This window comes from Burkholderia sp. AU45274 (assembly GCF_030482505.1).
Lineage (GTDB): Bacteria > Pseudomonadota > Gammaproteobacteria > Burkholderiales > Burkholderiaceae > Burkholderia.
In genome coordinates, this window is sequence record NZ_JAUJQE010000004.1 from 342315 (window position 1) to 568214 (window position 225900).

Annotated in this window: 213 protein-coding genes, 3 tRNA genes and 3 pseudogenes (2 of these 219 running past the window's edge); 149 read left to right on the forward strand and 70 right to left on the reverse strand. The window is 66.8% G+C overall.

All coding sequences use genetic code 11. The features are described from left to right. The 5 genes from QZM35_RS17385 to QZM35_RS17405 form a co-directional block, all read right to left on the reverse strand. A protein-coding gene (locus tag QZM35_RS17385; RefSeq protein WP_301776476.1) for a hypothetical protein crosses the window boundary here: on the reverse strand, window positions 1-9 show its beginning. The gene continues 138 nt to the left of window position 1, outside the view; the window shows 9 of its 147 coding nt (coding positions 1-9); it begins with the start codon at window positions 7-9; its stop codon lies off the left edge, out of view. Window position 10: 1 nt separating this feature from the next. Beyond that, on the reverse strand, window positions 11-346 hold the full coding sequence (locus tag QZM35_RS17390; protein WP_301776477.1) for a hypothetical protein: 336 nt from the start codon (window positions 344-346) through the stop codon (window positions 11-13). Between the two features lies 1 nt (window position 347). Then, complete coding sequence (locus QZM35_RS17395) at window positions 348-563, reverse strand: hypothetical protein (protein ID WP_301776478.1); 216 nt, start codon at window positions 561-563, stop codon at window positions 348-350. Window positions 564-899: 336 nt separating this feature from the next. Beyond that, window positions 900-1301: a hypothetical protein gene (locus QZM35_RS17400; protein WP_301776479.1), complete on the reverse strand. Its 402-nt coding sequence runs from the start codon at window positions 1299-1301 to the stop codon at window positions 900-902. Window positions 1302-1321: 20 nt separating this feature from the next. Further along, entirely contained in the window at window positions 1322-2041 is a 720-nt protein-coding gene (locus tag QZM35_RS17405) for an XRE family transcriptional regulator (RefSeq protein ID WP_301776480.1), read from the reverse strand. A 109-nt stretch (window positions 2042-2150) separates the two neighbouring features. Here QZM35_RS17405 and QZM35_RS17410 point away from each other — a divergent pair, with 109 nt between their 5' ends. From QZM35_RS17410 to QZM35_RS17570, 33 genes are all read left to right on the forward strand, one after another. Beyond that, entirely contained in the window at window positions 2151-2366 is a 216-nt protein-coding gene (locus QZM35_RS17410) for a YdaS family helix-turn-helix protein (protein WP_301776481.1), read from the forward strand. Beyond that, window positions 2363-2587, forward strand: a complete 225-nt coding sequence (locus QZM35_RS17415; protein ID WP_301776482.1) for a hypothetical protein — start codon at window positions 2363-2365, stop codon at window positions 2585-2587. Before QZM35_RS17410 ends, QZM35_RS17415 begins: the two co-directional genes overlap by 4 nt. Beyond that, window positions 2584-2799, forward strand: a complete 216-nt coding sequence (locus QZM35_RS17420; RefSeq protein ID WP_089494486.1) for a hypothetical protein — start codon at window positions 2584-2586, stop codon at window positions 2797-2799. The genes QZM35_RS17415 and QZM35_RS17420 overlap by 4 nt, the downstream gene beginning before the upstream one ends. Before the next feature lie 109 nt (window positions 2800-2908). Continuing rightward, a complete protein-coding gene (locus QZM35_RS17425; RefSeq protein ID WP_301776483.1) occupies window positions 2909-3670 on the forward strand; it encodes a hypothetical protein in 762 nt (253 codons plus the stop codon). A gap of 5 nt (window positions 3671-3675) precedes the next feature. Continuing rightward, on the forward strand, window positions 3676-4167 hold the full coding sequence (locus QZM35_RS17430) for a histidine ammonia-lyase (protein ID WP_301776484.1): 492 nt from the start codon (window positions 3676-3678) through the stop codon (window positions 4165-4167). Further along, window positions 4155-5117, forward strand: a complete 963-nt coding sequence (locus tag QZM35_RS17435; RefSeq protein WP_301776485.1) for an AAA family ATPase — start codon at window positions 4155-4157, stop codon at window positions 5115-5117. The genes QZM35_RS17430 and QZM35_RS17435 overlap by 13 nt, the downstream gene beginning before the upstream one ends. Next, entirely contained in the window at window positions 5105-5323 is a 219-nt protein-coding gene (locus tag QZM35_RS17440; RefSeq protein WP_301776486.1) for a hypothetical protein, read from the forward strand. The genes QZM35_RS17435 and QZM35_RS17440 overlap by 13 nt, the downstream gene beginning before the upstream one ends. After that, the gene (locus QZM35_RS17445) at window positions 5320-5811 is read left to right on the forward strand and encodes a hypothetical protein (protein ID WP_301776487.1); all 492 of its coding nucleotides are present in this window, start codon (window positions 5320-5322) and stop codon (window positions 5809-5811) included. The genes QZM35_RS17440 and QZM35_RS17445 overlap by 4 nt, the downstream gene beginning before the upstream one ends. Continuing rightward, the gene (locus QZM35_RS17450; RefSeq protein ID WP_301776488.1) at window positions 5808-6098 is read left to right on the forward strand and encodes a hypothetical protein; all 291 of its coding nucleotides are present in this window, start codon (window positions 5808-5810) and stop codon (window positions 6096-6098) included. Before QZM35_RS17445 ends, QZM35_RS17450 begins: the two co-directional genes overlap by 4 nt. After that, window positions 6095-6430: a hypothetical protein gene (locus QZM35_RS17455; RefSeq protein WP_301776489.1), complete on the forward strand. Its 336-nt coding sequence runs from the start codon at window positions 6095-6097 to the stop codon at window positions 6428-6430. Before QZM35_RS17450 ends, QZM35_RS17455 begins: the two co-directional genes overlap by 4 nt. Window positions 6431-6505: 75 nt before the next feature. After that, a complete protein-coding gene (locus QZM35_RS17460) occupies window positions 6506-6886 on the forward strand; it encodes a hypothetical protein (RefSeq protein ID WP_301776490.1) in 381 nt (126 codons plus the stop codon). Window positions 6887-6981: 95 nt separating this feature from the next. Beyond that, entirely contained in the window at window positions 6982-7266 is a 285-nt protein-coding gene (locus QZM35_RS17465) for a hypothetical protein (RefSeq protein ID WP_301776491.1), read from the forward strand. Between the two features lie 130 nt (window positions 7267-7396). Continuing rightward, a complete protein-coding gene (locus QZM35_RS17470; protein ID WP_301776492.1) occupies window positions 7397-7810 on the forward strand; it encodes a hypothetical protein in 414 nt (137 codons plus the stop codon). A 2-nt stretch (window positions 7811-7812) separates the two neighbouring features. Continuing rightward, window positions 7813-8184 (forward strand): terminase, encoded by a 372-nt coding sequence (locus tag QZM35_RS17475; RefSeq protein ID WP_301776493.1) that lies wholly within the window; start codon window positions 7813-7815, stop codon window positions 8182-8184. Beyond that, the gene (locus tag QZM35_RS17480; protein ID WP_301776494.1) at window positions 8181-9416 is read left to right on the forward strand and encodes a PBSX family phage terminase large subunit; all 1236 of its coding nucleotides are present in this window, start codon (window positions 8181-8183) and stop codon (window positions 9414-9416) included. The genes QZM35_RS17475 and QZM35_RS17480 overlap by 4 nt, the downstream gene beginning before the upstream one ends. Then, the gene (locus tag QZM35_RS17485) at window positions 9416-11521 is read left to right on the forward strand and encodes a portal protein (RefSeq protein ID WP_301776495.1); all 2106 of its coding nucleotides are present in this window, start codon (window positions 9416-9418) and stop codon (window positions 11519-11521) included. The genes QZM35_RS17480 and QZM35_RS17485 overlap by 1 nt, the downstream gene beginning before the upstream one ends. Window position 11522: 1 nt before the next feature. Beyond that, entirely contained in the window at window positions 11523-11828 is a 306-nt protein-coding gene (locus QZM35_RS17490) for a hypothetical protein (RefSeq protein WP_301776496.1), read from the forward strand. A gap of 105 nt (window positions 11829-11933) precedes the next feature. Next, complete coding sequence (locus QZM35_RS17495) at window positions 11934-12656, forward strand: hypothetical protein (RefSeq protein WP_301776497.1); 723 nt, start codon at window positions 11934-11936, stop codon at window positions 12654-12656. Window positions 12657-12664: 8 nt separating this feature from the next. Continuing rightward, a complete protein-coding gene (locus QZM35_RS17500; RefSeq protein WP_301776498.1) occupies window positions 12665-13873 on the forward strand; it encodes a P22 phage major capsid protein family protein in 1209 nt (402 codons plus the stop codon). Between the two features lie 62 nt (window positions 13874-13935). Continuing rightward, complete coding sequence (locus QZM35_RS17505; RefSeq protein WP_301776499.1) at window positions 13936-14268, forward strand: hypothetical protein; 333 nt, start codon at window positions 13936-13938, stop codon at window positions 14266-14268. Further along, window positions 14265-14981, forward strand: a complete 717-nt coding sequence (locus tag QZM35_RS17510) for a packaged DNA stabilization gp4 family protein (RefSeq protein ID WP_301776500.1) — start codon at window positions 14265-14267, stop codon at window positions 14979-14981. The genes QZM35_RS17505 and QZM35_RS17510 overlap by 4 nt, the downstream gene beginning before the upstream one ends. A gap of 65 nt (window positions 14982-15046) precedes the next feature. Continuing rightward, window positions 15047-16405, forward strand: a complete 1359-nt coding sequence (locus QZM35_RS17515; RefSeq protein WP_301776501.1) for a packaged DNA stabilization protein — start codon at window positions 15047-15049, stop codon at window positions 16403-16405. Continuing rightward, on the forward strand, window positions 16402-16833 hold the full coding sequence (locus tag QZM35_RS17520) for a hypothetical protein (RefSeq protein WP_301776502.1): 432 nt from the start codon (window positions 16402-16404) through the stop codon (window positions 16831-16833). Before QZM35_RS17515 ends, QZM35_RS17520 begins: the two co-directional genes overlap by 4 nt. Continuing rightward, window positions 16830-17159, forward strand: coding sequence for a hypothetical protein (locus QZM35_RS17525; protein ID WP_301776503.1), 330 nt, complete (start codon window positions 16830-16832; stop codon window positions 17157-17159). The genes QZM35_RS17520 and QZM35_RS17525 overlap by 4 nt, the downstream gene beginning before the upstream one ends. Next, window positions 17156-17659 (forward strand): GNAT family N-acetyltransferase, encoded by a 504-nt coding sequence (locus tag QZM35_RS17530; RefSeq protein ID WP_301776504.1) that lies wholly within the window; start codon window positions 17156-17158, stop codon window positions 17657-17659. The genes QZM35_RS17525 and QZM35_RS17530 overlap by 4 nt, the downstream gene beginning before the upstream one ends. Further along, on the forward strand, window positions 17650-18465 hold the full coding sequence (locus tag QZM35_RS17535) for a hypothetical protein (protein WP_301776505.1): 816 nt from the start codon (window positions 17650-17652) through the stop codon (window positions 18463-18465). Before QZM35_RS17530 ends, QZM35_RS17535 begins: the two co-directional genes overlap by 10 nt. A 212-nt stretch (window positions 18466-18677) precedes the next feature. Beyond that, window positions 18678-19904, forward strand: coding sequence for a hypothetical protein (locus QZM35_RS17540; protein ID WP_301776506.1), 1227 nt, complete (start codon window positions 18678-18680; stop codon window positions 19902-19904). Next, the gene (locus QZM35_RS17545) at window positions 19904-22324 is read left to right on the forward strand and encodes a glycoside hydrolase family 73 protein (RefSeq protein WP_301776507.1); all 2421 of its coding nucleotides are present in this window, start codon (window positions 19904-19906) and stop codon (window positions 22322-22324) included. The genes QZM35_RS17540 and QZM35_RS17545 overlap by 1 nt, the downstream gene beginning before the upstream one ends. A 166-nt stretch (window positions 22325-22490) precedes the next feature. Beyond that, window positions 22491-24452 carry a glycosyl hydrolase family 28-related protein gene (locus QZM35_RS17550; protein WP_301776508.1) on the forward strand — a complete coding sequence of 654 codons (1962 nt, stop codon included), beginning with the start codon at window positions 22491-22493 and terminating at the stop codon, window positions 24450-24452. Next, complete coding sequence (locus tag QZM35_RS17555; RefSeq protein WP_301776509.1) at window positions 24453-24788, forward strand: holin; 336 nt, start codon at window positions 24453-24455, stop codon at window positions 24786-24788. It abuts the gene before it with no gap. Window position 24789: 1 nt separating this feature from the next. Next, window positions 24790-25059 (forward strand): holin, encoded by a 270-nt coding sequence (locus QZM35_RS17560; RefSeq protein ID WP_301776510.1) that lies wholly within the window; start codon window positions 24790-24792, stop codon window positions 25057-25059. Beyond that, window positions 25052-25471, forward strand: a complete 420-nt coding sequence (locus QZM35_RS17565; RefSeq protein WP_301776511.1) for a glycoside hydrolase family protein — start codon at window positions 25052-25054, stop codon at window positions 25469-25471. Before QZM35_RS17560 ends, QZM35_RS17565 begins: the two co-directional genes overlap by 8 nt. Next, complete coding sequence (locus QZM35_RS17570; protein ID WP_301776512.1) at window positions 25468-25947, forward strand: DUF2514 family protein; 480 nt, start codon at window positions 25468-25470, stop codon at window positions 25945-25947. Before QZM35_RS17565 ends, QZM35_RS17570 begins: the two co-directional genes overlap by 4 nt. Before the next feature lie 513 nt (window positions 25948-26460). Here the strand turns inward: QZM35_RS17570 and QZM35_RS17575 are convergent. Together QZM35_RS17575 and QZM35_RS17580 are read right to left on the reverse strand one after the other, a co-directional pair. Then, complete coding sequence (locus QZM35_RS17575) at window positions 26461-28104, reverse strand: serine hydrolase (RefSeq protein WP_301776513.1); 1644 nt, start codon at window positions 28102-28104, stop codon at window positions 26461-26463. 18 nt (window positions 28105-28122) lie between these two features. Beyond that, window positions 28123-30489: a TonB-dependent receptor gene (locus QZM35_RS17580; protein WP_301776514.1), complete on the reverse strand. Its 2367-nt coding sequence runs from the start codon at window positions 30487-30489 to the stop codon at window positions 28123-28125. A gap of 264 nt (window positions 30490-30753) precedes the next feature. On the opposite strand from QZM35_RS17580, the gene QZM35_RS17585 reads away from it, so the two are divergent. Then, window positions 30754-31746 carry an ATP-binding protein gene (locus tag QZM35_RS17585; RefSeq protein WP_174975743.1) on the forward strand — a complete coding sequence of 331 codons (993 nt, stop codon included), beginning with the start codon at window positions 30754-30756 and terminating at the stop codon, window positions 31744-31746. Between the two features lie 127 nt (window positions 31747-31873). Further along, window positions 31874-33340: a M81 family metallopeptidase gene (locus QZM35_RS17590; protein WP_301776515.1), complete on the forward strand. Its 1467-nt coding sequence runs from the start codon at window positions 31874-31876 to the stop codon at window positions 33338-33340. A gap of 33 nt (window positions 33341-33373) precedes the next feature. Here QZM35_RS17590 and QZM35_RS17595 read toward each other — a convergent pair whose 3' ends face one another. The 7 genes from QZM35_RS17595 to QZM35_RS17625 are packed head-to-tail and all read right to left on the reverse strand — an operon-like array spanning window position 33374 to window position 39857. Beyond that, window positions 33374-35035: a serine hydrolase gene (locus tag QZM35_RS17595; protein ID WP_301776516.1), complete on the reverse strand. Its 1662-nt coding sequence runs from the start codon at window positions 35033-35035 to the stop codon at window positions 33374-33376. 9 nt (window positions 35036-35044) lie between these two features. Then, a complete protein-coding gene (locus QZM35_RS17600) occupies window positions 35045-36100 on the reverse strand; it encodes a dipeptide epimerase (RefSeq protein WP_301776517.1) in 1056 nt (351 codons plus the stop codon). Continuing rightward, window positions 36093-37454, reverse strand: coding sequence for an MFS transporter (locus QZM35_RS17605; protein ID WP_301776518.1), 1362 nt, complete (start codon window positions 37452-37454; stop codon window positions 36093-36095). The genes QZM35_RS17600 and QZM35_RS17605 overlap by 8 nt, the downstream gene beginning before the upstream one ends. Before the next feature lie 24 nt (window positions 37455-37478). Then, window positions 37479-37907: a biopolymer transporter ExbD gene (locus QZM35_RS17610; protein ID WP_089424940.1), complete on the reverse strand. Its 429-nt coding sequence runs from the start codon at window positions 37905-37907 to the stop codon at window positions 37479-37481. Window positions 37908-37935: 28 nt separating this feature from the next. Then, on the reverse strand, window positions 37936-38367 hold the full coding sequence (locus tag QZM35_RS17615) for a biopolymer transporter ExbD (RefSeq protein WP_089430842.1): 432 nt from the start codon (window positions 38365-38367) through the stop codon (window positions 37936-37938). A gap of 3 nt (window positions 38368-38370) precedes the next feature. Then, window positions 38371-39159, reverse strand: a complete 789-nt coding sequence (locus tag QZM35_RS17620; RefSeq protein ID WP_175240956.1) for a MotA/TolQ/ExbB proton channel family protein — start codon at window positions 39157-39159, stop codon at window positions 38371-38373. Between the two features lie 56 nt (window positions 39160-39215). Then, window positions 39216-39857: an energy transducer TonB gene (locus QZM35_RS17625; RefSeq protein ID WP_301776519.1), complete on the reverse strand. Its 642-nt coding sequence runs from the start codon at window positions 39855-39857 to the stop codon at window positions 39216-39218. A 373-nt stretch (window positions 39858-40230) separates the two neighbouring features. Here QZM35_RS17625 and QZM35_RS17630 point away from each other — a divergent pair, with 373 nt between their 5' ends. Then, window positions 40231-40941 (forward strand): response regulator, encoded by a 711-nt coding sequence (locus tag QZM35_RS17630; protein ID WP_197523792.1) that lies wholly within the window; start codon window positions 40231-40233, stop codon window positions 40939-40941. A gap of 61 nt (window positions 40942-41002) precedes the next feature. On the opposite strand, the gene QZM35_RS17635 is transcribed toward QZM35_RS17630, so the two are convergent. Then, window positions 41003-42475 (reverse strand): HD domain-containing phosphohydrolase, encoded by a 1473-nt coding sequence (locus QZM35_RS17635; RefSeq protein WP_301776520.1) that lies wholly within the window; start codon window positions 42473-42475, stop codon window positions 41003-41005. Between the two features lie 248 nt (window positions 42476-42723). On the opposite strand from QZM35_RS17635, the gene QZM35_RS17640 reads away from it, so the two are divergent. Further along, a complete protein-coding gene (locus tag QZM35_RS17640) occupies window positions 42724-43218 on the forward strand; it encodes a hypothetical protein (protein ID WP_301776521.1) in 495 nt (164 codons plus the stop codon). A 28-nt stretch (window positions 43219-43246) separates the two neighbouring features. Here the strand turns inward: QZM35_RS17640 and QZM35_RS17645 are convergent, their stop codons facing one another. Next, entirely contained in the window at window positions 43247-44200 is a 954-nt protein-coding gene (locus QZM35_RS17645) for a LysR family transcriptional regulator (protein ID WP_174975748.1), read from the reverse strand. Window positions 44201-44284: 84 nt separating this feature from the next. Here QZM35_RS17645 and QZM35_RS17650 point away from each other — a divergent pair, with 84 nt between their 5' ends. The 5 genes from QZM35_RS17650 to lpdA all read left to right on the forward strand — a co-directional run bounded on the left by QZM35_RS17650 (window position 44285) and on the right by lpdA (window position 50803). Then, window positions 44285-45316 carry an alcohol dehydrogenase catalytic domain-containing protein gene (locus QZM35_RS17650; protein ID WP_174975749.1) on the forward strand — a complete coding sequence of 344 codons (1032 nt, stop codon included), beginning with the start codon at window positions 44285-44287 and terminating at the stop codon, window positions 45314-45316. Window positions 45317-45798: 482 nt separating this feature from the next. Next, window positions 45799-47031, forward strand: coding sequence for a 3-methyl-2-oxobutanoate dehydrogenase (2-methylpropanoyl-transferring) subunit alpha (locus QZM35_RS17655; protein ID WP_089455926.1), 1233 nt, complete (start codon window positions 45799-45801; stop codon window positions 47029-47031). 2 nt (window positions 47032-47033) lie between these two features. After that, window positions 47034-48074 (forward strand): alpha-ketoacid dehydrogenase subunit beta, encoded by a 1041-nt coding sequence (locus QZM35_RS17660; protein ID WP_034197866.1) that lies wholly within the window; start codon window positions 47034-47036, stop codon window positions 48072-48074. 1 nt (window position 48075) lies between these two features. After that, the gene (locus QZM35_RS17665; protein WP_301776522.1) at window positions 48076-49404 is read left to right on the forward strand and encodes a dihydrolipoamide acetyltransferase family protein; all 1329 of its coding nucleotides are present in this window, start codon (window positions 48076-48078) and stop codon (window positions 49402-49404) included. Between the two features lie 7 nt (window positions 49405-49411). Next, on the forward strand, window positions 49412-50803 hold the full coding sequence (lpdA, locus tag QZM35_RS17670; RefSeq protein WP_089424949.1) for a dihydrolipoyl dehydrogenase: 1392 nt from the start codon (window positions 49412-49414) through the stop codon (window positions 50801-50803). 130 nt (window positions 50804-50933) lie between these two features. On the opposite strand, the gene QZM35_RS17675 is transcribed toward lpdA, so the two are convergent. Continuing rightward, window positions 50934-52295, reverse strand: a complete 1362-nt coding sequence (locus tag QZM35_RS17675) for a helix-turn-helix domain-containing protein (RefSeq protein WP_089424950.1) — start codon at window positions 52293-52295, stop codon at window positions 50934-50936. Between the two features lie 388 nt (window positions 52296-52683). Here QZM35_RS17675 and QZM35_RS17680 point away from each other — a divergent pair, with 388 nt between their 5' ends. The 8 genes and pseudogenes from QZM35_RS17680 to QZM35_RS17715 all read left to right on the forward strand — a co-directional run bounded on the left by QZM35_RS17680 (window position 52684) and on the right by QZM35_RS17715 (window position 59029). Next, window positions 52684-53535: an oxidoreductase gene (locus QZM35_RS17680; RefSeq protein ID WP_174975752.1), complete on the forward strand. Its 852-nt coding sequence runs from the start codon at window positions 52684-52686 to the stop codon at window positions 53533-53535. A gap of 158 nt (window positions 53536-53693) precedes the next feature. Next, window positions 53694-54427, forward strand: a pseudogene (locus QZM35_RS17685) (SDR family oxidoreductase). A gap of 52 nt (window positions 54428-54479) precedes the next feature. After that, complete coding sequence (locus QZM35_RS17690; protein ID WP_069353672.1) at window positions 54480-55379, forward strand: SDR family oxidoreductase; 900 nt, start codon at window positions 54480-54482, stop codon at window positions 55377-55379. Window positions 55380-55473: 94 nt separating this feature from the next. Further along, on the forward strand, window positions 55474-56247 hold the full coding sequence (locus tag QZM35_RS17695) for an SDR family oxidoreductase (protein ID WP_301776523.1): 774 nt from the start codon (window positions 55474-55476) through the stop codon (window positions 56245-56247). Between the two features lie 99 nt (window positions 56248-56346). Further along, a complete protein-coding gene (locus QZM35_RS17700; protein WP_069353673.1) occupies window positions 56347-56664 on the forward strand; it encodes a nuclear transport factor 2 family protein in 318 nt (105 codons plus the stop codon). A 60-nt stretch (window positions 56665-56724) separates the two neighbouring features. Further along, window positions 56725-58101, forward strand: coding sequence for an aldehyde dehydrogenase family protein (locus QZM35_RS17705; RefSeq protein WP_089472483.1), 1377 nt, complete (start codon window positions 56725-56727; stop codon window positions 58099-58101). 11 nt (window positions 58102-58112) lie between these two features. Continuing rightward, a complete protein-coding gene (locus QZM35_RS17710) occupies window positions 58113-58382 on the forward strand; it encodes a hypothetical protein (protein WP_089430850.1) in 270 nt (89 codons plus the stop codon). 83 nt (window positions 58383-58465) lie between these two features. Then, a complete protein-coding gene (locus QZM35_RS17715; protein ID WP_089430851.1) occupies window positions 58466-59029 on the forward strand; it encodes a DUF924 family protein in 564 nt (187 codons plus the stop codon). 46 nt (window positions 59030-59075) lie between these two features. Here the strand turns inward: QZM35_RS17715 and QZM35_RS17720 are convergent, their stop codons facing one another. Both QZM35_RS17720 and QZM35_RS17725 read right to left on the reverse strand, forming a co-directional pair. Beyond that, window positions 59076-60023 (reverse strand): MBL fold metallo-hydrolase, encoded by a 948-nt coding sequence (locus QZM35_RS17720; RefSeq protein ID WP_089430852.1) that lies wholly within the window; start codon window positions 60021-60023, stop codon window positions 59076-59078. Window positions 60024-60090: 67 nt separating this feature from the next. Then, a complete protein-coding gene (locus tag QZM35_RS17725) occupies window positions 60091-61761 on the reverse strand; it encodes a GMC family oxidoreductase (RefSeq protein ID WP_301776524.1) in 1671 nt (556 codons plus the stop codon). A 211-nt stretch (window positions 61762-61972) separates the two neighbouring features. On the opposite strand from QZM35_RS17725, the gene QZM35_RS17730 reads away from it, so the two are divergent. The 4 genes from QZM35_RS17730 (at window position 61973) to QZM35_RS17745 (ending at window position 66649) form a co-directional block, all read left to right on the forward strand. Beyond that, window positions 61973-62929, forward strand: coding sequence for a LysR family transcriptional regulator (locus QZM35_RS17730; RefSeq protein ID WP_241025879.1), 957 nt, complete (start codon window positions 61973-61975; stop codon window positions 62927-62929). A gap of 141 nt (window positions 62930-63070) precedes the next feature. Next, entirely contained in the window at window positions 63071-63865 is a 795-nt protein-coding gene (locus QZM35_RS17735; protein ID WP_089430853.1) for a class II aldolase/adducin family protein, read from the forward strand. A gap of 29 nt (window positions 63866-63894) precedes the next feature. Next, window positions 63895-65346 (forward strand): aldehyde dehydrogenase family protein, encoded by a 1452-nt coding sequence (locus QZM35_RS17740; protein ID WP_069353680.1) that lies wholly within the window; start codon window positions 63895-63897, stop codon window positions 65344-65346. Window positions 65347-65584: 238 nt separating this feature from the next. Further along, window positions 65585-66649, forward strand: coding sequence for a porin (locus QZM35_RS17745; protein WP_256976647.1), 1065 nt, complete (start codon window positions 65585-65587; stop codon window positions 66647-66649). Window positions 66650-66667: 18 nt separating this feature from the next. On the opposite strand, the gene QZM35_RS17750 is transcribed toward QZM35_RS17745, so the two are convergent. Next, window positions 66668-67618, reverse strand: coding sequence for an alpha/beta fold hydrolase (locus tag QZM35_RS17750; RefSeq protein WP_089431378.1), 951 nt, complete (start codon window positions 67616-67618; stop codon window positions 66668-66670). Between the two features lie 246 nt (window positions 67619-67864). On the opposite strand from QZM35_RS17750, the gene QZM35_RS17755 reads away from it, so the two are divergent. Further along, a complete protein-coding gene (locus QZM35_RS17755; protein ID WP_301776525.1) occupies window positions 67865-68890 on the forward strand; it encodes an AraC family transcriptional regulator in 1026 nt (341 codons plus the stop codon). 128 nt (window positions 68891-69018) lie between these two features. Continuing rightward, window positions 69019-69648, forward strand: a complete 630-nt coding sequence (locus QZM35_RS17760; protein ID WP_301776526.1) for an NAD(P)H-binding protein — start codon at window positions 69019-69021, stop codon at window positions 69646-69648. 22 nt (window positions 69649-69670) lie between these two features. Here QZM35_RS17760 and QZM35_RS17765 read toward each other — a convergent pair whose 3' ends face one another. After that, window positions 69671-70588: a LysR family transcriptional regulator gene (locus QZM35_RS17765; RefSeq protein WP_301776527.1), complete on the reverse strand. Its 918-nt coding sequence runs from the start codon at window positions 70586-70588 to the stop codon at window positions 69671-69673. A gap of 127 nt (window positions 70589-70715) precedes the next feature. Here QZM35_RS17765 and speB point away from each other — a divergent pair, with 127 nt between their 5' ends. The 4 genes from speB to QZM35_RS17785 all read left to right on the forward strand — a co-directional run bounded on the left by speB (window position 70716) and on the right by QZM35_RS17785 (window position 75409). Then, the gene (gene speB, locus QZM35_RS17770) at window positions 70716-71672 is read left to right on the forward strand and encodes an agmatinase (protein WP_301776528.1); all 957 of its coding nucleotides are present in this window, start codon (window positions 70716-70718) and stop codon (window positions 71670-71672) included. 94 nt (window positions 71673-71766) lie between these two features. After that, the gene (locus QZM35_RS17775; RefSeq protein ID WP_301776529.1) at window positions 71767-72444 is read left to right on the forward strand and encodes an SOS response-associated peptidase family protein; all 678 of its coding nucleotides are present in this window, start codon (window positions 71767-71769) and stop codon (window positions 72442-72444) included. 303 nt (window positions 72445-72747) lie between these two features. Continuing rightward, a complete protein-coding gene (locus tag QZM35_RS17780) occupies window positions 72748-74178 on the forward strand; it encodes a cytosine permease (protein WP_089424963.1) in 1431 nt (476 codons plus the stop codon). A 160-nt stretch (window positions 74179-74338) separates the two neighbouring features. Further along, entirely contained in the window at window positions 74339-75409 is a 1071-nt protein-coding gene (locus QZM35_RS17785) for a porin (protein ID WP_301776530.1), read from the forward strand. 58 nt (window positions 75410-75467) lie between these two features. On the opposite strand, the gene QZM35_RS17790 is transcribed toward QZM35_RS17785, so the two are convergent. Then, entirely contained in the window at window positions 75468-76424 is a 957-nt protein-coding gene (locus QZM35_RS17790; protein ID WP_069256256.1) for a LysR family transcriptional regulator, read from the reverse strand. A 188-nt stretch (window positions 76425-76612) separates the two neighbouring features. On the opposite strand from QZM35_RS17790, the gene QZM35_RS17795 reads away from it, so the two are divergent. The 4 genes from QZM35_RS17795 (at window position 76613) to QZM35_RS17810 (ending at window position 80681) form a co-directional block, all read left to right on the forward strand. Further along, window positions 76613-77923 (forward strand): MFS transporter, encoded by a 1311-nt coding sequence (locus tag QZM35_RS17795; RefSeq protein WP_089424965.1) that lies wholly within the window; start codon window positions 76613-76615, stop codon window positions 77921-77923. Between the two features lie 31 nt (window positions 77924-77954). Continuing rightward, window positions 77955-79226 (forward strand): Zn-dependent hydrolase, encoded by a 1272-nt coding sequence (locus tag QZM35_RS17800; protein ID WP_301776531.1) that lies wholly within the window; start codon window positions 77955-77957, stop codon window positions 79224-79226. A 40-nt stretch (window positions 79227-79266) separates the two neighbouring features. After that, window positions 79267-80289, forward strand: coding sequence for a histone deacetylase family protein (locus tag QZM35_RS17805; protein WP_089430861.1), 1023 nt, complete (start codon window positions 79267-79269; stop codon window positions 80287-80289). Window positions 80290-80393: 104 nt separating this feature from the next. Next, window positions 80394-80681, forward strand: coding sequence for a hypothetical protein (locus tag QZM35_RS17810; protein WP_301776532.1), 288 nt, complete (start codon window positions 80394-80396; stop codon window positions 80679-80681). Window positions 80682-80714: 33 nt separating this feature from the next. Here the strand turns inward: QZM35_RS17810 and QZM35_RS17815 are convergent, their stop codons facing one another. Genes QZM35_RS17815 through QZM35_RS17830 form a run of 4 tightly spaced genes read right to left on the reverse strand, consistent with a single transcriptional unit; the run spans window position 80715 to window position 85298 of the window. Continuing rightward, window positions 80715-81677 (reverse strand): spore coat U domain-containing protein, encoded by a 963-nt coding sequence (locus tag QZM35_RS17815; RefSeq protein ID WP_301776533.1) that lies wholly within the window; start codon window positions 81675-81677, stop codon window positions 80715-80717. Further along, entirely contained in the window at window positions 81674-84058 is a 2385-nt protein-coding gene (locus QZM35_RS17820; RefSeq protein ID WP_174975761.1) for a fimbria/pilus outer membrane usher protein, read from the reverse strand. The genes QZM35_RS17815 and QZM35_RS17820 overlap by 4 nt, the downstream gene beginning before the upstream one ends. Before the next feature lie 7 nt (window positions 84059-84065). Next, window positions 84066-84785, reverse strand: a complete 720-nt coding sequence (locus tag QZM35_RS17825; protein WP_301776534.1) for a molecular chaperone — start codon at window positions 84783-84785, stop codon at window positions 84066-84068. Window positions 84786-84800: 15 nt separating this feature from the next. Continuing rightward, the gene (locus QZM35_RS17830; protein ID WP_089424972.1) at window positions 84801-85298 is read right to left on the reverse strand and encodes a spore coat U domain-containing protein; all 498 of its coding nucleotides are present in this window, start codon (window positions 85296-85298) and stop codon (window positions 84801-84803) included. A gap of 109 nt (window positions 85299-85407) precedes the next feature. Here QZM35_RS17830 and QZM35_RS17835 point away from each other — a divergent pair, with 109 nt between their 5' ends. Next, entirely contained in the window at window positions 85408-85656 is a 249-nt protein-coding gene (locus tag QZM35_RS17835) for a hypothetical protein (protein WP_143329816.1), read from the forward strand. Window positions 85657-85881: 225 nt separating this feature from the next. Here the strand turns inward: QZM35_RS17835 and QZM35_RS17840 are convergent, their stop codons facing one another. Together QZM35_RS17840 and QZM35_RS17845 are read right to left on the reverse strand one after the other, a co-directional pair. Next, window positions 85882-87087 (reverse strand): MFS transporter, encoded by a 1206-nt coding sequence (locus QZM35_RS17840; RefSeq protein WP_089424973.1) that lies wholly within the window; start codon window positions 87085-87087, stop codon window positions 85882-85884. Between the two features lie 732 nt (window positions 87088-87819). Continuing rightward, window positions 87820-88740: a LysR family transcriptional regulator gene (locus QZM35_RS17845; RefSeq protein WP_089425879.1), complete on the reverse strand. Its 921-nt coding sequence runs from the start codon at window positions 88738-88740 to the stop codon at window positions 87820-87822. Between the two features lie 166 nt (window positions 88741-88906). Here QZM35_RS17845 and QZM35_RS17850 point away from each other — a divergent pair, with 166 nt between their 5' ends. Then, on the forward strand, window positions 88907-89827 hold the full coding sequence (locus tag QZM35_RS17850; protein ID WP_175239746.1) for a pyridoxal-phosphate dependent enzyme: 921 nt from the start codon (window positions 88907-88909) through the stop codon (window positions 89825-89827). Window positions 89828-90327: 500 nt separating this feature from the next. Here the strand turns inward: QZM35_RS17850 and QZM35_RS17855 are convergent, their stop codons facing one another. Both QZM35_RS17855 and QZM35_RS17860 read right to left on the reverse strand, forming a co-directional pair. Continuing rightward, entirely contained in the window at window positions 90328-91428 is a 1101-nt protein-coding gene (locus QZM35_RS17855) for a DUF2242 domain-containing protein (RefSeq protein ID WP_301776535.1), read from the reverse strand. 115 nt (window positions 91429-91543) lie between these two features. Continuing rightward, window positions 91544-92437 (reverse strand): LysR family transcriptional regulator, encoded by an 894-nt coding sequence (locus tag QZM35_RS17860; protein WP_301776536.1) that lies wholly within the window; start codon window positions 92435-92437, stop codon window positions 91544-91546. A gap of 108 nt (window positions 92438-92545) precedes the next feature. Here QZM35_RS17860 and QZM35_RS17865 point away from each other — a divergent pair, with 108 nt between their 5' ends. Together QZM35_RS17865 and QZM35_RS17870 are read left to right on the forward strand one after the other, a co-directional pair. Then, complete coding sequence (locus QZM35_RS17865; protein WP_089430869.1) at window positions 92546-93301, forward strand: TerC family protein; 756 nt, start codon at window positions 92546-92548, stop codon at window positions 93299-93301. Between the two features lie 93 nt (window positions 93302-93394). Beyond that, entirely contained in the window at window positions 93395-93712 is a 318-nt protein-coding gene (locus tag QZM35_RS17870) for a zf-TFIIB domain-containing protein (RefSeq protein WP_089424977.1), read from the forward strand. Window positions 93713-93801: 89 nt separating this feature from the next. Here the strand turns inward: QZM35_RS17870 and QZM35_RS17875 are convergent, their stop codons facing one another. Together QZM35_RS17875 and QZM35_RS17880 are read right to left on the reverse strand one after the other, a co-directional pair. Next, window positions 93802-94212: an Hsp20/alpha crystallin family protein gene (locus tag QZM35_RS17875; protein WP_089494554.1), complete on the reverse strand. Its 411-nt coding sequence runs from the start codon at window positions 94210-94212 to the stop codon at window positions 93802-93804. 16 nt (window positions 94213-94228) lie between these two features. Further along, entirely contained in the window at window positions 94229-94669 is a 441-nt protein-coding gene (locus QZM35_RS17880) for an Hsp20/alpha crystallin family protein (protein ID WP_089430871.1), read from the reverse strand. A 247-nt stretch (window positions 94670-94916) separates the two neighbouring features. On the opposite strand from QZM35_RS17880, the gene QZM35_RS17885 reads away from it, so the two are divergent. Further along, window positions 94917-95834 (forward strand): 3-hydroxyacyl-CoA dehydrogenase NAD-binding domain-containing protein, encoded by a 918-nt coding sequence (locus QZM35_RS17885; protein WP_089424980.1) that lies wholly within the window; start codon window positions 94917-94919, stop codon window positions 95832-95834. 34 nt (window positions 95835-95868) lie between these two features. Here QZM35_RS17885 and QZM35_RS17890 read toward each other — a convergent pair whose 3' ends face one another. Continuing rightward, complete coding sequence (locus QZM35_RS17890; protein ID WP_089424981.1) at window positions 95869-96153, reverse strand: DUF4148 domain-containing protein; 285 nt, start codon at window positions 96151-96153, stop codon at window positions 95869-95871. 166 nt (window positions 96154-96319) lie between these two features. Next, entirely contained in the window at window positions 96320-97168 is an 849-nt protein-coding gene (locus QZM35_RS17895) for a LysR substrate-binding domain-containing protein (protein WP_089430873.1), read from the reverse strand. Between the two features lie 329 nt (window positions 97169-97497). On the opposite strand from QZM35_RS17895, the gene madL reads away from it, so the two are divergent. The 11 genes from madL (at window position 97498) to QZM35_RS17950 (ending at window position 106269) form a co-directional block, all read left to right on the forward strand. After that, window positions 97498-97893, forward strand: a complete 396-nt coding sequence (madL, locus tag QZM35_RS17900; RefSeq protein WP_034186756.1) for a malonate transporter subunit MadL — start codon at window positions 97498-97500, stop codon at window positions 97891-97893. Between the two features lie 11 nt (window positions 97894-97904). Beyond that, complete coding sequence (gene madM, locus QZM35_RS17905; RefSeq protein ID WP_027784056.1) at window positions 97905-98672, forward strand: malonate transporter subunit MadM; 768 nt, start codon at window positions 97905-97907, stop codon at window positions 98670-98672. 134 nt (window positions 98673-98806) lie between these two features. Beyond that, window positions 98807-100453, forward strand: coding sequence for a malonate decarboxylase subunit alpha (mdcA, locus tag QZM35_RS17910; protein ID WP_301776537.1), 1647 nt, complete (start codon window positions 98807-98809; stop codon window positions 100451-100453). Between the two features lie 10 nt (window positions 100454-100463). Then, window positions 100464-100778, forward strand: coding sequence for a malonate decarboxylase acyl carrier protein (mdcC, locus tag QZM35_RS17915; RefSeq protein WP_301776538.1), 315 nt, complete (start codon window positions 100464-100466; stop codon window positions 100776-100778). Then, entirely contained in the window at window positions 100775-101719 is a 945-nt protein-coding gene (locus QZM35_RS17920) for a biotin-independent malonate decarboxylase subunit beta (RefSeq protein WP_301776539.1), read from the forward strand. Before mdcC ends, QZM35_RS17920 begins: the two co-directional genes overlap by 4 nt. Then, the gene (gene mdcE / locus QZM35_RS17925; RefSeq protein WP_301776540.1) at window positions 101706-102413 is read left to right on the forward strand and encodes a biotin-independent malonate decarboxylase subunit gamma; all 708 of its coding nucleotides are present in this window, start codon (window positions 101706-101708) and stop codon (window positions 102411-102413) included. The genes QZM35_RS17920 and mdcE overlap by 14 nt, the downstream gene beginning before the upstream one ends. Further along, window positions 102400-103068: a malonate decarboxylase holo-[acyl-carrier-protein] synthase gene (mdcG, locus tag QZM35_RS17930; protein WP_301776541.1), complete on the forward strand. Its 669-nt coding sequence runs from the start codon at window positions 102400-102402 to the stop codon at window positions 103066-103068. The genes mdcE and mdcG overlap by 14 nt, the downstream gene beginning before the upstream one ends. Next, window positions 103065-103931 (forward strand): triphosphoribosyl-dephospho-CoA synthase MdcB, encoded by an 867-nt coding sequence (gene mdcB, locus QZM35_RS17935; protein ID WP_301776542.1) that lies wholly within the window; start codon window positions 103065-103067, stop codon window positions 103929-103931. Before mdcG ends, mdcB begins: the two co-directional genes overlap by 4 nt. After that, the gene (locus QZM35_RS17940; RefSeq protein ID WP_301776543.1) at window positions 103928-104860 is read left to right on the forward strand and encodes an acyltransferase domain-containing protein; all 933 of its coding nucleotides are present in this window, start codon (window positions 103928-103930) and stop codon (window positions 104858-104860) included. Before mdcB ends, QZM35_RS17940 begins: the two co-directional genes overlap by 4 nt. Before the next feature lie 117 nt (window positions 104861-104977). Continuing rightward, on the forward strand, window positions 104978-105499 hold the full coding sequence (locus QZM35_RS17945; RefSeq protein WP_089424988.1) for a phospholipase D-like domain-containing protein: 522 nt from the start codon (window positions 104978-104980) through the stop codon (window positions 105497-105499). Window positions 105500-105624: 125 nt separating this feature from the next. Next, on the forward strand, window positions 105625-106269 hold the full coding sequence (locus QZM35_RS17950) for a phosphoribosyltransferase (RefSeq protein WP_089424989.1): 645 nt from the start codon (window positions 105625-105627) through the stop codon (window positions 106267-106269). Between the two features lie 7 nt (window positions 106270-106276). Here the strand turns inward: QZM35_RS17950 and QZM35_RS17955 are convergent, their stop codons facing one another. Then, complete coding sequence (locus tag QZM35_RS17955; protein ID WP_301776544.1) at window positions 106277-107494, reverse strand: polyhydroxyalkanoate depolymerase; 1218 nt, start codon at window positions 107492-107494, stop codon at window positions 106277-106279. A 253-nt stretch (window positions 107495-107747) separates the two neighbouring features. Here QZM35_RS17955 and QZM35_RS17960 point away from each other — a divergent pair. Both QZM35_RS17960 and QZM35_RS17965 read left to right on the forward strand, forming a co-directional pair. Then, a pseudogene (locus tag QZM35_RS17960) lies at window positions 107748-108373 on the forward strand (glutathione S-transferase family protein). A 185-nt stretch (window positions 108374-108558) separates the two neighbouring features. After that, window positions 108559-108753, forward strand: coding sequence for a hypothetical protein (locus QZM35_RS17965; protein WP_069249260.1), 195 nt, complete (start codon window positions 108559-108561; stop codon window positions 108751-108753). Window positions 108754-108862: 109 nt separating this feature from the next. On the opposite strand, the gene proP is transcribed toward QZM35_RS17965, so the two are convergent. Further along, window positions 108863-110350, reverse strand: a complete 1488-nt coding sequence (gene proP, locus QZM35_RS17970) for a glycine betaine/L-proline transporter ProP (RefSeq protein ID WP_089424992.1) — start codon at window positions 110348-110350, stop codon at window positions 108863-108865. A 539-nt stretch (window positions 110351-110889) separates the two neighbouring features. Here proP and QZM35_RS17975 point away from each other — a divergent pair. Continuing rightward, the gene (locus tag QZM35_RS17975) at window positions 110890-111222 is read left to right on the forward strand and encodes a YnfA family protein (protein WP_089430880.1); all 333 of its coding nucleotides are present in this window, start codon (window positions 110890-110892) and stop codon (window positions 111220-111222) included. Between the two features lie 34 nt (window positions 111223-111256). On the opposite strand, the gene dnaQ is transcribed toward QZM35_RS17975, so the two are convergent. From dnaQ to QZM35_RS17990, 3 genes are read right to left on the reverse strand one after another with little or no spacing between them, the layout of a single operon-like run. Next, window positions 111257-111991 (reverse strand): DNA polymerase III subunit epsilon, encoded by a 735-nt coding sequence (gene dnaQ / locus QZM35_RS17980; protein ID WP_089424993.1) that lies wholly within the window; start codon window positions 111989-111991, stop codon window positions 111257-111259. A 38-nt stretch (window positions 111992-112029) separates the two neighbouring features. Next, entirely contained in the window at window positions 112030-112473 is a 444-nt protein-coding gene (gene rnhA / locus QZM35_RS17985; RefSeq protein ID WP_039347704.1) for a ribonuclease HI, read from the reverse strand. Then, entirely contained in the window at window positions 112470-113282 is an 813-nt protein-coding gene (locus tag QZM35_RS17990; protein ID WP_089430881.1) for a class I SAM-dependent methyltransferase, read from the reverse strand. Before QZM35_RS17990 ends, rnhA begins: the two co-directional genes overlap by 4 nt. An 18-nt stretch (window positions 113283-113300) precedes the next feature. Here QZM35_RS17990 and gloB point away from each other — a divergent pair, with 18 nt between their 5' ends. The 8 genes from gloB (at window position 113301) to QZM35_RS18030 (ending at window position 123786) form a co-directional block, all read left to right on the forward strand. Beyond that, window positions 113301-114107, forward strand: coding sequence for a hydroxyacylglutathione hydrolase (gloB, locus tag QZM35_RS17995; protein WP_089424995.1), 807 nt, complete (start codon window positions 113301-113303; stop codon window positions 114105-114107). Window positions 114108-114258: 151 nt separating this feature from the next. Beyond that, window positions 114259-115833 (forward strand): transglycosylase SLT domain-containing protein, encoded by a 1575-nt coding sequence (locus QZM35_RS18000; protein WP_301776545.1) that lies wholly within the window; start codon window positions 114259-114261, stop codon window positions 115831-115833. A gap of 156 nt (window positions 115834-115989) precedes the next feature. Then, on the forward strand, window positions 115990-117207 hold the full coding sequence (locus tag QZM35_RS18005) for a nitrate/nitrite transporter (protein WP_089424997.1): 1218 nt from the start codon (window positions 115990-115992) through the stop codon (window positions 117205-117207). Between the two features lie 364 nt (window positions 117208-117571). Beyond that, window positions 117572-118717 (forward strand): glutamine-hydrolyzing carbamoyl-phosphate synthase small subunit, encoded by a 1146-nt coding sequence (carA, locus tag QZM35_RS18010; RefSeq protein WP_041492797.1) that lies wholly within the window; start codon window positions 117572-117574, stop codon window positions 118715-118717. A 37-nt stretch (window positions 118718-118754) separates the two neighbouring features. Then, window positions 118755-119414 (forward strand): leucine efflux protein LeuE, encoded by a 660-nt coding sequence (gene leuE, locus QZM35_RS18015; RefSeq protein ID WP_046545364.1) that lies wholly within the window; start codon window positions 118755-118757, stop codon window positions 119412-119414. Window positions 119415-119463: 49 nt separating this feature from the next. Further along, window positions 119464-122718 (forward strand): carbamoyl-phosphate synthase large subunit, encoded by a 3255-nt coding sequence (gene carB / locus QZM35_RS18020; protein WP_089424998.1) that lies wholly within the window; start codon window positions 119464-119466, stop codon window positions 122716-122718. Window positions 122719-122836: 118 nt separating this feature from the next. Continuing rightward, entirely contained in the window at window positions 122837-123313 is a 477-nt protein-coding gene (greA, locus tag QZM35_RS18025) for a transcription elongation factor GreA (protein WP_057927897.1), read from the forward strand. Window positions 123314-123327: 14 nt separating this feature from the next. Further along, window positions 123328-123786, forward strand: coding sequence for a DUF4149 domain-containing protein (locus QZM35_RS18030; RefSeq protein ID WP_089424999.1), 459 nt, complete (start codon window positions 123328-123330; stop codon window positions 123784-123786). Between the two features lie 79 nt (window positions 123787-123865). Here QZM35_RS18030 and QZM35_RS18035 read toward each other — a convergent pair whose 3' ends face one another. Beyond that, window positions 123866-124393 (reverse strand): YhbY family RNA-binding protein, encoded by a 528-nt coding sequence (locus QZM35_RS18035; protein WP_089425000.1) that lies wholly within the window; start codon window positions 124391-124393, stop codon window positions 123866-123868. 193 nt (window positions 124394-124586) lie between these two features. On the opposite strand from QZM35_RS18035, the gene QZM35_RS18040 reads away from it, so the two are divergent. The 11 genes from QZM35_RS18040 to phoR all read left to right on the forward strand — a co-directional run bounded on the left by QZM35_RS18040 (window position 124587) and on the right by phoR (window position 136824). Next, complete coding sequence (locus QZM35_RS18040; RefSeq protein ID WP_046545366.1) at window positions 124587-125249, forward strand: RlmE family RNA methyltransferase; 663 nt, start codon at window positions 124587-124589, stop codon at window positions 125247-125249. A 166-nt stretch (window positions 125250-125415) separates the two neighbouring features. Further along, window positions 125416-127314, forward strand: coding sequence for an ATP-dependent zinc metalloprotease FtsH (ftsH, locus tag QZM35_RS18045; protein ID WP_039347669.1), 1899 nt, complete (start codon window positions 125416-125418; stop codon window positions 127312-127314). A gap of 28 nt (window positions 127315-127342) precedes the next feature. Continuing rightward, window positions 127343-128284, forward strand: a complete 942-nt coding sequence (folP, locus tag QZM35_RS18050; protein ID WP_301776546.1) for a dihydropteroate synthase — start codon at window positions 127343-127345, stop codon at window positions 128282-128284. 28 nt (window positions 128285-128312) lie between these two features. Next, window positions 128313-129668: a phosphoglucosamine mutase gene (glmM, locus tag QZM35_RS18055; protein WP_301776547.1), complete on the forward strand. Its 1356-nt coding sequence runs from the start codon at window positions 128313-128315 to the stop codon at window positions 129666-129668. 454 nt (window positions 129669-130122) lie between these two features. Continuing rightward, window positions 130123-131157: a phosphate ABC transporter substrate-binding protein PstS gene (gene pstS, locus QZM35_RS18060; protein WP_301776548.1), complete on the forward strand. Its 1035-nt coding sequence runs from the start codon at window positions 130123-130125 to the stop codon at window positions 131155-131157. 94 nt (window positions 131158-131251) lie between these two features. Beyond that, entirely contained in the window at window positions 131252-132238 is a 987-nt protein-coding gene (gene pstC, locus QZM35_RS18065; protein WP_089430885.1) for a phosphate ABC transporter permease PstC, read from the forward strand. After that, window positions 132235-133128, forward strand: a complete 894-nt coding sequence (pstA, locus tag QZM35_RS18070) for a phosphate ABC transporter permease PstA (protein ID WP_089425005.1) — start codon at window positions 132235-132237, stop codon at window positions 133126-133128. The genes pstC and pstA overlap by 4 nt, the downstream gene beginning before the upstream one ends. 15 nt (window positions 133129-133143) lie before the next feature. After that, complete coding sequence (gene pstB, locus QZM35_RS18075) at window positions 133144-133992, forward strand: phosphate ABC transporter ATP-binding protein PstB (protein ID WP_089425006.1); 849 nt, start codon at window positions 133144-133146, stop codon at window positions 133990-133992. Between the two features lie 18 nt (window positions 133993-134010). Further along, window positions 134011-134715 carry a phosphate signaling complex protein PhoU gene (phoU, locus tag QZM35_RS18080; protein WP_089425007.1) on the forward strand — a complete coding sequence of 235 codons (705 nt, stop codon included), beginning with the start codon at window positions 134011-134013 and terminating at the stop codon, window positions 134713-134715. 30 nt (window positions 134716-134745) lie between these two features. Then, complete coding sequence (gene phoB / locus QZM35_RS18085; RefSeq protein WP_027787869.1) at window positions 134746-135447, forward strand: phosphate regulon transcriptional regulator PhoB; 702 nt, start codon at window positions 134746-134748, stop codon at window positions 135445-135447. 57 nt (window positions 135448-135504) lie between these two features. Further along, window positions 135505-136824, forward strand: a complete 1320-nt coding sequence (gene phoR, locus QZM35_RS18090; RefSeq protein ID WP_089425008.1) for a phosphate regulon sensor histidine kinase PhoR — start codon at window positions 135505-135507, stop codon at window positions 136822-136824. A 131-nt stretch (window positions 136825-136955) separates the two neighbouring features. On the opposite strand, the gene ppk1 is transcribed toward phoR, so the two are convergent. Then, complete coding sequence (gene ppk1, locus QZM35_RS18095; RefSeq protein WP_174975776.1) at window positions 136956-139019, reverse strand: polyphosphate kinase 1; 2064 nt, start codon at window positions 139017-139019, stop codon at window positions 136956-136958. Between the two features lie 279 nt (window positions 139020-139298). Here ppk1 and ppx point away from each other — a divergent pair, with 279 nt between their 5' ends. Then, on the forward strand, window positions 139299-140813 hold the full coding sequence (gene ppx / locus QZM35_RS18100; protein WP_046545374.1) for an exopolyphosphatase: 1515 nt from the start codon (window positions 139299-139301) through the stop codon (window positions 140811-140813). A 109-nt stretch (window positions 140814-140922) separates the two neighbouring features. Here ppx and QZM35_RS18105 read toward each other — a convergent pair whose 3' ends face one another. Together QZM35_RS18105 and QZM35_RS18110 are read right to left on the reverse strand one after the other, a co-directional pair. Beyond that, window positions 140923-141357 (reverse strand): hypothetical protein, encoded by a 435-nt coding sequence (locus QZM35_RS18105; RefSeq protein WP_089425010.1) that lies wholly within the window; start codon window positions 141355-141357, stop codon window positions 140923-140925. Between the two features lie 352 nt (window positions 141358-141709). Continuing rightward, a tRNA-Pro gene (locus QZM35_RS18110) sits at window positions 141710-141786 on the reverse strand. Window positions 141787-141926: 140 nt separating this feature from the next. Between QZM35_RS18110 and sixA the strand changes: the two genes are divergently transcribed. Then, window positions 141927-142388, forward strand: coding sequence for a phosphohistidine phosphatase SixA (sixA, locus tag QZM35_RS18115; RefSeq protein WP_174975777.1), 462 nt, complete (start codon window positions 141927-141929; stop codon window positions 142386-142388). Between the two features lie 170 nt (window positions 142389-142558). Next, the gene (locus QZM35_RS18120) at window positions 142559-143365 is read left to right on the forward strand and encodes a GNAT family N-acetyltransferase (protein WP_011351620.1); all 807 of its coding nucleotides are present in this window, start codon (window positions 142559-142561) and stop codon (window positions 143363-143365) included. A 205-nt stretch (window positions 143366-143570) separates the two neighbouring features. Here QZM35_RS18120 and QZM35_RS18125 read toward each other — a convergent pair whose 3' ends face one another. Then, complete coding sequence (locus QZM35_RS18125) at window positions 143571-143741, reverse strand: hypothetical protein (protein WP_171026759.1); 171 nt, start codon at window positions 143739-143741, stop codon at window positions 143571-143573. Between the two features lie 136 nt (window positions 143742-143877). On the opposite strand from QZM35_RS18125, the gene QZM35_RS18130 reads away from it, so the two are divergent. Further along, window positions 143878-144054: a hypothetical protein gene (locus tag QZM35_RS18130; RefSeq protein WP_089425013.1), complete on the forward strand. Its 177-nt coding sequence runs from the start codon at window positions 143878-143880 to the stop codon at window positions 144052-144054. A 19-nt stretch (window positions 144055-144073) separates the two neighbouring features. Here QZM35_RS18130 and QZM35_RS18135 read toward each other — a convergent pair whose 3' ends face one another. The 6 genes from QZM35_RS18135 to QZM35_RS18160 all read right to left on the reverse strand — a co-directional run bounded on the left by QZM35_RS18135 (window position 144074) and on the right by QZM35_RS18160 (window position 149682). After that, on the reverse strand, window positions 144074-145438 hold the full coding sequence (locus tag QZM35_RS18135; protein ID WP_301776549.1) for an MATE family efflux transporter: 1365 nt from the start codon (window positions 145436-145438) through the stop codon (window positions 144074-144076). A 10-nt stretch (window positions 145439-145448) separates the two neighbouring features. Beyond that, a complete protein-coding gene (locus QZM35_RS18140) occupies window positions 145449-145772 on the reverse strand; it encodes a DUF2288 domain-containing protein (protein ID WP_174975779.1) in 324 nt (107 codons plus the stop codon). A gap of 76 nt (window positions 145773-145848) precedes the next feature. Then, on the reverse strand, window positions 145849-147486 hold the full coding sequence (locus QZM35_RS18145; protein ID WP_301776550.1) for an acyl-CoA synthetase: 1638 nt from the start codon (window positions 147484-147486) through the stop codon (window positions 145849-145851). A 154-nt stretch (window positions 147487-147640) separates the two neighbouring features. Then, window positions 147641-147787 carry a hypothetical protein gene (locus QZM35_RS18150; RefSeq protein ID WP_174935323.1) on the reverse strand — a complete coding sequence of 49 codons (147 nt, stop codon included), beginning with the start codon at window positions 147785-147787 and terminating at the stop codon, window positions 147641-147643. A gap of 68 nt (window positions 147788-147855) precedes the next feature. After that, window positions 147856-148557 (reverse strand): peptidoglycan DD-metalloendopeptidase family protein, encoded by a 702-nt coding sequence (locus tag QZM35_RS18155; RefSeq protein ID WP_089430890.1) that lies wholly within the window; start codon window positions 148555-148557, stop codon window positions 147856-147858. Window positions 148558-148770: 213 nt separating this feature from the next. Continuing rightward, a complete protein-coding gene (locus QZM35_RS18160; protein ID WP_301776551.1) occupies window positions 148771-149682 on the reverse strand; it encodes an aldose epimerase in 912 nt (303 codons plus the stop codon). 478 nt (window positions 149683-150160) lie between these two features. On the opposite strand from QZM35_RS18160, the gene QZM35_RS18165 reads away from it, so the two are divergent. From QZM35_RS18165 to QZM35_RS38180, 3 genes are all read left to right on the forward strand, one after another. Then, on the forward strand, window positions 150161-150991 hold the full coding sequence (locus QZM35_RS18165; RefSeq protein ID WP_039347620.1) for an undecaprenyl-diphosphate phosphatase: 831 nt from the start codon (window positions 150161-150163) through the stop codon (window positions 150989-150991). A 167-nt stretch (window positions 150992-151158) separates the two neighbouring features. Further along, window positions 151159-151235 (forward strand) — tRNA-Arg (locus tag QZM35_RS18170). Between the two features lie 757 nt (window positions 151236-151992). Next, entirely contained in the window at window positions 151993-152463 is a 471-nt protein-coding gene (locus QZM35_RS38180) for a surface-adhesin E family protein (RefSeq protein ID WP_367620792.1), read from the forward strand. Window positions 152464-152670: 207 nt separating this feature from the next. On the opposite strand, the gene QZM35_RS18175 is transcribed toward QZM35_RS38180, so the two are convergent. The 6 genes and pseudogenes from QZM35_RS18175 to QZM35_RS18200 form a co-directional block, all read right to left on the reverse strand. Beyond that, window positions 152671-152910, reverse strand: a complete 240-nt coding sequence (locus QZM35_RS18175; protein ID WP_143329819.1) for a hypothetical protein — start codon at window positions 152908-152910, stop codon at window positions 152671-152673. Window positions 152911-153050: 140 nt separating this feature from the next. Then, window positions 153051-153320, reverse strand: a complete 270-nt coding sequence (locus QZM35_RS18180) for a superinfection immunity protein (protein WP_089431385.1) — start codon at window positions 153318-153320, stop codon at window positions 153051-153053. 422 nt (window positions 153321-153742) lie between these two features. Continuing rightward, the gene (locus QZM35_RS18185) at window positions 153743-154009 is read right to left on the reverse strand and encodes a hypothetical protein (protein ID WP_089430892.1); all 267 of its coding nucleotides are present in this window, start codon (window positions 154007-154009) and stop codon (window positions 153743-153745) included. Beyond that, window positions 153976-154209 (reverse strand): hypothetical protein, encoded by a 234-nt coding sequence (locus QZM35_RS18190; RefSeq protein ID WP_143329820.1) that lies wholly within the window; start codon window positions 154207-154209, stop codon window positions 153976-153978. Before QZM35_RS18190 ends, QZM35_RS18185 begins: the two co-directional genes overlap by 34 nt. Next, window positions 154206-154652 (reverse strand): hypothetical protein, encoded by a 447-nt coding sequence (locus tag QZM35_RS18195; RefSeq protein WP_143329821.1) that lies wholly within the window; start codon window positions 154650-154652, stop codon window positions 154206-154208. The genes QZM35_RS18190 and QZM35_RS18195 overlap by 4 nt, the downstream gene beginning before the upstream one ends. Then, a pseudogene (locus QZM35_RS18200) lies at window positions 154649-155785 on the reverse strand (DUF3987 domain-containing protein); the annotation flags it as partial. The gene QZM35_RS18195 and the pseudogene QZM35_RS18200, both read right to left, overlap by 4 nt. Between QZM35_RS18200 and QZM35_RS18205 the strand changes: the two are divergent. Beyond that, window positions 155764-155842 (forward strand) — tRNA-Arg (locus tag QZM35_RS18205). The pseudogene QZM35_RS18200 and the gene QZM35_RS18205 overlap by 22 nt on opposite strands. Before the next feature lie 50 nt (window positions 155843-155892). Here the strand turns inward: QZM35_RS18205 and glmS are convergent. The 3 genes from glmS to QZM35_RS18220 all read right to left on the reverse strand — a co-directional run bounded on the left by glmS (window position 155893) and on the right by QZM35_RS18220 (window position 159472). After that, the gene (gene glmS, locus QZM35_RS18210) at window positions 155893-157710 is read right to left on the reverse strand and encodes a glutamine--fructose-6-phosphate transaminase (isomerizing) (RefSeq protein WP_089425068.1); all 1818 of its coding nucleotides are present in this window, start codon (window positions 157708-157710) and stop codon (window positions 155893-155895) included. A 48-nt stretch (window positions 157711-157758) separates the two neighbouring features. Continuing rightward, window positions 157759-158847 (reverse strand): hypothetical protein, encoded by a 1089-nt coding sequence (locus QZM35_RS18215; RefSeq protein WP_301776552.1) that lies wholly within the window; start codon window positions 158845-158847, stop codon window positions 157759-157761. 439 nt (window positions 158848-159286) lie between these two features. Beyond that, window positions 159287-159472 carry a hypothetical protein gene (locus tag QZM35_RS18220; RefSeq protein WP_144025182.1) on the reverse strand — a complete coding sequence of 62 codons (186 nt, stop codon included), beginning with the start codon at window positions 159470-159472 and terminating at the stop codon, window positions 159287-159289. A gap of 700 nt (window positions 159473-160172) precedes the next feature. On the opposite strand from QZM35_RS18220, the gene wecB reads away from it, so the two are divergent. The 24 genes from wecB to QZM35_RS18340 all read left to right on the forward strand — a co-directional run bounded on the left by wecB (window position 160173) and on the right by QZM35_RS18340 (window position 199744). Then, window positions 160173-161390, forward strand: a complete 1218-nt coding sequence (wecB, locus tag QZM35_RS18225; RefSeq protein ID WP_089425070.1) for a non-hydrolyzing UDP-N-acetylglucosamine 2-epimerase — start codon at window positions 160173-160175, stop codon at window positions 161388-161390. A 918-nt stretch (window positions 161391-162308) separates the two neighbouring features. Continuing rightward, window positions 162309-162770 carry a (2Fe-2S)-binding protein gene (locus QZM35_RS18230; protein ID WP_089430896.1) on the forward strand — a complete coding sequence of 154 codons (462 nt, stop codon included), beginning with the start codon at window positions 162309-162311 and terminating at the stop codon, window positions 162768-162770. Beyond that, window positions 162767-165091, forward strand: a complete 2325-nt coding sequence (locus tag QZM35_RS18235) for a xanthine dehydrogenase family protein molybdopterin-binding subunit (RefSeq protein WP_301776553.1) — start codon at window positions 162767-162769, stop codon at window positions 165089-165091. The genes QZM35_RS18230 and QZM35_RS18235 overlap by 4 nt, the downstream gene beginning before the upstream one ends. Window positions 165092-165781: 690 nt before the next feature. Beyond that, window positions 165782-166024 (forward strand): hypothetical protein, encoded by a 243-nt coding sequence (locus tag QZM35_RS18240; protein ID WP_069247669.1) that lies wholly within the window; start codon window positions 165782-165784, stop codon window positions 166022-166024. A gap of 164 nt (window positions 166025-166188) precedes the next feature. Next, complete coding sequence (locus QZM35_RS18245) at window positions 166189-167460, forward strand: HlyD family secretion protein (RefSeq protein WP_174975783.1); 1272 nt, start codon at window positions 166189-166191, stop codon at window positions 167458-167460. Between the two features lie 11 nt (window positions 167461-167471). Further along, window positions 167472-169703, forward strand: coding sequence for a peptidase domain-containing ABC transporter (locus QZM35_RS18250; RefSeq protein ID WP_089425074.1), 2232 nt, complete (start codon window positions 167472-167474; stop codon window positions 169701-169703). Window positions 169704-169706: 3 nt separating this feature from the next. Continuing rightward, window positions 169707-171134 carry a TolC family protein gene (locus QZM35_RS18255; protein ID WP_301776554.1) on the forward strand — a complete coding sequence of 476 codons (1428 nt, stop codon included), beginning with the start codon at window positions 169707-169709 and terminating at the stop codon, window positions 171132-171134. Next, the gene (locus QZM35_RS18260; RefSeq protein WP_301776555.1) at window positions 171116-172738 is read left to right on the forward strand and encodes an acyltransferase domain-containing protein; all 1623 of its coding nucleotides are present in this window, start codon (window positions 171116-171118) and stop codon (window positions 172736-172738) included. Before QZM35_RS18255 ends, QZM35_RS18260 begins: the two co-directional genes overlap by 19 nt. Before the next feature lie 74 nt (window positions 172739-172812). Then, window positions 172813-178839: an SDR family oxidoreductase gene (locus tag QZM35_RS18265; RefSeq protein ID WP_301776556.1), complete on the forward strand. Its 6027-nt coding sequence runs from the start codon at window positions 172813-172815 to the stop codon at window positions 178837-178839. After that, complete coding sequence (locus QZM35_RS18270) at window positions 178836-182888, forward strand: cytochrome P450 (protein WP_301776557.1); 4053 nt, start codon at window positions 178836-178838, stop codon at window positions 182886-182888. The genes QZM35_RS18265 and QZM35_RS18270 overlap by 4 nt, the downstream gene beginning before the upstream one ends. 20 nt (window positions 182889-182908) lie before the next feature. Beyond that, window positions 182909-184306, forward strand: a complete 1398-nt coding sequence (locus QZM35_RS18275; protein ID WP_301776558.1) for an NAD(P)/FAD-dependent oxidoreductase — start codon at window positions 182909-182911, stop codon at window positions 184304-184306. Then, window positions 184303-185019, forward strand: a complete 717-nt coding sequence (locus tag QZM35_RS18280; protein WP_089425080.1) for an ABC transporter ATP-binding protein — start codon at window positions 184303-184305, stop codon at window positions 185017-185019. Before QZM35_RS18275 ends, QZM35_RS18280 begins: the two co-directional genes overlap by 4 nt. Continuing rightward, the gene (locus QZM35_RS18285; protein ID WP_301776559.1) at window positions 185016-186425 is read left to right on the forward strand and encodes an ABC transporter permease; all 1410 of its coding nucleotides are present in this window, start codon (window positions 185016-185018) and stop codon (window positions 186423-186425) included. Before QZM35_RS18280 ends, QZM35_RS18285 begins: the two co-directional genes overlap by 4 nt. Window positions 186426-186476: 51 nt before the next feature. Continuing rightward, window positions 186477-187256 carry an outer membrane lipoprotein-sorting protein gene (locus QZM35_RS18290; RefSeq protein ID WP_089425082.1) on the forward strand — a complete coding sequence of 260 codons (780 nt, stop codon included), beginning with the start codon at window positions 186477-186479 and terminating at the stop codon, window positions 187254-187256. Window positions 187257-187354: 98 nt separating this feature from the next. Next, the gene (locus tag QZM35_RS18295; protein ID WP_301776624.1) at window positions 187355-188611 is read left to right on the forward strand and encodes a hypothetical protein; all 1257 of its coding nucleotides are present in this window, start codon (window positions 187355-187357) and stop codon (window positions 188609-188611) included. A gap of 19 nt (window positions 188612-188630) precedes the next feature. Beyond that, complete coding sequence (locus tag QZM35_RS18300) at window positions 188631-189047, forward strand: DUF4345 domain-containing protein (RefSeq protein WP_089425083.1); 417 nt, start codon at window positions 188631-188633, stop codon at window positions 189045-189047. Then, on the forward strand, window positions 189040-190134 hold the full coding sequence (locus QZM35_RS18305) for a triacylglycerol lipase (RefSeq protein ID WP_301776560.1): 1095 nt from the start codon (window positions 189040-189042) through the stop codon (window positions 190132-190134). The genes QZM35_RS18300 and QZM35_RS18305 overlap by 8 nt, the downstream gene beginning before the upstream one ends. Window positions 190135-190137: 3 nt before the next feature. Then, window positions 190138-191163 (forward strand): lipase secretion chaperone, encoded by a 1026-nt coding sequence (locus tag QZM35_RS18310; RefSeq protein ID WP_301776561.1) that lies wholly within the window; start codon window positions 190138-190140, stop codon window positions 191161-191163. Between the two features lie 445 nt (window positions 191164-191608). Next, a complete protein-coding gene (locus QZM35_RS18315) occupies window positions 191609-192385 on the forward strand; it encodes a Crp/Fnr family transcriptional regulator (protein WP_089425086.1) in 777 nt (258 codons plus the stop codon). Window positions 192386-192491: 106 nt separating this feature from the next. Continuing rightward, on the forward strand, window positions 192492-194891 hold the full coding sequence (locus QZM35_RS18320; RefSeq protein WP_301776562.1) for a bifunctional diguanylate cyclase/phosphodiesterase: 2400 nt from the start codon (window positions 192492-192494) through the stop codon (window positions 194889-194891). A 19-nt stretch (window positions 194892-194910) separates the two neighbouring features. Continuing rightward, complete coding sequence (locus QZM35_RS18325; protein WP_089425088.1) at window positions 194911-195648, forward strand: TenA family transcriptional regulator; 738 nt, start codon at window positions 194911-194913, stop codon at window positions 195646-195648. 93 nt (window positions 195649-195741) lie between these two features. Then, window positions 195742-196488 (forward strand): response regulator transcription factor, encoded by a 747-nt coding sequence (locus QZM35_RS18330; RefSeq protein ID WP_089430911.1) that lies wholly within the window; start codon window positions 195742-195744, stop codon window positions 196486-196488. A gap of 297 nt (window positions 196489-196785) precedes the next feature. After that, window positions 196786-198615: an acyl-CoA dehydrogenase gene (locus tag QZM35_RS18335; RefSeq protein ID WP_089430912.1), complete on the forward strand. Its 1830-nt coding sequence runs from the start codon at window positions 196786-196788 to the stop codon at window positions 198613-198615. Window positions 198616-198763: 148 nt separating this feature from the next. Next, on the forward strand, window positions 198764-199744 hold the full coding sequence (locus QZM35_RS18340; RefSeq protein WP_089430913.1) for an NADPH:quinone oxidoreductase family protein: 981 nt from the start codon (window positions 198764-198766) through the stop codon (window positions 199742-199744). 70 nt (window positions 199745-199814) lie between these two features. On the opposite strand, the gene QZM35_RS18345 is transcribed toward QZM35_RS18340, so the two are convergent. Both QZM35_RS18345 and QZM35_RS18350 read right to left on the reverse strand, forming a co-directional pair. Beyond that, entirely contained in the window at window positions 199815-200459 is a 645-nt protein-coding gene (locus tag QZM35_RS18345; RefSeq protein ID WP_301776563.1) for an SGNH/GDSL hydrolase family protein, read from the reverse strand. 30 nt (window positions 200460-200489) lie between these two features. Then, window positions 200490-201026 (reverse strand): PadR family transcriptional regulator, encoded by a 537-nt coding sequence (locus tag QZM35_RS18350; RefSeq protein ID WP_174975641.1) that lies wholly within the window; start codon window positions 201024-201026, stop codon window positions 200490-200492. A 151-nt stretch (window positions 201027-201177) separates the two neighbouring features. Here QZM35_RS18350 and QZM35_RS18355 point away from each other — a divergent pair, with 151 nt between their 5' ends. After that, complete coding sequence (locus QZM35_RS18355) at window positions 201178-203202, forward strand: FAD-dependent oxidoreductase (protein ID WP_089425094.1); 2025 nt, start codon at window positions 201178-201180, stop codon at window positions 203200-203202. Window positions 203203-203245: 43 nt separating this feature from the next. Continuing rightward, window positions 203246-203686 (forward strand): nuclear transport factor 2 family protein, encoded by a 441-nt coding sequence (locus QZM35_RS18360; RefSeq protein ID WP_089425095.1) that lies wholly within the window; start codon window positions 203246-203248, stop codon window positions 203684-203686. Window positions 203687-203720: 34 nt separating this feature from the next. On the opposite strand, the gene QZM35_RS18365 is transcribed toward QZM35_RS18360, so the two are convergent. The 4 genes from QZM35_RS18365 to QZM35_RS18380 all read right to left on the reverse strand — a co-directional run bounded on the left by QZM35_RS18365 (window position 203721) and on the right by QZM35_RS18380 (window position 206430). Beyond that, complete coding sequence (locus tag QZM35_RS18365) at window positions 203721-204026, reverse strand: hypothetical protein (protein ID WP_301776564.1); 306 nt, start codon at window positions 204024-204026, stop codon at window positions 203721-203723. Window positions 204027-204174: 148 nt separating this feature from the next. Then, window positions 204175-205242: a maleylacetate reductase gene (locus QZM35_RS18370; protein WP_301776565.1), complete on the reverse strand. Its 1068-nt coding sequence runs from the start codon at window positions 205240-205242 to the stop codon at window positions 204175-204177. 7 nt (window positions 205243-205249) lie between these two features. Further along, a complete protein-coding gene (locus QZM35_RS18375) occupies window positions 205250-205552 on the reverse strand; it encodes a Dabb family protein (RefSeq protein ID WP_089430917.1) in 303 nt (100 codons plus the stop codon). Continuing rightward, window positions 205549-206430, reverse strand: a complete 882-nt coding sequence (locus tag QZM35_RS18380) for an intradiol ring-cleavage dioxygenase (RefSeq protein WP_089425098.1) — start codon at window positions 206428-206430, stop codon at window positions 205549-205551. The genes QZM35_RS18375 and QZM35_RS18380 overlap by 4 nt, the downstream gene beginning before the upstream one ends. A gap of 118 nt (window positions 206431-206548) precedes the next feature. On the opposite strand from QZM35_RS18380, the gene QZM35_RS18385 reads away from it, so the two are divergent. The 6 genes from QZM35_RS18385 to QZM35_RS18410 all read left to right on the forward strand — a co-directional run bounded on the left by QZM35_RS18385 (window position 206549) and on the right by QZM35_RS18410 (window position 212858). Next, window positions 206549-207472: a LysR family transcriptional regulator gene (locus tag QZM35_RS18385; RefSeq protein WP_301776566.1), complete on the forward strand. Its 924-nt coding sequence runs from the start codon at window positions 206549-206551 to the stop codon at window positions 207470-207472. A gap of 73 nt (window positions 207473-207545) precedes the next feature. Continuing rightward, window positions 207546-207653: a hypothetical protein gene (locus tag QZM35_RS18390; protein ID WP_241025807.1), complete on the forward strand. Its 108-nt coding sequence runs from the start codon at window positions 207546-207548 to the stop codon at window positions 207651-207653. A 279-nt stretch (window positions 207654-207932) separates the two neighbouring features. Then, complete coding sequence (locus tag QZM35_RS18395; RefSeq protein WP_301776625.1) at window positions 207933-210023, forward strand: TonB-dependent siderophore receptor; 2091 nt, start codon at window positions 207933-207935, stop codon at window positions 210021-210023. Between the two features lie 23 nt (window positions 210024-210046). Then, window positions 210047-210820 carry an ABC transporter ATP-binding protein gene (locus QZM35_RS18400; protein WP_301776626.1) on the forward strand — a complete coding sequence of 258 codons (774 nt, stop codon included), beginning with the start codon at window positions 210047-210049 and terminating at the stop codon, window positions 210818-210820. Then, complete coding sequence (locus QZM35_RS18405; RefSeq protein WP_301776567.1) at window positions 210817-211821, forward strand: ABC transporter substrate-binding protein; 1005 nt, start codon at window positions 210817-210819, stop codon at window positions 211819-211821. The genes QZM35_RS18400 and QZM35_RS18405 overlap by 4 nt, the downstream gene beginning before the upstream one ends. Beyond that, window positions 211818-212858 carry an iron ABC transporter permease gene (locus QZM35_RS18410; RefSeq protein ID WP_301776568.1) on the forward strand — a complete coding sequence of 347 codons (1041 nt, stop codon included), beginning with the start codon at window positions 211818-211820 and terminating at the stop codon, window positions 212856-212858. Before QZM35_RS18405 ends, QZM35_RS18410 begins: the two co-directional genes overlap by 4 nt. A 50-nt stretch (window positions 212859-212908) precedes the next feature. On the opposite strand, the gene QZM35_RS18415 is transcribed toward QZM35_RS18410, so the two are convergent. Then, a complete protein-coding gene (locus QZM35_RS18415; RefSeq protein WP_301776569.1) occupies window positions 212909-214285 on the reverse strand; it encodes an ATP-binding protein in 1377 nt (458 codons plus the stop codon). Then, on the reverse strand, window positions 214286-215011 hold the full coding sequence (locus QZM35_RS18420; protein WP_089425887.1) for a response regulator: 726 nt from the start codon (window positions 215009-215011) through the stop codon (window positions 214286-214288). 246 nt (window positions 215012-215257) lie between these two features. On the opposite strand from QZM35_RS18420, the gene QZM35_RS18425 reads away from it, so the two are divergent. The 3 genes from QZM35_RS18425 to QZM35_RS18435 all read left to right on the forward strand — a co-directional run bounded on the left by QZM35_RS18425 (window position 215258) and on the right by QZM35_RS18435 (window position 217138). Beyond that, window positions 215258-216004, forward strand: coding sequence for a MipA/OmpV family protein (locus QZM35_RS18425; RefSeq protein WP_089425103.1), 747 nt, complete (start codon window positions 215258-215260; stop codon window positions 216002-216004). Window positions 216005-216224: 220 nt separating this feature from the next. After that, window positions 216225-216554: a hypothetical protein gene (locus QZM35_RS18430; RefSeq protein ID WP_039347574.1), complete on the forward strand. Its 330-nt coding sequence runs from the start codon at window positions 216225-216227 to the stop codon at window positions 216552-216554. Window positions 216555-216586: 32 nt separating this feature from the next. Next, entirely contained in the window at window positions 216587-217138 is a 552-nt protein-coding gene (locus QZM35_RS18435) for a hypothetical protein (RefSeq protein ID WP_301776570.1), read from the forward strand. A gap of 31 nt (window positions 217139-217169) precedes the next feature. Here the strand turns inward: QZM35_RS18435 and QZM35_RS18440 are convergent, their stop codons facing one another. Together QZM35_RS18440 and QZM35_RS18445 are read right to left on the reverse strand one after the other, a co-directional pair. Then, on the reverse strand, window positions 217170-218393 hold the full coding sequence (locus QZM35_RS18440) for a transglycosylase SLT domain-containing protein (protein ID WP_089430922.1): 1224 nt from the start codon (window positions 218391-218393) through the stop codon (window positions 217170-217172). Between the two features lie 404 nt (window positions 218394-218797). Then, window positions 218798-219958, reverse strand: a complete 1161-nt coding sequence (locus tag QZM35_RS18445; RefSeq protein ID WP_089425889.1) for a porin — start codon at window positions 219956-219958, stop codon at window positions 218798-218800. A 565-nt stretch (window positions 219959-220523) separates the two neighbouring features. Here QZM35_RS18445 and QZM35_RS18450 point away from each other — a divergent pair. From QZM35_RS18450 to QZM35_RS18465, 4 genes are all read left to right on the forward strand, one after another. Further along, entirely contained in the window at window positions 220524-221033 is a 510-nt protein-coding gene (locus QZM35_RS18450) for a sigma-70 family RNA polymerase sigma factor (RefSeq protein ID WP_174975630.1), read from the forward strand. Window positions 221034-221036: 3 nt separating this feature from the next. After that, window positions 221037-222023: a FecR domain-containing protein gene (locus QZM35_RS18455; RefSeq protein WP_301776571.1), complete on the forward strand. Its 987-nt coding sequence runs from the start codon at window positions 221037-221039 to the stop codon at window positions 222021-222023. A gap of 102 nt (window positions 222024-222125) precedes the next feature. Then, entirely contained in the window at window positions 222126-224663 is a 2538-nt protein-coding gene (locus QZM35_RS18460) for a TonB-dependent receptor (protein ID WP_301776572.1), read from the forward strand. Between the two features lie 55 nt (window positions 224664-224718). Continuing rightward, window positions 224719-225498 carry a hypothetical protein gene (locus tag QZM35_RS18465; RefSeq protein WP_089425108.1) on the forward strand — a complete coding sequence of 260 codons (780 nt, stop codon included), beginning with the start codon at window positions 224719-224721 and terminating at the stop codon, window positions 225496-225498. A 15-nt stretch (window positions 225499-225513) separates the two neighbouring features. Here the strand turns inward: QZM35_RS18465 and QZM35_RS18470 are convergent, their stop codons facing one another. Beyond that, window positions 225514-225900: the 3' end of a LysR family transcriptional regulator gene (locus tag QZM35_RS18470; RefSeq protein ID WP_206150130.1), read on the reverse strand. It continues 489 nt past the right edge of the window; only the last 387 of its 876 coding nucleotides appear in the window; its start codon lies off the right edge, out of view; its stop codon occupies window positions 225514-225516.

Here is a 225900-nt window from a genome sequence, read left to right on the forward strand (position 1 = left end):
GCCGTTCATTTCAGACCTCGTCGAACAGGCGAACGCGAACCGGCACGCGCCCACCGCCCGAGTACTCGGCGATGCGCTTCGCCGCGGCAGAGAAGGCATCCTCGAACGCAGCCATCAGCAGCCACTGGAAATGCGCGCGGTCTGAGGTGTCGCGGTATGCGTCGACGATCTTGCGTTGCTCGGATTCGTTCAGACCGGCGAGTGCCTCGAGCACGTCGTCGAGCGTGACGACTGCGGTCGCGCGCTCGAGCGCTTCGTCGGCCTCGGCCTGGGTGTCGTTGAACTGCTGCAGCTGCCGATCCGACCAGAAGTCGGCCGCGCGTTCGGTGGTGGCGGGATGGAGCATTTCAGCCGCCCACGCGCACGAATGAGCCGGCGACGAACGCCTCACCGGTCGCGTTGAACAGCTCGCGGCACATCGCGTTCTGCATGCGCGCGCCGCTATCGTCGAACGCGACGGCCAGACGCGCGCCGTTCGCGAGGATTCGTTGCTTCAGCTCGAACGCGAATACGTCGGCAGCCGACGGCAGCGTGCGCGGGGTGATCGGGTGGTGGTGGAGCATGGTGGCCTCGCGGTTCGTGATTACCTACAACCACAGACTACAACCTACAACTTCACACTGCAAGCGAAAGTTGTAGGTCGAGGCGAAAAAAATCCCGCATGTGCGGGATTGTTACGAATCCGTTAATTTACCGACCGGGGCCCGCGAATCCTTGAATGATCCATGCGAGCGCTTTTGCGCCTCCCAGTCCGACTAGGCCGAAAATGATGAAAAGTACAGCGACCTCAGGGCGCCCATTGGAATAGCTGGTGAGCGCGCCAAGACCGAGCAGGGCGCCCCAAACCCAGCCAATCCCCGCGATTACGCGGGCGATTCGAGATAGTCCTTCGTGTCCGTTCATCGCGTGATTTGCAGGTCGTAGAGTTGTTGATCGTCCGTCAAGCACGTGCCGGTTCCTGATTGGCTCAAGCCGCTGAACGAAAAGACGCAGCGGAGATTGTGGCCGTCGGCGGCTTGCGCAAGCACATTTCCATTTCCAGTTGCGCTGATGCCGATCGCATTTCCAGTCACGACCTGGCCACCAGAAAAGGCTGTGCCGAGCGAGAATGAGCCGCCGCGGACATAGACGAATTTCCCATCGTAGGTGCGATCGTCGATGGTGATAGAGACGGTCTTGTCGATCTGCTTGGCGACACCGTGAGCCATTTTCCCGGACCCTCGGGGCATCAGCGCTAAATCGTATGTTGCGCAGCCCGACAGAAGGACGAGCACACTCATCCCCGCAAGAATCTTTTGCATTTCCACCCCGCGTGCGATTGTTATTCGGGCACCCACTTGCCGATTGCGACGCCAATGATTTCGGCGTTTGCCGGCATCTGGCTGATCTGGTTCGGCCAGCTCGGGTTGAGCCATTTGAGCATGCGCACGTCTCCCTCCATCAGCAATTGCCGGAAGGTCGCGCGCGTTTCGTGTGGCATTCGGAGCATCACCATGCACCGATTGGCTACTTCTTTGGATGGATCGATTGCGACGAAGTCGCCGGGCGCGTACGACTTGAGCCCGGTGGGGTCATAGTTGGCCTCGCCGTCGATCCGAACCACAAAAGAGCCGATTCCGTGGTCGAGGGGAAATGGTATCCATTCCTCGACGCCCTCGTTCTGCAGACTGGCCATTCCGCGTCCCCATTTATTCGCGTGTTCCCACGATATGAGAGGGAGCTTCCCGAAAGATTCTTGCATCCTACTTACTTGTTCAGAATTTCGGGGTAGTGGTTTGTCCGCAGACTTATTTACCGATTCATTGACAATCATCAAGCGATCGAATTTCGTCCCGGCTACCAGGTCGGCCACCGATACGTGGAGCACTGCAGCAATCTCGGCGATTTTTGTAGGGCGAGGGTCAGATTTTCCGGCCTCCCACTTTTGGACAGCCTGAGGCGTCACGCCAATGGCTCGGGCCAAGTCCGATTGCGATACCAACGGATCGGTAAGGCTTTCTCGGATTTGCTGGATTCGGTTGCCGATCATGATTTCCTTCATGCACGGGATGTTACAAAAACTGGTTGTAAGTAGCACTGCAAAAATGGGTTGGAGGATTCGGTTGTAAGTTGTAGACTTCGGTTGTAACCATGACCGCAAGGCTATGACCATGACTCCAATCCAACGCGCAGCGCAGGCCGCCGGCGGTCAATCCGCCCTTGCGCGAAAGCTCGGCTGCACCCCCCAATCCGTCTGCAAGATGTGCGCGACGGGCCGCGTACCTGCTGAACGTGTTCTCTCGATCGAGGCTGCGACTGGTGTTCCGCGCCACGAACTGCGCCCCGATCTGTATCCGCTCGAGAGCAAGTCCAAGGTGGCCGCATGAAACCCCGCGCCGAATACCGCAACGAGGTGAAAACCCGTTTGCGCGATCGCGTCTATGACGCGCTCCAGTTCTACAAGCAGCTGCATGGCATCGACTCCGATTCGGCCGCGCTCAACCGCATCGCGGAGGTGGCGCTGTTTGGCGTTGTCGGCACTTTGCCCGCGCAGCTCGTGCCCGTCAGTGCCGATGCGGGACAGACCGGCCCGAAGGTGCGCGCATGAGTGGCGCCCGCGTGGAGCAAACGGTCGCGCTGCCCGTCATCGACGCAGCCGATCTGGCGATGCGCGCCGCAGCGCAACAGATCTCAATCCCCGATTACCTCGGCTATCACGTGCTCAGGAGCGCCTATGGCGCGATGCATCCGGTCGTGATCGCCTTCGAGCAGCGTCCCAAAATGGGACAAGCGGGGACAGAGGAGGGTGATCGTGATTGACCTCTGGATCGACGCCTGGATGGCGTCCGTCATCTGGTTCGCCTTTGGCGGTGCGTGGAGGTGGTGCTGATGGACCTCCCGAATTTCCTCACCGTGGCGAGGTGCTGACGTGGCGCGCATCCGCACCATCAAACCCGAATTCTTCACGAGCGAAGACATCGTTGCGTTGTCACCGTTCGCTCGACTGCTTTACATCGCCCTCTGGTGTGAGGCTGATCGTGAGGGACGTTTCGCCTGGAAGCCGGCCACATTCAAGATGCGCTACCTCCCGGCGGACGACGTCAACATTCTCGATTTGTGCCAAGAACTTCTCGATCGGGGCCTCGTTGTGACCTATCGAGACGAAACCGATAACGAAATCGAGAAGAATCGAGAACTTTTCGATAAATCTCTCGATACTCTCGCTTTCATCCCGAAGTTTTATCGACACCAGAATATCAATAACCGGGAAACCCCGTCCGTATTGCCTGAGCCGTTATCGAATCCACGCGTGGCCGACGCGTCACGACGCGAGAAGCACGCGCCACGAGGGGAAGGGAAGGGAAAGGAAAGGAACACTAATACACGCGTCACGACATCGCGTGACGTCGACTTCGAGAAATTCTGGGCGATCTATCCGCGCAAGGACAGCAAGGTCCAAGCGGAAAGGGCGTTCTCCAAAATCGCTCCGAACGAGCAGCTGCTCGCCAAGATCCTTGCAGGCGTGCAGCGGGCCGCGACTTCGGAGCAATGGAGCAAGGACGAAGGCCGATTCATCCCATACGCGTCTACCTGGCTCAACGGGAAACGGTGGGAGGACGGTGGATCTTCGGCGCTAATCGGCCAAACGACGACGTTCAACGGCCATTCGGCCGATAACCCCTTCGCGTGATCGCCATGGCCCGCTATCCCGCCAACTCCGAAGCTCTCGTTGCCATGCGCCGTCGCCGTCAGGCTCCGGCTGGCTCGGTGCTCGTTTCGTTCGTTGGATCGCTGCAGTGGTCGAACGTGACCCTGCATGCCTCGGTCAACGAGCGCTATGACTGGCGGCCGATCGCGGCTTTGGATGTCGAGGCTTTCGCTTCGGCTTCGATCGCGTTTCCTGCGCTGCTGCGCTCGCTGGTCGACATGGCCGCAGCGGTACCGCGGCGCATGGTGCTGACGTTCCGCGAAGGTCCCCGCGTCGAACTCGGCGAGTGGCGCCAGGTTACCGACTTCCGTGTTTTCGACTGGTGCCCGATGGCACTCGGCGGTCCCTGCTGGGACGACGCCCGAGCACTCGCATCACGCATCTTCGCCGAGCTCGGCAAGTCCATTCCCACCCCGTACGACGAGGCTTGCACGCTCGTCATCAAAGCCGCCCAGGAGGCTCAGCAGTGGCACGCGTGATTCCCGATTCGATCGACTGGAACGCCTACGTCAACGACGCGGACGACGGTCGTGCGGACGTTCGCCGAGCGTCCGAATTCTTCGACATGGTCGTGGATGCGTTCCACGGCGAGGCGCAGCAGCAGACCGGCGTCTCAACGCCGTGGTCGTCCCTTGGCAAGGATCTGGCCTTCCGTCCGGGTGAAGTCTCGCTATGGGGTGGCATCAACGGGCATGGCAAATCCGGTGTGCTCGGGCAGGTGATCTTGCACGTAATGTCGCAGGGCGAGCGTGCGTGCATCGCTTCAATGGAAATGCCTCCGCACAAGACGCTCGAGCGCATGGCGCGCCAAGCTGCTTGCAACGAAGCGCCCGCACAGACGTATCTGCGTTCGCTCGAGCGCTGGACCGACGACCGGCTCTGGATCTACAACCACATCGGCACCGTGCAGCGCGATCGGATGCTGGCCGTTTCGCGGTACTGCCGCAAGGAGCTAGGCGTCTCGCACATGGTCATCGACAGCTTGATGAAGTGCGGGATTGCGCCCGACGACTATGCCGGCCAAAAGAACTTTGTCGATCAGCTTTGCTCGCTGGCACGCGATACCGGGCTGCATATCCACCTCGTCCACCACATCCGCAAGGGCGAGCGCGAGACCGACATTCCCGACAAGTTCGACCTGAAGGGCGCGGGCGAAATCACCGACCTCGTCGACAACTTGATCATCGTGCATCGCAACAAGCGCAAGGAAACGGAGCTGCGGAAGGATCTCGACGACGAGAAGCGCGCGATGTTCGAAGCGCAGGCCGATACGGTGCTGATCTGTGCCAAGCAGCGGCATTACACCTGGGAAGGGAATCTGAAGCTCTGGTTCGACCAGGCATCGCTGCAGTACCGCGATAGCAGGACGGATGGGGCGCAGTTTCTCGATCTTGAATCGTCGCAATGGAGGCAGGTATGGGCACGCTGAACGCATCCACTACGCCCGCGCGCGAGCTGCTTCGGGTTACGAAACCGCGCGGCGACGCCTGCGTCACGATCACTGCGTCGGTAATTCGCCTGAACGGGGTACGCGTCTCGCATCAGGAGATGGTGGTGCTGCGCAAGATCGCGGCGAGGCTCAAAGGGGAGGCGGCATTCCCCATCCTTCCGCCCCAAAACCCGGAGGACGCATGACGATCATCATCGGCTGCGACCCGGGCCTCACCGGCGCGCTCACGTTCCTCGGTGCCAGCGGCGAGCTGCTATCGGTCGAAGACCTGCCAACGTGCCCGATCCCGACCGCTGGCCCGAAAGCGCGCGTCAAACGCAAGCTCGACGCTCGCGCGCTGCGCGAGATCCTGCGCCGCGGCGTTCCCGCTGACGAGCGCGCGATCTTCGCGATGGAGGACATGCAGCTGCTCGGCGGTTCGTCGGTGCAGACCATGGGCGCGCTGGCGCATACGCGGGGCGTTCTCGAGGCTGTCGCGATCCTGTGCGACATGCGCATGGAGTACGTGACGCCCCAGCGCTGGAAGCGCTTCTATGGGCTTGGCGCGGACAAGGCGCAGTGCCTAGATGCTGCCCGCCGGCTGTATCCGCATGCGCCGCTCACCCGGGCGAAGGACCACAACCGTGCCGAGAGCGTGCTCATCGCGCGCTGGGCGCAGAGGAATCTCACATGAACCCAGTCCAACTTGCCGACCAACCCACCTTCAGCGCGTTCGTGATGTCGTGCCGCCTTCCTCGCGACCCGATGTTCCGACAGTTCGTCGCGTATGCCGATGGTCGTCTCGACTGCGACGAGGTATCCGTGCAGCACGCCACGAACTACATCCACAACGCCTGCAACCTCGAGAGCCGGAATGAGCTGAAGACCTGCCGCGAGGCCGAGCGCCGGTTTCACCATCTGCTTCACGCCTTCCGGCGATGGAGTGACAACCAGCAGCACAACGAACGGAGAGCAGCATGAATTTCGTCATAAATGCCTTCATCGCGGCCCTGCTGTGGGCTGCGGCGGCCTTCCAGTCGGATGCCTCACTGAGTGTAGCCGTCGGCTATCTCTGGTTCGTGACCGCGCTGACCTGGTTCGTTTTGCTCGGCTCGCTGCTCGACAAGAAGCCGATCGATAAGAATCCGATCCGGCTTCGTAGCGTGACTTCGATGCTGATGACGTGCGCGATCGCTTTCGTGCTCGCGGTGTACTTCGACCGCGTCTGGCTGCCCGCCATGATGGTTATCGGGCACATCTTCGTAATCGCCGTGCGCAGCGCCAAATTCGACGCGCAGCGATCGGCATTCTGAGCACCACGCTACGCCGATGCGCACTCGGCCGCTGGCTCGTGCGAGACGGGCGTTTTATCTCACGCCGGAGCATGCATGACCACCAACGACGAAATCGACGACCTGCTCGAAGACTGGTATGACTGGCAGGATTCGTATCGCCCGAAGCTTGGCTATGGGGGCGCCGATCCTGCGTGCCGCGAATACCGGTCTGGCTGGCGCGAGTCGTCGGATCTGGCTGATGCGGCTGACATGCGGGCGCGCAAGGCGGTCTGCGAGGCCGTCGATGCATGCGTGTCGCGACTCGATCTGCGCGGCCGCGTGGCGATTCAGACGGAAATGCGCAACCGGTTCAGCGGAGCGCGTTCCTGGTCGTCGATTCGGCTGCAATCTCCGCTGCCCGATGAGTATGCGCGGGCGAAGGAACTTCTGCGTCCAATGTTCGAGGCGCGTGATCTGGTCGAGACGGCGCAATGAATCCCACTTGTAAACTCGATAGCGGCAGCCTATAATCCGCGCCGTGGGGGAGTCGTTCGCCCTCAGAAAACCGAATTCAGCACCCGAAAGCCCGCTTGGCAGCCGCCAGCGGGCTTTTTGCTTTGGAGCCCGCCATGGCGACGATGAGCACGAAGAAGCGCGACAAGCTGCCCGCGAAGGCGTTTGCGGGCCCGGACCGGTCGTATCCGGTCAACGATCGCGCTCACGCGGCGAACGCCAAGGCGCGCGCGTCGCAGGCCGTCAACGCCGGCCGCATGTCCCTGAGCGAGAAGTCGAAGATCGACGCCAAGGCCGACAAGGTGCTCGGCGAGTCCCCGAAGCGCGGCGAGCGCACGGCCAAGCACAAGGCCAAGAAGTGATTCTTCCGCAAGCCGTGAGTGCGCGAACCGCGGCAGCTGTCGACGTATTGGAAGCCAGTGGTCTCCGCCGGATTCCGGAACTCGTGCTGGCGACGGGCGGCAGCAATCCCCTCAACGAACGGAGCATGACATGGACGAACTGAACGCAGCACCGAGCAGCACCGAGCCGAGCGACAACCCGAACTGGACGCCGGAACAGTTGGCCGAGATTAAGGCTAGCGACGTCGTACCGATGCAGATCAATCAGATCGCGGAGGCTGGCACGGCCGCGCCGGGGGAGCCTGTCGCGGCTGCGGCGGATTCGTCCCCCCCGGCTGCTCATGCGGATGCCGATGCATCCGTACCGGCGGCGTCCTCGTCGCTCCCCATCGGCGACGCTTCGAACACTGACGCGCTGGCGGTCGGCGGCGGCGTCGACGCTCCGTCGCACCTCCTCTTGCTCGACGCCATGCTCGCCGAGATCGAGCGCAAGATCGCCGCCGGCATTCACACGTTCGCGCACGAGGTCACCGCGGCGCGCAATCATCTGGCGAAGCTGCTGTAACCGTGGCCAACCCGACCAAGTTCAAGCCCGAGTTCGTCGAACTCGCGCGGAACTACTGCCTGCTCGGCGCGACCGACGTCGACCTTGCGCGCTTCTTTGGCACGACGGATCGCACGATCCGCACGTGGAAGCAGCAGCATCCGGAGTTCGCGGAGGCGCTCGAGCAGGCGAAGGAAGTCGCCGACGCGCAGGTGGTCGGGGCGCTCTACACGAATGCGCTCGCAGGCAACGTGACGGCTCAGATTTTCTGGCTGAAGAACCGGCAGCCGGCCAAGTGGCGCGACAAGGTCGACCACGAACACGCCGGCAAGGACGGGGGCGCCATCCAGTTCCAGCGCGTCGAGCGCCGCATCATCGATCCGAAATCGGAATGACCATCCTCGAAATCCAGACGCCGCGGGTGTTTGCTCCGCTGCTCGCTCCTGCGCGCTACAAAGGCGCGCACGGCGGTCGTGGATCGGGCAAGTCGCACTTCTTCGGTGAGCTGTGGCTGGAAGAAAACGTCTCGGACAAGTACGACTTCGTCTGCCTGCGCGAGACGTTGAAGTCGCTCGAGTTCTCGGTGAAGAAGTTGCTTGAGGCGAAGATCACCGCGTTCAACGCTGGCGACTACTTCGAGGTGCAAGACCGCCGCATCATGTCGCGCCACGGTGGCGTCACGATTTTCGAGGGCATGCAGAACCACACGGCAGAGTCGATCAAGTCGCTCGAAGGCTTCGACCGAGCGTGGTTCACAGAAGCGCAGAACGCCACCGAGAAAAGCCTCACGATTTTGCGTCCGACCATCCGCAAGCCCGGGTCACAGATCTGGGCCGATTGGAACCCGAGCAAGCCGACCGACCCGATTGACGTCCTGCTGCGCGGCGCCGAGCCGCCCCCGGATTCGATCGTCGTCGAGGCGAACTTCATGGACAACCCGTGGCTGCCGCGCGAACTCCACGAAGAAATGGAGTACGACAAGCGCCGCGACCCCGACAAGTACGCGCACGTGTGGCTGGGCGGCTATCAGCAGCGCAGCGAAGCGCGCGTGTTCAAGAACTGGCGCGTCGAGGAATTCGAGCGTCCCGAGGGCACGATCTTCCGCCTGGGTGCCGACTGGGGCTTTGCGAGCGATCCGTCGGTGCTCATCCGCTGCGACATCGACGGCAACCGCCTGTACGTCGACTACGAGGCGTATCAGGTCGGCTGCGAGATCGTGAACCTGCCGGAGCTGTTTATGGCCGTTCCGGAGGCCGAGAAGTGGCCGATTACGGCCGATTCGGCGCGCCCCGAGACGATCAGTCACATGCAAAAGCACGGCTTTCCGAAGATCCGCGCCGCGATCAAGGGCGCGAAGTCGCTGGAAGAGGGCGTCGAGTTCCTGAACTCGTTCGACATCGTCGTACATCCGCGCTGCAAGCACCTGATCGACGAGCTGACGCTCTACAAGTACAAGGAAGACAAGCTGACCGGTGCTGTGCTGCCGATCCTTGAGGACAAGGACAACCACGTGATCGATGCCCTGCGCTATGCCTGCGAGGGTGCCCGCCGGGCAGCGAAGCCCGCGAAGCAGAAACAACCCGTCGTGCGCCGCTCCGTCATGGGCGGTGGCGCTTGGATGAGCTGATGGCCCGCAAACCGAAAGAAGATCCGAGCGCGAAGATAGTCGCCGAGGCGAAGGAGCGCTTCGAGCGCTGCCAGGAGTTCGAGTCGGAGTTTCGCCAGCGCTTCATCGAAGATCTGCGCTTTTCGAACGGTGACGCGGACAACGGCTGGCAGTGGCCGGATCAGATCCGCACCACGCGGGAAGGGGATGCGCGGCCGTGCCTGACGATCAACAAGGTCCGCCAGCACAACCTGCAGATCATCAACGACGCGAAGCAGAACAAGCCGAGCGTCAAGACGCTGCCGGTCGACGGCGAGGCCGACATCGAGATCGCGAAGATCCTCGACGGCATCGTGCGGCACATCGAATACAACTCGCACGCCGAGATCGTGTACGACACCGCGACCGAGTTCGCGGTACAAGGCGGCCTCGGCTATTGGCGTGTCGTCTGCGAGTACGCGCACGACGGTTCGTTCGACCAGGAAATCTTCCTGCGCCGCGTGAAGGATCCACTGATGATCTACCTCGACCCGGACATTGAGTCGGCGGACGGTTCCGACGCGAAATTCGCATTCGTGTTCGAGGAAATGACGAAGGCCGAATACGAGGCGCGCTATCCGGGCGAGGAGGCACAGAGTGTCGTGTTCGGCGACGACACGCAGAGCGACGGCTGGATCAGCAAGAACAAGATCCGCGTGTGCGAGTACTTCCGCAAGACGGCGAAGGTCGATAAGCTTGTGAATCACCCGGTCAATGGCCCGATCCGCCTGTCGGAGATCGAGGACGCTGATGAGCGCGCGGCGATCGAGAAGGATGCGTCGATCCAGAAGCGCGAGATCACGGAGCCGCAGATCACCTGGTATCTGATCGCTGGCGACAAGATCATCGATGAGAAGCCGTGGGCAGGTCGCTACATCCCGATTGTGCGCGTGGTGGGCGAGGAAATCGTCATCAACGGCAAGGTCGAGCGTAAGGGCCATACGCGGAACCTGAAAGACGCACAGCGCATGTACAACTACATGTCGTCGGCGAACGTCGAGTACATCGCGCTTCAGACGAAAACGCCGTTCGTCGGACCGGCCGAAGCATTCGAGGGCTACGAGTCAGAATGGGCGAACGCGAACAAGGACAATCTGCCGTACCTGCCATACAACTCGCGCGACGAAGCTGGAAACCCGATTGATCGTCCGCAGCGCGAACAGCCGCCCGTCGGTGCGAATGCGTACCTGACCGGCATGCAGAACGCGCAGCAGGAACTGATGATGGCCTCGGGTCAGTATCAGGAACAATTCGGCCAGCCGTCGAACGCTCAAGCCGGCGTGGCGATCCAGGCTCGCCAGCGGCAGGGCGATCGCGCGACGTACCACTTCATCGACAACGTGGCGCGCGCCATCCGGTACACGGGCCGTGTGCTGATCGACCTGATCCCGAAGATCTACGACACGAAGCGCGTCGTGCGCATCGTCGGAGAAGATGGCACCGAGACGTTCGCGCAGGTCGATCCGGACCAGCAACAGCCGTTGCAACAGGCTCCGCACCCGACGATCGCCGACGAAGTGCAAATGATCTTCAATCCTGGCATCGGCCGCTACGACGTCACGGTTGAGGTCGGCCCGAACTACGAGACGCGCCGGCAGGAGGCATTCAACGCGCTCACGCAGATCATGGGCCAGGATCAGGAATTGATGAAGGTGGCCGGCGACCTGCTGTTCAAGGCGGCCGACTTCCCGATGGCCGATGAGGTTGCGGAACGCCTGCATCGCACGATCCCGCCAGAGATCCTCGGCGAAGGCCCCACGCCAACCGAGAAGGACATGGAAGGCAAGATGCAGCAGATGGGCCAGATGATCGAGCACCTGACCGCCGAACTTCAAAACGCGCGGCAGGGGAAGGATGCGCAGGAAACGAACATCAAGGCATACGACGCGGAAACCAAGCGCCTCGCGGCCTTGGGCCAACCGCTCGACCCGCAGCTCGTTGCGCACGTCGCGACGCAGGTCGTGATGCAGATGATGGGAACCGGCGCGCCGGAGGGCGCACCGGCGCCGACGCCTGACCCGATGCAGCAGCCACCCCAGAACCCGCCGAGTGCGGGTTTTTCTTTGCCCGCACCTCAAGGACAGTGACATGAGCTATCCCGGCATCCTCCAGGACCTCGGGTCCACCAACCCGATTCAGGGCGTCTACAACATCAAGCAGACGCTCACGCCGGCGCAGGTCGCCGCGAACACCAGCGCCGAACAGACGTTCACGGTGCCGGGCTTGCAAGTCGGCGATTCGATCGACGTCAACAAGCCGTCGCATCAGGTTGGCTTGTCGATCGGCAATGTACGCGTCTCCGCGGCGAACACGCTCGCGATCCAGTACGTGAACACGACCGCCAGCCCGATCACTCCGACGGCCGAGCAATACATCATTGGCGGCCAGCGCTAACACCTGACCGCCCAGTTTTCCAGAAGGCCCGCATCCGAAAGGAGCGGGCCTTTTTCGTTTCCGTACCGGCGCGGCATCACCGGGCTCAAATCCTTGGATACGTCCATGCAAACCGAAGACAACGCAGTACCGACGGAAGTCACCGTACCGCCGACGACGGAAACCCCGGAACCGGCGCACGAGCCCGCTGAAACGAGCACGGAATCGGGCACCGAGCAACCCGCAGGAGTGGTCGAGCCGCAGCCGCAGGAAAAGCCCAAGAACGACTGGGTTCAACGGCGCATCGATCAGCTCACGCGGGAGAAGCACGAGGAAAAGCGGCAGCGCGAAGCCCTCGAGGCGCGCCTTCGTGAACTTCAGCCGGACGTCGCGACACCCCACGCGCAGCCGATGACCGCGGACCAGATCCGCGCGGAGGCGAAGCGTCTCATCGAGCAGGAAAAGTTCGATGCGGCCTGCAACAAGGTGTTCGACGCCGGCAAGACTGAGTTTCCGGACTGGGACGCATCGCTGCGCACCTTCCAGATGCTCGGCGGCGCATCGCCGGAGTTCCTGGAGGCCGTCACGGCGATGGATGCCGGCCACAAGGTGCTTCATCACCTCGGCCAGCATCCCGAAGAAGCCGAGCGTCTGCTGTCCCTTCCTCCGCTCCGTATGGCGCTTGAACTAGCCCGTCTCGAAACGACGGTCGGTCAGGCGAAACCCGCTCCCGTATCGAAGGCGCCCGCGCCGATCTCGCCTGTTGGCGGCAAATCCGCACCGGTTGAACCGGAAGAATTTGCCACGACGGCGGATTACGTCGCATGGCGCAAACGTAACCGCTCATGAGGCGATAAATGGCAAATACTCTTCTCACTCCCGTCAAGATCCTCGACGAATCGCTGATGATTCTCGAGAACATGCTGACCTTTACGGCCCGCTCGAACCGAGACTACTCGGACGAGTTCGCAGTCAGCGGCGCAAAGATCGGCGCGACCGTCAACGCTCGCAAGCCGAACCGCTTCGTCGGTACGACCGGCCCGGCGTTGAACATCGAGAACGTGAACGAAACGTCGGTGCCGATCACGCTGACGACGCAGTTCCACGTCGACTTCACGTTCAGCTCGCAAGAGCTGACCCTCATCGTCGACGAGTTCGCGGACCGCTACATCAAGCCGGCGATGGCGACGATCGCCAACAAGATCGACTTCGACGGCCTGGGTCTGGCGACGACGGTCGCGAACAACGTCGGCACGGTCGGAACCACGCCGAACGACATCAAGGTGCTGCTCGATGCCGGCGTGAAACTCGACAACGAGGCCGCGCCGCGCGACGGTCGCCGTACGGTCGTGTGGGATCCGGCCACGAATGGCTCGATGGTGAAGTCGGCCGCCGGCCTGTTCAATCCGTCGAACAAGATCGGCGAGCAATACGACAGCGGCATCTTCTCCCCGTCGGGCCTCGGCTTCGACATCGGCATGGACCAGAACGTGAACACGTTCACGACCGGCACGCGCACCAACGGCACCGTCTCCGGCGCAGGCCAAACCGGCTCGACGCTGCTCGTCACGGGCCTCGGTGCCGCGGCGACGGTCAAGAAGGGCGACACGTTCACGATCGCGGGCGTCTTCGGCGTGAACCCGCAGAACCGCCAGTCGACCGGCGTGCTGCGTCAGTTCACGGTGCTCGCCGACGCGACCGCCGACGGCTCCGGGAGCGCCACGCTGTCGATCTTCCCGGCGATCAACACGGCTGCATCGAACCAGCAATACCAGACGGTCACCGCTGGCCCGGCGAATGCAGCCGCGGTCACGTGGGACATCGCGGCGTCGACGCAGTACACCGCGAGCCTCGCATATCACCGCGATGCGTTCACGCTGGCAACGGCCGACCTCGAAGACGTCAGCAAGTACGGTGCCTGGGGCGCGCGTCGCGTGCACAAGGGGATCTCGATGCGGATCGCTCGTCAGTACGCGATCGGCACCGATACCGTCCCGTGCCGGATCGACGTGCTGTACGGCTGGGCGCCGGTGTACAACGAGCTGGCCTGCCGGATCGTCCGCTGATGGGCGTCCTGCTTCAGCAATCTACCCCCGCTTCGGCGGGGTTTTTTGTTTCCGGAGGCGACGTGTTCCAAGAATTCCCGATGTGGGTCACTGGCCCGAACGGCGCGCAGCAGATCGTCGAATCGCAAGCTGCATTCGAGTCGCTCGGTGACGGCTGGAAGAAGCCCGCGCGCGTCGAACTCGTGCCGCGTGAGCAAGCGCCGGATTTCATCGAGTATCCGAAGTGGGTCGGGGACGTTCTCGTGCACAGCGCCGAGGAAGAGGCCGCGCTCACGCCGGCCGTCGAAGCCGACGATGAACGCGCGGCGCTGATCCAGATCGCCGACGAGAAGGGCATCAAGATCGACAAGCGCTGGTCGAACGACAAGATCCGCGCGGCGCTGGAGGCAGCGTGACAACCGCCGTCGACCTGATCACCCTCGCGCTGAAGGACATCGGCGCGCTGGGTATCGGGCAGTCGATCTCGCCCGACGATACCGAAGACGCGCTGGGCACGCTGAACATGATGCTCGGCCAATGGCAGGGCGAGCGTCTGAGCGTCTATCACCTCGTCGACACGGCGCTGCAATCGACCGGCGCGCAGTCATACACGGTCGGCCCCGGCGGCAACTTCAACACGCCGTCTTGGCCGTACCAGATCAACGCAGCATACGCGCGCCTGAACCCTGGCACCGCGACGCCGATCGATTACCCGGTAACGATCATCCCGGCGCGCGAGGATTACGCGCGCATCGCACTCAAGGCGCTGCAATCGTTCCCGAACTACGCGTTCTACGACTCGGCGTGGCCGCTTGGTGCGCTCTTCATGTATCCAGTGCCGAACGCGAGTTTCGAGCTGCACATCGTGACGCTCGAGGAGCTTCCGCAATTCGCGACGCCGGCCGACGTGATCAATCTGCCGCCGCAGTACATGGCCGCGATCCGCTACAACCTCGCGTGCTATATCGCGCCGTCGTATCAGCTTGATCCTCAGCCGGCACTCGTACGCCTCGCGATGAACGCGAAGCGCGTCGTCAAGCGCATGAACGTGCAGATCAAGGCGATGAGCATGCCGCGCGGGCTCGCGGCGAAGCAGCGGTACAACATCTACAGCGACAGGCCGTACTAATGCGCGTACCCCTGACCATCGGCGCATACGCCGCGAAAAGCCTGATCGCCGAGGCGCAGCGCTGCGTGAACCTGTACGGCGAGCAGAACCCGCAGGACGCTCCCGCGCCGTTCACGTACTACCCGACGCCGGGTCTTACCCTTGTGTCGACGCCTCCGGTCGCGGCTGAATCGCGTGGCATCTATACGGCGTCGAACGGCAAGCGCTATGAAGTGGTGGGGCAGAACGTCTATTACGTAGACGCGTCGAACAATTACACATCTCTCGGAACGCTCGCATCCATCAGCGGGCCCGTTTCGATGGTCGACAATGGGGCATCGATGTTCATCGTCGATGGCACCGCGACGGGTTTCACGGTCGCGATTGCCACAAACACGATGACGCAGTGCACCGATCCGGCGTTCTATGGTGCAGACAAGGTGGATTTCGTCGACGGCTATTTCGTCTTCAACAGGCCCGGCACGCCGCAGTTCTACATCTCGCGGTCCAACGACATCACGTTCGATCCACTCGACATCGCGTCGAAGTCGACGTATTCGGACGACCTGGTGACGCTTGCGGTGATGCATCGCGAGATCTGGCTGTTTGGCGCGCTCACCACGGAAGTATGGTTCAACACGGGCGCCTCCGACTTCACGTTCGGACGCATGCCCGGCGTCTTCATCGAGCACGGCTGCGCGGCGAAACACTCGGTCGCCAAGATCGACCTGGCGCTTTTCTGGCTTGGGCGCGACCTGCAGGGGCAAGGGGTCGTTTTCGCTGGCCGGAACTATCAAGCCGAACGCATCTCGACGCATGCTATTGAGCAGGCGATCAGTGCGTACAGCAGCATCGACGACGCGATCGGTTTCTCGTATCTGCAGGGCGGCCACGCCTTCTACGTGCTGACGTTCCCGACCGCCAACGCCACCTGGTGTTTCGATGTCACGACCGGCCAGTGGCATCAGCGCGCGTATCTCGAAGCGGATGGCTCGCTGAGCCGCCATCGCATGAACTGCCATTCGTTCAATGGCGGCCGCAATCTGGTCGGTGACTGGAAAACCGGTGCCGTCTATGCGCTCGATCCGAATGCATATACCGACAATGGCGCGCCGATCCAGTGCATACGGTCCTTTCCGCACATTCTCGGCGCCGACGGCAATCGTGTGATGTTCCGCCAGTTCATCGCGGACATGGAAGTTGGGGCCGGGATGGCGGCCAACACGACGGATCCGCTCGTGAGCCTTCGTTGGAGCGACGACCGTGGCGCGACGTGGGGAAACGCCGTGACGGGCACGATGGGGCGCCGCGGCGAGTTCCGCACGTCGATCCAGTTCCAGCGGCTCGGTTACGCACGCGATCGCGTTTTCGAGTTGTCATGGTCCGAGCCGATTAGGACCGCGTTGAACGGCGCATGGGTCGACGTTTCGAGGGCGCGCACGTGAGCACTTCCGGAGGCACTACCGCGACGATGCCCAATCCGGGCACGCCAATGACAGGGCCTGACGGGCGCCTCAATCCCGAGTGGGTCGCGCTGATCATCGCGCTACTGACGCGTACCGGTGGCGAAGGCACGCCGATCGACATCGCCAGCCTTCAGCAGCAGGTGAATGCGCAGGCAAAGCAGATCGCCGAGCTCTTCATGCTCGAAAACGGAGCCGCAAGCGGCACCCTTATTGCTGCGCTGTTGCTGCGCATCGTGGCACTCGAGACGACGGTTCAGGCGGTCGTGCCAGTGCAGCCGCGCGCAGCACAGACGCTTCCCAATCCCGTCGCCATGCCCGCGCGCGTGTCGGCAATCCTTCCTGATCCCGTGAACGTCCCGCAGCGCACATCGGACGATCTCCGCAAACTTATCGAGGCTCGCAAATGAGCGTGAACTGGAAGACCCTCTATCAAGGCGTGCTCACCGGCACTGCTGCGGCCGTCTATGCGCCAGGTGCGGCTCTCCAAGGCGCTGCGCATACGGTGAATCTTTGGAACCCCACAGCAGCGGCTGTGACGGTCAATTTCTACCTCGTGCCGAACGGCGGAAGCGCCACGGACGCAACGCGCATCCATCGCGTCTCGGTGCCAGCAACGTCGCCGCTCATGGTGCCCGAAGTGATCAACACGAAAGTGGTCAATCCGTCGTCGCTGTATGCCGATGGCAACGGCGTGACGTTGACGATCACGGGTGCGGAGGCGACGGCATCGTGAAAATCGCCATCGAGACGTTCACCCGCGAGCTCGCCGCAGAAATCGTTCCGCTCGGTCAACAGAGCTGGGATGAATGTTCGGAAATCAAGAAGGACACATGCGCATATCACGGGCAGCGCGGCCTTGCGATCGATCCTGACATCGATCAGTACCTTTATCTGTCCGACCATCAATCGCTGATCGCCTTCACCATGCGCGACGATGAGGGCGATCTGCATGGATATGCCCTGGCGATCCTTTATCGAAGCCTGCATCTGAAGACCGAATTGTGCGGAAACGTCGACACGTTCTACGTGCAGCCCGACCATCGCCGCTCGATGCCGCGCCTTATGTCGACGATCGAGGAAACGCTGCGCGAGCGCGGCGTCAGCATCATTGGTTGGCCGGTCACGATGACAGGCGGCCTGTTTGAGATTCTCAAGCGTCGCGGCTATATCGCCGACGACGTGGTGATGGAACTCAAGCTCAAGGATCTGGCAGGGGGTGAAACATGTGCGTAGCTGCAGCAATTGCTGGCGCCGGGGTAGTCGGGAGCGTCGCTTCTGGCGTCATCGGCGCGAACGCCGCTGGGGATGCCGCCCAGACCCAGGCCGATGCGGCGAATAACGCGGCCGCACTCCAGAATCAGCAATGGCAGCAGACACAAAAGAATCTGCAGCCATACATGGATCTGGGCGCGTCCTACATCAATCCGCTGAAGGACGCACTGTCGAACCCGCTGCTGACTCAACAGTTCAGCTATGGCGATTTCAATGCGCCCACCGCAGCAGAGGCGGCCGCGACGCCCGGCTATCAGTTCACCCTCGATCAAGGCCTGAAGTCCGTGCAGAACGGTGCGGCCGCGCGAGGGCTCGGGACATCGGGCGCAGCAATGAAGGGGGCTGCGAATTACGCAACCGGCCTCGCCGACTCGACGTACAACGACGTCTTCAATCGCGCGCTGAACACGTACAACACGAACCTCGGGAAGGCGCAGAGCACGTTCCAGACGAACTACAACAGCGCCGCGAATAATGTGAACCGCTTGCTGGGCGTCGTCGGAAACGGCCAGAACGCGGCCGCGACGAATGGCTCTCTCGGCGCGGCCGCGGTCGGCAATATCGGCAACACGCTAACGAGCGGGGCAAACGCACAGGCGTCAGGCATCGTGGGGGGTGCGAATGCGCTCTCGAATGGGTTGAGCAGCCTCGGCAGCGGCGCGCTGACGTATGGGCTGCTGAACAACAATGCATTGGCAAGCGCGACCGCCGCGAACCCGACGTATGGGACGACTGCGGCCGGCAACCCGATCTACTTCCAGGTGTGAAGATGCCGCTCGATCCTTCGATTCCGCTCCAGGTCAAGACGTCCGAGTTCAATCCGTTGCAGCAGGCACTGCAGGTTGCGCAGTTCCGCGCGATCAACGCGAGCGGCCAAGCTCAGCAGCAGCAGCTTGCGGCCAATCAGGCCGCATCCGAGGCGTTCAAGCAGTCGACCGATGCGAATGGGAACACGGACTACAACAAGTTCCGGTCGATCATGGCGTCGGGCGCGGGCGCATACAACCTGCCGCAAATCAACAATTCGATCCTTGATGCGCAGCAGAAGCAGGCGACGTTGACGGGCACGAATCTGGACCAGGCGATGAAGACCCAGAGCGCGCTGCGCCAGGGTCTCGGCAGCCTGCTGACGAAGCCCGATCTATCGCCTCAGGATGTGATGAATTTCGGCGTGACGCAGTTGCAGGCCGGCGCGATCACGCCGCAAGTCTTTCAGGCTGAAATGCAGTCGATGCCATCCGATCCGCAGGCACTCCGCGGATGGCTACAGCAGCACTACATGTCGGCGCTGAGCGGCGAGACGCAGCTGAACGCGATGATGCCGAAATACGCGCAGGTCAACACGGGCCCGGCGACGGTCGCGGTCAACCAGAACCCGTTGGCCGCCGGTGGCGGTGTCGGTACGGTCGGCTATACGGTGCAAAACGGCCTTTCGCCGAGCGAGGCACTCGCGCCTGGACTCACACTCAACCAGAACGGTCAGCCGACCACGTATACCAAAGGGCAGATGGCTGGCGGCCAGGTTCCGCAGCAGCCGGGCGGAGGCTATGCGACTGGCGCGCCGCTTGGTGCTGCCGACATCGCGAGTGGCGCAGGAGCGCGCTACAACGCGCTCGCCACGGCAGCTTCGCAGGCCAAGCCGATGATGCAAACATACGACCTCGCGAATCAGGCCGTGCAAGGCGCAATCGCCGCAGGCAAGGGTGCGGGTCCGATCGCGTCCGCGGGTGGTGTCGTGCAGACACTGCTTGGCGCGCTCGGCCAGAAGCCGACGGGAGATTCGGTCAAGGACTATCAGTTGGCCGTGAGCTATCTGAACAGCGCAGCAGACCAAGCGGCGCAATCGCTTGGCCTGTCGGGCAGCGACGCGCGCGTGGCTGCGGCCAAGGCCGGGCAGCCCGACCCGAACAACATGAACCTGCCGGCGCTTCAGGAATCGATCGCGCATGCGAAGGGGCTGCAACAGGCGTTGCTCGATCGACAGCAGGCAACGACGAATTTCCTCGCGCAGAACGGCAACAACACGAGCCAGCTGCCGCAGTTCGAGGCGAAGTGGAACCAGTCGTTCAATCCGGACGTTTCCTACATTCGCTCGCTCGGTGATCCTGCTGCGCAACAGGCCGCCATGCAGCAGTTGAAGGAGCAGGGCAAGTTGCAATCGTGGATGAAGGACTATCAGGCCATGAAGGCGCTCGGGGCATTCTGATGGCAGACGTGCAAGGGTTCATTCAGCAATTCGGGCCGGTGGCCGCTGCCGTCAGCCAGCGCATCGGCGTCGCCCCGGACGTGCTGCTCGGACAATGGGGGCTTGAAACGGGATGGGGAAAGTCGATCATCCCGGGCACGAACAACCTCGGCAACATCAAGGGCCAAGGCGTCGCCGCAAAGGACAACCAGACGGGGGCCGTCGACCAGTACCGCGCGTATCCTTCGCCGCTCGACTTTGGCAACGACTTCGTCAACCTGATCGCGAATCGGTATCAGGGCGCAGTCGGAAAGGGCGCCGATGCGACGGCCTATGCGGGCGCGCTGAAGGCTGGCGGCTATGCCGAAGACCCGAAGTATGTCGGCAAGCTCTCGAGCGCGGTGGACATGGTGCGCAAGTTCGGCGACACGATCGCCTCGGCGCTGTCTGGTTCCGCCAACGCGAACGAGTTGACGCCGGCTCAGATGGGGGGCGCGCCCGTGATCTCGGCAACGGGTCAGCGCCTGAATGGGCCGCAGACAGTAACGGCGCCTGCGCAATCCGCGCCGGCTGCTGACGCGTCGACTGGCGATCCGCTGCTCGACATGGCTCACGGCATCATGGGCGGCACGCCGAAGTCCACGAGCCAAGCTCCGGCCGCGGGTGCTGTGCCCTTGAACCAGCCTGCACAACAGTCCGACGACCCGTTGATGGCAATGGCGGCCGGCGTGATGGCCGGGAAGGGCGGCGCTGCGAATGCAGCCCAAGCAGCGTTAGTGACGAATGGATCGCGACAGTCCGCGCTTCAGCCAACCATCAGTGGGCAGCCTTGGCAAACGCCGGGTTCAGTCACGATGGGGATCGGCGATGCGATCAAAGGCGGCGTTCAATCGCTAGTGCACGGGGGCGCGTGGCTTGCGAACAAGGTTGCCCCCGATTCTCAGTTCGCGAAGGACATCAATGCCGCAGTTCCGCAGATCGACCAGACCATTCAGGCTCAGAATACGCAGTACGCCGCAGATCGAGCGGCGCAGCAGCCTCAGACGCTTACGGGAATTGTGACAGGGAAACGGCAAGCGCCCGGCGTCGACTGGGGGCGCATGGCCGGAAACGTGATTGGAGCCGCTCCGCTGGCGGCGACGTTGCCGGCCGGGAGCGGCGTCCTTGGCAGCATTGGCGCGGGCGCTCTATCGGGCGCTGCGAGCAGCCTGCTTGAGCCCGTCACGACCCCCGGGAATTTCCTTCAGCAGAAGCTTGGACAGGCAGCCACCGGCGCGGCCGTTGGGGGTGTCGCGAATCCGTTGGTGAAGGCACTCGGTGCGGCCATTTCGCCAACCGTCGGTGCGGCCCAGCAGCGGATGCTGGATTCGGGCGTGACGATGACGCCCGGTCAAATTCTCGGGGGCGGTTTTGCGCGGACGGAAGCGAAGCTTTCGAGCGTCCCGTTTCTTGGGGACATGATCAAGAACGCCCAGCAACGCACGCTTCAGGATTTCAATCGTGCGACCTATAACGAGGTGCTCGCACCGATTGGCGCCACTTACGAAGGGCCTGCAGGTCAAGAGGCGATCGGGGCTGTTCGCAATGCGATTCGGGATGCCTACGATGATTCGTTAGGGCGCATGTCGTTTCAGGCAGCCGATCCCGGCTTCCAGGCGGACATTCTCCGTCTGACCGATATGGCTCAGCAGCTTCCCGCTGCGCAACGACAGACATTCATGAATACGCTGCGCACTCAGATATTCGGGAAGGTCGGTCCTCAAGGAAACATGGATGGTCAAACCCTGAAGGGCGTGCAAGAAGAACTCGGCGATCTCGCGCGAGGCTACTCGGGGGACCCGTCTTTCGACAATCGCCAACTCGGGGCCGCTATCGGCGAAATTCGATCGGCCGTCGAAAATTCGCTTGCTCGGACAAATCCCGCAGATGCAGTGGAAGGGCTTGCGAATGCGAACGCCGCGTATGCGCGATTTGCGCGCATGCGTGCTGCCGCGGCATCTCAAGGTGCCATGAATAATGAAGGCATTTTCACGGCCGCCCAGCTGCAGAACGCAGTCAAGGCCGGTGATCGGTCGGCCGGGAAGGGGGCAACTGCGACCGGGAATGCGCTGATGCAGGACTTTTCGACAGCAGCTCAGTCTGTGCTTGGATCGAAATATCCGGATTCAGGAACTGCCGGCCGCGGCTTGATGGCGCTGCTCGCGCCCGGATCGATCGGCGCGGGCCTAGCCACAGCACCGCTATCGACCCTAGGGACGCTCGGCGGCATCGGCCTCGGGGCGCTTCCCTATACAGGCCCCGGGCAACGTCTTGCGCAGGCTCTCTTGACGGCTCGTCCCGGGTTTGCGGTCCCAGTACGGAATGGGCTTTCCCAGTTCGTCGCTCCACTCGCCGCGCCGACGGGCAATGCACTCATCAATGCGATCGCACCAAGCAAATAGGTGTTTTTTGATGACCGGGACGGCCGCCCCAATCACGCCATATGACGCTGCAACGACGATAGCTCGAACAGTTTGGTCGTCCACTTGATTCCCCGAACCCCGCCCAGTGCGGGGTTTTTCAATTATAGGCCATCCTTTGCGGTGGCCTTTTTGCTTTGAGGTAGCAATGGCCTCCATCCTTCCGAACGGAAAAAACCAGTTCATCGATCAGAATGGGAAGCCGCTCGTCAACGGGACGGTCACGTTCTATCTGCCCGGCACCACGACGAAGAAGGACACATACCAAGATTCAGCCCTGACGCAGCCGAATACGAATCCTGTCGTGCTCGATTCGAAAGGTCAGGCAACCATCTGGGGGAATGGCTCGTACCGGCAGATTACTCAAGATGCGCTCGGTGTGGTGATCTGGGATCAGGTCGTATCCGCTGCTGTTTCTTCGGATTCGTTGGCTGGAAGCGCTGGAGCATCTCTCATCGGTACTCCCGATGGAAGCACTCTGGCGAATACGCTTTTGCTCGGTTTGAATCGAGTCGTTGACTCGATCGCGGCGCTCCGCGCGACAAACCACACGTTCTTTTCCCGCGCCTTCGTCACGGGGTACTACGCGCCGCATGATGGCGGCGGCGGCGCATATCAATACGATCCCAATGATACTTCGAGTGCCGACAATGGCGGAACGATCATCGTTGCGAATGATGGTGGCCGATGGAAGCTTCAGCACAACGGTACCGTCAGCGATAAACAGTTCGGCGTGAGGGCGGATGGCACGACAGATGACACGGCGGCACTCCAGGCATGTCTGAATTCCGGCGTCGTCTCAATATACATTCCGGCGGGCACGCGTCTTATCACTGCTGACTTGGCGCGTACGGGTGATACGCGCTTGTTCGGCGATACGATGTCGAGTTCCATAATCGTGATGGGCGGAACGTCGACGTTCCGCTATACCGGTAACGATGCTGGCGGCGAGTACAACGTCTATCAGCTCGAAATCGAGCGCATCGGGTTCCGTTCGAACACGATGAAGGCAGGCGATCTTTTGTATGCATCGTGGATCAAAGGTCAAGGTGGTACGAGCAAGACAGTTACCCTGCGTGATTGCGAGTTTCTCGGAACGGCTCCGACAAACGGTTTTCAGAATGCCGTACACCTTTACAACGCACGAAACGTCACGATCGAGAACGTGCGTGTTCTTGGCGATCGAGGTAATTCGACGATCCATTCGGGTAGCGGCTTCTTTGTTGAAGGCGAAGTAAATGGCGGCGCGCCCGTCGAAATCTATTTCAAGAACACCGAGGTTTATTTCTGTCAGGTTGGATACTCAATCAGTGGATGGGTGGAGGGGGTTTATTGGGTCGATTCAGGAGCAATCTCATGCAGAGTAGGTATTCAAGCAGTCGCCAGTGGTGCGCCGCGTCCATTGCTTTCCGTCGATGCATGTCACTTCAACACTGACTGGGGTGGAATTCTCACGACTAATTTCGTCCAATTTTTCGTCACGAACACGCTCTTTTACGCGAATTCGTCGGACGGACAGAGCACGGTTTACTATGGGATCACGGGAGAAGTGGACACGGCCGGTGTCGATTTGAATGCGCTGATCGATGGCAACACGTTTATGGGTTTGATCGGCACGATCCCCAAATATGCCATTCAGATCAATGGGGGAGCTGGAACCGAAGGCTCGATTATTTCGCGCAACCGGATTAACGCGTTCACCGCAGGCATTGTCCTCGAACCGAATTCGAGCAACGTGCTCGTGACGAGCGACAACGTGTTCACCCAATGCTTATCGAACTATAGCGATCAGGGTTCGAACAACGTCGTCGCACAGCCCTCTTGGATCGTGAGTGGCGGACAGTTCGTGTTCCCAGACGGGAGCATTCACAAGTTCGGGCAGACGACGGTCACGCTGAACGCGAACGGCGATGGATCGATCATTTATCCGGCCGCATTTCCTCGCGGTTTTTTCGCCGGCTCGATCTCAAATGGCGATCCGTCGTCGCTGCCGACGTCGCAATTCATTATCAACAATGCGGGATGTTCGAACGCAGTATTCGCCTTCTCGGTACGTCCGAATCCGGGCGCGGTGAGCGTACGCGTCAACTACACCATGAACGGAAACTAAATGGCCGAACCGACAACCAGCCTTGCGGCCGCAGCCGGCGCGCTGCTCGTTAAGGTCATTCCCGGCGCCGCCGGATCGCTGATCGCGCTACGTTTCATCGGCGAAGGCCTAAGCGGTCGACAGAAGGCCGCGTCATTCGTCTCTGGCGCCGCCGTCTCATACTTCATCGGGCCGCTCATTGTGGCTTGGTTCGGCATTATTGACGCTGGTGCGCAACAGGCGATCGGCTTCCTAATCGGCTTGTTCGGCCTGGCAATCACGAAAGAACTTTTCAAAGAAATCAACAACGCAGACTTCATCGGGGCTCTTAAACGTCGCTTCCTCGGGGGGCAATGACATGGTCTCGATCTTCGTGTTGGCAAATCTCATCGCGCTTCTGTTATGCATCTGGATCACCGTCACTGATGGAATCGCAACCGGATGGTGGGGCACGCTTGGCTTCTCGGTAATCGGTGTGGCATCGATGGGAAATGTCCTCAAGTCGGTGCGGATGGTCGCCGCGATCGACATGCCAGAAACCGTGATGATGGTCGGCGTCGCGATCGTGTGCTTGTGGGTGATGGGGCGGCATATCTACTGGTGGAAAAAGGAGCGCAAGCATGGGTGATTTCGATCGCTCGGTCCTGATGGCCGAGCTTACGCGCGACGAGGGGCGTTGCCTGAAACCGTACGTCGACACGGTCGGTAAGACGACGATCGGCGTCGGCCGCAACCTGACCGACGTGGGGATCAGCGACGCCGAGTGCGACACGATGCTGTCGAACGACATCGATCGAACGGTCGCATGGCTCGATCGCAACCTACCGTGGTGGCGGCAGCTCGACCCAGTAAGGCAGCGCGTCATCATCAACATGGCGTTCAACATGCAGGCCGGCTTGCTGACGTTCACGAACACGCTCGCGGCAATGAAGCGCGGCGACTATGCGGCAGCGGCCGATGGCATGCTGGCATCGAAGTGGGCCGGCCAGGTCGGCGCTCGAGCGACCCGGCTCGCGGCCATGATGCGGAGCGGGGTATGACGATTCTCGACCCGCGCCTCTGGCTGGCCTTCATTGCCGCGCTCGCTATCACGGCAGGCACTTGCTACTTCGCCGGTCACAAAGCCGGCGTGCGCGAGACGACCGCCGCCGCTCAGAAAGCGCAGCTCGCCGCGGTGGATGCGGCTCGCGCCGAAGAACAACGCCGCACTGCGGCTCAATCGGAGATCGCAAAAGATGCGAACAAACAACGCACGGCCGCGCTCGCAGATGCTTTTGCTGCTCGTGCTGCCGCTGGCAGCCTGCAGCAGCGCGTCGACCGGCTCGTTGCAGCCGGCCGCCATCCCACCGCTACCGCCGGAAGCCCGGCAACCGGCGACGCCCTCGATCTGCTTGCCGACGTGCTCGGCCGCGCTGACGAGCGCGCGGGCGAACTGGCAGAGTATGCTGACCGCGCCCGCATCGCCGGCCAGCAGTGCGAACGCAGCTACGACGCGCTGACGGTACTCGCGAAATAGCGCTGCGCGAGCGCGTCGCAAGTCTCGTCGTCCAGCTCATCGAGGCCCGTCGCTCGCACCCAGCATGAGCACCCGTGGTTCGGTCTCACACGCATGGGTGAGCATCGCGGGTGCGTGCAGTGCGCAATACCGGCGCCCGGCTCTGCAGTTCCGGCCCAATGCTCGCAGGTCCAGCACGTGCACATTACCGTGCGGATGTGCAGACCGATATATGGGGTCGCTTTGGTTTCCATGATGCAAGGCGGCACTGTATGGCCGTACAGTGTAGCGCTCCGGTTCGGTTCCGAAACCGGGATTGGCCGATGAATTGGGAGCAGTCGCTACAAATCTGCACCATGATTTCTCAAGCAATTGATTTTTATGTGATATAGCTTCCGGTCCCCGGCACCACGATCGCTTCATCGCGATTCGATGAAGGGACGAAAGCCCGCGAGAAGCCCTGCGCTCGCGGGTTTTTTGTTTTTGTGGCGTGGCATCGGTGGTGATTGACTACCGCCATCAGCGACGCGATCCCTACGAATCACGCCCCTCGCGCACGAAGGCCAGGTTGCGCGTGCGCGACGTGTCGATGCGAAAGCGCGTCACCTCGTGACCCGAGCGTTCCACCGTCAAGACGCCGTGCATGACGGCCATCTGACCGGCAGGGTCGAACGTGAAAATGTCGTCGGCCACCGGTTCCAGCCGGTAGCCGGCGCTGCCGGCGGCGCCGCTCATGGTGAGGGTGAGTTCACCGTTCGTCACGGCGATCGTTGCACGTGCCGCGGCATCGTGACCGTGATACGTGCCCGCCAGGCCCGCCGACGCATCGGAGAGCGACGGTGCGTGATCGGGCAAGCGCTCGAGCGTCTCCGCGTGACCGCAGTCCACCAGCTCGATCGCCGTCACGCGAGCCGCCGCCGTCGGCGCTCGAGGTTTGATCAGCAGCGCTCTGCCTGTCCCGTCGTCAACCCGCAATCCAGCCTCCGTCTCGATGAGCGGTTGGGGCATCTGCTGGACGTTCTGAAAGCTCGCGTCGAGCTGCCCGTTGCGATCGCCGATCACGCAATACGTCCCGGACGTACGCGAGTGGTACCTGCCGAGCAAGGTTTCGTGCCCTGCCGTCGGCAACGGTGCGGCGGGCTTCGCGCCGAGGACGGCATCGCCCAGAACGATATCGACTATCTGCGTGGCCACTTCAACCGGATTGACTGCCGCGCCGTTCGTGAGAATGATGACGTCCAGCGCGTGCTCGGCCACGGTCAACATCTGGCAAGATCCACCGAACACCCCGCCGGCATGATGCAGCACCTCCACGTCGCGATGCGGCGTGCGCATCAGCCCGAGCGCGTAGACGCCTTCCGCGCCGCTCGAATAGTGCGGTCGGGTCAGCATCTGGCGCCAGCTTGCTTCGCTGCCGACCCGCCTGGGGCCGCGCAGATGCGCGAGCCAGCGCAGCATGTCGTCGACCGTCGACACGATCCCGCCTTCGCCGAGCACTTCCCACGTCGGAAAGAGGCCGCGCATGAATCCGCCTTTTCCATCCGGCACATGCTGGGTCGCCATGCGCGGGCGAATGCGCATGTCGTCGGCGACCGATTCCGTGTCGACCATGCCCATCACGTCGAAGATGCGCGCCTTCAGAAAGGTCTCGAAGGGAATGCCGCTGACCCGCTCGATCGCGAGCGACAGCAGGTGATATCCGCCGTTGCAGTAGATCATCCGCTCGCCCGGCGGAAAATTGACGTCGCGTTGCCGGACTTGCGCCGCCAGCACGCCGCCACGCGGCAACGTCGCGACGCCTTGCGCGAGCAGCGTGAGATCGAGATAGCAGCGGTAGCCGCCCGTATGCGTCATCAACTGCCGCAGGCTGGGGTCGCCTGCGAGCAGCGGCAGCTCGGGCAGGTACGTGCGGATCCCGGCGTCGACGTCGAGCTTGCCGTCTTCGGCGAGCAGGAGGGCGGCAAGGCACGTGAAGTGTTTGCTCGTCGAGCCGATGCGCAAGCGCGTGGCCGGCGTATTGGCGACGCCGTGTTCCAGGCTTGCCATGCCGAAGCCTCGCCGGTAGAGCACTTCGCCTCGATGCGCGACGGCCACGACGAGGCCGGGTTCATCGCTCTTGTTGAAGCGTTCGAAAAGGGTATCCAGTTGCTCGACGATGTCGTGCGATGCTTGAGTCATTTTAGGTATCCCTATGATTTAGAACGGAACGGTCAGCGCCGCGCCGATCGTGCGGGGCTGAATCACGCTGACGAGCGCCGGGCCGCCCATCGGTATCAGCGACGTGCCGGCCGCGATCAACGCGCGCCGGTCGAACAGGTTGCGAACATAGAACGCCAGGCTGAACTTCCTGAAATCCACGCCCGCCTGCAGATCCGTGATCGCGTAGCCCGGCAACGGATAATCCGGCCGGCCCGAGCTGGCGTCGAACCCGCTATGACGTCGGCCGACCAAACGTTGGGTCACACCCGCATACGACGGATACCCTTGCGCGGTGAACAGATAGGTGCCCGAGAGCGTGGCGGCGACCTTGGCCGAGTTCGGCAACGGCGCGCCCGCCGTCGTCCCCGCGTTAGCGTTGCCGCTCGTCAGGCTGGCGTCGATGAGCGACAGGTTCGCGCTGAAGTTCCAGTGCGGGGTGGGGCGGAACGTGCCGGAGAACTCCAGGCCCTTGATGCGCGCGTTGCCGGCGTTGATGACCTGATTGACGCCATCGACCGTGCCGAGCTGCTGGATGTTCTTCCACTCGATGTCGTAGACCGACGTTTCCAGCGACAGCCGCTTGTCGAGCAGGTCGGCCTTGTAGCCCGCCTCATAGCTCCACAGCGTGTCGGGTGCGAAGGTCGGGCTGCCCGCTGCGCGCATGCCGGTGAGCGGATCGATCAGCAGGGCATTCGGGCCACCGGGCCGGTATCCGCTGGCGATGCGGACATACGCATTGCTGTTGGCGGTCAGCGCATAGCGCGCGGTGAACATGTAGGTCTTGCTGGTGTCCGACGACGGTGCCGAGATGGTCTGTGTCGGGCCGGCGAGCGTGCCGTAGGTCGTCTGTTCGTAGGTCTGGGTATTGTGGGCGATCCGCACGCCGCCGGTCAGCGAAAGGCGCGGCGTCAGGTGATAAGTCAGGTCGCCGTATGCCGCGTACTCGTTGTACGTGCTGGGCGCCTGGAGCTCCGACAGGTCCGGGCCGGGCGAGCCATCGGGCAAGGTCGTCAGAAAGCCCTCGCTCGAATGGCTGCGCTCGTGCGTATAGAAGAGGCCGGCCAGCCATTCGAGTCGCTGGTTGCCCGGCGAAGTCAGGCGAAACTCCTGGGTCACCTTGTTCGTGGTGGCCACATCCTTGGCGACCACCGAACCCAGGTTCAGCCCCTGGGCGGCAAATAGCGGCCCGTAGACACCGGTCAGGTCCTGCGGCGCACTCGTGTTGATCCTTTGATACGACGTGATCGAGTTCAGGCGCGCCCAGCCGAGCTCGTATTCGATCCCGGCCGAATAGAGCTGGATGTTTTGATGAAAGGGCTGCGGGGCGAACTGTCGCGTGGTCAGGTCCCCCCAGACCGGCTTGCCGTCGGCGCCATATTCAACGTAGTTCGGATCGTTGCGATTGATGTTCTGCGAGAGCGCGGTCAGCCGGACCGTCAGATCGCGGGTGGGCGTCAGCAGCAGCGACGCGCGAGCACCGTAGGTGTCGCCGCGATCGATGTGGGTGTCCGCCTTGGGGCCCACTGCGTCGACATACCCGCCATCGTGCAGCCCGAACACGGAGACGCGCAGTGCGGCAACGTCGGTCTTCAGCGGGATATTCAACGCCGCGTTGGCCGTCCCGCTCACACCGCCATGCGCCGTTCCCGATACGCCGGTGCCGACCTGCCCGGAAAACTGACTCGGGTCCGGTTCGTTGGTCACGTATTTCAGCAAGCCGCCCATCGCACCCGCGCCATACAACGTGCCCTGCGGACCTCGCAGGATTTCGACGTGGTTGAGGTCGAGCAGGCTCATGTCGAGCGAGAACGTCGCGCTTTGGGAGAACAGCGTGCTGCCGCCGAACGCGACGTCGTCGACATACATGCCGACGGTCGGCCCCGTCTGAACACCGGTCGTCACGCCGCGAATACTGACTTGCCCCGACCCGCTGCCGCCGCTGGCGTTCAAGTCGACGCCCGGCTCCGAGGACAGGAAGTCGGACATCGTTTTCGCGCCGCTCTTCTGCAGCTCGTCGGCCGACAATACATTGACCTGCATGGGGACTTCGCGAGCCGGTTCGCGTCGGCGTGTCGCGGTCACGACGACGGTATTGAGCGTCGCGCCACCCTTGCCTTGCGCCTTCGTCACCTCGGCCGGAGGGGTATTCGGCGCAGCGGCGGCAGGCGTCGCGGTGGACGCCGCATCAGGCGCGGCGACCTGCTGCGTCGTCGCGGGCGTTTGCGCGTGTTCCTGCGCGTGCACGCCCAACGATGCCAACCCGAATACGGGGCCGACGAAGAGGGGGGCGTAACGCCCGCCGTGTCGCAGCGGTAACGTTGCCGAGCCCGCCGCGCGCTTCGTCCGGTTTTTCATCTTCACCATCGTCTCCTCCTGGTTTTGCAATCGACTGAACGCGATGCCGTGTAGCGCAACTCAGGGTGAACGGTAAGTGCCGGTTATTTCTGGTTCATGTGGCGTTTGTATCGGTGCTGATACAAACGATCGGTGACGGAGCGGGGCCGCCACGCCGGCCGACGCGGTGCAAAACCGGGACGAAGACATGTTTCGGGTTTGCAATAAAGGGCTCACATGGCCCCTACATTCACGGGCGATAATCGACGCCATCGCTCGCCGTCGGCCAGGACCATGCACAAACCCCGCTTCGATTCGGCTTTCTATCGCCTGTTCTTCGTGATGATCTCGATCATCCTCGTGATGCAGATCAGTGCCGGCCTGCTGCTCTTCAAGCTCTACAGCACCGCGCCCTTCAAGCCGCCGCCCGGGATGAGCGCGGCGTTGCAGTGGGGCGCCGCGGTGATGATCCAGGTGATGCCCGCGCTGATCTCGTCCTGGATCGGCGCGCGCATGCTGGCCGCCCCGTTCCGAACGCTGGCCGTCGGAGCCGCCGAGCTGTCGAGGAATATCGATGCGCCGCCCATCCGGGAAATCGGTCCTGTCGAAGCACGTCAGGCCGCCAGCGTGTTCAACACGATGCAGGCCTCGCTGCGGCGGCAAATGAGTGAGCGCAACCGCTTCCTCGCCGCTGTATCACACGATTTGCGCACGCCGCTGACGCGTATGAAGCTGCGTCTTCGATCCGCTCAGGATATCGAATTGAGCGAACGGATCAGGGACGATATCGACGAGATGACGCAGCTTCTGGAAGCCACCCTGTCGTTCCTGCGCAATGAAGAGGTGGTCGAGGAATTCAGTCCGGTCGATATCAATGCACTGGTGGATGCCATCGCGGAAGATGCGGCCGAACACGGTCAAAAAGTGACGATCAGTGGTGAGGTGCCGCCGATCTCGGCGCAACCGCTGGGCCTCAAGCGCTGCCTGACGAATCTGGTCGCCAACGCGATTCGATACGGTGAAGACGCGCACATCCGCCTGATCGACGCACCGTCGTGCGTGCGAATCCAGATCGTCGATCACGGCCCGGGCATCCCGGAGTCGCAACTGGAGCGCGCGCTGGAGCCGTTCTACCGGGTGGAAAGTTCGCGCAACCGGAACACGGGCGGGACGGGGCTGGGCCTTGCCATCGCGAACGACGTCGTGAAGCGTCACGGCGGGGAGCTGGTGTTGCGCAACGCTCCGGAAGGCGGGCTGGTCGCACAGGTCACGTTGCCGCGTCGATAGGGATAACGGCCCGGAGCGATCATTGGCACTGCTCTGTTTCACGCTTGATACAGACTGCTCACAAAGCGGAAATGGCGGGTGCTTATAGTCGTTTCACACCCTTCAATCCCATTCGGCAGACCTCGTCATGAAAATATTCACGGCTCAGCTTTCGACGGAAACCAATACCTTTGCCCCGTGCCCGACCGGATGGGGCGGCTTCGAAGAGAACACGATCTTTCACGGCGACGCGAGTGTGCGCGAGCCCGACGGCGTTGGGCATGTGCTCGCGGAAGTGCGGCGCCTCGCGCAGGCCGACGGTCACGACATCGTCGAAGGCCTGTGTGCCGAAGCCCAGCCGTCAGGCCGCACGATTCGCGCGGTCTACGAGTCCCTGAGGGACGAAATGCTCGATGGCGTAAAGGCCGCCTTGCCGCTGGATGCCGTGATTCTGCTGCTGCACGGCGCGATGGTGGCGGAAGGCTACGACGATTGCGAAGGCGACCTGCTCGCCGGCGTGCGCGCCATTGTTGGCCCCGACGTTCCGATCTCGGTCACGCTCGACCCGCATTGTCATTTCACGCAATTGATGAAGGCGTCGGCCGATGTCCTGATCGCTTACAAGGAGTATCCGCATATCGACGCCGTCGAGCGGGCGCGCGACGCCTATCGACTGACGCTCGATATGGCTGCCGGACGCATCCGCCCGACGATCGGCGTGTTCGATTGCCGAATGGTCGGTGCCTGGCACACCACCAGCGAACCGATGGCGGGGTTCGTCCGGCGTATGCAGTCGTTCGAAGGGCGCGACGGCGTGCTGTCGGTGTCGCTCGGCCATGGGTTTCCGTGGGGCGACGTGCCGGAAGCCGGCGCGAAACTCTGGGTGGTGACGGACGACGATCTCGCCAAGGCCGACGCGCTGGCGGCGCAACTGGCGCGCGAGTTCTGGGCGTTGCGCGACGCGACACGCCCTGCATGGCTCGAAATCGATGCCGGGCTGGATCGCGTGCTGGCGGTCGAGGGCGGCCCGGTCGTGCTGGCGGATGTCGCTGACAATCCCGGCGGTGGCGCGCCGTGCGACAGCACGTTCATTCTGCGTCGCGTGGTCGCGCGACAGATTGCGAATGTTGCGATCGGGTGTTTCTGGGATCTCGGTGCTATCCAGATCTGCAAGGACGCGGGTGTCGGGGCCACGCTGAATCTGCGCATCGGCGGCAAATGCAGTGTGTACTCCGGAGATCCGGTGGACCTGCGCGTCACCGTCCGCAACGTGGTCGAGCGGCATACGCAAAGCATCATGGGCCTCGAGCAACCGCTCGGCCGGGCGGTGTGGGTGGAAGCGGACAACGGGCTCGACATCGCGCTGATATCGGTTCGCACCCAGGTGCTCGGCGTGGACGCATTCACCGGCCTTGGCATCGACTTCGCCGGCAAGAAGCTGGTGGTCGTGAAATCGACGCAGCATTTCCAGACCGACTTCGCGCCGCGTTCGAAGGCCGTCTTCCATATCGCCGCGCCAGGGGCGCTCTCGATGAACTTCGCCGAACTGGACTATCGGCTTCGTGACCTCAACTACTGGCCGCGCGTGTCGAATCCGTTTGCGTCGGTGAAGTGAATACGTGCCGGCGTCAACCGACGCCGGCCAGCGTCAGGCGTCGGCGTGTACCCGTGTGAAGGCCAGATGCCGGGTGCGCGGCGTATCGACGCGAAAGCCGGTCATGTCGCCGCGCGTTGCGTCGCGCGTCAACGTAAGCATTCCGGTCGTGATGTTCACCGGATCGATCGGCACCAGTTCGAAAGCATCGTGGGCCAATGGCGTGAGGCGGTAGTCGCAACGGCCCACCGCGCCGTGCAGGCGAAGAATGAGGGCTTCGTTGTCGAGCCGAATGATCGCGTGGGCATCGGCGTCGTGGCTTGCGAATACGCCGGACATCGCGGCGACGAGATCCGGCGTCATCGCGGGCGCTTCGCCGACGCGTGCGAACGTGTCGACATGGCCGCAATGCACGATGCGCAGGCTCGAGAGATCGTTCGGTGTGCAGGATGATCCCCACTGCAGCGCCAACAGACCGTCGCCGCTCGCTTCGACCTGGACGTCGTTCAGTTCATCGGCGCTGTCGTAGAGCGTCATCGAGCGTCTGGGGCAAAGGGGGCCCGCCAACACCAGCGCGCCTTCGTGATCCTCCAGTGCATACACGGCGCCGCTGCGGGCCGACCGGTAGCGGCCGAGGCGCGCCACATGATCGACGGCGCGCGCCGCGACAGGCGGGCCGTCGCCATCCAGCTCGTCCGCCAGCACGATATCGACCACACGCTTCGACAGTTCGAGCGGTGCGTCGAGCGCGCCGTTGCTGAGCAATACGACGTCGAGTCCATGTGCCACCGATACCAGCATCTGGCAAGTTCCACCTACGACGCCACCGGAATGCTGTATCAGCTCGACACCGCGATAGGTGCTCTGCGTGAGACCGAGCGAGTATTGACTACGCAGACCGCTGGAGAATGCGGGCAACGCCAGCATCTGGCGCCAGGTGTCTGCGTTGCCGACGATCTTCTCGCTGCATCGCAGGTGCGCGGTCCATCGCAGCATGTCGTCGACGGTCGAGACGATCGAGCCTTCGCCGAGCAGTTCCCACGTCGGAAAGATGCCGCGCCGGAATCCGCCCATGCTGTCAGGCACATGCATCGTCGCGATGCCGTTCTCGATCGTCATGTCGTTGGGCACGCACGCGGTGTCATGCATGAGCAGGGGCGCGAAGAGCTGGGTCGCGAGAAACGCGTCGAACGCCATTCCGCTCGCACGTTCGACGGCAAGCGAAAGCAGGTGATAGCCGCCGTTCGAATACATCATGCGTTCTCCCGGCGGAAAATTTTCGTCGTGCTGACGTTGCTGCGATGCGAGGAACGTGCCAGGCGGCGACATCGCGAGACCCTGCGTCAGGAGCGCAAGGTCCAGTGCGCATCGCTGCCCGCCGCGATGCGACATCAACTGCCGCAGCGTCGGTCGGCCGGCGGCCGGCGGCAGCTCCGGCAGATACGTGCCGATGGGGGCATCGGCGTCGAGCGCGCCGCGCTCGCACAGGAGCAGCACGGCGAGGCAAGTGACATGCTTGCTGACCGAGCCGATGCGCATGCGGGTGGCCGGCGTGTTGGCGATGCCGTGTTCGAGGCTGGCCAGGCCGAACGCGCGCCGATACAGCAGTTGGTCGCGATGGACGATGCCGGCGATCAATCCGGGTGCATCGGCGCGGTGATAATGCGCGAACAGCGCGTCGAGCTGCGTCGTCGTGGTGGATGAGTCGGATGTCATGTCGATGGCTCAGCGAGAGGAGGCAGGGGGGGCAGCGTGGCCCCAGACGTTGGACGGGCAGTGCAGCAGGCCGTCGATGTACGCGACACCCGGCTCGCGATCGCGTGCGAGGAAGATCGGTCCGTCGAGATCGACGTGATCGCACAGTTGCCCGAGCAGAAACGCGGGGGCGATCGCCAGCGAGGTGCCTGCCATGCAACCGACCATCACGGACAAGCCCGCTTCGCGTACCCGCGCGGCAAGGTCGAACGCGCGCGTCAGGCCACCGCATTTGTCGAGCTTGAGGTTGACGATGTCATAACGGCGCGCGACGGCGGACAGGTCGCCGAGATCCTGAAACGATTCGTCGGCCGCGAGCGGGACCGGACAATCGATTGCTTCGAGACAGGCGTCCGCACCGATCGCAAACGGCTGTTCGAGCATGCGGACGTCAAGCTGTTGCAGCACGGGGAGCATCGTGTCGAAGTGCGCGCGCGACCAGCCCTGGTTCGCATCGACGGCGAGCGGTATTTCCGGGCGCACGTCACGGATGGCGAAGAGGCGCGCGGCGTCGGCGGCGCTGCCGTCCAGCTTGACCTTCAGCGCCCGCGCGTGGCGCAATCTCTGCGCGGCCCCGGCCCCGGCCATGGCATTCGGCGTATCCACGCCGATCGTCATCGTGGTCCGCAACGGGCGTGGCTCGGAGAGGCCCGCGATGCGCCAGACAGGCATCGCTTGCCGTTGAGATTCGAGCGCCCACAATGCCGCATCGACTGCATTGCGTGCGCCGCCGGGCGGCAATACGTCGAGCAATCGCTCTCGCGTGATGCCCGCTTCGATCGATGGTCGGACGCGCTCGATTTGCGCGGCGATGGATTCCGGCGTTTCACCGAGGTAAAAGACCCCGGAGGCTTCGCCGTTGCCGGCGTGGTGCCCGTCGTCGACGGTCACGCTCACGAGGCGAGCGGCGTCGATGACGTGGCCGGTGATATGGAACGGAGCAGCCAACGGCCAACGTTCGATACGCAGTGAGAGTGAGAGCGGGCGGGGTGACATGGGAGCGGAAGGACGAAGGGAATCACGCATAGCGTTCGATTGCGTCGCGCACACCGCGGCCCGCCGCGCGCATCAACAGGCAGGCGGCAAAGAAGCCGAATGCCGCCACGCAGACGATCGACCACAGCAAGCCCTGGCTGAACGCATGCAGACGATCCGACATGAACCCGATGAACACGGGGCTGCCGGACTGCACGACGATCGACGTCAGGGCGCCGATCGCCGCCACGCGCGAGCGCAGGTGGGCAGGGCAGATGTTCTGCATGAGGGTGGGAAACAGCACCATGCCCGCGACCATGCAGGCGAGCTGTGCGCCGAAGAGGGCGTAGACCGGCGTCAGCGAACCCACGGCCAGATAGAGGAAGGATAGGCCGCCGGCGACCAGCGCGCCACATTCACACACGCGCAATGGCGCGAGCACGCCGAAGCGCGCTCGCATGCGGCCGGCAACGAGTCCGCTGAGCACGCAACCCGCGATGCCGCCGGCCATTGCCGCCACGCCCATGCCGCCGCCGGCTTCAGCCGGTGTCGCGCCGAAGGTTCGCACCGCCACGACCGGCATCCATGTCGCGACACCGCCGAACGACAGGTTGACCAGCCCGATGGCGCCGAAGAACTTGAGCATCATGAGGGCTTCGCGCCGGAAGTAGACCGGTGCGGACGGCAGCGGCGCGGAAGTCCGGTGACGCGCGGTGGCTGCTTCCGTATCGCCGTGCTTGCCGGGGCGAATGAGCAGAACCAGCACGGCCAGCACGGGGGCGGGCAACGCAACGGCAAAGAACGCGAGTCGCCACGGTTCGAGATCGGCGAGTCCCGCCGGCAACGCGCTGTGCGCCGCCGCGATGCCGTGCATCAGTGCGCCGCCGAGCGCCATCCCCGCCCCTGATCCCAACAGGTTGGCGAGCGCGAAGATCGCATTGGCGAGCACGCGCTGGCGCGCAGGGAACAGATCGGGAATCAGGCCGTAGATCACCGGCACCAGTCCGGCTTCGCCGATCCCCAGCCCGACGGTGGCGATGAACAACTGCCAGAAGTGGGTGGTCATGCCGCAGATCGCGGTGGCGGCGCTCCAGACGAGGACGCACGCGACCAGCACGACACGGCGATCCACGCGATCGGCGACCCAGCCGATCGGCAACGACGCCACGCCGGCGAACAGGGCGATGCCTGCGCCTTGCATCAGGCCGATTTGCGTGTCGGTCAGCCCGAAATCGTGGCGGATGGGTTCCGTCAGCAGGATCAGCATCTGACGGTCGACGAACGCGAAGAACGCCACGATCACGAGAATCGCGAGACCGAACCAGGCGCGTGGCCCGGCCGGTGAATCCGATGGCGGGCTCGAGGCCGCCACGGGGGCGAGCACGTCGGGGTTGGAGTCGAACATGAGGGCTCCGTGATGAGAAGGCGGTTACTGCATGAACTGCTCGTTGCCCACGAGCCCGATGCGGTTCGCGCCGAGCCGCTGCGCGGACGCCATGACCATGGCGACGGCGCGGTAAGGCGCCGCCTTGTCGGGCCGCAAATGCAGTTCGGTCGGCGCGGGGTCGACGGCGACGTCGTGCAAGCGCGTTTCCAGTTGCTCGCGCGAACGCAGCGTCTCGCCGTTCCATGCGATGGCGCCGTCGGCCGCGATATCGATCTGCACCACCGGCGGTGTCCGCGGTTGCGACGGCGGCGCGCCGGTCGGCATGTCCAGCTTGACCGCGTTCGTCTGTATCGGAATGGTGAGGATCAGCATGATGAGCAGGACCAGCATCACGTCGATGAGCGGCGTGGTGTTGATCTCGATCATCACGTCGGCTTCGTCGGCGTTGCCGGTGGGCATCGTCATGGCCATGTCGGGTCTCCTGGTCGGTATGAAGGGATCATTGGCGCGGCGGCGGTTCGGTGATGAAGTCGACCTTGACGATGCCCGCCCGCTGGCAGGCAAACACGACCCGGCCGATGGCGGCGTAGCGTGCATCGAGGTCGCCGCGGATGTGGACTTCGGGTTGCGGCGACTGCACGGCAACCGCCTTGAGTTTCTCGACGAGCGTTGCCGCGTCGGGCACGCGCCGTTCGTCCCAGAACACGTCGCCTTCTTTCGTCACGGCGAGAATCACGTTCTGCGGCGTCGTGTGCAGCGGCTGCACGGCTTCCTTGGGCAGCGTGACCGGCACAGTGTGCGACACCACCGGAATCGTGATGAGGAAGATGATCAGCAGCACCAGCATCACGTCGACCAGCGGCGTCGTGTTGATGGACGACATGGTCTCGTCGTGCTCGGCGCCGTCGCGCGGGCCTGTGGTCATCGCCATGGCTCACCCCACGCGGGTGAGGGCGGCGGCCTTGGTCGCGGCGGCGGCCCCGGCCGTGGTCGTGCCGGTCAGGATGACGATGTGCAGTTCCGTCGAAAACCCGCGCACGCGCTCCATCACCGCCTTGTTGCGGCGCACGAGCCAGTTGTAGCCGAGCACGGCGGGCACGGCGACGGCCAGGCCGATCGCGGTCATGATCAGCGCTTCGCCGACCGGCCCCGCGACCTTGTCGATGGAGGCCTGGCCCGCGATGCCGATCGCCGTCAGCGCGTGATAGATGCCCCACACCGTGCCGAACAGGCCGATGAACGGCGCGGTCGAACCGACGGTGCCGAGAAACGCGAGGCCGTCCTGCAGGCGGCTCGAGACGGATGTGGTCGCCCGCTCGATGGCCGCCGCGACCCACTGGTTGAGGTCGACCTGTTCGACCAGCGCGCCTTCGTGATGGTCGAACGCCGCGAGACCAGTTTCGGCGATGAAGCGGAACGGGCTGCCGGCGTCCAGCTTTTTCGTGCCTTCGCTGAGACTGCCTGCTTTCCAGAATCCTGCCTCCGCTGCCTTCGCGCGGCGCAGCACACGCGTTTGCTCGAGCAGTTTCGCGACGATGATGTACCAGCTACCCATGGACATGACGACCAGGATGAGCAGCGTGCCGCGTGCAATGAAATCCCCGCCTTTCCAGAGCGCATCGAGACCGTAGGGATTCGTCACCGTGTCGGTGGCGGCGTGGGCGGCGCTGGCCGCGAGGAACAGTGCCGTCGCGAGGGCGGCCTTGCGGGTTCGGTTGAGCATGAACGTCTCCTGAAATGCGTTGCCAAGTGGAAAGGGAACGGCTGTCGAGGGCAGCCTCAATCGAGCTTGAAAGAGAAGGGCACCTGCACGCGGACTTCCTCGCCCTGTGCGACGCAGTGGAACTGCCGCACGGCGTTTTCCGCGGCCCGGTCGAGAACGGGCGCGGCCGACCGGGTCACGCTCAGGTCCTTGACGTTGCCGTCGGTGCCGACCACGAACGACACGACGACGTCGCCGGTCAGGTTGTCCTTGAGCGCTTCACGCGGATAGCGAATGGCGGCGCGAACCTGCGTCGAGTTGGGACACACCACGCCGACGCTCGCCGACACCGGCGCCGCAGCGGCGGGCGGCGCGGGCGGCGCGACGGGGGCCGACGGCGCGGGCGTGGTCGACTGCGCGGCGATCGCGTTCGGCGAAGGCGGTGCAGCGACGCGCACTTCCGGGGGCGGCACGAACGGCGGCGGGGGCGCGACGTGCTTCGGCGGCGGCGGTGCGATGTGCTTCGGCGGTGGGGGTGGTGGGGGGGGCGGCGGCTTGATCTCTTCGATGATGCGCGTCTCGATCGGCTGGCGAATCACGTCCACGACTTTCGTCGCGAGACCGGTGAGCAGTGCGTAGACGATCACCGCATGCAATCCGACCACGAAGGCGATGCCGCCAATGCGCCGGACAGGTGGCTTGGGTTGTGCGTAGTTCATGTCCCGCGTGTCTCCTGCGTCGATATGACTTGGGAGCCACGTTAAAACCCGGGCATTTCTGGTTCATATCGGCTTTGTATCGGCGCTGACACAAAGTCTTTCCGGATGGGCCATGTCGCGGCGGGAGTCGAGAAACCAGACGGAGCGGCGAAGGCGGACGATGCCGAGCGGCGTTTCTTCGGGAAAATACCGGGCGGGTTATCCATGACGTGAGCGCTCGTCAGGCATCCCGATCGTTCCGGACGACCTTGTGGGGCAAGGTGCGGGGCAATTATTTCAACGCTGCAACAATTCGTGCAAAAAGCCCTTATATTGACGGGCAATAATGAGTGTGGGGCACATCTCACCGCCGCAACATCGGAGACAAGACGCCGTGAACAAAGCGATTCGTATTCTCGTCGTCGACGACGACTCGCAGATTCGCAGCCTGTTGTGCGACTGCCTGGCAGACTTCGGCATGACGACCGCGCAAGCCGGCAGCGGCGCGGAAATGCATCACGCGCTCGGCGAGGGCGGCTTCGATCTCGTGGTGCTCGACCTGATGCTGCCGGACGACGACGGCCTCAATCTCTGCCGCGAGATTCGTGCGACCTCGGAGATTCCGTTGATCATCCTGACCGCGCGCGGCGAGATGACCGACCGGATCGTCGGGCTGGAACTGGGCGCCGACGACTATATCGTCAAGCCGTTCGAGCCGCGCGAACTGGTCGCGCGCATCCAGACGATCCTGCGCCGCGTACGTGCGCAAACGCAGGGCCGGACGCGGGCGCAGGAGGAAAGCCGCTTCGCCGGATGGCGGCTTCACCAGATCGGCCGCCACCTGATTGCGGCCGACAACACGGTCATTCCATTGTCGAACGCGGAATTTCGCCTGCTCAATGCGTTCCTCGCCGCGCCGGGGCGAGTACTGAGCCGCGAATACCTGATGGACACCGCGCGCGGCAAGTCGATCGACACGTTCGACCGCAGCATCGACGTGCAGATATCACGCTTGCGTCAGAAGTTGCGCGAGGACATCAAGGAGCCGCGCCTGATTCGCACGATTCGCGGGGAAGGGTACATGCTGGATGTCGGTCATCGTTAGGTGTGCGTGCGGCTGATTGCACGGACCGAGTACGGTTCAGGCACGACGCCTGATGCGTCATTCAGATCAGGCCCATTGCCGACGCCTTGAGCGTCGCTGCCGCGCGTGTCGAACATCCGAGCTTGCGGAACACGCTTTCGATGTGCGTGCGCACCGTGCTCGGGCTGATGGTCAGTTCCCGCGCGGCCTCCTTGTTGCTCGCGCCGCGCGAGATCACACGCAGCACGTCGATCTCCCGCTCGGACAGGCCGGCGCCGGAGGATGCACTTCGGGAGACGCGTCTGGCGACGGGGCTGCCTGCCGACGTCAGCACACCGACCGCTTCGCCGCACAACCTGCCGTCTGCGACCTCGTCCTGCAACAGACGGGCGGCCGCGTCGTCGGTCATCGCGGCACGCCAGGGGCGCGGCGATCGCAGTGCGACCCACGCGACGGATGCCGCCAGCACGCGTGCTTCCAGTGTCAGCGCAGGCGCATGTGCGCCGCGAAAATACCCCGAACCGTCCAGCCGTTCGTAAGCATGCGATGCCAGCAGCGCGGCGTGGCGCAGCGCGCCGGACTGTTTGCCGGCGCGCTCCGTCCAGTACGGTACCAGCCGCACCTTCTCCCACGCGCTTGCGGGCAACGCCGTGGGCAGGTTCCAGATGTCGTTGGGTACGGCGGCCCTGCCGATGCCGTGAATCAGTCCGGCCTGGTAGACGAGCGAACGCCCGGCGTCATCCGCCTTGAGCCGCGCGTGACACCCGGCCGCCGTCACGGCGACCGCGCGCGAAAAACCCGTCATCCACGGCACTTTCAGGTCGACGATGTCGGCGATCAGTTCGGCGTAAGTCGTCCGTTGCATATCGGAGGTCGCCAGTGCGATGTCGAACTCGGCCGGCGACGTGCGTTCCAGTTCCGTCAGCCAGGCGTGCGCGTGACGTAGCGTCGTCGCGACGAGGTGCGCCGGATATCGCGTGTCGGCGCGCTGTTCGATCAGTCCCAGGGCCCGCTCGACGCCATACGTGCGACCCAGCACTTCCAGATCGCCGGCAAGCGCGACGACCGGCACGGCGGCGGGCACGTGTTCGCGTGCGAGCTGCGCCGGGAAGCCGCTGCCGTCCCAGGCTTCGAAAATGTGACGCAGCGCCGTTTCGGTCGCCGTCGACAGCCCGAGTATCCGCGCGACCTCGCCGGCGACTTCGCAGTGAATCCGTGCGAGTTGCGTCATCGACGCGGCGGCGCCTCCGATGGCCTCGGCTATGCCGGGCCGGTTCTCGAGCATCGCCGTGCGGATCGCGATGTCGTCGCCGAACGCCTGCGCGAACCCGGCTGCGTTCGCCGTACAGCCCGACCAGCGAAGCAGCGACACCTCGCGAACCGTATCGCACGCGGACGCGCCCAGTCCGGCCGCGCCTGCGAGTCGTACACCCAGCCATGCGGTGCGAAGCGAATGGTCGGTCGGCTGTCCCATGCTCAGATCGCCGATGAAGGCGATCGCCCTCGCGGAATCGAAGATGCGCAGTGTGGCGTGGCTGGCGTCGGCGTCGAACATCGGGCTCGGCTTGGAAAAAACGCAGGGACGAGCGAACGATCATACGCGACGCGGGTGCGTGCGCCGCGTGGCGTGATGCTGTCCGGGGTCGGTCATTTGACCGATCCCGGACGGCCCGAACGATCGGGACAATCTGGCTGCAAGTGGGGCAAGCGACATGCCATGCCGCATGAATGCTTCCTTGCGCCTTTGGAGTCGCCGGAGTCGTGGCGACCGGGGCCCACCTTGTCAGAAGGAGTCGTCGTCTTATGCCTCATCCCATTTCCGCCTTGGGTGCCGGTCACACCCTCGTCAGCCTGGTGACGTTCGCCGCGGGGCTCTACAGCTTTGCCCGGTATCAGAAGATCGACAGCGCGACCCGGTCCGCCAGGATTTACGTCGCAGGCATGGTGATATCCGTGTTCACGTCGTTCGGCTTGTCCAGTACCGGCGGTTTCAATGCCGGGCATGCACTCGGCATCCTGGCGCTGATCGCGACATCGGGCGGGCTCCTCGTGCCGCACATCGAAGCGCTGGGGCGTGCACGGCGGTACCTGGCCCAGTTCGCATTCTCGTTCAGCTTCTTTCTGTTGCTGGTTCCCGGGATCAACGAGACGCTGACGCGGCTGCCGATCGGTCACCCGCTTGCCAATGGCCCCGCGTCCCCCGTCGTGCGCGGCTCGCTCGCCGCGTGGCTGGGCATCTTCGTGCTTGGATCGGTGGTGCAGCTGGTGCGGCTTCGGTCGTATCGTAGCCGCGCCTGAACGTGCGGAAAGCGGACGCTAAGTTGTTTCATCGCCCGGCGGGCCCGGCCGTGCCGCTTTTCGAGTCGGTACGTGTTGGCCGCACTCGCACCATGTCGATCAGTGCCCGCAGCCCGCCGGAAACGTGGCGATGGCCGGGGTAGTACAGGCACAGCCCCGGCATGACCGGGCACCAGTCGGCCAGCACGCGTTCGAGCCGTCCGTCTTCGAGTGCATCGCGAACGAGATGGTCGGGCACGAAGGCGATCCCGATCCCGTCGATCGCTGCGTCGACCATCAACGGCTGGTCGGTCAGCGTGAGCGGGCCGCTGACGTTCACCGTTTCGACGACACCGCGGCGCTCGAATTCCCAGCGGTAGAGCGCACCGCTATCGAAGCGAAAGCGGATGCAGTCGTGCCGGTCCAGATCCTGCGGCACGTCGGGGCGGCCGCGCGCGGCGAAATAGGCCGGCGACGCAACGGCGGCGAACCGCACCGGATCGGACACGCGCACCGCGATCATGTCCTGCGGCACGGCTTCGGCCAGCCGGATTCCCGCGTCGAAGCCACCGGCGACGATGTCGCCGAGCTTGCCGTCGGTCACGATGTCGAGGTGGACCTGCGGGTAGTCGCGCAGGAAGCGCGCGAGCACCGGCTTCAGCACGAGGCGGATCGCCCCTTCGCTGGCGTTGATGCGGACGGTGCCGCTGGGCGTGTCGCGCATCCCGTCGACTGCGAGCATCGCCTCCGCGACCGACGAGATTGCCGGGCGGAGCTTGTCGGCGAGCCGCTCGCCGGCGTCCGTCAGCGACACGCTGCGCGTGGTGCGATTGAACAGGCGAACGCCCAGGCGCTGCTCGAGGCTCTTGATCGAATGACTGATCGCAGACGGCGTGACGTCGAGCTCGACCGATGCCGTGCGGAAGCTGAGGTGCGTGGCCGCCGCGAGGAACACATTGAGCGAGAAGAGATCGCCGCTTTTCAATTGATGAGCTGATTTCATCGTGACATAAAGATTGGCGAGATTGTCATGATAATGCGCCTTTTCTAGACTAGGCCCTGCGTTCGGTTGAACAAGGAGCAGGCAATGAAGATGAAGGCGATCGTGATGACGGGGGCCAACCGGCCCTGGGAAGTGCAGGAAGTGCCGATGCCGGTAGCCGGGCCGGGGCAGGTGCTGGTGAAGGTGCATGCGTCCGGGATGTGCTACACCGACGTGTGGGCCACGCAGGGCTACGGTGGCGACATCTATCCGCAGACACCGGGCCACGAGGTGGTCGGTGAAATCGTCGACGTGGGCGCGGGCGTGCAGGCGCGACGGGTGGGCGACCGGATCGGCACGACGTGGGTGCAGTCCGCGTGCGGGCGCTGCCCGTACTGCCGCGAACATCGCCCGCTTTCCGGCCAGACGGCCGTGAACTGCGATGCGCCGCGGACCACCGGGTTCGCATCGCAGGGCGGCCATGCGGAGTACATCGCCGTCGCGGCCGAGGGCACGGTGCTGTTGCCCGACGGGCTGGCCTATGTCGATGCCGCGCCGATGATGTGCGCGGGCTACACGACGTGGAGCGGCTTGCGCGATGCGGCGCCGCAACCGCACGAGAAGGTGGCCGTGCTCGGCATCGGCGGGCTGGGGCACGTGGCGCTGCAACTGTCCCGCGCGTGCGGCTTCGAGACCATCGCGATCACGCATTCGGCCGACAAGCGCGATCTCGCGATCGGGCTGGGCGCGGACCGGGTCGTCGCGAACGGTGCGGAACTGCGCGATCTGGGCGGCGCGGATGTCCTGCTGGTCACGACCAACGAGTTCAGTACTGCAGAGGAAGCGATGACGGGCGTGCGGGTCGACGGCCGGGTGATCCTGTGCGGGCTCGACTTCAGCAAGCCGTTCTCGATCGCGTCGCAGCGCAAGCCGTTCCACATGATGCGCCAGCAGGTCATCGGCTCCACGCATGGCGGCTTGCGTTACCTGAGCGAGGTGCTGGACCTCGCCGCCAAAGGCAAGGTCAAGCCGATCGTCGAGACGTTCTCGCTGGACCAGGCGACCGACGCCTATGACCGCCTCGCGTCCGGGAAGATGCGCTTTCGCGGCGTGTTCACGCCCGCGCAAAGCCACTGACGCTCGAGCGTGCCGGGAGATGCGGGGACGTATCTCCCGGCAAGCGCGCGTGGCAGGCTCGCCGCGCTTCGCATTCGCGCAGTGATCGAATTGGCCACACCGATCGGCGGCGTTCGTCCGCGATCGCCGTTCCGCTGACATCGACTGCCGCCCGATCGGGCGCGGCGTGGCGATGTTGTCCGGCGCATCCGGTCCTCGCCCGGCGTCGGTCGTAGCGACATCCGCGATTTCCCGTCAGGCCCTGCTTTGCGCCGGCACGGCGACGCCAGACCACCGGCCCATGCCCGCCTGGCGGCCCTCCCGCACCCGACATGGCAAATCTGCTCACCGCAATCGAGCGGCTTGGGCATCGACGTCCGCCGCCGCAAGGCATAGATTTCCAAGGTTGACGTGCCTATCCGCACGCCAGCCCGCGCGCAGGCCGGCAACCGGCCGCGCGTTCCCAATCAGCGTGAGACACAATCGAGCGTGGAGACGACACGATGAGCCTGTCAGAGCCATTGCGTCTGCATGTGCCGGAGCCCACTGGGCGCCCGGGCTGCAAGACGGACTTTTCCTATTTGCATCTATCGCCGGCCGGCGCCGTTCGCCGCCCGCCGATCGACGTTGCCGCGGCGGACACCGCCGATCTCGCCCGCAGCCTCGTGCGCGTGCTCGACGACAGCGGCAAGGCCGTCGGCCCGTGGGCACCGGATCTCGACGATGCGCGGCTGATCGCCGGCCTGCGCGCGATGCTCAAGACCCGCATTTTCGACGCGCGCATGATGATCGCGCAGCGTCAGAAGAAAATCTCCTTCTACATGTTGAGCCTCGGCGAAGAGGCGATCGGCACCGCGCACACGATGGCGCTGCGCGACGGCGACATGTGCTTCCCGACCTACCGGCAGCAAAGCATCCTGATCACGCGCGACGTCCCGCTCGAACGGATGATCTGCCAGCTGATGTCGAACGAAGGCGACCCGCTCAAAGGCCGCCAGCTCCCCGTGATGTACTCGGACCGCGAAGCGGGCTTCTTCTCCATCTCCGGCAACCTCGCGACGCAGTTCATCCAGGCGGTCGGCTGGGCGATGGCGTCGGCGATCAAGGGCGACACGAAGATCGCGTCCGCGTGGATCGGTGACGGCGCGACGGCCGAATCCGACTTCCATACCGCGCTCACGTTCGCGCACGTGTACCGCGCGCCGGTCGTGCTGAACGTCGTCAACAACCAGTGGGCGATCTCGACGTTCCAGGCGATTGCGGGCGGCGAAGGCACGACCTTCGCCGGGCGCGGCGTCGGCTGCGGGATCGCGTCGCTGCGCGTCGACGGCAACGACTTCCTCGCGATCTACGCGGCATCGAGCTGGGCGGCCGAACGCGCGCGCCGCAATCTCGGCCCGACGCTGATCGAGTGGGTGACCTACCGCGCGGGTGCGCACTCGACGTCGGACGATCCGACCAAGTACCGGCCGAGCGACGACTGGTCCCATTTCCCGCTCGGCGATCCGATCGAACGCTTCAAGCGCCACCTGATCGTCAAGGGCATCTGGTCCGACAGCGCGCACGAAGCGTTGACGGCCGAGCTCGAGGCCGAGGTGATCGCCGCGCAGAAGGAAGCGGAGAAATTCGGCACGCTGGCCGACGACCGGATTCCGTCGCCGGCGTCGATGTTCGACGACGTGTACAAGGAGCTGCCCGCGCACCTGCGCCGTCAGCGCCAGGAACTGGGAGCGTGATCATGGCGCAACACGAGACAGGCACGGCAACGCAGCCGATGACGATGATCCAGGCGCTGCGCTCGGCGATGGACGTGATGCTCGGGCGCGACAGCGACGTGGTCGTGTTCGGGCAGGACGTCGGTTATTTCGGCGGCGTGTTCCGGTGCACCGAAGGACTGCAGAACAAATACGGCAAGTCGCGCGTGTTCGACGCACCGATCTCCGAAAGCGGGATCGTCGGCGCGGCGGTGGGGATGGGCGCATACGGGCTGCGCCCGGTGTGCGAGATTCAGTTCGCCGATTACTTCTACCCGGCGTCCGACCAGATCGTGTCGGAAGGCGCGCGGCTGCGCTATCGCTCGGCGGGCCAGTTCATCGCGCCGATGACGATCCGCATGCCCTGCGGCGGCGGCATCTACGGCGGCCAGACGCACAGCCAGAGCCCGGAGGCGATGTTCACGCAGGTGTGCGGGCTGCGCACGGTGATGCCGTCGAATCCGTACGACGCGAAGGGGCTGCTGATCGCCTCGATCGAGAACGACGATCCGGTGATCTTCCTCGAACCGAAACGGCTGTACAACGGGCCGTTCGACGGCCATCACGACCGGCCGGTCACGTCGTGGCTCAAGCATCCGGCCAGCGCGGTGCCCGAAGGCTACTACACGGTGCCGCTCGATACGGCCGCCGTGGTGCGCCCCGGCAACGACGTGACGGTGCTGACCTACGGCACGACGGTGCACGTGTCGCTCGCCGCGGCCGAGGAGACGGGCATCGACGCGGAGGTGATCGACCTGCGCACGCTGTGGCCGCTCGATCTCGACACGATCGTCGCGTCGGTGCGCAAGACCGGGCGCTGCGTCGTGGTGCACGAGGCGACGCGCACCTGCGGCTACGGCGCGGAACTGGTGTCGCTGGTCCAGGAACATTGCTTCTACCACCTCGAGGCGCCGGTCGAGCGCACGACGGGCTGGGATACGCCGTATCCGCATGCGCAGGAGTGGGCGTACTTTCCGGGCCCGGCCCGGGTCGGTGAAGCGTTGCGACGCGTGATGGAGGCGTGAGATGGGGATTCATGTCATCAAGATGCCGGATATCGGCGAAGGGATTGCCGAGGTCGAGCTGGTGGCCTGGCACGTGGAAGTCGGGCAGACGATCAAGGAAGACCAGCCGCTCGCCGATGTGATGACCGACAAGGCGGCGGTCGAGATTCCGTCGCCGGTGACGGGCAAGGTGATCGAGCTCGGCGGCCGGATCGGCGAGATGATGGCGGTCGGCAGCGAGCTGATCCGCCTCGAGGTCGAAGGCGACGGCAACCTGAAGGCCGGCGCACCGGTGCGGGAATCAAAGGTAGCAACCGCACCGGTCGCTTCGGCGCCGTCGAAGTCGGTGGTCGAGGCGCCGGCCGAATCGTCCGCCAAGCCGGCGGCGAAGCACGCACCGGCGGAGCCGCGTCGTGCGAAGCATGCCGAGCACGCGGAGAAAGCGGAGCCGCCGCGCGCGGCGCTCGCGCCGAGCGAACGGCCGCTCGCGTCGCCGGCCGTGCGCCAGCGCGCATGGGACATGGGCATCGAGCTGCGCTATGTGCGCGGCACCGGTGAAGCAGGGCGGATCCTGCACGCGGACCTCGATGCGTATGCGGGCACCGGCAGCGGTGCGGCGCGCGGTTCGCACGCGCATGGCTACGCGGAACGCAACGATGAAACCGACGTGCCGGTGATCGGCCTGCGGCGCGCGATCGCACGCAAGATGCAGGAAGCGAAGCGCCGCATTCCGCACTTCAGCTACGTCGAGGAGATCGACGTCACCGAGCTCGAATCGTTGCGCACGGAACTGAATCGCCGCCACGGCGACACGCGCGGCAAGCTCACGCCGCTGCCGCTGCTGATCCGCGCGATGGTGATCGCATTACGCGACTTCCCGCAGATCAACGCGCGTTTCGACGACGAAGCAGGTGTCGTCACACGCTACGGCGCGGTGCACATGGGCGTCGCGACGCAGACGGACGGCGGCCTCACGGTGCCCGTGCTGCGTCATGCGGAAGCGCGCGACGTGTGGTCGATTTCCGCCGAGATCGCGCGGCTTGCCGACGCAGTGCGCGCGAACCGCGCGCAGCGCGACGAGCTGAGCGGCTCGACGATCACGATCTCGAGCCTCGGCGCGCTCGGCGGCATCGTGTCGACACCGGTCATCAATCATCCTGAAGTGGGCATCGTCGGCGTGAACCGCATCGTCGAGCGGCCGATGATCCGCGACGGCGCGGTCGTCGCGCGCAAGATGATGAACCTGTCGTCGTCGTTCGACCATCGCGTCGTCGATGGCGCGGATGCGGCCGAATTCATCCAGGCCGTGCGCGCGGTGCTCGAGCGCCCGGCACTGCTGTTCGTGGAGTGATCACGCAATGAAGAACGAACACACCACGCTGCTCGTGATCGGCGGTGGCCCGGGCGGCTACGTCGCCGCGATTCGCGCCGGCCAGCTCGGCATTCCGACCGTGCTCGTCGAGCGCGACCGGCTCGGCGGCACGTGCCTGAACATCGGCTGCATTCCGTCGAAGGCGCTGATCCACGTGGCCGATGCATTCGAACAGGCCCGCGGCCACGCGGGCGAGGGGGCGCTCGGGATCCGCGTGCGCACGCCCGAGATCGACATCGCGAAAAGCGTCGCCTGGAAGGACGGTATCGTCGACCGGCTGACGCGCGGGGTCGGCGCGCTGCTCAAGAAGAACGGCGTGCGCGTGCTGCACGGCGATGCGCAGGTGGTCGACGGCAAGACCGTCGACGTCGTCGGCGGCGGCCATACGACGCGCATCAGCTGCGAGCACCTGTTGCTCGCGACCGGCTCCGAGCCGGTCGCGCTGCCGTCGATGCCGTTCGGCGGGCATGTCGTGTCGTCCACCGAGGCGCTGTCGCCCGAGACGTTGCCGAAGCGGCTGGTCGTCGTCGGGGCCGGGTATATCGGGCTCGAACTCGGGATCGTCTATCGCAAGCTCGGCGTCGACGTGAGCGTGGTCGAAGCGGCGGAGCGCGTGCTGCCCGCGTACGATGCCGAACTCGCGCGGCCGGTTGCCGATTCGCTCGCGCGGCTGGGCGTGCGGCTGTTGCTCGGCCACAAGGTGCTCGGGCTCGCGGAGCACGGCGCGGTGCGTGTGCAGGCCGCCGATGGCGCGGAGCAGACGTTGCAGGCCGACCGCGTGCTGGTGGCGGTGGGCCGCCGGCCGCGTGTCGACGGCTTCGGGCTCGAGTCGCTGCCGCTCGATCGCAACGGCCGCGCGCTGTGGATCGACGACGAGTGCCGGACGTCGATGCGCAACGTCTGGGCGATCGGCGACGTCGCCGGCGAGCCGATGCTCGCGCATCGCGCGATGGCGCAGGGCGAGATGGTGGCCGAGCTGATCGCCGGCAAGCGCCGCAAGTTCGTGCCCGCATCGATCCCGGCCGTGTGCTTCACCGATCCGGAGATCGTCACGGCCGGCTGGTCGCCGGACGACGCGCGGGCGGCCGATGTCGACTGCGTGAGCGCGTCGTTCCCGTTCGCGGCGAACGGGCGCGCGATGACGCTGCAGGCGACCGACGGCTTCGTGCGTGTCGTCGCGCGGCGCGACAACCACCTGATCGTCGGTTGGCAGGCGGTCGGGCGCGGCGTGTCGGAGCTGGCTGCCGCGTTCTCGCAGTCGCTGGAGATGGGCGCGCGGCTGGAGGATATCGGCGGCACGATCCATGCGCACCCGACGCTCGGCGAAGCGCTGCAGGAGGCCGCGCTGCGTGCGCTTGGGCACGCGGTGCATGTGTGACGGGCGAGCCTCCTGAAAAAGCGCCGCGGATGCGCAACGCGCGTATCCGCGGCGATATTTACGACAGGTAGACGGCAGACACGTTCATTCGATATCCGGCACGCTGCGATGCCGGTGCTCCGGGTTTCGCCTAGTCCTCCGGATCGTATTGACCGTCGTCCGTCCTGCTGCGGCCGGCGGATGCCGCCCGCATCCTCAATTCCCGCGGCGTTACGCCGAAGTGCCGCCGAATCGCGGTCGACAGGTAGCTTTGCGTGCCGAATCCGCAGTCCAGTGCGATCGACAGGATGCTGTCCGACGTATGTTCGAGCAGCAGGCGTGCGCGTTCCAGCCGCCGCTCGATGATGTATTGCGCCGGCGTGCGGGAAAACTGCATCCTGAATGCGTCGATCGTCGCGCGCTCGCTCATGCCAACCAGTCGGCAGAGGTCGGCCGTGTCGATACGGCTTTCCAGCGACGCATCGATGAACCGGTTGATCGTCTGTGCGCACAGCGGCGCGCTGGCGGCGTCGGCTGTCAACGGCTGATCGGCGGCGTGCGGGTTTCGCCGGTAGGTGGCGCCGGGCGGTTCGCCGAAGCGACGGTAGTACTCCCGAATGAAGCGCGCCGTGATCGAGAATCCATGCGCATGCAACGTCGCATCGAAATCCGGCCCGTCGCCTCGCGCGAGCGCGCGGTTCACGTGGCGAAAGCGCGCTTCGTTGCGCAGCTCGGTCGATGACCGGCCTGTCAGGCGGCGGATGCCGTGCTCCAGCGCCTCGGTCGCGCAGCCGAGCACGTGCGCGATCGCGCCGAGCGTTTTCCACCGCAGCGGCGCGTCCTCGAGCATGTGGATTGCCATGCGAGTCTGGTGTTCGGGCGTGCAATGGTCGCGGTCGAACAGCGCGCCGTGGTTGTTCGCGTGGCCGGCCACCATGATCTTCAGCATGTGTTCGAGCAACGCGTCGACGGCGACGCCGGGAATGGGCGACATCCTGATCATCCGGCGCAGGCAACCGGCCGCGGCATTCCATTGCATCCGCAGCTCGGGCGAGACCGGTGTCAGCCCGAACTCGACCGGCTCGAGCCCCGGCCGGCCAATCCATTGTGCGAGAAAGCGGTTGACCCGGTCCGCATCGATGATGACCGACAGATGGCCGAATCCGTCGCCCCCCGTCGTGCAGAACGAGTGGCCAGTCGACGAAATCGGCATGACGTCACCCGTCGTGCAGGCCGCATCGTCACCGTTGCTTTCGTAACGAGCGTGGCCACGACGGCAGGACAGGAACAGGTAGTTCGGACGCGCATCGTTCGAGCGGAAGTGAAAAGGCATCAGGTAGTCGACGTCGTAGACGCCGATGCCGTTCCATTCATGTCCCGTCATGCTGACATTCCGACGAACCGCGTGCTGCGCCGTGAACTGGTTGTCGGCATAGATCGTGCCGATGAAATCGGACACTTCGTCGGGGTCGTCGCTGTGAAACCGGTGCGTCCTGCGAAGCGGGTCGCTCATGCTGGTTTCCACTCCGAACGGATGCCGGCGCGACTCGATGCCGGCGGCGGTGTGACGGGACGCACGCAACCGGCGTGCGTGCCCACTATTGCACCTTGCCGGCGCACCGTGCGTCAAGAATTGTCAAACGGGCGGCTGCACGCGGAAGGCCCGTGTTGTCTGATGAAACACCGCGCGGCAACGTCGATGTGTCCGCTCGGCCGGCTTCCGGATTTTCATTTTTCCGGTACGCATTCTTGAAAGAACCGGCACGGTCGGAACGCTAATATGGTTGAACCGATTGTTAGTCAATCGTGGATAGTGCATCTCGACGCGCCCCGTTCATTCGCGCCATCGGCTCGACTACACTCGATCCATCCCAATATTTTCAGTGATCCGGAGTTTTCGAATGAACACAGCATCGATGGCAGACAAGGTCGTATTGATCACTGGCGTCTCGTCCGGTCTCGGTCGCGAACTGGCGCAACGGCTGCTCGCAGAAGGCGCGCGGGTCGCGGGCACCGTACGCGGAGCGGAGCAGGTCGCCGAATTCGAACGGCTTGCGCCCGGGCGTGCGCTCGGTGTCCTGATGGACATCACGCAGCCCGACACGGTAGCGGCGGGCGTGCAGCGTGTGATCGAGCAGTTCGGCCGGATCGACGTGCTCGCCAACAATGCTGGCGTCGGCACGGTCGGCGCGGTCGAGGAGACGACCGAAGCCGATGCGCAGCAGATCTTCGACGTGAATTTTTTCGGCGGGTTGCGCCTGATCCATGCGGTCTTGCCCACCATGCGCCGCCAGCGCTCGGGGCACATCGTGCAGTTCTCGTCGATCGCCGGGTTCGCGGGCTACCCGGGGCTGGGCGTGTACGCCGCGGCCAAGGCCGCGACCGGCGTGCTCGGCGAGGCGTTGGCCGGCGAGCTCGCACCGCTCGGCATTCATGTGACGGTGCTGACGATCGGCATTTTCGAAACCCAGTTCGCCGGACGTTCGCTGGCGTATACGTCGAACCGGATCGACGACTACGCGGACACGCCGGCCGGCCAGTTCCGCGGATTCATCGGCCAACTGCAAGGCAAGCAGCCCAATGTGCCGGAAAAGGGCGCACAAGCGATCGTCGATATCCTCAAGGCGGAGAAGCCGCCGGTCCATCTCGCGCTTGGTGCCGATGCGGTGGGAACGATGCTCGGCCGAGCCGAATCGATCGAGCGTGATATCCGTGCATGGGAAACCGTGTCGCGATCGACTCAGCGCGACTGAGCGGGTATCCGGTTCGTTCGGGTAAGGTCCGGATCAATAGTATCGGTGTGCTAAGTAACGGGAAGGAATCGTCGTGAATCGGCCCTCGTCGCGATCGATATCGCGCGGGCCAGGCATGCGTCCGGATGCGCTGGACGCGAAACCGTGGAGAAGCAGACATGAACAATCGAACAAGCGTGGCGATCGTGACCGGCGCATCGCGAGGTATCGGCGCGGCAATCGCGCGGCGCCTGGTGGACGACGGGCTGGCCGTCGTCATCAATTACGCAGGCAAGGCGAGCGAGGCCGAGGAACTGGCGAGCGATCTCGCGGGCGAGGGCGGGCGGTCGCGGTCCAGGCGGACGTCAGCGATCCGGCTGCCGTGGCGCGGCTGTTCGATGTGGCCGAAGCGAAGTTCGGCGGCGTCGACGTGCTGGTGAACAACGCCGGAATCATGAAGCTGGCGCCACTGGTCGATAGCGACGACGCGCTGTTCGACACGCAGATCGCCATCAACCTGAAGGGGACGTTCAACACGCTGCGCGCGGCGGCGCGCCGGCTGCGCAACGGCGGGCGCATCGTCAACCTGTCGAGCAGCGTGGTCGGACTGAGGCCCGAGACGTACGGCGTCTATACGGCCACCAAGGCAGCGGTCGAAGCGATGACGGGCATCCTGTCCAAGGAGCTGCGCGGTCGCTCGATCACCGTCAACGCCGTCGCGCCGGGGCCGACCGCGACCGACCTGTTCCTGAACGGCAAGTCGGCGGAGCTGATCGAGCGCCTGTCGAAGATGAATCCGCTGGAGCGTCTCGGTACACCGGCCGATATCGCGAACGCGGTCGCGTTCCTCGTTGGTCCGGACGGCGGCTGGATCAACGGGCAGGTGCTGCGCAGCAACGGCGGGATGGTTTGAGTCCGCACGGTTCGTATCGAAGGATCGCAGTCGTCAATCAAGGAGCATCGTCATGGGCAAAACCATTCTCATTACCGGTGCGTCGAGCGGCTTCGGCCGCCTGACGGCCGAAGCGCTGGCGGCGGCCGGCCACACCGTGTTCGCGTCGATGCGCGATACGGCCGGACGCAATGCGCCGGTCGTCGCGCAGATGGCCGCGCAGTCGAAAGCGCAGGGCATCGATCTGCGCACCGTCGAGATCGACGTGCAGTCGCAGGATTCCGTCGACGCCGGCGTCGCCAGCGTGATCGCCGAGGCCGGCCGCATCGACGTGCTGGTGCACAACGCGGGGCACATGGTGTTCGGTCCCGCCGAAGCGTTTACGCCGGAGCAGTATGCGCACCTGTACGACGTGAACGTGCTGAGCACGCAGCGCGTGAACCGCGCGGTGTTGCCGCATATGCGGAAAAGCGCCCGAGGCCTGCTGCTCTGGGTCTCCAGCAGCAGCTCGGCGGGCGGCACGCCGCCGTACCTGGCGCCGTATTTCGCGGCGAAGGCCGCAATGGATGCGATCGCGGTGCAGTATGCGCGCGAGCTGTCGCGCTGGGGCATCGAGACGTCGATCGTCGTGCCGGGCGCATTTACCGGCGGCACCAACCATTTCGCGCATGCGGGCGCGCCGGCCGACGCGTCGCGTGCGGCCGAATACGATGCGGGGCCGTATGCGGGCTTCGGCGAGCAGGTGCTGAAGGCGTTTGCGGACATCGTGCCGGCCGACGCCGATGCAAGCGAGGTGGCACGTGCGATCGTCGACATCGTGGGCATGCCGTTCGGCAAGCGTCCGTTCCGCGTGCACATCGATCCGACGCAGGACGGCGCGGCTGTCGGCTTCGCGGTGCTCGACCGCGTGCGTGCGGAGATGCTGCATCGCGTCGGCCTGTCCGACCTGCTGCAGCCGAAAGCGAATGCGTGACGCGCCGGGCGGCCGGCCGCAGCCGGCGCGTGGCCACTGATCCGGAACGTCATCCCGGACGTGGATCGAACAGGAAATGAATCAGGAGAGCGAAATGGCAAATCATGAAATCAAGGGCAAGACCGTACTGATCGCCGGCGGCGCGAAGAACCTGGGTGGCCTGATCGCACGCGATCTGGCCGCGCATGGCGCGAAGGCCGTCGCGATTCACTACAACAGCGCAGGCTCGAAGGCGGACGCGGAGACGACGGTCGCGGCGATCAAGGCGGCCGGCGCCGAGGCGGTCGCATTCCAGGCGGACCTGACGAGCGCGGCGGCCGTCGAGAAGCTGTTCGCCGATGCGGTTGCGGCGGTCGGCCGCCCGGACATCGCGATCAACACGGTCGGCAAGGTGCTGAAAAAGCCGTTCACCGAAATCAGCGAAGCGGAATACGACCAGATGAGCGCGGTGAACGCGAAGTCGGCGTTCTTTTTCCTGCGCGAAGCGGGGCGGCACGTGAACGACAACGGCAAGATCGTCTCGCTGGTTACGGCGCTGCTCGGCGCATTCACGCCTTATTACGCCGCGTATGCGGGTACGAAGGCGCCCGTCGAGCACTACACGCGCGCGGCGGCGAAGGAGTTCGGTGAGCGCGGCATTTCGGTGACGGCAGTGGGGCCCGGCCCGATGGACACGCCGTTCTTCTATCCGGAGGAGGGGACGGACGCGGTCGCGTATCACAAGACGGCCGCCGCGCTGTCGAAGTATTCGAAGACGGGGCTGACCGACATCGAGGACGTCGTGCCGTTCATTCGTCACCTGGTCAGCGACGGCTGGTGGATCACCGGCCAGACGATCCTGATCAACGGCGGCTATACGACCAAGTAACACACCTCGGCTGCCCGTGTTTTGCCCGGCACGCGTTGCCTGCCCGTCACGCGTCGGGGCAGGACGACGGGCGGCCGTCTTTCATCGAGGATCGGCATCGTGAACACCGACATACTCCACCATCCGGTCGTGCGGCGCGCGATCGACGCGCTCCAGCAAGGCGATGGCGCGGCATGGGCCGCGCTGTTCGCGCCCGATGCGACGCTGTACGACGACGGCCGGCCACGAGACCTGCACGCATTCAACCGGGACGCGATCGGGACCGAGCGCTTCACGACGATCGATCGCGTCGACAACGACGGGCTCGAGATCCACGGCCGGTTTCATTCGGATCGCTGGGGCACGTTCCGTACGTACTTCAAGTTCCGGGTCGACGCCGATGGCCGGATTACCCGGCTCGACATCGGGCAGGCCTGAGCCGTCCGCATGCCGCCCGTTGCCGCTCCGGCCGGCGGCTTCCCCAAGGAGAACGCGACCATGTCGAACCCCTACCAGTCCGTGCTCGACGCGCAACGTGCGCGTTTCGACTCGGACGTCACGAAAACCCTTGCATGGCGCATCGCGCAGCTCGACCGGATGGAGCGGATGCTGCACGATCACCAGGACGCGCTGTGCGCGGCGCTGTACGAGGATTTCGGCAAGCCGCCGTTCGAGCAACTGTTCGAAATCTCCGTGCCGACCGGTGTCATCCGCTACTACCGCGAGCATCTGCACGAACTGATGGCGCCGCAGACAGTGGCGATTCCGCCGGCGCTGGAGGCGGCCGGCAACGCCGGCATGATCTACAAGGAGCCGTACGGCGTGACGCTCGTGATCGGCCCGTTCAACGCGCCGATTCTGTTGCTGCTGGATCCGGCGATCGCGGCATTGGCAGCCGGCAATACGGTGGTGCTGAAGCCGGCGAACACCACGCCCGCGACGGCCGCGCTGCTGAGCCGGCTCGTGCCGCAGTACTTCTCACCGGAGGACGTCGCCGTCGTCACGGGCGGTCGCCAGGAAATCGGCGCATTGCTGGAGTTGCCGTTCGACTTCATCTTCTTCACCGGCAGCTCGGCGGTCGGCAAGGTCGTGATGCGCGCCGCCGCCGAGCATTTGACACCGGTCTTGCTGGAACTCGGCGGGCAGAACCCATGCATCGTCGACGAAACCGCGAATCTCGACATCGCGGCCGACCGTGTCGCGTGGGGGCACAACGCGATCTCGGGACAATGGTGCATCGCGCCCGGCTATGTGTACGTGCATGAATCGGTGGCCGAGGCCTTCATCGCGAAGCTCAAGGCGTCGATCACCGCGATGTACGGCGACGATCCGCAACAAAGCCCCGATTTCGCGCGAATGATCAGCGAACACGATGCCGAACGCGTCGCGTCTTACATCGTCGCCGACAAGGTCGTGCACGGCGGCCGCCACGACATCGCGGCACGCTATGTCGAGCCGACCGTGCTGTACCCGTCGACCTGGGACGATCCGGCGATGCAACAGGAAGTGTTCGGCCCGGTGCTGCCCGTGCTGCCGTACCGCGAACTGCGCGAGATCGTCGGCATCATGAAGCGCAAGCCGAAGCCGCTCGCGTGCTACGTGTTCAGCAAGCGGCAGGCGAGCATCGACTGCGTGCTCAACAGCCTGTCGTTCGGCGGCGGATGCGTGAACCAGACCAACCTGCATTGCTGGATCGACAGTTTGCCGTTCGGCGGCGTCGGCAACAGCGGGATGGGGAAGTACTACGGCAAGGCCGGCTTCGACGCGTTGAGCAATACCAAAGCGATGCTGATCGGCAATCCCGACGCGGTGCTCGACGTGTTCCCGCCGTATGCGGGAAAGGACATCGGCAAGATGCTCGGCGTCTTCGCGTAACCGGGGGCACGATGCATACACTTTGGACGATCGTCGCCGGCGTGCTGTTGCTGACCGTGTTCCTGTTGTTCGGGCAATTGTGGGGCACGCACGCGGCATCGCTGGCGTTTGCCGCCCAGGCGTTCGTGCCGGTCTGGCTCGTTGTCTCGCTGGCCAACCTGTGGGTTGGCGTGCATCGGGCCGGCTACGGCGTACGCGAGGAGCTGCCGATCCTCGCGATCGTATTCGGCGTGCCGGCCGTGGTTGCGGTGGCTGCCACGCTGCTGTTCCAACGCACCTGAATGGCAGGAGGACGACGGGCCGGGTGCGGGCACGGCCGTCGTCGACGTGCCGCTTCCATTCACCCGTCGTTCATCTCTTCGCCATGAAGATCGATATGCCATTGTTTGCCGCGCCGCCGGCGCAGGCCGTCATCACGTTCTGGATCGATGCCGGGCCCGCGCAATGGTTCGCAAAACATCCCGATTTCGATCGCCGCTTTCGCGAGCGCTTTCTCGATACGCACCTGGCCGCTGCAAGGCGCGAGCTGGACGGCTGGTTGTCGACGCCATACGGGACGCTCGCGCTGCTGTTGCTCACCGACCAGTTTCCGCGCAATGCGTTTCGCGGCACCGCGCGCATGTATGCGACCGACGCGCTCGCACGGCAGTTCGCGATGCACGCGTACGAGCACGATCAGATGGCGCAGGTCGAGCGGCCGCTGCGCCTGTTCTTCTGTTTGCCGTTCGCCCATTCCGAAGACCTCGACGACCAGCGGATTTCCGTCGAACTGAACGGCAGGCTCGGCCAGCCGTGGCTGTCGCATGCGATCGGGCACCGGGAGATCGTCGCGCGCTTCGGCCGCTTCCCGCATCGCAACGGGCTGCTCGGCCGCGAGACGACGCGCGACGAGGCGCGCTTTCTCGCATCCGGCGGCTTCGCCGGATGAGCCCACCGGTTCGCGCGGCATGGCCGCCGTGGCGGCCATGCGTGCGTCAGCGCAGGAACTCGATGCCGAACGTGCCGGCCGTATCGACGATATGCCCCGCGTGCGGTGCCTCGAAATGACCGGGCAGCAGCAGTGCGCCGTGCTCGACGCAATGCGCGAGCAGCTCGAAGCGGCTCTTCGCGGCGAGCGTGCGATCGTCGCAGACCTTGCTGCTCCATTGCCAGAACGGGATCTGGATCGGCGAGTGCAGCATGTCGCCGCTGAACACGCCGCGCGAGCCTTGCGACGTCAGCTCGATGCGCACGTGACCCGGAGAATGGCCCGGCGCGTGGCGGATCAGGAACGTGTCGTCGAGCTCGTAGGTGTCGTCGAACATCGTGGCCTGGCCGGCCTCGATCACGGGCAGCACGCTGTCGTTGTACATCGGGCTGAACCACGCGGGGCCGGCGGGGCCTTCGCCCCGGATCGCGCGGACCAGGTGATCGTGCTCGACCTGCGAGATCACGTAGCGCGCGTTCGGGAAGGTCGGCACCCACACACCATTGACGAGCTGCGTGTTCCAGCCGACGTGATCGGCGTGAAGGTGGCTGCACATCACGTAGTCGATCTCCTCGGGCTGGATGCCGAGTGCGCGCATCCGGTCGAGATAGCGCGTCGACAGCCGGTGCATTTCCGGCAGCCCCGGCCGCTCCTTGTGGTTGCCGATACAACTGTCGATCAGCACCGTATGCCGGCCGGTCCGCACGATCCAGCTGTGCACGGGCATCGGGATGCGGCCGCTTTCGGGATCGTAGTGTGTCGGCGCGAGCCAGTGCTCGTGTTCCGCCACGCGTGCGCGGTCGAAGTCCGGCAGCCAGCTCTGCGCGGTTTCGCCGAGCAGCGTCGTGTCGTACAGCCGGATGATTTCGACGTTGCCGAGCGCGAGGGAAAAAGCATGCGGTTCGGCATTCGTGATGTGCGCATGGCAATGCGCATGCCCGCAGGAATGGGTCATCGGTGTCTCCTGAATGAATTGGAATGAATCGAAGCGGGGCGTGGTGCGCTGCCCCGCGCGCGACTGTCTATATCCGTGCCGTGGCGCGTGCCTGCGCCTGCGGCACCGGCACGGCATTCCCGGTCATGAAATCCGCCGCGCGTTCGGCCATCATCATGATCAGCGCGTTGGTCGGCCCGCGGATGATGCGCGGGATCGCGGAGCCGTCGACCACCCGCAAGCCGGCCACGCCGCGCACGCGCATCTGCGTATCCACCACGGCCGCCGGATCGTCGTCGCGGCCCATGCGGCACGTGCCGACCGGGTGATGAAGGGTGATCGCGATGCGACGAATGAACGCGTCGACATCTGCATCGCTCTGGACTTGCGGGCCCGGTGCGATCTCTGCGTCGATGAACGGGCGCAGTCCGGCCTGCGCGCCGATTTCCCGCATGCGCCGGAACATCTCCCGCGCAGCGATGCGATCATTCTCGGTGGCGAGGAAGTTTTGTTCGATCCGCGCATGCTCGGCCGGATCGGCCGACTTCAGCGACACGCGTCCGCGACTTTCGGGCGTGAGGAAAATGCCCTTGATCGCGAACGAATCGGCATACGCATGCTTGAACGGCTCGAAATACGGCGCGGCGTTCATCGCGCCGGCCGCGAGGATCAGCTGCACGTCCGGCAGCGGCAGGTGAGGCTGGCTCCTGACCAGGCCAAGCGCGGCGGCGGGGATCGTGCTCGAGAAGCCGTTGCCGCCGGCAAACGTGCGCACGACGTCGAACGCGATGCGATCGGCACGCATCATCCGGTGCAGCGGGCCGGGTTCCTTGCGGCTCCAGCGCAGGTCGAACACGATGTGATCGTGAAGGTTCGTGCCCACGCCGGGCAATTCGACCGTCGACGCGATGCCGTGCGTGCGCAGGCTGTCGGCCGCGCCGATGCCGGAGAGCATCAGCAGTTGCGGCGAATTGATCACGCCGCCGCAGAGGATGACTTCGCGGCGCGCATCGGCGCGGTAGTCGGATTCGCCCCGGCGATACTCGATCGCGATGGCGCGCGGCGCGCCCCGGTCGGTATCGAGCACGATGCGCTTCGCGAGGGCGCCCGTCACCAGCGTGACGTTGCCGCGCGCGAGCGCCGGGCGCAGGTAGGCGACCGCGGCGCTGCAGCGCAGGCCGTTGCGGATCGTGGCCTGCATCGGCCCGAAGCCTTCGACGGATGCGCCGTTGTAGTCGTCGTTCTCGGGATAGCCGCAGGCACGTGTCGCGTCGAGGAAGCCACCCACCAACGGGTCGCGATAGTCGAGCCGGATCACGGTGAGCGGGCCGCGGCCGCCGCGCAGCGCCGATTCGCCGCGCTCCCACGATTCGGAGCGCTTGAAGTACGGCAGCACCGCGTCGTAGGACCAGTCGGTCAGGCCGAATTCGTCGGCCCAGCCTTCGTAGTCTTCCCGCGCGCCGCGTGCGTAGGCCATGCCGTTGATCGACGACGAGCCGCCCACTACCTTGCCGCGCGCGCATTCGATCCGGCGGCCGTCCATGCCGGCTTCCGGCTCGGTGAAATAGCCCCAGTCGAACAGCCGGTTCTTCAGGATCTGGCCCCACGTCAGCGGCACCTTGATGTACGGCGAGCGATCCTGCTCGCCGGCCTCGATCACGAGGATGCGGACGTTCGGGTCCTCGCCGAGCCGGTAGGCGAGTGCGCAACCGGCCGAGCCGGCGCCGACGATCACGTAGTCGTACGTATCGGTTTTCATCGACGCACCTCGCGGTGCCGGGCGGCAGGGCAGGCCGGCGCGACCCGCGAACGCGGGGCGCGGCGACCGGCCGGAACAGCCGTCGAACGAACCATGATGTCTCCAGGTGGGCCTGAACGCAGGCCTCTCGGTTGTGGGTTCATTCGATTGTGCGTAACCTGAAACATATCTTCCAATACGTATTACGGTGCCATCCGATACCCGGATGGCTATGGGCGAGGGGACTGTGCGCGGATTCGATTCGTATCTCACTTTTCAGAAGCTCGAGGTGTTCTGCACGGTGGTCGAGCTCGGCAGCGTCACGCGCGCGGCCGACCGCCTGTGCATCGCGCAGCCGGTCGTGACTGCGCACGTGCGCAGCATGGAGAAGCGGCTCGGCTACGCGCTCGTGAAGCGCGCCGGCCGCAACATCGCACTCACGGAAGCCGGCGAGCGCATCTATCGCTGGGCGACCGAGGTGATCACGCGCACTCGCGAGGTCGAGCGCGAACTCGCCGGTCTCGAACAGGGCGAAATGGGCACCGCGGTGGTGGCGACGTCGATGTCGATCGGCTCGTACGCGTTGCCGCCGCTGTTCGCCGAGTTCCACCGGCGGCAGCCCGACGGGCTCGTGACCGTGCAGATCCTGACGCCGCAGGCGGCCGTCGATGCGACCCGTGTCGGCGGTTGCGATTTCGCGGTCATCCTGATCGCGGCCAATCAGGATCTCGAAGGGTTGGCGACCATTCCCGTGTGGGAGGACGAACTGCTGCTCGTGTGCGGCGCGTCGAGCCCGTGGGCCGCGCAGCCGGCCGGCGATCTCGACCTGCGCCGCGTGCCGTTCGTGAGCACGCCGCGCAACCAGCCGCGCCGCGAGCTCGAAGAGGCGCTGCTGCGCGAGCGCGGCCTCGAACAGCGCAAGGTCGTGATGGAACTCGGGCATCCGGAGGCGATGAAACACGTGGTGCGCGAGAACCTCGGCGTGAGCTTCATGTTCGCGTCGGCGGTGCGTGCGGAGGTCGAGCGCGGCGAGCTGGTCGTGCTCGATCGCCCGGAGCTGTCGATGAAGGTGCCGATCTATCTCGTGCATCGCGACGACAAGCGCTTCTCGGCGTTCCAGGCCGAACTCGTGCAGTTCATCGTCGATTCCGCGTCGCCGGGCGCGGCAGCGGGCGTCCCGAATTCATAGTCATCGGGCTATCTGTTTGGCGATCAATAGCTAATAGACCTATGGTCGGCGCGGTCCTAAGCTGGCCGGGTGCTTGACGGTCCGCCTCGCGACGCGAAGCGGGCGTGCGCACTGCCAGTCAACCCGAAAACAGGCCGACCCATGTGTACTCTTCATCTTCAATCCGGCGGCGCAGCCGCGTATGCGGACGATGCCGGGCGTCCCGCCGATGCGCCGGATCCCGCGCTCGTCGAGGATCTCGTCTGCGCGAACCGCATCCTGTTCGACCAGGGCATCGTCGATGCCTTCGGTCACGTCAGCGTCCGTCACGACAAGGATCCGCAGCGCTTCCTGCTGGCGCGCAACATGGCGCCGGGCACCGTCGGCATCGACGACATCGTCGAATTCACGCTGGACGGCGTGCCGGTCAATGCCGGCGGGCGCGCCGTCTATCTGGAGCGTTTCATCCACGGCGAGATCTATAAAGCGCGTCCGGACGTGCAGGCGATCGTCCACAGCCATTCGCCGACCGTGCTGCCGTTCAGCGTGACGCAACGCACGCCGCTGCGGCCGGTGTGCCACATGAGCGGATTTCTCGGCGCGGGTACGCCGGTGTTCGAGATTCGCGATACCGCCGGCGATGCGACGGACCTGCTCGTGCGCGACAACGCGCTCGGCGCGGCGCTGGCGCAGCGGCTCGGCAGTGCGGCGTTCGTACTGATGCGCGGTCACGGTTCGACCGTGGTCGCGCCGACGCTCAAGCAGGCCGTGTATCGCGCGGTCTACGCGGAAGTGAACGCGCGGATGCAGATCGAGGCGCTGCAACTGGGTGACGTGGTTTATCTGAGCGAGCAGGAAGCCGCAACCGCGTGCGCGAACATCGAAACGCAGGTCGAGCGCCCGTGGGCGCTGTGGAAGCGGCGCGTGCAGCACGAGCAACACACGGGCGCGCGTTGACCGGCGATCGAATCATCGAGGAGACGAGTATGGACGAGCAGTGGATAACCGGCCGTTTGCTGATCGACGGCGAACTGGTGGAAAGCGAGACCGGCGAGTGGGCGGCGTCGATCAACCCGGCTACCGAGGAAGTGATCGGCCGCGCGCCAGCCGGCTCGCGCAAGGACGTCGCGCGGGCCGTGGATGCGGCCCAGCGCGCGTGGCCCGCGTGGGCCGAACGCACCGGCGAGGAGCGCGGCGAACTGTTGCGCGGGTTTGGCGAGCGCTTGCTCGAACGCGCGGAGGCGTTGTCACGCATCGAGGTGCTCGATTCAGGCAACACCTACGTGCCGACGCTTGCGAGCATGCACGAGACGGTGCGCAGCCTGCGCTATTACGCGGGGCTCGTGCACGGGCTGCACGGCGAGACGATCCCGGCCACCGGCCGCCATCTGCACATGACCGTGTACGAGCCGTATGGCGTCGTCGGCCGGATTGCCGCGTTCAATCATCCGGCGATGTTCTCCGCGGCGCGTACCGCATCCGCGCTCGTGACCGGCAACACGGTGGTGGTGAAGCCGCCCGAAACGTCGCCGTTGTCCGTGCTCGTGCTCGGTGAGGTCGCGCGCGAGACATTGCCGGCCGGCGTGTTCAACATCGTCAACGGAACGGGCGCGGAAGTCGGCGATGCGTTGGTGCGCCATCCGGACGTGAAGCGTCTTGCGCTGATCGGGTCCGTGCCGACCGGGCAGGCGATCCAGCGCAGCGCGGCGGAGGTGGGCGTCAAGCACGTGACGCTCGAGCTGGGCGGCAAGAATCCGATGATCGTGTTTCCGGACGCGGATCCGGACGCGGCCGCCGAGAGCGCGGTGCGCGGGATGAATTTCTCATGGCAAGGCCAGTCGTGCGGATCCAATTCGCGGCTGCTGGTGCACGACGACATTTACGACGACGTGCTCGCGCGTGTCGTCGAGCGCGTGGCCGCGATCCGCGTCGGCGATCCGATGTTGCCCGACACGGGCATGGGCCCGATCAATTCGCGCAAGAGCTACGAACACGTGATGAGCTTTCTCGACCCGGCGCAGACGCATGGCGCGCGGCTGATGACGGGCGGCCGCCGCCCGCCCGGGCACGCTTTCGAAAAAGGCTTCTGGGTCGAGCCGACCGTCTATGCCGATGTCACGCCCGAGATGCGGCTGTGGCGCGAGGAAGTCTTCGGCCCGATTCTGTCGGTCGCACGATGGCGTGATGTCGACGAAGTGGTCGCGATGGCCAACGACACGGAATACGGGCTCTCGGCCGCGATCTGGACCAACGACATCCGGCAGGCGCTCAACACCGCGCGTCGCATCCGTGCGGGCAGCGTGTTCGTCAACGGCAGCAACACGCACTTCCTCGGCGTGCCATGGGGCGGCTTCAAGAACAGCGGCGTCGACCGGGAAGAGGGGATCGAGGAAATGTATAGCTATGTCGAGAAGAAGGTCATCAACGTGATGCTGTAACACGCGCGACTCGCCGCCGGTCGTTCCCGTCATCGACGGGTTCGGCCGGCGACGGCGCGCGCGATCCATCAGTCGACGCCGGGTAACCCGGCCCACGGCGGCGCATCGAGCGGGGAACACATATCCCGCACGCGCCAATTAGATAGTTTTACTAATAAAAATGACAGTCCGACGTGCGGTTCGCTCGTATGCGAACGGTGCGTCGGACACTGACGGTTTGGAGACAGCATCCGTGAGAATGAAGACAATGGCCGTCGCGCTGGCGATGGTGTCGTGCCACGTGCACGCGCAGAGTTCGGTCACGCTGTTCGGTCTGGTCGACAACGGCATTTCGTACGTGAGCAATTCGGGCGGCAAGGCGCTGGTTCAGGCGATGTCCGGCATCCAGGCGCCCAACCTGATCGGGATCCGCACGGTCGAGGATCTCGGCGGCGGGTTCCAGGCGCTCGTCTTCATGGCGTCGCAGCCCGATATCAACAGCGGCACGGTGCGCGGCGGCGCACTGTCCGGACGCGAGTCCTATGTCGGCATCGTCACGCCGTACGGCACCGTGACGCTTGGCAGGCAGTTCGACTACATGTTCGACAACCTGTCGCTGCATCGCTGGGGGCACGAGATTTCGTATGTCAGCCTGTACCAGCTGCCGGGCGGCCCGTTCTCGAAACTGGGCGCGGCGCTCGGCACCTTCGACTACACGCGTACGACGGGCGGGGGCGCAACACCGAACGCGATCAAGTTCACGTCCGCGTATTACGGCGGGTTCCGGTTCGGCGCGTTGTATGGCTTCAGCAACATCGCCGGGCAGACCGGCAGCAACAGCCTGTCGAGCTTCGGCGTGTCCTACGACAACGGGCCGTTGCGGCTGGATGCGGCGTACACGTATTCGAAAGAAGAGGGAATCGACAACGGGCACCTCGGCATCCGCAATGCCGGCGCGGGCGGACGCTATACATTCGGCGACTTCGCGCTCGACGCGCTGTACGTGAATACGCGCAACACGCTGACGGGCGCGCACGTCGACACCTACGAGATCGGCGGGCTGTACCGGTTCGCGCCGGATTTCTTCGCGTATGCGAACTACCTGTACGCGAAGGGCAACCGGCAACTGACCGGCAATCATTCGAACCAGGCCGGCATCACGCTCGATTACCTGTTGTCGAAGAAGACCGACGTCTACATGAGTGCCGTGTATCAACAGGCGAGCGGCGGCGAGGACGTGATCGCATCGGTGTGCGGTACGTTCACCGCATCGTCGGGCGCGCGGCAGGGCGTGTTGCGGGTCGGCGTTCGAACGGTGTTCTAGGCGATCCGCGCCCGGCATTCACTTTGCCGTCACCTCCCGATAGAACGCATCGATCGCCTCGACCATCTGCGACAGCCCCGGCTGTTCGAGCGGATAGTGGCCCGCATTGTCCAGCATGACGACCTTCACCGGCACTTTCCGCACGCGCTGCAGGAACGGTTCGCTCAGGTGCAACGGCGTCCAGCGGTCCGCGGCCGGTTGCGTGAGCAGGATCGGGCACACGGCGAAATCCTCCGGCTCGACCGCCGGCCGGTACGACATGTAGGAATCGAGAAACGCGATCGTCATCGCGTTGCCGGCGGAGGTGCGATCAGACAGCCATACTTTCAGCGCATCCCGATCGTTGACGAGCGCGGACATCTTGCTGGCGAGCGTCATCGGCACCCGCATCGATTTCAGCGGCGTCATCGCGGTGAGATGCATCAACGGGCCGCCGACGCGGCTCATTAACACGTTGCGCGCGGTTTCGTCGCGCACCTGCTGAAGGCGCTGGTCGAGGAAGGTCATCCCGACGATGCCCTTGACCTTGCCGTTCAGCGCAGCCACGTGATACGTGAGCATGCCGCCGGCGCTGAGTCCGTAGAGCACGATCGGCCGGCCGTCCTTCGCGCGCTCCGCGTCGATCAGGTCGCTGCCCGCGCGCACCCAGTCGTCATAGCGGACCCGTTTGCCCGTGGCGACTTCGGTCATCCCGTACTCGGGCATGTCGACCGCGATCGCTTCGTAGCCGCGGCGCGCGAGCTGCTCGCCGAGGATCATCGACATCTGCCGGCCGTTGGTGCCCACGCCATGGAACAGGATCACCTTCACCCGCGCCTGGCGGTTGCGGTACGTGTCGAGATGCATGCGATGGCCGTGCCAGGACCACCATTCCTCCGTCGGTTGCCGGCCGTCCTTCCACTGGAAGTCGGTCGGAAGGAATGTCTGCATGTCGCGCCAGACGGGCTGGTCGGCGTAGGTCTTGGGCATGGTGGCGGACTCCGGTGGATGGGGCGAAACGGCGGCGTGGGCCAGTGCCGGTACGAGCGGTGCGCTCGACAGGCCGGCGGCCAGCAGCAGCGCGCGGGCAGCACGAAAGAGCGACGGACGCTTCATGGTGATCGACGCCGTGCGGGTTGCGATGGCGTTCATCATCGGCGCGCGGGCTCGCGCGATCCATGCTGGGGCGGGCCAACCGCTTTAGAATCTAGGCCAACCCACGTCGCGAGGCGTCTGATGAATGTCTGGAACTTTGCCCGCAGCCCGGCTTCCGTCCTGCTGATGATCGATTTCGGCCGCGACCGCAAGATCGCGCCGCAGGCGTTGCTCAAGGGGTCGCAGCTCACGCTGAAGCAGCTTGCCGACCCGGACTTCACGGTGCTGGCCGCGCAGGAGCTGGCCGTTGCGTCGAACCTGCTCGACCTGACCGCCGGGGAGGCCGGCGTCGGCCTCGAGGTCGGCCTGTCGTACCAGCTTTCGGCATACGGGCTGCTCGGCTACGGGCTGCTGAGCAGCGCGACCGGCATGGACGCGGTCGCGCTCGCGGGCCGCTACCTGGCGCTGACCTATACCTTCGTCGGGATGACGTTCCGCCGGGCCGGGCCGCGCGACGTGATTCAGTTCGACGCGTCGCCGGAGCTCGCCGCGAACGTGCAGCGCTTCTTCGTCGAACGCGCGATGGGCGCGACGTGCCGCGTGCTGCGCGACGTGATCGGCAGCGCGTTCGAACTCGCGACGTTCGATCTTGCGTATGGTGCCGGCCCCGGCGCTGGCGCGCAGCAGCCGGTGCTCGGCGCGACGATCCGGCACGGCCAGCCCGCCAGCACGCTCACGTTCGAGCATGCGCATCTCGAGCGACCGTTGCCGCAGGCGAATGCCGCGACCGCGGCGATGTGCGAGCGCATGTGTGCCGAGCTGATCACGCGCAGGCGGACGCGCGTCGACCTCGTATCGTTCCTGAACGAGTACCTGGCCACGCGCCCGTTCGACCGGCCGCCGCAGCTGAAGGACATCGCGACGTTGCTCAACACCAGCGAGCGCACGTTGAAGCGCCGGCTCCAGGAAGAGGGCGCATGCTTCCGGGACATTTCGAGCGCGGTGCGCAAGACCCGCGCGCAGGCGTTGATCGCGGAAGGGCGCCGGTCGATCAAGGAAATCGCGCAGGAACTGGGATTCAGCGACATGTCGTCGTTCTCGCAGGCGTACAAGCGCTGGACGGGTGTCGCGCCGAGCGTGTCGCGACAGGAGGCGGCGGGTTTGTAGCGTACGCCCTGTAACTTTTGGAGATGTTGGAGGGTTGTCGGCGCCGAGTCGGCCGACGATCATGGGGGAAGCCGTAAGCCGGGCCGTTCCCGGCTCGCCAACGCAGGCTCTACTCGGAAGGATCGGACATGAAATTGCTGCTCGTCGGCGCGACCGGACTCGTCGGGCGTCACGTCCTCGAAGTCGCGCTCGCCGATGCGCGGGTCGATCAGGTGATCGTCGTCGCGCGCCGCCCGTTGTCGCCGCACCCGAAGATGCGCGCGCTCGAGGTCGATTTCGATCATCTGCCCGACACGGCCGACTGGTGGCACGCCGATGCCGTGATCTGCGCGCTCGGCACCACGATGCGGGCTGCGGGCTCCCAGGCGGCATTCCGGCGCGTCGACCACGACTATCCGCTCGCGATCGCGCGGCTCGCACACCGCCACGGCACACCGGCTTACGTGCTGAATTCCGCCCTCGGCGCGGATCCGGCGTCGCGCATCTTCTACAACCGCGTGAAGGGCGAGGTCGAGCAGGCGCTCGCCGGCGTCGGGTTCGCGTCGCTCACTTACGTGCGGCCCGGCCTGATCGGCGGCAGCCGCGACGAATTCAGGCTCGGCGAGCGGCTGCTGGTGTCGGCGTTGAACGTGGCCCGGCCTGTTTTGCCGGCGAAGTGGCGCGTGAATCCCGCGTCGCGGATTGCCCGTGCGATGCTCGACGCGGCAATCGACGCGCGGCCGGGCGTGCAGGTCATCGCGTCGGACCAACTCGTCTGACGCAAAACGGACGGCGCGCCGGTCACTGATCCGCGAAGCCGTCGAGCCCGCCGAACTGTTCGGCAAGCGCCGTCGTGAACGCCTCCAGCGCTTCGCTGCCGTCGCAGTTCCTTGGCGTCGCGAGCTGGAATGCGACCGTATGGCTCAGCTTGCTCGCGAGCAGCCGGCGCATCTTGCCCGCGGCGACCCACGGCGCCGCGACATGGTCGGGCAGGAAGCCGACATGCGCGCCGGACAGGATGAAGATCACGTCGGCGTCGACGTTTTCGGAGAACGCGGTCGGTTGCGCGTTGCGCGGCGCCGCACCCGACGTAGTCGTCTTGTAGAGCCGCGCGACGTTGCTCGCGTTCGCAATGTCGTTGACCGACACGTTCTTTTTCGCGAACAGCGGATGCCGCGCGCCGCAGTGCAGCGACTGGTGTTCGACGAACAGCGGTGCGTAGCGCAGGCCGGCCTGGTGGCCGGAAAAGTAGCCGATCGCGAGCTGCAGTTCGCCCTTCAGCAGCCGGCGTTCCAGTTCGTCGGGCGGCACCGCGATCATCTCGATCAGCACATCCGGCGCCCGTTCGCGGAAGCGGCCGACGCTCGCCGCGATCGATTCGACGATGTCCGGTGCGAGCCGCTCGGACAGCCCGATGCGCAGTTCGCCGAGCAACGTGCCCGACACGTGCTGCGTATCGCGCGTGAACACGTCCATCGCGTACAGGAGCCGCCGCGTCGACTGCAGCACGCGTTCGCCCTTCGGCGTCAGCCGGAAGCCGCTCTTGCCGCGATCGCACAGCCGGAACCCGAGGCGCGTCTCGAGCTTGGCCATCTGCGTGCTGATCGTCGAAGGCGCCATGCCGAGCGTGCCCTGCGCGGCGCTGAAGCCGCCGCTTTCGACGATCGTCAGAAAGAGCCGCAGCAACTGCAAATCCATGTCTCTCAATCGGGTCAGCATGGCGATACATCGCGTTTCGTGAAGTCGGCTTATGTTAGTTCATATTTTTCGTCGGATGCCGTGACGGCAGAATCGGGCACGAGGTCGCGAGCCGCGCGGCCGTTTCCCACCAGACAGGAATCCGACGATGAGCCAGAACGATTTCGCCTTCACGCGCGACAGCCTCTACGGCACGCAGGCCGAACCGACCTTCGCGGGCGCGACGAGCTTCATGCGCCGGCGTTTCAGCCGCGATCTCGGCGGCGTCGACCTCGCGATCACCGGCGTGCCGTTCGACTCCGCCGCGTCGCATCGGCCCGGCACGCGCTTCGGCCCGCGCGGGTTGCGGATTGCGTCGACAGGCATCGCGTGGGAGCGCCCGTGGCCGTGGTCGTTCGATCCGTTCGACATGCTGGCCGCGGTCGACTACGGCGATTGCGCATTCGACCTCGGGCAGCCCGAATCGGTGCCGGGCGCGATCGAGCGGCATGCGGATGCGATCCTCGCGCGCGGCTGCGCGATGCTGACGCTCGGCGGCGATCACTTCATCACGTATCCGCTGCTGAAGGCGCATGCGAAGGTGCACGGGCCGCTGTCGCTCGTGCATTTCGACGCGCATACCGACACGTGGCCCGACCGCGACGTGAAGCGCATCGATCACGGCACGATGTTCTATCACGCGGCGCGGGAAGGGTGGGTCGTGCCCGAACGGTCGGCGCAGATCGGGATCCGGACGACCAACGACGAGCCGATGGGCTTCGACATCCAGGATGCGCGCCGGGTGCATGCGTCGACGCCCGCCGCGGTCGCCGCGCGCATTCGCGAGCGGGTCGGCGACCATCCCGTGTACCTGACGTTCGACATCGACTGCCTCGATCCGGCGTTCGCGCCGGGCACGGGGACGCCGGTCTCGGGCGGGTTGTCGAGCCATCAGGCGCTCGAGATCCTGCGGCATCTGGACGGCATCAACCTGGTCGGCATGGATGTGGTCGAAGTGTCGCCGCCGTACGATCATGCGGAAATCACGTCGCTGGCCGGCGCGACGATCGCGCTGGAGCTGATCTGCCTGTACGCATCGCGCCGGCGGCGAGCCATGGAAAAATAGATTCGTAAAACTGTTTCGTCATACCAAACAATAGCGCGACCGCGGCCCTGCACTGACCTACGATGGAAACATTGCATCCATCGTCCGCCGAGCCGTGTGCACTCACTACCGCGCCCCCGACGAAGACCCGGGCATCAGCGAACTGAAGATCGGCATCGGCGATCTGTATCGCCACGACCCGTGGGCCCCAGACGTGTATCCCGACTACGCGGCGCCGATCGCGCGTGCCGCCGGCGACGGCCTCGCAGTCGTCGCGGCCGTGTTCGGCTTCTGGCCGAAATTCATGCAGCCGGAGCGGCTCGACGAGAACGGCCGTAAAAAGAAGAAGCTCGACACGGTGAACGCGCGCGCGGAAACGGTCGGCTCGTCGCGGCTCTACGGCAACGCGTGGCGCAACGGCCAGCGCTGCCTGATTCCGGTGCGCTGGATCTTCGAACCCTGCTACGAAACCGGCCGCAACGTGTGGCAGCGGATCGGCGTCGACGGCTGGCAGCCGTACTGCGTCGCCGGCATCTGGCGGCGCTACGAAGGTGACGACGGCCGCGAGCGCGTGGGCATGGCGATGCTCACGGTCAACGCGGATACGCACCCGCTGTTCGCGCGGATGCATCGGCCCGGCGAAGAGAAGCGGGGCGTCGTGATGCTGCGTCGCGACGACTACGACGAATGGCTGCACGTGCGCGACATCGAGGCCGCCCGGCGCCTGCTGAATCTCCTTCCCGCCGCCGACATGACGGCCGAGCCCGATCAGGCATCGCCCGCACGCGCCTGAGCTTTCATTATTCCGACATTCATCTTTCGACTGGACAGGCCGAACGTGGCCCGATGATTCGGACATTTTCGAAAATCGGCGGATTCCGGGTAATCACCGATACCTCGCAAGTTGTATATACAAGATCATCCGCTGGCAATGTCGGCACACATCGTGCCGCTTGCGCGCCAGTGCGCAGACCATGCGTGCGTGGCGCATGCCGGCGATCCACGGCGCCCCGCACCCGCCGAGCCGAAAGGGCGGCTCGCAGCTTCCCGTCTCGTTCCAACCATTTGTGATCCTGAGTATTTTGGAGATTTCCCCGTGTCAACGAATCCCAGTGGAAAAGCCGGCGGCCTGATCGAAGTCCGTTCGATCGACTTCATTCCCGACGCCGAGCGCCACGGCGGCTTGCTGAGCCAGTTCACGCTGTGGCTGTCGGCGAACATGCAGATCACGGCCATCGTCACGGGCGCACTCGCGGTCGTGCTCGGCGGCGACGTGTTCTGGTCGCTGGTCGCGCTGCTGCTCGGCCAGTTCATCGGCGGCGCGGTGATGGCGCTGCATGGCGCGCAGGGGCCGCAGCTCGGGCTGCCGCAGATGATCTCGAGCCGCGTGCAGTTCGGCGTCTATGGCGCGATGATCCCGATCGTGCTCGTGTGCCTGATGTACATCGGCTTTTCCGCGAGCGGCTCGGTGCTGGCCGGGCAGGCCGTCGCGCAGCTGCTGCACATCGACGACGCGGCCGGCATCCTGCTGTTCGCGGCCGTGATCGTCGTGCTGACCGTGTTCGGCTATCGCGCGATCCACGCCGTCGGCCGGATCGCCAGCGTGGTCGGCATCGCCGCGTTCGTCTACATGTTCACGCAGCTGTTCGCGAACCACGACATCGGCGCGCTGCTCGCGAACAAGCATTTCTCGCTCGCGAGCTTCCTGCTGTCGATGTCGCTGTCCGCGTCGTGGCAGATCGCGTTCGGCCCGTACGTCGCCGACTATTCGCGCTACCTGCCGCGCTCGACGTCGTCGGTCGCGACGTTCGTGGCGGTCGGCCTCGGCTCGGTGATCGGCGCGCAGGCGGCGATGGTGTTCGGCGTGTTTGCGGCCGCGCTGGCCGGCGGCCAGTTCGCGCACCATGAGGTCGCGTATATCGTCGGTCTCGGCTCGACGGGCGCCGTGGCCGCGCTGCTGTACTTCAGCATCGCGTTCGGCAAGGTGACGGTGACGGCGCTCAACGCGTACGGCAGCTTCATGTCGATGGCGACGATCGTCAGCGGCTTTCGCGGCAAGCACGCCGTGTCGTCGCGCAGCCGCCTCGTCTACATCTTCGGGATGATCTGCGTATCCACGCTCATCGCGCTCGCGGGCCGCCATTCGTTCCTGAAGGAATTCACCGCGTTCATCCTGTTCCTGCTCGCGTTCTTCACGCCGTGGAGCGCGATCAACCTGGTCGATTACTACTGCTTCACGCGCTCGCGCTACGACGTGCCGGCGCTGTCCGATCCGGACGGCCGCTACGGCCGCTGGAACGTGATGGCGATCACGATCTACGTGGTCGGCATCCTCGTGCAGTTGCCGTTCATGTCGACGCACATCTACACGGGGCCGCTCGTCGACGCGCTCGGCGGCACCGACATCTCGTGGATCCTCGGCCTGGTCGTGCCGGCCGTGCTGTACTACATCGGCGCACGCGCATCGCGCCGCAGCATTCCCGAGCGCCTGATCCTGCCGCTCGAACGCGGCGAAGTTCACCACTGACGACACGTCACGCGCCTCGGGCCGGCCGGTTGCCGGCCTGACTGTCGCGCGAGCCGGGCGCCGCCTGCGCCCGGTTCTTCCCCACGTTTTCTTTTCCGCGATGCCGGTGCGGCGCGACTGCCGCGCCCGGTGTCGTTTCATTCTCTGACCATTGAATAGTATGACTAAACAAACGATAGCGCGCGGAAGCGATTCCCGGGCGCGGATGGTGCACGCCGGTCTTCGCATGACGGTCGCGGTGGCATGCGTCGCCGGACCGGGCGCCGCGTTCGCGCAGGACGGCGTCACGCTGTACGGCGTGATCGACGAATTCGCGCAGTACGTGAATACGGGCAACGGCTACACGGCGGCGATCAATTCGGGCGGCCAGTGGGGCAGCCGGTTCGGGCTGAAGGGCGGCGAGGATATCGGCGGTGGGCAGAAGATCGAGTTCGCGCTGGAGAACGGCTTCAATCCGAACAACGGTTCGCTCGCGAGTGCGGGCAGCCTGTTCAACCGGCAGGCATGGGTCGGCATCGCGGGGCAGTGGGGCAAGGTGCGCGCGGGCCGCCAGAATTCGCCGCTGTTCAACGACCAGGGCGGACAGGATGCGTTCGGCGGCGTCACGCAGGCGTCCGGCATGGACAACCTGACCGTGTTCGCGTTCCGCACCAGCAATACGCTGTCGTACCAGAGCCCGGAGATCGCCGGCTTCCAGGGTGGGCTGTATTTCGGGTTCGGCGATGCGGGCGGCGTGCGCTCGGCAGGCTCGAGCCAGCAGTTCGACCTGACCTACGAACACGGGCCGTTCGGCGCGTTCGTCGCGGGCCAGTGGCTGAAGAACGCGACGGCGACCACCACCGATCGCACGATCATGGCCGGCGCGTCGTACGAGATCGGCAAGGCCACCGTGTACGGCGGCTTCTCCGCGGTGAAGTGGGCCGATCTCGGCATCGATTCGCGCGTGTACGGGCTGTCGGTCAAATACCAGTTCAATCCGGCGAACTACGTGGCGCTCGGCTACGCGTATCTGCACGACCAGTCGTCGCAGGGCAACCATGCGGACCAGGTCGGGCTGATGTACGAGTACGACCTGTCGAAGCGCACGAGCTTCTACGGTGCGCTGTCGTACCTGCGCAACCGCAAGCAGGCCGGCTATACGCTTGCCGGCGCGGCGAACCCCGGCCTGCCGCTCGCGTATCCGGGGGCGAATGCACGGGGTGTGCAGCTGGGTATCGTGCATCGGTTCTGACGAGGCCGACGCGCATGGCCGTGCGCGCCCCGTGCATTTCGCGGGCGCGTTCGCGCGGCTACTTCCCCAACCGCTCCGCCAGCGAATAGCGCTGCATGCAGCGCTCCATCGCGTCGAGAAACGCGTGCTCCGCCGCGTTCATCTTGCGATCGCGATGCCACAGCAGGAACACGTCGACATCGACGAGCCCGTCGTCGGGCGGCAGCCGCCACAGTCGCTGCTGGGCGATGTCGTCGCGCACGATGTGCTCGGGCAGGCAGCCGATCCCGTAGCCGGCGAAGATCAGCCGCCGCACTTCCTCGAGGCTTGGTGACGACGCGACGATGCGCCCCGTGAAGCCCCGCTGGTCGCGAAACACGGTGAGCGGCGACAGGCTGTCGCCGATCTGGTCGCTCGTGAACGACACGAAATTCTCGGCGAGCAGGTCGTCCATCCGCAGTTGCGTCTGCCCGAACAGCCGGTGATGGCGGCCGCAGTAGATCGCATAGCGCTGGCGCAGGAAGCAGCGCATCTCCAGCTTGTCGTGCGGCGTGCGGCACAGGCCGAGCCCGGCCGTGGCCGTTTTCTGCAGCAGCGAAGACAGAATGTCCGACGAGCGCATCACTTCGATCTGCAGATCGATGCGCGGGTACGCACGATGGAAGTCCGCGAGGAATTCATCGTAGACGGGCGACTCGATGCGGCTCACCGTTAGCAGCCGGATCGATCCGGTCAGGTCGGCGGTGCTGTCGTCGATTTCGGTCTCGAGGCGCGAGATGCCGCCGTAGATGTCGCTCGCGATCCGGTAGACGGCTTCGCCGGCAGGCGTCGGCGCGAAGTGCGTGCCGCGCCGCTCGATCAGCTTGCGCTCGAGCGTGTCCTCGAGCCGCCGCAAGGCCTGGCTCACCGCAGGCTGCGTGACGTGCAGGCGCGCGGCCGCGCGGCTCACGCTGCGTTCCTGGATGATCACGAGATAGGTGCGCAACAGGTTCCAGTCGAGGCGGTCGTTCAGGAACGGGGCGAGGTCGGGGCGCATCGGGTCTCCGGGCGAGCCGTCAAGGTGGGTATTAGCTGAATTTATACGGCGAACAATAACTTGAAATTTGACTAATGATTTGCGGTCACCGATAAAGGAGGGGTGCCGCAGCGTGCGGCGCAAGGCCGCGACAGACGGCCGTCACACGAATTGTGCGTCGCCCGCAGCGGCGCGCATCAGGAGCCCGCATGACCCAGTCCCTTTCTTCCGCCCGCCAGCCGGCGCGCGCCGCGACGGCCGCATTCATCGGCACGATGATCGAGTGGTACGACTTCTACATCTACGCGACCGCCGCCGCGCTCGTGTTCGGCGAACTCTATTTCCCGTCGCATGACCGCTTCGTCAGCACGATGGCGTCGTTCGCGACGTTCGCGGTCGGCTTCTTCGCCCGGCCGCTCGGCGGCGTGATCTTCGGCCATCTCGGCGATCGAATCGGCCGCAAGAAGGCGTTGATGACGACGCTGATGATGATGGGCGTCGCGACCGTCTGCGTCGGGCTGCTGCCCGACTATTCGAAGGTCGGCATGCTCGCGCCGGTGCTGCTCGTCGCGCTGCGCGTGGTGCAGGGGATCGCGGTCGGCGGCGAATGGGGCGGTGCGGTGCTGATGGCGGGCGAGCATGCGCCGCAGGGGCGTCGCACGTTCTTCGCGTCGTTCGCGCAGCTCGGCAGCCCGGCTGGGCTGATCCTGTCGCTGATCGCGTTCCGCGCGGTCACGTCGATGGACAAGGCCGACTTCCTCGCGTGGGGCTGGCGTCTGCCGTTTCTCGCGAGTTCGGTGCTGCTCGTGGTCGGTATCCTGATCCGGCTCGGCGTGAACGAGTCGCCGGAATTCGCGCGTGTAAAGGAAGCCCACCGCACGGTGAAGCTGCCGGTCGCGGAAGTGTTCCGCTCCGCGTCGGGGCTCGTGGCGCTCTGCATCGGCGCGAACACGATCGGCATCGCGGGCGTCTATTTCACGAACACGTTCATGATCGCGTACACGACGCAGTACGTCGGCGTGTCGCGCTCGCTGATCCTCGACAGCCTGTTCGCGGTCGCGATCATCCAGTTCGTCGCGCAGCCGATCGCCGCATGGATCGCCGAGCGCATCGGCGGCGCGCGCTTCCTGAAGCTCGCGGCGCTGCTCGCGATGCTGTCGCCGTATCCGATGTTCATGCTCGTGCAGGGCGGCACGTCCGCGTCGCTGATCGCGGGCATCGCGCTCGCGGTCGTCTGCATGGCCGGCTTCTATTCGGTGATCGCGGGTTTCGTCAGCGACGTGTTCCCCGCGCACGTGCGCTATTCGGCGATCTCGCTCGCCTACCAGGTTTGCGGTGCGATCGCGGGCGGGCTGACGCCGCTGGTCGGCACGTGGCTCGCGCATCGCTTCGCGGGCCAGTGGTGGCCGCTCGCGGTGTTCTACACGTGTCTCGCCGGCATCTCGCTGCTGTGCATCGTCGCGCTCGACGCACGCCGCGCGGCACGGCCGGCCGCCGCCGAAGCGCTCGGCTCGCAGTGACCCTCAACGAACGAATTCATCCGGAGTGCACATGAAAGACCTGCTGGAAATCGACGGCGCCCGTTTGTGGCAGAGCCTGGCGGACATGGCGCGTGTCGGCGCGACGCCGCGCGGCGGCGTGCGACGCCTCGCGCTCACCGACGACGATCGTCGCGGGCGCGACCTGTTCGCGCAGTGGTGTCGCGACGCGGGGATGACGGTGAGCGTCGACGCCGTCGGCAACCTGTTCGCGCGGCGCAACGGCATCGATGCGCAGGCAGCGCCGGTGCTGATCGGCAGCCATCTCGACACGCAGCCCGAAGGCGGCCGCTTCGATGGCGTCTATGGCGTGCTCGCCGCGCTCGAACTCGTGCGCACGCTGAACGACGCTGGCATCGCGACCGACAAGCCGCTGGAGATCGTGTCCTGGACCAACGAGGAGGGCGCGCGTTTCGCGCCGGCGATGCTCGGCTCGGCCGTGTTCACGGGCGCGTTGCCGCTCGACGAAGCGCTCGCGAAGCAGGACGCCGACGGCGTCACGCTCGGCGCGGCACTCGACGCATGCGGCTATCGCGGCACGCGTGCGATGGGCGGCGCGGTTGATGCGTACTTCGAGGCACATATCGAACAGGGCCCCGTGCTCGAGGCGAACGGCACGACGATCGGCATCGTCACGGGCGGGCAGGCGATCCGCTGGCTCGACGTGACAGTGACGGGCGTCGCCGCGCATGCGGGCACGACGCCGATGCCGTATCGCAAGGACGCGACTTTCGCGAGCGCGCAGATGGCGCTCGAACTCGAACGGATCGTCGCCGCTTATGCGCCGCGCGGGCTCGCGACGATCGGCCAGGTCGGCATCCGCAACGCATCGCGCAACACCATTGCGGGCGACGTGACGTTCACGGTCGACCTCCGCCATCACGACGATGCGCAAGTCGATGCGATGGAGCGCGACTTGCGCGAGGCGTGCACGCGTGTCGCCGCCGCGCGTGGCGTGCAGGTCGCGATTGAGACCTGCTGGCGCAGCCCGGCGACGCCGTTCGACCGCGACTGCGTCGAACAGGTCGCGCAGGCGGCCGCCGCGTTCGGCTATACGAACGAGCGGATCGTCAGCGGCGCCGGGCACGACGCGATCCTGCTCGCGCGTTGCGTGCCGACCGCGATGGTGTTCATCCCGTGCGTCGACGGCCTGTCGCACAACGAAGCCGAGGATGCGCTGCCGGATGACGTGACGCGCGGCACGAACGTGCTGCTTCATGCGGTGCTCGCGCGCGCCGGCGTCGCGGCGGGCGTTGCCGTGACGGCCGCCGCGCAGCACGCATGACGCGGCGAACCGATAATTCGAAAACCGACGAGGGCGAACGATGAAAACCTATTTCCATCCCGAGCAGTTGCTGCACCATCCGCGCAGCTACCTGTCGCGCGGCCAGATGCGTGAGCCGCAGGAAGTACCCGAGCGCGCGGCGCGGCTCGTCGCGGCCGTGCGCTCGCTCGACTTCGACGTGCGCGAGCCGGCCGACCGCGGCACCGCGCCGATCGCGGCCGTGCACGACATGAACTACCTGCGCTTCCTGGAAGAAGCGCATCGCGACTGGAAGCAGATGCCCGACGACTGGGGCGACGAAGTGATGTCGAACGTGTTCGTGCGCGACCCGAACCCGCTGCGCGGCGTGCTCGCGAAAGCCGCGCGCTACCTCGCCGACGGCAGCTGCCCGGTCGGCGCGAACACGTGGCGCGCCGCGTACTGGTCCGCGCAGGGCGCGCTGGCGGCCGCGGCCGACGTCAACGACGGCGCGCGCGAGGCCTACGCGCTGTGCCGGCCGCCCGGCCATCACGCACGCCGCGACGCGGCCGGCGGCTTCTGCTACCTGAACAATGCGGCGATCGCCGCGCAGTCGCTGCTCGGCCGCCATCGCCGGGTCGCGATCCTCGACACCGACATGCATCACGGGCAGGGCGTGCAGGAGATCTTCTACGGCCGTGACGACGTGCTGTACGTGTCGATCCACGGCGACCCGACCAATTTCTACCCGGTCGTCGCGGGCTACGAGGAAGAGACGGGCACCGGGGCCGGCGACGGCTTCAACCTCAACCTGCCGATGCCGCACGGTGCGCCGGAGTCGGCGTTCTTCGAGCGGCTCGACGACGCGCTGCGCGCGCTTGCGCGGTTCGAGCCCGATGCACTCGTGCTCGCGCTCGGCTTCGATATCTACAAGGACGATCCGCAATCGCAGGTGGCCGTCACGACCGACGGCTTCGGCCGGCTCGGCGGCGCGATCGGCGCGCTCGGGTTGCCGACGGTGATCGTGCAGGAAGGCGGCTATCACCTCGACAGCCTCGACGCGAACGCGCGTGCATTTTTCGGCGGATTCGCCGCCGCGCGCTGACCGTCATCGCGGGGCCCGATCGCAGGCGTGCGGACTCAAGATTTCCGCACGCCTGCCGATAATTCGCGCATATGCTGGATGGATGCACGAAGGAGGGCCGAACGATGACAGCCGGCCAAATCAGACGCGGTGCGATCGCGCTCGCGGCGCTGGGCGTAGGGTCGCTCGCCAGCGCGGCCGATCCGTCGATCCCGCTGCGCGTCAGTCTCACCATTCCCGAAATCTGCACGATCGGCCCCGGCGTGCCGCAGGCCGTCGATGGCGACATGCCGAGCGTCAGTTGCGCGCACGGTACGCCGTTCGTGCTCAGTCACGCGCCGCGGCCCGACGTGCGATCGGCGCCGCGCAGCATCGGCGCGGGCGTGCTCCCCACCTGGACCGTCACGTTCTGAGCGCTCGCGCGCGCTCGCCCATGCCACTGAGCGCTAGAAACTGATCGTCGCGGTGATCGTGTCACTGTAGTTGCCGGGCGCGGGCGTCGTTTGCGCCGGCACCGCACCGTACACGGTCACGGCCTGCGAGGTGCCCGTGCCGACGCCCGTGACCGTCGAACTGCCACCCGTGCCGTCTCCCCACGCGATCGAACGCGCGGCATCGGTGTAAAGCCCGTAGCCGATCGTGCCGCCGCCGCCGCTGCGCTGCATCTGGCGCGCCGTCACGTTGCCGCTGCTGCCGCCGCTCAGCGCGATCTTCCACGCGTCGCCGTTGGTGCATTGCGCGGTGATCGAACCGGTCGCGGTGAGCGCGCCCGACAGCACGCTCGCGGTGCCGAAGCTGACGTTGGTCGCGCTGATGTTGCAGTTGTTGATGACGTTGGCGGTCGCGCTGAACGGGAAGGTGCCGTTCGACGCCGTCAGCGACGCGCAAGTGGGCGCACCGAGCAGGTAGAACCCCGCGTTGATCGATGTCGTGTTGCCGCCGAACGTCTGCGAGTAGGGGGTCGTGCTGTTGCCGGTCGTCGGCACGGTCGGCTGGTTCGCGGTGATCTGCCCGTAGATCGTGACCGTGGCGCTCGCGCTCGTGCCGAGCGCGGGTTTGACGAGCGTCACCGATGCCGGCGTCGTGCCGGAGTAGATGGAGCCCCACGCGACCGAATGCCCGGCATCGAGATAGAGGTCGTACTGCATCGCGTTGTTGCCGTTGACGAGGCTGCGCGGGCTCGTGCCGCCGAGACTCAGGCACACGAGCACGTTCGGCGTCAGCGTGACGGCCGACCACGTGCAGGTGATGCTGACGGTGCCGGTCGCGGCGACCGACGCGCGCGAGATCGGGCTGACCGAGCCGAAGCTCACCGTCGACGCGGTGGCCGTGCACGTCTCGGCCTGCGCATCGTGCGGCACGCCGCACCACATGGCGAACGCGACGAAGAGGAGCAGTGCGAACTTCATGGCGCGGGCCGGCAGGTGAGCGGGCCGAGGGTCGGCAGCGTGCCGTTGCCGGGCGCCGTGAACGCGAATGTCGCGACGCAGCGCTGCGTGCCGTAATCGATCACGAGATGGTTGTCCTCCTTCAGTCCGTCGATGAACGTGAGCCCGTCGTAGCCGACGATCGTGTCCGCGCCGCTTTCCGCGTGATGCACGTGCGCGCCGGCCGGCAGCGGGCGGCCGGCCGCGTCGTGCAGGATGACCGACGCCGCGCGATAGCGCGACACGCCGAAATGCGCGACGACGCCCGATTGCGCCTGCGGCACGACCGTCATCGAGGTCCGGGCGATCCGCGCATCGGCGGGCAGCTTCATCGAGTCGATCGCGATCTGGTTGTTCTGGTACGCGTTCAGGTCGGGCACGAGCAGGTGTCCCGCGCGATCTGTCGTGCCGATCACGCGGTTCTCGTGCAGCACCGGAATGCCCGCGACGCCGTCGGTCGACACGAGCGCGAAGCCGTCGTCGATGCGGCGTGACACCTGCAGGCTGCGGTCCATGAACACGAGCGCGCCGCTGACGTCGAGCGACGCGCCGGTCTGGCGGTCGATGTTCTGCGCGGCCGCGATGACTTCGCCCGCGTGGCCCAGATAGCGCAGTTGCGCTTGCCGGTACGGCACCGCGCCCGTGCCGCCGGTCTGCACGCCCCAGCCCCAGCCGCCGTCGTAGTCGGGCGGGCGGCTCGCGTCGACGGTGTAGTTCGACTGGCCGCGCTGCCGGCCGACGGTCGTATTGATCGACGTGTTGCGGCCGAGCCCGATGTTCAGCGAGACGAACGCGCCGTTCGCACCCTGCTGCGCGAAGTCGCGGTACGCACTCACGCTCACCGACGCGAGATCGCCGAAGCTCAGCGTGTACGACACCGTGCCGATTCGCGCGCTCGGGCCTTGCGGCAGCCGGAAGCCGATATAACTGAGCGACAGCGTCTGGCGGTGCATGAACGGCAGCGCGAGCGTGGCCTGGTCGGTCGCCGACGGCACCGGCGAGCCGTCGCGCGACGCGAGGTCGCCGTAGCGGCCGAACGCGCGGATCGTCTGCGCGTTGATCGAGAAGCGCGGTTCGATCACCTGGTAGCCGACGCTTACCTGCGTGCCCGGATAGCGTCCGGCGCTGCCCGCGACCGCGCCGCTCACGACGCCCGCGTAGCCGAGCCGCATCAGGGCGCCGACGCCGGCGTTGACCATGCCGCCGGTTGCTTCCGCATGCCCCTCGATGGTCAGCGCATCGGTCACGCCGCGCCGCATCGAGCCGCTGACGGCCGGCCGCGCGTCGTAGTCGAACGACTGCAGCCCGTAGTTGCGGCGCAGGAAGCCGGCTTCGAACGAATAGCTCGACAGCCCGGCGGACAGCATGCGCGTATCGACGTAGAGCGGCACCGACGTCGCGACGGTGCGCCCGAGCGCGTCGCGCGTGATGACGGTCGCCTGGCCGGCGCCCGTGATGCCCGGCACGTCGTGGATGATGAACGGGCCGCTCGGCACGTTGCCGGTGTACTGGCGCACGTTGTTGATGTACAGGTCGACCGCCGACGGCACGGCGGCGGAGCCCGCGAGCGACGGAATCGGGAACGTCACGAGGTCGGGCCGCAGCGCGAAGTTGCTGCGCCACTGGAAGCCGCCGAGGCGCACCGAGCGCGTCCACGCGAGCGATCCCGAGATCGCGTCGCCGATCTGCGTCGTGCTCGGCCGTGCCGGGTCCGAGCGGCTCCACGACGTATCGAAGCGCGTATAGCGCCGCTGGCCGTTGTAGAAATACGCGGTGCCCGTCGTGTTGAACACGCCGTTCGGGTCGAAGTAGCGCACGCCGGTATAGAGCGAGAACTGCCGGTCGCCGATCGTCTGCGCGTACGCCTCGTAGTTGATCGCGAGGCCGCGCGACGCGCTGGCCTCCTGCGTGGCCGGCAACGCGCGGCTGTCGACCGCGTACGGGCGGCGCAGCGCGTCGGGCAGCTGCAGGTCGACGCTCTGGCGTGCCGCGTCGTAGCGGTAGCGCAGGCCGGGAATCGTGTCGAGATCGACGGTCGCCGCATCGGCGATGCCGAGCCGGTCGGTCGCGAAGCCGATCGTGCGCAGGTCGGCGCCGCTCGCCGACAGATGGCCGTCGCGCTCGCGGAAGTGCGCGAGCAGCGCCGTGCTTTCGCCGTTGACACTGACTTCGAGGACCACGTCGTGCGTGCTGTCGGTCATCACGAGTGCCGCGGGTTCGTCCGCGCGGGCCGAGCCGATCACGAGCAGGCTGCCGGCCACGATGGCCGCAAGCGCGGCGCGCGGCGAGCGGCGCGGCGTTTCGCGTCCATTGGCGGGGAACCTGCCGGCGCGTGGCGAAGGGGGCGAGGCCGGGCGGCGCACCGGCGGTCTAGCCCGGCGGCTCCACCGTGACGACCGCGCTGGCCGGCTGCGAATTGACGGCCGCCCGCACCGTGACCTTGCTGCCGAGCGTGACGCCGGCCGGCAGCGGCACGCTCCACTGGCCCGTGCGGCCCGCGAGCGCGTAGCCGAGCAATCCGCGCGTGAGCGGGTACGCGTGGCCGTCGCCGGTCACGAGCTCGACCGACGCGAGCTGCGCGCGGCGCGCGCCGCCGTTGCGCACCCGCAGCACCCAGCCGCCGTTGCTGCGCAGCAGCGCCCAGTCGAGCTGCGGCGCGCCGTTGGCCGCGGGCTCGACGAACACCGGAATCGAATAGCGCAGCCGGATCGACACGCCGTTGGTCGGCGCTTCGCCGGGCTGCGGCAGCTCGTCGATCAGCAGCCGGTAGCTCTGCTCGATGCCGGAAGGCGTGCGCGCCGCGCGCACGACGCGGATCAGCTGCTCGGACTGCATGCCGACCTCGATCAGCGGCGGGCTCGCGACCAGATCCTGGGTGGGCGTCAGCGTGTCCTGGCCGTCGGCCTGGTCCCAGCGGAACACGCGCACCTGCCCGTACACCGGGCGCTCGCCCGGATTGCGCAGCGTGATGCCGGTGGCCGTGTCGTCGGTGCCGAATTCGATCGTGACGGGGGAAATCTGCAGCGACGCGGCGTGCGCGGTGCCGGCCGCGCACAGCAGCGCGGCGAGCGTTCGACGTAATGCGGTCATGCGTTGCTGCGCCGGTCAGAAGTAGACGGTTGCGGTGACGGTCGTCTGATAGGTGTCCGGCTTCGGCGTCGCCTGCGCGGGCACCTGGCCGTAGACGGTCAACGCCTGCGCGGCGCCCGTGCCGGTGCCGGCCACGGTGTTCGTGCCTTGCGTGTTGCCCCAGATCGTCGTGCGCCCGGCGTCCTGGTAGAGCTGGAAGCCGACGGTCGTCGTCGTGTTGCCGGTCGACGTGCCGGCCATCAGGCGGCTCGCGACGCTCGAACCCGTGACCGAGCCCGCGTCGAGGCCGACGTTGTACGGCGTCGTGTTGGTACAGGTGACGCTGACGGTCGTCTGCTGGTTGATTGCCGTGGCCAGCACCCCGTTGGTGCCGAAGGCCAGCGGGTTCGCGGCGATCGTGCAGTTCGGCTGCAGTGTCAGCGTGACGTTGAAGGTGGCGGTCGCAGTGCCGTTCGAATACGTGGCTGCGTCGGCGGCAGGTGTCGACAGGCCGATTGACAGCGCGAGCGACAATGTCGTGGAAGCGATGGCGACTTTCACACGGATCCCTCATCGAGCGGTTTTTCATTGGATTTATGCCGCGCTTCGCATGCCACGGCATTGCGAATGCTGATACGAATTGATGAGTCTTTCAATCGCAATGTTCGGGCTGTTTCATTTTGTTACAGTAAAGCCGGGAGTCGATGGAATAAAGCCGGAAAACATTACGGTTTTCGATTTTCTCTCGTGCGGCGCGAGCGAAAGATTTTCCTGTGATGCGGCAATAGTTTCGCGGCTTTGGCGGGGTGCGAAGCGATTTTTCCGATTGACGCAGTGGATTGAAACGGCCGATGCGGAATGGTTGACTGAAATGCCCGGTGAAGCGAAATAGGCAGGCATTGAATCGTTCAGGCAGATTGGATCGTTTTCAGTTTTCCGTTAATGAATCGGATTTTGCAGCGATGCAAGATGTGCCGAATTTCCCGATTTTTATGATTGGCGAATCGGTGAATCGGCATTGACGAGTGAAAACGAAGACGGCCGCATTGCGCGGCCGTGAGTGTGTTCGCCCCACGGGCGGCTGCCCGTCGCGCATGACCGGCGCGACGAGTCGCGATTACGAATTCGCGGCGGCCGGTGCGCGGCGCTGCTGCGCGATCTGCACGAACACGAGTGCGAGCCCGGCCGCGGCGATCAGTCCGCCGACGAGCGGCACGGCCGCATAGCCGAAGCCCGCCGAGAGCGCCGCGCCGCCGGCCGCGGCGCCGAGCGCGTTGCCGAGGTTGAACGCGCCGATGTTGACGGCCGACGCGAGGCCCGGCGCTTCGTGGGCTGCCCGCATCACGCGCATCTGCAGCGGCGGCACGACCGCGAACGTCGCGACACCCCACACGAGCAGCGTGACGGCGGCGCCCGCATGCGTGCGGGCGAGCACCGGGAACGCGGCCATCGTCGCGATCAGCAACAGCAGGAACCCGATCAGCGTGCCGTCGAGCGAGCGGTCGGCGAGGCGCCCGCCCGCGATGTTGCCGATCGAGAAGCCGACGCCGATCAGCACCAGCATCGCGGTCACGAAGCCGGGCGTCGCGCCGGTCAGGTGTTCGAGCGTCGGCGCGACATACGTGTAGAGCGTGAACATCGCGCCGGCGCCGAGCACGGTCGTCCCGAGCGCGCCGAGCACGACGGGGCGCGTCAGCACCGAGAGTTCGGCGCGCAGGTCGGGCATCTTGCCGGCTTCGCCCTTCGGCAGCGCGGCGAACAGCCCGGCGATCGCAACCAGGCCGAGGCCCGCGGTCGCCGCGAACGACATGCGCCAGCCGATGATCTGGCCGAGCCAGGTCGCGGCCGGCACGCCGCCGACGTTCGCGATCGTGAGACCCATGAACATCGTCGCGACCGCGCTGGCCTGCTTCTCGCGCGGCACGAGGCTGGCCGCGACCACCGAGCCCAGTCCGAAGAAGGCGCCGTGGTTGAGGCTCGTCACGAGGCGGGCGAGCAGCAGCGTCGTGTAGTCCGGTGCGAACGCCGACAGCAGGTTGCCGATCGTGAAGATCGACATCAGCGCGATCAGCGCCGAGCGGCGCGACCAGCGCGCGAGCAGCAGCGTCATCAGCGGCGCGCCGACCATCACGCCGATCGCATAGGCGCTGATCAGCATGCCGGCTTGCGGAATCGACACGTGCACGCCGTCGGCGATCACGGGCAGCAGGCCCATCGGCGAGAACTCGGTCGTGCCGATGCCGAACGCACCGGCGGCGAGTGCCAGCAGCGGCAGCGCGGCGCTGCCGCCCGGGCGGGAAGGAGAGGAAGTCGTGATCTTCACGCGATGGGCTCCTGTAGTCGAGGGACAACGGCAGGGGCCGTTGAGGACAGGGTGAAGTGTGCCTGCATGACTTTTGCGGAAAAAGCCGGGTCCGGACGAAATTATCTTGATTTCATGTCAACAATGCAGCGAGCGCTTGAAGCCCGGCGATGGGGCGGGCGAAAGCGATGTTTTTGTGAAAGATATTTGTAAAGGTCGGCATGCGGCTTCAGGGCGGGAGATCGCGATCCATCGGCGCTTCGACGCGGGCTGACGCTCGCTCCCGCCGGATGAGCGGGAAGCCGCCCACCGACTTCCCGGCGATGGGTGGCCGTGCGGATCGGACGGGCCGAGCAGGCGGTCGGCATCACGCCAGGCGAATCTCGCATCGTCGCCGAAAACCCTTTGCAGACAAGGCCCGCGGCCAAAAAAAGCCCCGATCACAGGGGGACCGTGACCGGGGCGGAAACGCATCCTCTCTTTGGCACGAGGGTTGGATGCGCGCGCAGTATATTTCGCACCATGACAATTCGAAGCGACGTTAAACGGCCGTTTTTGGTGCCAATTTAAAAACACCGGTGCTGCGGCGTCCGGTGTCGTCGTTTTGTAAGAATTTTCGTGGAAAAGATGCGGTTGTTTAGCGTGTTTCGGCAGTCGAAGCGACAGTTGGGCGGGAGGGGATTGCGCCCGTCATTCGGCATCGCGAATCGGGTCGCTCAAGTGCCGGGTGAGGTCGCCGCACCTGCTGTCCGCTCAGCCCGCTTCGCTCGCTTCGCCGGTCGCATCACGCACGGCCTCGAGAAACCGCGCGACGACGGGCGACGGGGGCACGGCCGCACCGTCGAACACGAACTCGATGTCGAAGCGGCGCGCGAGTTCGTCGAGCGCGACGAGCCGGACCGTGTGCGGGCAGGTCGGCGACGCGCTTTCCGGCACGAATGCACAGCCCATCCCGGCCGCGACGAGGCCGATCAACGTCGGAATGTCGCTGCCGACCTGCGCGATGCGCGGCGTGAAGCCGGCCTGCTGGCACTGCGCCATCAGGAACCGGTGGTGCGCGGCGGAGCGCTGCGCGTCGAACCAGACGAACGGTTCGTTCGCGACGTCGGCCAGTGTGCGCGGCGCGGTGAAGCGTCCGCCCGGCGGCGCGGGCATCGCGAGCACGAAGCGGTCGCTCAGCAGCCGCACGCCCGACAGGTGCGGCGCCTCGTCCTGACGCCACGCCATGATCCCGCCGTCGAGCTGGCCGCGCATCAGCGCATTCGCCTGTTCGGCCGACAGCATCGGCGCGATCGACAGCTTCACGTCCGGGCACGCGTCGCGAAACGCCTTGAGGACGGTGCCGACGACGGGCAGCGGCAGGCAGTTCGGCAACGCACCGAGCCGCAACTCGCCCAGCTGGCCGGCCGCGCTGCGCAGCGCGCGCTCACGGCTGTCCTGCAGCGTCGCGAGCAGGCCGGTCGCGTCCTGCAGGAAGCTGGCGCCGGCCGCCGTGAGCGTGACGCCCGTTGCGCGACGCACCAGCAGCGGCGTGCCGATCGCGTCCTCGAGCTCGCGGATCTGTCGCGACAGCGCGGGCTGGACGATGCCGGCCGCGCGGGCGCCGGCCATCACGCTGCCGGCTTGCGCGACGGCCACGAAGTAGCGCAGGTGACGCAATTCGATCTGGCGCATGCGGCATCCCTTCAGGTTCATTGATATACCTGTCGAGCATAGCAAACGCCATTCGATGGTATTGGAAAGCATGGGAGGCGTGCCGTACGATGACCGTCATTGCCGCTCGCCGTTGCACGTCGCGTGCGTTCCCCCCCGTTTCCTCCGTTTCCATTGGTCCCGCCCCATGCCGCTTCATATCCCGACCCCTTATCTTTGCTCGCCAATCGCATCCCGCCGGCTCGGCAGGACCATCCGGCTGAAGCTCGATGCGCTGCAGCCGTCGGGCTCGTTCAAGCTGCGCGGCATCGGCGCCGTCTGCGAAGCGCGGCACGCGGCCGGCGCGCGGCGCTTCGTGTCGTCGTCGGGCGGCAACGCGGGCATCGCGGTCGCGTATTGCGGCCGCGAGCTCGGCGTGCCGGTGCTCGTCGTCGTACCGGAAAGCGCGTCGGCCCGTGCACGCGAGCTGATCCGCGTCGAGGGCGCCGAGCTCGTCGTGCACGGGGCGAGCTGGGCCGAGGCGAATGCGTTCGCGCAGTCGGCGCTCGGCGAGCATGATGCGTTCGTGCATCCGTTCGACGATCGCGTGCTGTGGCAGGGCCACGCGACGATGATCGACGAGATGGCGGCGGCCGGCCCGAAGCCCGACGCGATCGTGCTCGCGGTCGGCGGCGGCGGGCTGCTGTGTGGCGTGCTCGAAGGGCTGGCGCGCAACGGCTGGCACGACGTGCCGGTGGTCGCGGCCGAAACGGAAGGCGCCGACTGCTATGCGCGCTCGCTCGCGCAGGGGCATGGGGTCGAATTGCCGGCAATCACGAGCATCGCGACGTCGCTCGGCGCGAAGCGGCCGTGCGACGCGGCGGTCGAGTGGGCCGCGCGACACGAGATTCACCCGGTTGTCGTGTCCGATGCCGAGGCGGTGGCCGCCTCGCTGCGTTTCCTCGACGAGCACCGGATCGTCGTCGAGCCCGCGTGCGGCGCCGCGCTGGCCGCGCTCGAGCGGCCAGTGGCCGGGCTCGCGTCGGCGAAGGAGATCGCCGTGATCGTCTGCGGCGGCGTGACGGCGACCGTCGAGCAGATGCAGACGCTGCGTGCGACGTTGCGGTAGGGGGGGCGGCCGGCGCCAGCCGGTTTGTCGTGGGACGGCTGGGTGGCGGTCTATGACGGATATCTCTGCGATCGTCTGTGATGACGTGACGGTGACCGTCGAGCCGATGCAGACGCTGCGTGCGGCGTTGCGGTAGGCGGGGCGGCCGGCGCCAGCCGGTTTGTCGTGGGACGGCCGGATGGTGGTCGACGACGGATATCTCTGCGATCGTCTGCGATGACGCGACGGCGACCGTCGAGCCGATGCAGACGCTGCGTGCGGTGTTGCAGAAGGCGGGGGCGGCCGGCGCTAGCCGGCCTGTCGGAGGACGGCCGGACGGCAGTCGATCCCGGCGAACGTCGGCATCGGCTGCGCATACACCGTCGCGAAGCATCGAAGCAACGTCAGCGACACAACGGGTATGCAGCCGGCGGCGCTGAGATTCCCGTGATGAATGAGGGAGAAGTGTGCGTATCGTCGCGCGGCGCCGGATATGGCCGCGCGACGATACGGACGGCCGGTCAGTGTGCGGCCGGTGCGCTCGCGCCGGACGGTGCGGACGAGGCGACGGGGTTGGCGGCGGCAGGCGCGGGCGATGCGCTCGAGGGCGCCGATGCCGATACGGGGGCCGAAGCGGTGGGTGCAGGCGCCGGTGCGACCGGTGTCGGTGTTGTGGCGGCCGGTGTCGAAGCAGCGGGCGACGATGCCGGGCCGGAAGCGGATGCAGGCACGGAAGCCGAAACCGGCGCGGACGCCGATCCGGACGCCGGAGCGGGCGTCGACGACGCGGCCGCTGCAGGCGCCCCACCCGAAGCCGATACCGCCCCCGCACCCGACGCCGCCGCCGGCGCGGCAGCCCGCATCGCCGCCGGCGCAACCACGGCCGACGCGGCGGCCGGCACGGCGTTCGCCCCCGACTCGGGCGCGACCGCCGGCAACGAAAGCGGCACCGGCGCCGCGGGCGGCGTCGGCACGACCGGGGTCGTCATCTTCATCGGCTCGCCTTGCGGCGTCGGCGCGGGTTCGGGCAGCGGCGCGACGGGTTCCTTCTCGGCGGCCTTGACGGTCGCGCGGTCGCGGCGGGCCGGGTCGATCTTCAGGAAATGCTCGACGAGATTGAAAAAGCGCTCATAGAACACGCCGGCGGGAATCGTCTCGCTGGCGGTCTTGACGAGCGCGTCGTCGCTCGACCCGATCGGCAGCGACAGCGAGCCGAACACGCTCAAGCCGACACTGGCCGACGTATTCGACTTCTTCAGCGTATAGCGATCCTGCACCGCGTTCACGTACGCGATGCTCGACGTGCCGTCCGCGTTCGCGTCCGCGCACACGACGTGAAACTCGATCACGACGTGCATGTCGTTGTTCGGCTGGAAATTCTTGCTGCCGTCGACCGCATCGTTGCGCGACGACGACACCACATAGCCCTGGCTCAGCAGCGCGCGCCGCGCGGCCTCGCAGGCTGCGTCGGATTTCGAGTGGAACGTATGCGCGTACGGGCTGCTGGTCGCGTCGAACTGTTCCTGCTGGTAGATCGGCTTGGGCGGCGACGAGCACGCCGCCAGCACGGTCGCGGCCGCGAGCGCGCACGAAACGGAAAACAGGCGAAATCGGTTGTGCATGGCGTCTTTCAGAAGGCTTGGCGAGAGGCCGCGCAACGGCGGTGCCTGGATGAAGCGCGCGGCAATCTCGTAAGGCCGGGGCGTCATTATAGTTTCCTTTGATGTCGCGCTCGCTTCAGTCGGCCGAAGCGCCGCGTGCCGCGGCCAGCAATTGCGACGTCAGCGGATGGTGTTCGCCGCGCCGCGAGCGGATCGCGTGGATCTCCTCGGTCACGTCGCCGGCACGCCCGAGCCGGCGCAACCCGCGCAGCAGCGACGCGTCGTTCGCGCCGAGTTCGCTCAACGGGAACACGCCGAGGCCGCGCGCCGCGAACACGGCCATCAGCGCGCTGTCCTCGAATTCCCCGGCCACGCGCGGCACGATCCGTTCACCTTCCAGCCACAGGTCGAGGCGCGCGCGCAGCGCGGAATGCGCGGTCGGCAACAGCACGGGCAGGTCGGCGAGGCACTGCGGAAAGTGCTGCCGCGCGGCCGGCGTGACGAGCGCCGCGGGGCCATACCAGTCGACCGGCGACGCGACGAGCCGCTCGCTCGTCACCCGCAGGTTCGAGCCGGACGGCGCGCCCTGGCCGGCCAGCACCAGATCGAGATGATGCAGCGCCAGCTCCGCGAGCAGCGCATCGTGCTCGCCTTCGTGGCACAGCAGCCGCAGCGTGGGCGTATCCAGCACGGGTGCAAGGATCGCGTGCGCGGCGAGCTTGGAGATGCCGTCCGCGAGGCCGACCGCGAGCCGCACGGTCGGCTGGCTGGCCGCCGCGCGCACTTCGTCGGGGATCAGCCGTCCCATCTCGAAGATCACCTCCGCGCGCGCAAACGCGGCCTGGCCGGCGTCGGTCATCGTGACGCCGCGCCCGGCCGGGCGCAATAACTGGTGCCCGAGCGCTTTTTCGAGCTCGCGCACCTGCGCGCTGATGGTCTGCACGGCCATGTCGAGCCGCGCGGCCGCGCGCGCGAAGCCGCCTTCCTTCACGACGACCCAGAAGTAGTACAGATGTCGGAAATTGAGCATCGGAGCAAAATTTCGGAAAAACCGAACCAAAATTCAGATTCTCTCTGATTTTTCCGAAGTTCGGGGCGGCCTATGATCGGGCTTTCCACTTTCGTATCGGCCCATCTCATGGACTACCTGCTGACGCTTGCCGTTGACCCCGCCGTCTGGGCGGCGCTCCTGACGCTCGTCGTGATGGAAGTCGTGCTCGGCATCGACAACCTGATCTTCATCTCGATCCTCAGCAACAAGCTGCCCGAGGCGCAGCGGGCCCGCACGCAGCGCCTCGGCATCGCGCTCGCGCTGGTGATGCGCCTCGCGCTGCTCGGCAGCGTCGCATGGATCGCGAGCCTCACCGAACCCGTGTTCACGCTGCTCGACCATGCGTTCTCGTGGCGTGACCTGATCCTGCTGTCGGGCGGCCTGTTCCTCGTGTGGAAGGCGACCACCGAGATTCATCACCACGTGTCGCGCGACGGTGAAGGCGCGGGCGGTTCGGGCGGGGCGGTCGGCCTGACGATGTGGGCCGCGATCGGCCAGATCGTGATGCTCGACATCGTGTTCTCGATCGACAGCATCGTGACCGCGATCGGCATGACCGAGCACGTGCCGATCATGTTCGTCGCCGTGATCGTCGCCGTCGCCGTGATGCTGTTCGCCGCACAGCCGCTCGCACGCTTCATCGACCGCAACCCGACCATCGTGATGCTCGCGCTGTCGTTCCTGGTCGTGATCGGCATGACGCTGATCGCCGAAGGTTTCGGTTCGCATGTGCCGAAGGGCTATATCTACGCGGCAATGGCGTTCTCGGCCTTCGTCGAAGGCATGAACATGCTGGCGCGGCGCGCGAAGACGAAGCGCTCGGCACCGACGGATGGCCACTGATCCGGCGCGCGTGACCCGGCTGCCGCTGAGGTGGCAGGCATCACGCGCGTCATATGGAATCCAGACGAAATTCGCACGGAAAGGAGAAGCGCGATGAAATGCCCTGTCTGCAAGACGCCCGACCTGCTGATGGCCGAGCGCCAGTCGATCGAGATCGACTACTGTCCAACCTGCCGCGGCGTGTGGCTCGATCGCGGCGAACTCGACAAGCTGATTGCGCGCGAAACCGGCGATGCGCCCGCGCGCCGCGATGAAGCCCCTGTGCGACACGATGCGCAAGCACCGCGCGGCCACGATGGCGGGTGGGGGCGCGACGCTCGCTCGCACGACAGCCGTGACAGACACGATGGCCGCTCGCACGACGGCCGGCGTCGCAAGAAATCGGTGTTCGACCTGTTCGACTTCGACTGATCGCACCGCACGTCGTAAAAGAAAGCCCCGCCGGGCGCGTACCCGGCGGGGCTTCTTCATGCGTGCGGGATCACGGCATGCACCAATGCTTACGCGTTGCCGGCCGTCACGTCGATGCGGCGCGGGCGCGTTTCCTCGCGGCGTGGAATCGTCAGCGTCAGCACGCCGTCGCGCAGGTTCGCGTCGATCCTCGACGTGTCGAGGTCCGGGCTCAGCACGAAGCTGCGCGCATAGCGCGTCGCGCGGATTTCGGCGTGGCGCACGCGCAGGTCGGCCGGCGTGTCGAGACGCGTGTCGGCTTCGATCGTCAGCGTGTTGTCGTGCACCTTCACGTCGAGGTTCTCGCGCGGCACGCCGGGCAGGTCGGCCCGCAGCGTGACGCCGAGATGATTCTCGACAATGTCGACGGCCGGCGTGATCGCGGGACGGCGGGCCGCTTCGGCGGCAGCGGGGTGAACGGTGTTGGTCTGACGCTCGGCCAGGGTCGGGTTCGCGTTCATGTCGGTATCCTGAATATTATTGAATGGTGATCGCACGCGGCTTCGATGCCTCGCGCCGGCCGACGCGAATCAGCAGGCAGCCGTTTTCGTAGCGGGCGCTGACCTGGTCGGGATCCGCGTCCCGCGGCAGCTCGACGACACGGCGGAATGCGCCGTGAAAGCGTTCCTGCGCATAGGTGCGCAGATCGTCGCCTTCGCCGCGCGGCGCGGGCTTGCGCTCGCCGCTGATCGTCAGCAGGTCCTTGTCGATCGACACGTCGAAGTCGGCCGCGGCCATGCCGGGTGCGAACGCGACGATCTCGATCGCGCCGTCGGTGGCACCGACGTTGAGCGCGGGAAAGGCGCCGGGCCGTACCGCGCGAATGCCGGCCGGACGATCGCCGAGCAGGCTGGCCACTTGCCGCTGCACGCGGGCGAATTCGTCGAACAGGTCGCTGCCGAAATGGATACCGCTCATGTTGGTCCTCCTGAACAGGGAACGCGGGAGACGTGACGGCGCGACGCCTGCGGCGGGCGCGTCGTGGAAGCTCCACTGGGTCGAAACGGGGGCGGTGCGCTGCATGCTGCACGGCCCGACGACGTGTAATTAGTGGCAGCCGAAGCGCATTTCAAGAGGGAATCCGCAATCTGCGTCAATGCAGGCCCGCGCGATTCGATGCGACAATCGCCGCCATCTATTGGCAGACCAACGACACGGGACAATCATGGACATTCGACGCATCGCGATCGTCGGCGCCGGCGTGATCGGCGCGAGCTGGGCCGCCTTCTATCTGACGCAGGGTTTCGACGTCGTCGCGACCGATCCGGCGCCGCAAGCCGACACGCGGTTGCGCGACGCGCTGGCCGCGTTTCTCGGCGACCGGGCCGCCGAACTTTCCGCGCGGCTGTCGTTCGACGCCGATCTCGTGCGTGCGCTCGACGGCGTCGACTTCGTGCAGGAGAACGGCCCGGAGCGGCTCGACCTGAAGCGGGAGCTGTACCGGCAGATGGACGACGTGCTGCCCGCGCACGTGCCGATCGCGTCGAGCTCGTCGGGCCTGAAGATGTCGGACATCCAGACCGCGTGCGACAAGCATCCGGAGCGTTGCCTGATCGCGCATCCGTTCAATCCGCCGCACCTGATTCCACTCGTCGAGCTGGTCGGCGGCGATGCCACCAGCCAGGACGTGATCGCGCGCGTGAAGGATTTCTACGATGCGCTCGGCAAGCAGACGATCGTCCTCAACAAGGAAATGACCGGCCACGTCGCGAACCGGCTCGCGGCCGCGCTGTTCCGCGAGGTGTATCACCTCGTCGGCGAAGGCGTGGTGAGCGTGGCCGATGCGGACAAGGCCGTCGCATGGGGGCCCGGCCTGCGCTGGGGGTTGATGGGGCAATGCCTGACCTATCACCTCGGCGGCGGCGCGGGCGGGATCGCGCACTTTCTCGAACACCTGTCGGGGCCGATCACGAGCTGGTGGGACGATCTCGGCACGCCGTCATTTGATCCGGAAGTCGATCGCAAGCTGAACGACGCATTGCGCACGATCCAGGGCGAGCACTCGATGCAGGAGCTCGCGGCCGAACGCGACCGCCTGCTCGTCGAGCTGATCGACGCGCGGCGCCGCAGCTTCCTGCCGTGATCCTGATTGCGTTGCGCCGGCGCGGCGGCGCCGGTCATTGCTGCGACGTCGCCTGGCTGGCGGGCGGCGTGTGGGCCAGCCACGCCGGGCTCACGGCCTGCACGAGTTCGCGGTTGCGCGAACGTGTCGCGGCGTCCGGCGGGTAGTTGCCGTCGTTGGTCGGCAGTTCGCCGTCGAGATAGGCCTGCTTGAGCTGGTCGATGACTTCCGCGCGTGTCAGGCCCTGTTGTGCCGGGGCCGAAGCGTCGGTCTGGGCAAAGGCGGGGGAGAGCAAGGCGGCTGCAGCGGTCGCGACGGCGAATCGCAGGACGTTGTTCATGGCGGGCTCCGATCAAGGGGACGGGTACCGGACGCGCGCGGCGATGCGCGGTGCGTTCCGATGGGTCCCATTGTCGCGAGCGAGTGCTGCGTGGACGATGACGCGTTCCGGGCAAAGCTGTCAGGTGCGGGTGCGGCGCCCCCTGTGTGGGTCGCGCCAGGCGCGGCTACAACTCCGAAGCGGCTGTAATCAGCGTCGCTTCGAGTGCGAGCGTCGACCGCGACGCGGCCGTCGGCCGGTCGATCACGTATTCGAGTTCGCCGAGTTCGGGCAGCCCGGCGTCGAGCCGCGCGAGCCCGGCCGGGATCACGTAGCCGGCGAACGCGCTGACGCCGAGCCCCGCGCTCGCGGCAGCGCGCAACACCGCGACGCTGCTGCTCACGACCGCGATCCGGTACGGCCGCCCGATGGCCTCGAGCGATTCGAGCACGCGGCGGCGCGACACGCTCGGCTCCGGATGCATCGCGAGCGGCAGCACGGCCTCATGGCCGGTGATCCGCGAATCGGGGCCCGTGCACCAGTACAGCGGCTCGCTGCGGATCACGCGGCCGCGTCGGCTGCCGGCGATGCGCTTCGCGAACACGAGATCGTGCCGCCCCTCGTCGAGCGCGTCGAACAGGTCGCCCGACAGCCCGGTCGAGATCGCGAGCTCGACGTCCGGATTGCGCTGCACGAAGCTCGCGAGCGCGGCCGTCAGGTGCGCCGACGCGAAATCCTCCGACATCGCGAGCCGCACCTTGCCCGACAGCGGCGGCCCGCACACCGACGTGACGGCCTCGTCCATCAGTTCGAGAATGCGCACCGCGTAGCGGAACAGCGCGTCGCCGTGCTGCGACAGGTGCACGTTGCGCGTGTCGCGCTCGAACAGCGGCCGGTCGAGCAGCTCCTCGAGGCGGCGGATATGCTGGCTGACGGTCGACTGCGACAGGCTCACGCGCTCGGACGCGGCGGTGAAGCTGCCGGACTGGGCGACGGCGACGAAGCTGCGCAGCAGCTCGGGCGGTAACGGGCGCATTGCTAAATCCACTGAATCGGTTTCGACAACTTCATAAATGGCCGGATTGTGCGGCGCTAGTATCGGATCACGCGCCAGTGCGGCCTCCGCCAATGGGGGGCACCGGACGCGTAGCCCGTGTCGCGCCGCCGATGGCATCGGTCAGTCTAAGCCATCCGGCGTCCGGCCCGAAACCGCATCATCCCATCGACCCCGAGAACGCGCTCGCACGACGAGCCGCCGGGCCGCGGCGCCCCGCCGCAGGAGACAGACAGTCCGCCCGGGATCGGCGTGCGGGCCTGGCTCCCGCACGCGTCAGGCGCCCGTCACGAAGAGACTGGAGACGACTCATGATCATCTACGGAACCGCGCTGCTGGCGTTCTGCCACCTGGCCGGACTGTTCCTCGGCGACCTGCTCGGCAGCGCGATCGGCGTGAAGACCAACGTCGGCGGCGTCGGCATCGCGATGCTGCTGCTGATCTGCCTGCGCCTGTGGCTGCACCGCCGCGGCTGGCTGCCGAAGGAGACCGAGGCCGGCGTCGGTTTCTGGGGCGCGATGTACATCCCCGTCGTCGTCGCGATGGCCGCGAACCAGAACGTCGTCGCCGCGCTGAAGGGCGGCCCGGTCGCGCTGCTGGCCGCCGTCGGCGCGGTCGCGATCTGCGCATGCTGCATCGCGGTACTTGTGCGCACCGGGCGCGACGACACGGCCTTCGCGGGCGTGCCGCAATTCGAAGAACAGTAACGGAGGCCGCCATGCTGCAGATGCTCGAAAAAACCGTCGCCCACAACGGGCTCGTTGCGTCGTTCGCGCTGGTCGGCCTGATCATGTGGCTGTCGTCGATCGCGTCGCGCAAGCTCACGTTCGGCCGCGTGCACGGCTCCGCGATCGCGATCGTGATCGGTCTCGTGCTGGCCTATGTCGGCGGCGCATTCACCGGCGGCGAGAAGGGGCTGGCCGACGTCAAGCTGTTCGCCGGCATCGGCCTGATGGGCGGCGCGATGCTGCGCGATTTCGCGATCGTCGCGACCGCGTTCGAAGTGCAGCCGACCGAGGCGCGCAAGGCCGGGCTCGTCGGCGTCGTGTCGCTGCTGCTCGGCACCGTGCTGCCGTTCATCGTCGGCGCGTGCATCGCGCGCGCCTTCGGCTATACCGACGCGGTCAGCATGACGACGATCGGCGCGGGCGCCGTCACCTACATCGTCGGCCCCGTCACGGGCGCGGCGATCGGTGCAAGCTCCGACGTGATCGCGCTCAGCATCGCGACGGGGCTGGTCAAGGCGATCATCGTGATGGTCGGCACGCCGGTCGCGGCCAACTTCATGGGCCTGAAGACACCGCGCTCCGCGATGATCTTCGGCGGCCTGGCCGGCACCGTCAGCGGCGTGAGCGCGGGGCTCGCCGCGACCGACCGACGGCTCGTCCCGTACGGCGCGCTGGTCGCGACGTTCCACACGGGCGTCGGCTGCCTGCTCGGCCCGTCGCTGCTGTTCTTCACGACGCGCGCGCTGGTCGGCGCGTAGGCCCGACCGATGGGCGGCGCGTGCGCGGGCCGCATCCATCGCGGCGTCCTCTGAGTCGCATTCGTCAACATCATCAATCGGCGGCGGCGCCAGGCTTAGAATGCCGCTGAACCATCGAAGCGGGAGAACTGTTCATGACGGGATGGAATCACGCGCGGCAGGCGCGCGATGCACGGCTCGCGGCCGGCGCGGCTTACGCGCAGGGCAAGCGGGTCGATGCGCGCGACACCGTGGCGTTGCTCGAAGCGGTGCTGCGGCCCGGCGACCGCGTCTGCCTCGAAGGCGACAACCAGAAGCAGGCCGATCTGCTCGCGACGGCGCTCGCCGACGTCGACAGTGCGAAGATCCACGACCTGCACATGGTGCAGTCGGGCGTCGTGCTGCCCGAGCATCTCGACGTGTTCGAGCGCGGCATCGCGAAGCGTCTCGACTTCGCGTATTCGGGCCCGCAGTCGCAGCGCATCGCGAAGCTGCTGTTCGGCGGCAAGATCGCGCTCGGCGCGGTGCACACCTATCTCGAGCTGTTCGCACGCTACTTCATCGACCTCACGCCGCAGGTCGCGCTGATCGCCGCGGTCAGCGCCGATCGCGACGGCAATCTCTACACCGGCCCGAACACCGAAGACACGCCGACCGTCGTCGAAGCCACCGCGTTCAAGGACGGCATCGTGATCGCGCAGGTCGACCGCATCGTCGACAAGGTGCCGCGTGTCGACATCCCGGGCGATCGTGTGCATTTCGTCGTCGAGGCCGGCCGGCCGTTCTACGTCGAGCCGCTGTTCACGCGCGATCCGGCGGCGATCACCGAAACGCAGATCCTCACCGCGATGCTCGCGATCAAGGGCATCTACGCGCCGTACGGCATCAAGCGCCTGAACCACGGGATCGGCTTCAACACGGCCGCGATCGAGCTGCTGCTGCCGACCTACGGCGAGAAGCTCGGGCTGAAGGGCAAGGTCTGCTCGCACTGGGCGCTCAATCCGCACCCGACGCTGATTCCCGCGATCGAGTCGGGCTGGGTCGAGCAGATCCACTGCTTCGGCTCGGAAGTCGGGATGGACGACTACATCCGCGCGCGTTCCGACATCTGGTTCACGGGCTCAGACGGGTCGCTGCGCTCGAACCGCGCGTTCTGCCAGACCGCCGGCCTCTATGCGTGCGACATGTTCATCGGCTCGACGCTGCAGATCGACCTGTCCGGCCATTCGTCGACGGTCACGGCCGAGCGTATCGCCGGTTTCGGCGGCGCGCCGAACATGGGCAGCGACGCGCGCGGCCGGCGCCATCCGAGCGAGCCGTGGCTGAAGGCGGGCGCGGAAGCCGACCCCGACACGCCGGCGGCGCTCAGGCGCGGCCGCAAGCTCGTCGTGCAGATCGGCGAGACGTTCGGCGACAAGAACGTGCCGATGTTCGTCGAGAAGCTCGATGCGCTCAAACTCGCCGACAAGCTGCAGCTCGACCTCGCGCCGATCATGGTCTACGGCGACGACGTCACGCACATCGTCACCGAGGAAGGGATCGCGAACCTGCTGATGTGCCGCGACAAGGACGAACGCGAGCACGCGATCCGCGGCGTCGCCGGCTATACGGAAATCGGCCGCGGCCGCGACCGGAAGATGGTCGAGCGGCTGCGCGAGCGCGGCGTGATCCGTCGCCCGGAGGATCTCGGCATCGATCCGCTCGATGCCGACCGCCGCTGGCTCGCCGCGCGTTCGATCAAGGATCTCGTGCACTGGTCGGGCGGCCTGTATGCACCGCCGGCTCGGTTCCGCAACTGGTAAGGACAAGGGCATGGAACAGTTGAACTATCGCTTCACCGCGCGCGAGCGCGCGAAAGGCGAGCAGTCCGCGGCGCTCGTCGGCGTGGTGGCATCCGGCAATCTCGAAGTGCTCGTCGAACGCGTGCTGCCGGGCAACGAATGCGAGATCGACATCCACACGGCGGCGGTCGGGTTCGGCGCGGTGTGGCAGGCCGTCGTCGCGGATTTCGTCGAGCGGCGCACGCCGGGCGGCCTGAAGCTGTCGATCAACGACGGCGGCGCGCGGCCCGACATGGTGTCGCTGCGGCTCGCGCAAGCCGTGCGGGCAATCGAGGGGGACGCATGATGAACGACGCGATCCACGATACGCGCGATACGCCCGCATTCGTCGCGAATGCCGCGAGCTGGTACGAAGCATCGGCGCGGCAGCGCATCGACGGGCTGCTGGACGCCGGCAGCTTCAGCGAATTCCTCGGCCCGGCCGAGCGCGTGACGAGCCCGCACCTGTCGCTGTTCGACCTGCCGCAGCAGTTCGACGACGGGATGGTGGTCGGCCACGGCCGGCTCGACGGCCAGCCGGTGTTCGTCGCCGCGCAGGAAGGCCGCTTCATGGGCGGCGCGTTCGGCGAAGTGCACGGCGCGAAGCTCACCGGGCTGCTGCGGGCCGCGCGCGACACCGGCAAGCCGGTGCTGATCCTGTTCGATACGGGGGGCGTGCGGCTGCAGGAGGCGAACGCGGGCGAACTCGCGATTGCCGAGATCATGCGCGCGCTCGTCGAAGCGCGCGCGGCCGGTGTGCCGGTGATCGGGCTGATCGGCGGCCGTGCGGGCTGCTACGGCGGCGGCGGGTTGCTCGCCGCGTGCTGCTCGGCGCTCGCGGTATCGGAGCAGGGCCGCATCAGCGTGTCGGGCCCCGAAGTGATCGAGACCAATCGCGGCGTCGAGGAATTCGATGCGAAGGACCGCGCGCTGATCTGGCGCACGATGGGCGGCAAGCACCGACGGCTGATCGGCGGTGCGGATCGCTACGTGGCCGACACGCCCGACGCGTTCCGTGCGGCGGCGCTCGCGCTGATCGGCCGTGCGCCGACGTTCGATGCGGCGATGCTGCGCGCGGAGCAGGCCCGCCTCGAAGCGCGGGTCGAACGGTTCGGCGCATGCAAGGATGCGCTCGACGTGTGGCGTGCGCTGGGCGCATCGGCGCCGGAAGCGATCCCGGGGATGCCGGACGATGCGTTCGCCGCGCTCGCGGACCAACTGCAGGAGAGCCCGCATGACGCTCGATGAAGTATTGAATTCACTGTTCCCGCAAGGCCATTCGATCGCCCGTCACGGCGGGCTGCTGACCGGCCACGCGGAACTGGCCGGCAAGCGCGTCGACGTGATCGGCGTCGCCGACCGTTTGCCGTTCGGCATCGACGAGGCGCTGACGCTCGCGTCGCACGTGCTCGACACGATCGAGCGTGGCGGCGACACGCCGATCCTCGTGCTGGTCGACAGCGACAGCCAGCGGATGAGCAAGCGTGACGAACTGCTCGGCCTGAACGAAGGGCTGTCGCATCTCGCGAAGTGCCTGATGCACGCGGATCTCGCCGGGCACCGGACGATCGGCGTGCTGTATGGCCACACGGCCGCCGGCGCGTTCATCGCGACCGCGCTCGCGACGCGCACGCTGCTCGCGGTGCCGGGCGCAGAGCCGGAGGTGATGGACCTGCCGTCGATGTCGCGCGTGACCAAGCTGCCGATCGACGTGCTGAAGGAGATGTCGCGCTCGACGCCGGTGTTCGCGCCGGGGCTCGACAATCTCGTGAAGATGGGCGCCGTCGACGCCGTGCTCGATCCGGCCCGCTCGCTCGACGCGCAGGTCGTTGAATGGCTCGGCAAGCCGGCCGACCGCGTCGACCGGCGTGCGTCACGCGGCCGGCCGGTTGCCGCCGACGTCGCCCGGCGCGTCGAGGCACTCGCGCGTGCTGCACGCTGAGCTGCCGCTGCGCCGCCACACGCTCGTCACGCTGACGGCGGCGGGGTGGGGCGCGGCATTCGCGCGCGATCCCGCGCTCGCGGCCGATCCGCTCGTGCGCGCGTGGGCCGAACGTGGCTGGCCGCTGATCGTGCGCCGCGCGTCGCCCGACGAGGCCGATGCCGGTCGCGTGCCGCTTGGCCTGCCGCTGCCGCCTTCCGCGGGCAAGCGGCGCATCGCGCTGAACGCGGCGGCCGACGCGCTCGCGACGGTTGGCCCGCTGCCCGCGTTGTCCGACGTGCTTGTCGCCGCGCCCGACGCATGGCGCACGGCGTTGCGCGAACTCGATGCGCTCGGCGTGCGTTACGGCGTGCCGGGCCGCGTGTTCGGCAGCCTCGCATGGCAGGCGCTGACGGGCGAACCCTACCTGGGGACGTCGTCCGATCTCGACATCGTGTTCCCGCTGCCGGACCCTGCGTCGCTCGCGCCGCTGCTCGACGGCCTCGCGGCGATCGACGCGCGCGCGCCGATGCGCATCGACGGCGAACTGCTGCGCGACGACGGCGCGGGCGTCAACTGGCGCGAACTGCACACGCGGCAGCGTGAAGTCGCGGTCAAGACCGCGATCAGCGTCGAACTGATGCCGGCCGACGCATTCATCGGAGGTGTGCAATGAGTGCATGGGCTGCCTGCCGCGTACCGGCGCCGTCAGAGGCCGAGCGCATCGCCGAACTGGCCGAGCGCAGCCTCGTGCTCGAGATCGAGACCTATCCGAAGCCGGGGCTCGTCAGTCACGTCGACACCGGCAGTCACACCGACATGGACGCCGCGACGTTCGCCCGCAGCGCCGCCGTGCTGCGGCCGTACTTCGCCGAGCTGGCCGACGCGGGCGCGCGCGGTGCGGACATGGCCGTGCTGCGCAAGATCGGCCTGCGTGCCGAGCACGCGATGCTCGCCGCGACCGGTGGCGTCAACACGCATCGCGGCGCAATCTTCGGGCTCGGGCTGCTGTGTGCGGCCGCGGGCCGCCGTGCGGCGCCGGGGGCCGTACCGGTCGGAATGACGCTCGGTGCGATCGTCTCCCGCCGCTGGGGTGCCGAGATCCTCGGCGGCCCGCGCTTGCCCGACAGCCACGGCGAACGCGCGAGCCGCCGCTACGGCGTCGGCGGTGCACGTCGCGAGGCGGCCGACGGTTTCACGACCGTCTATGCGGTCGGGCTGCCCGCGCTGCGCCGCGCGCAGCGTGACCTGCCGGGCGATCCGGAAGCCGCGCGCGTCGATGCATGCTTCGCGCTGATCGCCGCGCTCGACGATACGAACCTGCTGCACCGGGGCGGGCAGGCCGGCCTCGAGTTCGCGCGGGTAACCGCACGCGCGTTCGTGGCACGTGGCGGCGTGCGGGCGCGCGACTGGCGGCTGCGCGCGGCCGCCGCGCATCGGGCGTTCGTGGCACGGCGGCTGAGCCCGGGCGGCGCGGCCGACCTGCTCGCGATGAGCGTCTTCGTCGATGCGCTCGAAATTGACGAGGGTGCGCGATGACGCTGGCCATCCTCTGTTCGGGGCAGGGCGCACAGCGCGCCGACATGTTCGACCTGACCGGCACCGCGCCGCAGGCCGACGCGCTGTTCGCGCACGCCGGCCGGCTCCTCGGCGACGATCCGCGCGCGTGGGTCCGGCAGGCCGGGCCGGACGCGCTGCGGGGGAACCGTGCCGCGCAGATTCTCTGCACGGTCCAGGCGCTCGCCGCCGCCGCGCTGCTCGACGCGGTGTGGCCGCGCCGGCGCTGCGTCGCCGGCTACAGCGTCGGCGAAGTCGCGTCGTGGAGCGTCGCTGGGATGATCGAATCGGACGCCGCGCTCGACCTGGCCGACGCGCGTGCGCGCGCGATGGATGCCGCGAGCGGCGGCGACGAGCGGATGGTGTTCGTACGCGGCCTGACGCGTGCCCAACTCGCGCGGTTGTGCGACGGCCGCGACGCGGCGATCGCGATCGCGAATCCCGGCGACGCGTTCGTGGTCGCGGGGCGGCAGGCCGATGTCGACGCGGTGGCCGACGATGCGTCGCGCGCCGGCGCGCTGCGCGTCGCGCCCGTCTGCGTGCGGATCGCGTCGCACACGCGCCAGCTCGCCGCGGCCGTGCCGGTGTTTCGCGCGTCGCTCGCCGCGACTGACGTACGGCGGCCGCTGCCCGGCACGCGGCTGTTTTCGGGGATCGATGGCGCATCGGTGCTGGACGTCGACGCCGGCCTCGACAAGCTTGCGCGGCAGGTCGCGGAGCCGGTCGAGTGGGCGGCCTGTCTGGCCGCGTGCGTGGAGGCCGGTGCGACCGCGTTCCTCGAGCTCGGTCCCGGCCGCGCGCTGGCCGAGATGGCCGGTGGTGCCTATCCGGCGCTGCCGGCGCGCAGCCTCGCGGATTTCCGCTCCGTCGATGGCGTGGCGAGCTGGCTCTCACGCGTCGCGGCGGGCTGATCGGCCGCATGAAAAACGCGCGCTGGCCCGTTCGCCAGGCACCCGTTTTGCGCTGTGTGTTGCGCCGGCGCAGCAGCCTCTCAGGTGGTGCTTGCCACGCGAATTGGCGTCGCTACAATGGCGCCCGCCATGAGACCAGCCGCCTTCCTTCTCGCCGCGCTTTGCTGCGCGGCGAGCGCCCACGCCAGCCAGATTCCGTCCGATGCCGCATCGGTCGGCACATACTTTTCGTATGACAATGCAGCGGCCGACGCGACCGTCGACCTGATCGGGCAGGCGCAGCGCCGCGTGCTGCTGGCCGGCTACACGCACGTGCCGCCGGCGGTCGCGAGCGCGCTGCGCGCGGCCCGCGCGCGCGGGGTCGAGGTGCGTGTCGTGCTCGTGCGTTCGCCGCGCGCGGGCCGGTACAGCGGCGCGGGCTATCTGAAATCTTCCGGTATCGACGTGGCGATCGATTCGCGGCACGGCGATCCCGCCCCGCGCTTCGTGATCGTCGACGACAGCGTCGCGCTGACCACGCTGTCCGAAGGCGCGGCCGCGCATGCGGAAACGGTGAACGTGTTCCAGCGTGCGCCCGAGCTCGCGCAATCCTATGCCCAGTCGTTCTGGCGGCTGTACCGGCAGGCCGGCGGCCTCTGACCCTTTCCGTCGGCGCCGCGCGTGCCGGTGTGACCCTGCTTGCATCGGCGCGGCCGATGAACCATGCTCGTTGACAGGCGCCGACGCGGGTTTCGCGCATCCGGCGCAACGGCAGGGAGCCGATCGTGTTCGAGTGTTTTGCCGATCGCACCGATGCCGGCTGCCAGCTGGCCGGCGCATTGGGCGATTACGCGGGGCGCGGCGATGTCGTCGTGCTCGCGTTGCCGCGCGGCGGTGTGCCCGTCGCCTATCCGGTCGCGTGTGCGCTGCATGCACCGCTCGACGTGCTGGTCGTGCGCAAGCTCGGCGTGCCGTACGATCCCGAGCTCGCGATGGGCGCGATCGCGACGGGCGGGGCGATTCATCTGCAGCGTTCGGTGCTCCGCTCGATGAACGTGCCCGACGCCGAGCTCGCCGACGTGATCGCGCGCGAGACAGCCGAGCTGCATCGACGCGAAGCGCTGTACCGCGGCGCCGAGCCGCCGCTGCCGGTCGAAGGGCGCATTGCGATCGTCGTCGACGACGGCGTCGCGACCGGCGCGTCGATGCGTGTCGCGCTGCAGGCGTTACGCGAGCGTCATCCGGCGCGGATCATCGCGGCTGCACCGGTCGCGCCGGCAGGTACACGGCACGTGTTCGACGATCTGGCCGACGCGTTCGTCACGGTGATGCTGCCGCTGGTGTTCTTCGGGATCAGCCAGTTCTACGCGCGCTTCGAGCAGACGAGTGACGACGAGGTGCGCGCATTGCTCGACGCGGCGCGGCGCTGATTCGGTGTCACGTCCGCCGGATGCGGCGCGGGCGAGGGCGGCGGGCTTCGGCCCACGCGAACACGCGCTGCAGCATCGGATGCACGTCCCCGTGCCAGCGCGCCCCCGTAAACAGCCCGTAGTGATCGCAGTCGTCGATGTCGATGCGAAAGCGCTCGTCGTCGGCGAGGCCGCTGCACAGGTCGAGCGCCGCATGTGTCTGGCCGGCGCCCGTGACCTTGTCGCATGCGCCTTCGACGGTCAGCAGGACGATGCCGCGCATAGCCGCCGGCTCGACGCGCTGGCCGCCCACGTTCCACGTGCCGAGCGCGAGGCTCATGCGCTGGAACACGATGTCGACCGTATCCAGGAAATACTCGGCCGGCATGTCGAGCAGCGCCGTGTATTCGAGCAGCGCGCGCCGCGCGCCGGCGAGTCCGGTCATGTCGAAGCGCGACGCGGCCAGCGCGTACGCTTCGATCAGCGACAGGAAGCGCTGCGGGTACACGAGCGCGATCTCGCCCTGTTGCAGATAGGTGGGAAACACGTGGCGGCCGTGCCCCGCGAAACCAGGTGGCACGACGTCGATCAGGTGGCGGCGGCACCAGCCGAGCGAATGGGCGGCAGCGGCGGTGCCGAGCGCACTCGGATTCCGGCGCGCGTCGAGCGGGCCGCCGATCAGCGTGACGCTCGCGGGCGACGGGAGACCGCGCGCCGCCCGCAGCGCGAGCGCGCCGAGCGCCGGCACGGTCGCCTGGCACACGGCGACGACATGCAGCGGCCGGTCGTCGTGCGCGAGCCCGTCGACGAAGCCGTCGAGCGTCGCGACGTACTCGTCGAGCCCGAAACGGCCCGACGCGAGCGGTACGTCGCGCGCATTGCGCCAGTCGGTCACGCAGACATCGCCGTCCGCGAGCAGCGTCTCGACGGTTTCCCGCATCATCACGGCCGCGTGCCCGGCGAGCGGCGCGCACAGCAGCACCGTGCGCTGCGCGTCGGCCCGCGTGAAGCGCCGCAGGTCGCAGAACGGCGTGCGCGCGACGACGCGCTCGCCGAGCGCCGGCCATCCGATGTCGAAGTGCGGGGGCCCGTCCGGCGGCCCGAGCAGCGGCTCGAACAGGTCGTCGTAGCACGACGACGCCGCGTGCGGCAGCGTGGCCGCGGGCCACGCGTCGAACGCGTGCCGCGTCGCCGCGCGCCACGCGCGCATCCATTCCCGCTGCTGCTCGACGAGGGCATACCACATGGCGAACCTTGGGGCGGAAGGGGGGTGAACTTGCATTATGGTCACTGTGGCCGGACATCGTGAGTCCCGCGCGCGGCGGGTTGATGCGCATCGGGCGCACGGGCGCGAAGGCCGGCCGAGCACGTTCCGCCATTTCGGCAAACGCGGTCGCGGAGCCGGCCCCCGCTCGTTGCGGGCGGGAACGGGCCCTAGGCGATGCCGCGCGACGCTGCTACAGTCGTCGCTCCCATTCCCCTCAAGCGGAGCGTTCGCGATGAAGCTGATCGGCATGCTGGATTCCCCGTTCGTGCGTCGGGTCGCCATTTCGGCGAAACTGCTCGACCTCCCGTTCGAACACGAGTCGATCTCGGTGTTCCGTCATTTCGAGCAGTTCAGGGCGACCAACCCGGTCGTCAAGGCGCCGACGCTCGTGACCGACGACGGCGCGACGCTGCTCGATTCGTCATTGATCGTCGACTATCTGGATCACCTGGTCGCGCCCGAGCGGCGCTTGCTGCCCGATACCGCCGATGCTCGGCTGCGCGCGCTCGTGCCGGTCGGCTTCGCGCTGGCGGCCGCCGAGAAGACCGTGCAGGTCGTCTACGAGCAGGCGCTGCGTCCGGCCGACAAGCAGCATGCGCCGTGGCTCGAGCGCGTGCTGAGCCAGATCGAGGGCGCATACGGCGCCCTGGAGCCGCTCGTCGCGGCCGCGAACGGTTCGGCGGCGCGCGCCTGCTGCAGTCCGACGTGACGGTCGCGGTCGCATGGCGCTTCACGCAGTTCATGGCGGCCGACTACCCGGTGCTCGCGCGGATCGATCCGGCCCGTTATCCGGCACTGGCTGCGCATTCGGCGCGGGCGGAAGCGCTGCCGGCGTTCGTCGAAACACCGCTCGTCTAGGCGTCGAGGCGACCTGCGGCGGGGCCCCGCGCCGCGGCCCGTCGCCCGCCCAGCCTTGTCAGGCAAGGTGTTGTCGATTGTTCTCGGCGGCTGACAAGTGACTTCGCATTCGCGCTGTTTATCCGGACGCGGCCGGTCCCTAGAATCCACTCCATCGAATGACGCCTTGCCTGATGGAGCCGCAGATGAAAGCCCTGATCGAATCGAGCCTGTACCACCCGTCCCTCGTGTTGCCGCTTGCCGCGCTGACGCAGTTGATGGTCGAGCGCGATTTCAATCTCGGTCAGGTCGGGCTGATCGTCGCGGCGCGCGGTGCGCAGGCCGCCGTGTCGCGCTCGCGTGCGCTGATTTTCTGCCGCCACTGCGAAGCGCAGGCATGAGCGCGCCGGCGTCGAATGGATGAAAAAAAGCCCGGCCGGCGCAAGCCGGTCGGGCGGATCGGGTTCGATCGGGCCCCGGCTTCGGCCGGGGCTTTTTCATGGGTGACGCTCAGGCGCGTGCCGGCGACCCGACGCTGTAGATATCCGCTTCGTCGTCCTCGCGCATCTGGCGCACGAGCTGGTGGGCTTCGCGGCGCGACGCGACGGCCGGCGGCGAGCCCTTGAGCGGCTGGCGCGCGGTTTCGGCGAGCGCGACGACCGACACGATGCCGATCACGGCGGCGCCCATCATGTAGTACGCGGGCATCATCAGGTTGTGCGTGACGTCGACCAGCCAGGCGGTCACGAGCGGCGTCGTGCCGCCGAACAGCGACACCGACACGTTGAAGCCGATCGCGAGCGCGCCGTAGCGGATCTCGGTCGGGAACAGCGCCGGCAGCGCCGACGGCATCACGCCGGTAAAGCACGACAGCAGCACGCCGAGGATCAGCAGGCCGCCGAACACCGACGCCGTGGTGCCCGCATGGATCAGCATCATCGACGGGATCGACAGCGCGAGCAGGCCGACGCAGCCGGCGAGCATCACGGGCTTGCGGCCGACCTTGTCCGACAGGCGGCCGGCGGCGAGCGTCAGCGGCATCATCAGCACCATCACGATCAGCACGAGCACGAGGCTATGCGATTCGTCGAAGTGCAGCGTCGACGACATGAAGCTCGGCAGGTACGACAGCACCATGTAGTCGGTCACGTTGAAGATCAGCACGAGGCCGACGCACAGCAGCAGGGCGCGCCAGTTGCGCATCAGCGTTTCGCGGAAGCGCGCCTTCGGCACGGCCTTGTCCTGCGCTTCGCGCTCTTCGGCCTGGCGCTTGAACGCGGGCGTTTCCTCGAGCCGCATCCGGATGTAGAGGCCGATCAGGCCGAGCGGGCCGGCGATCAGGAACGGCACGCGCCAGCCCCACGACAGCAGCGCTTCCTGCGACAGCGACGCGGTGAGCAGCGCGACGACGCCTGCGCCCATCACGTAACCGATCAGCGTGCCGAACTCGAGGAAGCTGCCCATGAAGCCGCGGCGCTTGTCGGTCGAGAATTCGGCGATGAAGGTGGCGGCGCCGCCGTACTCGCCGCCGGTCGAGAAGCCCTGCACGAGGCGGGCGACGAGCAGCAGCACGGGCGCCATGATGCCGATCGACGCGTAGCTGGGGATCAGGCCGATCGCAAAGGTGCCGACGGCCATCATGATCATCGTGGCGGCGAGCACGCGCTGGCGGCCGATGCGGTCGCCGAGCGGGCCGAACACCATGCCGCCGAGCGGGCGCACGAGGAACGCGGCCGCGAACGTGCCGAAGGTCGCGAGCAGCTGCGCGGACGGGCTGCTGGACGGGAAGAACACCTTGCCGAGCGTGACGGCGATGTAGCTGTAGACGCCGAAGTCGAACCATTCCATCGCGTTGCCGATGGCCATGGCGCTGACGGCGCGCTTGAGCAGGCTCTGGTCGACGACGGTGATGTCGTCCGCGACGAGCGGGGCTTCGCCGGACGACGAAGCGGTGGAAGAAGCAGCGGTCGGGCTGACGTGTGTTGCGGTCAAGGTCATGCACTCCTTTGACTGCGCCGAACGGGCGGGCCGTCCGACACGGTTTGCCGGCGAGCGCGGTGTCGGATGCGGCGCGTCGGGGCAGACCTTTAAGCACTTACTGCATTGCAGGCGGTAAAGGGCCGTAAGGGGCTGCTTCGACGCGGGCCCGATGGGCCGTCGCGACAGTGCGCTCATGAAGAATGGGCCGCGTGTTGCTGGCGGCAGATGCCGGTGCGGACGGTGTCCAGCGTTCCGGCAAGCGCCCCGGAGGGGCAACGAAACGAGAAAAGCGGGCCTGTCGGGCGGGCTTTCCTGTGTGTGCAATTTCGGTCGAAGCGCCGGCCCGCAACGCGCGGATGGACTTCTCTCGAAATCGAATAGACAGAGATTGAATGTTGAAACAGGCGACATGATAGCACGATGACGGATGATCGTGCAAATTGCCGGGAAACGCCCGGCTGGCGGGGCGTCCGGCGGGGGCGGCTCGGGTATGATCGGCGGCGCACGGCGGGGCCGTGCGGCCCCGGGTGACGGGGGCCGAATTCACGAGGAACCGGATGACCGAACTGATGAGGATCGCGGCGCTGTTTGCCGCCACCGCGCTGGCCGAAATCGTCGGCTGTTACCTGCCGTGGCTCGTGCTGAAGGACGGCCGGCCGGTGTGGTTACTGGTGCCGGCCGCGCTGTCGCTCGCGCTGTTCGCGTGGCTGCTGACGCTGCACCCGAGTGCGGCGGGGCGCACCTATGCCGCGTACGGCGGCATGTATATCGCGGTGGCGCTGGTCTGGCTGCGGGTGGTCGACGGTGTCGCGCTGACCCGCTGGGACGTGGCCGGCGCGGTGCTCGCGCTCGGCGGAATGGCGGTTATCGCGCTGCAGCCGCGCGCGTGAGCGCGGCCGCGGCGCGTGCCGCCGGCCGCCTGCTTCAAGCCGCTTCGGCGGCGCCCGTGTCGGCGGACGTGCGCCACACGCAGGTGCCCTTGACCGACTTGTCGAGTTCGTCGAGCTGCGCCTGGTGCGCGGCGAGTTCGTCGTCGCTCGCGGTCACCACGGCCAGGTCGAGCGCGGCGAGCGACACGCGCTGGCCGTTGCCCGCGCCGCCGTCGGCGCCCACGTCGTCGAGCATGTCGATCACGAGGCTGTCCTGGCCGCGCGTCATCGCCAGATACACCTCGGCGAGCAGCTCCGAGTCGAGCAGTGCGCCGTGCAGCGTACGGTGCGCGTTGCTGATGCCGAAGCGGTCGCACAGCGCGTCGAGCGAGTTGCGCTTGCCCGGGAACATCTGCTTGGCCTGCACCAGCGTGTCGATCACGCCGCCGCAATGCTCGGTGAACGGCGGCAGGCCGAGCCGCGCGAATTCCGCGTCGAGGAAGCCAAGGTCGAACGGCGCGTTGTGGATGATCAGCTCGGCATCCTTCACGAAGTCGAGGATCTGGTGCGCGACTTCCGCGAATTTCGGCTTGTCGCTCAAGAATTCGGTCGTGAGCCCGTGCACCGCCAGTGCGCCCGGATCGCTGTCGCGCTCCGGGTTCACGTAGAAGTGCAGGTTGTTGCCGGTGAGCCGCCGGTTCAGCAGCTCGACGCAGCCGATTTCGATGAGGCGGTCGCCCGTGCGGGCGTTCAGGCCGGTGGTTTCGGTATCGAGAATGATCTGGCGCATGTCGGGAAAAACAAAAGAAACAGGGGGGCGGCCCGCGTTCAGGCCGTGAGCGATTCGACGCCGCGATTTGCGAGTGCGTCCGCGCGCTCATTTTCGGGATGACCCGCGTGGCCCTTGACCCAGCGCCACTCGACCTCGTGCTGCGCGACGAGCGCGTCGAGCCGCTTCCACAGGTCGGCGTTCTTCACCGGCGTCTTCGCCGCGGTGACCCAGCCTTTCTTCTTCCAGCCGTGGATCCACTCGCTGATGCCTTTCTGCACGTATTGCGAGTCGGTGTGCACGATCACCTGGCACGGCCGCTTCAGCGCTTCGAGTGCGGCGATCACGCCCATCAGCTCCATGCGGTTGTTGGTCGTGTTGGGCTCGCCGCCGAACAGCTCCTTCTCCTTGTCGCCGTAGCGCATCAGTGCGCCCCAGCCGCCGGGGCCGGGGTTGCCCTTGCAGGCGCCGTCGGTATAGATGTCGATGGTATCGGTAGTCATGAATGTTCTTGATGGGTGGTCGGGGAGGCCGCCGGCGTCAGGCCCGGTGCGAGCACGGGCTTCTTCATCCGGATCTGGCCGACGAGGCGCATGCCGCGCACGCGCTTGACGGCCGTCACCATGTAGACGGCGCCGAAGATTGGCCACCAGCGGTCGCCGGCGGCTTCCATGAAGCCGTAGCGGGCCAGCCACTTGTCGGTGACGAGCGGCGGCCGGTAGCAGCCGAAGCGGCCGCGTTCGAGGTCGAAGCCGAGCAGCTTGATCCAGTCCTTGAGCCGGATGAACGCGATCTGGTCGCGCGTGGCCGGCACGAACGGGCGGTTCGCCATGCGCCCGAACGATTGCCGCATGCCCCACAGGCTGAGCGAATTGAAGCCGGTGATGACGAGCTGGCCTTCCGGCATCAGCACGCGCTCGGCCTCGCGCAGCAGCCGGTGCGGATCGGACGTGAATTCGAGCGTGTGCGGCATCACGATCAGGTCGACGCTCTGCGACTCGAACGGCAGGTCGAGCAGGTCGCACCAGGTCGTGCTGCGGCCGTCGGGCGCGTGCTCGGGCGCATGCGCTTCGCGCGCCCACGGATACTGGTATGGCGCGCTCGCGCCGCTCGCCGGATCGAGCACGAGGCCGCGATACGGCATGCGGTTCTCGCGCAGCGCGTCGAGTTGCGGCAGGCCGAGTTGCAGCGCGTGGAACCCGAAGACGTCGGACACGATCCGGTCGAGCTGCGCCTGTTCCCAGCCCAGCACGTAGCGGCCGGGTGGTGAGTCGGTCCAGGCGGGCCAGTCTATAATTTGACGATCGGACATAACGATGATTGCGCGCCCATGAACGAGCTGGAATACATGCCGGTTCCGGCATTCGATGACAACTATATCTGGCTCGTCTCGGACGGCCGCGATGCGATTGCCGTCGATCCGGGGGAAGCCGCGCCGGTGCGCCGGGTTCTAGCCGAACGAGGCTGGCGGTTGACCGCTATTTTACTCACGCACCATCACGCCGACCACGTCGGCGGTGTCGCGGCCCTGCGCGATAGCCAACCGGACGATGTTCCGCTCGTCGTTTACGGCCCCGCGGCCGAGGCGATCGGCGTGGTCACGCGGCCGCTTTCGGGCGGCGCACGCGTGACGCTCGACGCACCCGCCGCCACGTTCGACGTGCTCGACGTGCCGGGCCATACGCGCGGCCACATCGCCTATTTCCAGGCGGCCGGGCCGGGCAACGCGGCGCCGCACGTGTTCTGCGGCGACACGCTGTTCTCGTGCGGTTGCGGGCGCCTGTTCGAGGGCACGCCCGCGCAGATGCTCGCGTCGCTCGACGCGCTCGCGGCGTTGCCGGGCGACACCCACGTGCATTGCGCACACGAATACACGCTGTCCAACATCCGCTTCGCGCTCGCGTGCGAACCCGGCAATGCGGCGCTCGCCACGTGGCGCGACGACGCCCAGGCGCTGCGCGCGCGCGGCGTGCCGACACTGCCCACTACGATCGCGCATGAGCGTGCCGTTAACCCGTTCATGCGGGCGGACAGCGAGGCGATCCGCGCGACGCTCGAAGCGGAACTGCATGAAACGGTGCCGGATCGTCTGACGGCGTTCACGCTGATGCGCGAGTGGAAAAACCGGTTCCGATGATGATTTTCGGAGGACTCCAAAGCTCAAGCGGAGTCTGTAAAAATTGCTCCAAATGTAGGATTTCGCTGAGTTTTCGGTGTTTTTATTGACGTGAAGCACGCACTTCCGTAGTATCGCCTGCAATTTCCAGCCGTCGGAAGCAGAGATTTTCATGCGACTTATATTGAGTGCGATGGTGGTTCTGCTGCTCGCCGCTTGTGCGAGCCAGGCCCCTGTCGCCAACAACGCCGCCGATTCGCAGGCGACGTCCACCTACCTCCGCAAATCAGCCACCGCCAAAGAAACGGTCGACGTCGACAAGCAATCCGTCGGCGACCTGACCAGTGCGGATTCCGATCTCTGGGGTCGCATCCGCCGCGGTTTCCAGATGCCCGACCTGCAGACCGACCTCGTCGACATGCAGACTACGTGGTACACGCAGCGCCCGGACTACGTGCAGCGCATGACCGAGCGCTCGCAGAAGTACCTGTACCACATCGTCGAGGAACTCGAGGCGCGTCACATGCCGACCGAGCTCGCGCTGCTGCCGTTCATCGAGTCCGCGTACAACCCGCAGGCGCTGTCGGTCGCGAAGGCGGCCGGCATGTGGCAGTTCATGCCCGGCACGGGCCGCACGTACAACCTGAAGCGCAACATGTGGCAGGACGAGCGCCGCGACGTGCTCGCGTCGACGAGCGCCGCGCTCGACTACCTGTCGCGCCTGCATGACATGTTCGGCGACTGGTATCTCGCGCTGGCCGCGTACAACTGGGGCGAGGGCAACGTGCAGCGCGCGATCGCCCGCAACCAGGCGGCCGGCCTGCCGACCGACTACCTGAACCTGCGGATGCCGAACGAGACGCGCAACTACGTGCCGAAGCTGCAGGCGGTGAAGAACATCATCGCGAATCCGCAGCAGTACGGCCTTGCGCTGCCGGACATCCCGAACCACCCGTATTTCGTGACGGTCACGACGTCGCGCGACATCGACGTGGCGGTGGCCGCGAAGCTCGCGAACCTGTCGCTCGACGAGTTCCGCTCGCTGAACCCGTCGTTCTCGAAGCCGGTGATCCTCGGCGCGACCGAGCCGCAGATCCTGCTGCCGTTCGACAACGCGTCGGCGTTCGAGAAGAACCTGAAGGCATACAACGGCCAGCTGTCGTCGTGGACCACCTATACGGTCAGCGAGCGGGCGCGGCCGGCCGCGATCGCCGAGAAGATCGGCGTGGACGCCGATACGCTGATGTCGATCAACAAGATTCCGGCCGGCATGCGCCTGAAGCCGGGCTCGACGATCGTCGTGCCGCGCGGCGATGACGACGACGAGGACATCAGCGCCGACGTCGCCGAAAACGGCGCGCTCGCGATGGAACCCGACGTACCCGACACGCGCAAGATGCTGATCCGCGTGCGCCGCAAGCAGTCGATGGCGGCGCTCGCCGGCCGCTACGGCGTGTCGGTCGGCCAGCTCAAGGCGTGGAACCGTACGCACCGCGATCTCGTGATGCCGGGCCAGGCGCTCGTGCTGCACGTGCCGGTCGGCCGTTCGGTACCGGCGGAACCCGGTCCGGAGCGGATCGCGACGTCGGCCGGCGGGGTGCACATCGAGCGCGCGAGCCTGGCGGTGGGCGGCAAGTCGCACGGCGCGAAGCGCGGCGCGGCGAAGCCGGCGGCCAAATCGGCGAAGGCGGCCCCCGCGAAAGCGGCACCGGCCAAGGCCGCCGCGCACAAGGGCAAGAAGAAGTAACGCCGTCGCGCGCGCATCGTGCGGCCGGCCCGGTTCGCGCGGTTGCGGTATCATCCGACGAAATGCAAGAAACGCCGTCACCGAGGTGACGGCGTTTTTGTTTGTGCGCGGCGCGGGGGCGCTGCTTCGCAGGTCTTCATATAAGAAGGGGAAGAGATGTCGTCGGTGCAGGTGAGGGTACTCGCGCTGTTTTCGGTCGGGTATTTCGTGTCGTACGTGTTTCGCGGCGTCAATCTGGGCTTCGCGCCGTTCGTCACGCAGGAGCTCGGGTTGTCGGCCGCCGATCTCGGCCTGCTCACCAGTCTCTATTTCCTCGGCTTCGCGGGCGCGCAGATCCCGGCGGGCGTGATGCTCGACCACTTCGGCCCGCGCCGCGTGACGGCCGGCATGCTGCTGTTCGCGGCCGCCGGCGCGGCCGTGTTCGGCGCCGCGCACAGCCTCGGCACGATGATGGTCGGCCGGCTGCTGATCGGCGTTGGCGTCTCGGTGTGTCTCGGCGCGGCGTTCAAGGCGCTCGCGCAGCATTTCCCGGTCGGCCGGCTGCCGCTCGTCAACGGCCTCGTGATGGCCGTGGGCGGCCTGGGCGGCGTGATGGTCGGCTCGCCGCTGACCTGGCTGCTCGGCTGGACGAGCTGGCGCGCGATCTGTTTCGGCCTCGCGGTGCTGACGGTGATCGTCGCGGCGTCGATCGGCCTCGGTGCACCGGAAGCGCAGCAGGTGCGCCACCAGGGCGGGCTCGTCAGCCAGTTCAAGGGCACGTGGCATATCCTGAGCAGCCGCGCGTTCTGGAAGATTTCGTCGTTCTCCGTCGTCACGCAGGGCGTGTTCTACGCGATGCAGTCGCTGTGGGTCGGGCCGTACCTGCGCGACGTCGCGGGGTTCGATGCGCCGCATGCCGCGCGCCTCGTGTCGGTGCTCGGCTTCGCGATGATGGCCGGCTGCGTCGGCTTCGGCGCCGCGGCGCGGGTGCTCGAGCGGCGCGGCGTGTCCGTGTACGCATTCTGCGGCGTCGGCATGGCGCTGTTCGTCGCGACGCAGGCCGCGATCGTCGCGCGCGTGCCGTTGCCGCCGGCCGTGCTGTGGGCCGCCTACGGGATGTTCGGCGGCGTCGGCATCCTGACCTACGCGGTGATGGCCGGGCATTTTCCCGCTCACCTGATCGGCCGCGCGAACACGACGCTCACGCTCGTGATCTTCCTGCTGATCTTTGCGTTCCAGATCGGGGTCGGCGCGGTGCTGTCGCACTGGCCGGCGGTCGACGGCCGCTATCCGGCCGCCGCGCACTTCGCCGCTTGGGGTGTGCTGCTCGCGCTGCAGCTCGCGAGCGCGGTCTGGTACGTCTGGCCCGCGCGCGGCGCTGGTCAAGCGCACTGATCCGGCGGTACGCTGGCGGGTAGGGCGGCCGCGTAAACGGGGCCGCAGCGCGTTGCGCCGCGTCGCCGGACGCGGCGCGCGCACGATCGGACGGCCATATCAATTGAAGATAGGGCCATTTTCAGGCTATAATTTGAAAGTTTGTGCTGATCAACCTCGCACCCTAGCGCCTACCTCATTCATCCGTTCATCCGCCGCACGCCGCCTGCCGGGCGATGCCGCGAAGCCTCGTGCGCCACGCGCCGGGTTCGCGTCTCGACAACGCAGGTCGCGTCCAGCAAGCGACCACGCGCGCCCACGCAGCGCGGCGCTCGCGCGGCAGGGTAAACAGGTCGGCAGCAGGGTGTTCCCCAAGGAGCCTCCCGTGTTGCCGTCTTTTACTCCCGCCTTGCTTGCACTCGCCGACGGCACGGTCTTTCGTGGTTATTCGATCGGGGCCGAAGGCCACACGATCGGCGAAGTCGTGTTCAATACCGCGATCACCGGCTATCAGGAAATCCTGACTGACCCGAGCTACTCGCGCCAGATCGTCACGCTCACCTATCCGCATATCGGCAACGTCGGCGTCAACGCCGAAGACGTCGAAGCCACGAAAGTCCATGCCGCCGGCCTGATCATCCGTGATCTGCCGTCGCTCGCATCGAACTTCCGCATGGACCGCACGCTCGGCGATTACCTGCGCGACGAAGGCGTCGTCGCGATCGCCGGCATCGACACCCGCAAGCTGACCCGTATCCTGCGCGACAAGGGCGCGCAGAACGGCTGCATCCTGACGGGCTCGGACGACGAAGCGAAGGCGATCGAGCTCGCGCGCTCGTTCCCGGGTCTCGCGGGCATGGATCTCGCGAAGGTCGTGTCGACCACGAAGCCGTTCGAGTGGAAGCAGACCGAATGGCGCCTCGAAGGCGGCTACGGCATGCAGGAAGCGCCGAAGTACCGCGTCGTCGCGTACGATTTCGGCGTCAAGTACAACATCCTGCGCATGCTCGCGGAGCGCGGCTGCCACGTGACGGTGCTGCCGGCACAGGCGAGCGCGGAAGATGCGCTCGCGCTGAATCCGGACGGCGTGTTCCTGTCGAACGGCCCCGGCGATCCGGAGCCGTGCGACTACGCGATCGCGGCCACGAAGCAGTTCATCGAGCGCGGCGTGCCGACCTTCGGCATCTGCCTGGGTCACCAGATCATGGGCCTCGCGGTCGGCGCGAAGACGCTGAAGATGAAGACGGGCCACCACGGCGCGAACCACCCGGTGAAGGATCTCGGCGACGGTCGCGTGGTGATCACGTCGCAGAACCACGGCTTCGCGGTCGATGCGGATTCGCTGCCGGCCAACGCGCGCGTGACGCACGTGTCGCTGTTCGACGGCACGCTGCAGGGCTTCGAGCTGACCGACAAGCCGGCATTCTGCTTCCAGGGCCACCCGGAAGCGTCGCCCGGCCCGCACGACATCGGCTACCTGTTCGACCGTTTCACCGCGCTGATGGACGCGGCGAAGCAGCGCAACGCCTGACGTCAACGACGCAACCGAAGAACGGGAGATTCGCATCATGTTCGGCCACGCACTCGGCATCACGGATATCTGGACCTACGTGTTCGGCGTGATCTTCATCATCCTGCTGCCGGGGCCGAACTCGATGTATGTGCTGTCGCTCGCGGCGCAGCGCGGCGTGAAGGCCGGCTATCGCGCGGCGTGCGGGGTGTTCGTCGGCGACACGGTGCTGATGGTGCTGTCCGCCGCCGGCGTCGCGTCGCTGCTGAAGGCGAACCCGCTGCTGTTCTCCGTCGTCAAGTACGGCGGCGCCGCGTATCTGCTCTACATCGGCACCGGCATGCTGCGCAGCGCGTGGCAGAAGCTGCGCGCGCCGGCGAATGCGCCGGTCGAGGCAGCGCCCGCGGTCGATGGCGAGCGGCCGTTCCGCAAGGCGCTGATCGTGAGCCTGCTGAATCCGAAGGCGATCCTGTTCTTCATCTCGTTCTTCATCCAGTTCGTCGACCCGGCATTCCCGCATCCCGCGCTGTCGTTCGTCGTGCTCGGGGCGATCGCGCAATGCGCGAGCTTCCTGTACCTGAGCACGCTGATCTTCGCGGGGGCGCGGCTTGCCGAGCACTTCCGCCGCCGCCGCAAGCTTGCAGCAGGCGCGGCGAGCAGCGTGGGCGGCCTGTTCATCGGATTTTCGGTGAAGCTCGCGCTCGCCACGATGAGCTGAGCGCAGCCGGCCGACCCACGACAACGATTACTTATTGAATTCACCAGCCATGCCAAAACGCACAGACATCAAAAGCATCCTCATCATCGGCGCCGGCCCGATCATCATCGGCCAGGCGTGCGAGTTCGACTATTCGGGCGCGCAGGCTTGCAAGGCGTTGCGTGAGGAGGGCTACAAGGTCGTTCTCGTCAACAGCAACCCGGCGACGATCATGACCGACCCGAACACGGCCGACGTGACCTACATTGAGCCGATCACGTGGGAAGTCGTCGCGCGCATCATCGAGAAGGAGCGCCCGGACGCGATCCTGCCGACGATGGGCGGCCAGACCGCGCTGAACTGCGCGCTCGACCTGCACCACCACGGCGTGCTCGAGAAGTTCGGCGTCGAGCTGATCGGCGCGTCGCCGGAAGCGATCGACAAGGCGGAAGACCGCCAGAAGTTCAAGGAAGCGATGACCAAGATCGGTCTCGGTTCCGCGAAGTCGGGCATCGCGCACTCGATGGAAGAAGCGACCCAGGTGCACGCCGAGATCATGGCGCTCACCGGCGGCAGCGGCTACCCGGTCGTGATCCGCCCGTCGTTCACGCTCGGCGGTTCGGGCGGCGGCATTGCCTACAACCGCGAAGAGTTCGAAGAGATCTGCAAGCGCGGCCTGGACCTCTCGCCCACGCGCGAGCTGCTGATCGAAGAGTCGCTGCTCGGCTGGAAGGAATACGAGATGGAAGTCGTGCGCGACCGCGCCGACAACTGCATCATCGTGTGCTCGATCGAGAACCTCGACCCGATGGGCGTGCACACCGGCGACTCGATCACGGTCGCGCCGGCGCAGACGCTCACCGACAAGGAATACCAGATCCTGCGTAACGCATCGCTCGCGGTGCTGCGCGAGATCGGCGTCGACACGGGCGGCTCGAACGTGCAGTTCTCGATCAACCCGAAGGACGGCCGCATGGTCGTCATCGAGATGAACCCGCGCGTGTCGCGTTCGTCGGCGCTCGCGTCGAAGGCCACGGGCTTCCCGATCGCGAAGGTCGCGGCGAAGCTGGCGGTCGGCTACACGCTCGACGAACTGAAGAACGAAATCACCGGCGGCCAGACCCCAGCTTCGTTCGAGCCGACGATCGACTACGTCGTCACGAAGATCCCGCGCTTCGCGTTCGAGAAATTCCGCGAAGCCGATTCGCGCCTGACCACGCAGATGAAGTCGGTCGGCGAAGTGATGGCGATCGGCCGCACGTTCCAGGAATCGTTCCAGAAGGCGCTGCGCGGCCTCGAAGTGGGCGTCGACGGTCTCGACGAGAAGTCGACCAACCGCGACGAGATCGCGATCGAGATCCACGAGCCGGGCCCGGACCGCATCTGGTACGTCGGCGATGCGTTCCGGATCGGCATGACGGCCCAGGAAATCTTCGCGGAAACCGCGATCGACCCGTGGTTCCTCGAGCAGATCGAGCAGATCATCCTGAAGGAAAAGGCGCTCGGCGGCCGCACGCTCGCATCGCTGTCGTTCGACGAACTGCGCTACCTGAAGCAGAGCGGCTTCTCCGACCGCCGCCTCGCGAAGCTGCTCGGCGCGACGCCGGAAGACGTCCGCAAGCGCCGCGTCGAACTCAACGTGCGCCCGGTCTACAAGCGCGTCGACACCTGCGCGGCCGAGTTCGCGACGAAGACCGCGTACATGTACTCGACCTATGAGGAAGAGTGCGAGGCGCAGCCGACCACCAACAAGAAGATCATGGTGCTGGGCGGCGGCCCGAACCGGATCGGCCAGGGCATCGAGTTCGACTACTGCTGCGTGCACGCGGCCCTCGCGATGCGCGAGGACGGTTACGAAACGATCATGGTCAACTGCAACCCGGAAACGGTGTCGACCGACTATGACACTTCCGACCGCCTGTACTTCGAGCCGCTGACGCTGGAAGACGTGCTCGAGATCGTCGACAAGGAAAAGCCGGTCGGCGTGATCGTCCAGTACGGCGGCCAGACGCCGCTGAAGCTCGCGCTCGACCTCGAGGCGCACGGTGTGCCGATCGTCGGCACGTCGCCGGACATGATCGACGCAGCCGAAGACCGCGAACGCTTCCAGAAGCTGCTGCAGGACCTCGGCCTGCGCCAGCCGCCGAACCGCACCGCACGCGCCGAAGACGAAGCGCTCGCGCTCGCGGAAGAGATCGGCTATCCGCTGGTCGTGCGCCCGTCGTACGTGCTGGGCGGCCGCGCGATGGAAATCGTCCACGAGCCGCGCGACCTCGAGCGCTACATGCGCGAGGCCGTGAAGGTGTCGAACGATTCGCCGGTGCTGCTCGACCGCTTCCTGAACGACGCGATCGAGTGCGACGTCGACTGCATCTGCGACGGCGAAGCCGTGTTCATCGGCGGCGTGATGGAGCACATCGAGCAGGCGGGCGTCCACTCGGGCGACTCGGCATGCTCGCTGCCGCCGTACTCGCTGTCGAAGGAAACCGTGGCCGAGTTGAAGCGCCAGACGGGCGCGATGGCGAAGGCGCTGAACGTGGTCGGCCTGATGAACGTGCAGTTCGCGATCCAGCAGGTGCCGCAGGCGGACGGTTCGAAGCAGGACATCATCTACGTGCTGGAAGTGAACCCGCGCGCATCGCGCACGGTGCCGTACGTGTCGAAGGCGACCAGCCTGCCGCTCGCGAAGATCGCGGCGCGTGCGATGGTCGGCCAGAAGCTCGCGCAGCAGGGCGTGACGAAGGAAGTCGAGCCGCCGTACTTCAGCGTGAAGGAAGCGGTGTTCCCGTTCGTCAAGTTCCCGACCGTCGATCCGGTCCTCGGGCCTGAAATGCGTTCGACCGGCGAAGTGATGGGTGTCGGTCAGACGTTCGGCGAAGCGCTGTTCAAGTCGCAGCTCGCGGCCGGCTCGCGCCTGCCGGAGTCGGGCACGGTGCTGCTGACCGTGATGGACGCCGACAAGCCGAAGGCGGTCGAAGTCGCGCGCATGCTGCACGACCTCGGCTACCCGATCGTCGCGACCAAGGGCACGGCTGCCGCGATCGAAGCGGCCGGCGTGCCGGTGAAGGTCGTGAACAAGGTGAAGGACGGCCGTCCGCACATCGTCGACATGATCAAGAACGGCGAGATCGCACTCGTGTTCACGACGGTCGACGAGACGCGCCAGGCGATCGCCGATTCGCGTTCGATCCGCATGAGCGCGCAGGCGCACAAGGTCACGTACTACACGACGATGTCGGGCGCGCGCGCGGCGGTTGAAGGCTTGCGCTACCTGAAGGATCTGGAAGTCTATGATTTACAAGGTCTTCACGCTCGCCTAAACTAAGCAGTCAGTTACCTGTCGAAGCAACACGTGCCGCGATTAGGCGGTGTTTCCAGTGCATCGGAAACGCGCTTAATCGCGGTGATTTTTTTTATAGCCGTTTTTAGCGATTGAGCCGTTTATGAGCACCATTCCGTTGACAAAGCGTGGCGCGGAACTCCTGCGCGATGAATTGCAGCGCCTCAAGTCCGTCGAGCGGCCGGCCGTGATCAACGCGATCGCGGAGGCCCGCGCACAGGGCGACCTGTCCGAAAACGCCGAATACGATGCCGCGAAGGAAAAGCAGGGCTTCATCGAGGGTCGTATCGCGGAACTCGAATCGAAGCTGTCGGCCGCGCAGGTCATCGATCCCACCGTGCTCGATGCCGAAGGCCGCGTGGTTTTCGCATCGACCGTCGAACTCGAGGATCTCGAGTCGGGCGACACCGTCAAGTACCAGATCGTCGGTGACGACGAAGCCGATATCGACCACGGCCTGATCTCGGTCAGCTCGCCGATCGCGCGCGCACTGATCGGCAAGTCCGAAGGCGACGTCGCGGCCGTGCAGGCGCCGAGCGGCGTGCGCGAGTACGAAATCATCTCGGTCAGCTACATCTGAAGCGGGGCGACGTGATGCCGCATCGCGTGTTCCGTCTGCTGTCGGCCGTGTGGGTCGGCAGCCTGCTGACGATCGGGTATGCGGTCGCGCCCGTGCTGTTCAAGACGCTGGAGCGGATGACGGCCGGTTCGGTCGCCGCCCAGCTGTTCCGTATCGAGGCGGTCCTCGGTGTCGTGTGCGGCGTGCTGCTGCTCGCGTTGTCGAACCAGCAGGTGCGGCGCGGCAGCAGCGAATATCGCCGCGTGCGCTGGATCGTCGCCGCGATGGTCGTGTGCGTGCTGGTCGGGTATTTCGCGCTGCAGCCGTTCATGAATGCGCTGCGGGTGGCCGCGATGGACGCGGGCACCGATATCGCGAACTCGCCGTATGCGAGCCGCTTCGGGATGCTGCACGGCGTCTCGAGCGTGTTCTACCTCGTCGAGAGCGTGCTGGGGCTGATGCTGATCTGGCGTCTGCCGGCGCGCGACGCCTGACGCGAATGCCGCGCGGGCCCGGTCGAGGCCGGGCCCGCGCGGCAGGGTGGCGACACGGTGAGCCGTGCCGCCTCGATGCTTACTTGTCCTGGAACGGACGCTTCGTGCTGGCCTGGCGCTTCTTGGCGCGCTTCACGTTGCCGCCTGCCGTCACGCGCTCGTTGCCGCGCACCGTGACCTTGACCGGCCGCGGGCGACGCACGGGGCTCGCGTTCGGCGATACCTTGACGACCTTGACGGTGCGCGGTGCGCGGCCTTTCTTGTCGTCGACGGCTTCGGCCGCGCTGGGCACGGTGCCGGCACGACGGCCGCGAGCCGGAGCCGCTGCGGCGCCTTCGGGCTTCCAGATCACCAGCAGCTTGCCGATGTGCTGGATCGGCGCCGCGCTCAGGCGGTCGCAGATCTCGTCGTAGATCGCGATGCGCTCGTCGCGCTCGTCGCCGAACACGCGGATCTTGATCAGCTGGTGCGCGTCGAGGTGCACCTTGATTTCCTTCAGCACGGCATCGGTGAGCCCTTCGGCGCCGATCAGCACGACGGGCTTGAGCGCATGGGCCTGGGAGCGCAGCGCGGAGCGCTCGGCGGGAGAAAGCGAAAGGGCGGGCATGGAAATGTCGAAATCTAAATAAGGGCGCGCTGACTGAATAGCGATCGCGGGTAGTTACCGCGTCAGCCGTGCGCCGAAACCACGTAAAATCGCGGCTTGGGCCTGAAAAGGGGCCGCAGCCGCGCGAAGAAGACGCGTATTATCCGCTAAAAGCGCGGCTTCACGAAGCAATTGGCAGCAATCTCTCTCTCGAATGGCAAAAAACCGCTTCAACCAGCACTGGCTGCACGACCACATCAACGACCCCTACGTCAAAATGGCGCAGCGGGAGGGCTATCGCGCGCGCGCCGCGTACAAGCTGAAGGAAATCGACGAGCAGGACAAGCTGATCCGTCCGGGCCAGGTGATCGTCGACCTCGGCGCGACGCCGGGCAGCTGGAGCCAGTATGCCCGCAACAAGCTCGCGCAGGGCAAGAAGCGTGACGCGGAGCGCGAAGGCGGCATCGACGGCACGATCGTGGCGCTCGACATCCTGCCGATGGAGCCGATCGCCGACGTCCACTTCCTGCAGGGCGACTTCCGCGAGGACGAAGTCCTTCACCAGCTCGAAGAAGTGCTCGAAGGGCGCGCGGTGGACCTTGTTATTTCCGACATGGCCCCCAACCTCTCTGGCGTGGCCTCGGCAGACGCGGCGCGCATCGAGCATCTGTGCGATCTGGCGCTCGAATTTGCGCAGAATCATCTGAAGCCGGATGGTGCGCTGCTCGTGAAATGCTTTCACGGCAGCGGCTACAGCCAGATCGTCGAGAAATTCAAACAGCAGTTTAAGACCGTCGCGCCGCGCAAGCCGAAGGCGTCCCGCGACAAATCGTCCGAAACGTTCATTTTGGGTCGGCATCTGAAACGTCCGCGCTGACGCGCAGCGAGGTGCCGCAAACGGGCTCCGGCCCTTGCCAGACAAGCGAAGCGCTATCGCGGCGGTTGTCAATGCTTATGGCGAGGGTGGTCGGACTGGATTAGAATGACCGAGGGGCGCCGCAAGGAAAATGTAGGCGCTCGTCTACGAGTGAAGGAGTGGTGCTTTGAACAACAATATGTTTTCGAAGGCAGCGGTGTGGCTGGTGATCGCACTGGTGCTGTTTACGGTGTTCAAGCAGTTCGACAAGCCCCGCGTCCAGGAAGGCGTGTCCTATTCGCAGTTCATGGACGACGCCAAGAACGGCAAGGTCAAGAACGTCATCGTTCAGGGGCGCAACCTCACCGTCACTCCGGCTGATGGCCAGAAATACCAGATCGTGTCGCCCGGCGACATCTGGATGGTTGGCGATCTGATGAAGTACGGCGTGCAGGTCAGCGGCAAGGCCGACGACGAGCCGAACGCGCTGATGTCCGCGCTGTACTACCTCGGGCCGACGATCCTGATCATCGTGTTCTGGTTCTACATGATGAGGCAGATGCAGGGGGGCGGCAAAGGCGGCGCATTCTCGTTCGGGAAATCGCGCGCGCGGCTGATCGACGAGAACAACAACGCGGTGAACTTCTCCGACGTCGCGGGCTGCGACGAAGCGAAGGAGGAAGTGTCCGAACTCGTCGACTTCCTGCGCGATCCGCAGAAATTCCAGAAGCTGGGCGGGCGCATTCCGCGCGGCGTGCTGCTCGTCGGCCCTCCGGGTACCGGCAAGACGCTGCTGGCCCGCGCGATCGCGGGTGAAGCGAAGGTGCCGTTCTTCAGCATCTCGGGTTCGGACTTCGTCGAAATGTTCGTCGGTGTCGGCGCGGCGCGTGTGCGCGACATGTTCGAGCAGGCGAAGAAGCATGCACCGTGTATCGTGTTCATCGACGAAATCGACGCGGTCGGCCGTCATCGCGGCGCCGGCATGGGCGGCGGCAACGACGAGCGCGAACAGACGCTGAACCAGATGCTCGTCGAGATGGACGGCTTCGAGGCGAACTCGGGCGTGATCGTGATCGCCGCAACCAACCGTTCCGACGTGCTCGACAAGGCGCTGCTGCGTCCGGGCCGTTTCGACCGCCAGGTCTACGTCGGTCTGCCGGACATCCGCGGCCGCGAACAGATCATGCGCGTGCACCTGCGCAAGGTGCCGATCGCGAACGACGTCGACGCGGCAGTCATCGCACGCGGCACGCCGGGCTTCTCGGGCGCCGATCTCGCGAACCTCGTGAACGAGGCTGCGCTGTTCGCCGCACGTCGCGGCAAGCGCATCGTCGAGATGCAGGATTTCGAAGACGCGAAGGACAAGATCTTCATGGGTCCGGAGCGCAAGTCGGCCGTGATCCGCGAAGAAGCGAAGCGTGCGACCGCTTATCACGAGTCGGGCCACGCGGTGATCGCGAAGCTGCTGCCGAAGGCGGACCCCGTGCACAAGGTCACGATCATCCCGCGCGGTCGCGCGCTGGGTGTCACGTGGCAGTTGCCGGAGCATGACAACGAAACGTACTCGAAGGACTACCTGATGGACCGCCTTGCGATCCTGTTCGGTGGCCGGGTGGCGGAAGAGCTGTTCATGAACCTGGTCAGCACCGGCGCATCGGACGACTTCAACAAGGCAACGCAGACGGCGCGTGCGATGGTGGCCCGTTTCGGCATGACCGACGCGCTCGGGCCGATGGTCTACGTCGACGATGAGAACGATGCATCGCCGTTCGGCCGCGGCTTCACGCGCACGATCTCGGAAGCGACGCAGCAGAAGGTCGATTCGGAAATCCGCCGTGTGCTCGACGAACAGTACGGCCTTGCGCGCCGCCTGCTCGAAGAGAACCGCGACAAGGTCGAAGCGATGACCGCCGCGCTGATGGAGTGGGAGACGATCGATGCCGATCAGATCAACGACATCATGGAAGGCCGTCCGCCGCGCTCCCCGAAGAGCTCGCCGGCTGTCGGCGGCGATTCGTCGGGCGGTGGCAGCAGCGCCGAGGTGAAGCCCGCCAACGCGCCGGCGCCTGCTTCGCCGGCGGCATAATCTCCGCTTTAGCGCCGTTCACGGGCTGGTGTGGCTTCACACCGGCCCGTTTTGCATTCATTCACGCCAGTTGCTCGTGTCCGATTCCGCTGTTTCCCCATTCATTCCCGCGCCACTCCGGTGCGGCCGCTTCGAACTGACGTTCGAACGCCCGCTCGTGATGGGTATCCTCAACGCCACGCCTGATTCGTTCTCCGACGGCGGCCGCTTCCTCGCGCGCGACGATGCGCTGCGCCAGGCCGAGCGGATGATTGCCGAAGGCGTCGACCTTCTCGATATCGGCGGCGAATCGACGCGTCCCGGCGCGCCGCCCGTGCCGCTCGACGAGGAGCTTGCACGCGTGATCCCGCTCGTCGAAGCGCTGCGGCCGCTGAACGTGCCGCTGTCGATCGATACCTACAAGCCGGCCGTGATGCGTGCGGCGCTGGCTGCCGGCGCCGACCTGATCAACGACATCTGGGGGTTCCGCCAGCCGGGCGCGATCGACGCGGTGCGCGACGGCAACTGCGGGCTGTGTGCGATGCACATGCTTGGTGAGCCACAGACGATGCAGGTCGGCGAACCCGATTACGGCGACGTCGTGACCGACGTGCGCGATTTTCTCGCCGAGCGCGCGCTGGCGCTGCGCGATGCGGGGATTGTGCCGGAGCGGATCTGCGTCGATCCCGGCTTCGGATTCGGCAAGGCGGTTGTCGACGACAACTATGCGTTGCTGGCCGCGTTGCCGGACACGGCACCCGTGCGGCCCGACGGCCGCGCGTACCCGATACTCGCGGGCATGTCGCGCAAGTCGATGCTCGGCGCGGTGATCGGCGGCAAGCCGCCGATGGAGCGCGTCGCGGCGAGCGTGGCGGCCGCGGTGTGCGCGGTCGAGCGTGGGGCGGCGATCGTGCGCGTGCACGACGTCGCGGCAACGGTCGACGCGCTGAAAATCTGGGTTGCCGTGCGCGAAGCCGCGCGGCAACGATAAGTCAGAAGACGAAGGAGGAAGATTCACCATGGGACGTCGATATTTCGGCACGGACGGCATTCGCGGCACGGTGGGCGAGGCGCCCATCACGCCGGATTTCGTGTTGCGTCTCGGCTACGCAGCCGGCAAGGTACTGGCCAGCTCGGCCGATGTCGCGGCAGGCTCGCGCCCGACCGTACTGATCGGCAAGGACACGCGCGTGTCGGGCTACATGCTCGAAGCCGCGCTCGAGGCCGGGTTCTCGGCGGCCGGCGTCGACGTGATGCTGGCCGGCCCGATGCCGACGCCGGGCGTCGCGTACCTGACGCGCGCGCTGCGCCTGTCGGCGGGCGTCGTGATCAGTGCATCGCACAACCCGTATCACGACAACGGGATCAAGTTCTTCTCCGCCGACGGCAACAAGCTGCCGGACGACACCGAAGCCGAGATCGAAGCATGGCTCGACAAGCCGCTCGAGTGCGCATCGTCCGACGGTCTCGGCAAGGCGCGCCGCCTTGACGACGCGGCCGGCCGCTACATCGAGTTCTGCAAGAGCACGTTCCCTGCCGCATTCAACCTGCGCGGGCTGAAGCTCGTGATCGACTGCGCGCACGGCGCCGCGTACCAGATCGCGCCGCACGTGTTCCACGAGCTCGGCGCGGACGTGATCCCGATCGGTGTCGCACCGAACGGCTTCAACATCAACGATGGTGTCGGTGCGACCGCGCCGGACGCGCTGGTGCGCGCGGTGCGTGCGAACCACGCCGATCTCGGGATTGCGCTCGACGGCGATGCGGACCGCCTGCAAGTGGTCGACTCGACCGGTCGCCTGTACAACGGCGACGAGCTGCTCTACGTGCTCGTGAAGGACCGGATCGCGACCGACGGCAAGGTCGAAGGCGCGGTCGGCACGCTGATGACGAACCTCGCGGTCGAAGTCGCGCTGCAGCGCGAGGGCGTGAAGTTCGTCCGCGCGGCGGTCGGCGATCGCTACGTGCTCGAGCAGTTGCGCGAACACGGCTGGCAGCTCGGCGCGGAAGGGTCGGGCCACATCCTGTCGCTCGATCGCCACTCGACCGGCGACGGCATCGTGTCGGCGCTGCTCGTGCTGGCCGCGCTGAAGCGCAGCGGCAAGACCCTCGCGCAGATGCTCGACGGCGTCACGCTGTTCCCGCAGAAGCTGATCAACGTGCGGATGAAGCCGGGTGCCGACTGGAAGGGCAGCACGTCGATTCGCGCCGCGATCGACGCAGCCGAAGCCGCGCTCGCCGGCAGCGGCCGCGTGCTGATCCGCGCATCGGGCACGGAGCCCGTGCTGCGCGTGATGGTCGAGGCGCGGCAGGCCGCCGACGCGGTGCGCCATGCGGAGACGATCGCCGACGCGGTGCGCGCGGCGACGACCTGACGCGCGGGCCCGGCGCGTCAGGTCAAACACCTGCGCGCCGGTGTTCCGGTGATCCCGCACACGGCGCCTTCGGGGCGCCGTGTTTTCGTCAGACGCAAAGGTTTGCGATACCTATAGAGAGAAGGGCGCGTCGCCCCCCGCAATCCAGGGTCGAAAAATCGTCAGACCCCTGATATCGGGGCAGCCACAAGCGGGGGCTTTCCATGGCACGGACACCGCGCTACGATCCGCTCGCACCGATGTAAGACGGGAAATCTCCGTCCCTTCCAGGCAGGCAATTCTTGCCGCCGCCACCGTTCCGGCGCCGCCCGGGCGCCGCGCCCGCCGCACCCGATACTCCCTTTCAACCAGTCATGTTACTGTCACGCCAGTTTCATCGATTGTCACATTACCGTCATGAGGAGCCCCTAACCTTCGCGGTGCCGTAGTCATCCGCTCACACACTGGAGGTCTCATGAAATTGATGCAAACCGCGATTGCCGGCCTGGCTGGCGCGCTTTTCGCCGTCGCCGCCCACGCTGCCGACATCACGGGCGCAGGCAGCACGTTCGCGATGCCGATCTATACGAAATGGGCTGCTGACTACCAGCAGACCGGCGGCGCGAAGGTCAACTACCAAGGTATCGGCTCGTCGGGCGGCCTGAAGCAGATCGTCGCGAAGACGGTCGATTTTGCCGGTTCGGACGCTCCGCTGAAGGATGACGAGCTCGCGAAGGAAGGCCTGTTCCAGTTCCCGACGGTGGTCGGCGGCGTGGTGCCGGTCATCAACGTGCCGGGCGTGAAGCCGGGCGAACTGACGCTGTCGGGCCCGGTGCTCGGCGACATCTACCTCGGCAAGATCAAGAAGTGGAACGACCCGGCGATCGCCGCGCTGAACCCGAAGGTCAAGCTGCCGGACACGGACATCGCCGTGGTTCGCCGCGCTGACGGCTCGGGCACGAGCTTCATCTGGACGAACTACCTGTCGAAGGTCAACGACGAGTGGAAGTCGAAGGTCGGCGAAGGCACGACGGTCAACTGGCCGACGGGCACGGGCGGCAAGGGCAACGACGGCGTCGCAGCGTTCGTGCAGCGCCTGCCGGGCGCAGTCGGCTACGTCGAATGGGCGTACGCGAAGAAGAACAACATGGTCTACACGGCCCTGAAGAACTCGACGGGCACGGTGGTCGAGCCGAAGACGGAAACGTTCAAGGCCGCTGCTGCCGGCGCGAACTGGTCGAAGTCGTTCTACCAGATCCTGACGAACCAGCCGGGCAAGGACGCGTGGCCGGTCGTCGGCGCGACGTTCGTGCTGCTGCACGCGAAGCAGGACAAGCCGGAGCAGGGCGTGGAAACGCTGAAGTTCTTCAGCTGGGCGTTCAAGAACGGCGAGAAGGCTGCTGACAGCCTCGACTACATCTCGCTGCCGCCGGCAGTCGAAGCGGAAATCCGCAAGCAGTGGAAGGTCAAGGTGACGGACGCTTCGGGCAAGCCGGTCGCCGCAGAGTAAGCATTGCAGCGGTTCGCTGCCCGGCCGTGCCGGTCGGGCAGTGTGTGCGGTAAAGCCGGGCGTTACGGCGCCCGGCAATCAAAAGCAGGCACCCATGTCTGATATTTCCTATACGTCCTCACGGTCCGCCGACGTTGCGCAGCAACGCGCGCCGAGCCGCCTCGGGGATGTCGTATTCGGCGGTCTCGCACGGCTTGCCGCCATCGTGACCCTGCTGCTGCTCGGCGGGATCATCGTTTCCCTGATCATCGCGTCGATGCCGACCATCCAGAAGTTCGGCCTCGGCTTCCTGTGGCAATCCGAGTGGGATCCCAACTCGGACATCTACGGCGCGCTCGTGCCGATCTACGGCACGATCGTGACGTCGGTCATCGCGCTCGTCATCGCGGTGCCGGTCAGCTTCGGCATCGCGCTGTTCCTCACCGAGCTGTCGCCCGTGTGGCTGCGCCGCCCGCTCGGCATCGCGATCGAGCTGCTCGCCGCGATTCCGTCGATCGTGTACGGCATGTGGGGCCTGCTCGTGTTCGCGCCGATCTTCGCGGAATATTTCCAGAAGCCGATCGGCCGCCTGTTCAAGGACGTGTGGGTGCTCGGCCCGCTGACCGCCGGCCCGCCGATCGGTATCGGCATCCTGGCCGCCGGCGTGATCCTCGCGATCATGATCATCCCGTACATCGCATCGGTGATGCGTGACGTGTTCGAGGTCACGCCCGTGCTGCTGAAGGAATCGGCGTACGGGATCGGCTGCACGACCTGGGAAGTGATGTGGAAGGTCGTGCTGCCCTATACGAAGACCGGCGTGATCGGCGGCGTGATGCTCGGCCTCGGCCGCGCGCTCGGCGAGACGATGGCCGTGACCTTCGTGATCGGCAACACGAACCTGCTCGACAGCGTGTCGCTGTTCGCGCCGGGCAACAGCATCACGTCGGCGCTCGCGAACGAATTCGCGGAAGCGCAGCCGGGCCTGCATACGTCCGCGCTGATGGAGCTGGGCCTGATCCTGTTCGTGATCACGTTCATCGTGCTGACCATCTCCAAACTGCTGCTGCTTCGTCTCGAGAAGGGAGAGGGCAAGAAATGAGCGAGCCCATCATGAATTTCCCGGGTCCGGACGGCGCCGTGCTCGACGCGATGCGCAACCGCCTGCAGCGCAAGCGCAAGGCCATCAACGCGATCGCGCTCGCCGCGTCGCTCGGTGCGATGGCATTCGGCCTCTTGTGGCTCGTGTGGATTCTCTACACGACGGTGCATCTCGGCGTCGGCGGCCTGTCGCTGCAACTGTTCACGGAATCGACGCCGGCCCCGAACACGGAAGGCGGCGGTCTCGCGAACGCGATCGTCGGCAGCTTGCTGCTGTGCGGTTTCGGCACGCTGGTCGGCACGCCGATCGGCATCCTGGCGGGCGTCTATCTCGCCGAATACGGCCAGAAGAACCTGCTGGCGAGCACGATCCGCTTCATCAACGACATCCTGCTGTCCGCGCCGTCGATCGTCATCGGCCTGTTCGTGTACGCGATCGTAGTCGCGAAGTCGGGGCGCTTCTCGGGCTGGGCAGGCGTGATCGCGCTCGCGCTGCTGCAGATTCCGATCGTGATCCGCACGACCGAGAACATGCTGAAGCTCGTGCCGAACGCGCTGCGCGAAGCGGCCTTCGCGCTCGGCACGCCGAAGTGGCGCATGGTGCTGAAGATCACGCTGCGCGCGTCGGTCGGCGGGATCATCACGGGCGTGCTGCTCGCCGTCGCGCGGATCGCCGGCGAAACGGCGCCGCTGCTGTTCACCGCGCTGTCGAACCAGTTCTTCTCGGTCGACATGAGCCAGCCGATGGCGAACCTGCCCGTCACGATCTACAAGTTCGCGATGAGCCCGTTCGCGGAATGGCAGTCGCTCGCATGGGCGGGCGTGTTCCTGATCACGCTCGGGGTGCTTGGACTCAACATCCTGGCGCGCTCGATCTTCTCGAAAAAGTAACGGCGGAGCAATCCGATGAATATGGCAGAAAGCCACCTGAATCCCGTCGAGCGCACCGCTGCGCCCGCCGGCACGCACGACGCGGCGCACGGCCGTCCGCTCGAGCCGCTGAACGCGAAGATCGAGGTCAACAACCTCAACTTCTTCTACAACAAGTTCCACGCGCTGAAGAACATCAACCTGAGCATTCCCGAAGGGAAGGTGACGGCGTTCATCGGCCCGTCGGGCTGCGGCAAGTCGACGCTGCTGCGCACGTTCAACAAGATGTTCGCGCTCTATCCGGAGCAGCGCGCCGAAGGCGAAATCCTGATGGACGGCGAGAACCTGCTGACGACGAAGCGCGACATCTCGCTGCTGCGCGCGCGGATCGGCATGGTGTTCCAGAAGCCGACCCCGTTCCCGATGTCGATCTACGACAACATCGCGTTCGGCGTGAAGATGTTCGAAAAGCTCACCCGCTCGGAAATGGACGATCGCGTCGAGTGGGCGCTCACGAAGGCCGCGCTGTGGAACGAAGTGAAGGACAAGCTGAGCCAGAGCGGCTACGGCCTCTCGGGCGGCCAGCAGCAGCGTCTGTGCATCGCGCGCGGCATCGCGATCCGTCCGGAAGTGCTGCTGCTCGACGAACCGTGCTCGGCGCTCGACCCGATCTCGACGGGCCGCATCGAAGAGCTGATCGCGGAGCTCAAGAGCGACTACACGGTCGTGATCGTCACGCACAACATGCAGCAGGCCGCACGCTGCTCGGATTTCACGGCCTACATGTACCTGGGCGAGCTGATCGAATTCGGCGAGACCGAAAAGATCTTCATCAAGCCGGTGCGCAAGGAAACGGAAGACTACATCACCGGCCGCTTCGGCTGATGACGGAGAACAACAGCCATGTCGGATAAACATCTGTCGAGCCAGTTCGACGCCGATCTCAACGCGGTGTCGTCGAAAGTGCTGGAAATGGGCGGGCTCGTCGAGTCGCAGATCGTCGGCGCGATGCACGCGCTGAACGAATTCGATCGCGATGCGGCCGAGAAGGTGATCGCGAACGAAGAAGTCCTGAACACGATGGAAGTCGACATCGACCAGGAGTGCGGCAACATCATCGCGCGGAGGCAGCCTGCCGCGCGTGACCTGCGCCTTTTGATGTCGATTTCGAAAACGATTACGAACCTCGAGCGTGCAGGCGACGAGGCCGAGAAGATCGCGAAGCGCGTGCGCCGCCTGGTCGACGAGCCGGCCGCGCGCACGGTCAACATCGCCGAGATCAAGGTGTCGGGCGAGATGGCCGTGACGATCCTGCGCCGCGCGCTCGACGCGTTTGCGCGTCTCGATACCGTGGCCGCCGCGCAGATCGTCAAGGACGACAAGGAAATCGACCAGGAATTCCGTGCGTTCGTGCGCAAGCTCGTGTCGTACATGCAGGAAGATCCGCGCACGATCTCGGTGGGCCTCGAGTACCTGTTCATCGCGAAGGCGATCGAGCGGATCGGCGACCACGCGAAGAACATCGCCGAATTCATCATCTACATCGTGAAGGGCACCGACGTGCGGCACCAGCCGCGCGACACGCTCGATCGCGAAGCCAACAGTTAATCGACTCCGTAAGGAAGAACAGAGGTGCCGATGCCCAGCAACATTCTCGTCGTTGAAGATGAGCCCGCGATTTCCGAACTGATCTCGGTGAATCTCCAGCACGCCGGTCACTGCCCGATTCGGGCGTACAACGCCGAACAGGCGCAGAACCTGATCAGCGACGTGCTGCCCGATCTCGTGCTGCTCGACTGGATGCTGCCGGGCAAGTCCGGCATTGCGTTCGCGCGCGACCTGCGCAACAACGAACGGACCAAGCACATCCCGATCATCATGCTGACCGCACGTGGCGATGAGCAGGACAAGGTGCTCGGCCTTGAAATCGGCGCGGACGACTACGTGACGAAGCCGTTCTCGCCGAAGGAGCTGATGGCGCGGATCAAGGCCGTGCTGCGCCGTCGCGCGCCGCAGCTGACCGAGGACGTCGTGTCGATCAACGGGCTGCGCCTCGACCCGGCCACGCATCGCGTCGCCGCGCACGCGGAAGGCAGCGAGATCAAGCTCGATCTCGGCCCGACGGAGTTCCGCCTGCTGCATTTCTTCATGACGCATCCGGAGCGCGTGCACAGCCGCACGCAACTGCTCGACCAGGTGTGGGGCGACCATGTATTCGTCGAGGAGCGCACCGTCGACGTGCACATCAAACGATTGCGCGCGGCCTTGAAACCGGCCGGCTGCGATGCGATGATCGAGACCGTGCGCGGCAGCGGCTACCGGCTCGCCAAGCACGCGTAACGTATCCACGCATGCCGTGTGCCACGGCATGCCGTTCATTCTTTCGGGCGCTGAATCATGAACATCATCTGGGCGCGCTTTCTGGTGTCGCTCGTGCTGCTCGTGCTGATCGGCGTATTGGTCGGCGTCTTCGCCGGCCCGACCGCGGGCCTCGTGTTCGTGGTCGTGATGCTGGTCGCGCAGGGCTTTTTCAGCACCTTTCATACGCAGCGTCTGTGGCGACTGCTCGATGCACCCGTCTATGGCGAGGTGCCGAGCGCGCCGGGCATCTGGGGCGAGATCTACTATCGTCTGCACAAGCTCGCGAAGCAGTGGCATGCGCAGGTGCGGCAGGTCGAGCAGCAGCATTCGCGCTTCATCCAGGCGATCCAGGCGTCGCCGAACGGTGTCGCGATGCTCGACGATCACGACCAGATCGAGTGGTGCAACGCGATCGCCGAGGTCCATTTCGGCCTCGACGCGAAGCGCGACCTGCGCCAGCACATCACCAACCTGGTGCGCCATCCCGAGTTCGTCCGCTATCTGAACGCGCAGCATTACGAGGAGACGCTCGTGATGCGCGGCATGGGCGATTCGCGGCAGAACGTGCTGGAAGTGCAGGTGTTTCCGTACGGCGAGAATCGCAAGCTGCTGCTCACGCAGGACATCACCGAGCTCGAGCGGACCGACGCGATGCGGCGTGACTTCGTCGCGAACGTGTCGCACGAGCTGAAGACGCCGCTCACCGTGCTGTCGGGGTTCCTCGAGACGATGCGCGAGCTGCCGCTGAACGAGGAAGACCGCGCGCGCTATCTCGACATGATGGAGCAGCAGGCCTCGCGGATGCGGCACATCGTGACTGACCTGCTGGTGCTCGCGAAGCTGGAAGGCGAGAGCAAGCCGCCGCTCGATCGCGCGATCGACATGCGGGCCGTGTTCGACCATCTGAAGGAGGACGCGCAGACGCTGTCGAACGGGCATCACGACATCGCGTTCTCGATCGACGAGACGCTCGGCGTCACCGGCGCGCAGACGGAGCTGTTCAGCGCGTTCGCGAACCTCGTCACGAACGCGATCCGCTATACGCCGGAAGGCGGCAAGATCGTCGTGACGTGGCGGCGCGAGGGCGCGCAGGGCGTGTTTTCCGTCACCGACAGCGGCTTCGGGATTCCGGCCGCCGACCTGCCGCGGCTCACCGAGCGCTTCTATCGCGTCGACCGCAGCCGTTCGCGCGACACCGGCGGCACGGGGCTCGGCCTTGCGATCGTCAAGCACGTGCTGCAGCGGCATGACGCGCACCTGTACGTGCAGAGCGAGGAAGGGCGCGGCAGCACGTTCACCGCGCGCTTCCCGGGCTCGCGCATCATCGCGATCCGGCCGGCCGCTTACGAGGCATGATCGCGTAACGGTATCCGTCGCTCGTTCGGTGAGCGGAGGTAGGCCGGCTCCGCAATAAAAAACGCAGCCAGTCGGCTGCGTTTTTTATTGGGAGCGACGCGGCGCGCGACTTGTGCCGCGCGGCCGATTCTTCAGGAGCAGAACTTCGCGAGCAACCCGAGTTGCGCGTTGCGGATCGTCTTGCCGGCGCGGCGGCGGCGGTAGTGACCGTCGCTGTGCATCTGCCACGCCGACTGGTTGTCGCCGAGGCACACCGACAGGCCCTCGGCGATCACGCGCCGCTTGAGCTTGCGATCGCGGATCGGGAACGCGACTTCGACGCGGCGGAACAGGTTGCGGTCCATCCAGTCGGCGCTCGACAGATAGACCTCCTCGGCGCCGTTCGCGTGGAAGTAGTAGATCCGGTGGTGCTCGAGGAAGCGGCCGACGATCGAGCGCACGGTGATGTTTTCCGACAGCCCCGGCACGCCGGGCTTCAGCGCGCAGACACCGCGCACGATCAGGTCGACCTTGACGCCGGCCTGCGACGCTTCGTACAGCGCGGCGATCACCGTCGGCTCCAGCAGCGCGTTCATCTTCGCGACGACGCGCGCGCGCTTGCCGGCGCGCGCATTGTCGATCTCCGCGCGGATCGAATCGATGATGCGCGGATGCAGTGTGAACGGCGACTGCCACAGCTCGTGCAGCGTGAGTTCGCCGCCGATGCCGGTCAGCTGCTGGAACACGTGATGGACGTCTTCGCAGATCTTCTGGTCGGCCGTCATCAGGCCGAAGTCGGTGTAGAGGCGTGCCGTGCGCGGATGGTAGTTGCCGGTGCCGAGGTGCACGTAGCGGCGCAGCGACGCCTTGCCGGCCTGCACGACGCGCCGCACGATCAGCATCATCTTCGCGTGGCACTTGTGGCCGACCACGCCGTACACGACATGCGCGCCGACGGCTTCGAGCTGCGACGCCCAGTTGATGTTGGTTTCCTCGTCGAAGCGCGCGAGCAGTTCGACGACGACGGTCACTTCCTTGCCGTTGCGCGCAGCTTCCATCAGCGCGTCCATCAGCGGCGAATCGGTGCCGGTGCGGTAGATCGTCTGCTTGATCGCGACGACGCTCGGATCCTTCGCGGCCTGCTGCAGCAGCTCGAGCACCGGCTGGAAGCTCTCGTACGGGTGGTGCAGCAGGATGTCGCCGTTGTCGATCGCGTCGAACATCGTCGGCGCGTTCGTGATCGCGGACGGCGTCGACGCGGTGAACGGCGTGAACTTCAGGTCGGGACGGTCGACGAGATCGGGAATCTGCATCAGCCGCACGAGGTTCACCGATCCGGCCACGCGATAGCAGTCCTTCTCGCCGAGTTCGCTTTCCTCGAGCAGGCGGCGCACGATGTGCGGCGGCGTGTCGGCCGACACCTCGAGGCGCACTGCATTGCCGAGGTGGCGCGCGGGCAGTTCGCCCTGCAGCGCCACGCGCAGGTTCGTGATTTCGTCCTCGTCGACGAACAGCTCGCTGTTGCGCGTGATGCGGAACTGGTTGCAGCTCTTCACGCTCAGCTGCGGGAAGAGTTCGCCGACGAAGCGCTGCATGAACGAGCTCAGCAGCACGAAGCCGTGCTCGAAGCCCGACAGTGCGTGCGGCATGCGCACGACGCGCGGCAGCGCGCGCGGCGCCTGCACGATGCCCATCACGGCCTGGCGTCCGAACGCGTCGCGGCCTTCGAGCTCGACGACGAAATTCAGGCTCTTGTTCAGCACGCGCGGGAACGGATGGGCGGGATCGAGGCCAATCGGCGTGAGCACGGGCAGCAGCTCGTCGAGGAAGTAGTGCCGCGCCCATTCGAGCTGCTCGTCGTTCCACGTGTCGCTCGCGTGGAAGTAGATGCCTTCCTGTTCGAGCGCGGGCAGCACGGTTTCGTGCAGCATCGTGTACTGTCGATGGACGAGCCGCTGCGCGCGTTCGACGACGAGGTCGTAAGCATGTTGTAACGACATGCCGTCGGGCGTCAGTGCGCCGGGGTTGTCGCGGATCTGCTCCTGCAGCCCGGCCATCCGGACTTCGAAGAATTCGTCGAGGTTGCTGCTGGTGATGCAGATGAAGCGAAGGCGCTCGAGCAACGGGACTTGCGGATCAGCGGCCTGGGCCAGCACGCGCTCGTTGAAACCGAGGATGCCGAGTTCACGATTGAGAAGCGGATAACGGACGGACATCGGCAGAGTAGGGGGGGATTCGGGCGATGATTCGAAAGGACGCTCGGAAACTCTCACGGTACGATGACGTGCGAATGACAATGATGTATTTATATCGGGAAATTCTACGCTGTAACCGTTTCGTCTCATAAATGTTTCGGCTATATGCAATCGAGCAGTGTGCATGCCCGTGAAGCGTGGCAATGGCAAGCGTTCCACGCTTAAAATGTCGCCTTTGATTGATCGTCCGCGGTTGCCGCACAGGCCGCCTCGGGTGAACGCGCACGGAGCCCCCTTCTGATGGTTACAACCCCCCACTTGCTGGCTGCCGTGGATCTCGGCTCGAACAGCTTCCGGCTGATCGTCGGACGTGTCGAGGAAACGCCGGCGGGCAGCCAGATCTATCCCGTCGACGCGCTGCGCGAGCCCGTCCGGCTGGCCGCGGGCCTGTCGAGCGACAAGATGCTCGATCGCGCGTCGCAGGAGCGTGGCTGGGAAGCGCTCAAGCGGTTCGGCGAGCGCCTGCGCGATTTCCATCCCGATCACGTGCGCGCGGTGGCGACCAACACGCTGCGCGTCGCGAAGAACGCGGGCGAATTTCTCGGCGAAGCCGAAGCGGCACTGGGTTTCCCGATCGAAGTGATCGCGGGCCGCGAAGAAGCCCGGCTGATCTATGCGGGCGCCGCGCACTCGGTGCCGGCGAGCGCGGGCAAGCGGCTCGTCGTCGACATCGGCGGCGGCTCCACCGAATTCATCATCGGCTCGCACTACACGCCGATCGTGATGGAGAGCCTCTATATCGGCTGCGTGAGCCATAGCCGCACCTTCTTCCCGGCCGGCAACGTCGACGAATACACGATGCGGCAGGCCGAGCTCGCGGCCAAGCGCGAGATCCAGATCATTTCGAGCGAGTACAAGAAGGCCGGCTGGGACCAGGCGATCGGCTCGTCGGGCACCGCGCGTGCGCTCGCGGAACTCGTCGAGGCAAACGGCTTCAACGATCCGGGCATCACGCACGGCATTTCGCGCGGCGGCCTCGAGCGGCTCAAGCGTGCGCTGATCAAGTCGGAGAACGTCAACCGGCTGAAGCTGATCGCGCTGAAGCCCGATCGCGTGCCGGTGCTCGCGGGCGGCCTCGCGATCATGCTCGCGGTGTTCGAGGAACTCGGTGTCGACTACGTCGATACGACCGACGGCGCGCTGCGCCTCGGCGTGCTGTACGACCTGCTCGGCCGGACGCAGCACGAGGACATGCGTGCGGTGACCGTCGAGGGCTTCACGCGCCGCTACGGTGTCGATCGTGCGCAGGCCGAGCGGATCGGCGCGCTGGCGGGGCGTTTCTACGACGAGCTCGAGGAAGCCGACGAAGAGGCGCGCGAGGAAGGGCGGATGTTCCTCGGCTGGGCGGCCGCGTTGCACGAGATCGGCTTGTCGATCTCGCACAGCGCGTATCACAAGCACTCGGCTTATATTGCGAGCAACGCGGACATGCCGGGTTTTTCGCGCACCGACCAGGCGCGCCTCGCCGCGCTCGTGCTCGGTCACGCGGGCAAGCTCGGCAAGCTGTCGCAGGCGCGCGAGGTCGAGTGGCCGCTGCTGTTCTGCCTGCGGCTCGCGGCGCTGCTGTGCCGGCGCCGAACCGATGCCGGGCTGCCGGACATTTCCGTTTCGCAGATGAAGAAAGGCGGGTATGAAGTGCGCCTGCCGAGCGCGTGGGTCGAGCAGAACCCGCTGACCGACTACAGCCTCAGCCAGGAGGCGGCCGAGTGGGAGAAGGTCGGTATCCCTTATCGCGTGGTGTATACCGGCGCGTAACAGGCCGATAGCGAGGCCGCAGCGAGGTCGATAACGGGGCTGGGGAGCGGCCGGGCGGCAGGCAGGCTGGTGCCCCTCAGGCTTGCCGCATCATCGTCCTGGCGGCCGCTCAGTCCGACGAGCAGACGATCGCAGTCAGGAACGGAAACGCCTGCTTGACGGTCGCGTCGCTGCCGGCCTTGCGCACGGCTTCTTCCACCGCGCTTTTCGTGCCCCGCACCACGACGCCATAGGCCCAGTCGCCGATCGGCGTGCCGTCGCCCGGACGGAAGATCGGGTCGTTCGCCTGGTATCCGAGCACGACATAGACGCCGAAGCCGTACGCCGTCAGTGCGTGGCTCGTGCGGAATGCATTGACCGAGTTCGATTCGACGTGCATCGGCTCCGACTGGATGTCGCCGGCGGCGAGCAGCGGCGCGACGAATTTGTGGCCGGTCGAGTGGCAGTCGAGTGCGTCGTCGAGCGCCTTGGCCGACGCGGTGCCGGCAGTCGCGAGCGCGAGCAGCGATGCGCAGAGGGCGGTCTTGAGGATGTTGTTTTTCATGCGCGAAGGCAGGGTTGTCCACGCGCATTATCGCGTGTTCCGGCAAGTGCCGTATGCGGGCTGCGGATGGCTCGTTGGCCCGTATGTCGGTGATTCGACGGGCCGGCCAGGAGGGCGCCCGATCCGTTCCAGTCAGCCTTTCCTGCATTGAAAGTGCAAGGCCTTAAGCCATTTGCTTTGTGCCGACGTTCGAAATATGGCCGCCCAGGGCTGCGTGGATCGTTGTAGCGTCGATGCCCCAATTGATCCCTACAATGAATCGAGGCGCTGCGAACCGGGAATCCCGGCTGGCGCTTGAAGGGCCCAGAAATGGAAAAGGGGCTACGGTATGAACCGTAACCCCTTGATTCCTTGGTCGGAGCGATAGGATTCGAACCTACGACCCTCTGATCCCAAATCAGATGCGCTACCAGGCTGCGCTACGCTCCGACGAGCCAAAGATTGTATCGTTGAACATCTGACCCGGTCAATCCCTATATGCGGGTAAATGCCGCGGCGGCAAACGCCCGCAATTTGCGACAATTCGCCCGGTCATCGGCGGGCCCGCTCGCCGCAGCAAGGAGAACATCATGATGAACCTGATCCTGTGGCGCCACGCCGAAGCCGAAGACTACGCGACGAGCGATCTCGCACGCCAGTTGACCGTCCGGGGCCGCAAGGACGCGCAGGCGATGGCCAAATGGCTGCGTGGCCGGCTCGAGACGAACGCAGTGATCCTCGCGAGCCCGGCGGCCCGCACCGTGCAGACGGTCGAGGCGCTGACCGACCAGTACCGGACGGTCGACGCGCTCGCGCCGGGCGGCAGCGTCGACGACGTGCTGGCGGCGGCCGGCTGGCCGGAAGGTATCGCGCCGACGGTCGTGATCGTCGGGCACCAGCCGACGCTCGGCAGCGTTGCCGCGCAATTGATCGCCGGCGGCGACGACAGCTGGAGCGTCAAGAAGGGCGGAATCGTGTGGCTGGCGAGCCGCACGCGTGACGGCAGCCGGCAGGCCGTATTACGCGCGGTATTGACGCCCGATCTGCTGTGAGGCCCGCCTGAAGTGCTTTGAAGGGATTCATCGTACGGTTCTGCAAGCTTTCTGCTAAAGTCAATTCGGCGACACGTCATTGAAAGGACACGGTCGTGCCACATAACGGTCACGGCCGATTACTACATTGGCGGGCATGTCGCCCTATTCCTTACGACCAGGAAAGCCTAATGCGAGAACTGCCGACGCCTACGCTCCCCTTTGCCTCGCTACCCCTCGACACGTCGCGGCGCCACCTGCCGCGCGCTGCTGAAACCGTCACATCGGAGTATCGCCTGCGCGCCGCGTGGGCGCGCACGGAAGACGAATTGCGCGAAGCCCAGCGCCTGCGTTACAGCGTGTTCGCCGAAGAGATGGGCGCGCAGGTCAGCGGCCCCTCCGGTCTCGACGTCGATCCGTTCGATGCGTACTGCGACCATCTGCTGGTTCGCGATCTCGACACGTTGAAAGTCGTCGGTACGTACCGCGTGCTGCCGCCGCACCAGGCGGCGCGGGTCGGCCGCCTGTACGCCGAAGGCGAATTCGACCTGTCGCGCCTCACGCACCTGCGCGGCAAGATGGTCGAGGTGGGCCGCTCGTGCGTGCACAGCGACTACCGCAGCGGCGCCGTCATCATGGCGCTGTGGGGCGGCCTTGGCGCGTACATGATGCAGAACGGCTACGAGACGATGCTCGGCTGCGCGAGCGTGTCGATGGCCGACGGCGGCCACTATGCGGCGAACCTGTACCAGTCGCTGTCGGCAGGCTCGCTGACGGCGCCGGAATATCGCGCGTTCCCGCACACGGCCCTGCCGGTCGACGAACTGCAGACGGGCACCGTCGTGGCGCCGCCGCCGCTGATCAAGGGTTACCTGCGTCTCGGCGCGAAGATCTGCGGTGCGCCGGCCTGGGATCCTGACTTCAACTGCGCGGATTTCCTGACGCTGTTCCGCCTGTCCGACATCAACGCGCGCTACGCCCGCCACTTCCTGGGCTGAGCCGTCGGAATCGCGTCGCGCCCGCTCGCCCGGGCGCGCGCAAGCGAACGCCGTCGCGTGGCACGAGCCGCGCGACGGCGTTCGTCCATCTGATCGATGTGTGTGAGTCGGACCCTGTTAATTTCGGCGATACGCGATCACCACCGTGCCGCGCGACGGCACGTTCGAGAACGGCCCGGGGAAGGGCCGGACGGCAGCGGCGCGCTTAGTGCTTGCGCCGCCAGTCGAGCAGGTGGTGTTCGGCCATCCAGTGGTGGATCATCCCTTCGCCTTCATGGTTGCGCTTGTATTCGCGCGACTCGAAGAACGACAGGGCGACGAGCACCATCAGACCGACGAACAGCCCGATCAGGCCGGCAATTTCTTCAGACGACATGGCAGCCTCCTTTCCACGGCACAGCGCCATGCGTACATAGTAGGACATGCGCGGCACGACTCCGAAGCGAGATTTCCGCTAGACTCGGCGCGGTTCCGGCGTGCGATGGGCGCGCCGATTTCCGGAGCCCTACCCGATGACCCGTTTCATGCTGGCCGTGCTGGCCGCATCCTTGCTCGCCGGCTGTACCAGCGATCCGCATCAGGCCCGTCGCGGCCATCCGCCGGAAGATCCGGCCGACTATCACGGCGTGCCCACCGACATGACGCCGCCGTCGATGCTCGACGCGCCGCCGCCGAAACCCACGCAGTAACGGCTGGTTCGGCTCGCCGTCAGGCGCGCGCCGCGGGCGTATCGGCGCCGATGTGCCGCAACAGCGCCGGCAGGTAGCGCGCCAGCGTCGCGCCGCGCGCGGCCATGAACAGCAGCAGCGCGAACCAGAGGCCGTGATTGCCGAACGTGCCGACGGCGGCGAGCGTGGCCACGACGAAGATCGAGAACGACGCGACCATCGCACGCATCAGCGATTGCGTCTGCGTGGCGCCGATGAACACGCCGTCGAGCAGGAAGCCCCAGACCGACACGATCGGCGAAAGCGCGGCCCACGGCAGGTAGCGCAGCGCCGTTTCGCGGATCTCGGCCTGGTCGGTCAGGCGCGCGACGATCCAGCCGCCGGCGGCCCAGTACACGAGCGTGAACAGCAGCGCGCCGAGCGCCGACCAGAGCAGCGTGACGCGTACGGCCTGCCGGAACGCGCGGCGGTCGCGCGCGCCGGCCGCCGCGCCGACGAGCGCTTCGGCCGCATGTGCGAAGCCGTCGAGGCCGTACGCCATGAACGTCTGGAAATTCAGCAGCAGCGCGTTCGCCGCGAGCGTCGCATCGCCCTGTTTTGCACCGAGGTGCGCGAACCAGCCGAATGCGCCGAGCAGGCACAGCGTGCGCAGGAAGATGTCGCGATTGAGCACGATCAGCCGTTTGAGCGCGACGCGGTCGGCGAGTGCGCGTACCGCGATCGGCGCAAGGCCGCGCGGCCGCAGCCGCCACAGCATCCATGCGCCGAGCGCGAAACCGCATGCGTCCGCGGTGGCCGTCGCGGCGCCGATGCCGGCGATACTCCAGCCGAAGCCATACACGTAGAGCAGCACGGCGCCGATGTTCACCGCATTGATGAACACCTGCGCGACGAGCGCGAGCCGCACGCGCTGCATGCCGAGCAGGTAGCCGAGCACGACGTAGTTCGCGAGCGCGAACGGGGCGCTCCAGATTCGCGCGTGGCTGTAGGCGAGCGCCGTGGTGCGGACGGCGTCGCTGCCGCCGAGCGCGGACAGCGCAAATGACAGCAGCGGCACCTGCAGCGCCAGTACCGCGGCGCCGAGTGCGAGCGCGACGATCAACGCGCGCAGCAGGTTCAGGCGGATCCCGGCGGCGTCGCCGGCGCCATGCGCCTGCGCGACGAGGCCCGTCGTCCCCATCCGCAGGAAACCGAACCCCCAGAACACGAAATTGAAGAACAGGCCGCCGAGCGCGACGCCGCCCAGGTACTGCGTGCCGTCGAGGTGGCCCGCGACGGCCGTGTCGACGGCACCGAGGATCGGCTGGGTCAGGTTCGCGAGGACGATCGGGAACGCGAGCGCGAGGACACGCCGGTGCGTGACGGCGGCCGTGCCGGCCCCGTGCGGTAACGCGGCTTCGGACATGGCGGACGCGTCAGGCGCGTTCCTGCACGCAGACCCAAGGCGAGACGACGACCGCCCACAGCTCCGGGTTGCGCGCCGCGTAATCGGCAGCGGTTTCGGCCGGCATGCGTACGACGAGGCCCGCCGACAGCCAGCGCGTGACCTGCTCGGCATCGTCGTCGGCAACGGCTTCCGCGACGCTGACGAGATCGAGGTCGCGTGCCACGGACAGCAGCTTGCCCTGCGCGAAGAAGCGTTCGAGATCGCACCAGTCGATCTTGGCGGTTTCGCCGAGGAGTTTCGTATAGAGCGGGCTGGGCGACGCGCCCGCGTCGGAGTGGTGATCAGAGGACATCGTTTTCTAGGAAAGACTGCGTGGTGGCGCCACTATAAACCATCCGGCCGGGCCGGCGGCACGGGGGGCGGCCGGCCTACGCGTCGCGCAGCGCGCGGCGCACGATCTTGCCGGTCGCGGTCATCGGCAGGCTGTCGACGAACGCGATCGCGCGCGGATACTCGTGCGCGGCGAGGCGCGTGCGCACATGTGCCTGCAGCGCCTGCACGAGCGCCTCGTCGCCGGTGTGGCCGGGATTCAGCACCACGAACGCCTTGACGATCTCGGTGCGCGTCGCGTCGGGCACGCCGACGACGGCGGCCATCCGCACCGCCGGATGCGTGAGCAGGCAGTCCTCGATCGGGCCCGGGCCAATCCGGTAGCCGGCGCTCGTGATCACGTCGTCGTCGCGGCCGACGAAGCGCACGAAACCGTCGGCGTCGATCGTGCCCGTGTCGCCGGTGAGCAGGTAGTCGCCGGCGAACTTGTCGCGCGTCGCGTCGGCGTTGCGCCAGTATTCGAGGAACATCACCGGATCGGGGCGGCGCACCGCGATGCGCCCTTCGACGCCGGGCGGCAGCGGCGTGCCGTCCGCGTCGACGATCGCGACCGCATGGCCGGGCACCGCCTTGCCGATCGCGCCGGGCTGCGCATCGAACAGCGCCGCGCACGACGACAGCACCATGTTGCACTCGGTCTGCCCGTAGAACTCGTTGATCGTCACGCCGAGCGCGTCGCGCCCCCAGGCCGTCAGCTCGGTGCCGAGCGATTCCCCGCCGCTCGCGACGGATTTCAGCGACAGCGCGTAGCGTTCGCGCGGTGCCGCGACGGTGCGCATCAGCTTCAGCGCGGTGGGCGGCAGGAATGCATGGGTGACACCGTGCCGCGCCATCAGCGCGAACGCCGCGTCGCCGTCGAATTTCTCGAAGCGGCGCGCAAGCACCGGCACGCCGTGATGCCACGACGGCAGCAGCACGTCGAGCAGGCCGCCGATCCATGCCCAGTCGGCGGGCGTCCAGAACAGGCGCGCGTCGCGCGGGAAGCACTGCTGCGACATCTCGACGCCCGGCAGGTGGCCCAGCAACACGCGATGCGCGTGCAGCGCGCCTTTGGGTTTGCCCGTCGTGCCGGACGTATAGATGATGACCGCCGGATCGTCGGCGGCCGTATCGGCCGGCACGAAGTCGGGTGTTTCGGCGGCGAGCGCCGCGTCGTAGCGCAGCACGCCCGGCTGATCGGGCGCATCGGGCGTATCGGGCGCATCGTCGCCGATGCAGTAGACGGTATGCAGTGCCGGCAGCCGGGCGCGCAGCGGCGCGATTTTCGCGTAGCCGGCCGCATCGGTGACGAGCGCAGCCGCCTCGCTGTTCGCGAGCCGGTATTCGAGCGCATCGACGCCGAACAACGTGAAGAGCGGCACCGCGATTGCGCCGAGCTTGTATGCGGCGAGGTGCGCGACGGCCGTTTCGGGGCCCTGCGCGAGAAAGATGCCGATCCGGTCGCCGCGCCGAAGGCCGGCGCGCGCAAAGCTGTTCGCGAGCCGGTTAGAAGCATTCTTCAAGTCGTCGAACGTGATCCGAAAAACGTCGCCTTGCGCCGTTTCATGGATCAGCGCGAGGCGTCCGCTGCCGTCCGCCCACTTGTCGCAGACATCCACGCCGATGTTGTAACGCGCCGGAACGTCCCACGCGAAGCGGGAGAGCAGGTCGTCGTAGCGGTCGGCGGCGGGCAGCATCGAGGTGTCTCCTGGGGGGCGAACGTGGCGTCGCGCGAGCGGCTTACATCAGGATTTCACGCAAACGAATCCACAATGGCGTCTGAGGGTAGGGAATCTTCGTACTCGTCCAATAGCCTCGGCTCAGTGCACGATTCCACAATGACGCATAAGATCACGAAAAAATCAGTGTGTGACCATGGATTTGCTTCTGATAGCTGCGGGGTTCAGCCTGATCGGAATCGGCGTACTGGTAGCGTTTGCCCGTCACGTCGATCCGTTGTCCGGCCGGTTCACCGGACGTCTGCGCAAGCGCTGACATCACCTTTCCCGGTTTTCACCGCGACGACACGCGATGCGTGCCGGCATCGCGTGTCGTCCATCGGGTGCTCAGCGCGCCGGCAGGTAGCGTGACGGGTCGATCGATCGGCCGCCGTAGCGCAACTCGAAATGCAGCGCGACGCGATCGCTGTCGCTGTTGCCCATCTCGGCGATCGATTGCCCTTGCGTGACCGACTGGCCTTCCTTCACCAGCAGCGCGCGGTTGTGCGCGTAGGCGGTCAGGTAGTCGGCGTTGTGCTTGAGGATGATCAGGTTGCCGTAGCCGCGCAGCCCGTTACCCGCATAGACCACCACACCGGGCGCAGCCGCGACCACCGGCGTGCCCGGCGAATTCGCGATGTCGATGCCCTTCGATTTCGAGCCGTCGAACGTGCGGACCACATTGCCGGCTGCCGGCCAGATCAGCGCGATGCTCGAGGCCGGCTTGACGGCCGATTCGACCGGCGCGGAAGGCGCGGGGCGGGCCCGGCCGGCACTGCCGGTGCCGGTGGTCGACGGCGTCGATGCCGTGGTCGTGCCGGGCGGCGGCGCGACGCGCAGCACCTGGCCGACTTCGATCGCATCGGGGTTCGTCATCTGGTTCCAGCGCACGATGCTCGATACCGACGTGCGGTTGTCGCGCGCGATCTTGTAGAGCGTATCGCCGCGTTCGACGCGATAGAACCCGGGGCCGACGGGCGCGGAGCCGCACGCGACGAGCAGGGCGGCGCAGGCGGCTGCGAAGAGTCGCTTCGTTGTTGTTCCGAACATTGAACCTCGCAAAACCCTGCCGCGCGTGACGCGGCAGGCAACACAAAACGTCCGATTTTAACGGGTTCGACCCGCGCACCGCAGTTTGGGCCCTTATCGGGGCTGCGGCGCGCCGGTTCCACGGGTTGCCTGAGGGCGTTTCAGCCTGCGTATCAAGCCGGTGTATCAGCCGGTGTATCAGCCGGTGTATCAGCCGGTGTATCAGCCGGTGTATCAGCCGGCGAGCGGAAGGACGCGAATCCGCAGCGTGGCCGTTTCGGTCGCGCCCGGCGCGAGCAGGCGCAGCCCGAGGCCGTTGTGGATCGCATCCGGCAGGCCGAGCCACGGCTCGACGCAATAGAAGTCCGAATCCGGCTTTTCGGTCCAGGTCGTGACCGCGTACCACGGGATCGAGCCCGGCACGTCGAGCGCGATCTCGATCGTGCGGCGGCGGCCCGGCATCACGATGCGCACCGGTGTGGCCGGCACGCTGTCGAGGCAGTGGAAGCGGTCGAGGATGTCCGGATTGTCGAGGTGATAGCGGGCTTCGCCCGGCTCGGGGGTGCTGATCGAACCATCGGCCTGCTGCGCGCAACTGTGCGTGGGCGGCAGCTCGAGCGTGGTTTCGGCGCGTTCGCCGTGCGGCAGCGCGAAATAGAAATGGTGGCCGGCGTAGTAGGGCAGCGGCGTGTCGCCGCGATTGGTCGTCGTCAGCGCGACTTCGAGCGTGTGCGAGTCGGCCAGCCGGTAGGTCGTTTCGAACCGGAAGTCGAACGGGTAACTGGCGCGCAGCGCGTCGGTCGCGTCGAGCGTCATCGACAGCGCGGCGCCATCGGCCGACGGGTGCGCGGCGAACGGCAGGTCGCGCGCGAACCCGTGCATCGGCAGGTCGCGCACCACGCCGGCGGCGTCGCGCCAGCGGCCGAGTTCGCCGTCGACGCGGTGTCGGCCGAGGAACGGGAACAGCAGCGGGTTGCCGCCGCGCACGCGTGCGAGGTTGCTCCAGTCGGCCGTGTCCGGCCAGAAGATCACCGGTTCGCCGTCGACATCCCATGACAGCAGGCGGCCGCCGAATTGCGGAGCGACCCGGACGAGCGACGGGCCGGCGTGAAGTTCGTGAATGTCGTGTTGCTGGAAGGTCGGCATGGCGAATCGGGTTGGGCGGGTGGACGGGAACGGCGCGCTCCATTATCGGGCCGTGGCGGCTCGGGGAAAACCCTTCTCGGGAAATTGCGAGTTTTTAAGACCGTCATCGGTCGGGATAATGCCTCTAAACCGGTGATGTTGCCGGGTCATGACACTTCGTGGAGGGGGCCATGGATCTGGCAATGGCAATGGGTATCGCACTGTTCGGCATGTTCACCGGCAGCACGGTATTATTTTTCTATCAGCTCGGCCGCTGACGGCAATTCCTGCCGAAGTCGAAAGGCCCGCCATGCAAATGGCGGGCTTTTTGCTTTCTGAGTGCTTACAAATTGCAAGCGTTTGTGTGCATTGCCGCAATATCCAGCCAAATGCCTTGGCGCAGTAATCCGGGCTCGGCATAATCGGGGCGCGTTTTTACGGACGCGCATCGCGTCGTCCGCTTCTCTTTCCGCTTAATTTTCACTAAAAGGACCGACGCGTGAGTCTCTGGTTTCTGGTATTCCTGAGCGTCCTGCAGGGCGTCACCGAACTCTTCCCCGTCAGCAGCCTTGGCCATACGCTGCTCGTGCCGGCGCTGTTCGGCATGCACATCGACAAGCATGCACCGCAACTGCTGCCGTTCCTCGTCGCGCTGCACCTCGGCACCGCGCTGGCGCTGCTGTGGTATTTCCGCGCGCGCTGGATCGCGTTGATCAGCGGCTTCTTCGCGCAGCTCGGCGGCCGCAAGAACGACGACGGGCACCTGATGTGGGCGCTCATCATCGGTACGATCCCGACCGGCATCGTCGGGCTGCTCCTCGAGAAGCGCATCGAACGCGTGTTCCACGACCTGCGGATCGTCGCGGTCGCGCTGATCGTGAACGGCGTGCTGCTGTGGCTCGGCGATCGCATCCAGCGCAGCCGCGCGCATCAGGCTCCGGAGAAGATGACGTTCAAGCAGGCGTTCTTCGTGGGCCTCGCGCAGATCGGCGCGCTGATTCCGGGCTTCTCGCGCAGCGGGCTGACGATGATCGCCGGCAACGCCGCGGGGCTGACGGCGGAGAAGGCCGCGGAATTCTCGTTCCTGCTCGGTACGCCGATCATTTTCGCGGCGGGGGTGCTCGAGCTGCCGAAGCTGTTCCATGCGCGCGACCAGCTCGCCGATGCGCTGCTCGGCGGCGTGCTGACGGCGATCGCCGCGTATCTGAGCGTGCGGTTCCTGATGCGCTACTTCGAAGGGCGTGGCCGGCTGGCTTCGTTCGGCGTGTATTGCGTGATCGCCGGTGTGTTCTGCCTTGGCTGGTTCATGCTGCATCCGCAGCCGGTTTGATGCTGCGAAGGTCGATCTCGCGTGATGTGGCGCGATGATCGGGTATAATTTCGGGCTTGGCTTCATGCCGGGCCCGTTTTGTTTCGGGGCTTCGAGTTGGTGGTTTTGCTGCCGCTTGAAGCCTTGTATCAAATGCAGCCCGCGCCGGCCGTGTCTTTTCTCCCCGACCGCCCTTAGCTCAGTTGGATAGAGCAACGGCCTTCTAAGCCGTAGGTCACACGTTCGAATCGTGTAGGGCGGGCCAGTCCGATCAAGCTTCTGCGGTTGCCTTCCTCGACGCACGTCTCCGTACTGGAGTTCCATGTAACCGCTATGTAACCTGATTTCATCAATTCGGGGCGAGGACCGTGCCGCACACAAGTTTTGGAATGCACGCGCCGCGCTCGGTGGATTCCAGGATCGCGTCTCGATACAAAACCTAGCAAATTCGCCATACCCCTTATACGACAAGGTCCCATCAATTCGACAGGGCCATTGTGTACCGTAGTGTGTACCATAAACATTGGGTGCCAAATCAATCGAGCGCAGGATTTGCCGGCGGCCTCCGGACATGCTGAGCGGAAATGGCAGAGTTCGGGCGTAGGGCCCAACTTGAAAATTCATGGCGATGGAGCGAACCATCGTGCCCGCAAAGCGAGCTTCCACTTAATAGCAGGCGATGTCCCAGCCGATGTCGATGCCTTACCTAGGCGAGGTGTGAGCCAAGATTAACTGGGCGGAACACGGCAGGTAACATTTTTCGGGTACTCACGACTTGTCAAGCTTCACACTTCGGCCGGATGATAGCCGACGTTACAGATTGACGCATGCGCGCTTTGATGATTGCCGTCACATTGCTGACGGTTTCGCAAAGTGACGTCGCCCATTCCAACGAGGACAGCCACCAACTGCAACGTTGGATAGCGGCAAAACCCGCGTCGTCAATGTTCTCGTGCGATACCTCCAAGAGCACGCGCAAATAAGACAATCGTTTTGAAAGATAACGGGGTACGGGGTGAAACATGAAGATCGGACAACTTCGGGGCGCAACTGCCTGCATATCTCTCGCCGCGGCCTGCAACACGTTTGCGGCAAACTGGGTCGAGATCGGCCGATCTTCGGATGGAACCGCAACCGTCCTACTTGACGTCACGAGCGTGGCATTCTCTGGCGGCCATGCAAAAGCATGGTTTCTACAGGACAACATGTACTCACTGGATGTGCCCGGCACATACGTCAACACGAGATATGTGTCCGATAAGGCGCTAGTGCTGTTTAACTGCGATCAGCGAACGTCTGCTGCAACACAAACCGTCTACTACGACGATCATCGCGGGAATGGCAAAGTCGTTTGGTCGTGGTCGACGGCTCCAGCTACAGCAGTCTATTCAGACATCGTTCCAGACACCATTGGAGAGGCTATGCTCGAAAGCGTCTGTGCATTCCGACACAAGACAAAGTCCGCACGAAAGTCGCTCGGGCCATCGATGTGATCGGGTCTTGTATCAGCTGAGCACTAAGCCGGCGCGAATGTCAAACCCCAACGAATTCAGTGGCGCCTATCCGGAACCTCGGGACGCGCTAATTGCGCGACTCACAGCGCTGTATCCGCACCTTATGGACGTGGAGCTGGAGGCGTTCGGTCTGTAGAAACCAACGGGGACGTTGGCCCCCATTTTCGATTGCATTGCGTTCCCCCCTTAGGGAGACTTACGAATATCCTCAGCGGCCTTTTCCTTCATCAGGTCACACATCTGCCGCGTCATCCGGCGCTCACTCCCCAATGCGCTATCAGCGATCATTTGATCGCATGCTGCTTCAACCCGTGCTTGCTGATCATATGCTGCACTTCTTTCTGGTGACATCGTTGCCCCGACGATGAGCAACACGGTTAAAAAAACGCATGCGCCGCCGCCCACGATATACATTGCCTTTTTCATTGTTTCCCCCGAATACCCACCTCGACGACGGCGAGCTTTAATAACTGCCGGCATGCAGTCGAGCAGCGACCTCGACTCGACGTCGACCAATGCGGCTACTTTAGTAGACGCGCATTTCACTCTAAATGCTCCATGCGTCGTCACGGCCCGTTCGCATTCGCTTGAACGGTGACCGCCGTCAGAGCCCACACGAACGCCGCGATCCAGCCGATCACGGACCACCCGAGTAGCACGTTTAGCGCTGTAATCGCGGTTCGGTTGTGGTGACGCCGGCGAAACGCGATGATGGCCGGAATAAAATAAAGCAGGAGCAACATGATGAGGAAGCCGCTGCCGTCGTGAGTCTGTGACGACGTACTGCTTTCGGCAGCATGTGCGCTCTGCGCAATAAAGGACTGATGGTCATGCATGGTGGTCACCCCGTACCTAGACAGTCGCGCGAGACGGCCGCGAACAAATTCGCGACACCTTGCCGGCCGTTCGTTCGCCCGATGGTTATCTTTGTGGCTCACTGAGCGTGATGTGCAGCCGTTCACCTGCGCGTCTTGGCCATGCTGCAAGTCGCATGCCACCCGTTGCGTTTGCGATTCGCGCATTGAAACCGTGCCTCAAAGGTGACGAAACGCACTTTGACGAGAGGAGAATGTTTCAACTTCGAAACAGGCTGGACGCCTCACGAGGCTGCACCACTGCTGCTTCCCCGCTGATAGGCCCTGTCAGCGCGCCAGATGCGCAGCTGAGAACCGACTGCGCGCCGTGCTGCTCGACGATCGAATTGGTTGCGAAAGCGAAACCTGCGTTCTATAAAGGCGGCCAAAGCCGCCATGCCCGATCAGGACGTCCTGGCATACTGCTCCAGTCGGCCGATTCGCTGTTCGAGATCGCACATTTCGAACATCTTCGCGATCTGCGACAGCGCGAAGACGAAGCGCGCGCCGTCCTGGCTGTCGATCCGGTTCGTCCGCATGTCGCGGTAGACTTTCGCCATTTCTCGGCGTACAGCGTCGAGGTTGTGCAAGTTGACGCGGGGGGCAGGCAAAACGACGAGTTCAGTCGTTGCCTCGCTCACCGGGTAGGCGTTTGTGAATTTTCGCCGCATAGCACCTCCCTTTTTTCACGGTCGCGACGGCCGTTATCCGGCAACCAGACGACGTAAGTCAGGTCGCGTTCTCGCGCAACCGCGTCGAAGTCCGGCGGGTTGCTAGGATCGTAGATCAGCACGCAATAGGTAACGTTCGTCTCGACGGACTGAACAGCGAGCGTCTCCTCAAGTCGCTCGATGCGAGTCTTGATTGTCATGGCATCCCTCCGGTACCCGAGCGTGGTATTACCGGCGGTGGTTGCTGCTGAACGTCCTGCGCGGCGCGGCTGCGCACGACGTTCAGCCTGTCGCGAAACCACGTGAGATCGTCGCGCACGGTCGAGAGCGAAGGCTGGTGCTCAACCAGGTAGAAGATGTAGGCGCGGTACTCTGCTGACCATCTGTCGATCGCAGCCAACTCCGCGACCAGCATGCGCAGTTCGCACCGCCACTCCGCTAGCATCTCCAGCGTGATGCACGGCCCCCAAGGGCAAAACGATGCTCCGCTCTCTTCGTCACGAGGCCAGCCGACGCCGGCGTCGCGACTAGAACGAGCATCAGGCGAGGCAGTGCCAGAAGTGCCATGAACCCCTTCTGGCACCTCTGGCACCGAAGCGTGTACACCCCTTTTCAGTTTCAGGCGTTCGAGATACGGATTCATGGTTGCGTATCCGGGTGCATTTCGAACACCGTTTTAGTGCGCCCGTCTGTTGCTAGGGTGACGCCGCGAACCCAGCCATACTCGCCGAGCACGCTAAGCGCGTTGGCAACATCTTCCGGTGTTTGCAACATCGACCAATGGTGACGATAAATGTCGCGTGCTGTGAACCGGTCAGCCACCTCACCATGACGTATACGCTTGAGCAGCGCCTTTGCACTGTCAAGGTCATCACCGGTTCCCAGGGCATAAGCACGTTCGGCATGCGATCGAAGGTAATGAGCCCAGGCCAGTGCACGCAGCATCGCGGAATCACTTATTGCCCCCTTGCCGTCGTTCGCAAGATGACAAAGCAGCGCCAGACTGGGCACAAGCTTCCGGTACTTCGCGAGATGGGATTCGACAGCCGGGTGCAGATGTCCGCTGCGCAGATCGCTCTCGTAAGCAATTCGCCATTCGAGAAAGTGCTCGGCCGCCGCCTCGTCGAGTCGAAGGAAAGGCGGCTGTCGGAAATCTGGTTGATTGTCGTGTCCGGTGACGATTTCGGCTCCCCAGTCGCCCAGCGGATCGGCAGCATCAAGCCTCGCGAATAACGCAAAGGCTTTTCGCTGCGCGTCACTGTCGGGAATTCGATCGACGTTGCACCACTCGCCTGCGACGTCTGGATACACCAACAGGCCGAAGCGTTGAATCAATCCATCGTCGGCAGCGCCACCTTGCGTCGCGGCACGGATGTATCCCGCAATTCGGCCCGGTTGCGTCGAGCCGAGCACGGACAGGCAAACAGCCTCCGCGCGCAGGTTACGGCCACGGCCGATTCGGTCAGCCACATATGGTTGGTTGCCGTTCCACCCGGTCAGATAGAAGCCGCGTGAACCTTCCTGTCCGTCCCGTTCAAGAGATTGCAACAGGGACGCCAGCTCGTCACGATACGCACCGATGCCTTTCGGATTCTCACGACAGATTTCGAGTAGCGCTTCACACGTCGTATCGTTGACCAGATAGCGCCGCATGCCCGGCGCTTCGGGTTCCAGGATCGATTCAAAATTGACACTCGCCGCCGGATTCTCCGCAAGCTGTCTTGCGATGCTCTTTTTCTGCGCGTCGAGCCGCATCGCATGAATCTGCGCGGCTGCATCATATTCGGCCTTCTAAGCCGTAGGTCACACGTTCGAATCGTGTAGGGCGGGCCAGCTTGATTCCTCAAGGACCTTCACCAGTCCGCCTCGGTTATCCAGCCCCCTCACTCAACCGTCACCGATTTCGCCAGATTCCTCGGCTTGTCGATATCCGCGCCACGCAGACACGCCGCGTGATACGCAAGCAGCTGCAACGGCACCACATGCAGGATCGGCGACAACAACCCGTAGTAATCGGGCATCCGCAGCACCGACACGCCTTCGCTGTTGTCGATTCGCGTATCGGCATCGGCGAACACGTAAAGCTGCCCGCCGCGCGCCCGCACTTCCTGCATGTTCGACTTCAGCTTCTCGAGCAACGCGTCGTTCGGCGCGATCGTGGCAACCGGCATCGTGTGCGTTACGAGCGCGAGCGGCCCATGCTTCAACTCGCCCGCGGGATACGCCTCCGCGTGGATATACGAAATCTCCTTCAGCTTCAGCGCGCCTTCGAGCGCGATCGGGTAGTGCAGCCCGCGCCCGAGAAACAGCGCATTCTCGTGTTGCGAGAATTCCTCCGCCCAGCGCTCGATCTGCGGTTCGAGCCCGAGCACATCCTCGAGCGCACCGGGCAGCCGCCGCAATTGCATCGTGTAGCGCGCGAGCTGCGCATCGTCGACGTAGCCGCGCAGCCGGCCGAGCGTGACCGCGAGAATGAACAGCGCAACGAGTTGCGTCGTGAACGCCTTGGTCGACGCGACGCCGATTTCCGGGCCGGCCCGCGTCAGGAAGCGCAGGCCGGTCTGCCGCATCATCGCGCTGGTCGGCACATTGCAGATCGCCAGCGTGTCGATATGGCCCAGCGCCTGCGCGTACTTGAGCGCGGCGAGCGTGTCGGCGGTCTCGCCGGATTGCGACACGCTCACCACCAGCGTATTCGGCATCGCGAGTGCGTCGCTGTAACGGTATTCGCTCGCGATCTCGACCTGCGCGGGCACGCGCGCGATCGTTTCGAGCCAGCGGCGCGCGGTCAGGCCGGAATAGTGGCTCGTGCCGCACGCGAGAATCAGCACGTTGTCGATCTGCTCGAACGCTCGCGCGGCGTCGGGGCCGAATACGGCCGGATCGAACAGCCCCGCGTCCGGGATGGTCGCGGCCACGGCCTCCGGTTGCTCGAAAATCTCCTTCTGCATGAAATGCCGGTATGGCCCGAGCTCGACCGCGGCCTGCGCGGAGGAAATGGTTTGTACCGCGCGCTCGACCGGTGCGCCGCCACGATCGAGTACGCGCACGCCGCCCGGCGTCAGTTCGACGATGTCGCCTTCCTCGAGAAAGATGAAGCGGTCGGTGATGCCGGCGAGCGCGAGTGCGTCGGAGGCGAGAAAGCACTCGCCGTCCTTCAAGCCGACGACGAGCGGTGAGCCGACCTTCGCGCCGATCAGCCTTTGCGGCTCATGCTTGCTGAACACGGCGATCGCGTAGGCGCCGTGAAGCTGCGATGTCGCCGCGCGCACGGCGGCGAGCAGGTCGCCGCGATACTGGCTGTGGATCAGGTGCGCGACGACCTCGGTGTCGGTCTGACCGTCGAATTCGTAGTGCGCGTCTGAAAGTTGCCTGCGCAACGTTTCGTGGTTTTCGATGATGCCGTTGTGCACGAGCGCGATTTCGTCGCGCGAGAAGATCGGATGCGCGTTGCAGGTTGCTGGTGCGCCATGCGTCGCCCAGCGCGTGTGCGCGATGCCGGTGCTGCCGGTCAGGCCGGTGGTGCGCACGTGCGCGTCGAGATCGGCGACACGCGACACACTGCGTTCGCGACGCGCCTGGCCGTTCACGACCGTCGCCACGCCGCATGAATCGTAGCCGCGATACTCGAGGCGACGCAATCCTTCAATCAGAATCGGGACGATGTCCCGTTGCGCGACCGCGCCGACGATGCCACACATGACACGTCTCCTCCCTGTTAGTCCTCATGGACCGCGCACGCCGTTGCGTCAGCGCGATGCGGTTGCCGTTGCCGCTGCCGTCGTGAATCCGCATCGAGCGGGGATGACGGGCGCGGCCATCCGGCTTTCGAATGCCAGATAAAGCGACTCCTCCAGTACGTTCCAGTGCGCGCCGTGCCGGTATGGGGCCGATCGCGCTTGCCAGCAGGCGACGGTGTCCCAATCGTTCATCTTGAGCGCCACCAGCGCGATCAAGCTCCACGGATAATCGGTGTTGGCGAGTTGCGGCCAGCTCTTGCCGTGCTTCCGCATCCACTGCGCGTAGAACGTCTCGCCGGATTGTTCGGGTACCTGAATACCTGAGAGGAGCGGGAGGATCTGCGCGATCTTCGCCGGATAAAAACTCGTATCGCTGACTTGCTGCGTGCTCGCACGAAACCCGGATCCGCTGCCGCGCCAGAAGACCCTCAGGATCGCGGATGCCAGCTGGTCGGCACGCTGGCTCCACGGTCCCGCATGCGTGGAGTCGGCGCGTCGGACGTAGTACGCCGCGAGGGCCTGGAACGCGCTGTGGACTTCGACGTTGTCCATCAGCAATGCGACATGCAGTGACGACGAGATCTGATAGACGCCGGAGGCCTTGTCGAGGAGCGTGTCCAGGTGCAAACCGGCACGGTTCAGGCTGACTTCCCACGCGGCGGGCAAGCCGTCGGGCGGCGCGAATCGAGCGAGCAGTTCGATCCAGGTCGCGATCATCGCGTCGTCGGTTTCCGCGTCGGCGCATGCGCGGTAGCGGCCATTCTTCACGCAGTAGCGATCGAAACCGCCATCCGGGCGCTGGCGCGGCAGCAGCCATGCGATCCACGCGAGTGCCGCCGGACGGGCATCGAGTTGCGCGTCGGACGCGGCGAGCAGCGCCTTCGCCGCGAAATACGGATCGATGCCGACGCCGTTCAGGCGCACGGTGATCGCACCGTCGGCGCGTTGGTACAGCCCGTTGAGGCGAAGTTCGGCGGCGCTTGCGTGCAGCGCGAAACCGCACGCAGCGATACAGCAGGCGACGTGCCACAGGCGACACAGTGCGACGGTGGCCGCTACGCGAGAGCGTACGGTCGGGCAAAGCGCGGGCCGGTTCATGGTCTTGGGCTCCTGCGCGGCGGTCCGGTGCAATCGTCGCCGGGCGAGGCGTTGGCCGCGTCGCGCCCGGCGTGCGTGTCGACGTTGTGGCTCGGGCCGCCGTAGTGCGGGTGAACCCGAGGCTGGTACCGATGTTCGCGTTCACGGGCCGGTTCCTGGCTTCGAAGCCGGAACCGGGCTCGTGGATCGCGCGTACTTCAACGGGTCGCGTCGGCACGTTCGGATCGCTGGAGCACTCGTTCGCTCCACGCAGACGCGTCGCGTTTCCCTCCTGTTTCGTTGCCTGGGTGCCCCGGTTCGTCCGCTGCCGGGCGAGTGTTTCGGGGCACACCTGTCTGTCATTAAGCAAGGCGTGAGCCATCGGCCGCGATGCCACGCGCGGCAAGGGGCGGGGGTGGAGGGTGGGCGCCTGGCGCGAACGACGGCGATGATTTTTGATTCAACGAAGAATCAGCGTGCGCACCCGCCGAATGCCCGCACTTGATCGGCGTCGCGGCATGGACGTGTCGTGCGTGGAGCGAATCGTCTGCCGAACCTGCGCCGCCTTGGCAGTGCGATGCCGCGCGGGGATGCGCATCGCGTCGTGCGTGACGTGTGCATCGGCTGGCGTGCCGGTGTGCTTCATGAGCGCGCGTGGGTTAGATGGGCCGGACGCCGATGCAACCGCCCCGTTCCGGACCCGCGTTACACATTCGCAACATTTCCCGCGCCGTCGATTCGTGCGACGTGAATGACGTTGCGTGTCGGGTTGAACCATCGAGGATGACCACCGCCAGACGATCGATCTTGCCGCCGTCTGCACAGACAAAAGTGGCGGATCAAGGAAGCGCAACGCGCTTCGACAGATGCGAGCGATTCGATGCGCGACGGACGCGCGACATGCGTTCGAGATTCGTCGGACGACGTCGTCGAAGGGACCGTGCGACTGCCCCGATGTTTGCGTGTATCGCGCCTGATTGGCGCGGCGACACGCGTAGCAGTTGTGAAACATTCCGTCGCGCACTGCAGGTGCGCGGTGCACGCAGCGGTGAACCGGATACGGTCGCAGGGCGGTTGGTTTGAATATTGCTGTAGAGGAAAAGACGTGAAGAACCGACGTGACGCCTGGCCAAACGAGGAACGACTCATGACGTGACTGATCAAGCGCAACAGGACGCCGGTAGTACGACGATTCGCGTGGCGTGGACCGCGCGAACCGGGCGGCGCGCTCGCTCCGCGACACCGCAACGTGTCGACCGCGTGCGAGTACGGGAGGCGCCGCCTGAATACATGCTTCGCGCCACGAGCAGGGTCATTCAGCGCGAAATGGCTCAACGAGGATAACGATGAAAAAGATTTTGCTTGTGTTCGGGACTCGGCCGGAGGCCATCAAGATGGCACCGCTGGTGCGTGCATTGAAGGCGCAAGCCGGTGTCGACGCCAGGGTATGCGTAACCGCGCAGCACCGCGAAATGCTCGATCAGGTGCTGACGCTGTTCGACATCAAGCCGGACTACGATCTCAACGTGATGCGTCAAAGTCAGACGCTGACCGACGTAACGACGGGCATTCTGCAGGCAATCGGCATCGTGTTCGACGAATTGCGCCCCGACGTCGTGCTGGTACACGGCGATACGACGACCACGCTGGCGGTGAGTCTCGCGGCGTTCTACCGCTATCTGCCGGTCGGGCACGTGGAGGCCGGCTTGCGCAGTGGTGACATCTGGTCGCCGTGGCCGGAGGAGCTGAACCGCCGTGTGACCGACGCAGTGTCGTCGTGGCATTTCGCACCGACCGGGCAAGCACGCGACAACCTGCTCAGCGAGGGCGTACCGGGTGGGGCGGTCGTGCTGACCGGCAATACCGTGATCGATGCGCTGCACGAGGTCAAGCGCATGCTCGATCACACCACGGCGTTGTCGGAAAAGGTTGCGGGGCAGTTTCCGTTTCTCGAACCGTCGCGGCGCGTCGTGTTGATCACCGGGCATCGTCGCGAAAGTTTCGGCGAGCCGTTCCAGAATTTCTGCGATGCGTTGTGCACGCTCGCGAACCGTTATCCCGACGCGCAGTTCGTCTATCCGCTGCACATGAATCCGAACGTGCGGGAGCCGGCGCGTGCGCGGCTCGGCCACCTGCCGAACATTTACCTGATCGAGCCGCAGGAATATCTGTCGTTCGTATTCCTGATGTCGCGCGCGCATTTCATCATCACCGATTCGGGCGGCATTCAGGAAGAAGGGCCCGCGCTGGGCAAGCCGGTGCTGGTCACGCGCGAGACGACGGAGCGGCCCGAGGCGATCCAGGCCGGCACCGCGCGGCTCGTCGGCACCAATCAGGAGCGGATCGTGTGGGAGGCATCACGGTTGTTCGATAGCGACAGCGCGTACGGGGAGATGGCGCGCGCGAGCAATCCGTACGGCGACGGTCATGCGAGTGAGCGGATCGTTCACGCGCTGATGCGCAATCCGGGGGCACCCACGAAGGCGACGAGCTTTTCGATGGGGTCGTCGGAGATGCCGTTCAATGCGCTCACACTCGGGTTGCAGGCGTTGCGATCGCCGTGAGCGTGGTGGGTGCCCGCATGCCGTATGAGCGGGGTGCCCGGCAATCACTTTGAGCGCCGATCGCGGCCACGCAAGTCGGGAATCGTACCGGGTCACCCGGCGCGGCATCGTTCCCGGCCCGCGTCGGCAATCCATTGAAGCTCGTGCAATCGGCTTGAAGCATTGGCGCTCGATGTCGGCGCCATGTGGCGCACGCGTGCTTCGTTCACGACTCATCCGCCCTGACGGCGTGATCGAGTAATTTGCGCTCGGTTCGCACGGCGACCTGAAGCAGGCTGCGATCACGATCTATCGCGGCAGGGATCACGAGAAGGCCGTTGCGGATGGGGTCCGGATATCACGAAGTACCGCCGCGAACGGTCGGCGCGTGGGTTCTCGCGCTAGCGGTCACCCCCCTCGTTGCTCGCCGGAACAGGCGCGTCAGTCGGTCCCACTCGCATGACAAACGTCATGCGCCATCGATTCCCCTTCAGCATCTCCCCGGTTTGTCTCTCGCCCGCGCCGATACGCACCGACGACGCAAAACTGCCGCACATCAGTTAGAGTTGGAACCCGGGCGATTCCGCATACGATTCTGGCTCCCCGGGCAATGTCGAAGCCGCCGGGGGCTGGACGTGGCACGCAAGTCCAGCGATCCGAGTCGCCATTTCTGGCAGTTCCGACATGATCGCGTTGCCTGAGTGACGGTTTGCATGGGGCAGAATCCGGGCTGGTGCGTGCCCGCTATCCATCCGGATCGCATGCCCGGTGGCCATCCCGAGCCAGCCGCACCGATCACCACGCATTGACCGCCGGTCCTGCCGGCGGAGTAGTCCACAAGACGGCATCGGGCCGGCGCAGCAGGACGCACCCGCCGCCGTTCGAATCCCCACCCGGCACCCGTGGTGCGATGCGGGCGCCTCGACCAGGAGGTGAACGATGATCACGCTGACCGTCAACGGTAGCGAGCAGCACTTCGACGGCAATCCCGACATGCCGTTGCTCTGGTATCTGCGCGATGTCCTCGGCGACACCGGCACCAAGTTCGGCTGCGGCATGGCGCTGTGCGGCGCATGCACCGTGCACCTCGACGGCGTTGCGATCCGCTCGTGCATCACCCCGGTCGCGGCCGCTTCCGGCAAGCGCGTGACGACGATCGAGGGACTGTCGACGGACGTCAATCATCCGCTGCAGCAGGCCTGGCAGGAACTGAACGTCGCGCAGTGCGGCTACTGCCAGTCCGGGCAGATCATGCAGGCCGCATCGCTGCTGAAGACGAATCCCCATCCGAGCGACGCCGACATCGACGATGCGATGTCCGGCAACATCTGCCGCTGCGGCACCTACACGCGCATTCGGGCGGCGATCCGCCTGGCTGTACGCCGCGGAGGTGCCGCATGAGCGCGCCTGAACTCTCCGTCCATAACGAAAGCCGTCGCGCATGGCTGCTCGGCTTCGCATCCGGCGGGCTGCTGCTCGCGTTCGGCGTGCCGTCGCTCGTCCGCGCGGCCGTGCCGGTGCAGCCGCCCGTCAGCGCGAATCCTCAATATGGCGGCGCCGGGATGCCGCACGGGTTGCGCGACGATCCGCACCTGTTCGTCGCGATCGCGCCGGACGGCACGGTCACCGTGACCTGCATCCGCTCCGAGATGGGGCAGGGCGTGCGCACGAGCGTCGCGCTCGTCGTGGCGGACGAACTGGGCGCCGACTGGGCGCGCGTGAAGGTCGCGCAGGCCGTGGGCGACGAGCCGCGCTACGGCAACCAGAACACCGACGGATCGCGCAGCCTGCGCCAGAGCTTCGCCGCACTGCGTCGCGCGGGTGCGGCGGCGCGCACGATGCTCGAACAGGCGGCAGCTGCGGCGTGGGGCGTCGATGCGCGTCAGGTCAAGGCGACGGTGCATGAGGTCGTCGACACGACGAGCGGGCGCAAGCTCGGCTTCGGCGAACTGGCGGCGAAGGCGGCCGCGTTGCCGGCGCCGGATCCTGTCACGGTGGCGCTGAAGGCGCCGGCCGAATTCCGCTATATCGGCAAGGGCGAAACGGCGCTGATCGACGGGCGCGACATCGTCGGCGGCCGCGCGCACTACGGGATCGACACGCGGCTCGACGGGATGCTGTATGCGGTCGTCGCGCGACCGCCGGCCTATGGAGACACGGTCGCGTCGTTCGATGCATCGGCGGCGGAGAAGCTGCCGGGGGTCGTCAAGGTCGTGCAGTTGGCGCCCACACCGCTGCCATCCGGTTTCCAGCCGCTCGGCGGCGTGGCCGTCGTCGCGCGCGATACGTGGACGGCGATCCAGGCGCGCGCGCAACTGAAGATCGACTGGAAGCACGGGCCCAACGCGAACTACGATTCCGCCGCGTATCGCAAGACGCTCGAAGCGGCTGCCGCGCAACCGGGCGACGTGATCCGCAACGACGGCGATGCAGCGGCGGCGCTGGCCGGCGCCGCGAAGCGCGTGCGCGCGACGTACTACATCCCGCATCTGGCGCACGCGACGATGGAGCCGCCCGCGGCCGTCGCGCGCGTGGCCGACGGTCGCTGCGAAGTGTGGACCTGCACGCAGGCGCCGCAGACCACGCGCGACGAGGTCGCGAAGGCGCTCGGGTTGCCGACGGAGCGCGTGACGGTCAACGTGACGCTGCTCGGCGGCGGTTTCGGCCGCAAGTCGAAGCCGGACTACGTGGTGGAGGCGGCGTTGCTGTCGAAGGCGGTCGGCGCACCCGTCAAGCTGACGTTCACGCGCGAGGACGACATCGCGCACGACTACTTCCACGCGGTGTCGCTCGAGGCGTTCGACGGCGGGATCGATGCATCGGGGAAGGTGGTCGCGTGGCAGCATCGCACGGTCGCGCCGTCGATCCAGTCGACGTTCAGGGCCGGTGTCGTGCATGAGCAGCCGGGCGAGCTCGCGCAGGGGATCGCGGACCTGCCGTTCGCGATTCCGAACGTGCGGATCGAGAATCCCGCCGCGCAAGCGCACACGCGGATCGGCTGGTTCCGCTCGGTCTACAACATCCCGCATGCATTCGGCATCCAGAGCTTCGTATCGGAGCTGGCGCACGCGGCCGGTCGCGACCCGAAGGATTTCCTGCTCGAACTGATCGGGCCCGCGCGGCGTTTCGAGCCGCACATCACGGTGAAGAACACGAACTACGGCGAGGATCCGGCGCTGTATCCGATCGATACCGGCCGGCTGCGGCGCGTGGTCGAGACGGTCGCGCGCGGCGCCGGCTGGGGGCGCAAGCTGCCGAAGGGGCACGGCCTCGGGATCGCCGCGCATCGCAGCTTCGTGTCGTACACGGCGGCGGTGTGCGAGGTGCAGGTCGATGCCGACGGCAAGATCACGGTGCCACGAGTCGACGTCGCGATCGACTGCGGCCCGCAGGTCAATCCGGAGCGGGTACGCTCGCAACTCGAGGGCGCGGTGGTGATGGGGCTCGGCATCGCGCTGCACGGCGAGATCACGTTCAAGGACGGCCATCCGGAGCAGAGCAACTTCAACGGCTTCCAGGTGCTGCGCATGAACGAGGCGCCGCGCGAAATCCGCGTGCATCTCGTCGCGCCGGATGATTTTGCGACGCCGCTCGGCGGCGTGGGCGAGCCGGGCCTGCCGCCCGTCGCGCCGGCGCTGACCAATGCGATCTTCGCGGCGACCGGCACGCGCATCCGCAGCCTGCCGGTTGCCGATCAGTTGTCGAAGCCGAAAGCGGCGTAACGACGTATTGCGCGCCGGGCCGTCTGCATGGCCCGGCGCGCGCTTTCCAGAATCAACTGCGGGCATTCAATCGCAGTATTCAGGCTCGACATTCTCAATAAAACAGAATAAATCTCGCTGCAATATCGGGTTTGCCCGATGGTGCGGTATCGTACAAAGAACGCCCGGAAAGTGTCGGATCATTGGGCCGTCGAATTCAGTGCTGTAAAAATTTCAGAGGGGAAATCGGGTGTCGATAAACCGTTCGGCGATGTTTAGTTTGATTCGGTGAACGACATTTAACGCGCAATTATTCCCGGTCGATCCTCCGGCGAGTATTCATTCTCATTTCATTCTTTGCATTTCATGACGTGCGGGCGCTGCGGCATCCACGCGCGGCGGCGTCTGCGCGTCCGTTGTCCGGCGCCTTGCAGCGAGGGGCGCCGGGGGGCGGGGGAACAATCGCAGGTCGTCGGTAAATCACTGTCCGGTTTCCGATTAGGGTTAAAGATCGATGGATTCATTCGGGTCGCCGGGATTTTTCGTGTCATTCGAATGGAATCGACGAATTGAATTAATTCGGCTCGAACGATGTGATCGTGCCGTTCGAAAGTTTAAATGTATTTAACGTATTGATCATCGTCGCAATTGCGGCGTTGTTCGATGCCCCGCTAGATGGGTTATCTAGCATTTTCAAACTGGAGAAATGCAATGCAAGAGCTGAATCAGCAGGAAATCGCCCAGGTTGCCGGTGGCTACTACGGCGGCCCGGGCATCCCCTCGGCGCTGGGCAACATCATCGAATGGGGCGGCAGCACCGCGGAGAGCATCGGCAATGCGCTGACGTTCGGCATCTTCGCCGCACCGGTCAAGCAGGCATACAACATCGGCGAGACGATCACGACCGCCGCCGTGAACCTGCTGGACGGCCTGTTCGGCGGCCCGATTTACTGAGTTGCCGCAATTGAGGCAACGCGGTAGACGCCGCGTTTCCCGATGATGGAAGCGATGATCCGGTATGCATGGACCTACTTTGCATACCGGATCGCTTTGGCCGGCTCCGGCGCGCGGCCGCGGGGCGACGGCTGATTCCGCAATTTGGCGATACGTGGGTGAAAATGGCGTTCGGTCTCTTTCGTTCTGAAGCGGCACAGGCTCAACGGATGCGCGTGCTGGGCGACATCGTGCTCGTGCACCCCATGTCCATGACGCTGATGACGGCCGTCGCGCTGGTCATGGCCACCTGCGTGGTGCTGTTCTTCGCGTTCGGTACCTATACGCGGCGCACGACGGTCAGCGGCGTGGTGATGCCGGATTCGGGGCTGGTCAAGGTCTACGCATTGCAGCCGGGCATCGTCGTCGAGCGCGACGTGAAGGAAGGGCAGCACGTGACGCGCGGGCAGACGCTCTATACGGTATCGACCGACTTGCAAAGCGCGGCGGAAGGCGCGACGCAAGCCGCGCTGATCGCGCAGGCGCGGCAGCGCAAGGCGTCGCTGCTCACGGAAATCGACAAGACGCGCAGCCTGCAGCAGGACGAGCGCGACACGCTGCGCGCGAAGATCGCGAACCTGAAAGGCGCGCTCGCGCAAATCGATGACCAGCTCGCGGCCCAGCGGCTGCGCACGTCGATCGCGGCCGACGGCGCGGCACGCTATCGCGGCCTGCTCGCGCAGGATTACATCTCGAAGGACCAGGCGCAGCAGCGCGAGGCCGATCTGCTCGACCAGCAGTCGAAGCTGAACGGGCTGCTGCGCGACCGCGCATCGACGCTGCAGTCGCTCACCGAGGCGAGCAACGAACTGTCGGGGCTCGGCTTCAAGCAGCAGAACCAGCTCGCGCAGATCGACCGCAACGTGATCGACGTCGACCAGAACCTGATCGAAAGCGAGGCGAAGCGCCGGATCGTCGTCGCCGCGCCTGAGACGGGCATCGTGACGGCGGCGATCGCCGACGTCGGCCAGTCGGTCGAACCGTCGCGACCGCTCGCGAGCGTCGTGCCGGGCGGTGCGCGCTGGCAGGCCCACCTGTTCGTGCCGAGCACGGCGATCGGCTTCGTGCGGGTCGGCGAGCCGGTGCTGATCCGCTATCAGGCGTTTCCTTACCAGAAGTTCGGCCAGTACGGCGCGACGGTCGTGTCGATCGCGCGCACGGCGCTGTCGGCGGCCGAACTCGCGAACGACGGCGGCCCGGCGGCGACCCCGGGCGAGGGCCGCGACGCGACCTTCTACCGTGTGACCGTCGCGCTTGAGGCGCAGCACGTCACCGCGTACGGTGCGCAGCAGCCGCTGCAGGCCGGCATGACGCTGCAGGCGGACATCCTGCAGGAACGCAGGCGCCTGTACGAGTGGGTGCTCGAGCCGCTCTACAGCCTGACCGGCAAACTCTGACGAGGTCGCGCATGGCATTACTCGATCGACTCTCGTTCGGCCTCGGCCGCCGGCTGCCGATGATCCTGCAGACCGAAGCCGCGGAATGCGGGCTCGCGTGTCTCGCGATGGTGGCCGGCTATCACGGTCACCACGTGGATCTCGCGACGCTGCGCGGCCAATTCCCCGTCTCGCTGAAGGGCGCCGGCCTCGCTCGCGTGATCGAGGTCGCGCAGCGTCTCGCGCTCGGCACGCGCGCGGTGAAGCTCGACCTGGCGCAGCTCGGGCAGCTTCGCCTGCCGTGCCTGCTGCACTGGAATTTCAACCACTTCGTCGTGCTGAAGGAAGTGAACGGCAAGACCGCGACGATTCACGATCCGTCGCACGGCGTCCGCAAGGTGCCGCTCGCCGACGTGTCGCGCGCGTTTACCGGCGTCGCGCTCGAGCTGTGGCCGGCCTCCGGCTTCGCGCCGCGTGCGGCGCGTCCGGCGGTCAAGCTGCGCGAACTGCTGGGCCCGGTGTCGGGACTGTCGCGCTCGCTCGCGCAGATCCTGGGGCTGGCAATCGCGCTGGAAGTGTTCATGCTCGTGCAGCCGTTCTTCCTGCAGTGGGTGATCGACGAAGTGATCGTCAGCGCCGATCGCGACCTGCTGACGGTGCTGGCGCTCGGTTTCGGCCTGCTGCTGCTGATGCAGCAGGCGACCGGCGCGATGCGTGCGTGGGCGCTGATGTATGTCGGCGTCACGCTGAACATCCAGTGGCGCGCGAACGTGTTTACGCATTTGCTGAGCCTGCCGGTGCGCTATTACGAGCGGCGTCATCTCGGCGACGTCGTGTCGCGCTTCGGTTCGATCGACACGATCCAGCAGACGCTGACGACGTCGTTTCTCGGCGCGGTGATCGACGGGCTGATGACGATCGTCACGCTCGCGATGATGTTCGTGTACAGCCGCGTACTCGGCGTGGTCGCGCTCGCGACGATGGCGCTGTACGCGCTCGTCCGATGGATGTGGTACGCACCGCTGCGGCGCGCGACCGAGGATCAGATCGTGCACGCGGCCAAGCAGCAGAGCCATTTCCTCGAGACGGTGCGCGGCGTGAAGACGATCAAGCTGTTCAATCGCCAGACGGAGCGCCGCGCGAGCTGGATCACGCTGCTGGTCGAGCAGGTCAATGCGGGCCTGCACGTGCAGAAGCTGCAGATCTTCTACCAGCAGCTCAACGGCCTGCTGTTCGGCATCGAGAACGTGCTGATCATCTGGCTCGGCGCGCGGATGGTGATGGACGGTCAGTTCACGGTCGGCGTGCTGATGGCGTTCAACGCGTACAAGAGCCAGTTCGACAGCCGCGTCGGCAGCCTGATCGACAAGTATTTCGAAGTCAGGATGCTGCAGCTGCAGGGCGAGCGGCTGGCCGACATCGTGTTCGCGCAAGCGGAGCCGGACGCGAGCCTGCGCAACGTGCCGGGCGAGGCCGAGGCGCTCGACGCGAGCATCGAGATCGACGGCCTGTCGTTCCGTTACGCAGACGGCGAGCCGCTGGTGCTGGACGGTGTGAGCGCGACGATCGCGGCCGGCGAATCGGTCGCGATCGTCGGGCCGTCCGGTTGCGGCAAGACGACGCTGATCAGCGTGCTGCTCGGGATTCACGAACCGACGGGCGGCACCGTGCGGATCGGCGGCCTCGACGTCGCGCGGCTCGGCATCGACCGGCTGCGCGGGCTCGTCGGCACGGTGCTGCAGGACGACGTGCTGTTCGCGGGCTCGATCGCGGACAACATCAGCTTCTTCGACCCGGAGGCGGACCCGCAGTGGGTGGCCGAATGCGCGCGCATCGCGGCCGTGCACGACGACATCGCCGCGATGCCGATGGGCTACAACACGCTCGTCGGCGACATGGGCACGGTGCTGTCCGGTGGCCAGAAGCAGCGCGTGCTGCTGGCGCGCGCGCTGTACAAGCGGCCGGCCATTCTGGTGCTCGACGAGGCGACGAGCCATCTCGACGTTCAACGCGAGAAGCAGGTCAACGTGGCCGTCACGCAGCTCGCGATGACGCGGCTCATCGTCGCGCACCGGCCGGAGACGATCGCGTCGGCGCAGCGCGTCATCATGCTGCAGGGTGGCAAGATCGTGCTCGACCAGTCGACCGAGGCGCTGCGCGCGGCGGCCGCGGCGAAGGCGTCCGGCAGCGTGCCGGCCGCATCGCCCCAGGCGATGCACGCGACGCACGATGCCGGTTCGGCACAGCCGGTCGCGGGGCGCTAGACGATGACACGCGCTCTCGCCATCGTGTCGGCCGCCGTTGCATGCGCGGCATTCGCGTCGTCCGCAGGCGCGCAGATGCTCGACGTCTATCGCACGCGCGACGATGTCGCGGCGACGCAGGCCGGGTCGATGGCGTCGGCGACCGCGTGCGGCGCACCGCACGTCGACGGCCGCCCGCTCGCGCTCGAGGATGCGATCCTGCAGGCCATCTGTGCTCATCCGCAGTTGACCCGGACGTGGTCGGACGCACGCGCGGCGGCGGCCGAGGTCGGCGTGTCGAAGGCCGCGTACTGGCCGACGCTGAACGCGACGGCCGGCATCCAGCGCGACAACCTGACGACGGACTACAGCGGCGGCTTCTCGCAGAACCAGCGCAGCAGCAGCCGCTACGGGATGCTCAACCTGAGCTGGGTGCTGTTCGATTTCGGCAAGCGCGGCGCGAATCTCGATCGTGCGCGCGCGCTGCTGCGCGCGGCCAACGCCGCGCACGACGATACGTTGCAGAGCGTCTTCTACGACGCGGCGCAGGCGTTCTATGCGCTGCGCGACGCGCAGGCGGCGCTCGAGGCGGCGCAGGCCGTCGAGCGCGCGGCGCAGGAGAGCTTCGCCGAAGCCACCGCGCGTCACGACGGCGGCGCGGGCACGCTCGGCGACGCGTTGCAGGCCCAGACGACCTATCGCAAGGCGCTGCTCGACCGTGTGAGCGCGGAAGGCGACCTGCAGAACGCGATCGGCACGCTCGCGACGACGCTCGGCGTCGATGCCGACACGCCGTTGCGCATCGCCGACGCGGAACCGTCGCCCGATCGCGACGACTTCACGCGCGGCGTCGCCGACCTGATCGCCGAAGCGAAGCGCCATCACCCGAAGCTGATCGCCGCGCGCGAGAAGCTCGAGGCCGCACGCGACCAGATCCGCTCGGTGCGGGCGCAGACGCTGCCGACGATTTCGCTGACGGGCAGCCTGTCGCGCAACAACCCGTCGTACCAGCAGCAGCCGTCGCTGTTCCAGATCCAGAGCAGTCACGGCAATTCGATCGGCATCCAGGTGTCGATTCCACTGTTCGAAGGGTTCGCGTCCGGCTATCGCGTCGCGGAGGCGAAGGCGCAGGCCGATGCGCAGGAAGCCGATGTGCGCAGCACCGAACTCAAGGTGTCGCTCGACGTGTGGAAGAGCTACCAGAGCCTGCAGACCGACACGACGAACCTCGACAACTCGCAGCATCTGCTCGACACCGCGCTGCATTCGCTCGACATCGCGCGCGGCCGTTACAAGGCCGGCGTCGGCACGTTCACGGAACTGTTGAATGCGCAGTCGGCGCTCGCGGATGCGCGCCGGCAGCGCGTGCTCGCGGTGTCGAAATGGCGCACCGCGAGACTGAAGTTGGCCGAGAGCCTCGGGAGATTGGGATTATGGAACGACGCGAGTTGATTCATGCGGGGCCGGAGGCGGGCGGCGCGCAAGCGCGCGGCTGTGCGTTCCTGTTCCCCGGACAGGGCGCGTTCTACGCGGGCGCGCTGCGGCAGCTCGCCCGCGAGCACCGCAGCGTGCGGCAGACGCTCGACACGATCGACGCGATCGCGAGCGAACGGCTCGGCCGGCCGCTGACCGGCGCGCTGTGGCGTGACGACGCGGGGCTCGACACGTGGCTGCGCGATGCCCCCGATTTGCTGCAGCTCGGGATCTTCGGCGCGTCGGTCGGGATGTTCGGCGTGCTGCACGCACGCGGCGTCGTGCCCGACGTGCTGATCGGACACAGCTTCGGCGAGATCGCGGCGCTGGTGTGCGGTGGCCTGTATTCGATCGAGCAGGGTGCGCACATCGTCTGCGACCGGATTGCGTCGCTGCAGGCGGCCGCGCCGGCAGACGGGATGATGGCCGCGATTTCCGCGGGCGCCGACGCGACGCGCGAGCTGATCGATGCGAGCGCCTACACGCATGCGGTGCGCAACGTGTGCGTCGCGGTCGAAAACCATCCATCGCAGACCGTCGTGTCGGGCCCGCGCGATGCGCTGGAATGCTTCGTCGCGGTCTGCGCGGCGCGCGGCGTGACCGCTCAGGCGATCAGGTCTCCGTATGGATTTCATCATCCGGACCTGGCCGGCGCGCGTGAACAGTTTGCCGCGCGGCTGGCCGCCTATCCGCATCGCACGCTCGCGATTCCGGTGTATTCGCCGATCCTCGGGCGCCGCTACAGCGCCGCCGACGATCCCGGTGCGCGGCTCGCGTCGCATTTCGTGCTGCCGGTTCGGTTCGCGGATGCGATTCGCGCCGCGCGCGCGGACGGCATCGGGCGCTATGTCGAATGCGGCGCGCTCAACACGCTGGCGCGCATCGTCGTGCGCATCGCGGGGCCCGGCACGGTGAGGACGTTCGGCGGCCCGTCGAACGCGACAGAGGAATCGAGCGTCGTCACGACGATCACCCGATATTTCCAGGAGGACAGCATCATGAAAGACGATATTCGCATCGACAACGCCGGGTCCGGTTTCGACGCGTTCTGGCATGCACGCGGGCCGCACATCGTCGACTGGCTCAAGGGCGAACTGCGTCGCGCATTCGACGCGGCGAGCGCGGCACCGGCAGGCGCCGCACCGAGCGCGACGTCGTTCGCGCCGCAGCCGGAGTCGAGCGTCGCACCTGCGCCGCGGCTGGCCGCCGTCGGCGGGCCGGCGTTGACGGCGGCGCCGGCACCGTCGGTCGCACACGAACCGTTCGCGGCGGCGGCTGCCGCGGCTCGCGCTCCCGCTCCCGCGGCGGCAAGACCCGCACACGTGCCGCGCGAGCGGCTGTTCTCCGAGCTCGTCGATATCTATGCGCAGGCGATGGAGTATCCGGCCGAGGTGTTCTCCGAATCGATCGAACTCGAGGCCGAACTCGGCATCGACTCGGTCAAGCAGACCGAGATCATCCAGCGCATCACGGCGCGCTACGCGCTGCCGCCGCTGCCCGCGAATTTCCGCAGCGGCGATTTCAAGGCGATGGGGCAGATCGTCGATTTCGTCTACGAGAACCAGGGGAAGGCAGCCGCCTGACGGCGGCGGACCGAAACGGTGATCGGCAGGGGGGCCCTGCCCGAAATGACACATTCTCGATAGGCAGGCGATCCATGTCGAATACCAGCATGCGCGGCAAGCTCGTTCTCGTGACGGGCGGTGCGAAAAACGTGGGCAAGGCGATCTGCAGGCGGTTCGCCGAGCAGGGCGCGCACGTAATCCTGAATTTCTTCCACTCGCTCGACGCGTCGAAGGAGACCGCGGAGGAACTGCGCGCGCTCGGCGCGACGGTCGACGTGATCCGCGCGTCGGTCGCGCAGCAGGCGCAGGTCGACCGGATGTTCGACGAGATCGAACGGCGCTACGGCCGCCTGGACGTGCTCGTCAACAACGCGGCGTCCGGCGCGCTGCTCGGCGTCGACGAGATCGGCGCCGAGCATTTCGATCGCGCGCTCGACACCAACCTGAAAGGCGCGTTCTGGTGTGCGCGACGTGCCGCGGCGCTGATGGCGCGCTCGGGCGGCGGCGCGATCGTCAACGTGTCGTCGGTGGGGGCGACGCTCGTGCCGGCGAACTATCTCGTCGTCGGCACCGCGAAGGCGGCGCTCGAGTCGCTCACGCGCTATCTCGCGGTCGAGTACGCGGGCCGTGACATACGCGTGAACGGCGCATCGTCCACGCTGATCGACGGCGACGTCGCCGCGCAGTTTCCGGACCCGGAGAACACCAAGCGCTCGAGCATCGCGGCGACGCCGCTCAAGCGACTCGCGCGCGCGGAAGACCTCGCGGATCTCGTCGTGTTTCTCGCGTCGGACGCGGCGCGCTGGATCACCGGGCAGGTGGTCGTCGCGGACGGCGGGCTGTCGCTGTGCAGCGAGGGATTGTCGCCGCGCGCGGAATGGGCGACGGCGGCGCCGGCTGCGAATGCGGGCGACGATACGGTTGCCGCGGCCGCGCGGACGGCACACGCACCGGCCGCACGGGCCGATCACGCCCCCGCCGGCGACGACAGCGACGACAGCGAGGATAGCGACGACATCGCCGTGGTCGGCATGGGCGTCGCGCTGCCCGGCGCGAGCGATCCGGAAGCATTCTGGCGCGCGCTGCTGGACGGCCCCGAGCTGTTCGGCAACGTGCCGCCGGATCGCTGGGATTACCGCTCGTTCTACTCGCCCGATACGTCGGCGGAGGACAAGAGCTATCAGTCGCGCTCGGTGTTCATCGAGCGGTTCGAGCCGTGCCCGACGGTGCGCGCGGAGCTCGACGCCGGCACCGCGCCGCGAGAGCTGACGACGCTGTGGCTGCGCCACGCGCTGTGCCAGTCGCTTGTCGGCGTGACGCTGCGCGACGCCGATCGCGTCGCGTTCCTCGTCGGCTATACGGCCGACGGCAGCCAGCATCTCGAAGAGGGCATGGTGCTGGCCGCTGCCCGCGAGCGCCTGAACGCGGTGCTGATCGACGCGGGTGTCGATGCGGCCGAGCGCGCGCGTCGCGTGGCCGCGATCGATGCGGTGCTGAGCGCGCGCTATGCGCGCGGCGCCGGCGAGCTCGCCTCGTTCTTCCCGCACCGCGTCGGCCTGAACGCGATGAAGGGCGTGCTGCCGGACGACGCGCAAACCATGATGGTCGATACCGCCTGTTCGTCGTCGCTGTATTCGATCGATCTCGGGATCAAGGCGTTGCTGCTCGGCCAGCAGGACGTGGTCGCGTGCGGCGGTGCATTCGCGCTCGCGCCGCGCGGCTCGATCCTGTTCTCGAAGCTGCACGGGTTGTCGCGCAGCGGCGAGGTGCGGCCGCTCGATCGCAACTGCGACGGCGTGCTGTTCGCGGACGGCGCGGGCGTCGTAATCCTGAAGCGCGTCAAGCGCGCGCGCGCGGACGGCGACCGCATTCTCGGCGTGCTCAAATCGTTCGGCTCGTCGTCGGACGGCAAGGGCAAGGCGATCTATGCGCCGAATTCGGCCGGCCAGCGTATCGCGATCGACCGCGCGTACGCGCGCACCGCGACGGTGCCCGCCGACGTCGACTGGGTCGTTGCGCACGCAACCGGTACGCCGGCCGGCGATCTCGCCGAATTCCAGAGCCTGCGGGATGCGATCCGGCGCGACCGGCCGGTGCAGCTGACGTCGAACAAGTCGCTGGTCGGACATACGGGCTGGGCGGCCGGCGTCGTGTCGGTGATCCAGGTGCTGCTCGGCTTGCGGCATCAGATGATCCCGCCGCAGCATCGCTTCAGCGAACCGCCGCCGGAGTTCGACCTTGGCGGCACCAGCCTGCGGATTCCGGTCGCGCCGGTACCGTGGCCGGCGCGGCGCGAATCGGCGCGCGTCGCCGCGGTGTCCGGGTTCGGCTTCGGCGGGACGAACGGGCACCTGATCGTGTCGGAATACCGCGAGGATCTGCCGGCCGGCGCGGCGAGCGGCCGCTTCAAGCGCGAGCCGCTCGCGATCGTCGGATGGTCGGCGAAGTTTCCCGGCCTCGACGACGACGCGCAGGTCGCAGCCTGGCTGCGCGGCGAAGGCCGCGCGCCCGACGCGAGCTTCGGGGTCGGCTATCCGCTGCCGAGCTTCGCGCGCGTGAAGATGCCGCCGGCCGTGCTGCGCGCGCTCGACCGCTGCCAGCTGATGGCGCTCGATGCCGCACACGACCTGCGCGAACGCCTCGGCCCGTTCTGGCGCGAGCACGCGGACACGATCGGGCTCGTGATGGGGCACATGGGGCCCACGCGCAACGCGGCGCTCTACGCGAGCCGCTGCTATCTCGACGACATCGCGACCGCGGTGCTCGACGCGACGCGGCCGGACGAGCGCGCGGCGACCGAACGCCTCCTGAACGGCCTGCGCGAGGCGACGAAGCAGCTCGTCGCGCCGACGACCGAGAATTCGTTCCCGGGGATGATGCCGAACGTGATTCCGGCGCGCGTCGCGAATTATCACGACCTGCACGGGATGAACATGACGGTCGACGCGGGGCATGCGTCGACGCTGGCCGCATTCGAGGCGGCCGAGCGCTTTCTGTGCAGCGGCGAACTCGACATGGCGATCGTCGGCGGGATCAACGGCAACTCGGCGGAAGAGGTGCGCCCGGCGTTCGACCTGCCGCTCGCGGAAGGCATCGTGCTGTTCGCGGTGACGACCGTGCGGCGGGCGCAGGCCGAAGGGCTGCCGGTGCTCGCGGTGGTCGGCGGCGGCGACGCGCGGGCGGCCGTCGAACCGGCCGCGCCGCGCGACGCAATGGGCCGCGCGGTCACCTATGCGGGCGCCGACTCGGCGATCGACGTGCTGCGCGCGGTCGTCGCGCGTGAGGCCGGCACGACGCTCACGCGCGACAGCGGCCGCGATCGTGCGCGCTATGCGCTGCACGTCGCCTGCGACTGCGCGGGCACGCAAGCGGCCGCGTCAGGCGAGGCGCATGGCGCGGCGACGCATGAGCTGTCTGCCCACCGGGCGGCGCCAGCCGCCGCTTCGATCGCGCCGGCCAACCCGTGCGCCGCACCCATTTCCCCCGGCGCCTTGCTGCACGGCACGCTGCGCCGGACCGGCGTCGCGGCCGACGGCGAGCCGCTCGGCGTCGCGCGCTACCGGATCGAATGGCGCGACGCGCCGTGGCGGCCCGCGGGGCAGTCGACGCCGTTCATCACGCCGCGCTGCGTGATCGTGACCGACATGCCGGAAGTCCTGGCCGCGCAGGCCGAGCCGGGGCCCGGTTGCGTGGTGCTGTCGACGCGGCCGTTCGCCGCCCGCAGGCCGGGCTGGCACTGGATCGAGCGGATCGACGCGGCGGCGCTCGACACGCTGCCCGACGACATCGGCCACGTGCGCGTGCTGACGTCGCTCGACGCCGGCGCGCTCGCACCGGACGCCGCCGCGCCGGCCGCACCCGCGCGGCTCGCATTGCACGACCTCGCGTTCCTCGCGATCAAGCGTTGCCACGACGCACTCGAGCGCGACGGCACGTTCGTCGCGTTGCTGCTCGACGCGCTCGTGGGCGACGTGCCGCATCCGGATGCCGGCCTGTTCACGGGCCTCGTGAAGGCGCTCGCGATCGAGATGCCGAAAGCCCGCCCGGTCGCGGTGCTCACCGATGCACGCACGCTGCCCGATGCGTTGCGCGATGCCGAGCGCGAGAGCGGCGCACGGCACTGGCTGCCGGTCGTCGCATTGGGCGCGGGGCGGCGCCGCACGCCGCGCGTGATCGAGGAAGCAGGCGAGTTGCGTGCCGACGAGCGGCTGTCGCTTGGCCAGGACTCGGTCGTCGTCGCGATCGGTGGGGCGCGCGGGATCACCGGCGAGCTGATGAAGACGCTCGCCGCGCACGTGCGCCCGACGCTGTACCTGATCGGCAGCAGCGCGCTCGACGTGGTCGATGCGGTGTGGCTCGAGATGGACGACGAAGCGTTCGCGAAGAGTCGCCCCGATTACATTCGCCAGCAGAAGGCGCTGCATCCGGAACGGCCGCTGCCGGAAATTATCCGCGCATTCGAACGGCGTGCCGACGCGCGCACGGCGTGCATCAACATCGAAGCGATGCGCGCGTTCAGCGGCGCGCATCGTGTGACCTACGTGCGCGCCGACGTGCTGGACCCGGACAGCGTGAAGACGGCCATCGACGCGATCCTCGCACGCGAGCCGCGCGTCGACCTGCTGGTCAACGCGGCCGGGTTGAACCGTTCGGCGTCGGTGCGCGTGAAGTCGCTCGACGACTTCGTCGCGGTGCGCGACATCAAGGTGCGCGGCTACTGGAACCTGCGCCGTGCGTTCGGCGCGCGGCAGCCGCGGCTGTGGTGCAACTTCGGGTCGTTCATCGGCCTGACGGGCCAGGCCGGCGAAACCGACTACGCGTCGGGCAACGACTTCCTGAACACGCAGGCGTCGTATCACCGCGCGGCGCTCGGCCACGACGAATTCACGATCGGCTGGACGCTGTGGCGCTCGGTCGGGCTGGGCGCGAATCCGGTCACGCGCGCGTTCCTGGAGAAGAGCGGGTTGTTCACGAGCATGCGCACCGCGGAAGGGCAGCATCACTTCATGCGCGAGCTCGGGCTCGGCGAGCGCGCGGCGATGTCCGTCCATCTCGGCGATGCCGAGCGACGCGCGATCGAAACGCATCTGCCCGGTTACTTCGAAACCGACGAACCAGCGCCGGCCGCGGCGTGGGCGCCCGATTTCTATCTCGGCCGCGAGCTCGCGCGCAGCGCCGACAGCGTGACGCTCGAGCGCGTGTTCGATCTCGAGCGCGACGCGTACCTGCAGCATCACGTCGTCAACGGCTTCCCGACGCTGCCCGGCACGTTCGTGCCCGAAGTGGCTGCCGAAGCCGCGCTGCGGCTCGTGCCGGGCCTCAAGGTGGTCGGTTTCGCGGACGCGACCTTCCTGCACTTCCTGCGTGTCTACGATGCGAAGCGGCCGAGCGTGAAGCGCATCCATGCGCGGATCGTGTCGCGCGACGCCGACGCCGTGCTGGTGCACGTGCGGATTGCCGGCGACGTGCTGGCGCCGGGCGGCCAGGTACTCGTGCGCGACAAGCCGCACTTCGAGATCACCGTGCGTCTCGCCGAGACCTATCCGCCGGCGCCGGTGTGGAGCGAACCGGCGGTCGGCACGTTCACGCCCGTCGCCGATCCGTATCACTTCGACGCGGCGCCGGTACGGCTGACCGGCATGTTCGTGTCGACGTCCGACACCGGCATGAGCGAAATGGGCAAGCATGCGCGTTTCCGTCTGAACGTACCAGACGGCGATCCGGTGTTCTCGCGTTTCGTGGTGCCGAGCATCCTGCTCGACGGGCTCGCGCGCGTGGCGGCGCTCGATCATGTCGCGGGCGACTACATCCCGCTCGCGGCGCCGATGTCGATCGGCCGCATCGATCTGTACGAAGCCGGCAACGACTGCGAGCTGTCGGCCCGCCACGCGTCGATCGCGCTGCGCGTGACGCCGCGCGCGTTCGCGCTCGAGGGGCCGGCAAGCAGCGGCAACCGGTTCGTCGCGGTGCGCCCGGACGGCAGGGTCCTGATGCAGATGCGCGACGTGACGGGCATCGTGATCGGCTACGTGCATCGCGTGACGGGTGCGTTCGCCGCGCGTGGCGAAGTCGACGCGCAACGCGCGGCGCAGGCGGCTGCCGAACAGGTGTCCGCATGAGCACGAAGCGTCTCGCGCCCGGCCCGCGCGGCAGCGTCGTGATGGGCAATCTGGCGCAATACAAGCGCAATCCCGTCACGATGCTGCTGAAGCTGCAGCAGCAGTACGGCGACGTCGCCCGCAACCGCCTCGGGCCGTTCCTCACGCATGCGCTCGCGCATCCGGACGGCGTCCAGCACGTGCTGCAGGACAATCACCGCAACTACGTGCGCGGCCGCTTCTACGACAACTTCAAGATGTTCTTCGGCGACGGGCTGCTGACGACCGACGGCGAATTCTGGCGGCGTCACCGGCGCGTCGTGCAGCCGCTCTTTCACCGCAAGCAGGTGGACGCGCACACGGCCGCGGTCGGCGACGCGGCGCTCGCGCTCGTCGAGCGCTGGTCGAGGCGGCCCGCGCATGCGCCGTTCGACGTCGTCGAGGACATGATGCACGTGAGCCTGCGCATGCTCGGGCTGATGCTGTTCAACGCGGACATCTCGCGGCACGCGGACGAGGTCGGGCCGGCCGTGCGCTTCGGCATCGAGGCGATGATGCCGCAGGGCAACCTGAACGATTTCGTGCCGCGCTGGATGCCGACGCCGTTCAATCGCCGGATCGCGCACGCGCGCCGCGGCATCGACACGATCGTCGACGCGATCGTCGCCGGGCATCGCGCGGGGCGCAGCGAGCCGAGCGACGTGATTTCGCTGCTGCTCGCCGCGCGCGACCCCGACACGGGCGCGCCGCTGACCGAGCGCGAGGTGCACGACGAGGTGATGACGGTGTTTCTCGCCGGCCACGAAACGACCGGAAGCGGCATGGCGTGGGGGCTCCATGCGCTCGCGCAGCATCCGCACGTGCTGCGCCGGCTGCGCGAGGAGCTCGACGCGGTGCTCGGCGGGCGCGCGCCCGACGCGGGCGACCTCGAGCGCCTGCCGTATCTGGTGCAGACCGTCGACGAGATCCTGCGCCTGTATCCGCCGATCTGGGGCTTCACGCGCGATCTGGTCGACGACGACGAAATCGGCGGCTATCACGTGCCGGCCGGCTCGTCGGTGTTCATGTCGCCGTACGTCACGCATCGTCATCCGGCGCTGTGGGCCAACCCCGACGCATTCGATCCGGAGAACTTCGGATCGCACGCGCCGGCGCGGCACAAGTATGCGTATTTCCCGTTCGGCGGCGGCATGCGCAAGTGCATCGGCTTTCAGACTGCGCTGCTGCAGATGCGCGTGCTGATCGCGGTCGTCGCGCAGCACGTCGACCTGAGCGCGGTGCCGGGGCATTCGCTCGAGACCGGTGCGACGATCTCGCTGCGCCCGCGCGACGGAATCCGAATGATCGCGAAGCCGCGCTCGCGCGAACGGGTGCCGACGCAGCAAACGGTACGCGACGCGAGTGTGCCGGCCGGGCGCACAGCTGCGTGTCCGTTCACGGGCACGCCAGCGCGACACGTGCAAGCAGGCGCGCCCGAGTCGTCGTGGCAGGGGCCCGATGCGGCGCAACCGGCGAGCGCGGCATCACCCACGCGCACGCCGACGCCCGTGCAGCCCGCCGGCCCGACGCTGGCTCCGGACGTGCTGGCTTTTTTGCAGCGCGACTTGACGACGTACGACGCACGGCAGCGGACCGACGCAGCGCCGACACACCGCTTCACGTGGCGGCCGGTCGAGATCGAGCCGTTGCCCGACGTGCCGGCGGTCGAACTGAGCGGCAAGCGGATCGCGATCGTCAACGGTCTCGGCCGCACGGTCGAGCGCGTGGTCGCGGCGCTGCTGCGCGCGTGCGCGAAGCCGAGCGTGTTCGCGCCGGCCGACGGCGTCGATCCGGCGAGCGCCGCGATCACGTTCGTCGCGCAGTCGGAGCCGTTCGACGGCATCGTCGATCTCGGCGTCGAGGCGCCGTTCTCGCTCGACGGACGCGACCAGTGGGAGGCGCCGTTGCGCCGCACGGTCGCGTTGCTGCAGGCGTGCTACGGCGACTGGGCGCAGGAGGAATCGACGTCGCGGCTGTTTTATCTCGCGCTCACGTGGCAGGACGGACTGATGGGCTACGGCGACGACACGCTCGTGCAGCCGCTCGGCGGCTTGTGGGCCGGGCTCGCGAAGACGCTGCCGCAGGAATTGCCGAACTGCAACGTGCGCGTGCTCGACATCGCGCCCGACGAGACGGGGCGCGTCGACGGATTGATCGTGCGCGAACTTTACCGCTGGGGGCGCTTCGAGATCGGCCATCGCGGCGGGCGCCGCCATACGCTCGTCGCGAGCCGCGACGATCTGCCGGCGCACGCGGCGCCCGACTGGGGGTCGGACGACGTCGTGCTGTTCTCGGGCGGGGCACGCGGGATCGGGTTCCTGGCCGCCTGCGAGATCGCGAAACGTCACCGCTGCACGGTGATCGTCACCGGCCGCGACGCGTTGCCGGCCGGCGACGAGCCGTGGCTCGCGCTCGACGACGCCGGCTTCAAGCGTTACGGGCTCGACCTGCTGCGCCAGGCGACGCCGGAGCGGCCGCCGAAGGCGATCCGGCACACGTTGCGGCAGCTCGAACGGCGTCGCGAACTGAAGGCGTCGCTCGACGCGGTGGCCGCGCTCGGCCTGCCGGTGCACTACCGCGTATGCGACGTGACCGATGCGGCCGCGGTGCGCGCGCTGTGCGACGAATGCGGCGATCGGCTGCGCGGCGTGATCCACAACGCGGGCATCGACCAGCCGGTGCGGTTGCCGCGCAAGCGCGCCGACGAATTCCTCGGCACCGTGCGCGTGAAAGTGCTCGGCTTCATGAATCTTTACGCGGCGGTGCGCGAGCGGTCGCGCGTCGACTGCTTCGTCAACGTCGGCTCGCTGACCGGCCGCTGGGGCGGCATGACGGGCGAGACCGACTATGCGGCGGCGAACGAGGCGCTTGCGCGGCTCGGCTGGTGGGCGCGACGCGACGCCGGCAAGCGCAGCGTGAAGACGCTCGTGTGGCCGACGTGGAACGGTGTCGGGATGATCACGAACCTTGCCGTCACGCGGCGCTACGTGACGCCGATGCGCATCGACGACGGCGTGCGCCACTGGCTCACGGAGCTCGCGGCGCCCGTGGCTTCCGCGGCTTCCGATAGCGGCGAACCGATGTATATGGGCGCGGTCGGCCGCGCGCTGACGCCGATCCAGTTGCGCGGCTTCGACGCGGTCGACGGCTTGCCGAATCTCGGCGAACTCGCGACGCGCCGGCATCACGCGGGCGAGCCGACACGATTCCGGCCGTTCGCGTTCTTCTCGACGCGCTATCGCACGGCCGGCGCACCCTATACGCGCGCATTCCGCTTCGGCGCTCGCGCGGCGATGCCCGCGTCGCTGCTGCTCGAGCATGCGCGCGTGGTGGCCGACTGGGTCGCGCCGCCCGACGGCGAGCCCGCCTACCTGCACGAAGCCGTCGACGTGACGATCGCGCTCGATGCGCTCGCCGACGCGCTCGACGCGCGCGGCGACGTCGTGCTCGACACCGACGTGGCGGGCCGCACGGCGGATGACGGCTGGCGCGTGACGGTCCGCTGCGCATCGGTGGCCGGCCGCGTGTTGCTCAACGCAACGTTCGTGTATCGCAGCCGTCCGCCGGCAGGCTCGATGGTGTCGTTGCCGCGCGATGCGCAACGCGATGCGCCGCGGCCGGTCGCGCATGCGAGCTGGCGCGGCGACCTGTTGCCCGACGCGTGCTGGCGCGATGGAATCGGGCAGGCGCCGGCCGCCGACGCCGACGCGTTGTGGCGTGCGTCGTCCGACGGGGCGGGCGCGGCCGACGACGCGCCGTGCCCGCAGCTCTGGCTGCCCGTCAACCATCTGGAAAACGTGTTGCGCGTGCTGCTCGGCGCGTGGCCCGACGACGGCGAACCGCCGCGCACGTGGCGCATCGGCGGCATCGTGTTCGGCGCGGCGCAGCCCGGCGACGCCGAGATGCTGCTGCGCTATCCGCACGGCCGCTTCGCGATCGGCGATCGCGCGGGCGCGTCGATCGCCGATCTGCACGACGTTCGGCTCGCGGGCGCGACCGACGCGCAGGCCGTGGCCGCGTCGGTTCTTTGAACGGGAAGAGGAGATCCACCATGACGGAACGCAACGACGGCGCACGGTACTGCATCATCGGTGCGGGCGCGGCCGGGATTGCCGCCGCGAAGAACCTGCTCGCGGCCGGCATCGGCTTCGACGTGATCGAGCGCGAGGACGATGTCGGCGGCAACTGGTACTACGGCCGGCCGAGCGGCGCGGTGTATCGCTCGATCCACATGATCAGCTCGAAGCGGTTTTCCGAATACACCGATTTTCCGATTCCCGACGATTACCCGACCTACGCGCGCGGCGACCAGGCGCTCGCGTATCTGCGAGCGTACGCGCGGCGCTTCGGCGTGTACGACCGGATCGAGTTCGGCCGCTCGGTGCTCGAGATCGCGCCGGTTGCCGGCAGCACGCAGTGGCGCGTCGAACTGGATCGCGGCGAGGTGCGCACCTATCGCGGCGTGATCGTCTGCAACGGCCATCTGTCGCATCCGCAACTGCCCGACTATCCCGGCCGCTTCGACGGGCTGCAGCTGCATTCGTCGCAGTACCGCACGCCGGAGATCTTCAGCGGCAAGCGGGTGCTGGTGGTGGGCGCCGGCAACTCCGGCTGCGACATCGCGGTCGAGGCCTCCCATCATGCACGCGCGGTGTTCCACAGCACGCGGCGCGGCTACTACTACTGGCCGAAATTCCTGTTCGGGATGCCGGCCGACGAGTGGGCCGAATGGCCGCTGCGGCTGCGCATGCCGCTGTGGGCGCGGCGTTTTTTCGGCGAGCGGCTGCTGCGCCTGACCACGGCCGGGCAGCCGGCGGACTACGGGCTGCGCAAGCCGGACCACAAGCTGTTCGAATCGCATTTCATCATCAACTCGACGCTGTTCTATCACCTGGGCCATGGCGACCTCGCCGCGCGGCCCGACGTGCGCGAGCTGAAGGGCGATCGCGTCGTGTTCGTCGACGGCAGCGAGGAGCCGGTCGACGTGATCGTGTACGCGACCGGCTACCGGCCGAGCTTTCCGTTCATCGACCAGGCGCATCTGCAATGGCCGAAGTCGCGGCCGTCGCTGTACCTGAACATGTTCGACGCGCAGCACCGCGACCTGTTCTTCATCGGGCTGTTTCAGACATCGACCGGCAACTGGCCACTGATGGACTATCAGGCGCAACTGCTCGCCCGCTACCTGCATGCACGCGATGCGGCGCCGCGCAAGGCCGCGCGCCTGGACCGGCTGATCACGCGCGGCCGCTCGGACTGGAGCGGCGGCATCGCGTTTCATCGCACGCCGCGGCACGTGATCGAGGTCGAGCATTTCGCCTACCGGCTGCAGTTGCGGCGGCTGATCCGCGGGCTGCCGGCCGTACCCGGCGAAGCCGGCGCCCACGCCGGCGCGAGCGCGTCGCAAGCGGCGCCGGTGCGGCACGTGCGCGCGGGAGGGGCGTCGTGAGTCTCGTGACCGTCGAACACCTGTCGAAGACCTACCTGCTCGACAGCGTGCGCGTGACCGGGCTCGCCGACGTGTCGGCGACGCTCGACGCGGGCCGCTTCACCGTGCTCAGCGGCCCGTCGGGAAGCGGCAAGACGACGCTGCTGAACATGATCGGCTGCATCGACCGCCCCGACAGCGGACGCGTGACGATCGCGGGCCAGGACACCGCGTCGCTATCCGACGACGCGTTGTCGGATTTTCGTGCGCGCCACGTCGGCTACGTGTATCAGACGTTCAACCTGCTGCCGGTGCTGTCCGCGTACGAGAACGTCGAGTATGCGCTGCTGATGGCGGGCTGGGCGCCCGCGCGGCGCGCGGCGCGGGTGCGGGACCTGCTCGATGCGGTCGGGCTGGCCGACAAGGCGCGGCACCGGCCGAGCCAGCTGTCGGGCGGCCAGCGCCAGCGGGTCGCGATCGCACGGGCGCTCGCGGCCGAGCCGGCGATGGTGCTCGCGGACGAGCCGACCGCGAACCTCGACAGCGCGACCGGGCACGCGATCATCGAACTGATGCGCGCGATCCAGCGCGAGCGCGACGTGTCGATCATCGTGTCGTCGCACGATCCGCAGGTCGTGCGCGTCGCCGACGAGGTGATCCGGATCCTCGACGGCCGCATCGTCGGCCACGACCGCGGCGGCGACGATGCCGCGGCGCAGGAGGCAGGCCGATGACCCATACGCTGATGCTCGCGCTGCGCAACCTGCAGCGCAACCGCCGGCGCTCGCTGACCACGCTGCTCGCGATGATCGTCGGCGTCAGCGCGATCCTGCTGTTCGGCGGCTTCAGCCGCGACATCACGCTCGGCCTGCAGACCGACTTCGTGCAGCGCAGCGGCCATCTGCAGATCCAGCGGCAGGGCTATTTCCTGTACGGCACGGGCGATCCTGCCGCGTACGGCATTCGCCGCTACCCGGCGCTGATCGAGCAACTGCGGCGCGATCCGCAGCTCGCTCCGCTGCTGCAGGTCGTCACGCCGACGCTGCAGTTCGGCGGGATCGCCGGCAATTTCGCGGCCGGCGTGTCGCGCACGGTGATGGGCTTCGGCGCGATTCCGGACGATCAGTACCGGATGCAGCAATGGAATGCATACGGTTTTCCGCTGCGGCCGCGCGAATTCGCGTGGCGAGGCAGCGCCGACGACGCGGCGATCGTCGGCCTCGGCGTCGCGCGCGTGCTGCATCTGTGCGGGCCGCTGCACGTGCCGGATTGCCAGGACGCGCCGGCCGGGCCGGCCGAGCCGCCGGCCGACGGCCCGGCCGCGACCGCGCCGCCCGACGTGCTGGCGCTCGCGCAGGGCGAGGCCGGTGCGCGGCCGGCCGACGGCGGCGCGACCCATATCGAGGTGCTGACCGCGAGCGCGGGCGGGGCGCCGAACGTCGGCCGCTTCTCGGTCGTGAAGGCGGAGCAGCAGGGCGTGAAGGAACTCGACGACGTGTATCTCGCGGTGCGTCTGCCGCAAGCACAGCGGCTCGTCTACGGCGGCGCCGAACCGCGCGCGACCGCGATCGAGATCCAGCTCGCGCGCACGACCGATCTGCCGGCGGCGCGCGCGCGCCTGGCGCAGTTGCTGCACGGCGGCTTCGACGGCCAGCCGCTCGACGTCGTCGACTTCGCGACGCTGAACCCGTTCTACGACCAGACCAACCGGATGTTCTCGGTGATCTTCGGTTTCGTGTTCGTGCTGATCAGCGCGATCGTGCTGTTCGTGATCAGCAACACGATGAGCACGGCGATCATCGAGCGCACGGTCGAGATCGGCACGCTGCGCGCGATGGGGATGCGGCGCGGCGGCATCCAGGCGCTGTTCGTCTGCGAAGGCGCGCTGCTCGGCGTGGCCGGCGCGTCGCTCGGCGTGCTGGTCGCGCTCGCGATCGCAGCGGCCGTCAATCACAGCGGGCTCGCGTGGACGCCGCCCGCGCGGATCGACGCCGTCGCGCTGACGGTGCGCGTGTGGGGCGAGTGGCGCTCGATCGCCGTCACGTTCGTCGGGCTCGCGTGCGTGGCCGGGCTGTCCGCGTGGCTGCCGTCGCGGCATGCGGCGCGGCTGTCGATCGTCGACGCGCTGCGGCATGTGTGATGCCGCCCGTGCATCGCGTGGTTCGTTCATTTCACTTTCGGGAGAGCGCACGTGCGTCGCCTGTTCGTTTCATGCTGTCTGAGTCTTTCGTTCCTGGCCGGCGTCGCGCCTGCGCAGCCGGCGCCCGATCCGCAGAAGGTGCTCGCGGCGAGCGACGCGATCCGCACGCCGGAGAAATCGTTCGTGCTGACCGCGACGCTCGTCGAGTACCGCTCCGGCAAGCAGGTCGACGGCAATACGCTGTCGATCTATTCGAAGCCCGATGCGCCGGGCGGCGCGTTCCGCACGCTGGTGCGCTTCGTCGCGCCGGCGCGCGACACGGGCAAGCTGATGCTGAAGAACGGCAACGACTTGTGGTTCTACGATCCGGCGAACCAGGCGAGCGTGCGGATCTCGCCGGACCAGCGGCTGCTCGGTCAGGCCGCCAACGGCGACGTCGTGACGGTCAATCTCGCGCACGACTATACGGCCGAGCTGAAGGGCATCGAGGACATCGCCGACGGCGACCGGCAGACGCGCCGCGCATACCGGCTCGCGCTCACCGGCCACGGCGACGGGCTGACCTACCGCCGCATCGAGATCTGGATCGACGCGGCGAACAGCCGGCCGCTGAAGGCGCGCTTCTATTCGGAAAGCGACCGGCTGCTGAAGACGGCGTTCTACCGGCGCTACACGATGCAGCTCGGCGTCGAGCGGCCGACCGAGACCGTCATCATCGACGGGCTCGACAGCAACTGGGTCACGGTCATGCGCTTTTCCGACTACGCATGGCGCGACATTCCCGATGGCTGGCTGCAGCGCGACTACCTGTCCCGCTTCCAGGCGCAATGACGGTGCGGCGTCGAGGCCGGATCACCGCGCTCGCGTGTGTGCTGCTGCCGGCGCTCGCGTGCGCGACCGAGGCGGGCGGGGCGGTGGGGGCGGCCGGCATGGGCGGTGCGGGCGGCGTGGATACGGCCGACGTGGATACGGCCGACGTGGATACGGCCGACGCCGCGGCGCTCACGCTCGCCGACCAGTCGCCCGCGCCGTCGGCCGATACCGCGAAGCCGTGGAAGCTGAACGTGCAGGACGCGTTGCGCACGAGCCGCTATCGCGACGGCGGCGATGCGGGCCGCAACCAGCTGTCGATCGAATTCGAATACGGGCAGTGGCTGACGCCGGCCTTCGCCGCGCACTTCTCGATGCGCTTCGACCGCTTCGATCCGCTCGGGACGTCGCGCACGTCGTCGCGCGACGTGACGCTCGTGAAGGAAGCGTATGCGAGCTGGCGTGCGTCGCCGGCGTTCGTCGTCGACGCGGGGCGCGTGAACGAGCGGCTCGGCGCGGCGATCGGCTACAACCCGACCGACTTTTTCCGCGCGGGCGCGGTGAGCCTCGACGTGCCGCCCGACCCGGACAGCCGCCATACGAACCGGCTCGGCACCGTCGCGCTGCGCGCGCAGCAGGTGTGGGACACGGGCTCCGTCGCGGCGCTGCTGTCGCCGCGGCTCGAACGCCGCGCCCTGCCGGGCGACGCGGCCGCGGCGTCCGACCTGCAGCGCACCAACGGCGTCGATCGCTGGATGCTCGTCGCGAGCCAGCGGTTCACCGCCGCGCTCCAGCCGCAATGGATCGTCTACGGCGAAAGCGGGCAGGCGCCGCAGTTCGGCCAGAACCTGAGCGTGCTGCTCGGCAACTCGGTGGTCGCGTACGTCGAATGGGCGGGCGGCTACCGGCGCTCGTTGATCGCGCGGGCGACCGGCGCGGGCCACGACAGCGCGTTTCGCCCCAGTTCGTCGGTGGGCGCGACGTGGACGCTGCCGGTCGACCTGTCGCTGAGCGCCGAATTCCAGAGCAACGGCGGCGGCGCGGATGCCGCGCAGTGGCGATCGCTGCAGCGCGCGAACCCGTACGCGTGGGGCAGCGCGGTGCGCACGACCATTGCCGCGCAGGAGCTGCAGACCCGTCACGGCGTGTTCCTGATGGCGGCGTGGCGCAATGTCGGCGTGCGCCGTCTCGACCTGTCGGGTTTCATGCAGGCCGATCTCGGCGGCGGCCGGCAATACTGGGTCGAGCTGCGTCGCCGCTTCGACCGGTTCGACGTCGCGCTGCAGTGGCTGCGTCAGGACGGGCCGTCGTGGAGCCGCTTCGGTGCGATGCCGGAGTCGAGCAGCGTGCAGGTGCTGGGCATTTTCTATCGATGACGAGGCAGGGAGAATTCGAATGAGCAAACGTGCGCTTCAGGCGGCGACCGCCGTGCTTGCGCTGGTCCCGACGATCACAGGGGGGCTCGGCATGATGGGCATTCACGATCCGCTGTATGCGTCGCTCGGCATTGCGCTGCCCGCGGACGCGACGCTGGACGGCAACCTGCGCTTCTACGCGGGCGTGTGGTTCGGGCTCGGGCTCGCGGCGTTCTCGGTGATCCCGCGAATCGAGCGCCAGGGTCGATTGTTCGCGATGCTCTGGGCGATGATCTTTCTCGGCGGTATCGGGCGGCTGATTTCACTCGCGTCGCTCGGGCTGCCGTGGCCGCCGTTCGTCGGCTTCACGGCGCTCGAAGTCGTCGGCGCGCCGGCGTTCATCGCCTGGCAGCGGCACGTGGCCGCCCGCGCAACCGGGGAGCACGCACATGCATGACATCGACCGCTTCATCGACCGGCGCGCCGCGCTCGCGCGACGCCTGGCTCGCGTGTGCGCGCGCTTCCTGTCCCGCGCGGCGCTGCTCGCCTGCGTCGCGCTGGCTACGCCGCCGGCCGGCGCCGCGCTCGACCACTACGCGGCCACCCGCTATCCGATCATCCTCGTGCACGGCCTGACCGGTACCGACGACTATTTCGGCGTCGTGCCGTACTGGTACGGCATGCAGGCCGACCTGCAACGGCATGGCGCGACCGTCTATGTCGCCGACCTGTCCGGTTTCCAGAGCGATCTCGGTCCCAACGGGCGCGGCGAGCAACTGCTCGCGTACGTGAAGCAGGTGCTCGCGGTCACGGGCGCGGCCAAGGTGAACCTGATCGGGCACAGCCAGGGCGGGCTGACGTCGCGCTACGTGGCGTCGGTCGCGCCCGCGCTGGTCGCGTCGGTCACGACGATCGCGACGCCGCATCGCGGCTCGCAGTTCGCCGATTTCGTGCTGGGCGCGCTGAAGCTCGACCCGACGGGCCTCACGACACCGGTGTTCGGCACGCTGCTGAACCTGTTCGGGATCCTCACCAGCGACAAGCACAATACGAACCAGGATGCGATCGCCGCGCTCAACGCGCTCGGGACGACGTCTACCGCGCAGTTCAACCGCTTGTTCCCGAGCCCGGGCCTCGGCGCCGGCGCGTGCGGCACCGGCGCACCGGCCGAGACGATCGGCGGCAACCTGCATCTGCTGTATTCGTGGAGCGGCGCCGCCTACCAGCCCGTTTCGCTGCTCGGCATCGTGACGGGGGCCGTCGACACCAGCGTGATTCCCGTCATCGACCCGGCCAATGTGCTGGATCCGTCGACGCTGATGTTCCTGACGGCCGGCAACGTCATGGCGCTGGCCGGCGCGGGGCCGAACGACGGCTTCACGTCGACCTGCAGCGCGCTGTTCGGCACGGTCATCTCGACGCGTTACCGCTGGAATCACTTCGACGCGATCAACCAGTTGCTCGGCATTCGCGGCGCGTATGCGGAAGATCCGGTCGCGGCACTGCGCGTGCATGCGAACCGGCTGAAACTGCAGGGCGTGTGAGCGATGAGGACCGGGACGCTGTTGCAGCGCGCAGTGCTATATGGCGCGGCCGGCACGATCGCGGCGGCCGCGGTGTGGCACGCGCTCGGCCCGCCTGCGGTGCCGGCGGCCGTCGCGGGCGCCGCGCCCGCCATCGACGCCGGGGCGCCCGGCGCGGCGGCGGTGCGCCCGCCCACGGGCGCCGGGGCCGATGTCGCGCTGCCCGCGGCGCTGGCGGGGTCGAGTGCGCCGCGCCTGCCGGTCGGGCCGGACGGGCATCTCGCGAAGCGGCGCGCGGTGCGGGAATTCTTCGATTACTTGCTGCTCGCACGGCACGATCTGACGCCGGCCGCGCTCGATGCGCTGGTGGCGCGCGCGCTCGCCGCGCAGCCGATCGGCCCGCTCGCGCAGCGCGATGCGCTCGACCTGTGGCCGCGCTATCGCGCGTGCGTCGCGGCGTTCGATGCGCAGCCGGGTGTCGCGTCGCCCGGCCCCGGCCTCGATCCGGACGCGATCGCGGGTGCGCTCGAGCGGCGCGCGTCGCTCGCGAGCCGTTGGCTCGGCGACTGGAGCCCGCCGTTTTTCGGCGACGAATTCCGGCAGCAGCGCGACGACCTCGAGCGAATCCGGATCGCGCGCGATCCGTCGCTCGGCGATGCGCAGAAGCGCGAACGTCTGGCCGCGCTCGATCAGTCGCTGCCGCCCGGCATGCGCGACGCACGCGAGCGGCTCGCGCGGCAGCGTGACGCGATCGCGACGGTCGCACGGCTCGACGCGCAGCGCGCGACGCCCGATGCGCTGCGCGCGCAGCTCGGCGCCGACATCGCCGGGCGGGTCGTGCAGATGCAGCAGCGCGACGACGCCTGGCAAGCGCGCTATCGCGACTACACCGCTGAACGCACGCGGCTCGACGCGCAACACCTCGCGCCCGACGCACGCGACGCGCAGCTCGCGCAACTGCGACAGCGCGATTTTCCGGATCCGGCGGACGCGCTGCGCGCCGCGTCGCTCGACGCGGGCAGCACGTCCGGCGCCGCAGCCGCGCACTAGCGCGCGGCCTCACCCGATGTCGGCACGGCATGCCGGCGCGAGCCCGCTCATTCCACGCCCGTCATCGCGGAAGTGTGGGGCATGTCACTCAACCCGCATTATTTCAGATAATGAATTATTTTGATTTGCGGATGTAATCGCATTCCGGGGAATTGAATTTCATTGGTAATTTTCAATGATTCAAAAGGAATCCATTTTTGTTGAGCGGAGATTTAAGCGTTCAATGAATGATTGGCCGTGAAAAAACTCCATGTGGCTGAATAAACTGTCAAATTACTTCATGTAACAAAGGCGGGGCGGCGCGAAGGACGGGCCTGCGTGATACCTTTTTGCTCAATGAAACCGGGATGAAAGCGTCAAAGCCGGGAAAACCAGAAAATCCATCCGGTTTAAAAGAGCATGAAGTTCGATGGCAGGGGCAGGGATACAACGTACGAGGTGCGCCGTGATACACGAGGCAAACAACGTCATCGAGTTGCCGCATGCACTTGGTGCCAATCATTTCCTGGCTGCGCTTGACGGAATGAAACTCGCGGAACTGGCGCCTCATCTGCAGCTGGCGAATCTCAAGACCGGCGAGGTGCTGTGCGAAGCCGGCGAGAACCCCGGTGCCGCCTATTTCCCCGTGACGGCGGGCATTTCGCTGCAGTACGCGTCAGGGGGCAAGGCGACGCTGAGTGTCGCGGAAATCGGCCGCGAGGGTGTCGTGTGCGACGACATCATCGGCAGTGCGATGCAGCGGCGCGTGGTCGTCTATCGCGGCGGCTTCGCCTACCGGCTGCCGTCACGCCGGTTCGCGCAAGCGTGCGACGCATCGGCCGCGATGCGGCGGCAGGTGTTCGCACGCATGCAGCTCGCGCTCTCGCAGGCGTCGCAAGTGATGTTCTGCAGCCGTCATCACGCGATGCGGCAGCAGCTCGGCCGATGGCTGTTGATCGCCTACGAGCGCTCGCGCAGCATCGAGATTCCCGTCACGCACGGCATGCTCGGCCAGTTGCTGGGCGTACGGCGCGAGACCGTCTCCGACACCACGCGGCAGCTCCACGAACTGGGCCTGATCCATCAGCACCGCGGCGCGATCGTGCTGTCGGATCTCGCGAATCTCGAACGGCACGGGTGCGACTGCCATCGCGTGATCCGGGACGAAGCGCGCCGCATCCTGGCGGTCGATGCCGTGGCGAATGCCGGCGTCGGGTCGTCGTGCCGGGTGAGGACGACCTAGCCGCCCCGGGGCGCGGCGAGCCACGCGGGCGCGGAGCAGGGAGAGGCATCGATGCCGGACGCCCGGCCGGTGGCGTCGACAATAATCAGAAAAGCAGCCATTCAGTATGGAAAACATGTCGAAGCGCCAGAGTGAGCGCAGCTCGTTTTACGTGTGGCCGTGGAGTCCGGCGCTGGGCATCCTGCCGATCGTTGTCGTGATCGTCGCGCTGGCGGGGTTCGTTGCGGTCAGCCTGATCGTGATCATGTCGCTGCGTGTGTATGTCGGCGGCGAGAGCAGCTGGTCGAAGGCGCAGAAGGATGAGGTGATCCTGCTGACGCGCTATGGCCAGACCGGCGACGAGAAGCTGTTCGGCGACTACCTGACGGCCGACCGGACCCTCACGTTTCTCGGCGTCGCGCGCCGCGCGATGGTCGGCGTGCCGGCGGATTCCGGCATCGCGCGCGCGGCGATGATCGCGGCCGGCATCAATCCCGTCGATGCGGCGGCGGTGGTGTGGTTCTATCCGCTCCTGAGCAGCTTCGCGAGCCTGAGCGTCGCGCTGCGGTACTGGGAGGACGCGGACCGGCAACTGGTCGACCTGCGCCGGCTTGCCGACGCGCTGCGCGAGGCCGTGCAGGCGGCCGACGTGCGCCGCACGCGCCGTCTGAACCGCGAGATCTGGGATCTCAATTCGCGCATCGAGCCGCTGCCGAAGCGCTTTTCCGACGAACTGAGCGCCGAATTCCGCTCGGCGGTGATCCAGCTGTTCCTGTCGTACCTCGTGGCGTCGCTGCTGATCCTCCTGCTGTCGGTGCGCTGGGCGAGTCGAGCGCGACGTCAGCAGCTGTCGATGCAGACGGAGCTCGACCGGAGCCAGGCGTTCGCGGAAGCCGCGCTGCGCTCGGTGGCCGACGCGATCATCACGATCGGCCTCACGCGCAGCATCGAGACGCTCAACCCGGCGGCCGAGCAACTGCTCGGCGCATCGTCGGACCAGTGCGTCGGCAAGCCGATCAACGACGTGCTGGACCTGATCGATACGTCGACCGGCATGTCGATCAAGCTGCTCGCGTCGTTCAGCAACAGCGGCGATCACACCTTCACGCGCGATCTCGACCTGATCCGCGGGTGCCGTTCCGCGGTGGCCGTGCGCGCCTCGCTGTCGAAGATGGACAACGCGGCGGGCCACTGCGTCGGATACGTGCTGATCCTGCGCGACATGTCGCGCGAATACCAGCTGATCGAGAAGCTGACCTGGCAGGCGTCGCACGATGCGCTGACCGGCCTCATCAACCGCTCCGAGTTCGAGCGGCGCCTCGGTGAAGCGCTGACGCAGCGCGCGGGCGGGATGCTGATGGTGCTCGATCTGGACGGCTTCAAGGAAATCAACGACGTATGCGGCCACGCGGCCGGCGACGCGCTGCTGCGCGACGCGACGGCGCTGTTCCGGCGCGGCCTCGACGACGCCGACGTGGTCGGTCGGCTTGGCGGCGACGAGTTCGGCATCCTGTTGCCGGCCGGCCGCGACGGTGTGCCGGACGGCGGCAAGGCCGAGCGGATCCGCGCGAGCGTGGAGGATTTCACGTTCCGATGGGAAGGCGAGCCGTTCAAGATCAGCGTCAGCATCGGCGTGCTGGATCTCGCATGCCGGCCCGACAACGTCGAGACGGCGATGCAGATGGCCGATATCGCCTGCTATGTCGCGAAGGACCGCGGCCGCAATCGCGTGCACGTCGCCGATTCGCGCGACCTGAATTCGGGCCGCCAGGCGTATCACATGCAATGGAGCCGCCGCGTGAAGACGGCGCTCGAAACGGATTCGTTCCAGTTGTATGCGCAACGGATCGTGCCGATCCAGTCGGGACACGACGCGCAGGAACACGCGGAAATCCTGCTGCGCATCCCGGACGCTGACGGCAAGCTGATCTCGCCGGTGTTCCTGCCGGCCGCGGAGCGCTACGGCCACATGACGATGATCGACCGCTGGGTCGTGCGCACCGTGATCCGGCGCCTCGCGCGGCTCGAGCGGCGCCAGTACGTCGAATACAACGTGAACCTGTCGGCGATGTCGATTACCGACGAGCGCTTCGTCGAATTCGTGATGGCCGAGCTGTCGGCGTCGGCGCTCGATCCGTCGTTGCTGTGCTTCGAGATTACCGAGACGAGCGCGGTGCGCAACCTGGAAATCGCGTCGCGCTTCATGTGCGAGCTGCGCGATCTCGGCTGCCGGTTCGCGCTCGACGATTTCGGCGCCGGCATGTCGTCGTTCTCGTATCTGCGCCAGTTGCCGATCGACTATCTAAAGATCGACGGCGGCCTCGTGTCGAATATGACGTCCGACCACATCAAGCGCGGCATCGCGTGCGCGATCAACGACGTCGCGCACGTGCTGCAGTACCGCACCGTCGCCGAGCACGTCGAGGATACGGCGACGGCCGACATGCTGCGCGCGCTGGGCGTCGATTATTGCCAGGGCTATTACTTCGGCCGCCCCGCGCCCTGGCAGGAAGGGGGCTTTCATTGAACCACGGAGGATCGAACGCATGAGTGCTCCATTTGAGCTGACCGGCGACCTGATGGACCTGGCCAGCTATCCCGGCTGGTTGCGCGATGTGGTCGGCGCGACCGACGAGCTGAAGGCCCGCGTTCTCGCGCATCCGGTGTTCGCGGCGATGAGCGCCGGCACCTTGCGCGCGTCGCAGCTGCGCACGTTCTTCGTGACCGGCTGGGCGGTGGTCAGCCAGTTTCCGGAGTACATGGCGATGAACCTGGTGAAGACCGCCGCGTATCGGTCGCGCGGCGACGAGAAGGCGCGGCGCTACCTGATCCGCAACATCCGCGTCGAGCAGAATCACGTCGACCACTGGGCCAACTGGGCCGCCGAGTCCGGCGTGACGATCGACATGATGCTGGGCGGCGATGCGTCGCCGGACGGCTTCGCACTGAGCCACTGGTGCTGGCGCAGCGCCAGCGCCGACGCACTCGCGCCGAGCATCGCCGCGACCAACTATGCGATCGAAGGCGTGACGGGCGAATGGAGCGCGCTGCTGTGTGCGTCGTCGTACGAGACGCAGTTCGATCCGGCGGCGCGGCATCGCGCGATGCGCTGGCTCAAGTTGCATGCCGACTACGACGACCGGCATCCGTGGGAAGCGCTCGACATCGTCGCGACGCTGCTCGGCCGGTCGCCCGCCGCCCGCGACGTGCGCGACGTCGAGACGTCGATTCGCAAGAGCCTCGGCTATTTCGCGACGAGTCTCGATTGCTGCATGCAGGGGTAGGAGCCGGCACCGCGCGATCGCCGGCGCGCGAGCCGGCAGGATCGGCGCAACGTCGGCGTGTGTCGTCCAGGTTGTCGTGTCGAGCAATTTTTCATGGCCACCCAAGTTCTCGTCGTAGAGTCGAATCCGCGCACGCGCGACATGATCCGCGCGTTGCTGCGCAGTGCGCAGATCGATACGGCCGCGTTCGACGACGTGTCGATGTTGCCGACGCGCGTGGCGGCGGGGCCGCCGGCGCTGGTCGTGCTGCGCGTCGAGCAGCCGGCGACGCCCGCGTATGTGGCGCTCCGCGCGCTGCGCCGCGCGGGGTGCGACATCCCGGTGATCGTGCTCAGTCGCAGCGCGCAGACGCCCGACAAGGTCGTCGCGCTCGAGATCGGCGCGGACGACTACGTCGTCGAGCCGTTCGAGCCGATGGAGTTCATCGCGCGCGTGCGCTGCGCGATGCGCCGCCACGCGGCGACCCGTCCTCAACGGCCGCGCGCATCCGGCATTCCCGCGCCCTATGCATTCGGCGACATCGAGGTGGATTTCGCGAACCGGCGCGCGAGCCGCGCGGGGCGCGATCTCGGGTTGCGCGCGAGCGAGTTCACGCTGCTCGAGCTGTTCATCACGCAGCCGATGCGCGTGCTGTCGCGCACCGAGATCCTCGTGCTGCTCGGACTCAAGACGGCCGGGCGTTCCGAGCGCGGGCTCGACGTGCTGATCTTCCGCCTGCGCAACCTGATCGAGCAGGCCGTCGGCGACTATCGCTATATCCGCACCGTGCGCGGCAAGGGCTACATGTTCGTGCCGCTCGGCACGCTCGCCGACGACGGGCCGGCACCGCCGGACGCATGAGCGCCGCGGCCGGCTTTCACGATCCTTCCCGCCGGCCCGCTTGCAGCCGGATGACCGGGCAAGCGAGCATCCGGGCATTGTCGGTTTAGAACGACCGTGCTAAATTCCCGCCAGCACTAGCAGTCACCGACTCACAGATCCGGTGCCGGCAACCGGCGCCCACGACGCGCGCCGGCGGGCCGCCCGACAGGAGACAGACGTGATGGAGCTTGCATCGTTCGGGCGTGCGCGGATCGACCGCGGCGCGCAGCGTACCGGCCGCGCGCCGCGGGCGCCGGGCACGCGGAGGGCAGCACGATGAGCCTGTTGATGTCGCGGCGCGATCTCGCGTTCCTGCTGTATGACTGGCTCGACGCGCAAGCGCTCGTCGCGCTGCCGCGTTACGCCGAGCACAGTCGCGAGACGTTCGACGCAGTGCTCGACACCAGCGAGCGGATTGCCGAAGACCTGTTCGCGCCGCATGCGGCGCGCGGCGATCGCGAGGAGCCGCAGTTCGACGGCGAGCGCGTGACGCTGATCCCGGAAGTCGAACCGGCCGTGCGCGCCTTTGCGGATGCCGGGCTGATCGCCGCAGGCCACGACGAAGCGCTCGGCGGCATGCGCTTGCCGAAGCTGGTCGAGGCCGCGTCGTTCCTGTTCTTCCAGGCAGCGAACATCGCCACGTCCGCCTATCCGTTCCTGACCGCCGCCAACGCGAACCTGCTCGTCGCGCACGGCAGCCCCGCGCAGATCGACGCATTTGCGCGCCCCGAGCTGGAAGGGCGCTATCTCGGCACCATGTGCCTGTCCGAGCCGCAGGCCGGTTCGTCGCTGTCCGACATCGCGACGCGCGCGGATTTCGAAGGCGATTCGCCGCTCGGCCCGCGCTACCGGCTGACCGGCAACAAGATGTGGATCTCGGGCGGCGAACACGAACTGACGGAGAACATCGTCCACCTCGTGCTCGCGAAGATTCCCGACGAACACGGCCGGCTGCTGCCCGGCACGCGCGGCATCTCGCTGTTCATCGTGCCCAAGTACCTGCCGGGCGGCGACGGCGCGGCGCAGGGCGAGCACAACGACGTGGTGCTCGCGGGGCTGAACCACAAGATGGGTTACCGCGGCACCACCAACTGCCTGCTGAACTTCGGCGAAGGCACGCGCTACCGCCCGGAAGGGCGCGCAGGCGCGATCGGCTATCTGGTCGGCCAGCCGAACCACGGCCTCGCCTACATGTTTCACATGATGAACGAGGCGCGCATCGGTGTCGGCGCGGGCGCGGTGGCGCTCGGCTACACGGGTTACCTGCACGCGCTCGACTATGCGCGCAACCGGCCGCAAGGGCGCCCGCTCGGGCCGGCGGGCAAGGATGCCGCCGCGCCGCAGGCGCCGATCGTCGACCATCCGGACGTGCGGCGCATGCTGCTCGCGCAGAAGGCCTATGTCGAAGGCGGTCTCGCGCTGATCCTGTATTGCGCGAAACTGGTCGACGAAGCACGCGCGCACGACGATGCGGACGTGCGCGCTCAATCCACGCGCCTGCTCGACATCCTGACGCCGATCGCGAAAAGCTGGCCGTCGCAGTGGTGTCTCGCGGCGAACGACCTCGCGATCCAGGTGCACGGCGGCTATGGCTACACGCGCGACTATGCGGTCGAACGGCTCTATCGCGACAATCGTCTCAACCCGATCCACGAAGGCACGCACGGCATCCAGGCGCTCGACCTGCTGGGCCGCAAGGTCGCACAGGACGATGGCGCGTTGCTGCACGCACTCGATGCGCGGATCGGCGCGACTGTCGAACGCGCGCGGACGCTCGATGCCGACCTGCGCGAGCGGGCCGATGTGCTGGCGCGGCGGTGGGCGCGGCTGGTCGAGGTCACACGGCAACTCGGCGCGATCGGCGATCCGCAGGCGCGGCTCGCGAACGCGAGCGTCTATCTGGAAGCGTTCGGCCATCTTGTCGTGGCATGGCTGTGGCTCGACGTGACGCTCGCCGCGCACGGGCACGCCGACGATTTCCACGACGGCAAGCGTGCGGCGGCCCGCTATTTCTTCAACTGGGAATTGCCGAAAGTGGATGCGCAGCTCGATCTGCTCGCGAGCGTCGACACGACGACGCTCGACATGCGCGACGCGTGGTTCTGATCATTGCTTCACCGACATTCCGGTATGAAGACGATGTCGCGGATGCCGATTCCGTCGGCTGTTGCGGATTCGTCGTGAACCGGCCATGCGGGCGCGCCCCGCAGGATGACTCGATGCGCGGCGACGCCGCACAAGGAGAGAGACGAACATGAAAGCCCTGTTGTGTACCGCATTCGGCCCGATCGACAGCTTGCGCATCGAGGACGTGGCGATTCCCGAGCCGGCCGCGGGCCAGGTCCGGGTTCAGGTGAAGGCCGCGTCGCTCAATTTCCCCGACGCGCTGATTGTCCAGGGGCTGTACCAGGTGAAGCCGGCGCTGCCGTTTTCGCCGGGCGCGGAATTTGCCGGCGTGATCGACGCGGTGGGCGAGGGCGTGACCGCGTGGCAGCCGGGGGATGCGGTGGTCGCGTTCACCGGGCACGGCGGCTTTGCGCAGCAGTGCGTGGCCGACGTGCACCAGATTGCCGCGCTGCCGCCGGGCATGACATTCGAGCAGGGCGCGGCGCTCGTGCTGGCGTACGGCACGTCGCTGCACGCGTTGCAGCAGCGGGCGCGGCTGCAAGCAGGCGAGACATTGCTCGTGCTGGGCGCGGCGGGCGGCGTTGGCCTCGCCGCGATCGAGATCGCGAAGGCACTCGGCGCACGCGTGATCGCGGCGGCGTCGAGTGCGGACAAGCTGGCGCTGTGCCGCGAAGCGGGCGCCGACGAGACGATCGACTATGCGACCGAAGACCTGCGCCGCCGCGTGGACGAATTGACCGGCGGGCGCGGTGCGGACGTCGTCTACGATCCGGTGGGCGGTGCCTACAGCGAAGCGGCGTTGCGCGCGACCGCGTGGCGCGGCCGGTTCCTCGTGGTCGGCTTCGCGGCCGGCGAGATTCCGAAGCTCGCGCTGAACCTGGCGCTGCTCAAGGAGCGCGACATTCTGGGCGTGTTCTGGGGCGATGCGGTGCGCCGCGAACCGAAGCAGCATGTCGCGAACATGCGCCTGCTGGCCGAATGGTTCGCGGCCGGCAAGGTACGACCCGCGATCACCGAGCGTGTGTCGCTGGCCGGTGCGGCCGATGCGATCGCGCGGATGGCCAACCGGCAGGTGAAGGGCAAGGTGGTGATCCTGCCGGACGCGTGACCGGCTTTCCGCGCGCGGCGTGCCGTGTTCCGGCACACGCCGCGCCGCTGCCGTTCGGCGCTCGTGCGCGTTACGCGATCTGCTGCAGAAGGGCCGCGACCCGCTGCCCGAGCGCACGATGCTGATCGGCCGCGAAGTGAACGCCATCCACCGGGCTCACCTCGATGATCGCGCCGGCATCGAGAAAGTGCGCACCGGCGTCGCTTGCCACCTGTTCGTACCGCTTCGCGAGCTGCCGCGACTTCGCTGCGCCGCCCGCGAAGATTTCGCCGAGGAAGCCGACTTCGATGATCGGCGCAGGTGCCATCAGCACGAGCGTCGGTGACGTACCGGACGGGCCGGCACCGCACGCGGCGATCTCGGCAAGCAGCACGCCGACCGACGTCGCGATGTCGGCCGATGTGACCGAGAAGCGTGTCTTCAGATCGTTGGTCCCGAGCATCAGCACGACGACATCGACGGGCAAGTGACTTTCGACGCACGCGCGCAGATACGACAAACCGTTCTTGTGCCGGCCTTCGATCGGATCGTCATGCACGGTCGTGCGCGCGGGCAATCCTTCTTCGATGACCCGCCAGCTCGCGCCGAGCGTTTGCGCCAGCACGCCGGTCCAGCGTTCTTCGCGTGCGAACCGCTCCAGTACGCCGGCACGCGTCATCGGGCGTGTACCGTGTGTGTTCGAATCGCCGTAGCAGAGCACGGTTTTCTGCGTCATCGTCAGGTCCTCCGTCAGTCGTTCAGTCGTTCAGTCTTTCGGCAAGCGCAGCACGTCGAGCGCGTGCTGCGAGAATTCGACCCAGAACCGCTCGTTCGCGATGCCGGCTTGAAGGACCAGGTGCTGAAGGCGCTTCGTGCGCGAATCGGCGCTTTCCGAAAAGTCGCGAGCCTCGATCTGCAGATACAGGTCGAGCTTCTCCTGGTGCAGCGCGATGCGCCGCCTGATTTCGTCCTCGAGGCCGGCTGGGCCGAGCACCGCTTCCGCGCGCAGGCGCACCATCAACGCTTCGCGCAGCGGCGTCGGGTCTTCCGGTTCGGCGATCCAGCGGCGCAACTCCTTCTTGCCCGCCGGCAGGATCCGGTACGCGCGCTTGCGGCCGCGCCCCGATTCGGCCGGCAGCGATTCGATCCAGCCCGTTTCCTCGAGACGTCCCAGCTCGCGATAGATCTGCTGGTGCGTCGCCTGCCAGAAATAACCGATCGAGCGATCGAAACGGTCGGCGAGTTCGGAGCCCGAACCCGGGCGTTCGGCAAGCGCGGTGAGGAGTGCGTGGGGCAGGGACATGTCGGATCGGAGGAGGCCGCGGAATGAACCGCATCTTGCCATATCGGGGCCACAGTACAAGATGACGGATGCGTTTATGCAACGGGTTGCATAAACGAAAGCGGTCGACTACTATCTGTGCAACTTGTTGCATAAAAATTGGAGACACCCCATGACATCGCGTTATCCGCATCTGACGACCCCGCTCGAGCTCGGCTTCACGTCGCTCAGGAACCGCGTGCTGATGGGGTCGATGCACGTGGGCCTCGAGGAAGCGCCGAACGGCTTCGAGCGGATGGCGGCGTTCTATGCGGAGCGTGCGCGCGGCGAGGCCGGCCTGATCGTCACGGGCGGATTTGCGCCGAACGAGCGGGGCCGTCCGGCGCCCGGCGGCGCGATGCTGACGACCGAAGCAGAAGCGGAGCGTCATCGTGTCGTGACGCGCGCGGTGCATGCGGAGGGCGGCAAGATCGCGCTGCAGATCCTGCATTTCGGGCGCTACGCGTATCACCCGGCGCTCGCCGCGCCGAGCGCGCTGAAGGCGCCGATCAACCCGTTCACGCCGCATGCGCTGACGAGTGATGAAGTCGACGAGACGATCGCCGATTTCGTCCGATGTGCGGCCCTCGCGCAGCAGGCGGGCTACGACGGCGTCGAGATCATGGGATCCGAAGGCTATCTGATCAACGAATTCATCGCCGCGCGCACGAACCATCGCGACGACGCATGGGGCGGCGCGTACGAGAACCGCATCCGTTTCCCGGTCGAGATCGTGCGGCGCGTGCGCGAGCGGGTCGGCACGAACTTCATCATCATCTACCGGTTGTCGATGCTCGATCTCGTCGAAGGCGGCTCGACGCTCGACGAAGTGATCCGGCTCGCGCAGGCGATCGAAGCGGCCGGTGCCACGATCATCAATACGGGCATCGGCTGGCACGAGGCGCGCATTCCGACCATCGCGACGAAGGTGCCGCGCGCCGCGTACGCCTGGGTCACGCGGCAGTTGATGGGCAAGGTCGGCATCCCGCTCGTCGCGACCAACCGGATCAACACGCCGGAAGTCGCGGAGCAACTGCTGGCCGACGGCTATTGCGACATGGTGTCGATGGCGCGGCCGTTTCTCGCCGATGCCGAGTTCGTGCGCAAGGCACGGGAAGGGCGCGCGGACGAAATCAACACGTGCATCGGCTGCAACCAGGCCTGCCTCGACCACACGTTCAGCGGCCGGATCACGTCGTGCCTCGTGAATCCGCGTGCGTGCCATGAAACCGAGCTCGTGATTCGCCCCGCGCAGCAGCGCAAGCGGATCGCCGTGGTCGGCGCCGGGCCGGCGGGCCTCGGCTTCGCGGTCACCGCGGCCGAGCGCGGTCATGCGGTGACGCTGTATGAAGCCGGCGCCGAGATCGGCGGCCAGTTCAACATCGCGAAGAAGGTGCCCGGCAAGGAGGAGTTCAACGAGACGCTGCGCTATTTCCGTCGGCAGCTCGAACTGCGCGGCGTGACGCTCCACCTCAATACGCGCGCGACCGCCGAGCTGCTGCTGCAACACGAATTCGACGAAGTGGTGATCGCGACGGGCATCGTGCCGCGCACGCCACCGATCGACGGTGTCGGGCACGCCAAGGCGCTCGGCTATCTCGACGTGCTGCGCGACGGCAAGGCGGTAGGACGCAGCGTTGCGATCGTCGGCGCCGGCGGGATCGGCTTCGACGTCGCGGAATATCTCGTGCATCGTGCGGGCGCCGGGCACGTCGACGCGGACCGCTTCTTCGCCGAGTGGGGTGTCGACCCGTCGTATGCGAACGCAGGCGGCTTGCGTCACGCGCACCCCGAGCCGGCAGCGCGGCAAATCCATCTGCTGCAGCGCAAGGCATCGAAAGTTGGCGACGGGCTCGGCAAGACCACCGGATGGATCCACCGCACGGCGCTGAAGGCGCGCGGGGTCGGGATGTCGTCGGCGGTGACCTACCGGCGTATCGACGACGATGGATTGCACGTGACGATCGATGGCATCGAGCAGACGCTGCCGGTGGACAACGTCGTGATCTGCGCGGGGCAGGAGCCGTTGCGCGAACTGGCGGAGCAACTGGAGACCGCCGGGCGCAAGGTGCAGGTGATCGGCGGCGCGTACGAAGCGGCCGAGCTCGACGCGAAGCGCGCGATTCACCAGGGCACGACGCTGGCCGCGACCCTTTGAGACCGATACGTTTCTTTTCCGCCCGACGATACAGGAGTTTTCGATGACGAACGCACCGCTGCATCTTCAACCCGCTGTCGCGCAATCGCTCGACACGTGGCACGCGATGGTCGAACGCAAGGATTTTGACGCACTGGAATCGATCGTCCATCCGGACGCCGTGTTCCGCTCACCGATGGCGTTCAAGCCGTACGGGCCGGCGCCCGCGTTATTGCTGGCGTTGCGCACGGTCATCACGATCCTCGAGGATTTCACCTATCACCGCCAGTTCGTCACCGACGACGGCGAGAGCGTGGTGCTGGAGTTCAGTGCGGCCATCGGCGACAAGGCGCTGAAGGGGATCGACATGATCCGCTTCGACGAAGAAGGGCGGATCGTCGAGTTCGAGGTCATGATCCGGCCGTTCAATGCGCTGCAGGCACTCGGTGCCGAAATGGGCGCGCGGCTCGCCCAGCAGTTGCCGTCGTTCAAGCTCGGCGGTTGAGCGGGGCGATTGCGGCGCAGTGGCCGCCGCGCGCTTAGCGCGCGAGTTGTGCCTGCGCGAGCCGCCCCAGGCAGCGGACGCCGTCCTCGATGTGTTCGTTCCACACGTGCCCCGCGCTCAGGCGCAGGCAATGGCGAAAGCGCCGGCTGGCCGAGAAGATGTCACCCGGCGCGAAGCAAATACCCTGTTCGAGCGCGGCATCGAACAGCGCGCGTGAATCGAATCGCTTCGGCAGTTCGAGCCAGAGCACGAAGCCGCCGGCCGGCCGGCTCACTTTCGTGCCAGGCGGAAAGCAGGCCTCGATCGTGCGCGTCATCCGCGCCAGGTTGTCCTCGAACACGCGCCGGACGCGGCGCAAATGCGCGTCGTATGCGCCGCTCCGCCAGGAAGTCGGCCAGCGCGAGCTGCAGCAACACGGGGCCCAGCATCGATGCGGCGACGAGGCCGGTCGGGCCGTAGCCGACGATCGCGTCGTCACAGTGTTCGATTCAGCGCGCGGTCGTACCGGGCAGGTTGCCGTCGAATGCGTCCTGCAGCAGCGCGCGCAGGCCGTCGCGTTCGATCGGGCGCGGGTTCCAGTACGGATTGGCGGCCGCGAGATCGGCGGCGCGATCGAGGTCGGCTTCCTGCATCCCGATCGCCTTCAGCGAGACCGGCGCGCCGTTGTCGAGCGCCAGGGCGTAAAGGCCGCGTGCGGCGTCGTTCGTGCCGATCGCGCGGGCGATCCGCTGCATTGCTTCCGGCGCGTGCGCGGCGTTGTACGCGAGCGCATGCGGCAGCACGACCGTGTGGGTCGGCGCGTGAGGCAGGTTGAAGCTGCCGCCGAGCGTGTGACAGAGCTTGTGGTGCAGCGCCATGCCGACGTTGCCGAGCACCATGCCGCACAGCCACGCGCCGTAGAGCGCGTCGCTGCGCGCGTCGAGATCGGCCGGGTCGCGCCGCACGCCGGGCAGGCCGCGCGCGAGTGCGCGAATGCCTTCTTCGGCCACGAGGCTCATCACCGGATTCGCGTTGTTCGCGTAGAGGCCTTCCGCCGCGTGCGCGATCGCATTGAGGCCGCTCGTCACCGACAGCCCGATGGGCAGCGTGACGGTGAGCGCGGGATCGTAGATCACCGTCTTCGGCAACACGCGAGCGTCGGAGCCCGTGCGCTTGACGCCGCCTTCGGTCAGGCCGTAGATCGGCGTCATCTCGCTGCCGGCGTACGTCGTCGGAATCGCGAGGATCGGCAGGCTGCTTTCGAGCGCGATCGCCTTGCCGAGGCCGATCGTCGAACCGCCGCCGATCGCGATCGCGCAGTCGGCATCGCGCGACCTGGCGAACGCCTGCGCATCGCGGGCAATCTCGATCGGCACGTGCATCGTCGCGCGATCGTACAGCCCGGCCGCGCGCGCACCGAGCCGCTCGACGAGGCGTTGCGCGAGATCGCGCTGTTCCGGCGTGCAGAGCACGATCGCGCGTTGCGCGCCCAGTTCCAGCACTTCGCGTTCGAGATGCTCGAGGCTGCCTGCGCCGAAGATCACGCGGGCGGGGCGGGCCAGGTAGATGAAATTCATGGCGTCGTTACTCCGTTGCGTAGTCGACCTGATGGCGCGAGATGCGCAGGCCCGTCAGTGCGTCGCGTACGCGTGCGTGTTCGGGATGCGTCGCGTATGCGTCGAGTGCTTCGCGCGATTCGAAATCGGCGACGAGAATCAGGTCGCACGCGTAGTCGGCCGCGCTGAAATCCGCGCCGACTTCGAGGTGCATCATGCCCGGAATCCGGCCGCGCAGGCTTTCGAAGGCGGTCTTGACGATGGTGCGTGCCACCGCGCGCTCGGGTTCGGTCGCGCCGGCGACGTTCCACATCACGACGTGGCGGATCATGCGGCGCGCTCCGCGGGATTGAGCACGAAGTCGTAATCGAGCGTGTAGAACGGCGTGTCCATGCGCGAGCCGTCCGGCGCGATGCCGGGCGCGTGCCGGATCCAGTCGGCGACGAGCGTCGACCGTACGCCGAACACCGCATCGGAGTCGAGATAGCGGTCGCCGTCGCGGAACACGTGCGTGATCAGCGTTTCGTAGCCGCGCGCCTCGATCATGAAGTGCAGGTGCGCGGGCCGCCACGGATGACGGCCGAGCGCGTCGAGCATCGCGCCGACGGGGCCGTCGTGCGGAATCGGATACGGCTCCGCGAGGATCGAGCGGAATGCGTAGCGGCCGTCGGTATCCGTGCGCAGCCGGCCGCGCGCGCGGTGCGTGACCGAGCCGTCGTCGGCCGGAAGCTGCACGTCGTAGTGCCCGTCCTCGTCGGCTTGCCAGACTTCCAGCGACGCGTGCGCGATCGGCAGGCCGTCGATGCCGCGCACGTGGCCCGACACGAAGCACGGCTCGCCGCAGGCGCCGTTCGCGATGTCGTCGAACATCCCGAAATCGCGGCTGCCTTCGACGTAGAACGGACCGAACACGGTCGCCTCCGTGCAGCCGGCCGGCTTCGCGTGATTCTGCGCGGTGACGAGGGTCGACAGCCCGAGCACGTCGGACAGCAGGATGAACTCCTGGCGCTTGTCGTCGGTGATGTGGCCCACGGCCGTCAGGAAGCCGATCGCGGCTTGCCATTCGGCCTCGGTGAGCTTCGTCTCCCGTGCAAACGAGTGCAGGTGCTGGACGAGGCTGGTCATCACCGTGCGCAACCGCTCGTCGCGACAGCCGCCCAGCGACGCGATCACGGCCTGTGTGATGGTGTCTTCGTTGAGATTGCGCATAGGGGGTGTCTCCTGATGTCGTTGGATAGCGCGTTGACGTAACATTAATTCCTCCCCGGATCGTAAAAAAGAGGGTTTGGAGGAGTTTTGTTCTCCGCCAGGTGGAAGAATCGAACGCATGGACAAGTGGACGCAGATCGAATTTTTCGTGCAGGTCGCCGAGCTGGGCAGCCTGTCGAAAGCTGCCGAGCGGCTCGGGATGTCGAGCGCGGCGGCGAGCCGCTGCCTGAACGCGCTGGAGGAGCGGCTGGGGGCGCGGCTCGTCGAGCGCACCACGCGCCGCCTGTGGCTGACCGACGCCGGGCATGAATACCACCGGCGTTGTGTCGCGATCCTGATGGAACTGTCGGAGGCCGATGCGGCGGTCAACGAAGCGAGCGTCAACCCGGCCGGCACGCTGCGCGTGACGGCGTCGGTATCGTTCGCATCGATCTATATCGCGCCCGCGTTGCCCGAGTTCCATCGGCGCTACCCGAACCTGAACGTGCAGATCGTCGCGGCGAACCGCTATCCGGATTTCATCGAGGCCGGCATCGACGTGGCGATCCGCACGCGCGAGCATGAAGCGGATTCGGGCATCACGGTGCGCAAGCTCGCCGAGACGCGGCGCGTGCTGGCCGCGTCGCCCGGGTATCTGGCAAAGCACGGCGCGCCGGCGACGCCCGATGCGCTGCGCGACCACCGGCTGCTGGTGTACAACCTCGCGAACGATCCGTACGTCCTGCATTTCCGCCACGGCGCGAAGAAGCAGTCGGTCACGATCAAGAGCGTGCTCGATGCTAACGAAGGGCAGGTGATCCGCGCGGCGGCGCTTGCCGGGCTCGGCATCCTGATCCAGCCGCTCTACATCGTTCACGACGATATCGTCGCGGGGAAGCTGGTGCCGGTGCTCACCGACTGGCAACTGCCGGCGCTCACCGTCAACATCGCGTACCAGAGCCGCCGTCACCAGCCGGCGAAGATCCGCGTGTTCACCGAGTTCCTGATCGAGCGCGTCGAACGCCTCGGGCTCGCGCGCAAATGGAAGGAAGTCGGCCGTTGATCGCAGGACGGCGTCAAGGTCGCGTCGGACGGCTCGCGGGCAATCGGTCGCGATCGGCCCGCAGCTGCGTGTCATGTGGGGGCCGGCGTCGGGCGTGGTCGTGAAGTACCAGCACGAGTTCGCGGTGCGCAACCGGCCGCAGGGCGACAAGCTGTGGGTGCAGTTCAGTTTTCCGTTGTAGGCGCGGCGTACGGCCCCGGCCACGCACCCGGCCGGGACAACCTGACGAAATCCTGACGAATCAAGGTGATATATTGTATCATCTGAGGTTTGCGTCACCGACGGGCCGGGCTGCCGGGCACGGCCGCGTGCGACGCCACACTCCGAAGATCGATACGACGTGACGAAAACCAGACACACCCCGGCGCGCGGGGAGCGGCACCACGCCGCGTCGCGCCGGAACGGCGACGCCTGGCGCGTTCGCGCGGCACGCGGCTGCACGACCCTGCTGGGCTGCGCGATGGCGACCTCCGGCGCGTTGGCCGCCGAAGCGGCCGCACCCGCACCGGACGAACGGCATGCGCTGCCGGCGATCAACGTCAGCGCGCCATCCGCACCGGCCGACCCGCTGACGCAACCGCTCGAAACCGGCTCGCGGCTCGGGCTCGCGAGCCTCGACACGCCCGCGAGCGTCGAGACGGTCACGGCCGACACGATCGACGCGCGCGGCGATCGCACGGTGCTCGACGCGGTGACGCGCACCGCGGGTTTCTCCAGCGCGATGGCGCCCGGCACCGGCGGCACCGCATTGAGCGTGCGCGGCTTCAGCGGGCAGGAATCGGTGATGACGCTGCTCGACGGCGTGCGGCTGATGCCGGCCGCCGGCACGATCACGTTCCCGTTCGATACGTGGTCGGTCGAGCGCATCGAGGTGCTGCGCGGCCCGGCGTCGGTGCTGTACGGCGAAGGGGCGATCGGCGGCGTCGTGAACGTGGTGCCGAAACGGCCGCAGCGCACGCGCGAGACGACGCTGCAGGTCGGGGTCGGCCTGGATGGTGCGAAGCGCGCCGCGTTCGATACGACGGGCGCGCTCGGCCCGAAGCTGTCGTATCGCTTCCATGCAAGCGATGCGCGCGCGAACGGTCTCGCCGAGCGGGCCGATACGCATACGACGGCCGTCGGCGGCGCGCTGAAGTTCGACGTGAGCCCGACGCTCACGCTGACGCTCGACTTCGACTATGGCCGCCAGATGCCGGCGGCCTACTATGGCGTGCCGGCGCCGAACGGCGTGCTCGATCCGTCGCTGCGCAAGCTCAACTACAACGTCGCCGACGCGTCGATTTCCTATTACGACCAATGGACGCGCCTGTCGGCGACCTACCGGCCGACGGCCGGCGTGACGATCGACAACCAGCTCTACTACCTGACGTCGAATCGCCACTGGCGCAATGCCGAATCGTATGCGCTCGATGCCGCGACGGGGCGCGTCACGCGCGGCGACTATCTCGACATCGGCCACCACCAGCGGCAGATCGGCGATCGGCTGAGCGCACGCTTCGACGGCACGCTGTTCGGCCGCGCGAACCGCTTCGTCGTCGGCACGGAATTCAGCCAGATCACGTTCAGCGGCACCAACAATTCGCCGTACGGCGGCGAATCGACGGTGCCCGCGCACGGCTTCGATCCCGGCGTGTTCACGAGCCCCGACCCGACGGTGCCGCAGTTCAGCACGCGCGCGCGGCAGGCCGCGGTATTCGCCGAGAACCGGCTCGAAGTGCTGCCGCGGCTCGCGTGGGTGAGCGGGCTGCGCTACGACCACATCGCGTTCAGCCGCGAGCAGGCAGCGACCGGCGCGGGCTTCGACAAGCGTTTCGCGAACGTCGGCTGGCGCACCGGCTTCGTGTTCGAAGTCGCGCCGACGCTCAGCGCGTATGCGCAGTACACGACGGGCGCGGAGGGCCTCGGCTCGCTCGTGACGCTGTCCGCGTCGCAGGCGGGCTACCGGCTCGCGACCGGCGAACAGTGGGAAGCCGGCGTCAAGCAGACGTTGCTCGACGGCCGCGCATACTGGACGTTCGCCGTGTACGACATCACGAAGCGCAACCTGCTCAGCACCGATCCGTTCAATCCCGCGCGGCGCCAGCAGGTCGGCCGGCAATCGTCGCGCGGCCTCGAGCTGACGGGCGGCGCGCGGCTGCCGCACGGCTGGACGGTCGATGCGAACGTCGCGCTGCTGCGCGCGCGCTATGACGCGTTCAACCAGAAGGTCGGCAGCGCGACGGTGTCGCACGCCGGCAATACGCCGGCCAACGTGCCGCGGCAGACGGCGAACCTGTGGCTCGGCTGGGCGTTTGCCGAGCGCTGGCAGGCGAACGCGGGCGTGCGCTACGTCGGCGCGACCTACGGCGACGACGCGAACCGCGTGCAGGTGCCGTCGTACACGGTGTTCGACGCGTCGCTGCGCTGGCAGCCGACGTCGCGCACCGAGCTGGCGCTGATCTTGCGCAACCTCGCGAACCGCACGTATGCGGTGACGACGTCGAACGCCGGCGAGCAATGGCTGCTCGGCCCGTCGCGCTCGGCGGAGCTCGTCGCGACGATGCGCTTCTGATGCGGCACGGCGCACCTCCCGTGATGCACATGCTCGACATCGAACGCGTGAGCTGGTCTCCCGGCGGCGCGATCACCGTGCTCGATTCGGTGACGCTGAGCGTGGCCGAAGGCGAGTTCGTCGGGCTGGTCGGCCCGAACGGCAGCGGCAAGACGAGCCTGCTGCGCTGCGTGTTCCGTTATGCGCGGCCCGATGCCGGCCGTGTCGCGCTCGATGCGCAGGACGTGTGGCGCATGCGGCCGCGCGCGGTCGCGCAGCGCATCGCGGTGCTGCAGCAGGAGACGCCGGACGATTTCGGGCTGACGGTCGACGAACTGGTCGGCATGGGGCGCACGCCGCACCAGCGGCCGTTCGACGCGGAGACGGCGGACGATCGCCGGATCGTCGAATCCGCGCTGCACGACGTCGGCCTCGTCGAGCGCCGTGCGCAGCGCTTCGCGTCGCTGTCGGGCGGCGAGAAGCAGCGTGCGCTGCTGGCCCGCGCACTCGCTCAGCAGCCCGAACTGCTGCTGCTCGACGAACCGACCAACCATCTCGACCTGCGCCATCAGCTCGAACTGCTCGCGCGCGTGCGGCGCCTCGGCATCGCGACGCTCGCCACGATTCACGACCTCAATCTCGCGGCCGCGTATTGCGACCGGCTCCACGTGCTCGCGCACGGCAGGGTCGTCGCGTCGGGCGTGCCGGCCGACGTGCTGACCGAAGCGCTGCTGCGCGACGTGTTCGGCGTCGCCGCGCTCGTCGATCGCCATCCCGTCACGGGCCGGCCGCGCATCACGCCGCTTCATCCGGAATGATTGCCATGCCGTTTCCTGTCTTGTCCTCTGCTTTGTCGCCTGTATTTCGCCGGCTGGTTGCCGCGACCGTGCTCGGCTGCGCGGCCGCGCATGCGGGCGCCTATCCCGTCACCGTGCGCAGCTGCGATCGCGACGTGACGTTCGAGCGCGCGCCGACGCGTGCGGTGAGCAACGACGTGAACCTGACCGAGATGATGCTCGTGCTCGGCCTGAAGGACCGGCTCGTCGGCTACACCGGGATCGGCGGCTGGAAGACGGGCACCGCACGCGTGCGTGAAGCGCTGCGCGGCGTACCCGAACTGGCGAGCCAGTATCCGTCGCTCGAGGTGCTGGCGGCCGCGCGCGCCGACTTCTATCTCGCGGGCTGGAACTACGGGATGCATGTCGGCGGCCCGGTGACGCCCGCGACGCTCGCGCCGTTCGGCATCCGTGCGTACGAGCTGACCGAATCGTGTTCGCACGTGATGAAGCAGGCGGCCGCGTCGTTCGACGACGTGTTCCGCGACCTGAACAATCTCGGCCGGATCTTCGGCGTCGACGCGCGCGCCGCGCAGGTCGTCGCGTCGATGCGCACGCGTCTCGCGGCGGTGTCGCGCACGATCGGGCATCCGGAGCCGCTGCGCGTGTTCGTCTACGACAGCGGCACCGACAAGCCGATGACGGCCGGCGGGCTCGCGATGCCGACCGCGCTGCTGGCGGCGGCCGGCGCGCGCAACGTGATGGCCGACCTGCCGCGCAGCTGGACGCAGGTGAGCTGGGAAAGCGTGGTCGCGCGCGATCCGCAGGTGATCGTGATCGTCGACTATTCGGCCGTGACGGCTGCGCAGAAGCAGCAGTTCCTGCTGAGCCAGCCGTCGCTCGCACGGGTGGCCGCGATCCGCGACCGGCGCTTCATCGTGATTCCGTACGATGCGGCGACGCCGGGCCCCGAGAACGTCGCGGCCGTCGAGACGCTAGCGCGCACGCTGTATCCGGCCGCGTTCGCCGGGCCGGCGCGATGAGCATGCACGCGCGTGCAGCGCGGCCCGCCATGCGCGTGGTGCTGCCGGCGCTGGCGCTGCTGCTGATCGTGTCGATCGTCGCGTCGGCCGCGTTCGGGCCGGCGCCGATCGCGATGCCGGCGGCGGTGCGCATCGTCGCCACGCATATCGTGTCGGCGTTCGGCGAGGCCGGCGCAGTGGCGGCGGGGGCGGGCGACGACAGCATCGTCTGGCTGATCCGGATGCCGCGCGCACTGCTGGCCGCGATCGTCGGCGCGACGCTGGCGGCGGTCGGCGTCGCGCTGCAGGCCGCGACCGCGAACCGCCTGGCCGATCCGCACCTGCTCGGCGTGAGCGCGGGGGCGATGCTCGGCGCCGTCGCGGTCACCGTGATAGCCGGTGCAGCATTCGGCCCGTTCACGCTGTCGGCTGCCGCGTTCGCGGGCGCGCTCGCGGCGACCGCCTGCGTCGTCGCGCTCGCTTACCGGCGCGGCCGGCTCGAATCGGACCGGCTGCTGCTCGCGGGGGTATCGGTGTCGTTCATGATGGCCGCGTTCGGCAACCTGCTGCTGTATCTCGGCGACCAGCGCGCCGCGTCCTCCGTGCTGTTCTGGATGCTCGGCGGCGTCGGGCTGGCGCGCTGGGATCTGCTGCCGGTGCCGGCCGTCTGCGCGGCGCTCGCCTGCGGCGCGTTGTACGCGCGCCGGCGCGAACTGAATGCGCTGATGTCGGGCGATGTTGCCGCGGCTGCGCTCGGCGTGCCGAGCGCGCGGCTGCGGCGCGAGGTGTTCGTCGTCGCGTCGTTCGCGACGGGCGCGATGGTGGCGGTGAGCGGGGCGATCGGCTTCGTCGGGCTCGTGACGCCGCATCTGTGCCGTCGCGTCGTCGGCGCCGAGCATGGCAGGCTGCTGCCGGTGGCCGCGCTGACGGGCGCGATCCTGCTCGTCTGGGCCGATGTGGCCGCCCGCACGCTCGCGGCGCCGGAGGATCTGCCGATCGGGATCGTGACCGCGATGTTCGGCAGCCTGTTCTTCGTCGCGCTGCTGCGCCGCCGCTGAGCGGCGCGCAGGTCAGGCGACGGCGGCCGGGGCGCCGCCCGCCGCGCGCTTCATTGCCGCGGGAGGGCCATGCCGGTGCTGCCGCCGAACGCGTCGGCATGCGAGAGGGCATCCGGCAAGTCGAACAGGTTGTCCGGCAGCGACAGCGCGGGCAGCGTGATCACGAAGCGTGCGCCGCCGAGCGGTGAATCCTCGAGCCGCACGTCACCGCCATGCACCTGCGCGACGCGCCGCACGATCGCGAGCCCGAGCCCGAAGCCGCCGGTCTGCCGGTCGCGGCTGGAGTCGAGCCGCTGGAACGGTTCGAACACGCGGGCGCGTTCGGCGGCCGGAATGCCGGGGCCATCGTCGTCGACGCTCAACACGAGCGCGCCGGACGCGTTGCGCTCGGCGGCGAGCAGCACCGTGCGCGAGGCGTAACGTGCGCCGTTGCGGATCAGGTTCAGCAATGCGCGGGCGACCAGCTTCGGGTCGCATACGTGGGTCGCGGGCGCGTCGAGGGCCGACACGTCGAGCGTGATGCCGCGATCGACGATGTCGTTCGCGACGTTGCCGGCGACACTGTCGAGCAGCGCGTCGACGACGACTTCCATCGGCGCGAGCTGGCTTGCACCCTGTTCGAGCCGGCCGATCGTCAGCAGCTCGGTGACGAGCTCGTCGAGCTCGCGCACGTCGCGCCGCAACGCGTCGCGGCGTTCGCGCATCCGGGCCGTTTCGTTAGGCTCGGCGAGCAGCGCGAGCCCGAATTCGAGCCGCGCGAGCGGCGTCTTCAGTTCGTGCGAGATGCCGTGCATCATTTCGCGCTGCTGCTTGATCGACGCCTCGATGCGCTCGGCCATGTCGTTGAACTGCTGCGACAGCTCGTAGATGTTCGACTTGCCGGACAGCTTCACGCGCGTCGACAGCGTACCGGCGCCGAATGCGCGGGCGGCTTCCTGCAGCCTGCGCAGGTCGCGCCAGTGATAGTGAATCCACAGCACCACCGCGAACAGCGTGCTGAGCGCGAGCAGCATGTACGCATAGATCCTGATGTCGAGGCTGAATGCTTCGATCGGCCGCGCATGCAGCACCGAACCATCCGCGAGCGGCATGTAGTAATCCTTCGCGTCGTAGCTGATCGCGATCAGGCCGGCGTCGAGATCGCGCAGCGGCTCGCCGCTCAATTGCGCGCGGGCGGTGGCCATCGGCATGAAGTCGAACCGTTCGTTGCCGTGCTTCGCGAGCTCGCGCAGCGCCACCTTGCGCTGCTCGCCCGGATGGCGTTCGAGGTAGTCGTTGAGCACGAACGCGTAGGTCGTCAACGCGTCGCGCTCCGCCTGCGCGCTGCGATCGTAGAAGATCCGGTCGAACGACAGCTGGATGAAGATGATCGACGCCGCGACGAACAGGATCACGACGAGGTACAGCCGAATCAATGGGCGGAGCATTTATTCGTCCCACGCGGAAGGGCTGAACAGGTAGCCGCGGCCCCAGATCGTCTTGATCTTGTGCGGCTCCGACGACGCATCCTCGAAGCGGCGGCGCAGCTTCGAGATGCCGGAATCGACCGAGCGATCGAGCCCGTCGAACTCGATCCCGCGCAGCTGCTTCAGGATGTCGTCGCGGCTCAGCACGGTGCCGGCCGCGCGCGCGAGGATCAGCAGCAGGTTGAATTCGGCGGTCTTCAGGTCGACCGGCTCGCCGCGCCACGTGACGGTGCGGTTCGGCGGCGAGATCGCCAGTTCGCCGAACACGAGCGCTTCGGGCGCGGCCACCGGCGCTTCCGCGACGGCCGGCTGCGCGCGGCGCAGCAGCGCGCGGGCGCGGGCGACCAGCACGCGTGGTTCGATCGGCTTCGTCACGTAGTCGTCGGCGCCCGTCTCGAGGCCCGCGACCTGGTCGTAGACGTCCAGGCGCGCAGTCAGGATCAGCACGGGGACGTTGGTGAACGCGCGGATGCGCCGGCAGACTTCCATGCCGTCGAGGTTCGGCAGCATCAGGTCGAGTATCACGAGGGCCGGCTGGTGCTCGCGCACCGCGGCGACGGCGAGGTCGCCGCGTCGCACGACCGTCACCGCGAATTCATAACCGTCGAGGTATTCGCGGACGAGCTGCGCCAGGCGGTCGTCGTCTTCGATCAGCAGTACACGGTATTTGAGTGGGTCTTCGTTCATGGTCTCCTCGAGGCGCACGCGCCAACGCACGCCCGGGCAAGCCGGTGCGTGGCGCGGCACGCGAATTCTATCCGGCGCATCGAAGGCCGGGGGAGCGGGGCGACAATCTCGAACAATCGAACACAATTGAGCACAGATTCTCCGAATATTCAGGACAGTCGCGGCGCAGGGCGGCACCTAGACTGCGGGCTCCGTCACTTTTATCTCAATATTGTGCGCCCACTACTCCGCCGCTACCGCTATTGCATGCCGCTCGCCGGCCTGACCCTTGCCGCCGCCGCCCACGCGGAAAACCAGTATTCGTTGTCGCTGGGTGGCGGTATCGCGCCGCGCTACCCGGGCAGCAACCAGTCTCGCGGCGTCGTCGCGCCGGGGTTTTCCGCGAAGTTCGGCAATGGCTTCTTCATCGACAGTACCCAGGGCGCCGGTTACCGGCTGGACCTGCCGCACGGCGCGTTCGTGTCGGCGGCGGTGAGCTATGACCCGGGTCGAGCCGACGAGAACCGCCTCGACTTGCCGGGCTCCGACTACCTGAAGGGCATGGGCCGGGTTCCGGGCTCGGTGCTGGTCGGCGTGCGCGCGGGCGTGACGCTGTTCAACGCGGCGGAACTGAGCGTCACGATCGACTCACCCGTGACGCATACGTCGCGCGGCGTGTCGGGGCACATGGATCTCGCGGTGCCGGTGTTCAAGACCGCGCAGCACGAGATCATCGTGACGGGCACCGTGCATGCGGGCTCGGGGCGCTACACGCAGACGTTCTACGGCGTGACCGATGCGCAGTCGATGACGAGCCGGTTCCGGCCGTATTCGACGCGCGGCGGGATCGACAGCGCGTCGATGGCGCTCGCGTGGAACTGGACGCTCTCGCAGCACTGGTCGGTGCTCGCGACCGGCGGCGTGACGCGATTGCTCGGCCGCTACGGCGACAGCCCGATCGTCCAGTCGCGCAGCAACTACTACGCCATCGCGGGCGCGACCTACAAGTTCTGAGCGAATCGTCGCGGCACGCATCGTGTGGCGCGGTCGGCCTGCACGTGCCGTCACGCCGCGCGGCGTGCGGTAACATGCAGGCGGCTTCGGCGGCAGGCCGAACCCGCGGCTGGGGACACGCGGAATCGGCGTGGCCCGGGCGCGCGGACCGAACATGCATGCAACGCCCGGTCGGCGGGAACGCCGCACAGGTTCCACCGGGCGCAACAGGGAGAATCCGATGAAGAAGACGATCGCGATGATGATGGCGCTGGTTGCGGGCGCAACGTTTGCGGGATGCACGGACATGAAAACGAAGAATGCGACCGCGGGCGGCATGGTGATGAATGGCGAGCCTGCACGCACGTCGCAGGCCTGCAAGGCGGACGCGGGGCCGGACGACGCGCTGGTCGGCAAGACCGAGGCCGATGCGGCGGCGCAACTGGACGGCTGCCTGTGGCGCGTGCTCGAGCGCGACGGCAAGTCGTTGCCGGGCACGATGGATTACCGGCAGGAACGCCGCAATCTCGGCATTCGCGACGGCAAGGTGATCTGGGTGCGGCGCGGGTGAGCGGTATGGCCGGTGGCGGCGTGTGTGCGGGTATGCGCGTGAATGTGGTCGGCATGCGTGCGGTGTCCGGGATTGCCGCGTTTGCGAGGCTGTCGACGCAGACCAGGGCAGGGGCCCGCGCGCTGACACTGGCGGTGCTGGGCGTGCTCGGCATGCTGGCCGGATGCGAACGACATGACGGCGCAGCATCGTCGGCGCGTCGCACCGTTTGCGTCACCGGCTATAACGAGTACACCCGCAAGCTTCACGAGTTCTGGCTCGACGGCGAACACAAGTCCGGATGCTTCGGCAATCCGTCCGCGCGGGAAACCGGTGAAGCCTTCGGCGGGGGCGGCGGGTTCGCCTGCGGCTGCAAGGTCGCGCCGGGGCAAACAGTGAAGCTCGCGTGGGTGTTCGCGCAACCGCTGGACGAGATCGAGCGTGGCGTCGCGGCGGAACACAAGACGATCGACGTGACGATTCCGCAGCCGGAATCGTCGACGTCGCGCTATTTGCGCGTGTATTTCAGGAAGAACGGCACGGCCGAACTGCAATGGGTGGACGACATGAACGCGCCCAAGCTGCCGCCGACCGTGGCGCAATGATCGCCGCGCGACGCGCGCGATCGGCGGTGCGCTACTTCGAGATGTACCACAGCGCATCCGCGCTGGCGCGCGACGGCTGAGCGGCTGCAGCGGGCACCTGGGCCGGCGCGGGCGGCGGCGTGTTCGACGTGATCGCGGTCGGCAGCGTGGCCGGCATGTTCGCGGTCGACGGCGAGGCCGCCGCGGTTCCCGACGTCGAAGGCGTATTCACGTACCACAGCGCATCGGCCGACGCCGTGCGCTTTGCCGCGGTCGCTGCCGCCGCCGGATTGGCTGCCGTATTCGTCGCCGTATTCGCCGACTTTTTCGACCCGGCGGCCGCAGCCGCGCCCCCCGTCCCGGCCTGCGCCGTCATCCCGGCGCCATTGCCCGCGCTACGCTGCGCGCGTGCCTCGAACGGCCCGAGCTGGAAGATCAACGTTTGCGCGGGACGTGTCAGGACGGCATACGGAAACTGCAGCTCCCACGACATCAGCACGCGCCCGGACGACGTCTCGGTGAAGATCGCCGGCACGTGCTTCATGTCGCTGAACTGCACGTAGATCCGCGCGCCGTCGTCGAACACCTGGGTCGGCTTCGCCTGGTCCGCCCCCGTGACCGTCCATCCGAAGTTGTATGAGCCGGCCGGGCCGGCGGGGCCGCCCTGCGGCGGCGGAGGCGGCGGAGCCGACGAAATGGTGCGCGGACGCGTGACCTGCTGCGGGGCGGACACGCTCAGGCTCGCGAACGGGTTGTACGCCTGGGCCTGTTGCGGCGGCGTAAAGGACGGTGGAAGGATGGGCATGGGAGTATCCGGCGAATCCGGCATGGTCCGGATTGCATCATAGACCTTGCGCGCATACGCGAGGCGCTTGTCGGGCGAGGCGGAGTTGTACGCGCCGATCGCGTTCCAGTTGGCGCCGAGTTGGCGAATGTTCTGCGACAGGATCCACGCGCCGACGTACGCGTTCGTGCAGGCATCGAACAGGCTCTCCCGCGTGATGCCTTCGCGCGCGAGCGTCGGCAGCCAGGTGCTGTTGATCTGCATCAGGCCGATGTCGACCGTGCCGTTCGTGTTGGTGTTGACGGCGCTCGGATTCATGCCCGACTCGACCTGCGCGATGCCGCGCATCAGGCTGACGCTCACGTGCTGGAACGCGGCCGCGTCGTCGAGGCAATCGGCCCGCGCGACACCGGCGAGCGCGCACGACAGCGCAATCGTCGCGGCGATTTTCAGCGTATCTCGGCTGATCGAACGGGTTGTCTGACGCGGCATGGCAGGATGGGGCGGAAACCGGCCGCCCGGTGCAAGGAAATTACGCAGACGCGAAGTGTGCCATAGCGCGCACGCAAATGGCTCACGTCAAACTTTCCTTTGCATTTGCCCATGCGTTCGCCACGCATTTTTATCGCGTCGGATCACGCGGTTCGGCGAAGCATTATCGGTAAAAATGGCCGGATTTTCGCGCGAATACCAGCGTAATGGCGGGGCCGGAATACTGACGCGTCGCGTCATTTACTCGCGGAAATCGGTGCTGAATCAAACCGGATGGAAATCGCGCTGAAGTCGATATCCGGGATGAAAAGGGAAGGGCGATTCAAAAGCAACGGCGGCCGAAGCCGCCGTATCGGTGAAAGCGCACCCGACCGGCCGCGCGGCGCGCAGCCGGCCGTCTCGCATCAGAAGCGGTGCCGCAGGCCGAGGTTGACCATCGTCTGCGAGCTCGTGCCCGCATAGCCGTACGAACCGATCGACGCCTGCGCGGCCATCGAGCCGCCCTGGCCGTCGCCGGTCTGGCCGCTGGCGTGCTGGTACGCGGCGGTCAGGTAGACGTCGGTGCGCTTCGACAGGGTGTAGTCCGCGCCGGCCGATACCTGGTGATAGGTGGCCGACGTGTCGCCGCCCGAGCGCGTATAGCTGTAGCCGACGCCGACCAGCAGCGCATTGGTCGCCTGGTAGTTCACGAAGCCTTGCCCGGTGTTGTAGTGCTCGTTCGAGCCGAACACCGAGCTGCCATCGCGGCGGTACTGCGCGTTGCTGTAGCCGAGGCCGACCGTGAACGGGCCGGCGACGTACTGGCCCGCGATGCGCGCGATGCCGATCGAATGCGCGCTCGCATAGCCGCTGTTGACCGGGCCGTCGAACGTGCCGTCCGACGAGCTGGTCCAGCCGGTGCGCTGCGTGTTCGACGCGGGGCTGTTGGTCGTGTGGAAGTAGCCGCCCGCGACGCTGAACGGCCCGTTGCTGTACGACACGGCGGCCGAATACGAATTCGCGGCGCCGGTGCTGCCGGCGATGCCGCCGAACGAGTACATCGCCGAGAACTGCAGGCCCGAATAGACGGCCGACGTGTACTTCACCGCGTTGTCGACGCGGAAGCTGTTGTCGTAGTTGTCGACGTCGCCCGCCGTTGCGAACACGCTGCCGAGATAGTTGTCGGCGGTGATGCCTTGCACGAGATCGACGAGCGGATCGTACTGGCGGCCGAACGTGAGCGTGCCGTAGCGGTCGCTCGTCAGGCCGACGAACGCCTGCCTGCCGAACAGGCGGCCGCCCTGGCCCATCCGGCCGTTGCTCGGGTCGAAGCCGTTCTCGAGCTGGAACAGCGCCTTGAGCCCGCCGCCGAGATCCTCGGTGCCTTTCACGCCCCAGCGGCTGCCGGCCAGGTTGCCCGCGCTGCTGTTGCCGAGCATCCACGCGTTGTCCTTGCCCTGCGCATGATTCACGTAGGTGATCGACGTGTCGATCACGCCATACAGCGTGACGCTCGACTGCGCCTGCGCGACGGGTATCGCCGCGAATGACGCGACGGAAATCAGCGAGAGGGTCGTGCGTTTCATTGTCATCTCCTTGCGCATTGGCTTGTGTGCGTGATCCGGAATGGCAGGAGACTACCGAGCCCGATTAAAACGGCAAAAATGAAATTCTCTTTTGTGGCCTGACGCAGACAGGGATGTCCTCCGATTGCCGCGATCGAGGGATTTGAATTGTTGAAAATTGCGTATCAATCGATTGGCATTTCGCGATTTGGCCATTGCGGCTTGCATATCTCGCGATAATTTCGGGCAATTCGCGGAGGAATCGGGATGGCCGGGATATTGTTATCGATCCGTCAAATAATTATTGAATGAATCGAATTGGCCCGGGTGTAATGAATGTGTTAATTACGCGGCGCGTGCGGCCGGCGACGGCCTCATGGTTGGGTGGCCGATTCCTCATCATGGGTGCCGCGCGTGTGGAACGTCGTGCGTGTGTCACGCCGGCGTGACCGACAGCACCGCGCCGCCCGCCCCAGCGCAGCCACCACCCCCGCGCACCGAAACGCCGGTCGCCGATCTGGTTTTGTATATAATAATCATTCTCATTTACAAAATCGTTGACGCCTGCGCCTCCCGGAACCCGGCCATGTCTGCTGACAAGCTGTCTCTCCATCGAGAAATCGACGCCCTCTACACCGGCCACCATGCGTGGCTGCGCGGCTGGTTGAGCCGGAAGCTCGGTTGCGCGCACCGCGCGGCCGATCTCGCGCACGACACGTTCATGCGCCTGCTTGCGCGCGACGAGCCGATCGGCGCCGACGAGCCGCGCGCGTTCCTGACGACGGTCGCGCAGCGCGTGCTGAGCAATCACTGGCGGCGCGAGCAGATCGAGCGCGCGTATCTCGAAGCGCTCGCACTGCGCCCCGAAGCGCATGCGCCGTCGCCGGAGGAGCGGGCCGTCGTGCTCGAGACGCTGCTCGAAATCGACCAGCTGCTCGACGGCCTGCCGCTCGCGGCGAAGCGGGCGTTCCTGCTCGCGCAGCTCGACGGGCTCACGCAGGCCGAGATCGCGCGCGAACTCGGCGTGTCGCTGGCGACGGTGAAACGCTATCTCGTGAAGGCCGGCACGCAGTGCTTCTTCGCGATGGCGGCCTGACCGGTGGCCGCCCCGGGAGCGCCGGCAGTGCCGCCGCAGGTGGCGCGGCGCGCGGTGGAATGGTGGGTCGACCGGCAGGCCGGCCGCACCGGCGACGCGTTCGACGCCGCGCTCGCGCGCTGGCGCGCCGAGGATCCGGCGCACGACGCGGCATGGCGTCATATCGAAACGATGCAGCGCCGGTTCGGCGGGCTGGCGGCCGGGCTCGACCCGCAGGCCGCGCAGGCGGCGCTGCTGCCGCCGCGGGCGGGCCGCCGCCGCGCGGCCGTGAAGGCGCTGGCCGTGTTGCTGTGCGCGGGCGGTGCCGCATGGATGGCCGAACCCGCGCGGCGCGCGGCGATCTGGCCGGCGGACCTGCGCACGGCGGTCGGCGAGCGGCGCACGGTGACGCTCGCGGATCGCACGGTCGTCGTCCTCGATACCGACACGGCGCTCGACGTGCGCTTCGACGATACGGCGCGCGGCCTGCGCCTCTTGCGCGGCACGATCATGGTGACGAGCGGCCGCGACGAACGCGTGCCCGCGCGGCCGCTGGTCGTCGCGACGGCACAGGGCGAACTGCGGCCGCTCGGCACGCGCTTCGCGGTGCGGCAGCGCGACGGCGCGACCCGCATCGAGGTGTTCGCCGGTGCGGTGCGCGTGCAGCCCGACGATGCGATGGCCGACGCGCGCGTGATCGCAGCCGGAGAGGGCGCGGATTTCACGCGCGACACGATCGGTGCGCCGGCGCCGCTCGATGCGTATGCGTCCGCGTGGACGGGCGGCATGCTCGTCGCGTCGCGCATGCGGCTGGCCGACCTCGTCGCCGAGCTCGATCGCTACCGCCGCGGCAGCCTGCGCTGCGACGCGGCCGTGGCCGACCTGCGCGTGTCGGGCACCTATCCGCTCGACGATCCCGCGCGCGTGCTCGATACATTGAAGGCGACGCTGCCGATCGACGTTCACTACCTGACGCGCTACTGGGCGACGGTCGTGCCGGCCCGTTCGTGAGCGTTTCAAAAAATATTTCCGCTGACCTGAGCTGTTTCTCGATGTTCGCGTGACAGGGGTAGTGAAAGCAGCACTGGCCCATCGTCCACCGACCTCCCGATCATGGTTTCCATCCGTCTCACGTATCGGCGCCGTCCGGCGCCTGCCCGACATCTGCCGCGCGCGTCGCGCCCGGCCGCATCCGCCGCACCTGCCGCGCCGGGTCGCCTCGCGCGCCGGCTGGCCGGCGCCGTCCTGGTGTCAGCGCTGCTGCCGCTGCCCGCGCTAGCCGACACCGACACCGATGCGGCGCCGGCCGTGCAGCGCGCGGCGCGCCGTGCGTTCGACATTCCGGCCGGGCCGCTCGAAGCGGCGCTGAACCGGTTCGGCCGCGACGCGGGCATCCTGCTCGCGTTTCCGGCGGAACTGATCGCCGGCCTGACGAGCGGCGGCGTGCAGGGGCGCTTCGACGTCGACGGCGCGCTCGACCGCCTGCTCGCGGGCACGGGGCTCGTCGCGTTGCGGCAATCGGGCGGCGGTTACACGCTCAAGCGCGCGGACGGTTCGGTCGCACGGCCCGCGGCGGCCGGCGTCGCGGCGGGCGCCGAGTTGCCCGCGATCAATGTGCGCACCCGCGCGCTGCGCGCCGAAAGCTATCGCGCGCCGAAGGAAGCGGGCGTGCTGCGTTCCGAGATCCCGCTGCTCGACACCGCGCAGGCCGTCAACATCGTGCCCGCGCAGGTGCTGCGCGACCAGCGGCCGCGCAACCTGGACGATGCGCTCGGCAATGTCAGCGGCATCACGCAGGGCAACACGCTCGCGGGCACGCAGGACACGATCATGAAGCGCGGCTTCGGCGGCAACCGCGACGGATCGGTCATGCAGAACGGGATGCCGCTCGTGCAGGGGCGCGCGTTCAACGCGGCGGTCGACAGCGTCGAGGTGCTGAAGGGGCCGACGTCGCTGCTGTACGGGCTGATGGACCCGGGCGGCGTGGTCAACGTCGTCACCAAGCAGCCGCAGCTCAAGCGCTACAACGCGATCTCGCTCGGCGCGTCGACGTTCGGGCACGGCAAGAACGGCGGCAGCGCGACCTTCGATTCGACCGGGCCGGTCGGCGATTCGCGGCTCGCGTACCGGCTGATCGTCGACCAGTCGAACGAGCAGTACTGGCGCAACTTCGGCGAATACCGGCAGACCTTCGTCGCGCCGTCGCTCGCGTGGTACGGCCGCGATACGCAGGTCGCGGTGTCCTACCAGTACCGGAAATTCCATTCGCCGTTCGATCGCGGCACCGCGCTCGACCCGCGCACCAACGCGCCGCTCGACATTCCCGCGCGGCGGCGCATCGACGAGCCGTTCAACAACATGGACGGCGAATCGCACCTCGCGCAGCTGAGCGTCGATCACCAGTTCAACGCGGACTGGAGCGCGCATTTCGGCTACAGCTACAACCGCGAGACCTACGACGCGAACCAGTTGCGCACGACCGGTGTTGATCCGGTGAAGGGCACGATGACGCGCAGCAACGACGCGACGCACGGCTCGCTCAGCACCGACAGCTACGGGATCGGCTACGTGAACGGCAAGCTGATGCTGGGAGGGATGCGGCACGACGTGCAGGTCGGCTTCGATACCGAATACCGCCGCATCTACCGCAAGGACATGCTGCGGCAGGCCGTGAAGACGCCGTTCAGCTATCTCAACCCCGTCTATGGGCTGCTGCCGCCGTCGAGCACGGTATCGGCGAGCGACAGCGACCAGACCGACACGCTGCACGATGCGTCGGCGTTCGTGCAGGACACGATCCACCTGACCGACAAGTGGATCGTGTCGGGCGGGTTGCGCTACATCACGTACAACCAGGTCGCGGGGCGCGGGCGGCCGTTCGTCGCGAACACCGATCTCAGCGGTTCGAAGTGGCTGCCGCGCGCGGGCGTCGTCTACAAGTGGACCGACACGTTCTCGCTGTACGGCAGCTATTCGCAATCGCTGAAGCCGTCGTCGTCGATCGCGCCGATGACGGGCTACATCATCGACGGTGCGACGCCGCCCGAGGAAGCGACCGCGTGGGAAGTGGGCGGCAAGCTCGACCTGCCGGGCGGCATGACGGGCACGCTCGCGCTCTTCAATATCGACAAGAAGAACGTGCTCGTGTCGCAGTACAACGACGCAACCAAGCTGACCGACTGGCGCACGTCGGGCAAGGCGCGCTCGCGCGGGATCGAGCTCGACGTGTCGGGCAAGATCGGCGAGCGCGTGAACGTGATCGCGAGCTACGCGTACATCGACGCGAAGACGACCGAGGATCCGCTGTACGCGGGCAACCAGCTGTGGAACGTCGCGCGTCACACCGCGTCGCTCGCGGCCGTCTACGACTTCGGCACGGTGGCCGGCGGCGACGACCTGCGCATCGGCGCGGACATGCGCTACGTCGGCGCGCGGCCCGGCGATTCGGCGAACAGCTTCACGCTGCCGTCGTACGTGCTCGCCGACGCATTCGCCACGTACGACACGCGGATCGGCAAGCAGAAGCTGTCGTTCCAGCTCAACGTGAAGAACCTCTTCAATCGCACGTACTACCCGTCGAGCGCGAACCGTTACTTCGTCGCGATCGGCGATGCGCGACAGGTGTCGCTGCTCACCACGCTGCAATTCTGACCATGCAATCGCCGCGCGGCCGTCACGGCGGCGCGCGGCTTCGGAGAAGATCCAGATGAACCGGAACATGAAGACCGGCGCCGTGCGCGCCGTGGCCGCGAGCGCGCGGCGCCGCGCAATGCGCGCGATCGCGGGCTCGGTGCTCGCGATCGGCGCGGGCCTCGGCCTTGGCGCAGGTGCCGCTACGCCTGCATTGGCGGCCGATGCACCACAGGCCGTGACGCGCGTCGCGATGCTCGTGCAGCTGCGCGGGCCGAACCTGAAGGTCGACGAACGCATCGTCCAGCATCTCGGCGAGCGCGGCTACGCGGTGCGCCTGATCGACGAGTCGTCGACGCCCGATGCGGCGCGCGATGCCGACCTGGTCGTGATTTCGTCGACGGTGTCGTCGAAGAACGTGCGACCCGGCTGGCGCACGCTCGACAAGCCGCTCGTGACCTGGGAAAACGACCTGCTCGACGATCTCGCGATGACGGGCAAGCGCCACGACGTCGACTTCGGCGAAACGGGCAAGGAGCGCTACCTGTGGCTCGTCAATGCACCGCACCCGATCGCGGCCGGGCTGCCGGCCGGCGCGACGAACGTGTACGGCAAGCAGGCGCCGATGAGCTGGGGCAAGCCGGGGCTCGGCGCGATCACGATCGCGACCGTGTATGGCCAGCCCGACAAGGCCGCGATCTTCGCGTACGAGAAGGGTGCGACGATGGACTACGAAGCGCTCGCGCCCGCGCGTCGCGTGATGTTCTTCCTCGACAACGACACGTTCGTGAACCTGTCGCCGGCCGGTGTCGCGCTGTTCGACGCGGCCGTCGACTGGGCGGCCGGGCGGCGCTGATCGGCAACGCCGGCGCTAGGCCGGCTGCCGTGCCGCCGCTTCGATCAGTTGCGCGAGCTTCTGCGCCGGCTCCGACATCGTGCGCCGCGCGCGATGCACGAGCCCGATGTCGCGGTGGAACGTGTGATGCCCGAGGTCGATCGCGCGTACGCCGGCCGGCCAGCGGCGATACACGGCGGTCTGCGGGACGATTGCGACGCCGACGCCGTTCTCGACCAGCTTGACGATCGCGTCGAGCTCGTCGAGCTCACACGTGTCGCGCACCGCGATATGCATCTTCCTCAGGAAGCGATCGACCTGGCGGCCGCCGAACGACGCGCGGTCGTAGCGCACGAACGGCTCGCGCGCGAGCAGCTCGGCCCAGTCCTTGCCCTTCACGCTGCGCGGCACGATCAGCCGGAA

Excerpts from the sequence above, each read along its gene's own strand:
- QZM35_RS17390 (WP_301776477.1), bottom strand. The coding sequence starts at position 346 with ATGCTCCATCCCGCCACCACCGAACGCGCGGCCGACTTCTGGTCGGAT.
- QZM35_RS17395 (WP_301776478.1), bottom strand. The coding sequence starts at position 563 with ATGCTCCACCACCACCCGATCACCCCGCGCACGCTGCCGTCGGCTGCC.
- QZM35_RS17400 (WP_301776479.1), bottom strand. The coding sequence starts at position 1,301 with ATGCAAAAGATTCTTGCGGGGATGAGTGTGCTCGTCCTTCTGTCGGGC.
- QZM35_RS17405 (WP_301776480.1), bottom strand. The coding sequence starts at position 2,041 with ATGAAGGAAATCATGATCGGCAACCGAATCCAGCAAATCCGAGAAAGC.
- QZM35_RS17410 (WP_301776481.1), top strand. The coding sequence starts at position 2,151 with ATGACTCCAATCCAACGCGCAGCGCAGGCCGCCGGCGGTCAATCCGCC.
- QZM35_RS17415 (WP_301776482.1), top strand. The coding sequence starts at position 2,363 with ATGAAACCCCGCGCCGAATACCGCAACGAGGTGAAAACCCGTTTGCGC.
- QZM35_RS17420 (WP_089494486.1), top strand. The coding sequence starts at position 2,584 with ATGAGTGGCGCCCGCGTGGAGCAAACGGTCGCGCTGCCCGTCATCGAC.
- QZM35_RS17430 (WP_301776484.1), top strand. The coding sequence starts at position 3,676 with ATGGCCCGCTATCCCGCCAACTCCGAAGCTCTCGTTGCCATGCGCCGT.
- QZM35_RS17440 (WP_301776486.1), top strand. The coding sequence starts at position 5,105 with ATGGGCACGCTGAACGCATCCACTACGCCCGCGCGCGAGCTGCTTCGG.
- QZM35_RS17445 (WP_301776487.1), top strand. The coding sequence starts at position 5,320 with ATGACGATCATCATCGGCTGCGACCCGGGCCTCACCGGCGCGCTCACG.
- QZM35_RS17450 (WP_301776488.1), top strand. The coding sequence starts at position 5,808 with ATGAACCCAGTCCAACTTGCCGACCAACCCACCTTCAGCGCGTTCGTG.
- QZM35_RS17455 (WP_301776489.1), top strand. The coding sequence starts at position 6,095 with ATGAATTTCGTCATAAATGCCTTCATCGCGGCCCTGCTGTGGGCTGCG.
- QZM35_RS17460 (WP_301776490.1), top strand. The coding sequence starts at position 6,506 with ATGACCACCAACGACGAAATCGACGACCTGCTCGAAGACTGGTATGAC.
- QZM35_RS17470 (WP_301776492.1), top strand. The coding sequence starts at position 7,397 with ATGGACGAACTGAACGCAGCACCGAGCAGCACCGAGCCGAGCGACAAC.
- QZM35_RS17480 (WP_301776494.1), top strand. The coding sequence starts at position 8,181 with ATGACCATCCTCGAAATCCAGACGCCGCGGGTGTTTGCTCCGCTGCTC.
- QZM35_RS17485 (WP_301776495.1), top strand. The coding sequence starts at position 9,416 with ATGGCCCGCAAACCGAAAGAAGATCCGAGCGCGAAGATAGTCGCCGAG.
- QZM35_RS17490 (WP_301776496.1), top strand. The coding sequence starts at position 11,523 with ATGAGCTATCCCGGCATCCTCCAGGACCTCGGGTCCACCAACCCGATT.
- QZM35_RS17495 (WP_301776497.1), top strand. The coding sequence starts at position 11,934 with ATGCAAACCGAAGACAACGCAGTACCGACGGAAGTCACCGTACCGCCG.
- QZM35_RS17500 (WP_301776498.1), top strand. The coding sequence starts at position 12,665 with ATGGCAAATACTCTTCTCACTCCCGTCAAGATCCTCGACGAATCGCTG.
- QZM35_RS17525 (WP_301776503.1), top strand. The coding sequence starts at position 16,830 with ATGAGCGTGAACTGGAAGACCCTCTATCAAGGCGTGCTCACCGGCACT.
- QZM35_RS17535 (WP_301776505.1), top strand. The coding sequence starts at position 17,650 with ATGTGCGTAGCTGCAGCAATTGCTGGCGCCGGGGTAGTCGGGAGCGTC.
- QZM35_RS17540 (WP_301776506.1), top strand. The coding sequence starts at position 18,678 with ATGGCGTCGGGCGCGGGCGCATACAACCTGCCGCAAATCAACAATTCG.
- QZM35_RS17545 (WP_301776507.1), top strand. The coding sequence starts at position 19,904 with ATGGCAGACGTGCAAGGGTTCATTCAGCAATTCGGGCCGGTGGCCGCT.
- QZM35_RS17550 (WP_301776508.1), top strand. The coding sequence starts at position 22,491 with ATGGCCTCCATCCTTCCGAACGGAAAAAACCAGTTCATCGATCAGAAT.
- QZM35_RS17555 (WP_301776509.1), top strand. The coding sequence starts at position 24,453 with ATGGCCGAACCGACAACCAGCCTTGCGGCCGCAGCCGGCGCGCTGCTC.
- QZM35_RS17560 (WP_301776510.1), top strand. The coding sequence starts at position 24,790 with ATGGTCTCGATCTTCGTGTTGGCAAATCTCATCGCGCTTCTGTTATGC.
- QZM35_RS17565 (WP_301776511.1), top strand. The coding sequence starts at position 25,052 with ATGGGTGATTTCGATCGCTCGGTCCTGATGGCCGAGCTTACGCGCGAC.
- QZM35_RS17570 (WP_301776512.1), top strand. The coding sequence starts at position 25,468 with ATGACGATTCTCGACCCGCGCCTCTGGCTGGCCTTCATTGCCGCGCTC.
- QZM35_RS17575 (WP_301776513.1), bottom strand. The coding sequence starts at position 28,104 with ATGACTCAAGCATCGCACGACATCGTCGAGCAACTGGATACCCTTTTC.
- QZM35_RS17580 (WP_301776514.1), bottom strand. The coding sequence starts at position 30,489 with ATGGTGAAGATGAAAAACCGGACGAAGCGCGCGGCGGGCTCGGCAACG.
- QZM35_RS17585 (WP_174975743.1), top strand. The coding sequence starts at position 30,754 with ATGCACAAACCCCGCTTCGATTCGGCTTTCTATCGCCTGTTCTTCGTG.
- QZM35_RS17590 (WP_301776515.1), top strand. The coding sequence starts at position 31,874 with ATGAAAATATTCACGGCTCAGCTTTCGACGGAAACCAATACCTTTGCC.
- QZM35_RS17595 (WP_301776516.1), bottom strand. The coding sequence starts at position 35,035 with ATGACATCCGACTCATCCACCACGACGACGCAGCTCGACGCGCTGTTC.
- QZM35_RS17600 (WP_301776517.1), bottom strand. The coding sequence starts at position 36,100 with ATGCGTGATTCCCTTCGTCCTTCCGCTCCCATGTCACCCCGCCCGCTC.
- QZM35_RS17605 (WP_301776518.1), bottom strand. The coding sequence starts at position 37,454 with ATGTTCGACTCCAACCCCGACGTGCTCGCCCCCGTGGCGGCCTCGAGC.
- QZM35_RS17610 (WP_089424940.1), bottom strand. The coding sequence starts at position 37,907 with ATGGCCATGACGATGCCCACCGGCAACGCCGACGAAGCCGACGTGATG.
- QZM35_RS17615 (WP_089430842.1), bottom strand. The coding sequence starts at position 38,367 with ATGGCGATGACCACAGGCCCGCGCGACGGCGCCGAGCACGACGAGACC.
- QZM35_RS17620 (WP_175240956.1), bottom strand. The coding sequence starts at position 39,159 with ATGCTCAACCGAACCCGCAAGGCCGCCCTCGCGACGGCACTGTTCCTC.
- QZM35_RS17625 (WP_301776519.1), bottom strand. The coding sequence starts at position 39,857 with ATGAACTACGCACAACCCAAGCCACCTGTCCGGCGCATTGGCGGCATC.
- QZM35_RS17635 (WP_301776520.1), bottom strand. The coding sequence starts at position 42,475 with ATGTTCGACGCCGACGCCAGCCACGCCACACTGCGCATCTTCGATTCC.
- QZM35_RS17640 (WP_301776521.1), top strand. The coding sequence starts at position 42,724 with ATGCCTCATCCCATTTCCGCCTTGGGTGCCGGTCACACCCTCGTCAGC.
- QZM35_RS17645 (WP_174975748.1), bottom strand. The coding sequence starts at position 44,200 with ATGAAATCAGCTCATCAATTGAAAAGCGGCGATCTCTTCTCGCTCAAT.
- QZM35_RS17650 (WP_174975749.1), top strand. The coding sequence starts at position 44,285 with ATGAAGATGAAGGCGATCGTGATGACGGGGGCCAACCGGCCCTGGGAA.
- QZM35_RS17655 (WP_089455926.1), top strand. The coding sequence starts at position 45,799 with ATGAGCCTGTCAGAGCCATTGCGTCTGCATGTGCCGGAGCCCACTGGG.
- QZM35_RS17660 (WP_034197866.1), top strand. The coding sequence starts at position 47,034 with ATGGCGCAACACGAGACAGGCACGGCAACGCAGCCGATGACGATGATC.
- QZM35_RS17665 (WP_301776522.1), top strand. The coding sequence starts at position 48,076 with ATGGGGATTCATGTCATCAAGATGCCGGATATCGGCGAAGGGATTGCC.
- lpdA (WP_089424949.1), top strand. The coding sequence starts at position 49,412 with ATGAAGAACGAACACACCACGCTGCTCGTGATCGGCGGTGGCCCGGGC.
- QZM35_RS17675 (WP_089424950.1), bottom strand. The coding sequence starts at position 52,295 with ATGAGCGACCCGCTTCGCAGGACGCACCGGTTTCACAGCGACGACCCC.
- QZM35_RS17680 (WP_174975752.1), top strand. The coding sequence starts at position 52,684 with ATGAACACAGCATCGATGGCAGACAAGGTCGTATTGATCACTGGCGTC.
- QZM35_RS17690 (WP_069353672.1), top strand. The coding sequence starts at position 54,480 with ATGGGCAAAACCATTCTCATTACCGGTGCGTCGAGCGGCTTCGGCCGC.
- QZM35_RS17695 (WP_301776523.1), top strand. The coding sequence starts at position 55,474 with ATGGCAAATCATGAAATCAAGGGCAAGACCGTACTGATCGCCGGCGGC.
- QZM35_RS17705 (WP_089472483.1), top strand. The coding sequence starts at position 56,725 with ATGTCGAACCCCTACCAGTCCGTGCTCGACGCGCAACGTGCGCGTTTC.
- QZM35_RS17710 (WP_089430850.1), top strand. The coding sequence starts at position 58,113 with ATGCATACACTTTGGACGATCGTCGCCGGCGTGCTGTTGCTGACCGTG.
- QZM35_RS17715 (WP_089430851.1), top strand. The coding sequence starts at position 58,466 with ATGAAGATCGATATGCCATTGTTTGCCGCGCCGCCGGCGCAGGCCGTC.
- QZM35_RS17720 (WP_089430852.1), bottom strand. The coding sequence starts at position 60,023 with ATGACCCATTCCTGCGGGCATGCGCATTGCCATGCGCACATCACGAAT.
- QZM35_RS17725 (WP_301776524.1), bottom strand. The coding sequence starts at position 61,761 with ATGAAAACCGATACGTACGACTACGTGATCGTCGGCGCCGGCTCGGCC.
- QZM35_RS17730 (WP_241025879.1), top strand. The coding sequence starts at position 61,973 with ATGGGCGAGGGGACTGTGCGCGGATTCGATTCGTATCTCACTTTTCAG.
- QZM35_RS17735 (WP_089430853.1), top strand. The coding sequence starts at position 63,071 with ATGTGTACTCTTCATCTTCAATCCGGCGGCGCAGCCGCGTATGCGGAC.
- QZM35_RS17740 (WP_069353680.1), top strand. The coding sequence starts at position 63,895 with ATGGACGAGCAGTGGATAACCGGCCGTTTGCTGATCGACGGCGAACTG.
- QZM35_RS17745 (WP_256976647.1), top strand. The coding sequence starts at position 65,585 with ATGAAGACAATGGCCGTCGCGCTGGCGATGGTGTCGTGCCACGTGCAC.
- QZM35_RS17750 (WP_089431378.1), bottom strand. The coding sequence starts at position 67,618 with ATGCCCAAGACCTACGCCGACCAGCCCGTCTGGCGCGACATGCAGACA.
- QZM35_RS17755 (WP_301776525.1), top strand. The coding sequence starts at position 67,865 with ATGAATGTCTGGAACTTTGCCCGCAGCCCGGCTTCCGTCCTGCTGATG.
- QZM35_RS17760 (WP_301776526.1), top strand. The coding sequence starts at position 69,019 with ATGAAATTGCTGCTCGTCGGCGCGACCGGACTCGTCGGGCGTCACGTC.
- QZM35_RS17765 (WP_301776527.1), bottom strand. The coding sequence starts at position 70,588 with ATGCTGACCCGATTGAGAGACATGGATTTGCAGTTGCTGCGGCTCTTT.
- speB (WP_301776528.1), top strand. The coding sequence starts at position 70,716 with ATGAGCCAGAACGATTTCGCCTTCACGCGCGACAGCCTCTACGGCACG.
- QZM35_RS17785 (WP_301776530.1), top strand. The coding sequence starts at position 74,339 with ATGACTAAACAAACGATAGCGCGCGGAAGCGATTCCCGGGCGCGGATG.
- QZM35_RS17790 (WP_069256256.1), bottom strand. The coding sequence starts at position 76,424 with ATGCGCCCCGACCTCGCCCCGTTCCTGAACGACCGCCTCGACTGGAAC.
- QZM35_RS17795 (WP_089424965.1), top strand. The coding sequence starts at position 76,613 with ATGACCCAGTCCCTTTCTTCCGCCCGCCAGCCGGCGCGCGCCGCGACG.
- QZM35_RS17800 (WP_301776531.1), top strand. The coding sequence starts at position 77,955 with ATGAAAGACCTGCTGGAAATCGACGGCGCCCGTTTGTGGCAGAGCCTG.
- QZM35_RS17805 (WP_089430861.1), top strand. The coding sequence starts at position 79,267 with ATGAAAACCTATTTCCATCCCGAGCAGTTGCTGCACCATCCGCGCAGC.
- QZM35_RS17810 (WP_301776532.1), top strand. The coding sequence starts at position 80,394 with ATGACAGCCGGCCAAATCAGACGCGGTGCGATCGCGCTCGCGGCGCTG.
- QZM35_RS17815 (WP_301776533.1), bottom strand. The coding sequence starts at position 81,677 with ATGAAGTTCGCACTGCTCCTCTTCGTCGCGTTCGCCATGTGGTGCGGC.
- QZM35_RS17825 (WP_301776534.1), bottom strand. The coding sequence starts at position 84,785 with ATGACCGCATTACGTCGAACGCTCGCCGCGCTGCTGTGCGCGGCCGGC.
- QZM35_RS17835 (WP_143329816.1), top strand. The coding sequence starts at position 85,408 with ATGAGTCTTTCAATCGCAATGTTCGGGCTGTTTCATTTTGTTACAGTA.
- QZM35_RS17845 (WP_089425879.1), bottom strand. The coding sequence starts at position 88,740 with ATGCGCCAGATCGAATTGCGTCACCTGCGCTACTTCGTGGCCGTCGCG.
- QZM35_RS17850 (WP_175239746.1), top strand. The coding sequence starts at position 88,907 with ATGCCGCTTCATATCCCGACCCCTTATCTTTGCTCGCCAATCGCATCC.
- QZM35_RS17855 (WP_301776535.1), bottom strand. The coding sequence starts at position 91,428 with ATGCACAACCGATTTCGCCTGTTTTCCGTTTCGTGCGCGCTCGCGGCC.
- QZM35_RS17860 (WP_301776536.1), bottom strand. The coding sequence starts at position 92,437 with ATGCTCAATTTCCGACATCTGTACTACTTCTGGGTCGTCGTGAAGGAA.
- QZM35_RS17865 (WP_089430869.1), top strand. The coding sequence starts at position 92,546 with ATGGACTACCTGCTGACGCTTGCCGTTGACCCCGCCGTCTGGGCGGCG.
- QZM35_RS17870 (WP_089424977.1), top strand. The coding sequence starts at position 93,395 with ATGAAATGCCCTGTCTGCAAGACGCCCGACCTGCTGATGGCCGAGCGC.
- QZM35_RS17875 (WP_089494554.1), bottom strand. The coding sequence starts at position 94,212 with ATGAACGCGAACCCGACCCTGGCCGAGCGTCAGACCAACACCGTTCAC.
- QZM35_RS17880 (WP_089430871.1), bottom strand. The coding sequence starts at position 94,669 with ATGAGCGGTATCCATTTCGGCAGCGACCTGTTCGACGAATTCGCCCGC.
- QZM35_RS17885 (WP_089424980.1), top strand. The coding sequence starts at position 94,917 with ATGGACATTCGACGCATCGCGATCGTCGGCGCCGGCGTGATCGGCGCG.
- QZM35_RS17890 (WP_089424981.1), bottom strand. The coding sequence starts at position 96,153 with ATGAACAACGTCCTGCGATTCGCCGTCGCGACCGCTGCAGCCGCCTTG.
- QZM35_RS17895 (WP_089430873.1), bottom strand. The coding sequence starts at position 97,168 with ATGCGCCCGTTACCGCCCGAGCTGCTGCGCAGCTTCGTCGCCGTCGCC.
- madL (WP_034186756.1), top strand. The coding sequence starts at position 97,498 with ATGATCATCTACGGAACCGCGCTGCTGGCGTTCTGCCACCTGGCCGGA.
- madM (WP_027784056.1), top strand. The coding sequence starts at position 97,905 with ATGCTGCAGATGCTCGAAAAAACCGTCGCCCACAACGGGCTCGTTGCG.
- mdcA (WP_301776537.1), top strand. The coding sequence starts at position 98,807 with ATGACGGGATGGAATCACGCGCGGCAGGCGCGCGATGCACGGCTCGCG.
- mdcC (WP_301776538.1), top strand. The coding sequence starts at position 100,464 with ATGGAACAGTTGAACTATCGCTTCACCGCGCGCGAGCGCGCGAAAGGC.
- QZM35_RS17920 (WP_301776539.1), top strand. The coding sequence starts at position 100,775 with ATGATGAACGACGCGATCCACGATACGCGCGATACGCCCGCATTCGTC.
- mdcE (WP_301776540.1), top strand. The coding sequence starts at position 101,706 with ATGACGCTCGATGAAGTATTGAATTCACTGTTCCCGCAAGGCCATTCG.
- mdcB (WP_301776542.1), top strand. The coding sequence starts at position 103,065 with ATGAGTGCATGGGCTGCCTGCCGCGTACCGGCGCCGTCAGAGGCCGAG.
- QZM35_RS17940 (WP_301776543.1), top strand. The coding sequence starts at position 103,928 with ATGACGCTGGCCATCCTCTGTTCGGGGCAGGGCGCACAGCGCGCCGAC.
- QZM35_RS17945 (WP_089424988.1), top strand. The coding sequence starts at position 104,978 with ATGGCGCCCGCCATGAGACCAGCCGCCTTCCTTCTCGCCGCGCTTTGC.
- QZM35_RS17955 (WP_301776544.1), bottom strand. The coding sequence starts at position 107,494 with ATGTGGTATGCCCTCGTCGAGCAGCAGCGGGAATGGATGCGCGCGTGG.
- QZM35_RS17965 (WP_069249260.1), top strand. The coding sequence starts at position 108,559 with ATGAAAGCCCTGATCGAATCGAGCCTGTACCACCCGTCCCTCGTGTTG.
- proP (WP_089424992.1), bottom strand. The coding sequence starts at position 110,350 with ATGACCTTGACCGCAACACACGTCAGCCCGACCGCTGCTTCTTCCACC.
- QZM35_RS17975 (WP_089430880.1), top strand. The coding sequence starts at position 110,890 with ATGACCGAACTGATGAGGATCGCGGCGCTGTTTGCCGCCACCGCGCTG.
- dnaQ (WP_089424993.1), bottom strand. The coding sequence starts at position 111,991 with ATGCGCCAGATCATTCTCGATACCGAAACCACCGGCCTGAACGCCCGC.
- rnhA (WP_039347704.1), bottom strand. The coding sequence starts at position 112,473 with ATGACTACCGATACCATCGACATCTATACCGACGGCGCCTGCAAGGGC.
- QZM35_RS17990 (WP_089430881.1), bottom strand. The coding sequence starts at position 113,282 with ATGTCCGATCGTCAAATTATAGACTGGCCCGCCTGGACCGACTCACCA.
- gloB (WP_089424995.1), top strand. The coding sequence starts at position 113,301 with ATGAACGAGCTGGAATACATGCCGGTTCCGGCATTCGATGACAACTAT.
- QZM35_RS18000 (WP_301776545.1), top strand. The coding sequence starts at position 114,259 with ATGCGACTTATATTGAGTGCGATGGTGGTTCTGCTGCTCGCCGCTTGT.
- QZM35_RS18005 (WP_089424997.1), top strand. The coding sequence starts at position 115,990 with ATGTCGTCGGTGCAGGTGAGGGTACTCGCGCTGTTTTCGGTCGGGTAT.
- leuE (WP_046545364.1), top strand. The coding sequence starts at position 118,755 with ATGTTCGGCCACGCACTCGGCATCACGGATATCTGGACCTACGTGTTC.
- carB (WP_089424998.1), top strand. The coding sequence starts at position 119,464 with ATGCCAAAACGCACAGACATCAAAAGCATCCTCATCATCGGCGCCGGC.
- greA (WP_057927897.1), top strand. The coding sequence starts at position 122,837 with ATGAGCACCATTCCGTTGACAAAGCGTGGCGCGGAACTCCTGCGCGAT.
- QZM35_RS18030 (WP_089424999.1), top strand. The coding sequence starts at position 123,328 with ATGCCGCATCGCGTGTTCCGTCTGCTGTCGGCCGTGTGGGTCGGCAGC.
- QZM35_RS18035 (WP_089425000.1), bottom strand. The coding sequence starts at position 124,393 with ATGCCCGCCCTTTCGCTTTCTCCCGCCGAGCGCTCCGCGCTGCGCTCC.
- QZM35_RS18040 (WP_046545366.1), top strand. The coding sequence starts at position 124,587 with ATGGCAAAAAACCGCTTCAACCAGCACTGGCTGCACGACCACATCAAC.
- glmM (WP_301776547.1), top strand. The coding sequence starts at position 128,313 with ATGGGACGTCGATATTTCGGCACGGACGGCATTCGCGGCACGGTGGGC.
- pstS (WP_301776548.1), top strand. The coding sequence starts at position 130,123 with ATGAAATTGATGCAAACCGCGATTGCCGGCCTGGCTGGCGCGCTTTTC.
- pstC (WP_089430885.1), top strand. The coding sequence starts at position 131,252 with ATGTCTGATATTTCCTATACGTCCTCACGGTCCGCCGACGTTGCGCAG.
- pstA (WP_089425005.1), top strand. The coding sequence starts at position 132,235 with ATGAGCGAGCCCATCATGAATTTCCCGGGTCCGGACGGCGCCGTGCTC.
- pstB (WP_089425006.1), top strand. The coding sequence starts at position 133,144 with ATGAATATGGCAGAAAGCCACCTGAATCCCGTCGAGCGCACCGCTGCG.
- phoU (WP_089425007.1), top strand. The coding sequence starts at position 134,011 with ATGTCGGATAAACATCTGTCGAGCCAGTTCGACGCCGATCTCAACGCG.
- phoB (WP_027787869.1), top strand. The coding sequence starts at position 134,746 with ATGCCCAGCAACATTCTCGTCGTTGAAGATGAGCCCGCGATTTCCGAA.
- phoR (WP_089425008.1), top strand. The coding sequence starts at position 135,505 with ATGAACATCATCTGGGCGCGCTTTCTGGTGTCGCTCGTGCTGCTCGTG.
- ppk1 (WP_174975776.1), bottom strand. The coding sequence starts at position 139,019 with ATGTCCGTCCGTTATCCGCTTCTCAATCGTGAACTCGGCATCCTCGGT.
- ppx (WP_046545374.1), top strand. The coding sequence starts at position 139,299 with ATGGTTACAACCCCCCACTTGCTGGCTGCCGTGGATCTCGGCTCGAAC.
- QZM35_RS18105 (WP_089425010.1), bottom strand. The coding sequence starts at position 141,357 with ATGAAAAACAACATCCTCAAGACCGCCCTCTGCGCATCGCTGCTCGCG.
- sixA (WP_174975777.1), top strand. The coding sequence starts at position 141,927 with ATGATGAACCTGATCCTGTGGCGCCACGCCGAAGCCGAAGACTACGCG.
- QZM35_RS18120 (WP_011351620.1), top strand. The coding sequence starts at position 142,559 with ATGCGAGAACTGCCGACGCCTACGCTCCCCTTTGCCTCGCTACCCCTC.
- QZM35_RS18125 (WP_171026759.1), bottom strand. The coding sequence starts at position 143,741 with ATGTCGTCTGAAGAAATTGCCGGCCTGATCGGGCTGTTCGTCGGTCTG.
- QZM35_RS18130 (WP_089425013.1), top strand. The coding sequence starts at position 143,878 with ATGACCCGTTTCATGCTGGCCGTGCTGGCCGCATCCTTGCTCGCCGGC.
- QZM35_RS18135 (WP_301776549.1), bottom strand. The coding sequence starts at position 145,438 with ATGTCCGAAGCCGCGTTACCGCACGGGGCCGGCACGGCCGCCGTCACG.
- QZM35_RS18140 (WP_174975779.1), bottom strand. The coding sequence starts at position 145,772 with ATGTCCTCTGATCACCACTCCGACGCGGGCGCGTCGCCCAGCCCGCTC.
- QZM35_RS18145 (WP_301776550.1), bottom strand. The coding sequence starts at position 147,486 with ATGCTGCCCGCCGCCGACCGCTACGACGACCTGCTCTCCCGCTTCGCG.
- QZM35_RS18150 (WP_174935323.1), bottom strand. The coding sequence starts at position 147,787 with ATGTCAGCGCTTGCGCAGACGTCCGGTGAACCGGCCGGACAACGGATC.
- QZM35_RS18155 (WP_089430890.1), bottom strand. The coding sequence starts at position 148,557 with ATGTTCGGAACAACAACGAAGCGACTCTTCGCAGCCGCCTGCGCCGCC.
- QZM35_RS18160 (WP_301776551.1), bottom strand. The coding sequence starts at position 149,682 with ATGCCGACCTTCCAGCAACACGACATTCACGAACTTCACGCCGGCCCG.
- QZM35_RS38180 (WP_367620792.1), top strand. The coding sequence starts at position 151,993 with ATGAAGATCGGACAACTTCGGGGCGCAACTGCCTGCATATCTCTCGCC.
- QZM35_RS18175 (WP_143329819.1), bottom strand. The coding sequence starts at position 152,910 with ATGAAAAAGGCAATGTATATCGTGGGCGGCGGCGCATGCGTTTTTTTA.
- QZM35_RS18180 (WP_089431385.1), bottom strand. The coding sequence starts at position 153,320 with ATGCATGACCATCAGTCCTTTATTGCGCAGAGCGCACATGCTGCCGAA.
- QZM35_RS18185 (WP_089430892.1), bottom strand. The coding sequence starts at position 154,009 with ATGCGGCGAAAATTCACAAACGCCTACCCGGTGAGCGAGGCAACGACT.
- QZM35_RS18190 (WP_143329820.1), bottom strand. The coding sequence starts at position 154,209 with ATGACAATCAAGACTCGCATCGAGCGACTTGAGGAGACGCTCGCTGTT.
- QZM35_RS18195 (WP_143329821.1), bottom strand. The coding sequence starts at position 154,652 with ATGAATCCGTATCTCGAACGCCTGAAACTGAAAAGGGGTGTACACGCT.
- glmS (WP_089425068.1), bottom strand. The coding sequence starts at position 157,710 with ATGTGTGGCATCGTCGGCGCGGTCGCGCAACGGGACATCGTCCCGATT.
- QZM35_RS18215 (WP_301776552.1), bottom strand. The coding sequence starts at position 158,847 with ATGAACCGGCCCGCGCTTTGCCCGACCGTACGCTCTCGCGTAGCGGCC.
- QZM35_RS18220 (WP_144025182.1), bottom strand. The coding sequence starts at position 159,472 with ATGAAGCACACCGGCACGCCAGCCGATGCACACGTCACGCACGACGCG.
- wecB (WP_089425070.1), top strand. The coding sequence starts at position 160,173 with ATGAAAAAGATTTTGCTTGTGTTCGGGACTCGGCCGGAGGCCATCAAG.
- QZM35_RS18230 (WP_089430896.1), top strand. The coding sequence starts at position 162,309 with ATGATCACGCTGACCGTCAACGGTAGCGAGCAGCACTTCGACGGCAAT.
- QZM35_RS18235 (WP_301776553.1), top strand. The coding sequence starts at position 162,767 with ATGAGCGCGCCTGAACTCTCCGTCCATAACGAAAGCCGTCGCGCATGG.
- QZM35_RS18240 (WP_069247669.1), top strand. The coding sequence starts at position 165,782 with ATGCAAGAGCTGAATCAGCAGGAAATCGCCCAGGTTGCCGGTGGCTAC.
- QZM35_RS18245 (WP_174975783.1), top strand. The coding sequence starts at position 166,189 with ATGGCGTTCGGTCTCTTTCGTTCTGAAGCGGCACAGGCTCAACGGATG.
- QZM35_RS18250 (WP_089425074.1), top strand. The coding sequence starts at position 167,472 with ATGGCATTACTCGATCGACTCTCGTTCGGCCTCGGCCGCCGGCTGCCG.
- QZM35_RS18255 (WP_301776554.1), top strand. The coding sequence starts at position 169,707 with ATGACACGCGCTCTCGCCATCGTGTCGGCCGCCGTTGCATGCGCGGCA.
- QZM35_RS18260 (WP_301776555.1), top strand. The coding sequence starts at position 171,116 with ATGGAACGACGCGAGTTGATTCATGCGGGGCCGGAGGCGGGCGGCGCG.
- QZM35_RS18265 (WP_301776556.1), top strand. The coding sequence starts at position 172,813 with ATGTCGAATACCAGCATGCGCGGCAAGCTCGTTCTCGTGACGGGCGGT.
- QZM35_RS18270 (WP_301776557.1), top strand. The coding sequence starts at position 178,836 with ATGAGCACGAAGCGTCTCGCGCCCGGCCCGCGCGGCAGCGTCGTGATG.
- QZM35_RS18275 (WP_301776558.1), top strand. The coding sequence starts at position 182,909 with ATGACGGAACGCAACGACGGCGCACGGTACTGCATCATCGGTGCGGGC.
- QZM35_RS18285 (WP_301776559.1), top strand. The coding sequence starts at position 185,016 with ATGACCCATACGCTGATGCTCGCGCTGCGCAACCTGCAGCGCAACCGC.
- QZM35_RS18295 (WP_301776624.1), top strand. The coding sequence starts at position 187,355 with ATGGGCGGTGCGGGCGGCGTGGATACGGCCGACGTGGATACGGCCGAC.
- QZM35_RS18300 (WP_089425083.1), top strand. The coding sequence starts at position 188,631 with ATGAGCAAACGTGCGCTTCAGGCGGCGACCGCCGTGCTTGCGCTGGTC.
- QZM35_RS18305 (WP_301776560.1), top strand. The coding sequence starts at position 189,040 with ATGCATGACATCGACCGCTTCATCGACCGGCGCGCCGCGCTCGCGCGA.
- QZM35_RS18310 (WP_301776561.1), top strand. The coding sequence starts at position 190,138 with ATGAGGACCGGGACGCTGTTGCAGCGCGCAGTGCTATATGGCGCGGCC.
- QZM35_RS18320 (WP_301776562.1), top strand. The coding sequence starts at position 192,492 with ATGGAAAACATGTCGAAGCGCCAGAGTGAGCGCAGCTCGTTTTACGTG.
- QZM35_RS18325 (WP_089425088.1), top strand. The coding sequence starts at position 194,911 with ATGAGTGCTCCATTTGAGCTGACCGGCGACCTGATGGACCTGGCCAGC.
- QZM35_RS18330 (WP_089430911.1), top strand. The coding sequence starts at position 195,742 with ATGGCCACCCAAGTTCTCGTCGTAGAGTCGAATCCGCGCACGCGCGAC.
- QZM35_RS18335 (WP_089430912.1), top strand. The coding sequence starts at position 196,786 with ATGAGCCTGTTGATGTCGCGGCGCGATCTCGCGTTCCTGCTGTATGAC.
- QZM35_RS18340 (WP_089430913.1), top strand. The coding sequence starts at position 198,764 with ATGAAAGCCCTGTTGTGTACCGCATTCGGCCCGATCGACAGCTTGCGC.
- QZM35_RS18345 (WP_301776563.1), bottom strand. The coding sequence starts at position 200,459 with ATGACGCAGAAAACCGTGCTCTGCTACGGCGATTCGAACACACACGGT.
- QZM35_RS18350 (WP_174975641.1), bottom strand. The coding sequence starts at position 201,026 with ATGTCCCTGCCCCACGCACTCCTCACCGCGCTTGCCGAACGCCCGGGT.
- QZM35_RS18355 (WP_089425094.1), top strand. The coding sequence starts at position 201,178 with ATGACATCGCGTTATCCGCATCTGACGACCCCGCTCGAGCTCGGCTTC.
- QZM35_RS18360 (WP_089425095.1), top strand. The coding sequence starts at position 203,246 with ATGACGAACGCACCGCTGCATCTTCAACCCGCTGTCGCGCAATCGCTC.
- QZM35_RS18370 (WP_301776565.1), bottom strand. The coding sequence starts at position 205,242 with ATGAATTTCATCTACCTGGCCCGCCCCGCCCGCGTGATCTTCGGCGCA.
- QZM35_RS18375 (WP_089430917.1), bottom strand. The coding sequence starts at position 205,552 with ATGATCCGCCACGTCGTGATGTGGAACGTCGCCGGCGCGACCGAACCC.
- QZM35_RS18380 (WP_089425098.1), bottom strand. The coding sequence starts at position 206,430 with ATGCGCAATCTCAACGAAGACACCATCACACAGGCCGTGATCGCGTCG.
- QZM35_RS18385 (WP_301776566.1), top strand. The coding sequence starts at position 206,549 with ATGGACAAGTGGACGCAGATCGAATTTTTCGTGCAGGTCGCCGAGCTG.
- QZM35_RS18390 (WP_241025807.1), top strand. The coding sequence starts at position 207,546 with ATGTGGGGGCCGGCGTCGGGCGTGGTCGTGAAGTACCAGCACGAGTTC.
- QZM35_RS18395 (WP_301776625.1), top strand. The coding sequence starts at position 207,933 with ATGGCGACCTCCGGCGCGTTGGCCGCCGAAGCGGCCGCACCCGCACCG.
- QZM35_RS18400 (WP_301776626.1), top strand. The coding sequence starts at position 210,047 with ATGCACATGCTCGACATCGAACGCGTGAGCTGGTCTCCCGGCGGCGCG.
- QZM35_RS18405 (WP_301776567.1), top strand. The coding sequence starts at position 210,817 with ATGATTGCCATGCCGTTTCCTGTCTTGTCCTCTGCTTTGTCGCCTGTA.
- QZM35_RS18410 (WP_301776568.1), top strand. The coding sequence starts at position 211,818 with ATGAGCATGCACGCGCGTGCAGCGCGGCCCGCCATGCGCGTGGTGCTG.
- QZM35_RS18415 (WP_301776569.1), bottom strand. The coding sequence starts at position 214,285 with ATGCTCCGCCCATTGATTCGGCTGTACCTCGTCGTGATCCTGTTCGTC.
- QZM35_RS18420 (WP_089425887.1), bottom strand. The coding sequence starts at position 215,011 with ATGAACGAAGACCCACTCAAATACCGTGTACTGCTGATCGAAGACGAC.
- QZM35_RS18425 (WP_089425103.1), top strand. The coding sequence starts at position 215,258 with ATGCCGCTCGCCGGCCTGACCCTTGCCGCCGCCGCCCACGCGGAAAAC.
- QZM35_RS18430 (WP_039347574.1), top strand. The coding sequence starts at position 216,225 with ATGAAGAAGACGATCGCGATGATGATGGCGCTGGTTGCGGGCGCAACG.
- QZM35_RS18435 (WP_301776570.1), top strand. The coding sequence starts at position 216,587 with ATGCGCGTGAATGTGGTCGGCATGCGTGCGGTGTCCGGGATTGCCGCG.
- QZM35_RS18440 (WP_089430922.1), bottom strand. The coding sequence starts at position 218,393 with ATGCCGCGTCAGACAACCCGTTCGATCAGCCGAGATACGCTGAAAATC.
- QZM35_RS18445 (WP_089425889.1), bottom strand. The coding sequence starts at position 219,958 with ATGAAACGCACGACCCTCTCGCTGATTTCCGTCGCGTCATTCGCGGCG.
- QZM35_RS18450 (WP_174975630.1), top strand. The coding sequence starts at position 220,524 with ATGTCTGCTGACAAGCTGTCTCTCCATCGAGAAATCGACGCCCTCTAC.
- QZM35_RS18460 (WP_301776572.1), top strand. The coding sequence starts at position 222,126 with ATGGTTTCCATCCGTCTCACGTATCGGCGCCGTCCGGCGCCTGCCCGA.
- QZM35_RS18465 (WP_089425108.1), top strand. The coding sequence starts at position 224,719 with ATGAACCGGAACATGAAGACCGGCGCCGTGCGCGCCGTGGCCGCGAGC.